At 68.8% G+C, this 219017-nt stretch carries 225 protein-coding genes, 1 tRNA gene, 1 pseudogene and 2 riboswitches (2 of these 229 only partly in view); of the genes and pseudogenes, 114 read left to right on the top strand and 113 right to left on the bottom strand.

From position 1 onward, the window contains the following. Both ASC79_RS13430 and ASC79_RS13425 read right to left on the bottom strand, forming a co-directional pair. Window positions 1-588 carry the 5' portion of a VOC family protein gene (locus ASC79_RS13430; RefSeq protein WP_056017141.1) on the bottom strand. It extends 51 nt beyond the left edge of the window, so only the first 588 of its 639 coding nucleotides appear in the window; it begins with the start codon at window positions 586-588; its stop codon lies beyond the left edge, outside the window. Beyond that, the gene (locus tag ASC79_RS13425; RefSeq protein WP_056017137.1) at window positions 588-1100 is read right to left on the bottom strand and encodes a hypothetical protein; all 513 of its coding nucleotides are present in this window, start codon (window positions 1098-1100) and stop codon (window positions 588-590) included. Before ASC79_RS13425 ends, ASC79_RS13430 begins: the two co-directional genes overlap by 1 nt. A gap of 154 nt (window positions 1101-1254) precedes the next feature. Between ASC79_RS13425 and ASC79_RS13420 the strand changes: the two genes are divergently transcribed. Further along, entirely contained in the window at window positions 1255-2190 is a 936-nt protein-coding gene (locus ASC79_RS13420; protein ID WP_056017134.1) for a nitronate monooxygenase family protein, read from the top strand. On the opposite strand, the gene ASC79_RS13415 is transcribed toward ASC79_RS13420, so the two are convergent. Further along, window positions 2187-2570 carry a hypothetical protein gene (locus tag ASC79_RS13415; protein ID WP_056017131.1) on the bottom strand — a complete coding sequence of 128 codons (384 nt, stop codon included), beginning with the start codon at window positions 2568-2570 and terminating at the stop codon, window positions 2187-2189. The genes ASC79_RS13420 and ASC79_RS13415 overlap by 4 nt on opposite strands. 85 nt (window positions 2571-2655) lie before the next feature. On the opposite strand from ASC79_RS13415, the gene ASC79_RS13410 reads away from it, so the two are divergent. The 3 genes from ASC79_RS13410 to ASC79_RS13400 are packed head-to-tail and all read left to right on the top strand — an operon-like array spanning window position 2656 to window position 5947. Then, window positions 2656-3645 (top strand): YafY family protein, encoded by a 990-nt coding sequence (locus tag ASC79_RS13410; RefSeq protein ID WP_056017128.1) that lies wholly within the window; start codon window positions 2656-2658, stop codon window positions 3643-3645. A 2-nt stretch (window positions 3646-3647) separates the two neighbouring features. Next, window positions 3648-4148 carry a lactoylglutathione lyase gene (gene gloA / locus ASC79_RS13405; protein ID WP_056017125.1) on the top strand — a complete coding sequence of 167 codons (501 nt, stop codon included), beginning with the start codon at window positions 3648-3650 and terminating at the stop codon, window positions 4146-4148. Window positions 4149-4207: 59 nt separating this feature from the next. After that, window positions 4208-5947, top strand: a complete 1740-nt coding sequence (locus tag ASC79_RS13400; protein ID WP_056017122.1) for an amylo-alpha-1,6-glucosidase — start codon at window positions 4208-4210, stop codon at window positions 5945-5947. Here ASC79_RS13400 and ASC79_RS13395 read toward each other — a convergent pair. The 5 genes from ASC79_RS13395 to ASC79_RS13375 all read right to left on the bottom strand — a co-directional run bounded on the left by ASC79_RS13395 (window position 5944) and on the right by ASC79_RS13375 (window position 13201). Then, window positions 5944-6768, bottom strand: a complete 825-nt coding sequence (locus ASC79_RS13395; protein ID WP_082532106.1) for a PIG-L deacetylase family protein — start codon at window positions 6766-6768, stop codon at window positions 5944-5946. The two genes, ASC79_RS13400 and ASC79_RS13395, sit on opposite strands and share 4 nt — an antisense overlap. Then, entirely contained in the window at window positions 6765-7781 is a 1017-nt protein-coding gene (locus ASC79_RS13390; RefSeq protein ID WP_156378264.1) for a serine hydrolase, read from the bottom strand. Before ASC79_RS13390 ends, ASC79_RS13395 begins: the two co-directional genes overlap by 4 nt. 89 nt (window positions 7782-7870) lie before the next feature. After that, a complete protein-coding gene (locus tag ASC79_RS13385) occupies window positions 7871-9037 on the bottom strand; it encodes an MFS transporter (RefSeq protein ID WP_056017117.1) in 1167 nt (388 codons plus the stop codon). Beyond that, window positions 9034-12126 (bottom strand): efflux RND transporter permease subunit, encoded by a 3093-nt coding sequence (locus tag ASC79_RS13380; protein WP_056017115.1) that lies wholly within the window; start codon window positions 12124-12126, stop codon window positions 9034-9036. The genes ASC79_RS13385 and ASC79_RS13380 overlap by 4 nt, the downstream gene beginning before the upstream one ends. A gap of 4 nt (window positions 12127-12130) precedes the next feature. Then, window positions 12131-13201, bottom strand: coding sequence for an efflux RND transporter periplasmic adaptor subunit (locus ASC79_RS13375; protein ID WP_056017971.1), 1071 nt, complete (start codon window positions 13199-13201; stop codon window positions 12131-12133). Between the two features lie 108 nt (window positions 13202-13309). Between ASC79_RS13375 and ASC79_RS13370 the strand changes: the two genes are divergently transcribed. Then, a complete protein-coding gene (locus tag ASC79_RS13370) occupies window positions 13310-13954 on the top strand; it encodes a TetR/AcrR family transcriptional regulator (RefSeq protein WP_056017112.1) in 645 nt (214 codons plus the stop codon). On the opposite strand, the gene ASC79_RS13365 is transcribed toward ASC79_RS13370, so the two are convergent. Together ASC79_RS13365 and ASC79_RS13360 are read right to left on the bottom strand one after the other, a co-directional pair. Further along, the gene (locus ASC79_RS13365; RefSeq protein ID WP_056017109.1) at window positions 13955-15286 is read right to left on the bottom strand and encodes a GAF domain-containing protein; all 1332 of its coding nucleotides are present in this window, start codon (window positions 15284-15286) and stop codon (window positions 13955-13957) included. Continuing rightward, entirely contained in the window at window positions 15283-15756 is a 474-nt protein-coding gene (locus ASC79_RS13360) for a hypothetical protein (RefSeq protein ID WP_056017107.1), read from the bottom strand. Before ASC79_RS13360 ends, ASC79_RS13365 begins: the two co-directional genes overlap by 4 nt. 159 nt (window positions 15757-15915) lie before the next feature. Here ASC79_RS13360 and ASC79_RS13355 point away from each other — a divergent pair, with 159 nt between their 5' ends. Both ASC79_RS13355 and ASC79_RS13350 read left to right on the top strand, forming a co-directional pair. Next, window positions 15916-16605: a hypothetical protein gene (locus ASC79_RS13355; RefSeq protein ID WP_056017104.1), complete on the top strand. Its 690-nt coding sequence runs from the start codon at window positions 15916-15918 to the stop codon at window positions 16603-16605. Between the two features lie 76 nt (window positions 16606-16681). Next, complete coding sequence (locus tag ASC79_RS13350; protein ID WP_056017101.1) at window positions 16682-17545, top strand: dienelactone hydrolase family protein; 864 nt, start codon at window positions 16682-16684, stop codon at window positions 17543-17545. Window positions 17546-17552: 7 nt separating this feature from the next. Here ASC79_RS13350 and ASC79_RS13345 read toward each other — a convergent pair whose 3' ends face one another. Next, a complete protein-coding gene (locus ASC79_RS13345; protein ID WP_056017099.1) occupies window positions 17553-18419 on the bottom strand; it encodes a sugar nucleotide-binding protein in 867 nt (288 codons plus the stop codon). A gap of 45 nt (window positions 18420-18464) precedes the next feature. Beyond that, on the bottom strand, window positions 18465-19298 hold the full coding sequence (gene fghA, locus ASC79_RS13340) for an S-formylglutathione hydrolase (RefSeq protein WP_056017096.1): 834 nt from the start codon (window positions 19296-19298) through the stop codon (window positions 18465-18467). Window positions 19299-19336: 38 nt separating this feature from the next. On the opposite strand from fghA, the gene ASC79_RS13335 reads away from it, so the two are divergent. Then, on the top strand, window positions 19337-19864 hold the full coding sequence (locus ASC79_RS13335; protein ID WP_082532103.1) for a GNAT family N-acetyltransferase: 528 nt from the start codon (window positions 19337-19339) through the stop codon (window positions 19862-19864). Window positions 19865-19967: 103 nt separating this feature from the next. Further along, window positions 19968-20546 (top strand): beta/gamma crystallin-related protein, encoded by a 579-nt coding sequence (locus tag ASC79_RS13330; RefSeq protein WP_056017086.1) that lies wholly within the window; start codon window positions 19968-19970, stop codon window positions 20544-20546. A gap of 119 nt (window positions 20547-20665) precedes the next feature. On the opposite strand, the gene ASC79_RS13325 is transcribed toward ASC79_RS13330, so the two are convergent. Next, a complete protein-coding gene (locus tag ASC79_RS13325) occupies window positions 20666-21049 on the bottom strand; it encodes a YidH family protein (RefSeq protein ID WP_056017083.1) in 384 nt (127 codons plus the stop codon). A gap of 104 nt (window positions 21050-21153) precedes the next feature. Then, window positions 21154-22014, bottom strand: a complete 861-nt coding sequence (locus ASC79_RS13320) for a LysR family transcriptional regulator (protein ID WP_162244293.1) — start codon at window positions 22012-22014, stop codon at window positions 21154-21156. Window positions 22015-22125: 111 nt separating this feature from the next. Between ASC79_RS13320 and ASC79_RS13315 the strand changes: the two genes are divergently transcribed. From ASC79_RS13315 to ASC79_RS13300, 4 genes are read left to right on the top strand one after another with little or no spacing between them, the layout of a single operon-like run. After that, window positions 22126-23283, top strand: a complete 1158-nt coding sequence (locus ASC79_RS13315) for an isovaleryl-CoA dehydrogenase (protein ID WP_056017080.1) — start codon at window positions 22126-22128, stop codon at window positions 23281-23283. Further along, a complete protein-coding gene (locus ASC79_RS13310) occupies window positions 23280-24872 on the top strand; it encodes a carboxyl transferase domain-containing protein (RefSeq protein ID WP_056017077.1) in 1593 nt (530 codons plus the stop codon). Before ASC79_RS13315 ends, ASC79_RS13310 begins: the two co-directional genes overlap by 4 nt. Before the next feature lie 2 nt (window positions 24873-24874). Continuing rightward, window positions 24875-26758, top strand: coding sequence for an acetyl/propionyl/methylcrotonyl-CoA carboxylase subunit alpha (locus tag ASC79_RS13305; protein WP_056017074.1), 1884 nt, complete (start codon window positions 24875-24877; stop codon window positions 26756-26758). A gap of 39 nt (window positions 26759-26797) precedes the next feature. After that, window positions 26798-27598, top strand: a complete 801-nt coding sequence (locus ASC79_RS13300) for an aminoglycoside 3'-phosphotransferase (protein ID WP_056826622.1) — start codon at window positions 26798-26800, stop codon at window positions 27596-27598. A 30-nt stretch (window positions 27599-27628) separates the two neighbouring features. On the opposite strand, the gene ASC79_RS13295 is transcribed toward ASC79_RS13300, so the two are convergent. The 6 genes from ASC79_RS13295 to ASC79_RS13270 form a co-directional block, all read right to left on the bottom strand. Further along, window positions 27629-28441: a phosphate/phosphite/phosphonate ABC transporter substrate-binding protein gene (locus ASC79_RS13295; RefSeq protein WP_056017067.1), complete on the bottom strand. Its 813-nt coding sequence runs from the start codon at window positions 28439-28441 to the stop codon at window positions 27629-27631. Window positions 28442-28459: 18 nt separating this feature from the next. Next, a complete protein-coding gene (locus tag ASC79_RS13290) occupies window positions 28460-29572 on the bottom strand; it encodes an S-(hydroxymethyl)glutathione dehydrogenase/class III alcohol dehydrogenase (protein WP_056017064.1) in 1113 nt (370 codons plus the stop codon). 229 nt (window positions 29573-29801) lie between these two features. Beyond that, a complete protein-coding gene (locus tag ASC79_RS13285) occupies window positions 29802-31001 on the bottom strand; it encodes an alanine racemase (RefSeq protein ID WP_082532102.1) in 1200 nt (399 codons plus the stop codon). Then, a complete protein-coding gene (locus tag ASC79_RS13280; RefSeq protein WP_056017061.1) occupies window positions 30998-31513 on the bottom strand; it encodes a Rid family hydrolase in 516 nt (171 codons plus the stop codon). The genes ASC79_RS13285 and ASC79_RS13280 overlap by 4 nt, the downstream gene beginning before the upstream one ends. A 100-nt stretch (window positions 31514-31613) precedes the next feature. Beyond that, the gene (locus ASC79_RS13275) at window positions 31614-32105 is read right to left on the bottom strand and encodes a RidA family protein (protein ID WP_056017058.1); all 492 of its coding nucleotides are present in this window, start codon (window positions 32103-32105) and stop codon (window positions 31614-31616) included. A gap of 55 nt (window positions 32106-32160) precedes the next feature. Beyond that, window positions 32161-33681: a flavin monoamine oxidase family protein gene (locus ASC79_RS13270; protein ID WP_235528658.1), complete on the bottom strand. Its 1521-nt coding sequence runs from the start codon at window positions 33679-33681 to the stop codon at window positions 32161-32163. A gap of 718 nt (window positions 33682-34399) precedes the next feature. On the opposite strand from ASC79_RS13270, the gene ASC79_RS13265 reads away from it, so the two are divergent. Further along, window positions 34400-36967 (top strand): TonB-dependent siderophore receptor, encoded by a 2568-nt coding sequence (locus ASC79_RS13265; protein WP_235528657.1) that lies wholly within the window; start codon window positions 34400-34402, stop codon window positions 36965-36967. 38 nt (window positions 36968-37005) lie between these two features. On the opposite strand, the gene ASC79_RS13260 is transcribed toward ASC79_RS13265, so the two are convergent. After that, window positions 37006-37542: a GNAT family N-acetyltransferase gene (locus tag ASC79_RS13260; protein ID WP_056017049.1), complete on the bottom strand. Its 537-nt coding sequence runs from the start codon at window positions 37540-37542 to the stop codon at window positions 37006-37008. A gap of 105 nt (window positions 37543-37647) precedes the next feature. Here ASC79_RS13260 and ASC79_RS13255 point away from each other — a divergent pair, with 105 nt between their 5' ends. Together ASC79_RS13255 and ASC79_RS13250 are read left to right on the top strand one after the other, a co-directional pair. Next, entirely contained in the window at window positions 37648-39021 is a 1374-nt protein-coding gene (locus ASC79_RS13255) for an L-serine ammonia-lyase (protein ID WP_056017046.1), read from the top strand. A gap of 94 nt (window positions 39022-39115) precedes the next feature. Beyond that, the gene (locus ASC79_RS13250) at window positions 39116-39502 is read left to right on the top strand and encodes a DUF6491 family protein (RefSeq protein WP_056017043.1); all 387 of its coding nucleotides are present in this window, start codon (window positions 39116-39118) and stop codon (window positions 39500-39502) included. An 88-nt stretch (window positions 39503-39590) separates the two neighbouring features. Here the strand turns inward: ASC79_RS13250 and ASC79_RS13245 are convergent, their stop codons facing one another. Both ASC79_RS13245 and ASC79_RS13240 read right to left on the bottom strand, forming a co-directional pair. Beyond that, complete coding sequence (locus tag ASC79_RS13245; protein ID WP_056106278.1) at window positions 39591-40088, bottom strand: hypothetical protein; 498 nt, start codon at window positions 40086-40088, stop codon at window positions 39591-39593. A 220-nt stretch (window positions 40089-40308) separates the two neighbouring features. Continuing rightward, a tRNA-Ser gene (locus ASC79_RS13240) sits at window positions 40309-40398 on the bottom strand. 390 nt (window positions 40399-40788) lie between these two features. On the opposite strand from ASC79_RS13240, the gene msrA reads away from it, so the two are divergent. Then, a complete protein-coding gene (gene msrA, locus ASC79_RS13235) occupies window positions 40789-41442 on the top strand; it encodes a peptide-methionine (S)-S-oxide reductase MsrA (protein ID WP_056017966.1) in 654 nt (217 codons plus the stop codon). A gap of 19 nt (window positions 41443-41461) precedes the next feature. Beyond that, entirely contained in the window at window positions 41462-41800 is a 339-nt protein-coding gene (locus ASC79_RS13230; RefSeq protein ID WP_056017037.1) for an MmcQ/YjbR family DNA-binding protein, read from the top strand. Here the strand turns inward: ASC79_RS13230 and ASC79_RS13225 are convergent. The 3 genes from ASC79_RS13225 to ASC79_RS13220 are packed head-to-tail and all read right to left on the bottom strand — an operon-like array spanning window position 41797 to window position 43139. Continuing rightward, entirely contained in the window at window positions 41797-42510 is a 714-nt protein-coding gene (locus tag ASC79_RS13225) for a DUF599 domain-containing protein (protein ID WP_235528656.1), read from the bottom strand. The two genes, ASC79_RS13230 and ASC79_RS13225, sit on opposite strands and share 4 nt — an antisense overlap. A 55-nt stretch (window positions 42511-42565) precedes the next feature. Continuing rightward, entirely contained in the window at window positions 42566-42724 is a 159-nt protein-coding gene (locus ASC79_RS20795; protein ID WP_082532099.1) for a DUF3309 family protein, read from the bottom strand. Window positions 42725-42758: 34 nt separating this feature from the next. Continuing rightward, complete coding sequence (locus tag ASC79_RS13220) at window positions 42759-43139, bottom strand: DUF983 domain-containing protein (protein ID WP_156378262.1); 381 nt, start codon at window positions 43137-43139, stop codon at window positions 42759-42761. A 163-nt stretch (window positions 43140-43302) separates the two neighbouring features. Between ASC79_RS13220 and ASC79_RS21105 the strand changes: the two genes are divergently transcribed. Continuing rightward, on the top strand, window positions 43303-43464 hold the full coding sequence (locus ASC79_RS21105; RefSeq protein WP_156378261.1) for a hypothetical protein: 162 nt from the start codon (window positions 43303-43305) through the stop codon (window positions 43462-43464). A 7-nt stretch (window positions 43465-43471) separates the two neighbouring features. Here the strand turns inward: ASC79_RS21105 and ASC79_RS13215 are convergent, their stop codons facing one another. Further along, window positions 43472-43609, bottom strand: coding sequence for a hypothetical protein (locus ASC79_RS13215; protein WP_056017034.1), 138 nt, complete (start codon window positions 43607-43609; stop codon window positions 43472-43474). A 107-nt stretch (window positions 43610-43716) separates the two neighbouring features. Between ASC79_RS13215 and ASC79_RS13210 the strand changes: the two genes are divergently transcribed. Then, window positions 43717-44085 carry a DUF2784 family protein gene (locus ASC79_RS13210; protein WP_056017031.1) on the top strand — a complete coding sequence of 123 codons (369 nt, stop codon included), beginning with the start codon at window positions 43717-43719 and terminating at the stop codon, window positions 44083-44085. On the opposite strand, the gene lepA is transcribed toward ASC79_RS13210, so the two are convergent. Then, the gene (gene lepA / locus ASC79_RS13205) at window positions 44082-45887 is read right to left on the bottom strand and encodes a translation elongation factor 4 (RefSeq protein WP_056017028.1); all 1806 of its coding nucleotides are present in this window, start codon (window positions 45885-45887) and stop codon (window positions 44082-44084) included. The genes ASC79_RS13210 and lepA overlap by 4 nt on opposite strands. A 144-nt stretch (window positions 45888-46031) precedes the next feature. Between lepA and ASC79_RS13200 the strand changes: the two genes are divergently transcribed. Then, window positions 46032-46658, top strand: a complete 627-nt coding sequence (locus ASC79_RS13200) for a DUF1134 domain-containing protein (protein WP_056017026.1) — start codon at window positions 46032-46034, stop codon at window positions 46656-46658. A 19-nt stretch (window positions 46659-46677) separates the two neighbouring features. After that, a complete protein-coding gene (locus ASC79_RS13195; RefSeq protein WP_056017023.1) occupies window positions 46678-47436 on the top strand; it encodes an alpha/beta fold hydrolase in 759 nt (252 codons plus the stop codon). 30 nt (window positions 47437-47466) lie between these two features. On the opposite strand, the gene pheT is transcribed toward ASC79_RS13195, so the two are convergent. The 5 genes from pheT to rpmI form a co-directional block, all read right to left on the bottom strand. Next, on the bottom strand, window positions 47467-49842 hold the full coding sequence (gene pheT, locus ASC79_RS13190) for a phenylalanine--tRNA ligase subunit beta (RefSeq protein WP_056017020.1): 2376 nt from the start codon (window positions 49840-49842) through the stop codon (window positions 47467-47469). Continuing rightward, a complete protein-coding gene (locus tag ASC79_RS13185; RefSeq protein ID WP_056017018.1) occupies window positions 49839-50240 on the bottom strand; it encodes an ASCH domain-containing protein in 402 nt (133 codons plus the stop codon). The genes pheT and ASC79_RS13185 overlap by 4 nt, the downstream gene beginning before the upstream one ends. After that, complete coding sequence (gene pheS, locus ASC79_RS13180) at window positions 50240-51343, bottom strand: phenylalanine--tRNA ligase subunit alpha (RefSeq protein ID WP_056017015.1); 1104 nt, start codon at window positions 51341-51343, stop codon at window positions 50240-50242. The genes ASC79_RS13185 and pheS overlap by 1 nt, the downstream gene beginning before the upstream one ends. Window positions 51344-51461: 118 nt before the next feature. Beyond that, a complete protein-coding gene (rplT, locus tag ASC79_RS13175; protein ID WP_056017012.1) occupies window positions 51462-51818 on the bottom strand; it encodes a 50S ribosomal protein L20 in 357 nt (118 codons plus the stop codon). Between the two features lie 13 nt (window positions 51819-51831). Further along, window positions 51832-52032 (bottom strand): 50S ribosomal protein L35, encoded by a 201-nt coding sequence (rpmI, locus tag ASC79_RS13170; protein WP_056017009.1) that lies wholly within the window; start codon window positions 52030-52032, stop codon window positions 51832-51834. A gap of 192 nt (window positions 52033-52224) precedes the next feature. Here rpmI and ASC79_RS13165 point away from each other — a divergent pair, with 192 nt between their 5' ends. After that, window positions 52225-52932 carry a DUF1345 domain-containing protein gene (locus tag ASC79_RS13165; RefSeq protein WP_082532098.1) on the top strand — a complete coding sequence of 236 codons (708 nt, stop codon included), beginning with the start codon at window positions 52225-52227 and terminating at the stop codon, window positions 52930-52932. Here the strand turns inward: ASC79_RS13165 and ASC79_RS13160 are convergent. From ASC79_RS13160 to ASC79_RS13145, 4 genes are all read right to left on the bottom strand, one after another. After that, window positions 52929-53837, bottom strand: coding sequence for a DMT family transporter (locus ASC79_RS13160; RefSeq protein ID WP_056017003.1), 909 nt, complete (start codon window positions 53835-53837; stop codon window positions 52929-52931). The two genes, ASC79_RS13165 and ASC79_RS13160, sit on opposite strands and share 4 nt — an antisense overlap. A 33-nt stretch (window positions 53838-53870) precedes the next feature. Next, window positions 53871-55076: an MFS transporter gene (locus tag ASC79_RS13155; RefSeq protein WP_056017000.1), complete on the bottom strand. Its 1206-nt coding sequence runs from the start codon at window positions 55074-55076 to the stop codon at window positions 53871-53873. Continuing rightward, entirely contained in the window at window positions 55073-56314 is a 1242-nt protein-coding gene (locus tag ASC79_RS13150) for an MFS transporter (protein WP_056016997.1), read from the bottom strand. Before ASC79_RS13150 ends, ASC79_RS13155 begins: the two co-directional genes overlap by 4 nt. Window positions 56315-56464: 150 nt before the next feature. Beyond that, window positions 56465-57673 carry a TetR family transcriptional regulator gene (locus tag ASC79_RS13145; protein ID WP_056016994.1) on the bottom strand — a complete coding sequence of 403 codons (1209 nt, stop codon included), beginning with the start codon at window positions 57671-57673 and terminating at the stop codon, window positions 56465-56467. A 214-nt stretch (window positions 57674-57887) separates the two neighbouring features. On the opposite strand from ASC79_RS13145, the gene ASC79_RS13140 reads away from it, so the two are divergent. From ASC79_RS13140 to metA, 3 genes are all read left to right on the top strand, one after another. Beyond that, a complete protein-coding gene (locus ASC79_RS13140; RefSeq protein WP_082532097.1) occupies window positions 57888-60494 on the top strand; it encodes a TonB-dependent receptor in 2607 nt (868 codons plus the stop codon). 14 nt (window positions 60495-60508) lie between these two features. Then, on the top strand, window positions 60509-61582 hold the full coding sequence (locus ASC79_RS13135) for a tyrosine-protein phosphatase (RefSeq protein WP_056016988.1): 1074 nt from the start codon (window positions 60509-60511) through the stop codon (window positions 61580-61582). 98 nt (window positions 61583-61680) lie between these two features. Continuing rightward, a riboswitch (SAM-I-IV-variant riboswitch) is annotated at window positions 61681-61785 on the top strand. 43 nt (window positions 61786-61828) lie between these two features. Then, the gene (gene metA, locus ASC79_RS13130; RefSeq protein WP_056016985.1) at window positions 61829-62755 is read left to right on the top strand and encodes a homoserine O-succinyltransferase; all 927 of its coding nucleotides are present in this window, start codon (window positions 61829-61831) and stop codon (window positions 62753-62755) included. Between the two features lie 76 nt (window positions 62756-62831). Here the strand turns inward: metA and infC are convergent, their stop codons facing one another. The 3 genes from infC to ASC79_RS13115 form a co-directional block, all read right to left on the bottom strand. Then, on the bottom strand, window positions 62832-63353 hold the full coding sequence (gene infC, locus ASC79_RS13125) for a translation initiation factor IF-3 (RefSeq protein ID WP_056016982.1): 522 nt from the start codon (window positions 63351-63353) through the stop codon (window positions 62832-62834). A 114-nt stretch (window positions 63354-63467) separates the two neighbouring features. Then, entirely contained in the window at window positions 63468-64442 is a 975-nt protein-coding gene (locus ASC79_RS13120; RefSeq protein WP_056016980.1) for a glycosyltransferase family 9 protein, read from the bottom strand. After that, entirely contained in the window at window positions 64442-65620 is a 1179-nt protein-coding gene (locus tag ASC79_RS13115) for a glycosyltransferase family 4 protein (RefSeq protein ID WP_235528654.1), read from the bottom strand. The genes ASC79_RS13120 and ASC79_RS13115 overlap by 1 nt, the downstream gene beginning before the upstream one ends. Before the next feature lie 84 nt (window positions 65621-65704). On the opposite strand from ASC79_RS13115, the gene ASC79_RS21100 reads away from it, so the two are divergent. Then, the gene (locus ASC79_RS21100; RefSeq protein ID WP_056016974.1) at window positions 65705-66451 is read left to right on the top strand and encodes an alpha/beta fold hydrolase; all 747 of its coding nucleotides are present in this window, start codon (window positions 65705-65707) and stop codon (window positions 66449-66451) included. Window positions 66452-66454: 3 nt separating this feature from the next. Further along, a complete protein-coding gene (gene chrA / locus ASC79_RS21095) occupies window positions 66455-67786 on the top strand; it encodes a chromate efflux transporter (protein WP_056016971.1) in 1332 nt (443 codons plus the stop codon). Here the strand turns inward: chrA and ASC79_RS13100 are convergent. Both ASC79_RS13100 and ASC79_RS13095 read right to left on the bottom strand, forming a co-directional pair. Further along, window positions 67783-68643 carry an SDR family oxidoreductase gene (locus tag ASC79_RS13100; protein ID WP_056016968.1) on the bottom strand — a complete coding sequence of 287 codons (861 nt, stop codon included), beginning with the start codon at window positions 68641-68643 and terminating at the stop codon, window positions 67783-67785. The genes chrA and ASC79_RS13100 overlap by 4 nt on opposite strands. A gap of 10 nt (window positions 68644-68653) precedes the next feature. After that, complete coding sequence (locus tag ASC79_RS13095; protein ID WP_056016964.1) at window positions 68654-69523, bottom strand: UTP--glucose-1-phosphate uridylyltransferase; 870 nt, start codon at window positions 69521-69523, stop codon at window positions 68654-68656. 300 nt (window positions 69524-69823) lie between these two features. Between ASC79_RS13095 and ASC79_RS13090 the strand changes: the two genes are divergently transcribed. Then, the gene (locus tag ASC79_RS13090) at window positions 69824-70123 is read left to right on the top strand and encodes a hypothetical protein (protein WP_056016961.1); all 300 of its coding nucleotides are present in this window, start codon (window positions 69824-69826) and stop codon (window positions 70121-70123) included. Window positions 70124-70127: 4 nt separating this feature from the next. Here ASC79_RS13090 and glmS read toward each other — a convergent pair whose 3' ends face one another. Beyond that, complete coding sequence (gene glmS / locus ASC79_RS13085; protein ID WP_056016958.1) at window positions 70128-71948, bottom strand: glutamine--fructose-6-phosphate transaminase (isomerizing); 1821 nt, start codon at window positions 71946-71948, stop codon at window positions 70128-70130. 110 nt (window positions 71949-72058) lie between these two features. On the opposite strand from glmS, the gene glmM reads away from it, so the two are divergent. Next, entirely contained in the window at window positions 72059-73411 is a 1353-nt protein-coding gene (gene glmM, locus ASC79_RS13080) for a phosphoglucosamine mutase (protein WP_056016955.1), read from the top strand. Continuing rightward, the gene (locus ASC79_RS13075; protein ID WP_056016952.1) at window positions 73411-74433 is read left to right on the top strand and encodes an adenosine deaminase; all 1023 of its coding nucleotides are present in this window, start codon (window positions 73411-73413) and stop codon (window positions 74431-74433) included. Before glmM ends, ASC79_RS13075 begins: the two co-directional genes overlap by 1 nt. Window positions 74434-74505: 72 nt before the next feature. On the opposite strand, the pseudogene ASC79_RS21780 reads toward ASC79_RS13075, so the two are convergent. From ASC79_RS21780 to ASC79_RS13060, 3 genes and pseudogenes are all read right to left on the bottom strand, one after another. Further along, window positions 74506-75518 (bottom strand): annotated as a pseudogene (locus ASC79_RS21780) (DUF2891 domain-containing protein). After that, window positions 75496-76446: a DUF979 domain-containing protein gene (locus tag ASC79_RS13065; RefSeq protein WP_056016949.1), complete on the bottom strand. Its 951-nt coding sequence runs from the start codon at window positions 76444-76446 to the stop codon at window positions 75496-75498. Before ASC79_RS13065 ends, ASC79_RS21780 begins: the two are co-directional and overlap by 23 nt. Then, window positions 76443-77120 carry a DUF969 domain-containing protein gene (locus ASC79_RS13060; protein ID WP_056016946.1) on the bottom strand — a complete coding sequence of 226 codons (678 nt, stop codon included), beginning with the start codon at window positions 77118-77120 and terminating at the stop codon, window positions 76443-76445. Before ASC79_RS13060 ends, ASC79_RS13065 begins: the two co-directional genes overlap by 4 nt. A gap of 258 nt (window positions 77121-77378) precedes the next feature. On the opposite strand from ASC79_RS13060, the gene ASC79_RS21090 reads away from it, so the two are divergent. Continuing rightward, window positions 77379-77534 (top strand): hypothetical protein, encoded by a 156-nt coding sequence (locus ASC79_RS21090; RefSeq protein ID WP_156378260.1) that lies wholly within the window; start codon window positions 77379-77381, stop codon window positions 77532-77534. Between the two features lie 60 nt (window positions 77535-77594). Here ASC79_RS21090 and ASC79_RS13055 read toward each other — a convergent pair whose 3' ends face one another. The 4 genes from ASC79_RS13055 to ASC79_RS13040 all read right to left on the bottom strand — a co-directional run bounded on the left by ASC79_RS13055 (window position 77595) and on the right by ASC79_RS13040 (window position 81838). Beyond that, complete coding sequence (locus ASC79_RS13055) at window positions 77595-78899, bottom strand: UDP-glucose/GDP-mannose dehydrogenase family protein (protein ID WP_056016943.1); 1305 nt, start codon at window positions 78897-78899, stop codon at window positions 77595-77597. A 123-nt stretch (window positions 78900-79022) separates the two neighbouring features. Further along, window positions 79023-80522: a phosphomannomutase/phosphoglucomutase gene (locus tag ASC79_RS13050; protein WP_056016940.1), complete on the bottom strand. Its 1500-nt coding sequence runs from the start codon at window positions 80520-80522 to the stop codon at window positions 79023-79025. Between the two features lie 93 nt (window positions 80523-80615). Beyond that, a complete protein-coding gene (locus ASC79_RS13045) occupies window positions 80616-81578 on the bottom strand; it encodes an SIS domain-containing protein (RefSeq protein WP_056017961.1) in 963 nt (320 codons plus the stop codon). A gap of 14 nt (window positions 81579-81592) precedes the next feature. Next, entirely contained in the window at window positions 81593-81838 is a 246-nt protein-coding gene (locus ASC79_RS13040) for a hypothetical protein (RefSeq protein ID WP_056016937.1), read from the bottom strand. Between the two features lie 102 nt (window positions 81839-81940). Here ASC79_RS13040 and gpmA point away from each other — a divergent pair, with 102 nt between their 5' ends. From gpmA to ASC79_RS13020, 4 genes are all read left to right on the top strand, one after another. Further along, on the top strand, window positions 81941-82654 hold the full coding sequence (gpmA, locus tag ASC79_RS13035; protein WP_056016934.1) for a 2,3-diphosphoglycerate-dependent phosphoglycerate mutase: 714 nt from the start codon (window positions 81941-81943) through the stop codon (window positions 82652-82654). Beyond that, complete coding sequence (locus ASC79_RS13030) at window positions 82651-83094, top strand: deaminase (protein WP_235528652.1); 444 nt, start codon at window positions 82651-82653, stop codon at window positions 83092-83094. The genes gpmA and ASC79_RS13030 overlap by 4 nt, the downstream gene beginning before the upstream one ends. Window positions 83095-83174: 80 nt before the next feature. After that, on the top strand, window positions 83175-84434 hold the full coding sequence (locus ASC79_RS13025) for a pentapeptide repeat-containing protein (protein ID WP_056016931.1): 1260 nt from the start codon (window positions 83175-83177) through the stop codon (window positions 84432-84434). A gap of 62 nt (window positions 84435-84496) precedes the next feature. Next, complete coding sequence (locus ASC79_RS13020) at window positions 84497-85264, top strand: crotonase/enoyl-CoA hydratase family protein (RefSeq protein ID WP_056016928.1); 768 nt, start codon at window positions 84497-84499, stop codon at window positions 85262-85264. A 118-nt stretch (window positions 85265-85382) separates the two neighbouring features. Here the strand turns inward: ASC79_RS13020 and ASC79_RS13015 are convergent, their stop codons facing one another. Continuing rightward, on the bottom strand, window positions 85383-85838 hold the full coding sequence (locus ASC79_RS13015) for an Hsp20 family protein (protein WP_056016925.1): 456 nt from the start codon (window positions 85836-85838) through the stop codon (window positions 85383-85385). A 255-nt stretch (window positions 85839-86093) separates the two neighbouring features. Between ASC79_RS13015 and ASC79_RS13010 the strand changes: the two genes are divergently transcribed. Together ASC79_RS13010 and ASC79_RS13005 are read left to right on the top strand one after the other, a co-directional pair. After that, entirely contained in the window at window positions 86094-86942 is an 849-nt protein-coding gene (locus ASC79_RS13010) for a class I SAM-dependent methyltransferase (RefSeq protein ID WP_369817259.1), read from the top strand. 67 nt (window positions 86943-87009) lie between these two features. Continuing rightward, on the top strand, window positions 87010-87903 hold the full coding sequence (locus ASC79_RS13005; protein WP_056016923.1) for a class I SAM-dependent methyltransferase: 894 nt from the start codon (window positions 87010-87012) through the stop codon (window positions 87901-87903). Here the strand turns inward: ASC79_RS13005 and ASC79_RS13000 are convergent. Further along, window positions 87900-88511, bottom strand: coding sequence for an MSMEG_1061 family FMN-dependent PPOX-type flavoprotein (locus ASC79_RS13000; RefSeq protein ID WP_056016920.1), 612 nt, complete (start codon window positions 88509-88511; stop codon window positions 87900-87902). The two genes, ASC79_RS13005 and ASC79_RS13000, sit on opposite strands and share 4 nt — an antisense overlap. 158 nt (window positions 88512-88669) lie before the next feature. Between ASC79_RS13000 and ASC79_RS12995 the strand changes: the two genes are divergently transcribed. The 3 genes from ASC79_RS12995 (at window position 88670) to ASC79_RS12985 (ending at window position 90987) form a co-directional block, all read left to right on the top strand. Further along, entirely contained in the window at window positions 88670-89116 is a 447-nt protein-coding gene (locus ASC79_RS12995) for a DUF3617 family protein (protein WP_056016917.1), read from the top strand. 99 nt (window positions 89117-89215) lie between these two features. Next, window positions 89216-89527, top strand: a complete 312-nt coding sequence (locus ASC79_RS12990) for an SCP2 sterol-binding domain-containing protein (protein WP_056016914.1) — start codon at window positions 89216-89218, stop codon at window positions 89525-89527. 2 nt (window positions 89528-89529) lie between these two features. Next, window positions 89530-90987 (top strand): alpha/beta fold hydrolase, encoded by a 1458-nt coding sequence (locus ASC79_RS12985; protein WP_200937185.1) that lies wholly within the window; start codon window positions 89530-89532, stop codon window positions 90985-90987. Here the strand turns inward: ASC79_RS12985 and hisN are convergent, their stop codons facing one another. Beyond that, the gene (gene hisN / locus ASC79_RS12975; protein WP_056016908.1) at window positions 90988-91803 is read right to left on the bottom strand and encodes a histidinol-phosphatase; all 816 of its coding nucleotides are present in this window, start codon (window positions 91801-91803) and stop codon (window positions 90988-90990) included. It lies immediately after the preceding gene. Window positions 91804-91878: 75 nt separating this feature from the next. Continuing rightward, entirely contained in the window at window positions 91879-92280 is a 402-nt protein-coding gene (locus ASC79_RS12970; RefSeq protein ID WP_056016904.1) for a helix-turn-helix domain-containing protein, read from the bottom strand. A 126-nt stretch (window positions 92281-92406) separates the two neighbouring features. On the opposite strand from ASC79_RS12970, the gene ASC79_RS12965 reads away from it, so the two are divergent. Then, on the top strand, window positions 92407-93321 hold the full coding sequence (locus tag ASC79_RS12965; protein ID WP_056016901.1) for a lysophospholipid acyltransferase family protein: 915 nt from the start codon (window positions 92407-92409) through the stop codon (window positions 93319-93321). Between the two features lie 9 nt (window positions 93322-93330). On the opposite strand, the gene ASC79_RS12960 is transcribed toward ASC79_RS12965, so the two are convergent. From ASC79_RS12960 to ASC79_RS12945, 4 genes are all read right to left on the bottom strand, one after another. Beyond that, the gene (locus ASC79_RS12960; protein WP_082532096.1) at window positions 93331-94071 is read right to left on the bottom strand and encodes a M23 family metallopeptidase; all 741 of its coding nucleotides are present in this window, start codon (window positions 94069-94071) and stop codon (window positions 93331-93333) included. 97 nt (window positions 94072-94168) lie between these two features. Further along, on the bottom strand, window positions 94169-94387 hold the full coding sequence (locus ASC79_RS12955; protein ID WP_056016895.1) for a DUF2093 domain-containing protein: 219 nt from the start codon (window positions 94385-94387) through the stop codon (window positions 94169-94171). Window positions 94388-94438: 51 nt separating this feature from the next. Next, window positions 94439-95893, bottom strand: coding sequence for an exodeoxyribonuclease VII large subunit (gene xseA / locus ASC79_RS12950; protein WP_056016892.1), 1455 nt, complete (start codon window positions 95891-95893; stop codon window positions 94439-94441). Between the two features lie 97 nt (window positions 95894-95990). Next, entirely contained in the window at window positions 95991-96503 is a 513-nt protein-coding gene (locus ASC79_RS12945; RefSeq protein WP_056016889.1) for a GcrA family cell cycle regulator, read from the bottom strand. Window positions 96504-96753: 250 nt separating this feature from the next. On the opposite strand from ASC79_RS12945, the gene ASC79_RS12940 reads away from it, so the two are divergent. The 3 genes from ASC79_RS12940 to ASC79_RS12930 all read left to right on the top strand — a co-directional run bounded on the left by ASC79_RS12940 (window position 96754) and on the right by ASC79_RS12930 (window position 98826). Next, entirely contained in the window at window positions 96754-97575 is an 822-nt protein-coding gene (locus tag ASC79_RS12940; protein ID WP_056016886.1) for an ABC transporter permease, read from the top strand. 94 nt (window positions 97576-97669) lie between these two features. Next, entirely contained in the window at window positions 97670-98314 is a 645-nt protein-coding gene (locus tag ASC79_RS12935; RefSeq protein ID WP_056016883.1) for a TetR/AcrR family transcriptional regulator, read from the top strand. Next, window positions 98311-98826: a hypothetical protein gene (locus tag ASC79_RS12930; RefSeq protein WP_056016878.1), complete on the top strand. Its 516-nt coding sequence runs from the start codon at window positions 98311-98313 to the stop codon at window positions 98824-98826. The genes ASC79_RS12935 and ASC79_RS12930 overlap by 4 nt, the downstream gene beginning before the upstream one ends. Window position 98827: 1 nt before the next feature. On the opposite strand, the gene ASC79_RS12925 is transcribed toward ASC79_RS12930, so the two are convergent. Continuing rightward, the gene (locus tag ASC79_RS12925) at window positions 98828-99238 is read right to left on the bottom strand and encodes a YbaY family lipoprotein (protein ID WP_056016871.1); all 411 of its coding nucleotides are present in this window, start codon (window positions 99236-99238) and stop codon (window positions 98828-98830) included. Between the two features lie 225 nt (window positions 99239-99463). Between ASC79_RS12925 and ASC79_RS12920 the strand changes: the two genes are divergently transcribed. From ASC79_RS12920 to ASC79_RS12905, 4 genes are all read left to right on the top strand, one after another. Then, window positions 99464-100642 (top strand): aspartate aminotransferase family protein, encoded by a 1179-nt coding sequence (locus tag ASC79_RS12920; RefSeq protein ID WP_056017952.1) that lies wholly within the window; start codon window positions 99464-99466, stop codon window positions 100640-100642. A gap of 121 nt (window positions 100643-100763) precedes the next feature. Further along, on the top strand, window positions 100764-101699 hold the full coding sequence (argF, locus tag ASC79_RS12915) for an ornithine carbamoyltransferase (RefSeq protein ID WP_056016868.1): 936 nt from the start codon (window positions 100764-100766) through the stop codon (window positions 101697-101699). Between the two features lie 68 nt (window positions 101700-101767). After that, window positions 101768-102673, top strand: a complete 906-nt coding sequence (locus tag ASC79_RS12910; RefSeq protein WP_056017950.1) for an Hsp33 family molecular chaperone — start codon at window positions 101768-101770, stop codon at window positions 102671-102673. Between the two features lie 87 nt (window positions 102674-102760). Beyond that, complete coding sequence (locus ASC79_RS12905) at window positions 102761-103849, top strand: phospholipase (RefSeq protein ID WP_056016865.1); 1089 nt, start codon at window positions 102761-102763, stop codon at window positions 103847-103849. Here the strand turns inward: ASC79_RS12905 and metZ are convergent. After that, window positions 103824-105008, bottom strand: coding sequence for an O-succinylhomoserine sulfhydrylase (metZ, locus tag ASC79_RS12900; RefSeq protein ID WP_056016862.1), 1185 nt, complete (start codon window positions 105006-105008; stop codon window positions 103824-103826). The two genes, ASC79_RS12905 and metZ, sit on opposite strands and share 26 nt — an antisense overlap. Window positions 105009-105146: 138 nt before the next feature. Between metZ and ASC79_RS12895 the strand changes: the two genes are divergently transcribed. The 5 genes from ASC79_RS12895 to ASC79_RS12875 all read left to right on the top strand — a co-directional run bounded on the left by ASC79_RS12895 (window position 105147) and on the right by ASC79_RS12875 (window position 111192). Next, a complete protein-coding gene (locus tag ASC79_RS12895) occupies window positions 105147-106160 on the top strand; it encodes a 2'-deoxycytidine 5'-triphosphate deaminase (RefSeq protein ID WP_056016859.1) in 1014 nt (337 codons plus the stop codon). Window positions 106161-106224: 64 nt separating this feature from the next. Next, window positions 106225-106689 (top strand): VOC family protein, encoded by a 465-nt coding sequence (locus ASC79_RS12890; protein ID WP_056016856.1) that lies wholly within the window; start codon window positions 106225-106227, stop codon window positions 106687-106689. Between the two features lie 33 nt (window positions 106690-106722). Beyond that, on the top strand, window positions 106723-107997 hold the full coding sequence (gene purD / locus ASC79_RS12885; RefSeq protein ID WP_056016854.1) for a phosphoribosylamine--glycine ligase: 1275 nt from the start codon (window positions 106723-106725) through the stop codon (window positions 107995-107997). A 114-nt stretch (window positions 107998-108111) separates the two neighbouring features. Next, entirely contained in the window at window positions 108112-109179 is a 1068-nt protein-coding gene (locus tag ASC79_RS12880; protein ID WP_056016851.1) for a phosphotransferase family protein, read from the top strand. Window positions 109180-109245: 66 nt separating this feature from the next. Next, window positions 109246-111192, top strand: coding sequence for a transglycosylase domain-containing protein (locus tag ASC79_RS12875; protein ID WP_056016848.1), 1947 nt, complete (start codon window positions 109246-109248; stop codon window positions 111190-111192). Here the strand turns inward: ASC79_RS12875 and lpxK are convergent, their stop codons facing one another. From lpxK to ASC79_RS12850, 5 genes are read right to left on the bottom strand one after another with little or no spacing between them, the layout of a single operon-like run. After that, the gene (lpxK, locus tag ASC79_RS12870) at window positions 111193-112185 is read right to left on the bottom strand and encodes a tetraacyldisaccharide 4'-kinase (RefSeq protein ID WP_056016845.1); all 993 of its coding nucleotides are present in this window, start codon (window positions 112183-112185) and stop codon (window positions 111193-111195) included. After that, entirely contained in the window at window positions 112182-113432 is a 1251-nt protein-coding gene (locus tag ASC79_RS12865) for a 3-deoxy-D-manno-octulosonic acid transferase (protein ID WP_056016842.1), read from the bottom strand. The genes lpxK and ASC79_RS12865 overlap by 4 nt, the downstream gene beginning before the upstream one ends. 11 nt (window positions 113433-113443) lie before the next feature. Continuing rightward, complete coding sequence (locus ASC79_RS12860; RefSeq protein WP_056016840.1) at window positions 113444-114442, bottom strand: cation diffusion facilitator family transporter; 999 nt, start codon at window positions 114440-114442, stop codon at window positions 113444-113446. Between the two features lie 30 nt (window positions 114443-114472). Beyond that, window positions 114473-115174 (bottom strand): lysophospholipid acyltransferase family protein, encoded by a 702-nt coding sequence (locus ASC79_RS12855; RefSeq protein WP_056016837.1) that lies wholly within the window; start codon window positions 115172-115174, stop codon window positions 114473-114475. Then, the gene (locus tag ASC79_RS12850) at window positions 115171-116943 is read right to left on the bottom strand and encodes an ABC transporter ATP-binding protein (protein WP_156378259.1); all 1773 of its coding nucleotides are present in this window, start codon (window positions 116941-116943) and stop codon (window positions 115171-115173) included. Before ASC79_RS12850 ends, ASC79_RS12855 begins: the two co-directional genes overlap by 4 nt. A 151-nt stretch (window positions 116944-117094) precedes the next feature. On the opposite strand from ASC79_RS12850, the gene ASC79_RS12845 reads away from it, so the two are divergent. After that, window positions 117095-117625: a hypothetical protein gene (locus ASC79_RS12845; protein WP_056016834.1), complete on the top strand. Its 531-nt coding sequence runs from the start codon at window positions 117095-117097 to the stop codon at window positions 117623-117625. Window positions 117626-117710: 85 nt separating this feature from the next. Beyond that, window positions 117711-118376 (top strand): beta-lactamase hydrolase domain-containing protein, encoded by a 666-nt coding sequence (locus ASC79_RS12840; RefSeq protein ID WP_056017946.1) that lies wholly within the window; start codon window positions 117711-117713, stop codon window positions 118374-118376. 34 nt (window positions 118377-118410) lie between these two features. Here the strand turns inward: ASC79_RS12840 and ASC79_RS12835 are convergent, their stop codons facing one another. The 5 genes from ASC79_RS12835 to ASC79_RS12815 form a co-directional block, all read right to left on the bottom strand. After that, complete coding sequence (locus tag ASC79_RS12835) at window positions 118411-118647, bottom strand: DUF4170 domain-containing protein (protein ID WP_056017944.1); 237 nt, start codon at window positions 118645-118647, stop codon at window positions 118411-118413. Between the two features lie 17 nt (window positions 118648-118664). Continuing rightward, complete coding sequence (locus ASC79_RS12830) at window positions 118665-119459, bottom strand: 3'(2'),5'-bisphosphate nucleotidase CysQ (protein ID WP_056016831.1); 795 nt, start codon at window positions 119457-119459, stop codon at window positions 118665-118667. Further along, window positions 119459-120790, bottom strand: coding sequence for a TldD/PmbA family protein (locus ASC79_RS12825; protein ID WP_056017941.1), 1332 nt, complete (start codon window positions 120788-120790; stop codon window positions 119459-119461). Before ASC79_RS12825 ends, ASC79_RS12830 begins: the two co-directional genes overlap by 1 nt. Before the next feature lie 43 nt (window positions 120791-120833). Further along, window positions 120834-121235 (bottom strand): MAPEG family protein, encoded by a 402-nt coding sequence (locus ASC79_RS12820; protein WP_056016828.1) that lies wholly within the window; start codon window positions 121233-121235, stop codon window positions 120834-120836. Window positions 121236-121325: 90 nt separating this feature from the next. After that, window positions 121326-122849, bottom strand: a complete 1524-nt coding sequence (locus ASC79_RS12815) for a UbiD family decarboxylase (protein ID WP_056016825.1) — start codon at window positions 122847-122849, stop codon at window positions 121326-121328. A gap of 82 nt (window positions 122850-122931) precedes the next feature. Between ASC79_RS12815 and ASC79_RS12810 the strand changes: the two genes are divergently transcribed. Beyond that, window positions 122932-123153 carry a type II toxin-antitoxin system prevent-host-death family antitoxin gene (locus ASC79_RS12810; RefSeq protein WP_056016822.1) on the top strand — a complete coding sequence of 74 codons (222 nt, stop codon included), beginning with the start codon at window positions 122932-122934 and terminating at the stop codon, window positions 123151-123153. A 115-nt stretch (window positions 123154-123268) separates the two neighbouring features. Further along, the gene (locus ASC79_RS12805; RefSeq protein WP_056016819.1) at window positions 123269-123559 is read left to right on the top strand and encodes a UrcA family protein; all 291 of its coding nucleotides are present in this window, start codon (window positions 123269-123271) and stop codon (window positions 123557-123559) included. 3 nt (window positions 123560-123562) lie between these two features. On the opposite strand, the gene ASC79_RS12800 is transcribed toward ASC79_RS12805, so the two are convergent. From ASC79_RS12800 to ggt, 3 genes are all read right to left on the bottom strand, one after another. Continuing rightward, the gene (locus tag ASC79_RS12800; protein WP_056017938.1) at window positions 123563-123748 is read right to left on the bottom strand and encodes a hypothetical protein; all 186 of its coding nucleotides are present in this window, start codon (window positions 123746-123748) and stop codon (window positions 123563-123565) included. Window positions 123749-123845: 97 nt separating this feature from the next. After that, window positions 123846-124187 (bottom strand): MmcQ/YjbR family DNA-binding protein, encoded by a 342-nt coding sequence (locus tag ASC79_RS12795; RefSeq protein WP_056016816.1) that lies wholly within the window; start codon window positions 124185-124187, stop codon window positions 123846-123848. A gap of 87 nt (window positions 124188-124274) precedes the next feature. Next, window positions 124275-126038 (bottom strand): gamma-glutamyltransferase, encoded by a 1764-nt coding sequence (gene ggt, locus ASC79_RS12790; protein WP_056016813.1) that lies wholly within the window; start codon window positions 126036-126038, stop codon window positions 124275-124277. A 162-nt stretch (window positions 126039-126200) separates the two neighbouring features. Here ggt and ASC79_RS12785 point away from each other — a divergent pair, with 162 nt between their 5' ends. Then, on the top strand, window positions 126201-126491 hold the full coding sequence (locus tag ASC79_RS12785) for a hypothetical protein (RefSeq protein WP_156378257.1): 291 nt from the start codon (window positions 126201-126203) through the stop codon (window positions 126489-126491). Here the strand turns inward: ASC79_RS12785 and ASC79_RS12780 are convergent. The 3 genes from ASC79_RS12780 to ASC79_RS12770 all read right to left on the bottom strand — a co-directional run bounded on the left by ASC79_RS12780 (window position 126488) and on the right by ASC79_RS12770 (window position 128110). Beyond that, complete coding sequence (locus ASC79_RS12780) at window positions 126488-126994, bottom strand: hypothetical protein (RefSeq protein ID WP_056016807.1); 507 nt, start codon at window positions 126992-126994, stop codon at window positions 126488-126490. The genes ASC79_RS12785 and ASC79_RS12780 overlap by 4 nt on opposite strands. A gap of 67 nt (window positions 126995-127061) precedes the next feature. Further along, window positions 127062-127403 carry a VOC family protein gene (locus tag ASC79_RS12775; protein ID WP_056016804.1) on the bottom strand — a complete coding sequence of 114 codons (342 nt, stop codon included), beginning with the start codon at window positions 127401-127403 and terminating at the stop codon, window positions 127062-127064. Window positions 127404-127447: 44 nt separating this feature from the next. Then, window positions 127448-128110 carry a methyltransferase gene (locus ASC79_RS12770; protein WP_056016800.1) on the bottom strand — a complete coding sequence of 221 codons (663 nt, stop codon included), beginning with the start codon at window positions 128108-128110 and terminating at the stop codon, window positions 127448-127450. A 97-nt stretch (window positions 128111-128207) separates the two neighbouring features. Here ASC79_RS12770 and ASC79_RS12765 point away from each other — a divergent pair, with 97 nt between their 5' ends. After that, the gene (locus ASC79_RS12765; RefSeq protein ID WP_082532094.1) at window positions 128208-128795 is read left to right on the top strand and encodes an HdeD family acid-resistance protein; all 588 of its coding nucleotides are present in this window, start codon (window positions 128208-128210) and stop codon (window positions 128793-128795) included. Here ASC79_RS12765 and ASC79_RS12760 read toward each other — a convergent pair. From ASC79_RS12760 to ASC79_RS12745, 4 genes are read right to left on the bottom strand one after another with little or no spacing between them, the layout of a single operon-like run. Next, window positions 128792-129724: a fatty acid desaturase family protein gene (locus ASC79_RS12760; protein ID WP_056016795.1), complete on the bottom strand. Its 933-nt coding sequence runs from the start codon at window positions 129722-129724 to the stop codon at window positions 128792-128794. The genes ASC79_RS12765 and ASC79_RS12760 overlap by 4 nt on opposite strands. After that, a complete protein-coding gene (locus ASC79_RS12755; RefSeq protein ID WP_200937183.1) occupies window positions 129724-130338 on the bottom strand; it encodes a TetR/AcrR family transcriptional regulator C-terminal domain-containing protein in 615 nt (204 codons plus the stop codon). The genes ASC79_RS12760 and ASC79_RS12755 overlap by 1 nt, the downstream gene beginning before the upstream one ends. Before the next feature lie 36 nt (window positions 130339-130374). Continuing rightward, entirely contained in the window at window positions 130375-131145 is a 771-nt protein-coding gene (locus ASC79_RS12750; protein ID WP_056016788.1) for an SDR family NAD(P)-dependent oxidoreductase, read from the bottom strand. Then, window positions 131142-131876 carry an SDR family NAD(P)-dependent oxidoreductase gene (locus tag ASC79_RS12745; RefSeq protein ID WP_056016785.1) on the bottom strand — a complete coding sequence of 245 codons (735 nt, stop codon included), beginning with the start codon at window positions 131874-131876 and terminating at the stop codon, window positions 131142-131144. The genes ASC79_RS12750 and ASC79_RS12745 overlap by 4 nt, the downstream gene beginning before the upstream one ends. Before the next feature lie 159 nt (window positions 131877-132035). Here ASC79_RS12745 and ASC79_RS12740 point away from each other — a divergent pair, with 159 nt between their 5' ends. Then, window positions 132036-132452 carry a MerR family DNA-binding transcriptional regulator gene (locus ASC79_RS12740; protein WP_056016775.1) on the top strand — a complete coding sequence of 139 codons (417 nt, stop codon included), beginning with the start codon at window positions 132036-132038 and terminating at the stop codon, window positions 132450-132452. A gap of 21 nt (window positions 132453-132473) precedes the next feature. Here ASC79_RS12740 and ASC79_RS12735 read toward each other — a convergent pair whose 3' ends face one another. Beyond that, a complete protein-coding gene (locus tag ASC79_RS12735; protein WP_056016772.1) occupies window positions 132474-133484 on the bottom strand; it encodes a UbiA family prenyltransferase in 1011 nt (336 codons plus the stop codon). Between the two features lie 385 nt (window positions 133485-133869). Here ASC79_RS12735 and ASC79_RS12730 point away from each other — a divergent pair, with 385 nt between their 5' ends. From ASC79_RS12730 to ASC79_RS12715, 4 genes are all read left to right on the top strand, one after another. Continuing rightward, entirely contained in the window at window positions 133870-134667 is a 798-nt protein-coding gene (locus tag ASC79_RS12730; RefSeq protein ID WP_056016769.1) for a class I SAM-dependent methyltransferase, read from the top strand. 109 nt (window positions 134668-134776) lie between these two features. Further along, window positions 134777-136567, top strand: a complete 1791-nt coding sequence (locus ASC79_RS12725; protein WP_056016766.1) for an ABC transporter ATP-binding protein — start codon at window positions 134777-134779, stop codon at window positions 136565-136567. Further along, window positions 136564-138351 carry an ABC transporter ATP-binding protein gene (locus tag ASC79_RS12720; RefSeq protein ID WP_056016763.1) on the top strand — a complete coding sequence of 596 codons (1788 nt, stop codon included), beginning with the start codon at window positions 136564-136566 and terminating at the stop codon, window positions 138349-138351. The genes ASC79_RS12725 and ASC79_RS12720 overlap by 4 nt, the downstream gene beginning before the upstream one ends. Before the next feature lie 68 nt (window positions 138352-138419). Next, on the top strand, window positions 138420-139220 hold the full coding sequence (locus ASC79_RS12715; protein WP_056016760.1) for a methyltransferase: 801 nt from the start codon (window positions 138420-138422) through the stop codon (window positions 139218-139220). Here the strand turns inward: ASC79_RS12715 and ASC79_RS12710 are convergent. Both ASC79_RS12710 and ppk2 read right to left on the bottom strand, forming a co-directional pair. Continuing rightward, on the bottom strand, window positions 139217-140410 hold the full coding sequence (locus ASC79_RS12710) for a winged helix-turn-helix domain-containing protein (protein ID WP_056016757.1): 1194 nt from the start codon (window positions 140408-140410) through the stop codon (window positions 139217-139219). The genes ASC79_RS12715 and ASC79_RS12710 overlap by 4 nt on opposite strands. Before the next feature lie 16 nt (window positions 140411-140426). After that, window positions 140427-141197 (bottom strand): polyphosphate kinase 2, encoded by a 771-nt coding sequence (ppk2, locus tag ASC79_RS12705; RefSeq protein WP_056016754.1) that lies wholly within the window; start codon window positions 141195-141197, stop codon window positions 140427-140429. Window positions 141198-141245: 48 nt separating this feature from the next. Here ppk2 and ASC79_RS12700 point away from each other — a divergent pair, with 48 nt between their 5' ends. The 3 genes from ASC79_RS12700 (at window position 141246) to ASC79_RS12690 (ending at window position 143801) form a co-directional block, all read left to right on the top strand. Next, window positions 141246-141980: a 16S rRNA (uracil(1498)-N(3))-methyltransferase gene (locus ASC79_RS12700; RefSeq protein WP_056016751.1), complete on the top strand. Its 735-nt coding sequence runs from the start codon at window positions 141246-141248 to the stop codon at window positions 141978-141980. Between the two features lie 70 nt (window positions 141981-142050). Then, window positions 142051-143409 (top strand): glutamate--cysteine ligase, encoded by a 1359-nt coding sequence (locus ASC79_RS12695; protein WP_056016748.1) that lies wholly within the window; start codon window positions 142051-142053, stop codon window positions 143407-143409. 2 nt (window positions 143410-143411) lie between these two features. Continuing rightward, window positions 143412-143801, top strand: coding sequence for a GFA family protein (locus tag ASC79_RS12690; protein WP_082532093.1), 390 nt, complete (start codon window positions 143412-143414; stop codon window positions 143799-143801). Between the two features lie 13 nt (window positions 143802-143814). Here ASC79_RS12690 and ASC79_RS12685 read toward each other — a convergent pair whose 3' ends face one another. Then, entirely contained in the window at window positions 143815-144303 is a 489-nt protein-coding gene (locus tag ASC79_RS12685) for a DUF427 domain-containing protein (protein ID WP_056016745.1), read from the bottom strand. Window positions 144304-144494: 191 nt separating this feature from the next. Here ASC79_RS12685 and ASC79_RS12680 point away from each other — a divergent pair, with 191 nt between their 5' ends. After that, the gene (locus ASC79_RS12680; protein ID WP_056016742.1) at window positions 144495-146336 is read left to right on the top strand and encodes a peptide MFS transporter; all 1842 of its coding nucleotides are present in this window, start codon (window positions 144495-144497) and stop codon (window positions 146334-146336) included. A gap of 72 nt (window positions 146337-146408) precedes the next feature. Here ASC79_RS12680 and ASC79_RS12675 read toward each other — a convergent pair whose 3' ends face one another. Both ASC79_RS12675 and tldD read right to left on the bottom strand, forming a co-directional pair. After that, entirely contained in the window at window positions 146409-148460 is a 2052-nt protein-coding gene (locus ASC79_RS12675; RefSeq protein WP_056016739.1) for a TonB-dependent siderophore receptor, read from the bottom strand. A 133-nt stretch (window positions 148461-148593) separates the two neighbouring features. Next, window positions 148594-150024: a metalloprotease TldD gene (gene tldD, locus ASC79_RS12670; protein WP_056016733.1), complete on the bottom strand. Its 1431-nt coding sequence runs from the start codon at window positions 150022-150024 to the stop codon at window positions 148594-148596. 357 nt (window positions 150025-150381) lie between these two features. Between tldD and coxB the strand changes: the two genes are divergently transcribed. The 12 genes from coxB (at window position 150382) to ASC79_RS12615 (ending at window position 161968) form a co-directional block, all read left to right on the top strand. Then, window positions 150382-151386, top strand: a complete 1005-nt coding sequence (coxB, locus tag ASC79_RS12665) for a cytochrome c oxidase subunit II (protein WP_056016730.1) — start codon at window positions 150382-150384, stop codon at window positions 151384-151386. Window positions 151387-151403: 17 nt separating this feature from the next. Continuing rightward, entirely contained in the window at window positions 151404-153059 is a 1656-nt protein-coding gene (gene ctaD, locus ASC79_RS12660) for a cytochrome c oxidase subunit I (protein ID WP_056016727.1), read from the top strand. 81 nt (window positions 153060-153140) lie between these two features. Next, window positions 153141-154112 carry a heme o synthase gene (gene cyoE / locus ASC79_RS12655; protein ID WP_056016724.1) on the top strand — a complete coding sequence of 324 codons (972 nt, stop codon included), beginning with the start codon at window positions 153141-153143 and terminating at the stop codon, window positions 154110-154112. Then, window positions 154109-154261, top strand: coding sequence for a hypothetical protein (locus ASC79_RS21285; protein WP_162244292.1), 153 nt, complete (start codon window positions 154109-154111; stop codon window positions 154259-154261). The genes cyoE and ASC79_RS21285 overlap by 4 nt, the downstream gene beginning before the upstream one ends. Before the next feature lie 70 nt (window positions 154262-154331). After that, window positions 154332-154880, top strand: coding sequence for a cytochrome c oxidase assembly protein (locus ASC79_RS12650; RefSeq protein WP_235528682.1), 549 nt, complete (start codon window positions 154332-154334; stop codon window positions 154878-154880). Between the two features lie 74 nt (window positions 154881-154954). After that, window positions 154955-155830 carry a cytochrome c oxidase subunit 3 gene (locus ASC79_RS12645; protein WP_056016718.1) on the top strand — a complete coding sequence of 292 codons (876 nt, stop codon included), beginning with the start codon at window positions 154955-154957 and terminating at the stop codon, window positions 155828-155830. Window positions 155831-155840: 10 nt separating this feature from the next. Further along, window positions 155841-156197 (top strand): DUF983 domain-containing protein, encoded by a 357-nt coding sequence (locus ASC79_RS12640; protein WP_056016715.1) that lies wholly within the window; start codon window positions 155841-155843, stop codon window positions 156195-156197. Continuing rightward, the gene (locus ASC79_RS12635; RefSeq protein WP_056016712.1) at window positions 156190-156915 is read left to right on the top strand and encodes an SURF1 family protein; all 726 of its coding nucleotides are present in this window, start codon (window positions 156190-156192) and stop codon (window positions 156913-156915) included. Before ASC79_RS12640 ends, ASC79_RS12635 begins: the two co-directional genes overlap by 8 nt. Then, the gene (gene thrC / locus ASC79_RS12630; protein WP_056016709.1) at window positions 156915-158309 is read left to right on the top strand and encodes a threonine synthase; all 1395 of its coding nucleotides are present in this window, start codon (window positions 156915-156917) and stop codon (window positions 158307-158309) included. The genes ASC79_RS12635 and thrC overlap by 1 nt, the downstream gene beginning before the upstream one ends. Beyond that, window positions 158296-159573, top strand: coding sequence for a pitrilysin family protein (locus tag ASC79_RS12625; protein WP_235528650.1), 1278 nt, complete (start codon window positions 158296-158298; stop codon window positions 159571-159573). Before thrC ends, ASC79_RS12625 begins: the two co-directional genes overlap by 14 nt. 64 nt (window positions 159574-159637) lie before the next feature. Then, on the top strand, window positions 159638-160249 hold the full coding sequence (locus ASC79_RS12620) for a GNAT family N-acetyltransferase (protein ID WP_056016703.1): 612 nt from the start codon (window positions 159638-159640) through the stop codon (window positions 160247-160249). 60 nt (window positions 160250-160309) lie between these two features. After that, entirely contained in the window at window positions 160310-161968 is a 1659-nt protein-coding gene (locus ASC79_RS12615; protein ID WP_056016700.1) for a bifunctional diguanylate cyclase/phosphodiesterase, read from the top strand. Here the strand turns inward: ASC79_RS12615 and ASC79_RS12610 are convergent. Beyond that, complete coding sequence (locus tag ASC79_RS12610; protein ID WP_056016697.1) at window positions 161965-162534, bottom strand: YqgE/AlgH family protein; 570 nt, start codon at window positions 162532-162534, stop codon at window positions 161965-161967. The two genes, ASC79_RS12615 and ASC79_RS12610, sit on opposite strands and share 4 nt — an antisense overlap. 114 nt (window positions 162535-162648) lie before the next feature. Between ASC79_RS12610 and ASC79_RS12605 the strand changes: the two genes are divergently transcribed. Further along, the gene (locus tag ASC79_RS12605) at window positions 162649-163131 is read left to right on the top strand and encodes a peroxiredoxin (protein WP_056016694.1); all 483 of its coding nucleotides are present in this window, start codon (window positions 162649-162651) and stop codon (window positions 163129-163131) included. A 3-nt stretch (window positions 163132-163134) separates the two neighbouring features. On the opposite strand, the gene ASC79_RS12600 is transcribed toward ASC79_RS12605, so the two are convergent. After that, window positions 163135-164877 (bottom strand): acyl-CoA dehydrogenase, encoded by a 1743-nt coding sequence (locus ASC79_RS12600; RefSeq protein ID WP_056016691.1) that lies wholly within the window; start codon window positions 164875-164877, stop codon window positions 163135-163137. Between the two features lie 343 nt (window positions 164878-165220). On the opposite strand from ASC79_RS12600, the gene ASC79_RS12595 reads away from it, so the two are divergent. The 7 genes from ASC79_RS12595 (at window position 165221) to ASC79_RS12570 (ending at window position 170883) form a co-directional block, all read left to right on the top strand. Beyond that, window positions 165221-166510 (top strand): YceI family protein, encoded by a 1290-nt coding sequence (locus ASC79_RS12595; protein WP_056016688.1) that lies wholly within the window; start codon window positions 165221-165223, stop codon window positions 166508-166510. Then, window positions 166441-167406, top strand: a complete 966-nt coding sequence (locus tag ASC79_RS12590) for an L-threonylcarbamoyladenylate synthase (protein WP_056016685.1) — start codon at window positions 166441-166443, stop codon at window positions 167404-167406. The genes ASC79_RS12595 and ASC79_RS12590 overlap by 70 nt, the downstream gene beginning before the upstream one ends. Before the next feature lie 4 nt (window positions 167407-167410). Further along, on the top strand, window positions 167411-167869 hold the full coding sequence (locus ASC79_RS12585) for a hypothetical protein (RefSeq protein WP_056016682.1): 459 nt from the start codon (window positions 167411-167413) through the stop codon (window positions 167867-167869). A 229-nt stretch (window positions 167870-168098) separates the two neighbouring features. Next, window positions 168099-168548, top strand: a complete 450-nt coding sequence (locus ASC79_RS12580) for a hypothetical protein (RefSeq protein ID WP_056016676.1) — start codon at window positions 168099-168101, stop codon at window positions 168546-168548. Window positions 168549-169095: 547 nt separating this feature from the next. Continuing rightward, a complete protein-coding gene (locus ASC79_RS20785) occupies window positions 169096-169374 on the top strand; it encodes a BrnT family toxin (RefSeq protein ID WP_082532092.1) in 279 nt (92 codons plus the stop codon). Further along, window positions 169328-169609, top strand: a complete 282-nt coding sequence (locus ASC79_RS12575) for a BrnA antitoxin family protein (protein ID WP_056016673.1) — start codon at window positions 169328-169330, stop codon at window positions 169607-169609. Before ASC79_RS20785 ends, ASC79_RS12575 begins: the two co-directional genes overlap by 47 nt. Before the next feature lie 377 nt (window positions 169610-169986). After that, window positions 169987-170883 carry a dienelactone hydrolase family protein gene (locus ASC79_RS12570; RefSeq protein WP_056016672.1) on the top strand — a complete coding sequence of 299 codons (897 nt, stop codon included), beginning with the start codon at window positions 169987-169989 and terminating at the stop codon, window positions 170881-170883. Here the strand turns inward: ASC79_RS12570 and ASC79_RS12565 are convergent. Next, on the bottom strand, window positions 170846-172030 hold the full coding sequence (locus ASC79_RS12565) for a serine hydrolase (RefSeq protein WP_056016669.1): 1185 nt from the start codon (window positions 172028-172030) through the stop codon (window positions 170846-170848). The two genes, ASC79_RS12570 and ASC79_RS12565, sit on opposite strands and share 38 nt — an antisense overlap. A gap of 114 nt (window positions 172031-172144) precedes the next feature. On the opposite strand from ASC79_RS12565, the gene ASC79_RS12560 reads away from it, so the two are divergent. From ASC79_RS12560 to ASC79_RS12550, 3 genes are read left to right on the top strand one after another with little or no spacing between them, the layout of a single operon-like run. Next, window positions 172145-173554, top strand: a complete 1410-nt coding sequence (locus ASC79_RS12560; RefSeq protein WP_056016666.1) for an FAD-binding oxidoreductase — start codon at window positions 172145-172147, stop codon at window positions 173552-173554. 6 nt (window positions 173555-173560) lie between these two features. Beyond that, window positions 173561-174361 carry a peroxide stress protein YaaA gene (yaaA, locus tag ASC79_RS12555; protein WP_056016663.1) on the top strand — a complete coding sequence of 267 codons (801 nt, stop codon included), beginning with the start codon at window positions 173561-173563 and terminating at the stop codon, window positions 174359-174361. A 4-nt stretch (window positions 174362-174365) separates the two neighbouring features. After that, window positions 174366-175163, top strand: coding sequence for a 3-hydroxybutyrate dehydrogenase (locus ASC79_RS12550; protein WP_056016660.1), 798 nt, complete (start codon window positions 174366-174368; stop codon window positions 175161-175163). 24 nt (window positions 175164-175187) lie between these two features. Here the strand turns inward: ASC79_RS12550 and ASC79_RS12545 are convergent, their stop codons facing one another. The 3 genes from ASC79_RS12545 to ASC79_RS12535 all read right to left on the bottom strand — a co-directional run bounded on the left by ASC79_RS12545 (window position 175188) and on the right by ASC79_RS12535 (window position 176923). Further along, window positions 175188-175628 carry a hypothetical protein gene (locus ASC79_RS12545; RefSeq protein ID WP_156378256.1) on the bottom strand — a complete coding sequence of 147 codons (441 nt, stop codon included), beginning with the start codon at window positions 175626-175628 and terminating at the stop codon, window positions 175188-175190. Between the two features lie 73 nt (window positions 175629-175701). After that, on the bottom strand, window positions 175702-176115 hold the full coding sequence (locus ASC79_RS12540) for an HXXEE domain-containing protein (RefSeq protein WP_056016654.1): 414 nt from the start codon (window positions 176113-176115) through the stop codon (window positions 175702-175704). A 1-nt stretch (window position 176116) separates the two neighbouring features. Continuing rightward, window positions 176117-176923, bottom strand: coding sequence for a glutathione S-transferase family protein (locus ASC79_RS12535; protein ID WP_056016650.1), 807 nt, complete (start codon window positions 176921-176923; stop codon window positions 176117-176119). A 131-nt stretch (window positions 176924-177054) separates the two neighbouring features. Here ASC79_RS12535 and ASC79_RS12530 point away from each other — a divergent pair, with 131 nt between their 5' ends. Both ASC79_RS12530 and ASC79_RS12525 read left to right on the top strand, forming a co-directional pair. Continuing rightward, a complete protein-coding gene (locus ASC79_RS12530; RefSeq protein ID WP_056016649.1) occupies window positions 177055-177837 on the top strand; it encodes an SDR family NAD(P)-dependent oxidoreductase in 783 nt (260 codons plus the stop codon). Window positions 177838-178045: 208 nt separating this feature from the next. After that, on the top strand, window positions 178046-179023 hold the full coding sequence (locus tag ASC79_RS12525; RefSeq protein ID WP_056016646.1) for a nitronate monooxygenase family protein: 978 nt from the start codon (window positions 178046-178048) through the stop codon (window positions 179021-179023). A gap of 88 nt (window positions 179024-179111) precedes the next feature. Here the strand turns inward: ASC79_RS12525 and wrbA are convergent, their stop codons facing one another. After that, window positions 179112-179711, bottom strand: a complete 600-nt coding sequence (gene wrbA / locus ASC79_RS12520) for an NAD(P)H:quinone oxidoreductase (protein WP_056016645.1) — start codon at window positions 179709-179711, stop codon at window positions 179112-179114. Between the two features lie 150 nt (window positions 179712-179861). Beyond that, window positions 179862-180560: a pirin family protein gene (locus tag ASC79_RS12515; RefSeq protein ID WP_056016642.1), complete on the bottom strand. Its 699-nt coding sequence runs from the start codon at window positions 180558-180560 to the stop codon at window positions 179862-179864. Between the two features lie 112 nt (window positions 180561-180672). On the opposite strand from ASC79_RS12515, the gene ASC79_RS12510 reads away from it, so the two are divergent. Further along, complete coding sequence (locus ASC79_RS12510) at window positions 180673-181590, top strand: LysR family transcriptional regulator (RefSeq protein ID WP_056016639.1); 918 nt, start codon at window positions 180673-180675, stop codon at window positions 181588-181590. Here ASC79_RS12510 and ASC79_RS21360 read toward each other — a convergent pair. Next, window positions 181587-182129, bottom strand: a complete 543-nt coding sequence (locus ASC79_RS21360) for a hypothetical protein (protein WP_056016636.1) — start codon at window positions 182127-182129, stop codon at window positions 181587-181589. The genes ASC79_RS12510 and ASC79_RS21360 overlap by 4 nt on opposite strands. An 87-nt stretch (window positions 182130-182216) precedes the next feature. Here ASC79_RS21360 and ASC79_RS12500 point away from each other — a divergent pair, with 87 nt between their 5' ends. The 3 genes from ASC79_RS12500 to ASC79_RS12490 are packed head-to-tail and all read left to right on the top strand — an operon-like array spanning window position 182217 to window position 184112. After that, a complete protein-coding gene (locus tag ASC79_RS12500) occupies window positions 182217-182648 on the top strand; it encodes a TIGR02301 family protein (RefSeq protein WP_082532091.1) in 432 nt (143 codons plus the stop codon). A 29-nt stretch (window positions 182649-182677) separates the two neighbouring features. After that, entirely contained in the window at window positions 182678-183649 is a 972-nt protein-coding gene (locus ASC79_RS12495; RefSeq protein WP_056016633.1) for an SPFH domain-containing protein, read from the top strand. A gap of 4 nt (window positions 183650-183653) precedes the next feature. Beyond that, window positions 183654-184112, top strand: a complete 459-nt coding sequence (locus tag ASC79_RS12490; protein WP_056016631.1) for an NfeD family protein — start codon at window positions 183654-183656, stop codon at window positions 184110-184112. On the opposite strand, the gene ASC79_RS12485 is transcribed toward ASC79_RS12490, so the two are convergent. The 4 genes from ASC79_RS12485 to ispH are packed head-to-tail and all read right to left on the bottom strand — an operon-like array spanning window position 184072 to window position 187013. After that, the gene (locus ASC79_RS12485) at window positions 184072-184551 is read right to left on the bottom strand and encodes a MarR family winged helix-turn-helix transcriptional regulator (protein WP_162244291.1); all 480 of its coding nucleotides are present in this window, start codon (window positions 184549-184551) and stop codon (window positions 184072-184074) included. The genes ASC79_RS12490 and ASC79_RS12485 overlap by 41 nt on opposite strands. Before the next feature lie 53 nt (window positions 184552-184604). Next, on the bottom strand, window positions 184605-185048 hold the full coding sequence (gene rnhA, locus ASC79_RS12480; RefSeq protein WP_056016625.1) for a ribonuclease HI: 444 nt from the start codon (window positions 185046-185048) through the stop codon (window positions 184605-184607). Continuing rightward, window positions 185045-186013, bottom strand: coding sequence for a homoserine kinase (gene thrB / locus ASC79_RS12475; RefSeq protein ID WP_056016623.1), 969 nt, complete (start codon window positions 186011-186013; stop codon window positions 185045-185047). The genes rnhA and thrB overlap by 4 nt, the downstream gene beginning before the upstream one ends. Window positions 186014-186047: 34 nt before the next feature. Then, entirely contained in the window at window positions 186048-187013 is a 966-nt protein-coding gene (ispH, locus tag ASC79_RS12470) for a 4-hydroxy-3-methylbut-2-enyl diphosphate reductase (RefSeq protein WP_056016620.1), read from the bottom strand. A 131-nt stretch (window positions 187014-187144) separates the two neighbouring features. Here ispH and ASC79_RS12465 point away from each other — a divergent pair, with 131 nt between their 5' ends. The 7 genes from ASC79_RS12465 to ASC79_RS12435 all read left to right on the top strand — a co-directional run bounded on the left by ASC79_RS12465 (window position 187145) and on the right by ASC79_RS12435 (window position 195028). Next, window positions 187145-187828, top strand: coding sequence for a hypothetical protein (locus tag ASC79_RS12465; protein WP_056016617.1), 684 nt, complete (start codon window positions 187145-187147; stop codon window positions 187826-187828). Next, on the top strand, window positions 187825-189660 hold the full coding sequence (argS, locus tag ASC79_RS12460) for an arginine--tRNA ligase (protein WP_056016614.1): 1836 nt from the start codon (window positions 187825-187827) through the stop codon (window positions 189658-189660). Before ASC79_RS12465 ends, argS begins: the two co-directional genes overlap by 4 nt. A gap of 76 nt (window positions 189661-189736) precedes the next feature. Continuing rightward, a riboswitch (glycine riboswitch) is annotated at window positions 189737-189830 on the top strand. 162 nt (window positions 189831-189992) lie between these two features. Next, entirely contained in the window at window positions 189993-191105 is a 1113-nt protein-coding gene (gene gcvT, locus ASC79_RS12455; RefSeq protein ID WP_056016612.1) for a glycine cleavage system aminomethyltransferase GcvT, read from the top strand. A 15-nt stretch (window positions 191106-191120) separates the two neighbouring features. Next, window positions 191121-191486: a glycine cleavage system protein GcvH gene (gene gcvH, locus ASC79_RS12450; protein WP_056016609.1), complete on the top strand. Its 366-nt coding sequence runs from the start codon at window positions 191121-191123 to the stop codon at window positions 191484-191486. A 91-nt stretch (window positions 191487-191577) separates the two neighbouring features. Continuing rightward, the gene (gene gcvPA, locus ASC79_RS12445; RefSeq protein ID WP_056016607.1) at window positions 191578-192921 is read left to right on the top strand and encodes an aminomethyl-transferring glycine dehydrogenase subunit GcvPA; all 1344 of its coding nucleotides are present in this window, start codon (window positions 191578-191580) and stop codon (window positions 192919-192921) included. Then, complete coding sequence (gcvPB, locus tag ASC79_RS12440) at window positions 192921-194504, top strand: aminomethyl-transferring glycine dehydrogenase subunit GcvPB (protein ID WP_056016603.1); 1584 nt, start codon at window positions 192921-192923, stop codon at window positions 194502-194504. The genes gcvPA and gcvPB overlap by 1 nt, the downstream gene beginning before the upstream one ends. A 125-nt stretch (window positions 194505-194629) precedes the next feature. Next, window positions 194630-195028, top strand: coding sequence for a PGPGW domain-containing protein (locus tag ASC79_RS12435; RefSeq protein ID WP_235528647.1), 399 nt, complete (start codon window positions 194630-194632; stop codon window positions 195026-195028). 8 nt (window positions 195029-195036) lie between these two features. On the opposite strand, the gene ASC79_RS12430 is transcribed toward ASC79_RS12435, so the two are convergent. From ASC79_RS12430 to ASC79_RS12390, 9 genes are all read right to left on the bottom strand, one after another. Next, the gene (locus ASC79_RS12430; RefSeq protein WP_056016597.1) at window positions 195037-195540 is read right to left on the bottom strand and encodes a F0F1 ATP synthase subunit B; all 504 of its coding nucleotides are present in this window, start codon (window positions 195538-195540) and stop codon (window positions 195037-195039) included. Then, window positions 195540-196142 (bottom strand): ATP synthase F0 subunit B', encoded by a 603-nt coding sequence (locus ASC79_RS12425; RefSeq protein WP_056016594.1) that lies wholly within the window; start codon window positions 196140-196142, stop codon window positions 195540-195542. The genes ASC79_RS12430 and ASC79_RS12425 overlap by 1 nt, the downstream gene beginning before the upstream one ends. A gap of 77 nt (window positions 196143-196219) precedes the next feature. Then, window positions 196220-196444, bottom strand: a complete 225-nt coding sequence (locus ASC79_RS12420; protein ID WP_056016592.1) for a F0F1 ATP synthase subunit C — start codon at window positions 196442-196444, stop codon at window positions 196220-196222. Between the two features lie 49 nt (window positions 196445-196493). Then, window positions 196494-197279, bottom strand: a complete 786-nt coding sequence (locus ASC79_RS12415) for a F0F1 ATP synthase subunit A (protein ID WP_056016589.1) — start codon at window positions 197277-197279, stop codon at window positions 196494-196496. A gap of 16 nt (window positions 197280-197295) precedes the next feature. Then, window positions 197296-197646: an AtpZ/AtpI family protein gene (locus ASC79_RS12410; protein ID WP_056016586.1), complete on the bottom strand. Its 351-nt coding sequence runs from the start codon at window positions 197644-197646 to the stop codon at window positions 197296-197298. 226 nt (window positions 197647-197872) lie between these two features. Next, on the bottom strand, window positions 197873-201316 hold the full coding sequence (locus ASC79_RS12405) for an AAA family ATPase (protein ID WP_056016583.1): 3444 nt from the start codon (window positions 201314-201316) through the stop codon (window positions 197873-197875). 16 nt (window positions 201317-201332) lie between these two features. Further along, on the bottom strand, window positions 201333-201950 hold the full coding sequence (locus ASC79_RS12400; protein ID WP_056016580.1) for a thioredoxin domain-containing protein: 618 nt from the start codon (window positions 201948-201950) through the stop codon (window positions 201333-201335). A 3-nt stretch (window positions 201951-201953) separates the two neighbouring features. After that, the gene (locus tag ASC79_RS12395; protein ID WP_056016577.1) at window positions 201954-202571 is read right to left on the bottom strand and encodes a DsbA family protein; all 618 of its coding nucleotides are present in this window, start codon (window positions 202569-202571) and stop codon (window positions 201954-201956) included. An 86-nt stretch (window positions 202572-202657) separates the two neighbouring features. Next, window positions 202658-203206: a DUF721 domain-containing protein gene (locus tag ASC79_RS12390; protein ID WP_056016574.1), complete on the bottom strand. Its 549-nt coding sequence runs from the start codon at window positions 203204-203206 to the stop codon at window positions 202658-202660. A gap of 57 nt (window positions 203207-203263) precedes the next feature. On the opposite strand from ASC79_RS12390, the gene mutY reads away from it, so the two are divergent. Then, a complete protein-coding gene (gene mutY / locus ASC79_RS12385; RefSeq protein WP_056016572.1) occupies window positions 203264-204304 on the top strand; it encodes an A/G-specific adenine glycosylase in 1041 nt (346 codons plus the stop codon). A gap of 157 nt (window positions 204305-204461) precedes the next feature. Here mutY and ASC79_RS12380 read toward each other — a convergent pair whose 3' ends face one another. From ASC79_RS12380 to ASC79_RS12365, 4 genes are all read right to left on the bottom strand, one after another. After that, window positions 204462-205544: a site-specific DNA-methyltransferase gene (locus tag ASC79_RS12380; protein WP_056016569.1), complete on the bottom strand. Its 1083-nt coding sequence runs from the start codon at window positions 205542-205544 to the stop codon at window positions 204462-204464. 88 nt (window positions 205545-205632) lie between these two features. Then, window positions 205633-206685, bottom strand: a complete 1053-nt coding sequence (locus tag ASC79_RS12375) for a DUF2332 domain-containing protein (protein ID WP_056016566.1) — start codon at window positions 206683-206685, stop codon at window positions 205633-205635. A gap of 49 nt (window positions 206686-206734) precedes the next feature. Next, entirely contained in the window at window positions 206735-207361 is a 627-nt protein-coding gene (locus tag ASC79_RS12370) for a ribonuclease HII (RefSeq protein WP_235528646.1), read from the bottom strand. Continuing rightward, a complete protein-coding gene (locus ASC79_RS12365; RefSeq protein WP_056016563.1) occupies window positions 207361-207951 on the bottom strand; it encodes a DNA-3-methyladenine glycosylase I in 591 nt (196 codons plus the stop codon). The genes ASC79_RS12370 and ASC79_RS12365 overlap by 1 nt, the downstream gene beginning before the upstream one ends. Before the next feature lie 333 nt (window positions 207952-208284). On the opposite strand from ASC79_RS12365, the gene ASC79_RS12360 reads away from it, so the two are divergent. The 3 genes from ASC79_RS12360 to ASC79_RS12350 all read left to right on the top strand — a co-directional run bounded on the left by ASC79_RS12360 (window position 208285) and on the right by ASC79_RS12350 (window position 212485). Beyond that, window positions 208285-210801: a hypothetical protein gene (locus ASC79_RS12360; protein WP_056106275.1), complete on the top strand. Its 2517-nt coding sequence runs from the start codon at window positions 208285-208287 to the stop codon at window positions 210799-210801. A 73-nt stretch (window positions 210802-210874) separates the two neighbouring features. After that, entirely contained in the window at window positions 210875-211405 is a 531-nt protein-coding gene (locus tag ASC79_RS12355; protein WP_056016558.1) for a dihydrofolate reductase family protein, read from the top strand. Between the two features lie 207 nt (window positions 211406-211612). Continuing rightward, window positions 211613-212485: an alpha/beta fold hydrolase gene (locus tag ASC79_RS12350; RefSeq protein ID WP_056016555.1), complete on the top strand. Its 873-nt coding sequence runs from the start codon at window positions 211613-211615 to the stop codon at window positions 212483-212485. A 150-nt stretch (window positions 212486-212635) separates the two neighbouring features. Here the strand turns inward: ASC79_RS12350 and ASC79_RS12345 are convergent, their stop codons facing one another. Next, window positions 212636-213436 carry a folate-binding protein YgfZ gene (locus ASC79_RS12345; protein WP_056016552.1) on the bottom strand — a complete coding sequence of 267 codons (801 nt, stop codon included), beginning with the start codon at window positions 213434-213436 and terminating at the stop codon, window positions 212636-212638. Window positions 213437-213497: 61 nt separating this feature from the next. On the opposite strand from ASC79_RS12345, the gene ASC79_RS12340 reads away from it, so the two are divergent. From ASC79_RS12340 to ASC79_RS12320, 5 genes are all read left to right on the top strand, one after another. Then, a complete protein-coding gene (locus ASC79_RS12340; protein ID WP_056016548.1) occupies window positions 213498-214472 on the top strand; it encodes a glycosyltransferase family 9 protein in 975 nt (324 codons plus the stop codon). A 15-nt stretch (window positions 214473-214487) separates the two neighbouring features. Next, window positions 214488-215822: a dihydroorotase gene (locus tag ASC79_RS12335; protein WP_056016546.1), complete on the top strand. Its 1335-nt coding sequence runs from the start codon at window positions 214488-214490 to the stop codon at window positions 215820-215822. A 120-nt stretch (window positions 215823-215942) separates the two neighbouring features. Beyond that, window positions 215943-217022, top strand: a complete 1080-nt coding sequence (locus ASC79_RS12330; protein WP_056016543.1) for a DUF898 family protein — start codon at window positions 215943-215945, stop codon at window positions 217020-217022. Window positions 217023-217072: 50 nt separating this feature from the next. Beyond that, on the top strand, window positions 217073-218842 hold the full coding sequence (locus ASC79_RS12325) for a feruloyl-CoA synthase (protein ID WP_056016540.1): 1770 nt from the start codon (window positions 217073-217075) through the stop codon (window positions 218840-218842). Beyond that, window positions 218842-219017: the 5' end (the start) of an acetolactate synthase large subunit gene (locus ASC79_RS12320; protein ID WP_056017928.1), read on the top strand. Its footprint extends 1366 nt past the window's final position; the window shows 176 of its 1542 coding nt (coding positions 1-176); the start codon lies at window positions 218842-218844; its stop codon lies off the right edge, out of view. Before ASC79_RS12325 ends, ASC79_RS12320 begins: the two co-directional genes overlap by 1 nt.

Raw genomic sequence — 219017 nt, 5'->3', positions numbered from 1 at the left:
GTCGAGCTCGGCGCTGATCTCCGCCGGCCCAGCCTTCACCTCCACCTCGACGCCCAGTCGCTCCAGCAGCGGGCCAAGGCTCCAGGCCTCCGGATGGCGCAGGGTCAGGCTCGTCAGGCGGCAATCCTGGTCCGCGTCCTCGGCCGGATGAGGACTGTCGCCCCAGTCGATGAAGAACGGCGCCAACGGGCCATAGGCGTGACCCGTGGGGATCAGCAGCCGCCAGCGGACAAGGCGGCCCGTCGGCAGGCGGCGCGACATCGGAATGACGCCGGCGTGCGGCAGGCCGGCCTTTTCAAGATTGGCGGCCACGCGGTCGAGACGGCTCGTGGCGACGGCGAAGGTGTGCAGGGTGGGGGCGGGCAGCGAGGCCAGGCTGGCCGACGCGCCGGGCTGCGTCGCCTGGGCCGGGTCGGGCGCGAGGATCTCGAGATAGCTGCGCGCGCCCAGGCCCAGTACGGCGTTGCGGGTGCCGCCGCCCGGATGCGCGCCGCCAGGCGTGGCCTTGGCGCCGGTGCGGGTCTCCAGGTCCTTGATCGCGCGGTCCAGGTCGGGTGCGGCCCAGACCAGATGATCGAGGCTGGTCATCAAGAGGCGCGCCGCCGGAAGGCCAGGACGTTCTGTTGCAGCGTTTCGTCGGCTTCGGGCGCGCGCGCGGCCTCCATGGTCGGCAGCCGCAGCACGTAGCCGTTCATCGACAGGGCCTGGGCGACCAGGCAGGCGGCGGCCGGGAACGGCGCGCGCGGCGCGTCGGCCAGCAGCCAGGCGAGGTGCGCGTCCAGCCGCGGATAGTCTTCGGCCTGGGCGGCGGCGAACAGGGCCAGGACGGACTGCTCGTCGCGGGTGAGGCGATACGAGCCGGGCGCGGCGAGGGTGATCTTGCGTCGGCCGGAGACGCCCAGCTCGCGGACGAAGACGGTCAGGGCGGTGAGGGCCTCGAGCCCCAGCGGGCCGCAGGTCTCCTCGAACTGGCGGCGCACCAGATGGCAGTCGCCCGCGCCGAACGCCGCGGCGCGGAACGCCCAGAGCAGCATGTGCTCGCCTTGGGACAGGTCGCAGAGGCGGGCGTGGTCGTCCGGCCGGTGAGCGTGCTGGGGCATGGGGTTGGCTCCTTGGACTTCCATGACCGTATTGCTAGTGAGAATGACTCGCAACATTCATTTTGCGGCCGTACGCATTTCCCTCTCTGGGTCGCTTGACGCCGCCGTCCCGCCGTCCCCCAATGGTTCAAACAAGCGTTTGGGAGGCGCTGCGATGATCAAGACCCGCATCACCGAGATGCTCGGGGTTCAGTACCCCATCGTCCAGGCGCCGATGGGCTGGATCGCCCGCTCGCAGCTCGCGTCGGCGGTGTCCAACGCCGGCGGTCTCGGGATCATCGAAACCTCGTCCGGCGAGCTCGACGCCGTGCGCGAGGAGATCAGGAAGATGCGCCAGCTCACCGACAAGCCGTTCGGGGTCAACATCGCCCAGGCTTTCGTCCGCGATCCGGACATCGTCTCCTTCGTGGTCGATCAGGGCGTGAAGTTCGTCACCACCTCCGCCGGCGACCCCAACAAGTACTGCTCGGCCCTGAAGGAGGCCGGCCTGACCGTCTTCCACGTGGTGCCGTCGCTGGGCGCGGCGCTCAAGGCGATCGAGGCGGGCGTCGACGGTCTGGTCGTCGAGGGCGGCGAGGGCGGCGGGTTCAAGAACGCGCGGGACGTCTCCACCATGGTCCTGCTGCCGCTGGTCTGCTCGAAGGTGAACGTGCCGGTGATCGCTGCGGGCGGGGTGACCGACGGCCGCTCGATGGCCGCGGCCTTCGCGCTCGGCGCGGAAGGCGTCCAGATGGGCACCCGCATGGTCTCGGCCGCCGAGAGCCCCGTGCACCAGAACTGGAAGGACGCCATCGTCGCGGCCAAGGAGACCGACACCGTCTTCCTCAACCGCTTCGGCCCGGGCCCGGCCCTGCGCGCCCTGCGCACCGAGAAGACCGGAACCTATGAGCGCGAGGGCGGCGAGGGCGTGATGAGCGAGTTCGCCCATGCCAAGGAGATGTACTTCGGCGGCGACCTCGAGAAGTCGATACCGCTGACCGGCCAGGTCGCCGGCCGCATCGACGCGGTCAAGCCGGTAGCCCAGGTCATCGCCGAGACCATCGCCGAGTTCGAGGCGACGGTGAAGACGATGGGCCAGCGCTGGGGCTAGGCCGCCGCGCTCACCGGGCGAAAGCTTTCCTCGTCGAACAGCGCGTCCCAGTCGGCCCAGCGGTCGGCGGCGTCGCGCAGGCGGGCGTCGTCGCGGACGGTGTGGACCTGGCCCTCGATCTCGTCCCAGATCACCGTCAGGTCGGCCAGGCGATGGGCGTCCTCGCCCAACTTGCCCTCATGCTGCAGCTGCTCGATCATGCCTGCCGTGAGGCGCAGCTTCAGGCGGCCGCCCGACTGGCGCACGGCCACGTCGGCGTGGGTGATCACCTGGTCGATCATGTCGGCGCTGGCCGGAACCAGCGGGCGGCGGGCCTCGAACAGGAACAGCGGGTCGGCGTAGGAACGGCGGAACGGGGTCACTCGGGCGGCGGCGGGCATCGGGAAGGTCCTTTCCTCTCGGCAGGTTCTTGTTAAAGTGCCGATGCGTCAGAATCGGACGTACATTTGTTCTGGAAAAGTTCTCATGCGCCATGAGAAGGCCGCGCGCCTGCTGGATCTGGCCCGGATGCTGGCCTCGTCCGCCGAGGGCCTGACCCTGGACGAAATGGCCGACCGCCTCGGCGTCGGCCGCCGCACGGCCGAGCGCATGCGCGACGCGGTGCGCGAGGCCTTCCCCCAGATGGAGGAGGTCGAGGATCCGCCGACCCGCCGCTTCCGGATACCGGCAGGTTTGGACGGCATCTTCCAGGCCCCCAGCGCCGACGAGTTCGCGGCCCTCCGCGCGGCGGCCGAGCAGTTCAAGGCGGCCGGCGCGCGCAACCGGGCCGGGGCGCTGCTGTCGCTGGAGCAGAAGGTGCTCTCGGCGATCCGCGCCGGCGCCCGCCGCAAGCTAGCGCCCGATCTCGAGGCCCTGCTGGAGGCCGAGACCATGGCCATCCACGCCGGCCCGCGCCCCTTCGAGGACGAGGAGGTGCTGGGCGCCGTGCGCGAGGCGATCAAGTCGCTGCGCCGTCTGCGGCTGCGCTACGAGGGCGGCTCCTCGCCCGGCCGGGTGCGCGAGATCACGCCCTTCGGCCTGCTGTTCGGCCGCTCCAACTACCTGGTCGGCGGCGAGGGAGATTCGCCCGAGCCGCGCACCTGGCGCCTGGACCGCATCCGCGACATCGAGGTGTCCGAGACCGCCGGCTCGCGCCCCGCCGGCTTCTCGCTGCAGGCGTTCATCAACCGCAGCTTCGGCATCTACCAGGACGAGGTCGAGGACGTGGTGCTGCGGATCCTGCCCCACGGCGCCGAGGAAGCGCTGGGCTGGCGCTTCCACCCGACCCAGTCGATCGAACCCCAGGACGGCGGCTCGGTGCTGGTGCGCTTCACCGCCGCCGGCATGCGCGAGCTGGCCTGGCACCTGTTCACCTGGGGCGACAAGGTGGAAATCATCGCTCCCCAGCGGCTAAGGAGCGTCATGCGTGAGGAACTGGCCATCGCGGCCAGGGCCCACGGGCTGAAGGACACCTGACGATGAGCGCCACCGACGGCTTCGTGCTGAACCAGACCATGCTGCGCATCAAGGACCCGGAGAAGACCGTGCCCTTCTACCGCGACGTCCTGGGGATGACGCTGCTCGACCGCTACGACTTCGAGGCCGGGAAGTTCTCGCTCTACTTCATGGGCTATCCCGGCGGCGAGATCCCGGCCGATCCGGCCGACCGCGTGAAGTGGGTGTTCGAGCAGCCGGCGCTGCTGGAGTTCACCCACAACTGGGGCACCGAGGACGACGCCGAGTTCGCCTATCACAACGGCAACAGCGAGCCGCGCGGCTTTGGCCATATCGGGGTGTCCGTGCCCGACGTGACCGCCGCCTGCGCACGGTTCGAGGAACTCGGCGCCGAGTTCGTCAAGCGCCCGAACGACGGCGCCATGAAGGGCATCGCCTTCATCAAGGATCCCGACGGCTACTGGATCGAGATCTTCTCCGGGGCGAACCTTCGCGGCCTGATCACCGCGGTGCGGGCGAGCTAACTGCGCCCTTCTGCGTTCTTCCCTAGGGCCTGCACAATGGCCAGCCGCGGGAGCCGCCGATGCCTGTCCTGACCCCTCGCGCCGACGGCATGGTCGAGAGCACGACGCCGGTTCTGCTGCCGATGATGGCGCCGCGTCTTCAGGGCGAGCTGTCGGCGGCGGGCTTCGGCGAGCTGGCGCTGTGGGGCGAGGGCGACCTGGGGCGTATCCGCTTCACCCCGCTGGCCGGCCCGTATGTCTACGGGCCCAACCTGCTGACGGCGCCCGGCGGCGGGATCTACGCCGCGCAGGAGGCGCCGGTCATGGTGATCTGCGGCGCGACCTACCGTGGGTTCACGCCGGCCCGGCGCTGCGCCTCCTGGGACCGCACCAAGCACCCCAAGACGCCGGTCCGCCGCGAGAAGACCCGCCGGCGCATCGTCCTGCCCTGGGCGAGCGTCCTGATCGAGCAGCGCGGCGAGGACCTGTTGATCGCCGCCGGCGCCGACATCGCCGAGGCCGAGCGCGCGCTGCGCTTCTCCGTCGACACGATCGTGGGCGAGGCGCGGGCCCACGCCGCCCACTGCGACCGGCTGCCGGAGGCCGACCCCATGCTGCGCAGCATGGTCATCCAGGGGACCCATGCCGCGCTCTCCAGCGTGCGGCGCGACGAGCGCGGCCGCTTCGACGGCCTGGCCGCCGGGCTGCACTACTCCGCGCCGGCGCGGACCTACTACCGCGACGGCTACTGGACGCTGCAGCTGCTGCTGGAAGCCGCGCCGGCCATGGTCCACGAAGAGATCGAGATGCTGGCCTCGGGCGTGCAGGCCGACGGCGAGGCGCCCAGCGGGGTCATCGTCTCCGGTCCCGAACAGGCCAAGGCCTGGGAGGAACTGCGCACCACGGTGTTCGGCCTCGACTGGATCCACACCCGCTCGAACGACTGGTGGAGCGACCACTTCGACTCGCCGCTGTTCTTCATCCTGGCCATCGCCGACTACGCTCGGGTCACCGGCGACATCGAACCGGCCGAGCGCCACTGGCCGCTGATCAAGGCGATCTTTGAACGCTACCGCGGCTTCAGCGAGCAGGGGTTGCCGGTGAAGCCGCGGCATGACCGCGACTGGGCCGACAACGTCTATCGCGGCGGCTTCGTCGCCTACGACCTTGGCCTCTGGGTCGGCGCGCTCGACGGCGTCGGCGCGCTGGGCGAACGCCTCGACGCGCCTCTGGCCGCGCAGGCGCGAGAGCTGGCCGCATCCACCCGAGTGGCCATCGAGGCGTCGCTGTGGGGGGAGCGCGGCTGGTACGCCGACTATCATGCGCCGCCGGGTCTGGAGGACGTCGAGCCGGTCCTCGAGGACCATCTCACGCTCGACAGCCTGACCCTGCTGCGCCACGACGCCGTATCCCCGCAGCGCGCCGAGCAGGTGCTGGAAGCCGTGCGCCAGAAGCTGGAAAGCCGGCACAACGACGTCCAGACCTTCGGCGACTGGGGCGTGATGTGCTGCTTCCCGCCCTACCGCCACAAGGGCGACACCCGCTCGAAATCGGCCTTCGCCTATCGCTATCACAACGGCTCGGACTGGCCGTGGCTGTCGGGCATGTACGCCGAGGAGCGCCTGCGCCGCGGCCTGCCGGGCTGGCGCTATCCGATGCTGCGCTGGTGGGAGACCTGCCTGGAGCAGGGCTGGATGGGCGCGGTCGAGTACTTCGCTCCGCCCTGGGGCCGCGGCTCGCTGCTGCAGGGCTGGTCGGCCATGCCCGCGGCCGCGGCGCTGAAATACAAGGACGTCGTGCTGAGGGGCGACCCCGACTAGCGATCGATCGCCAGCGTGAAGTACTCCCGGTCGAACAGCCGATAGTACAGCCAGTGCGGCACGCGGTCGGCATAGGGCTGCACGTCGGCGATGACCTTGGCCTGCGAGGCGTGGACGTCCAGCAGCCGCCGCTTGCGCCGCCCGTGCGCCACGATGTTCACCGCCACGCTCGGCGCCGGCAATCCATCCTCGGGCACCTGCGGATAGTTGTCGCGAAAGGCGCTCACCAGCTTCATCGCCAGGGCGATCATCGCCTTGGGCAGGGTCGCCTGGTACAGCCGCCGCACCGACGGCGCGCCTTGCTCGATCACCTCGCGCACCCAGCGTCCGGTCTGGATGTGGTCAGGATGGCCATAGAAGCCGACCTTCTCGTCGAAGCTGACCACCAGGCTGGGCTGGAAGCGTTCGATCAGGCCCGCGATCGCCGCCTTCGCCGCGCCGCCATCGCTGCGCGGCAGCCCGCCGTCCGGAAAAGCCAGCACCTCGACATGCGCCGCGCCCAGGTGCTCTCCCGCCGCCTGGGCTTCGGCCCGGCGTACGCGCGCCAGCTCATCGCGCGAATAACCGGTGTCCTTGGCCGCTTCTCCGGCGGTCAGGTAGACCAGGGTCAGCTCGGCGCCGCCGTGCGCCATGCCGGCCAGGGCGCCGGCGCAGGTGATCTCATCGTCGGGGTGGGCCCAGATCGCCATCGCCTTGCGCGGCGCACCGGCGGCAAACAGGTCGCGGGCCACCGGCACGTCGTCGTCATTCAGTTTCTTGCGGGCGAGCCAGAACGTGGCTCCGCCCTTCGCCGCCGCCAGGACCGGCAGCAGCCACATCATCGGAAGCAGTCCACCGTCTGGCCGACCCACGCCGCCAGCGCGTCCTTCTTGTCCAGCGGCGTCGCCCCGTGCCGCACCAGGATCAGGTCGAGCTCGGGGACCAGCACCGTGAACTGGCCGTCATAGCCGTTGGCCGAGAACGAGCCCTCGCCGGCGATGCCCAGCCACCAGTGGGCGCCATAGCCCAGCTCGCTCGCGCCTGGCTGCTGGAAGGTCGGCGTGCGGGCGTAGTCGACCCAGCCCTCGGGCAGCAGCCGCCGGTCTTCCCAGACGCCGTCGCGCAGATAGAGCAGGCCGAAGCGCGCAAAGTCGCGGGCGCTGGCGTAGCAGAACGACGAGCCGATGAAGGTGCCAGCGGCGTCGAACTTCGGGATTGGGGTCTTCATGCCGAGCGGCGCGAACAGTCGCTCCTGCATGAACGTCTTCAGGTCTCCGGACGCATCGCCCGCGGCGCGGGCCACGATGTTGCTGGTCCCGCTGGCATAGGACCAGAAGCTGCCCGGCGCATGTTCCAGCGGCAGACTGGCCGCATAGTGCGCGACGTCGCCCTTGCCGGACTGGAACAGCATCTCGATCACGTCCGAGACGCTGCCCGGCACATAGTCCTCGACGAACTTCAGACCGCTCGACATGCGCAGCAGCTGGTCCAGCGTGATGGCCGCGCGCGGGTCGCCCTCGGCGCTCCACTCCGGGACCTTTGCCGGGGCATGGATGTCCAGCTTGCCGTCCAGCACCAGCATCCCGACCAGCGCCTGGGTGATGCTCTTGGCCTTCGACCACGACGGATAGGTGGCGTCGGGGCCGTGCCCCTCGCCATAGCGCTCGAAGATCAGCTTGCCGCCCTGGACGATGGCCAGCGCATGGGTCTCGCCGACGCTGTCGCCTTCGAACGCTTCGCCCAGCAGCGCCTTGAATCGCTCGTCCTGCAGCGACGCAGGCAGGTCGCCGGTCGGCCAGGCCTGGGTCGGCCAGGGAACGGCGGCGGGCTGGGCGGGCAGGGGGGCAAGGGTCATGCGGCGGGGCTCGCTGGAGAACGGAACCCGCATTACCAACACCGTTCGCTGAACGGCCGCAACCGCCTAGAGCGTGGCGGCTTCCTCGTCTAGGCGACCGCCAGGCGCTTGGTCCTGCCGGCGGTCAGCGCCCAGAACGCCGCGCCGCCCACCGCCAGCGCAATCGACGCCGAGGTCAGGGCCGGACCGCCGAAGCTGGTCAGCATCGCGCCGCCCACCGCGCCGCCCAGGGCCTGGCCCATCGACGCGGCCGAGCCGTTCAACGCGAGGGCCATCGGGGCGGCGGTCGGCAACGCCTCCACCAGGCGGGTCTGCACGACCGGCATGATCGCGAACAGCGCCGTGGCGGCGATCAGGATGGCGCAGCAAACCACCGCATAGGTGGCCGGTCCGGCCGGCGCGCCGCCCAGCAGCTCCAGCTCGTGCAGGCCTGCGCCCAGCCCCAGGGCGAGAAAGGCCAGGCCCACCGCCAGGCCGCCCTTGCCGCGGTCGGCGCTGCGGCCGCCCAGCCACAGGCCGATGAAGCTGCCCAGGCCGATGACGATCTGGAACGCGCCGACGCCCGCGCCGGTGATCCCGGTCTGCAGTCGGATGATCGGGGCGATGTAGGTCGAGACGGTCATGTTGGCGCCAAAGGCCAGGAAGGTCGCCGCCCACAGCGGCAGCGCCGTGGGGATCGCCAGCTTGCCGCCCTTGATCGGTGCGGGGGCCTCCACCTTGGGGGTGGCCAGCGCCACGGCGACGAATGAGATCAGCGAGAGCAGCGCCGACAGCGCGAAGGTCGCGCGCCAGCCGAACGCCGCGCCCACTACGCTGCCCAGGGGAATGCCCAGCAGGAACGCGATGGTCATGCCTCCCATCACCGTCGCCATCGCCGATCCGCGTCGTTCCGGCGGAACCAGGCTGGCGGCCATGGTCGAGGCGGCCGGCCCAGCCAGGGCGGCGATCGCGCCCAGCGCCGCACGCAGGCCCAGCAGTTGGGTGAAGTTGGCGGCGACCATGCAGACCAGGCTCAGCGCCACGGCCAGGCCGAGCGCGGTCAGCAGCACCGCCTTGCGTTCCCTCCTGCCCAGCAGCATCGCCAGCGGCGGCCCGGCGAGAGCCGAGCTCAGCACATAGGCGGTCTGCAGTTGGCCCGCCGCCCCGGTCGAAACGCCCAGGTCGGCGGCCATGGTCTCCAGCAGGCCCGCGAAAATGAAGGCGCTGGATCCGAATGAGAACGTCGAAAGGGCCAGGACGAGGACACGTGGGTTCATGCCGCCTGAGCTTCAGCGCCAATCTCGCCCACGTCGACCAAGTTCTTCTCTTCGCTGCGTGAGAGAAGCAGATAGGTCACCGGCGTCGCCACCCGGCTCAGGAAGGTCGAGGTGATCAGCCCGCCGATGATGGCGATGGCCAGCGGCGAGTAGAGACCCGAGCCCTCCAGCGCCAGCGGCAGCAGGCCGCCGATGGCGGTGACCGAGGTCAGCAGCACCGGAAGGAAGCGCACCTCGCCGGCCTTCTCGATCGCCTCGCGCAGGCCCATCCCGCCCTTGCGCAGCTGCTCGGTGAAGTCGACCAGCAGGATCGAGTTCTTGATCTCGATGCCGATCAGGGCGATCAGCCCGATCGTCGCGGTGAACGATAGCGAATTGCCGGTCAGCCATAGCGCCGCGACCGCGCCGAACAGGCCGAGCGGGATGACGCCGGCCACCACCAGCGCCGTGCGGAACTTGCCGAATTCCAGCACCAGGATGGCGAGGATGCCGAACACCGCCACCAGGATCGCCGCGCCCAGACCCGCGAAACTCTCGGACTGCGCCTCGGCCTGGCCGCCCAACGAGAGCTCGTAACCGGCCGGGATCGGCAGTTCCTTGGCCAGGCGCGCCTGCACGTCGGCGGTGACCTTCGAGGTCAGGGCGCCGGTGCGGACCTGCGAGGTCACGGTCACCGTCCGTTCGCGGTCGTAGCGGGTGATGCGGGCCGGGCTGGACTTGAACTGCGGTTCGGCCACCGCCGACAGCGGCGCCGATTGGCCGCCGGCCGTCGGCACATGGATCTGCGAGAGCGCCGCCAGTTCGTTGCGCTCGCCCATCGGCAGGCGCACGCGCACCGGATAGTCGTCGCCGTCGGGATCGCGATAGCGGGCCGCGTCCTCGCCCGACAGCGCCAGGCGGGCCGTCCGCCGCGCGGCGCCGGCCGGCATGCCCAGGGCCGCGGCCTTGGCCTCGTCGAGGCCAAGGTCGATGTCCGTGCGGTCGAGCCGCAGCGGGTTTTCCACGTCGCGGGTCCCCGGCGTGGTCTTCATGATCTGCTCGGCGCGCGCGGCGAGGGCCTTCAGGACGTCCAGGTTCTCGCCGGTGATCCGCACGGCGACCGGCGCCTCGATCGGCGGGCCGTTTTCGAAGGTCACGATGCTGATCTTCGCACCCGGATAGCGGGCGAAGTCGGCGCGCAGGGCGTCCAGCACCTGTTCGCTCTTGCCGGGCTCCCAGGCCGTCAGGCTGGCGAACACCTCGCCATAGCTGGTCTGGGTCTCGCGCTGCTGCTGATTGTAGAAGATCTGGGGGTTTCCGCGGCCGAGGTTGGCGGCGGTCCACTTGACCTGCGGGGTCGCTTTCAGCCGGGTCTCAACATAGCGCAGCGCCTGGTCGGTCTTCGCCATGGCCGCGCCGTCGGCGGCCTCGACCCGCACCAGGAACTGCGGGGTCTCGGCGGGCGGGAACAGGCTCGAGCCGATCGCGCCCAGCATCGGCACGGTGGTGGCGCAGATGGCGCCGATGATCGCGATCGCCGCCCATGGACGCGCCAGCGCCCGTTGCAGCACCGGCGTGTAGAAGCGATGGATGGCGCCGTTGACGGCCCGAAGGATCGCATTGCCTTCCGGGTCCTCGTGCCGCGACAGCATGCGGCTGGCCAGGAACGGAATGATGGTCAGCGCCACCACCAGCGAGGCGCCCACCGTCGCCAGCACCGTCACCGGCAGCGAGCGGATATAGGCGCCTGAGCCGCCGGGCAGGGCCAGCAGCGGCAGGAAGGCGAACATCAGCGTCGCCGTGCAGCCGATCACCGCCAGGGTGATCTGCCGTGTGCCGTTGATCGCCGCGTTCAGCCTGCTCTCGCCCTCGCGCAGGTGGCGGGCGATGTTCTCGGTGACGACGATGCTGTCGTCGACCAGCAGCCCCAGCGACAGCACGAACCCGGCGATGGCCAGCTGGTTGACCGTGAACCCCAGCGCCTGCAGCACCGACAGGCCGATCAGCAGCGAGAGCGGGATCGACAGCATCACCACGCCGCCGGCCCGCAGGCCCAGCGGCAGCAGCGTCACCATCACCAGGGCGAGGGCCAGGCCGAAGTCGCGGAACAGCCGCGAGAGCCGGTGCTCGACGTTCTCGGCCTGCACGAAGCCGCGCTCCAGCTTCACGCCGGCGGGCAGGGTCTTCTGGAACTCGTCCAGGGTCTGGTCGACGCCCTTGGTCACCCGCGCCACGTCGGCGCCGTCCTTCTGGGCCACGGTCACGAACACGGCGCGCTGGCCGTTGAAGCGGGTCAGGTGGTCGGCTTCCTGCTGGGCCCAGGCGACCTGCGCCACGTCCTTGACGCGCACGACCTGTCCGTCCACCGAGCGGACGGGCGTGTTCGCCACGGTCTCCAGGTCGCGGAAGGCGCCCCCCGCCTTGACGTTGAACCGCCGGTCGCCCGCATGCGCCGCGCCGACCGGGGTCTCCGCGCCGGCCGCGCGCAGGGCGTCGGCCACCGCGGTCGGCGGCAACTGCATCGCCGCCAGTTTGGGCAGGTCGAGCGCCACGCGCACTTCCGATCCTGGGGCGCCCCAGTACCGCGCCTCGCGCACGCCCGGCGTGCGGTCGAGCCGTTCGCGCAGGTTGTCCGCCAGCTTTTCCAGGCGCCGCATCGGCAGGTGCTCGCTGACCAGCGCGACCTGGGCGATGGCGACTTCGGTGGTGCGCACGCGCCGCACCTCGAGGCGGACCAGGCCGGCGGGCAGGTTCGCGCGCAGGGCGTTCACCTCGCGCACGACCTCGTCGTACTTGCGCTCGGGGTTGACGCTCCAGTCGAACTCGACGCTGACCACGGCCGCGCCGTCCAGGCTGGTCGAGCTGATCTTGCTGACGTCGTCCAGCCCGTCCAGCACGTCCTCGATCGGGTCGGCGACCAGCTGCTCCATCTCGGCCGGCTCGGCCCCAGGCAGCACGGCGCGGACCACCACGACCGGGATCGGGAAGTGCGGGTCCTCCGATCTGGGCGTGGTCATCAGGGCGTTCAGCCCCAGCATGGCCAGCAGGGCGAAGGCGACCAGCGTGAACTGCCAGTTGCGGACGGCGAAGGCGGCGACGTCGAACCTCATCGCGTCACTTCCCCGCCGAGGCCAGGTTGAGCTGTTTGGGGTCGACGACCTGGACCTTCTCGCCCTCGCCGACGAAGCCGGCCCCGGCGGTGATCACCCGCGCGCCGGCGGGCAGTCCCGACACCAGCGCATCGTCGCCGTCGAAGCCGCCGAAGGCGACCGCGCGGCGCCGGGCGACGTCCTTCTCGACCACGAACACGAAGGCGCGCTTGCCGTCGGCCTCCAGGATCGCCTCGGCCGGGACGCGCGACATCGGGCTGGTCGGCGCGGCGCCGACGGCGATCTCCGCCGTCGCCATCTGGCCTGAGCGCAGGGGATGGGCGCCCAGCAGCTCGATCTCGACGTCCACGGCGCCGGTCTGTGGGCCGGCCCGCTCACCGACCCGGCTGACACGACCGGGCACGACGGTGGGGAGACCGTCGATCCGCACGCTGGCGCTCTGGCCGACGCGGACGCGGATCACGTCGCGGTCGGCCAGAGGCGCGCGCAGGGTGAGCGGGCTGGTTTCGTCGGCGATGCGCAGCACCGCCTGTCCGGGTTGCACGACCTCGCCCGACTGGGCCGTGCGTTGCAGCACCACGCCGCTGGCTGGCGACACCAGCCGCGCCCAGCGGCGGTCGAAGGCGGCCGAGCCTGCCCGCGCCTGCGCCGCGCGCAGGGCGCTCTTGCGGTCGTCGAGCCGTTGAACCGAGATGAAGCCCTTGTCGAACAGCGTCTGGTCGCGGGCCAGGTCGCGCTGCGCCCGCTCGACCTCGACGTCGGCCTGGGTCTGCGCCGCGGCGACCCCGGCGGGGTCGAGGCTGGCCAGCACCTGGCCGGCCCGCACCACGTCGCCGTCGTCGACATTGAGCGCCGTGATCACGCCGCCGATGCGGAACGACAGCGTCATCTCGCGTCGGCGCTCCAGCGGCCCGGTGGCGGCGAGGATCGCGCCGTCCGAGGGGCTGCGCACGGCCACCGCCTCGACCGGGGCCGGCGGCGGCGTCTGCGCCGTCTTCTCGGCCTGCGAACAAGCGGTGGCGGCGGCCAGGCTGGCGGCCGCCGCCACTCCGGCGCGAACGAGGCGTGGTCTCACAAAACGCCTGATGCGCACCGGAAACTCCATAATCAATCAGTGATAGGTGATCAGTGATCGATAATGTGGGATTGTCAAGCGACAGCGGCTTATGACAGGCATGCAGGAATGAATGCGCCGAGCTCACGCTCGCCCCGGAAGGCGAAGGGCCAGGGAGCCGAACGGCGCGAGGAGATCCTCGCGGCGGCGCTCAAGCTGTTCACCGAGTTCGGGATCTACGGCGTCTCGACCCGGCAGATCGCCCAGGCGGTCGGCATCTCGCAGCCCACCCTCTACGCTTACTTTCCGACCAAGGACGATATCGGTGGCGAGCTGCAGGACCGCGCCTTCGCCCTGCTGGCCCAGCGGCTGGCGGACAGCGACCGCGGACCGATCGAGACGCTCGACTGTCTGGTGGCGATGCTGCGGATCTATGTCGACTTCGGGCTCGACAATCCGGACATGTACCGCATCGCCTTCATGTCCGAGGGCCAGCAGGTGCGAAAGCTGCTGGCCGAGACCAAGGACCTCGCCATGGCCCCGGCGGTGCAGGCGACCTACGGCGTGCTGCGCGGCGAACTCGCCAAGCTGCAGGCGCTGGGCCTGACCCTCGACCTCGACCTCGAGACCCTGACCCAGTGCGCCTGGTCGGCGATGCACGGCCTGGTCTCGCTGCTGATCGCCAAGCCGAGCTTTCCTTGGGTCGAGCGCGAGCACCTGATCGTCAGCCAGCTGACCATCATCGCGCGCGGCGTCTGGCGCGGCGAGCGCTGATCAGCCCGGCTCGACGATCTCGAGCCTCGGCAAGCCGTCGACCTCGAGCCTGATCTGGCCGCGGCCCGGCCGCGCCAGGCGGATCGGAGCGCCCTTTTCGTCCAGTCGCCGCCGCAGCAGGATCAGCCGGGTTTCCAGGTTGTCCTTCAGCTCGGGCAATCTGAGCGCGGTCTCCAGCCGGATCTCGCGATTGGTGAAGTCGCGGCGGCCGGTCTCGGCGAACACCCGCAGGAAGTGGAACAGCAGCCGCCCGGGCACGCCCTTGATCAGATAGGCGTCGTCCAGGAACAGGCTGTCGTCGTGGACGAAGTACTTCACTCGCACGTCCGCGCCCAGCGGCGCCGGCTCGGCCTTGGCGGCGGCGACCCCGGCCTCGCGCGCCTCAAGCTCGGCCAGGCGCAGGCTGGCGGCGAGCTGGCCGCCGATCAGGACCAGGGCCTCCTCGTCCGCCGGCCCGAACCTGAAGCGCTCGGCCGACTCCGCGAACAGCACCCCCTGCACCTTTCCGCGGCTGACCATCGGCGCGGCCAGCTGGCTCTGCGGCGCGTCCAGGCCGGGCAGGGGGACGGAGCGTTCGGCGCCCGGCGCCGAGCCGGCCCTCACCGCCGCCGCCATGCGCCGGCCGCGGCTCAGGTCGCTCAGCCGCACCGCCTGCCCGCTGGCCGCCGCGATGCCGATGGCCCCCTCGCCGAGCGCCACCTCGGACCCCGCGCCGCCCTGGGCGTAGCCGCGGCTGGCGATCGTCGTCAGCCGCCCGCCGTCATCGTCGAGCGTCAGCAGCATGGCGTTGGCGAAGCCGAACGCGCCCTCCAGCCCGTCGATCGCGGCGTCGATCATCGCCTCGGCGTCCGATTGGGCGGCGATGGCCGCGGCGACCTTGGCGGCCAGGGCCAGGCGGTCCTGCGCGTCGGCCGTCGCGGGCGCTTGCGTCGAGGGCCCGGGGATCGCCCGGCAGTCTCGCACCCGGTAGAGCTCGGCGCTGCGCAGCACCATCGCCTCGCCGACGCCATGCTGCGAACTGATGGCGGTCAACTGCGCGGACATCTTGGCGAACACCGGCCCCTCGGTCAGCGAGGCCCGGTGCTCGACGTCGAGCGCGAACTGCTCGCCGGTCCGACCGCTGACCACCAGCACATGCGCCCGGCCGGTCGCCGCGACATTGGCCGCGGTCTTGGAGAAGAACTGGTTCGACAGCGCCACGTGCTCGTCGTCCACCAGGTAGACCTGCGACAGGTATGAGACGTTCGGCAGGCCGGCGGCGTCCAGGGTGGCGATGATCGACGGGATCACCCCCTCGAAGCAGTCGCGGATGCCGGCCAGGGCGACCTTCATGCGTCGCGGTCCGGCAGGCGCTCGCCGGCGTGCGGTCCCGGCGTCTGGCTGAAGGCCATGGTCGGCGCCAGGCGCAGGGTCATCAGGTCGCCTCGCCCCAGCCAGTGGGCCATCTGCTGCGGCTGGACGCCCAGCGCCGCGAGCGCCTGCGAGACCTGAGCCGCATAGCGGTCGGCGGCGGCGATGTCCTCGGGGCCTGCCGACGCGATCGAGACCAGCTCGCCCTTCAACTGGAACGTCCGATAGTCGGCCGGCTGGACGAAGGTGAAGGCCAGCGGCGCGCCGGGAACCAGCCCGCTCAGCGCCTCGCCCCACTGGGCCGCGGGGGTGAAGATGTCCAAGGTCTCGCCGCCCGGCGACGGGCGCGCGCCCAGCGCCCGCCCCAGCGCCGGCAGGCCCGCGGCGCTCCTGGCCGCGAACACCATCATCACCGGCTCCCGCAACAGGGCCGTCAGTTCCGCATCGATCACGCCAGGTTCCCCTGGCGGGAAAACTAGCTCGATAGCGATGTTTTAGGAACGGCGTTCGCCGCTTAGGAACCATTTAGGATGAGGCGCCCGCGAGCCGGGCCTAGGAGAGCGCCAACAGCCGTCGCGCCGCCTCCAGGCGGCCTAGCCACGAGGCGCTCCATGACCGACCTTCTCACCCTTTCCGCCGCGCGCCGTTGGGACATCTACGGCCCGGTCCACAAGGGGCTGCGCCGCGCGCACGGCGCCATGGCGACGCGCCTCGGCGCGGCCGACTACGGCGCCGACCTGCGCCCGCTGCTCGACGACCTGCGGGCGCATCTGGAGATGGCCGCCCAGCACCTGACGCACGAGGAGGACCATATCCATGCGGCCTTGACCGCCCGCGCGCCGGACGCCGTCGCGGAACTGGGCGAGCAGCACGAGCACCACCGCGCCCGCTTTGCGGCCCTGACCGCCGCCATCGCCCGCCTGGAGCATGGCGAACGCGCCGACCGTCCGGGGCTCGGCCGTCTCCTCTATCTGGAGTTCAGCGCCTACGTGGCCGAGGACTTCCTGCACATGCTGCACGAAGAGACGGTGACCTGGCCGCTGCTCTGCGCCCTGTTCAGCGACGATGAGCTCATGGCCATCGAACAGGCGATCATCGCCTCGCTGTCGCCCGAGGAGACCATCGCGACGATGCGCATGATGCTTCCCGCCATGAACCCGGCCGAGCGCACGGGCCTGCTGACCGGCATGAAGGCGGGAGCCCCGCCCCAGGCCTATGCGGCGGTCATCGAGCACGCCGCGCGGCCGACCCTGCCTCTGTCCGATTTCGCCGAACTGCAGCGGCTGGGCCTGGCCGCCTGAGGCGGCGCTTCCCTCTCCGACACATCCGCGCAACAAATGCTGCGCTCCATGGGCTGGAAAAAAGGGAGGTGACGCCATGTGCGACGACGATATCCACCAGGGCCTGATCGAAGACCCCACCGTTTCGCGCCGTACGTTCGGCCTGATGACAGTCGCTGCGGCCGGCCTGACGGCGGCCAGCGCGCACGCGGCGGTTCCGGTCGTCGAGAAGGACGTCGAGATCAAGACGCCGGACGGTGTCGCCGACGCAGCGCTCTACTATCCCGAGGGCAAGGGCTCCTGGCCCGCCGTGCTGCTCTGGCCTGACGTCGTCAGCCTGCGCCCGGTGTTCCGCGAGATGGGCAAGCGCCTGGCCGCGTCCGGCTACGTGGTGCTGGTTCCCAACCTCTACTATCGGGTCAAGAAGGCGCCAGTGGTCGATGGCGGGTTCAACTTCGCCAACGCCGACGACCGCGCCAAGCTGGCGCCGCTGCGCGCCAGCGTGACGCCGGAAGGGACCGACCGCGACGCCGTCGCCTATCTCGCCTACCTCGACGCCCAGCCGCAGACCGACAAGAACAAGAAGGTCGGGACCCAGGGCTACTGCATGGGCGGTCCGCTGGCCTTCCGCACGGCCGGCGCGGTTCCCGGCCGCGTGGGCGCGGTGGCCAGCTTCCACGGCGGCGGCCTCTTCACCGACGCTCCAACCAGCCCGCACCTGGTGCTGCCCAAGACCCAGGCCGAGTACATGGTCCTGGTCGCCGACAACGACGACAAGCAGGATCCCGCCGCCAAGGAGAAGGTCAAGGGCGCGCTCGACGCCGCCAAGCTGAAGAACCGTGTCGAGGTCTACGAAGGCGCCGCCCACGGTTGGACGGTCAAGGGCAGCCAGGTCTACAACGAGCCGGCGGCGGAGAAGGCCTGGGCCGAGTTGCTCGACCTCTACAAGCGGGCGCTCTAGCGCCGCTTCAGCCTGTCGCGCTCAAGGCGCGTGCGGACTGCCTCGCTGGCTCCCGGCCTGAGCGCAGCCGCACGTCGCCGGGTCGGCCCGCGGGCGACAGCGTCCGGCGCGAAATCGGTTCAAGCCCGGATGTCGCGACCCCGCGCGCCTTCGCGGTCTCGGCGATGAGCTCGAACGGCGTGGCGTCGCGCCCGCCGTCCAGGTGGACCAGCCCTGCGAAATCGGCGCCCGCCAGTGCGATCAGCGCCTGCGCCGCGGCGCTGGCGGTCAGGGTCGTGCGGCGCTCGTCGTCCACGGCGCGCACCCGCTCGCCGTTCGCCAGCCGCTCCAGGGCGATCTGCAGGAAGTCCGGGCGTCCGCCAGGCAGGTCGTTCAGCACCCAACCCAGCCGCGCCACGCCGCCGCCGGCGGCCAGCACCGCGGCCTCGGCCTGCAGCTTCATCGCACCATAGGCGGTGGTCGGTCGCGGCGTGTCGGTCTCCAGATAGGGCTGACCCTTCTCGCCGTCGAAGACCTGGTCGGTGGAGGTGAAGATCAGACTCTTGCCGCGCGTGCGGCACCACTCGGCGATCGCCGCGCTCGCCGCGACATTCAGCCGGCGCGCGTGCTCGGGTTCGCGCTCCACGCGGTCGGGCTTGGAGATCGCCGCCAGATGCATGACCCGCTGGGGTGAGATCGCGTCCAGCAGGGCGGGCAGGGCGGCCGCGTTTGTCAGGTCATGCGCAAGGCTTGCCTGTGCGCCGCTCAGGGACAGGCGCAGCGGCGCGGCGTCGACCAGGCCCGCGCAGACAGCGCCGCCGATCAGGCCCGTCGCCCCGGTGATCAGCCATCGTTCCGACGAAGCGGACTTTGGAATCATGGTGAACGACACCATGCGCCGCCGCCCGCCACAAGTGAGCCGGTGGTGTGATTGTCGGGCCTACAACCTTGCGGCGTGCCAGGCGACGTGATCGCCGACGAAGCTGGTGATGAAGAAGTAGGAGTGGTCGTAGCTCTCCTGCATCCGCAGGGTCAGGGCTGCGCCGCCCTCGGCGGCGGCCGCCTCCAGCAGCTCCGGCTTCAATTGCTCGACCAGGAAATTGTCGCCGCCGCCCTGATCGACCAGGATCTCCCGGCCGCGCGCCTTGCCGCTCGCGATCAGCAGCGTCGAGTCGTGCGCCGCCCAGGCCGCTTCGTCCTCGCCGAGATAGGCGCCCAGCGCCTTGCGCCCCCACGGGCAGCGGGTCGGGGAGGCGATGGGCGCGAAGGCGGAGACCGTCTTGAAAAGCTCCGGATGGCGCAGCGCCAGGGTCAGCGCGCCGTGCCCGCCCATCGAGTGTCCGAACACCCCGCGCCGGCCGCCGTCCAGCGGGAAGGCCGCCTCCGCCGCGGCGATGAGGTCGGCGGTGACATAGGTTTCCATGCGGAAGTGCGGCGCCCACGGCGCCTGGGTGGCGTCGACATAGAAGCCCGCGCCCTGGCCGAGGTCATAGGCCGGGTCGTCGGCCACGCCCTCGCCGCGCGGGCTGGTGTCGGGGGCGACGATCGCCACCCCGGCCTCGGCCGCATGGGCGTAGGCGCCGGCCTTGGTGGTGAAGTTGTCCTCGGTGCAGGTCAGGCCCGACAGCCAGATCAGGTAGGGGACCGGACCGGTCGCCTCGCCCGGAACGAAGACCGAGAACCGCATAGCCGTGCCGGTCGCCGCGCTCTGATGGCGGACATAGCTCAGCGTCCCGCCGTGCACCTTGTGCTGCTGAAGAATTTCGACCGGCATGGGGATCTCCTGACTGACCTGGGTCTATAAGCCCTGATATGACCAGTACGCGAGCCTCCCTGCGCCCACTGACCCCTGCCGACATGCCGAAAGTGGCGGCGTTGCAGACGGTCGCCTTCGCACCGCTGTTCCACGAACCGCAGGACATTCTGGCCAGCCGCCTGACCGTGGCGCCGGCGCTGTGCTGGGCCGCGTTCGAGGGCGAGGAGCTGCTCGCCTACATTCTCAGCCACCCCTGGCCCGCGGCCAGCCCGCCGCCGATCGGCACGACGCTGAGTGCGCCGCCGGCCACAGACAACTGGTTCATCCACGATCTCGCCATCGGTCCGGCCGCGCGTGGCCTGGGCCTCGGTCGTGCGCTGGTCGCCTCGGCCGCGGACGCCGCGCTCGGCGCCGGCCTGGTGCGTGGGGACCTGGTCGCGGTCCAGGGCGCGTGGCGCTTCTGGGAGAAGCTCGGCTACTCACCGGTCGACGATCTGGCCGAGCCTCTGCGCACCAAGGTCGCCGGCTACGGCGAGGACGCGCGCTACATGACCGCGAACATCGCAGAACTTAAGGTCCGCTAGATCGGCGGCGCCTGCCGAGCGGGATCGCACGGGCGTCGATGCCGTCGGGAACTACGGCTTCGCTTGACCATTATCTGCTTCGACGCGGTCTTGGGAGGACGTCATGCTGTCTCGGATCATCCTGGCTTCGGCCGCGCTGCTGGCCCTGTCGGCGCCGGCCCATGCGCAGGATCGCATGGCCCCCAACGCCCAGCTCTTCTCGGCGACGAATTTCCAGGGCCGCACGCTGACCGTGGTGCGCGACATGCCGGTGATCCCGGCCACCTGGTCGCCGCGCAGCATCCGGATGGGCGGCGGCAGTTCATGGGAGGTCTGCGAGCTGCCCAATTTCCGCGGGCGCTGCACGGTGCTCGCCGGTTCCAGCGCCAATCTCCAGACTCAGCTCGGCGTCAGCGGCGTGCGTTCGATCCGGTCCGCCTCGCATGGTGGCGGCGGCGGCGGATCAGGCGGCGGCGGTGGACAGTCGCTGAAGGGGATGGCGGCCGAATTCTTCCCGGCGCCTGAAGTCCGTGGCCGCCGCGTCAATGTCTGTGACCGCGAGGGCGGCAGCGCCGCCTGCATCACCCGCGAGTCCGAGAACTTCTGCAGGTCGATCGGCTACGCCAGCTCCAGGAACGGAGCGGCCCAGACGGTCGGCGGCAGGATCTATCTCGCCGACGTGCTCTGCTCGCGTTGGCAGTAACGCGATCCTGTGCGTCTCGAGTTTCGCAGGCGTAGTCATGTCCGCCTGCGCGACCGCGCCGCCGCCGCCTTCCTCCGGGGGCGGCGGCGCGCTGGTCGGTCCGGTCCCCGAGGGCTAGGTCACACCACTCGGGCGGCGATGCCCACGAACAGGGCCACGCCGGCCAGCATCATGACCCCCGAGATGACCAGCGTCGGTCGGCCCAGTCGGAACTCCTCCGCGCGCTGGAGGTCCTTCAGGGTCATCCAGTAGCTGACGACTCCCAGCACCATCGAGAACGTGCCCATGCCCGCCAGAAACAGTCCCACCTGCTGCGGGCTGTCCGAGCGGGCGACGATGTCCTGCTGCGCGGCGGTCTCCAGGAACTTGTAGATGGTGAAGCTGAAGCTCAGCATCGACAGCGACGTGCGCACCCAGGCCATCAGCGTTCGGTCGGCGGCCATGACGGTGCGCAGGGTGCCAAGGTCTTTCGGCAGTCTTGGGCGGGTGTGCGGCAAGGTCATGAATGCTCGTGGTCCGTAGGCCAGCCAAGCACTCCAACCCGCTCTCCCGACATCGGGTGTTTCCCTGATACGTCCCCAGTATGCACGGGGTCCGCCGGCCCTGGTCAGTTCGCTTCGCCGAACACCTCGCGCGTGGCTTGGGCGAAGCCGCTGGTCCGATGGCGGGCGACGTCGCCTGCATAACAGATGCCGAGCACTCGCCGGGGCGTGAAGCCCCTGAGCCCGACCCGGGCTACCCCAGGATCGCGATAGCTGTCGGGCATGACGGTGATCCCGAGCCCCGCGCGGACCAGGGCCAGCACTTTCTCGTCGCTCGCGCCGCGATAGCTGAAGAACGGCCGCACGCCGCGATCGGTGAAATAGCGGCTGGTCTGGGCCAGCACCTCGCAGTGCCGGCGGACCATCATCACCTCGTCGGCCAGGGCTTCGCCGTCCAGCATCTCGGCGCCGGCCAGGCGGTGGCCGGCGGGCAGGGCCAGGCCATAACCCTCCTCGTGCAGGCGCTCGGCGCCAAAACGATCCGTAGACGGATTGATCGTGGTGAGCGCCACCTCGACGCGGCCGCGATCGAGCAGGCTGATGACTTCGCGCTCCGACCCTTCCAGCAGTTCGAGGCGCTCGGCGCCGGTCGGACGCCGGGCCAGGATCTCCTCGATCAGGGCCGCGGGAATGGTCGACAGCACAGCGACCCGCACCAGTTCGGCGGTCGCCACGCCCGACACGGCCGCCTGGGCCAGATTGAACTCGTGCTCGATGCGCCGGGCATGCACCAGCAGCCGGCTGCCGGCCTCGGTTAAGTGAACTCTGCGGTTGGTGCGGTCGAACAGCCGCGCCTGCAGCTGGGCCTCCAGCTTGGCGATCCCGGCCGACAAGGTGGGCTGGGCGACGTTCTCCCGCGCCGCCGCGCGGCTGAAATTCCCTGTCTCTACAATGGCCAGGAAGTAGCGTAGCAGGTAGCGATCCATGATAGATGGCATCTATCATGTGCATCATGATCATTCAATTTTGTGGATTGTTCATCCGAGCCTAGGTTTGCGAACCTGCTCTTCCTCTCTTCCGTCCGCTAAATCGAGCTCATGACCGGTCCCAGCTTCCAGTTCGGTCTCGGAGAGACCGCCGACGCCATCCGCGAGACCACCGCGCGCTTCGCGGCCGACAAGATCGCGCCGATCGCCGCCCAGGTCGACGCCACCAACACCTTCCCCCGCGAGCTCTGGCCCCAGATGGGCGAGCTTGGCCTGCACGGGATCACGGTCGAGGAGGAGTTCGGCGGCCTCGGCCTCGGCTATCTCGAGCACGTGGTGGCGATGGAGGAGGTGAGCCGCGCCTCGGCCTCGGTCGGCCTATCCTACGGCGCCCACTCCAACCTCTGCGTCAACCAGATCCGCCGCTGGGGCAGCCCCGAGCAGAAGCGCCAGTACCTCCCCAAGCTGATCAGCGGCGAGCACGTCGGCTCGTTGGCCATGAGCGAGGTGGGCTCCGGCTCCGACGTGATCTCGATGCGGACCCACGCCGAGCATCGCGGCGACCGCTACGTCCTCAACGGCACGAAGTTCTGGATCACCAACGCCCCGCACGCCGACACCCTGGTGGTCTACGCCAAGACCTCGCCTGACGAGGGCAGCCGCGGCGTCACCGCCTTCCTGGTCGAGAAGGGCATGAAGGGCTTCAGCGTCTCGCCCAAGCTGGACAAGATGGGCATGCGCGGCTCCGACACCGCCGAACTGGTGTTCGAGGACTGCGAGATCCCGGAAGAGAACGTGCTCGGCCCGCTGAACGGCGGCGCGGGCGTGCTGATGAGCGGCCTCGACTACGAACGCGCCGTCCTCGCCGCCGGGCCGCTCGGCATCATGCAGGCCTGCCTCGACGTGGTCCTGCCCTATGTCCGCGAGCGCAAGCAGTTCGGCAAGCCGATCGGCTCGTTCCAGCTGATGCAGGGCAAGATCGCCGACATGTACGTCGCCCTGAACTCGGCCCGCACCTATGTCTACGCCGTGGCCAAGGCTTGCGACGCCGGGCTCACCACCCGCTTCGACGCCGCCGGCGCGATCCTGCTGGCCTCCGAGAACGCGGTGAAGGTCAGCCTGGAGGCTGTGCAGGCCCTCGGCGGCGCCGGCTACACCAAGGAGTTCCCGGTGGAACGCCTGGTCCGCGACGCCAAGCTCTACGACATCGGCGCCGGCACCAACGAGATCCGCCGCTTCCTCATCGGCCGGGAGCTGCTGGGCGCATGACCAAACTCGCCACCTCCGTCGATAAGGCCAGCGCGGCTTTCCAGGCCAACGACACCCACAACCGCGCCCTGGCCGCGGAACTGGCCGAGCGCACCGCCCACGCCGCGCTCGGCGGGCCCGAGCCGTCGCGTCAGCGTCACGCCTCGCGCGGCAAGCTGCTGCCGCGCCAGCGGGTCGAGCGGTTGCTCGATCCCGGCTCGCCGTTCCTGGAGGTCGGCGCGCTCGCCGCCCACGGCGTCTACAAGGACGAAGCCCCCGGCGCCGGCATCATCACCGGCATCGGCCGCGTCTGCGGCCGCGAGGTGATGATCGTCGCCAACGACGCGACGGTGAAGGGCGGGGCCTACTTCCCGACCACGGTGAAGAAGCATCTGCGGGCGCAGGAGATCGCCATGCAGAACCGCCTGCCGTGCGTCTACCTGGTCGATAGCGGCGGCGCGAACCTGCCCCACCAGGCCGAGGTCTTTCCCGACCGCGACCACTTCGGCCGCATCTTCTTCAATCAGGCGCGGATGAGCGGCGAGGGCATCCCGCAGATCGCCTGTGTCATGGGCTCGTGCACGGCCGGCGGCGCCTATGTCCCGGCCATGTCCGACGAGACGGTGATCGTCCGCGGCCAGGGCACCATCTTCCTCGGCGGCCCGCCGCTGGTGAAGGCCGCCACCGGCGAGGTGATCAGCGCCGAGGAGCTGGGCGGCGCCGACACCCACGGCCGCCGCTCGGGCGTCGTCGACTACGTGGCCGAGGACGACGAGCACGCCCTGACCATCGTCCGCTCCATCGTCGCCAACCTGAACACCAGCAAGCAGGTCGACCAGGACCTGCGCGACCCGCGCCCGCCGGCCTACGATCCGGCCGAGCTGTACGGCATCGTCCCCACCGACGTGCGCGCGCCCTACGACGTGCGCGAGGTCATCGCCCGCATCGTCGACGGCTCGGACTTCGACGAATTCAAGGCCCTCTACGGCACGACCTTGGTCTGCGGCTTCGCCCGCATCTGGGGCCAGCCAGTGGCGATCCTCGCCAACAACGGCGTGCTGTTCTCCGAAAGCGCGCTGAAGGGCGCGCACTTCATCGAGCTGGCCTGCAAGCGCAAGATCCCGCTGGTCTTCCTGCAGAACATCTCCGGCTTCATGGTCGGCGGAAAGTACGAGGCCGGCGGCATCGCCAAGGACGGCGCCAAGCTGGTCACCGCCGTCGCCAGCGCCGAGGTGCCCAAGTTCACCGTGCTGATCGGCGGCTCGTTCGGGGCCGGCAACTACGGCATGTGCGGCCGGGCCTATAGCCCACGCTTCCTATGGACCTGGCCCAACAGCCGCATCTCGGTGATGGGCGGCGAGCAGGCCGCCAGCGTGCTGGCCACCGTCCACCGCGACGCCGACAAGTGGACTCCGGCCGAGGAGGAAGCCTTCAAGGCCCCGATCCGCGCCCGCTACGAGGACGAGGGCTCGCCCTATTTCGCCACCGCCCGCCTCTGGGACGATGGCATCATCGATCCGGTCCAGACGCGCGACGTCCTGGGTCTCTCCATCTCCGCCGCCCTCAACGCGCCGATCCCGGAAACCCGGTTCGGCGTCTTCCGGATGTGACCATGATCACCAGCATTCTGGTCGCCAATCGCGGCGAGATCGCCTGCCGCGTCTTCCGCACCGCCCAGGCCATGGGCCTGGCCACCGTCGCCGTCTATTCCGAGGCCGACGCCGACGCTCCGCACGTGCGCATGGCCGATCAGGCCGTGCTGATCGGGCCCGCCGCAGCGCGCGAGAGCTACCTGGTCGGTGACAGGATCATCGACGCGGCGCTGGCGACCGGCGCCGACGCCATCCACCCCGGCTACGGCTTCCTCTCCGAGAACGCCGAGTTCGCCGAGGCGGTGGTCGCCGCCGGCCTGACCTGGATCGGCCCCCCGCCGGCCGCGATCCGCGCCATGGGCCTGAAGGACGCCGCCAAGTTGCTGATGGCCAATGCCGGCGTGCCGGTGACGCCCGGCTATCTCGGCGAAGACCAGACCCCCGCGCGGCTCCAGGCCGAGGCCGACAAGATCGGCTACCCCGTGCTGATCAAGGCCGTCGCCGGCGGCGGCGGCAAGGGCATGCGCAAGGTCGATCATGCCGAGGCGTTCGCCGCCGCCCTGACCTCCTGCCAGCGCGAGGCCGCCGCCTCGTTCGGCGACGACCGGGTGCTGCTGGAGACCTACGTCACCCGCCCGCGCCACATCGAGGTGCAGGTGTTCGGTGACAGCCAGGGCCAGGTCGTCCACCTCTATGAGCGCGACTGCTCGCTGCAGCGCCGCCACCAGAAGGTCATCGAGGAAGCCCCCGCGCCGGGCATGAGCGACGCCGCCCGCGCCGCTGTCACCAGCGCCGCCGTCAAGGCCGCCCAGGCCGTCGGCTATGTCGGCGCGGGCACCGTCGAGTTCATCGCCGACGCCAGCGACGGCCTCAAGCCCGACCGCATCTGGTTCATGGAGATGAACACCCGTCTGCAGGTCGAGCACCCCGTCACCGAGGCGGTCACCGGCGTCGACCTGGTCGAATGGCAGATCCGCGTCGCCGCCGGCGAGCCGCTGCCCCTCGCGCAGGAGGACATCGTCCTGACGGGCCACGCCATGGAAGCGCGCCTCTACGCCGAGAACCCGGCCGGCGGCTTCCTGCCCTCGATCGGCCTGCTGGAGCACTTCAAGCTCCCCGAGGATCTGGTCCGCGTGGACACCGGCGTGGAGGAGGGCGGCGAGGTCTCGCCCTTCTACGACCCGATGATCGCCAAGCTGATCGCCCACGCCCCGACCCGCGAGGGCGCCTCCGACCTGCTGGCCCAGGCCTGCAGCGAGGTCGAGGTCTGGCCGGTCAAGACCAACGCCGGCTTCCTGGCCCGCTGCCTCGACCATCCGGACTTCATCGAGGGCGACGTCGACACGGGCTTCATCGAGGCGCGGCTGGACGCCCTGGCCGCCCAGCCGGCGCCCTCAGACGTCGCGCTCGCCTCGGCGGCCATGGCCCTGACCGTGGACGAGGAAGGCGTGGCTCCGACCGACCCCTGGGCCGGCCTCACGGGCTTTCGGCTCAACGCCCCGCCGCTGGCCTCCATGCGGCTCTATCTGGGCGACCAGGGCTTCGATGCGCCGCTCTACTCGGACGACGTGCCAGGCGACGTGCTGTTGACCGAAGACGGCGAGGTCGTGGTCTTCGACGCCGGCGAGACCTTCACCCTGACCCCGCGCCCGCCGGTCAAGGACGCGGCCCACGGTGGCGGCGGCGACGGCGCCGTCCGCGCCCCTATGCCGGGCAAGGTCGTGGCGATCGCCGTGTCGGTCGGCGACACGGTCGTCCGCGGCCAGGCCCTGCTGACCCTCGAGGCCATGAAGATGGAGCACGCCCTCGGCGCGCCCTTCGACGGCGAGGTGGAATCGCTGTCGGTTTCCGTGGGCGACCAGGTCAGCGAGGGGGTGACATTGGCCAAGCTCGTCACCACCTAGGTCCATTGAACCTGGACTGTGTCGTACGAGGAGGCGGCCATGCACGAGGTGGCTTCCATCGACGACTATGTCCGGCTGATGCTGGAAGAGGCGCGGTTGCCGTTCGGCTGCGCCAGCGTCGACGTGATCGGCCACGGCCAGTCGGGCGACCTGATCGCCACGGTCGGCGCCTGCGTCGTCAAGTTCGCCCCCGGCGACCATCCGGGCAGCGCCGAGACCCTGGCCCGCGAGGGCGAGGTCGTGCGCTGGCTCGGCGGGCGCGTGCGCGTCGCCGCCACCCTGTGGAGCGGCGCCTTCGACGGCGGCTTCTGCCTGATCAGCGAGCGCCTGCACGGCCAGGCGGTCTCGCACGTGGCGCCGCACGACGCCGCCGACGCCCTGGCCGCCACGGTCGATCTGCTGGCCCGGCTGCACGCCCTCGACGCGGAGGGTTGTCCCTTCGACATGAGCCTTTCCGCCAAGTTCGCCCTGGCCGAGCGCCGCGTCGCCGACGGCCTCGTGGACGAGGAGGACTTCGACGCCGAGCGCCTCGGCTGGACCGCGCGCCAGGCCCTCGACCGCGCCATCGCCGCCCGCCCGGCGGCCGAGCGCCTGGTCCTGACCCACGGCGACGCCAGCCTGCCGAACTTCATCTGGAGCCCCGGCCGCCCGGTCGGCATGGTCGACCTTGGCCGCTTCGGCCTGGCCGACCGCTACCAGGACCTCGCCCTCTTCCTGCGTTCGGCGAAGTTCAACCACCCCCACCTCGACGCCGCCGCCATCCTGCGCGAGCGCTATCCGCTCAGCGCCGTCGACGAAGCCGCCTGCGCCTTCTACCGGCTGATGGACGAGTTCTTCTGAGGGGCGGAGTGTCGGTAGGCGTTGCTATTGTTAGTGGACCCCATCGTAGTGGCGGTCGTCGTGAGCTCTGAATCGCATAGCCCCCTCGGTCTCCGACCAGCCCTTGGCGAGATCGGCGGCCGCCTTGGCGCCATCGCGCAGCAGCAGACCCTCGATCTCGTCACACGGCGTCGTCGCGGCGCGGACGCAGACCACCGGGCCGGCGGGCAGCGGGTCTGAACGCCAGAGCTCGACGAGGCCGGCGGCGGCCTGGGGGTTGTCGGCTTTCAACTTGCGCCAGGGTTCCTCGGCGAAGGCGGCGAGGTCGGCGTCGCCGGCCTGCAGCGCGGCCAGCGCCGCCTCGTGGGTGCCGGCCTGATGGACCTCCTTGAAGCGATCCGGCGTGAGGCCAACCTCGCGCAGCGCGCCGGCCTGAACCAATGCCCCGGAGGTCGAGCCCGGCAGGACCTCGGCGTAGCGCAGGCCCGCCGCCTTGGCCGGCAGGTCGCGCATCGCGGCGACCCCGGCGTTACGCCGCGCGACCAGCACGCCGCGATAGCGCCCGGCGGTCGCGGGCGGCACGTCCAGCACCGCCACCGCCTGCACCTTCGGGTCGGATTGCACCGCCAGATAGGCGGCGAGATTGGTCATGGCGACGTCGACCTCGCCGGCCCGGATCGAGGCGGCCAGGGCGTCGGGAGTGGCTAAGAGGACAACTTGAGTCTCGCGCCCCAGCGCCTGCCCCAGCTGCTTGGCCATGGGCTCCAACGCCGCGGCGCGGTCGTATTTTGGATAGGCGTAGGTCGCCACCTTCAGCGGCGGCGCGCCGGTGGCCAGTTGCGCGGCGAGCAGGAGTGCGATCATGCGCGCCGCGCCCGCCCCCTAGAACACCACCACGCTTCTGATGCTCTCACCCGCGTGCATCAGGTCGAAGGCCTTGTTGATGTCTTCGAGCGGCATGACGTGGGTGATCATCGGGTCGATCTGGATCTTCCCTTCCATGTACCAGTCGACGATCTTCGGCACGTCGGTGCGGCCGCGGGCGCCGCCGAAGGCCGAGCCTTTCCAGACGCGGCCGGTGACCAGCTGGAACGGGCGGGTGGAGATCTCCTTGCCGGCCTCGGCCACGCCGATGATCACGCTCTCGCCCCAGCCGCGATGGCAGGCTTCCAGCGCCTGGCGCATGACGTTGGTGTTGCCGGTGCAGTCGAAGGTGTAGTCCGCGCCGCCGTCGGTCAGGGCGACCAGATGCTGCACGATGTCGGCGCCGCCGATGTCGGTGGGATTGACGAAGTGGGTCATGCCGAACTTGCGGCCCCACGCTTCGCGGTCGGGATTGATGTCGACGCCGATGATCATGTCGGCGCCCACCATCTTCAGGCCCTGGATCACGTTGAGGCCGATGCCGCCGAGGCCGAAGACGACGGCGTTGGAGCCCGGCTCGACGCCGGCGGTGTTGACCACCGCGCCGACCCCGGTGGTGACGCCGCAGCCGATGTAGCAGGCCTTGTCGAACGGCGCGTCGGGCCGGATCTTGGCCACCGCGATCTCGGGCAGCACGGTGAAGTTCGAGAAGGTCGAGCAGCCCATGTAGTGGGCGATCGCCTGGCCCTTGTAGGAGAAGCGGCTGGTGCCGTCCGGCATCTGGCCCTTGCCCTGCGTGCCGCGGATTGCGGTGCAGAGGTTGGTCTTGCGGCTCAGGCAGCTTTTGCACTGGCGGCATTCGGGCGTGTAGAGCGGGATCACGTGGTCGCCGGGCTTGACGCTGGTGACGCCGGGACCGACTTCGACCACCACGCCCGCGCCTTCGTGGCCCAGGATCGAGGGGAAGATGCCCTCAGAGTCCAGACCGTCCAGGGTGTAGGCGTCGGTGTGGCAGATGCCGGTGGCCTTGATCTCGACCAGCACCTCGAACGCCTTGGGACCTTCCAGGTCGACCTCGACGATTTCCAGCGGCTTCTTGGCTTCGAAGGCGACGGCGGCGCGGGTCTTCATGGCGTCCTCATGGGTTGGTTTCGATTCGGCGCACCAGACGGCAGAGGGCGCGTCAAAGCAAGATTCCACGGCCCACAAACTGTCATCCCGGTTTCGGCGCAGCCGAAGACCGGGACCCATTCGTTCCGTCATTGCGGAGGGCGCGCGCCCGGGCCGCATCCTGATCCACCTGGTGTTCATGGGTCCCGGTCTTGCTTCGCAAACCGGGATGACACCCTTTGAATTAAGCTCAGCGTGAACTGCGCCGGGCGTCCACCGGCCAGGTTTCCGACGACCCGTCCTCGTCCACCACGAGCAGCGCGTCATAGAGGTTGATGGTCGGGTCGATATGCCCCGGCTGCAGCCAGACGACGTCGCCGACCTTCGGCGCGTCGGCCGGCCAGGCGATGGCGGCGTCCTCGTCGGCGGCGCTGATCGCGCCGGCGAAGTCGGCGCCGGCCGCCTTGACCACGCCCATCATCGCCGGATGGAACAGGGCCGAATGCTCGTCGCCCATCGGCCGCCAGCGGGTTCCCTGCGGCGCCCCGGCCACCACGCGCGCGGGCGGGCCGTCGACCGAGTGCGCCTTGAGCCCAGAGTCGCAGACCACGTGGGTCTTGTGACGGGCCGAGACCACGCTGGTGGCGATGAACAGCGCCTGGCGGAAGGGCCAGGCCTGGCCGTCGATGGCGCCGCAGTCCTCGTACTCGACGTCCATGAACACGTAGGAGCCGGCCTGGATCTCGTTGAACACGCCGCTGGCCAGATCCTCGACATAGGTGCCGGTGCCGCCGCCGGTGACCAGCTCGGGCTTGAGGTCTGCCTCGGTCAGCTCGCCGACCAGGGCGCCCAGCCGTTGGCGGGTCACCTGGCAGGCGCCGCGCCGCGCCTCCAGGTCGGCCAGGTGCTGCAGGTGGCCGAGATAGGCCTGGATCCCGCGGTAGCGCAGGCCCGGCGTCTGGCTGGCCAGGCGGGCGAGGGCGGCGACCTGCTCGGGCGGAACGCCGGTGCGGTGGGTGCCCAGGTCGATGTCGACCACCAGGCCGACGGTGGTTCCGGCCGCCTGCGCCGCCGCGCCCAGCCGCGCGATCTGGTCCGCATCGTCGGCGACGACCGCGATGTTGACGCCCGACCTGGCGATGGCGGCGACCACATCCGCGCCCCAGGGCGCCGGCGGCGAAGTGACCAGCAGGTCGCTCACGCCCGCAGCTGCATAAGCCTGCGCCTCGCCCACCGTCTGGCAGCAGAGGCCGACCGCGCCCAGCTCGACCTGGCGGCGGCCCAGCGTCGTGCACTTGTGCATCTTGCCGTGGGCTCGCAGCGCGACCCCGGCGGCGGCGCATGCGCCCTGCATGGCCGCCAGGTTCGCCTCCAACGCCGATCGCCGCACGACCAGGGCCGGCGTCACGGGAGGTTGGAACGAGAGTAGGGGGCCCAAGGTGTCGGTCACGGTTTCCTCGCCGGCGAATGGACGATGAGCTGGACTTCTACGAGTCCGGTCTCACCCAGAAGCCCGGTCGTACCAACCGCGGTCCAGGCTGGATAGGGCGCCTTCAGGTATTCGCCGACCACCTCCTCGAAGGCCGCGAACTGCTGGTCCTTGGTCCCGGCGAAGTTGGGGCCGTCCCAGACGTGGAAGCTGTTGATCATCGCCACGTCGGCGAAGGTCGCGCCAGAAGCGGTCAGGGTGGCTTTAAGCTGCTCGAAACCGCGCCGGGCCTGGGCCTTGAAGGCGGCCGCGTCATTGCCCTCGCCTGGCGCGCGGAACACCACCACGCCGGAGACGTAGAGCGTGTCGCCGGCCCGGCGGGCGGCGGCGTACCGCCACTCGTCGTGGGCCTTCTTGGCGCCGGCGCTGGGCAGGATCACCTCCCCGCCGGGGGCGGGGAGGCGGAGTGGAAACTCCTGGGCCGAGGCCGGGCCGGCGGTCAGCAGGAGGAAGGCTAGGATCAGGGCGCGCATGGGGCTCTCGTCTGGATTCTGGAGCTTCCGACGAGCGCCCCGATCGCGCCAGGGGCAAAGCGTTGGTCGACCAGCGCCCTCCTGCGGCCGACCAACAGCGCTATTTCTTCGGCTTGGCGGCCTGGACCTCGATCTCGACCATCATGCCCGGCGCCACCAGGGCGGCGACCTGGCTGGTGATGCGCGCGGTCTTGTTGGGCTGGGTCTCGTTTGCGTAGAACTGCCGGTAGCCCTCCATCATGCCGGCGAAATCCATCGCCCCGCCCTTGGCTGGGTCGCCGACCAGCAGCACCCGCATCATGAACACGTCGCCGTGGGTCAGGCCCTCGGCCTTCAGAATGTCCTCGATGCGCTTCAGGACGCCGATGGTCTGGGTCTTGGTGTCGCCGAACTCCGGCGGCGTGCCGGCCGGGGCCCCGGCGTTCAGCGCCGGCGGCGTGATGCCGCTGACGTACATGATGTCGGTTCCGGCCGGCACCACGGCCGCCTGCAGGATCGGCGAGGTCGGGGCCCCGATCCGCTTGACCTGGGCGGCGGCGGGCGTGGCGGCGGCCAGCGCCAGCAGGGCCGCCGGCAGGATGAATTTTCGCATGAATGACAGTTCCTATGACTGAGCTTGGCTATTGGGCAGGCAATGACAGTGCGGATCAAGCCGCCGCGCGCGACTCCACCAGTGCCCGTTCTTTCACTTGTTCGTTGAGGGACGCGATCGTGCGTTGCGCCGAATAGACCGCGCCTTCCTGCCAACCGGGCGTCTGGCTGAGGTGGGCGCCTGAGAAATGCACACGCCCGTGCGGCTGGTTCAGCAGCCGGTACTCGGGCGAATCGAAGTGCCCCTCCTGCACGCCGCCGCGTTCGCCCCAGCGCGGCCAGGGTCCCATGTTGTAGGGGATCTTGCTCCAGTTCACGACGACCGGGTTGGTCAGCTCGCCCTCGTGGCCGGGGTGCAGCTTGCCGACCACGCTACGGGCCACCGCGATCTGCTCGGCCAGGGGGCGCTTGGCGAAGCCCTCCGCGCGGCCGCCCGAGCCATAGCAGGCGAGCAGCATGCCGCGTTCGGTGTGCAGGCCGTTGGACGGATACCAGATCAGGCTGGTCTCGCCGCCGACGAACGAGATGCCGCCGTAGATCTGCTCCTTCTCCCAGAAGCGCGGCGCGTCGAAGCCGATCTTGTTGGAGAAGTCGTTGGGCACCGAGGCGATGGCGCCTTTCACGTCCTTGGCGAAGTTGTTGTCGATCTTGGCCAGCAGGGCCAGCGGCAAGGTGATGATCGTATAGTCGCCCTCGACCGCCTGGCTCTTGCCGCTGATGCGGTCGCGATAGGTGATCTTCACGCCCTTGCCGTCGGCGCGGATCTGCGTGACCTCGGCGTTCCTGATCACCGGGCTGCGGATGGCCCGCTCGAAGCCGGCGATGATCTGGTCCATGCCGCCGACCGGCTGGAACATCGTCGCCTGCATGTTGATATTGTCCTCGAACAGGGTCGCCCCGATCTGAGGATGGTTGATCAGGTCGCGGAACGCCGCCGGATCGCGGGCTTTGGCGAACTGGTCGGCCGCGCCGGGGGCCTGCAGCAGGCCCGACCGCTCGGTGCCTTTGAACGCCATGTCCTCGCCCAGGTCGCCATAGGCCTTCAGGAACGGGAGCAGCTTCTCCTTGTCCTCAAGCGAGAGGTCCTGGTCGAGCGCGCCCTTGTTCACCGCCTTGGCCAGCAGCTCGGAGATGTAGCCGCGGGTGTCGTTGACCCCCTGCCGCATCTGCAGCTTCTTGCCGCCGTCGGCCCAGAGGTAGGCGCTGCGGCTGGAATTGATCTCCACCTCCAGCGGCACGCCCAGCTTGCTGCAGTAGGACAGCAGCCCCTGGTGATGGCTGGGGATCCGCGCGGGTCCCGCGTTCATGTAGAGGCCATCGGCGAAGCGCACGGTCTGCGTCTCCTCGCCGACCATCTCCACCTTGTCGCCGCCGCGCAGCGTCCAGTTGCGCCCGCCCAGCCGCTCGCGCGCCTCCAGCAGCGTCACCGTGTAGCCGGCCCGCTCCAGTTCGTAGGCCGCCACCAGGCCGGCGACGCCGCCGCCCAGGATGACCACCCGCTTGCCGCGCCCGGCGTCCGCGGCCATCGCCGGCGTCGCCGCCGACGCCACCGCGCCCATCAGGCCCAAGGTCCGCATCGCCGAATAGGTCGCGCCGTATCCCCCGGTCGCGCCCAAACGATGCAGAAATAAACGCCGACTGATCCCCATCTCTCGAATTCCCCGATCAACCACCAAGGCGTTCATGACCGGCCCGCTCGCGCGGCGGTTCAAGCTCGGGTGGGGGAGGGGCCCGCGTCCGTCGTTCGCCTGTTCAATCGGGCGGCGCCGCGGGCCTCAATATTCCGCATCCGGAACACTGTCCGAATTGGGCCGAAAACCTAGCGCCCAGGTGCTGATTAAAATGAAGCGGGGCGATGACTGATCGTCGTGCAGCGGTTCACGCATTCGCCACTTCGGTCATCGACCCTCATTGACAGTCTAAACCTGCCGCGTGGAGCCTTCGGGTGTCGCGACGGGAAAAACTCCTGGGCGACGCCAGTAACCGCAAGACAAGAAACAAAAGCGCGTTCGAGGAAACAAACAGGAACCGGGCATCTCACCTTCGTGGAGAGTGTCTGAGATGTGCCTGCGTACCTATTGCGTAAGTCGTGTCGACCCAGACGAGCCGCCGCCTCCGGCGTCGGCCTCCTCGACGCATTCTTCCGAAACTCAGGCGCCGCGCGGCCAATTCGCCGTCTGCGCGCGCCCGACCAATCCAAGTCCCTGAATTCCGAACCCGGCGACGGGGACTTGTGACAAACGGCGGCCGATGTCGGCCGCCGGTGCTGTGGGGGCAATAAGCATGAGAACTAAGATGCGTATCGGACTGCTCGCGGGCGTCTCTCTCGCGACTCTGTTTTCTACCGGGGTAGCGGCGGCGCAGACCATGGCCGCGGCCGCGACCATCGACGAGGTGGTGGTGACCGGCGCGCGGGCTCTGCCGCGCACGGTTCAGGACTCGCCCGTGCCGATCGACGTGCTGTCGTCGGACGACATCAAGGCGGTGTCGTACACCGACACCAACGACGTGCTGAAGACGCTTGTGCCGTCCTTCACCCTGGCGCGGCAGCCGATCTCGGACGGCGCCACCTTCATTCGTCCCGCCACCCTGCGCGGGCTGTCCAGCGACAAGACCCTGCTGCTGGTGAACTCCAAGCGTCGCCACCGGGCGGCGCTCGTCACCATCGGCGGCGACGGCAGCCAGCCGCCGGACGCCGCGACCGTTCCCGCCTCCGCCCTGAAGAGCGTCGAGGTCCTGCGTGACGGCGCCGGCGCCCAGTACGGCTCGGACGCCATCGCCGGGGTCATCAACTTCCTGCTGAAGGACAATTCCAGCGGCGGGGCGCTCAACGTCTCGGCCGGTCAGTACTACGAGGAGGACGGCGAGGAGGTCGTGGTCTCCGGCAATATCGGCCTGCCGCTGCTGGACTCCGGCTTCATCAGCATCTCTGGCGAGTACCTGACCGCCCAGCCGACCTCGCGCGGCAAGCAGTTCTGCAACGTCGGGATCCCGAACCTCGCGCCCGGCTTCTGCGTCGACACCTATGCGGCCTCGAATCCGGGCTTCGCCCAGGTGGTGAAACGGCCGGTGGTGCAGAAGTGGGGGCAGCCCGAGATCGAAGCCTTCCGCGGCTTCGTCAACTCCGGCTACGAGTTCGCCAACGGCTCCAAGCTGTACGCCTTCGCCAACTACTCGAACTCGGACTCCAAGCAGGACTTCAACTATCGCCCGCCGGTGGGCGTCGGCTCGACCGGCTCCATCGTCGATGACGTCGTGCGCCTGCAGAACGGTTCGACCTTCGCCTTCAACTCGCTCTGGCCCGGCGGCTTCACGCCTCAGTTCTTCGGCCAGGTCACCGACTACAGCCTGACGGGCGGCTACAAGGGCGACTTCACCGACAAGTTCTCCTACGACCTGTCGGCGCGCTACGGCCGCAACAAGATCTCGTACAACCTCACCGACACCTTCAACCCGTCGATGGGGCCAAGCTCGCCCAGCCACTTCTATGCGGGCGACCTGATCTCGTCGGAATACGCGTTCAACGCCGACTTCGCCTATGAGGTCGGCGGGCCGTTCGCGACGCCGGCGGTGGTCGCCTTCGGGGCCGAGTTCCGCAACGAGGGCTACGAGATCGTCCCCGGCGACGTGCCGTCCTACATCGCCGGACCGTTCGCCACCCCGGACCCGTTCGACTTCTGCACCAACGAGGCGACGGTGGCCCAGCGCACGCTGCGCCCGACCGCGCCCCAGAACGCCGGCATCAACTGCGCCAGCGCCTCGGACCCGGTCTATACGACCCTGCCGGTGGGCTCGAACGGCTTCCCAGGGAACACCCCGGCCTATTCGGGCGACCTCAGCCGCGAGAGCTATGCGGCCTATGTCGAAGCCTCGGCCGACATCACCGAGGCCCTGTTCGCCACCGTCGCGCTGCGGGCGGAGAACTTCTCCGACTTCGGCGACACCTTCGACTACAAGGTGGCGGCCCGTTACGAGCTGACCGAGGACCTTGGCGTCCGCGGTTCGTTCGGCACCGGCTTCCGTGCTCCGACGCCTGGCCAGCTGTTCACCACGAACGTCTCCACCCGGATCGAGAACGGGGCCACCGTCGCCTCGGGCCTGTTCCCGGCGACCAACGCGGTGTCGCAGTTCCTGGGCGCCGAGGAACTGGGACCGGAGAAGTCGTTCAACGTCTCGCTCGGCGTGACCGCGACGCTGTTCGACGGGCTGAACGTCACCGTCGACCTCTACCAGATCAAGCTTGAGGACCAGTTCTACGCCGTCACCCCGATCGTGGTGACGCCGGCGATCCGGGCTCAGCTGGTCTCGGCCGGGGTTCCCGGCGCCGACACCATCGGCCAGGTGCAGTTCTTCCAGAACGCCTTCGACTCCACGACCACCGGCCTCGATATCGTGGCCACCTACGCCATCGGCTGGGACAACGGTCAGACGACCCGGTTGATGGGCAGCTTCAACTACAACAAGTACAAGATCGACACGGTCCCGACGTTCTTCGACGGCGAGGCGGTGTTCGACTTCGAGAACACCAACCCGCAGTGGCGCAGCGTGCTGACCGCCAGCCACGATGTCGGCCCGTTCAGCTTCATGGGCCGCGCCAACGTCTGGGGACCTTACGAGAACCAGTACAGCGTCTCGATCCCGGTCCGTCAGAAGTGGGACCCCATCGTCCAGTTCGACATCGAGGCGAGCTGGCAGGTCACCGAGCAGCACAAACTGACGGTCGGCGCCCGCAACGTGTTCGACAAGTTCCCGGATCCTGACAAGACCGGCGAGTCGGGCACCAACGGGCGGATCTACCGCTCTGACAGCCTGCCGGACTGGCAGGGCGGCTACTACTTCGTCCGCGCTGCGGCGACGTTCTAGGAAGATGCGCGGGCGGTCCCTTGGGGCCGCCCGTCGTTTCAGATCGACTTGCCCATCCGCACCAGCGGCACCTTCACGCCGTTCGAGGTCTGCGCCTCGAACGGCTCGATGCGTTGGTAGCCGCAGGCGGCGTACAGCGGCTCGCCGGCCATGGTCGCGGCCATCTCGCAGCGGCTGAAGCCCTCGGCCCTGGCCTTCTCCTCGCAGGTCGCCAGGATCAGACGTCCCACCCCGCGCCGCACAAAGGCCGGATCGGTGTACATGGCCCGCACCCGCGCCGGATCCTTGGCCGGATCGACCAGCGCCGCATCGCGCCCGGCCGAGTGATCGCCGCCGAACAGGGTCGCGCGCCGGCTCCATCCGCCGCAGCCGGCGATGACGTCGCCCGCCTCGACCACATAGTAGGTGCCGTCCTCGATCAGCTGGGTGTCCAGGCCCATCACCTCCTGCGAGGCCAGCACCTCGTCCGGCGGCAGGAAGGCCGGCAACAGCTCGCGGATCGCCCGGTCCATGACAATCTTCAGGGACGGGATGTCCTCGCGGGCGGCGGGGCGGATGTGCAGGGTCTGGCTCATGCCCCATAGCTAATGAGGCGGCCGGGCGGCGTCACCTCACGGCTTGCGGCGCGAAACGCCTTGCCCCGCCTTGGCGCAAATCGCGCAATGACGTACCAACCTTCCATGGCCAGCGCGTTCGATTTGTTCAAGTTGGGTGTGGGTCCGTCCAGCTCCCACACCATGGGGCCGATGACCGCCGGCGCGCGCTTCCTGCAGCGGCTGGCGACGCAGGGCCTGCTCGCCCAGGTCACCCGCGTCGAGGTGGTCCTCTACGCCTCGCTGGCCCTGACCGGTCGCGGCCATGCCACCGACCGGGCGGTGATCCTCGGCCTGGCGGGTTTCACGCCGGCCAGCATCGACCCGGACGCCGCCGACGCCGCGCTCGAGGCGATCGCCGCCGCCGGCCGCCTGACGCTGGGCGCGGATGGACCCCAGATCGACTTCGATGCGAGCCGCGACATCCTCTGGGAAGGCCGCACCCGGCTGCCGCAACACCCGAACGCCCTGGCCTTCCGCGCCTATGACGCTGGCGCCCTGCTCGACGAGAAGCACTACTTCTCGGTCGGCGGCGGCTTCGTCGCCGACGAGGCCGAGATGAGCGCCAACGCCGCGCCGGTCCGCACCGTCCCAGAGCCCTATCCCTACGCCTCGGGCGCCGAATTGCTGGAGCAGGCGCAGAACGCCGGCCTCACCATCGCCGAGCTGATGTTCGCCAACGAGACCGCGGTGCGCAGCGCCGCCGAGGTCGACGCTGGCCTGGATGCGATCTTCGCGGCCATGGAGGCCTGCATCGAGCGCGGCCTGCGCCAGGACGGCTGCCTGCCCGGCGGCCTCAAGGTCCGCCGCCGCGCCCGCCAGATCCACACCGAGCTGGTGAGCAAGATCGAGCGCAACATCTCCGACCCGCTCGCCGCCCTCGACTGGGTCAATCTCTGGGCGCTGGCGGTGAACGAGGAGAACGCCGCCGGCGGCCGCGTCGTCACCGCCCCGACCAATGGCGCGGCCGGGCTGCTGCCGGCCGTGCTGCGCTACTACGACCGCTTCCATCGCGGCGGCGCCGAGGGGCGGCGGACCTTCCTGCTGACGGCCGCGGCGATTGGCTCGCTCTACAAGCGCAACGCCTCGATCTCGGGCGCCGAGGTCGGCTGCCAGGGCGAGGTCGGGGTCGCCTGCTCGATGGCCGCCGCCGGGCTCACCGCGGCGCTCGGCGGGACCAACGCCCAGATCGAGAACGCCGCCGAGATCGCCATGGAGCATAATCTCGGCCTCACCTGCGATCCCATCGGCGGCCTGGTCCAGATCCCCTGCATCGAGCGCAACGCCATGGGCGCGGTGAAGGCCATCGACGCCTCGCGGCTGGCCTTGCTGGGCGACGGCCAGCACACGGTGTCGCTCGACAAGGTGATCGCCACCATGAAGCGCACCGGCGAGGACATGAGCGAGATCTACAAGGAAACCTCGCTGGGCGGCCTGGCCGTCAACATCGTCGAATGCTGAGCCTCTGCCTGAACGCCAGATGAACGGCCCCCTCAAGGCCAGTTCAATGCCTGGGCCTCAAGATGCCGGGATCCCCTGTGGAAAGGTCACTGACATGAAGACGTTCCTCGCCGCGCTGACTGGCGGCGCGGTCCTGCTGGTCGGCGCCTCGGCATCGGCCAATCCGGCCCCCGCCGCGGCCGAGCGGCCGCTGGGCGTCGAGGCGAGCATCCCGTTCGCCAACACCACCGGCATCCGCAACTTCAAGGCCGATGGCGACAATGCGCTCTGGATCGAGGGCCGTCGCGGAGAGTGGTATCGCGCTGAACTCTTCGGCCCCTGCATCGGCCTCAATCACTCGATGAAGGTGGGCTTCGTCACCCGTGGGACCAACACCCTCGACCGCTTCGGTCAGGTGCTGGTCGACGGCTCGAAGTGCCAGATCTCCAGCCTCGTGACCTCGGCCGCACCGCCCGCCAAGACCAAGGCCAAAAAGTCCTGATCAACACGGCCGTCGGCCGACCGGCGGCCGTGAGGGTCGGAAGTCCGCCCGGGCTGACGAAGGGAGGGCGGTGGAGGCGGTCAGGCGCTCACAAGTCTCTGCTTTCGCCGTCCGGTGAAACCTCAGCCAAAGGGATCAATTCTCTTCGAATGAAGTCGATGCGGCTCAACAGCATCTCGGCATGCTCGCGAGTGGGTGCGACCTCGATGGGATAACACTCCGACAGATCTCGCCCCTCCAACACACTGTCGGCCCAATCTTGCGCGATTGCGCAATATAGCCGTAACGCGAGGGCTGGCGTCGGCGTATCGTCGGTCTCGAAATGCATTGGGGGCAGATCGCCAACGACCGCCCACCTCTCAGTGTCTTCAGGCTTTCGGGGGCGTTCGAAGCGCACCAGGAAAAGCGCGAGGAGGGGCGACACGCCGAACGCGAGCACAAGATTCAAGATTGGTGCATGGCTGTCTCTGTCGACGAAGGCCCTAGCCTCGACTTGCAGCGCCCGGAGAGCCTCGACTTCCTCACGGCTGTCGTAGTCGATGTCCAAACCTACGGGGAAGCGGGATGTGTCAACAAGCATGGCCATGCTGATAGCCGAAGCTTGACACAAAGAGAAGAACAAAAGGCCAACTCTTCCGAGCCGGGGAGTTATGCGACGAGGTCTCCGGGCTTTTAATTGGGAAAGTAGCGCTGCCGGATTTCCTCGGCGGCTGCGCCGGATCGGCTGGACAGGAATTGGGAAAGACGCCGGGTTATCCGCGGCTTGGGCGCCTAGCGCCGGAAGAGAGACGAATTCCAGACTGGGTTGGCGGTGAGAGAGGGATTCGAACCCTCGATAGGCTTTCACCTATACACGCTTTCCAAGCGTGCGCGATCGACCACTCCGCCACCTCACCACAGGCCCTGAGGGGCGCTGGGCCCCTCGCGGAAGGCGCGCAATATACTCATGACGACCCTGCGAGCAAGCGGACTTCACGTCCGCGTGCAGGGATTTCGCGGCGGGTGTCGCCATCTGCCGACAGGATCGCAGGAGGGGGCTGTGACAGAGGGCCGGTCGCCGCCCCCTCCAGCGCCTCCGGCGGCCAGGAATACCCGGCGCACGTGAAGCTCGTCACGATCCTGGCGTCGGGCCTGGCGAGCCGGCCCGGCAGCGCCTCTTGCGAGGCTCCCGGCCAATATCCCACGAAATGGAGGGCGTGTCAGTGGCGGCCCTGACGCGCGCGGGCGTGCAAACAGGCGCGAGCGCTCCTATGTTCTGGGCCAAGTTCTCATTGATCGGGCGCGCCATGATCTTCGCCAAGAAAACTCTCGAGCTTCCCACCATCGACACGGCACTGCCGGGCCGCGCGGCTCCGCTGCCGACGGCGGAGAGCCACTTCATCAACGGACGGCCGCTGAAGGGGCCCTATCCGGACGGGCTGGAGATCGCCGACTTCGCGATGGGCTGCTTCTGGGGCGTGGAGCGCAAGTTCTGGCCGGTCCCCGGCGTCTGGGTGACCGCCGTCGGCTACGTCAACGGGATCACCCCGAACCCGACCTACGAGGAAGTCTGCAGCGGCCGCACCGGCCATACCGAGGCCGTCCGCGTGGTCTACGATCCCCGCGTCGTCACCTATGAGGACCTGCTGAAGGTGTTCTGGGAGAACCACGACCCCACCCAGGGCATGCGCCAGGGCAACGACATCGGCACCCAGTACCGCTCGGGGATCTATGTCCACAACGACGCCCAGGCCTCGGCCGCCGCGGCCTCGCTGCAGACCTACCAGCAGGCGCTGTCCGACCAGGGCTATGGCGCGGTCACCACCGAGATCGCCGAGGCCCCGGAGTTCTACTTCGCCGAGGACTACCATCAGCAATACCTGGCCAAGAACCCGGCCGGCTACTGCGGCATTGGCGGCACTGGCGTCACCTGCCCGATCGGCGTCGGCGTCAGCGCGTGACGCGCGAGACCAGCCTGGCATGACCCGCGAGGAGGTCGAGGCCGCGGCGATGGCTCTGCCCGCGGCGACCAAGGTCGTCCAGTGGGGCGGGGCCGACGTCTACAAGGTCGGCGGCAAGGTGTTCGCGATCTGCGGCCTGGCCGGCGGGCTGTCGTTCAAAGTCACCGAGATCGGCTTCATGGTGCTTACCGACGAGGGCGCGCCCGGCCGCCAGGCGTCCTATCTCGCCAAGGGCCAATGGGTGAGCGTCGACCTCGACGAGGTCGACGCGCAGGACGTCATCGGCTGGATCACCACCTCGCACGAGCTCATCGCCGCCAAGTTGACGCGCAAGGCGCGGGCCGAACTCGGCCTCTAGTCGCCGCGCTTCTCCAGCACCCCGCGTAGCTCGCGGATCGCCCGTGCGGTCGGCGAGTGCCGCTGGCGGCTGAACAGCAGCGCCACCGCCGCCAGCGTCGCGGTCAGGAACGCGGCCGGACCGAACAGCCAGGCCGCGGCCGCCAGGGCGAAGTAGTATCCGCGCACGCCGCGATTGAACGACGACAGCGCCGGGTTCAGCACCTGCGCGGCCAGCGACCCGTACTGGCGCTGGAAATCCTTGTCGTCGGTGGTGGGCGTCGCGCCGATCACCGCCAGGCAATAGTTCATCTGCCGGATCGCCCAGATGAAATCGAGCAGTCCGCGGGCCAGGGCCAGCACCATCAGCGCGATCTGGGCCTCGAACAGCAGCCGCGACGAGGTCTTCAGGACCATCAGGCTGGAGGCGCTGCGGAACGCGCCTTCGCCGCCGAACAGCACCCCGGCGGCGCCGGCGATCAGGATCAGGTTCGACGAGGCGAAGAACGACGCCGAGTTCAAGGTGTGACCCAGCAGCTGGCCGTCCATGAACTTGTTCTCGCGGCCCGCCATGGTCCGCATCCAGGCGCCGCGCACGACGGTCATGTCGGTGTTGATCATGCCGTTATCGCGCGCCAGCACCCTCAGCAGCGGCTCATAGGCGAGCCAGATGATCGCGAAGATGACGAAGGCGACCACGTCGGCGGTCGACAGGGCGCTCAGGAAGTTCAAGGTCTGGTTCCTCGGCTGGGGCGCCCGCAGGGTCGCCGGATTCGTCGCCCGCCCGCTAGATGCGGCCCAGCATCGCCAGGACGCCGACGATGACCAGCACCAGGGCCAGTCCGCCGACGGGGAAATAACCCCAGGTCCGCGAATGTCTCCAGATGGGCAAGGCGACGACCAGCAGCGCGCCCAGCACGACGGGCAGGATGAGACCCAGGTTCACGACATCTCCCCGGCGACGCCTCGTTCAGGAGCCGCTAGCGATCGGCCACGTCTGCGGTGTGGATCGCCGAGTCGCCCTGCTTGACGCCCAGAGCGTAGAGGAGACCGATGAACCAACCCTTGGTGATCGGCAGCACGATCATCGTCACGACAGCCAGCGGGATCAGCGTCGCCGGCAGCACGATCATGGTCGGCGCTTCCCAGATGATCGGGAACAGCAGCAGCGGCGCGACGATCAGGTGGCCGACGATCAGGATCGTGAAATAGGCCGGGCCGTCGTCGGCCGGGTACTTGGCCAGGTCGTGGTCGCAGGTGGGGCAGCGCGGCTGCACCTTCAGATAGCGCCGGAACAGCTTGCCTTCACCGCAGGCAGGACAACGGCCCTTGAGCCCGCGGAGCATCGATTGCACGAACATGAACGCGATACCTGGGTGACTTCGCGCCTCGATATGCGCCCTGACGGCCCGCAAGAAAAGGGGCGCCGCCGCCGCAGGCCCGGAACGTCCGCCTCCCGCGGGCTTTTCGTCTGCAGGGCCTTGGAGCAGACTTGGACTTCATGCCCCGCGGAAGGGACGACCGATGAGCGACCAGCCCCACACGCCAGCCGAGAAGCCGCCGCACGGCCATGTCGGCCCGGCGACCCCGGCGGAAGACGTCTCGCGCACCGCCGATCCGGCGGTGGTGCCGCCCCGCGACAAGGCCAAGATCGCCGAGGAGGCGTCCCGCGAGGAGGACGCCTGAGCGCGGCCTAGCGCTTCATGTCGTTGGCGGCGCCGGTGACGGCCGCGCCGGCGGCCTGGGCGTCGCGGCCGATGCCGGCCACGGTGTTGCAGGCCGAGGTCATGAGCGCCGCGGCGACGGCGGCGAGGACGATGATCTTGCGCATGGGTGGTCCCCCGAACGGTTTGGCCGCCTGATGGCCAAGCTTCCTGGCGTTTTTTAGGCCTGCCATGCGCCTCTGATCAACCGGGCGATGACGCGCTAGGGTGCGGCATGGGTTACCTCGGCGCGCTGGTGCTGGCCGTCCACCTGGCGGTCATCGCCTTCAACCTGTTCGGGCTGGTCGCCATCCCGCTCGGCGCGTGGCGCGGCTGGGCCTTCGTGCGCGTGCGCTGGTGGCGGCTGCTGCACGTCGTCTCGCTGGCGGTGGTGGCCGCGCAGGCCTTGGCGGGCCGCGCCTGCTTCCTGACCCTGTGGCAGGGCGAGCTCAGCGGCACGGGCGAAGAGCCGCTGATCATGCGGTTCGTCAACGGCGTCATCTATTGGCCGCTGCCAATGTGGGCGTTCACCGCGGCCTATGCCGCGGTGTTCGTTTACGCGCTGGCGCTGTGGAAGCTGGTTCCGCCGGCCGTGAAGACCTAGTCGGCGTCCATCTTCAGGGCGGCGATGAAGGCTTCCTGCGGGATCTCGACCTTGCCGAACTGGCGCATGCGCTTCTTGCCGGCCTTCTGCTTGTCTAGCAGCTTGCGCTTGCGGCTCATGTCGCCGCCATAGCACTTGGCCGTCACGTCCTTGCGCAGGGCGCGGATGGTCTCGCGGGCCACGATCCGGCCGCCGATCGCCGCCTGCAGCGGGATCTGGAACTGGTGCGGGCTGATCAGGTCCTTCATCTTCTCGACCATGCCGCGGCCGCGGGTCTCGGCCCGGTCGCGGTGGACCAGCATCGACAGCGCGTCCACCGGCTCGGAGTTGACCAGGATCGACATCTTCACCAGGTCGCCGACGCGGTAGCCTTCGATGACGTAGTCGAAGGACGCATAGCCCTTCGAGACGCTCTTCAGCCGGTCGTAGAAGTCGAACACAACCTCATTCAGCGGCAGGTCGTAGACCACCAGGGCGCGCGAGCCGACGTAGCTCAGTTCGCGCTGCTCGCCGCGGCGGTCCTGGCAGAGCTTGATGACCGAGCCGAGGTACTCGTCCGGGGTCAGGATCGTCGCCTTGATCCACGGCTCGCTGATCGAATCGATCTTCACCGGGTCGGGCATGTCGGCCGGGTTGTGCAGCTCGATCTCGCTGCCGTCGTTCATGTGGATCTTGTAGACGACGCTCGGCGCGGTCGCGATCAGGTCGAGGTCGAACTCGCGGCTCAGGCGCTCCTGGATGATCTCCAGGTGCAGCAGCCCCAGGAACCCGCAGCGGAAGCCAAAGCCGAGCGCGGCGCTGGTTTCCATCTCGTATGTGAAGCTGGCGTCGTTCAGGCGCAGGCGGCCGATGGCGGCGCGCAGGTCCTCGAAGTCGGCCGCGTCCACCGGGAACAGGCCGCAGAACACCACCGACTGGGCGACGCGGAAGCCCGCGAGCGCGCTCGCCGTCTGGCGCTTTTCCTCGGTGATGGTGTCGCCGACGGCGGCGTCGGCGACCTGCTTGATCTGGGCGGTGATGTAGCCGATCTCGCCGGGGCCGAGCTCGGCGACCTCGGTCTGCTTGGGCCGGAACACGCCGATCTTGTCCACCTGGTGGGTGGCGCCGGCGTTCATCATCCGGACCTTCATGCCGGCCTTCAGCACGCCGTCCAGAACCCGGACCAGGACCACGACGCCCAGGTAGGGATCGTACCAGGCGTCGACCAGCAGCGCCTTCAGCGGCGCGTCGCGGTCGCCCTTGGGCGCAGGCAGCTTGGCGACGACGGCTTCCAGCACCTCGGCGATGCCTTCGCCGGTCTTGGCCGAGCACAGCACCGCCTCGGAGGCGTCGATGCCGATCACGTCCTCGATCTGCTGGCGCACCCGATCAGGTTCGGCCGCCGGCAGGTCGATCTTGTTCAGGACCGGCACGATCTCGTGGTTGTTGTCGATGGCCTGATAGACGTTGGCCAGGGTCTGGGCCTCGACGCCCTGCGAGGCGTCGACCACCAGGATCGAACCTTCGCACGCGGCCAGCGAACGGCTGACCTCGTAGGCGAAGTCGACGTGGCCGGGGGTGTCCATCAGGTTCAGGACATAGGTCTCCCCATCCTTGGCCTTGTATTCCAGGCGCACGGTCTGGGCCTTGATGGTGATCCCGCGCTCGCGCTCGATCTCCATGTTGTCGAGGACCTGCTCGGTCATCTCGCGCTTGGTCAGCGCGCCGGTCTCCTGGATGAGCCGGTCGGACAGGGTCGACTTCCCGTGGTCGATGTGGGCCACGATCGAGAAGTTGCGGATATGGGAGAGGGGCGTCGTCATTGCGCCCCGCCTCTAGCACATTCGGAGCCGTTCGCGAGTATTGCGTCTCTCGCGCAGCTTCATGGTTAATCGCCCGTTAAGCCTGACCGCCGCATTCATGCCCCCTGGGGATGTGAGGCTCGTTCAAAGCTTCAAGGGAATTTCATGGACCGCCGCACGCTGATCGTTTCGGGACTCGCCACTATTGGGACCGCGGGCTGCGCGACGGCCCAGCCCGGAGGCCCCGGCTCGCCGCCGCCGCCGAGTCCGAGCGCGACCGCCAATCCGAGCTACCCGACCGGCCAGGCCGAGACCTATAGCCGCGAGGAACTGGTCAACAACGTCTCCGACTTCCTGGGCGTCACCGCCGAGGCCGCCGGCGGCGTCATCGAGCGCGCCTTCCAGGACAACGGCCGTCCGACCGCCTACATCGCCGGCGAGGAAGCCTCCGGCGCCTTCGTGGGCGGGGCCCGCTACGGCCGTGGCCTGCTCTACATGAAGAACCGCCAGCCGATGGAAGTGTTCTGGCAAGGCCCGTCGGTGGGCTGGGACTTCGGCGGCAACGCCAGCCGCGTCTTCACCCTCTGCTACAATCTCCAGTACCCCGAAGTGATCTTCCAGCGCTTCCCGGGCGTCGAGGGCACGGCCTATCTGGTCGCTGGCCTGGGCGTGAACTACCTGCGCTCGGACGACATCATCCTGGCCCCGATCCGCACCGGCGTCGGCGTCCGCCTCGGCGCCAATGTCGGCTATCTGGGATTCAGCCGGACTCGGCGCACCCTGCCGTTCTGAGGCCTTAGGGGACGGCGCGATGCGGCCGGTCAGCGAGACCAAGTGGGTTCAATGCAAGACGCCTGGCGGCGACCTCCTGGTCTTCGCCGCGCGGCCTGAACTTCGCGACCGTCACAAGTCGGTGGTGGTGCTGATCCACGACGTGCTCAGCACCCCCGGCTCCATGGCGCCCTGGTTCGCCCGCCTGGAGCCCGAGGCCGAGGTCATGCTGGCCTCGCTGCCAGGCCACGGCACTGCCCCGCCGCTGTCGGCCCACGGTTGGGACGATCTCGTCAACGGCGTCCACCAAAGCCTGCGCACCGTCCTGCCCGGCCGCCGGGTGCTGGTGGCCGGCCTCGGCCTGGGCGGCCTGCTGGCCCTGGCGCTCAACGCCCGCGGCTATGCCGCCATCGCCTTCGATCCGTTCTTCACCACCGCCGGGCGCTGGCCGCTCGAGATCGTGCTGGAGCGCCGCGCCGCGCAAGGCGACCTTCCGGTCCCGGAGTTCCTGTTCGAGGCGCTCGGCTGGCGCGACGGGGCGATCGAGCAGAACCGCAGCTATGGCGGCCTGCTGGACCGCCTGAAGGCCCCGGCCATGGTGGTCTGCGGCGACGTGCCCCTGGCGCCGCCCCGCGACCTCGCCACCGCCCCCTCGCTGACGGACGAGGCCGACCACGCCCTGATGGCCGCCTATCCCAACCTCAAGCTTCAGATCGCCATCGGTTGCGGCCACGACGTGCTCGGCCAGGCTCCGGATCTCTGCCGCGACATCATCCTCGACGAGCTGGCCCGCGCCTGAGGACGCGGGGGCTCGCCGGGTACGGTCAGGTCAGGCGCGGAGCTTGGCGCTCACGGCCTTTTCAGCGGCGGCGACGACCTTGGCCGACAGGGCCTCGATCTCGGCGTCGGTCAGGGTCTTCTCGCGCGGCTGCAGCAGGATCTCCACCGCCACCGACTTCGAACCCTCGGCCACGCCCTGGCCGCGATAGACGTCGAACACCCGCGCCTGGGTGATCAGCGCCTTGTCGGCCCCAGCCACGGCCTTGATCAGGTCGCCGGCGGCCACCGCTTCGTCGACCACGAAGGCGAAGTCGCGCGAGAGCGGCATTAGGCTGGAGAGCTCCAGCGCCGGCTTGGTCTTGGTCGACTTCTTCTTCGGCTCGGGAATGTTGTCGACGATCAGCTCGAAGCCCAGCACCGGCCCCTCGACGTCCAGCGCCTTTAGGATCCGCGGGTGGATCTCGCCGAACTCGACCAGGGTGTTCTTGCCCAGGCGCAGCGCGGCCGAGCGGCCCGGATGCCACCAGTCGGCCAGTCCGCCCTGCGTCGCCTGCAACGAGCCTGTCGGCGCGCCCAGGTCCTCCAGCAGCGACATGAGGTCGGCCTTCAGCTCGAACAGGGCGTCGGCCGCCGCGCCGTCCCAGCGCCGGGGCGCATGCGGGGCGACGATCGCGCTGATCGCGGTGATCTGGTCCGCCGGCTGGTCGCCGCGATAGAGCGGGCCGATCTCGAACAGCGCCACGTCGGGGAAGCCGCGCCGCGCATTGCGGCCCGCCGCCTCGATCAGGTTCGGCAGGATCGACGGACGCATGCAGTCGAGGTCCGAGGCGATCGGGTTGGTGATCACCAGCTCGGGCTGGCCGCCGCCGAACAGGGCCGCGGTCTCGCGCTTGGTGAAGCTCCAGGTGATGGTCTCGGCATAGCCCTTGGCGGCCATCGCCCGGCGAGCGACCCGCACGCGCGTCTGGCGCGCGGTCAGCACGCCGCCGGCCGGCCGCGCCATCTCGGGCAGGGCGGTGGCGGGCAGGGCGTCATAGCCCTCGATCCGCGCCACTTCCTCGACCAGGTCGGCCTTGCCTTCCACGTCGCGCCGCCAGCTCGGCGGCTGCACCTTGTCGCCGTCCAGGGTGAAGCCCAGGTCGGTCAGGATCTGGTCGATCCGGGCGACCGGCAGGTCCAGCCCCGACAGCTGCTTCACATAGGATCGGTCGAAGACGACGGCGTCCGGCGCGGCCGGGGCCTCGCCGACCACGGTGACTTCCGACGGCTCGCCGCCGCAGAGCTCCAGGATCAGCTTGGTGGCCAGCTCCAGGCCGGGGACCTGGCTGGCCGGGTCCACCGTCCGCGCGAAGCGGTACTGGGCGTCCGAGGTGATGCCCGTCGTGCGGCCGGTCTGGGCGATGCGGATCGGGTCGAACCAGGCGCTTTCCACGAAGACGTCGGTGGTCTCGTCCGAGCAGCCAGTCGACAGGCCGCCCATCACGCCGCCCAGGCCGATCGCGCCCGAGCCGTCGGCGATGACCGTGATCTCGGGCGTGACCGCATAGGTCTTGCCGTCCAGGGCCTCGACGCTCTCGCCGTCCTTGCCGGCGCGGGCCTCGATGAAGCCGCCGGCCAGCTTGCTGACGTCATAGACGTGCAGCGGCCGGGCGCGGTCGTAGGAGATCAGGTTGGTGACGTCGACCAGGGCGTTGATGGGGCGCAGGCCGATAGAGGTCAGCTTCTGCTGCAGCCAGGCCGGCGAAGGGCCGTTCTTGACGCCGCGGATCAGCCGGCCGGTGAACTGGCGGCAGCCGTCGGAGCCGTCCAGGCGGATCTCGATGGGGTTGGCGAACTTGCCCGCCACCGGCGTGACGCTGACGTCCTTGAGCTTGCCCAGGCCCGCGGCGGCCAGGTCGCGCGCAATGCCGACCACGCCCAGCCAGTCGGGGCGGTTGGGGGTCACTTCGAAGTCGATCACCGCTTCCAGGCCGAGCGCCTGCGCGACCGGCGTGCCGACCTCCAGCGTGTCGGGCAGTTCCATGATGCCGTCGGACTCGGCGGCGGTCTCAAGCTCGGAGGCCGAGCAGAGCATGCCGTTCGACACCACGCCGCGCACGGGCTTCTCGACCAGGGTCACGCCCAGGCCGGGCACATAGGCGCCGATCGGGGCGTAGACCACGGTGATCCCGGCCCGCGCGTTGGGCGCGCCGCAGACGATTTCCTTGCGGCCGTCGCGGGTGTCCACCTGGCACACGCGCAGGCGGTCGGCGTTCGGGTGCTGGACGGCCTCGACGATCTTGGCGACCGAGAACGCGGCCAGCTTGGCGGCGGGATCGTCGACGTGCTCGACCTCCAGCCCGGCCATGGTCATCGCATCGACCACCTGTGCGGTCGTGGCGTCGGTTTCGAGGTGGTCTTTCAACCAGGAGAGCGTGAACTTCATTGATCGGCTCCTTCGCCGATGATCTCGACCAGGCGGAAGCGTTCGCACCAGAGCGCCATGTCGGGCGCGAATGTGCCTTCGCGGGTGAAACAGTCTTCGTGGACGGCGGCCCAATGGGCGCGGCTGAGATCGCCTTCGCCTTCTTCGGCGGCGAAATCGGCCGGCACCTCATCGAAGCGCCGCTGGACCAGTTCGGTGGACTCGATGACCGCGCGGGGCGCGCCGGCGCCATCGAGCACCACGTAGCGCGCGTTCGGAGCGCTGCCCTTCAGCCCCTGCGAGGCGGCCCAGCAGGTCGCCGTCTTCTTGCCCTGGAGGACCAGGGCGAGAAGCGCGTCGGCCGTCGCCGGACTGTCGCCGAAGGCGAAGTGCTCCAATGCGTCGCGCGGCGCGGGCATCAGCTCAGGCCCGAAGCCTGGTTGGGCGCCGCGTAGGGACTAAAGCCGTAGTGCTCCAGCCACCGCACATCGCTGGCGAACATGTCGCGCAGGTCGGGCATGCCGTACTTCAGCACGCCCAGTCGGTCGACGCCGCAGCCGAAGGCGAAGCCCTGCCACACGTCCGGGTCCAGGCCGCAGTTGCGCAGCACGTTCGGGTGCACCATCCCGCAGCCGAGGATCTCCAGCCAGTCGGCGCCCTGGCCGATCTTCACCTCGCCGCCCGAACGGTCGCACTGCACGTCCATCTCGGCGCTCGGCTCGGTGAACGGGAAGTGGTGCGGGCGGAAGCGGGTGACCACTTCCGGGGTCTCGAAGTAGCGCGCCAGGAAGGTCTCCAGCGTCCACTTCAGGTGGCCCATGTGGATGGCCTTGTCGATCACCAGGCCTTCGATCTGGTGGAACATCGGCGTGTGGGTCTGGTCGCTGTCCTTGCGGAACGTGCGGCCGGGCACGATCACCCGGATCGGCGGCTCCTGGCCGTTGGCGATCCAGCTCGGCAGCTTCTCGTTGACCGCATGCATCACCCGCACCTGCACCGGGCTGGTGTGGGTGCGCAGCACCTTGCGCTCGCCGCGTTCGTCCTCGGGCAGGAAGAAGGTGTCGTGCATCTCCCGCGCCGGGTGCTTGGGCGGGAAGTTCAGCGCCGTGAAGTTGTTGAAGTCGGTCTCGATATCCGGGCCCTCGGCGACCGAGAAGCCCATCTCGGCGAAGACGGCGATCATCTCGTCCATGACCTGCATGGTCGGATGGACGCTGCCCCTGCGGCGCGGCGGCGCGGGCAGGGTCAGGTCGACCCGCTCGGCGGCCAGCTTGGCGTCGAGCTCGGCGGCCTCCAGCACCTGCTTGCGCGCGGCGATGGCGGTCTGGACCCGGTCGCGCAGGCCGTTGATCTGCGGGCCGCGCTCGCGACGCTCGTCGGGGCTCATGCCCCCCAGCGACTTGAGCAGTTCGGAAATGGAGCCGGATTTGCCGAGGGCGGAGACGCGCACGGCCTCAAGGGCGGCGGCGTCGCCCGCGCCGTCGACGGCGGCGAGGATGTCAGCTTCGAGTTGGGCGGTCATGACGGGCTCGTCTAAGGGATCGGGGTAGGCGCGGGAAGCGGAGACAGCAAAAAGCCCTCCGGCGGTTCACGCCGAAGGGCTTCTCGAATGCTCAGTGAGTCTGTCGACTCAAACGGCCTCAAGCCAGCGCGGCGCGAACCTTGTCGGCGATGGCCTTGAACCCGGTGGGATCGTTACCCGCGATGTCCGAGAGGACCTTGCGGTCGATTTCGATCCCGGCCTTGTCCAGGCCGAAGATAAACTGCGAGTAGGTGAAGCCTTCCAGGCGAGCCGCAGCGTTGATCCGTTGGATCCACAGCGAGCGGAAGTTGCGCTTGCGGACCTTGCGGTCGCGATACGCGTACTGGCCGGCCCGATCCACGGCCGCCTTGGCGGCGCGGATGGTGTTCTTGCGGCGCCCGTAGAAGCCCTTGGCTTGCTCGAGAACCTTCTTGTGCTTGGCGTGGGCGACAACGCCCCGTTTCACGCGAGCCATCTGTCAGTTCTCCTTAAAGGCCGTAGGGGAGCCAAAGCTTGACGATCTTCGTGTCAGCTTCGCTCATCACCTTGGTGCCACGGTTCTGACGGATGTACTTGGCGCTGTGGCTGATCAAGCGGTGACGCTTGCCGGCCACGCCGGCCTTCAGCTTGCCGTTCGCGGTCAGCTTGAAGCGCTTTTTCACGCCCGATTTGGTCTTCAGTTTGGGCATTTCTCTGCGGAGCCTCGCGACCCCGTCCTCTGGCGTATTGATGAGCCGCCCTGGCATGCCTGTGGCCAGACGACTCCGAAGAGCGGGGCGTTTACGCGAAAGGGTGAGCGAAGGCAAGGCTTTGAGTCCGCCTGCGGCGACTCGCGCGAGGCTGCGGTATAGACTTCGGCGGCGGTCAGCAACGAGGCTCTCATGGCGTCCACTCCCGCTCCGCAAGCCGCCGCGCCGCGCCGTCGGCGCATGCTCGGGACCTTCGTCGCCCGGCCGCGGTTGCTGGGCGCGGTGGGTGCGGGGGGGCTGGTCTGGGCCGGTTGCCTGCTGATTCCCAACAGCTTCAGCCTCGTCACCGCCGCGATCCTGGCCTGGGACGCCACCTGCCTGACCTTCATCGGCCTGGCCATCGCGATGATGTGGGGCGCCGACCCGGCCCGCATGCGCGCGGTCGCCGCCACCCAGGATCAGGGCCAGGGGGTGATTCTCGCCCTGGTCATCGCCGCCGCCGCCGCCAGCATCTGGGTGATCGCCAAGGAACTGTCGGCCGCCAAGGACGACGTCGGCCTCATCAAGGGCCTGCGCGTCGCCCTGGTGTTCGCCACCGTCGCCGCGTCCTGGTTCATGGTGCAGCTGATCTTCGCTCTGCATTACGCGCACGAGTACTACGCCCCCGACGACGACACGCCGCGCGACGCCGGCGGTCTGCTGTTTCCGGGCGGAGAGCTGCCGGACTACTGGGACTTCCTGCACTTCTCGGTGGTCATCGGCGTGGCCTGCCAGACGGCGGACGTCTCCTTCACCTCCAAGGCGCTGCGCCGTATCGGCACGCTCCACGGCGTCGTCGCCTTCACCTTCAACACCGTGGTGCTGGCCCTGACGATCAACCTGCTGGCCGGCCTGTTCTAGGGCGCGGGGACCGGGCCGTCCTCGGTCATCGGCGCCGCGGCCGCCGGATCGGTCAGGATCACGCCGACCGACGCGGCGATGATCAGGCCGATCGCCAGCCACTGCGATAGCGCCAGGTGCTCGCCCAGGATCGCCAGGCCGGCCAGGGCGCCGGCCGCGGGCTCCAGGCTCAGCATCACCCCGAAGCTGCGCTTGGGGATGCCGCGCAGGGCGATCATCTCCAGCGAGTAGGGGATGGCGCTGGAGACGATGGCCACCACCAGCCCCAGCCCCAGCAGCGCCGGGTTGAACAGCGTCGCTCCCGCCTCGACCAGGCCGAACGGCACGACGACCAGCGCCGCCGTGCTCATGCCCAACGCCACCGATTGCCCGGCGGGGAGGTGCCCGGTCCGCTTGCCCAGGATGATGTACAGCGCCCAGAACACCGCCGCCGCGCCCGCAAAGGCGACGCCGACCGGATCGAGGGCATGGCTCGCATCGCGCAGCGGCAGGAGCAGCAGCAGTCCCAGTCCGGCCAGCCCGATCCACAGGAAGTGGATCAACCGGCGCGAATGGATCAGCGCCAGGCTCAGCGGTCCGATGAATTCGATGGCGATGGCCAGGCCCAGCGGAATGGTGCGGATCGCCATGTAGAAGCTGAGGTTCATCAGCCCCAGCACCGCGCCGTACAGGGCCAGTCGCATCAGGTCGTCGCGCGAGAGCTTCGTCCGCCAGGGCCGCCAGATCAGGCACAGCAGCAGCGCCGAGAACCCCACCCGATACGCGGTCGCGCCCTGCGCCCCGACCAGCGGGAACAGTTGCTTGGCGAAGGACGTGCCGACGCACAGAGAGACGATCGCCCCGATCAGCGCCGCATAGGGCGTCAGGGCGCGCAGCATCGGCGCGGTCGGGAAAGCCTGGGACATGGCGCGGAACCTAGCGGAACCACCCCCTGCGCGTCACGCGGGCCGCGGCATCCGCTTGAGGATCTGCAGCGCCATCACCACCGCCGGGATGATCAGGATCGCCGTCACCACGAACGCCGCGCCCGGATCGACCAGCGAGAACAGCTGGCCGGCGAAGATCGGGCCGCCGATCCGCGCCAGGGCCATGTTCGACATGTTGAGTCCCATGGTCTCGCCCTGTCGCTCCGGCGGCGCGGCCTGCGAGATCAGCGCCGTCAGGCAGGGGAAGCAGATCGACTGTCCGAAGCAGACGAACGCGAACCCGACCATGGCCACCGGCCAGTTGGGCGAGAGGAACTGGAAGATCATGCCGATCCACATGGCCGCCAGCCCGGCGGTGAGGACCAGCGCCTCGCCGTGGCGGCGCACCAGCGCGCCGGTCACCACCGCCTGGCAGAACGCGCCCAGGACGCCGATGCCCATGAAGGCGAAGCCGATCTCGCGCGGGCCCCAGTTGAAGCGGTGCTCGGTCCACAGGCCGTAGGTCGCCTCGATCCCGGCGAAGCCTGAGATCACCACGAAGCTGATCAGCATCACCCGCAGGATGATCGGGTGCGCCAGCGAGACACGCAGCACCTCCATGCGGTTGGGCTGCGGACCCTTGTGCCGCTCGGGCCGGCTCTCGCGGACGAAGGCGAACACCGCCAGCGCCGACAGCAGGCCAAAGCCCGCCGCCGCGAACAGCGGGATCTGGAAGCCGAAAGTCCCCAGCTCGGGATGGGCCAGCAGGCCGCCGATCGCCGGGCCGACCATGAAGCCGAGCGAGAAGGCTGAGCCCATCAGCCCCATCTTGGCCGCGCGCTCCTCGGGCCGGGTGATGTCGGCCAGCGATCCCTGCAGCGTCGAGATGTTGCCCGACAGGAAGCCGCCGACGAACCGGGCCAGGAAGGCCAGCCAGATGGTCGGGGCGAAGGCCAGCGCCACATAGGCCAGCGCGCCGCCGGCGATGGTCACCATCAGCACCGGCCGCCGGCCGATGCGGTCGGACATCCGGCCCCAGAACGGCTCGCCCAGGAACTGGCCGAACGAGAAGGCCGAGAACAGGATGGCGATCTGCCAGGCGGGCGCGTTCAGCGCCTTGCCGAAGAACGGCAGCAGCGGGATCACCAGGCCAAAGCCGGCGATGTTCAGGAAGATCACCGACAGCAGGACGATCAGGGCCCGCCGATCGCCCGCGGGCGGTGGCGGGGCCTGGCTCATGGCTGTTCCGCCGACTGGGCCTGCTGCGCCGCCAGGTGGGCCTTGGCGCGCCTCCCGGCCGATAGGGCCAGGAAGATCGCCGGCGCCACCACCATGGCGGCGATAATGAATGGCCCGTTCAAATAGGACTCGAACACGAAGCCGGCCGTGATCGGCCCGACCACGCGGGCGGCCGCGCCGCAGGCGTTGTTCAACCCCAGGATCTGGCCCTGCTTATGTGGATCGGCGGTGCGCGAGATCAGCGCCCCGACGTTGGGATACGCCACCGATTGGCCGACGGCGGTGAAGCACATCAGGGCGATGGTCATCGGTCCGCCTGTCGAGACGGTCTGCAGCAACGCGCCGATGACGGTCATGCTCATGCCGACGGCCAGCATCGGGCCCTCGCCGAACCGTTCGGACATCTGGCCGGTGACCAGCGTCTGGGTCAGGAACGCGGCCATGCCGACGAAGGCGAAGCAGACGCCGATGTCCCGCGGCTCCCATCCGAAGCGCGCGTTGGACCACGGCCCGAACATCGATTCGATCCCGGTGAAGGCGAAGCCGACCAGGAAGGTCAGCAGCATCAGCCGGCCGATCACCGGATGGCTGACGGCCTCGCCGATCGCCGACCAGCGGCTGGGGCGATCGGTGATGCTGGTGTCGCGGATGCGGCTCTCGCGGATGAAGAGCATGATCGCGATCACGCAGAGCAGGGCCAGGCCCGAGGCGATGAACAGCGGGATGCGGAAGCCGGTCGGGCCGGCCCCCGTATGGACGAACAGCCCGCCGACGGACGGGCCGACGATCAGGCCGACGTTCCAGGCCGCGCTCTGGTACGACATCTGCCGGGCCCGCTTCTCGGGCGGCGTCACGTCGGCCAGGTAGCCCTGCACCACCGCGCCGTTGCCGGCAGCCAGCCCGCCGACCAGCCGGATCGCGAACGCGACCCAGATGTTCGGGGCGAAGGCCAGGGCCAGGTAGCAGAGGCAGTTGCCGGTGATCGTCGAGATCAGCAGCGGCTTGCGGCCGTACTTGTCGGACAGTCGGCCCCAGAAGGGCTCGCCGAAGAATGCGCCCACCGAATAGGCCGCGAAGATCAGCCCGATCTGCCAGCCAGGCGCATTGAACGACTTGGCGTAGAAGGGCAGCAACGGGACGATGATCCCGAAGCCGAGCATATTGATGAAAATAACGGCGATCAGGGAGGGCGCCGCCCAGCGGGACGGAGCCTTCCCCCGCGGCGCGGTGTCGGTCATGTGAGCGCTGTTAAGCGGACACGCGGTACGCCGCAAGTCCGAGTTGGGCGCTTGGTTGTTGTCGCGCGCAGATGCGGCTCCTAGGCCGCAGTATGCTCCTCAACCGTGACGCTTCATGGAGACTTGAGGGGAGGCGAATGGCGCCGCTGATCAGGCCTGCCGGCCGAACAGCGTGCTCAGCAATCGCGTCTGGCTCTCGGCGATCTCCATGCGGCGCCGGCCCGGCGGTGCGAAGCGGGTGCGCTGGATCGCGCCGGACATGGCCGTCGAGAAGACGAAGGCGTCCAGCCGGTCGACCTGCAGTCCCTGGGCCCGCAGCCAGACGATCGAGGTGGCGCCCCGGGTCGCCCGCAGTTCGCGCGCGATCGGAGACAGCGAGGGTTCGCGCGCCGAGGACAGCTGCAGCGCTTCCATCGCCCGCACCCGCCAGGCCGCCCGCTCGCCGTCGTCCTCCAGCGTCCCGCCCAGAAGGGTCTGGTCCGCGCCGCTCGCCGCCAGCGCCTGTGCGCTGACCTGCCGGTGCAGCTCGTGAAAGGCGGCTGAGACCAGGTCGGCCTTGGTGCGGAAGAAGTAGGTCGTGGCCGCCAGCGACAGGCCGGCGCCCGCCGCCACGTCGCGCTGGGTCAGCCGATCGGCGCCCTTCTCGGCGATGATCCGCAGCGCCGCATCGAGCAACTTGCGCGCGCTGTCGCCCACCGGCGCCTCGCCGCTCAGTCGCTCGGCTGCGCCCAGCGGCCGCTCGGGCAGCGGCCCCGGAACCTGCCCCAGCATCCGCGCATGCGCGCGGTTCGCGGAATCGACGATCCACGGCGCCTTCACAGCCACCGGCTCGTCGCTGAGCAGCAGCTGCGTCAGCCCGATCGCCAGGTCCGACCAGATGGCCGCACGATCGGCGTTCTCGCCCAGGGCCAGGGCCACATCGCGCCAGAAGCGATCGGTTGCGGCGTTCTGTCGTCCCAGCCGCGCCGACAGCGCCGCGCTGTCTCCCGCCTCGGCCTGGATCTCGAACTCGGCCAGCAACAGCGTCCAGGTGCGGAACGCAGTGACCCGGTCGCCGATGATCGCCGCCATCGCTCCGGCCGGTGAGAGCCAGGCCGGCGCCCCGGCCTCGTCGCTCACATCGGCCAGCCGCTGCGCGCACCAGTCACGGGCCGCCTGCGCGGCATGATCCAGCACATGCTCCAGCAGCCGCTCGCGTCCGCCGAGGTGATAGTTGAGCGCCGACGGACTGGCGCCGGCGCGTTCGGCCAGGGCGCGCGCGCTGAGCGCCGGCAGGCCTTCCTCTCGCGCGAGATCGACGCCCGCGGCGATCAGGCGTTCGGCCGTGCCCCCCATCAACTCCCGCATCGGCTCGGTCATGTCCGCACCTTGGCCAGCCTGCAACCCCGATGCGGTGTACAATCGTTCAATTCCGGTCTGCCTTGCTTACGTGCCTGGCCCCTGAATATCGAGAATAAGTCCTTGATCGCCAGTGGTTTGCGAAACTGTCGCGAAAACTTGCGCGAAGCTTCACCCTGTACAACTGTTCGAATTGCTATCGGCGGCCTCCGTAAGGGACACCCAGGGGGACGCCATGTTCAGACCTTCCGCCCGGCTCATGCGAGCCGCGCTGCTTGCCACTACGGCGCTCGCGGCGGCGCCGGCCGTTGCTTGGGCCGACGATGACGTGGCCGCCGTCGAGGAGGTCGTGGTCGTCGCCAGGCCGATCCTCGACGCCCAGGCCGCCGCCATCGCCCAACAGCGCGAAGCCGACAACATCGTCAGCATCGTCGCCGCCGACGCCGTCGGCCGCTTCCCCGACCAGTCGGCCGCCGCCGCGCTCTCGCGCGTTCCCGGCGTCGCCATCGAGCGCGACCAGGGCCAGGAGCGCTACGTCCAGCTGCGCGGCGCGCCCGAGCGGTGGACCGTCGTGGCCGTCGACGGGATGAACATCCTCGGCGCCGAGGAGCGGCTGTTCCGCTTCGACTCGGTGCCGGCGGTCGTGATCTCCAGTCTGGAGATCAACAAGACCCTGACCCCCGACCAGCCGGCCGAAGCGCTGGCCGGCCGCATCAACATCGTCACCGCCTCGCCCTTCGACCAGCGAGGCCTGAGCGTCTCGGGCGACGTGGGCTGGGGCCAGATGGAGCTCGGCGAAGGGCCGCAGCGGCAGGGCTCGGTGCGCCTGTCCTGGTCCAACGACAAGTTCGGCGTCACCGCGGCGCTGGCCCACTACCGCCGCAACCAGACGACCGACAACCGCGAGATCACCTGGAGCCGCGACGGCAACCTCGACACCCCGGACGACTTCTCGTTCCGCTCATATCAGCTGGAGCGCGAGAACAACGCCGGGCAGCTGGGGCTCGAATATCGCTTCGATAACGGCGACCGCATCTTCGCCAGCAGCCTGTACTCCGAGTTCATCGACCGCGAGCAGCGCAACCAGTACGACTTCCAGCTCTCGCGCGCCCTGACCCAGAGCCCCGCCAACCGCGGCGCCGACGCCGGCTTCGTCGATGGCGCGGGTTACACGTCCAGCTTCCAGTACGGCCGCTACTACGACGACACCTTCACCAACACGCTCGGCGGCGACCATACGTTTGGCGACCTCGGGGTCGAGTGGCGACTCAACTACACCCACACCGACGCCGGGATGAACCTGCCGCTCATCCAGCAGAACTTCGTGCTGCCCGCCAGCCGCCTGTCGCTGGTCTATGACGGCGCGACCAGCGGCATTCCGAACATGTCGCTCTATCGATCGGTTCCCGGGGCGGCGTTCACCCGCGGCGCGGCGCTGAGCGACCTGCCCCAGACCGGCTCGGCCGCCGACGTCCTGATCCCGATCAAGACCGAGACCAACACCGACGCCTGGACCGGCCAACTCGACGTCACCCGCGACTGGACCTCGTTCGGCGCCGAGGCGACCTTCTCGGCGGGCCTGAAGTACGACACCCGCAAGGCCCAGGGGAACACGTTCTCCGGCGTCCCCGGCGCGACGCCGGTGCTGCAGAGCTTTGGCGCCCAGACCGGTCTTGGCTGGAGCGCCGATCCGCACCTCGAGGCGGCGCAGTGGGACTCGGACTTCCAGCGCGGCTGGGGCGTGCGCCAGATGGAGAACATCGGGCTGCGCGCCAAGCTCGACGCGCTGCTCGCCGCCGCTCAGGCCCAGGGGCTGTACGACCCCGCCAAGGTCGTCCAGCCGCAAGACCGCTTCGACGTCTCGGAGGACATCCTCGCCGGCTACGTCCAGAACAAGTGGCGCACCGGCCCGTGGGAGATCCTCGCCGGCCTGCGCGTCGAGCATGTCGAACTGGAAAGCTCCGGGGCTGCGGCGGCCGGCGGCGCGCTCACCCCGTTGACGGTCGGCCAGGAGTACACCGACGTCTTCCCCAGCCTGCATATCAACTACGAGATCAACGAGGACCTGCAGGCGCGCTTCGCCGTGATCACCGGCATCGCTCGGCCCTCGTTCGGTGAGCTGCGCACCAGCGTCTCCATCAACGACGTCTCCGAGGTCGTCTCGGGCGGCAATCCGGACCTGAAGCCCGAGCGGGCCTGGGGGATCGATGCGGCCCTGGAGTGGTATCTGCCGGGCGCCGGCCTGGCCTCGGTCTCGGCCTTCATGCGCAAGGTCGACGACGTCCTCTTCGACGCGACCGCCACCATCCAGGACGACCGCTTCGACGCGCCCGGCTTCGACCGGACCGGCTACGACTACACCACGACGCTCAACGGTTCGGACGGCACGCTCAGCGGCGTCGAGTTCGCCTACCTGCAGCAGTGGCAGTTCCTGCCCGCGCCGTTCGACGGCTTCGGCTTCCAGGGCAACCTCACCCTGCTGGACGGCGACTTCAAGACGCCGGACGGCAAGACCTCGCGGTTCCCGGGCATGTCGGACGCCATCGCCAACGCCTCGATCTTCTATGAGAACTACGGCCTCTCCGCCCGCCTCAGCTACCAGTGGCGCGACGACTGGCTGGACGAGCCCAGCCCTGACGCCTCCAGCGACACCTACTGGTCGGCGACCGAGCAGCTCGACTTCTCGATCCGCTACCAGGTGCGCGACGGCCTGACCGTCTACTTCGACGCCAACAACCTCACGGACGAGATCGGTCAGCGCTACCAGGGCAACCCCTCGCGCCCGATCGAGACCGAAGGCGTCGGCCGCCGCTACATGGCCGGCCTGCGCTTCAACTTCTGATCCCGGAGACTCCCATGAAGCGCATCCTGCTGCCCCTGCTCGCCCTGCCGTTGCTGACCGCCGCCGCTCCGCCGCCGGCGGTCACCGCGGCCGACGTCCGCTGGAACGCCGGCGTCTACGAGGTCACCTGGGCTACGGCCAAGCCAGGCGCCCCGGTCGACGTCTATGTCTCGGCCGATCCGCTCGCCGCGCCCAAGGCGATGAAGAAGCTGGCCGACAACGACACCGACGGCGCCGAGGCCTTCCGCGATCCGCTGGGGGCGGGCGTGCGGCCTTACTTCTACGTCCGCGCCGACGCTGCGCCGACAGGCGTCCGCATCGGCACGCGGGTGATTCCGCTGAGCGGCGCCAGCAACTTCCGCGACGTCGGCGGCTATCCGACCAAGGACGGCCACCGCGTGAAGTGGGGCCAGGTGTTCCGCTCCAACGCGCTCTCGGAGCTGACTCCGGCGGACTACAAGACCGTCGATGGTCTGGGCGTCCGGTTGATCTGCGACCTGCGCACCGATCAGGAACGGCTCGCCCAACCGACCAAGTGGCAGGGGCGGCCGCCGGCCTTCCTCAACTCGCCGAAGGCCAACCTAGACTTCGACGCCAAGTCGTTGATGGGCGAGGGGACGCCGACCGCGGCCAAGGTCCGTGAGAACTTCATCGCCTTCTACCGCCAGACCCCAAAGGTCTACGCACCTGAGTACAAGGCCATGTTCGCGCGGATGAAGGCGGGCGACACGCCGATGCTCGTGCACTGCACGGCGGGCAAGGATCGCACCGGCGTCGGCTCGGCCCTCATCCTCACCGCGCTCGGCGTGCCGCGCAGCATCGTCGTCTCGGACTATGCGCTCAGCGAGAAGTATCAGCAGTCGACCATGCGCCAGCAGGCGGCCCGCGCCGACGATCCGGCCACCGCCGCCCTGGCCAAGCTGCCGCCAGAGGTCCTGACCGTGCTGATGCGCACCGAACCGGCCTACATCGAGGCGACCCTCGACGCGCTCGTCGCCGAGTACGGCTCGGTCGAGGGCTATCTCGACAAGGAGCTGGGTGTCAGCGCCGCCGACATCGCCGCCTTGCGCAAGCGCTACACCGAGTAGCGCCTGCCGCGACGCGCGCGCTGGCCCCGCAGCGCGCGCGTCGCTTCTTTCAGCCGTTCATGGCGCCTTGTGAGAGGCGCCGACATTTTCTATTGCTGGTCTCGCATCAAGAGTTGGGCGTCGCCCAACGCCAACCTGCTTCCCGAGCAAGGTGGCGCTCCCATTGGGGGGATGTGGCCGAGGCGGCAACGAACCGGGTGATCCGAACTCCGTCCCGCGCCGACTTCAAGTGCTGAGGACCGAGCATTGCCGATCAAGATTCCTGACGCCCTGCCTGCGCGCGCCACCCTCGAGGAGGAAGGCGTCATCGTCATGGCCGAGACCCAGGCGGCGCGCCAGGACATCCGGCCGCTGCGCATCGCGCTGCTCAACCTGATGCCGGACAAGCCCAAGACCGAGATCCAGTTCGCCCGCCTGCTGGGGGCCACCCCGCTTCAGGTCGAGCTCTCGCTGGTCCAACTGGCCAGCTACACGCCGCGCAATACGCCGCCCGAGCACCTGGCCGCCTTCTACCGGACCTGGGACCAGGTCAGGCACGAGCGTTTCGATGGCTTCATCGTCACAGGCGCGGCGGTCGAGACGCTGCCGTTCGAGCGGGTCGACTACTGGGACGAGCTGCGCAGGATCTTCGACTGGACGCAGGACCATGTGCACAGCGGCCTGAACATCTGCTGGGCCGCCCAGGCCGCGCTGCAGCACTTCCACGGGGTCGGCAAGCATGTGCTGGCGAACAAGCGCTCGGGCGTCTTCACCCATCGCCTCGTCGCGCCGGCCTCGCCGTACTTGCGCGGCCTTTCCGAGGAGGTCGATGTCCCGGTCTCGCGCTGGACCGAGGTGCGGCGCGATGAGTTGCCCAGCGGCGCAGGGCTCCAGGTGCTGCTGGAATCCGACGAGGCCGGCCTCTGCCTGGTCGAGGACCCGGCGCGGCGCGGACTGCACATGTTCAATCACCTGGAATACGACGCCACGACGCTCGCCGACGAGTTCGTGCGCGACCGCGCCAAGGATCCCGCCACCCCGCAGCCGCAGCACTACTTCCCGGGCGGCGACCCCGACCGCGCGCCGAAGAACCGCTGGCGCAGCCACGCCCACCTGCTGTTCGCCAACTGGATCAACGAGATCTATCGCACGACGCCCTACGACCCGCGCGACATCGGCGCCAAGGTCGGCTGACGGCGGAGGTCAGGCCCAAACGAAAACGGCCGCCCCGAAGGGCGGCCGTCTTGTCGTTCGCTCGATGTCGTCGAGCCTAGCGCGGGGCCAGGATCATGATCATCTGACGGCCTTCCATGCGCGGCTCGTACTCGACCTTGGCGACTTCGTCGAAGTCGGCCTTGACCTTCTGGAGCAGCTTCATCCCGAGTTCCGGGTGAGCCAGTTCGCGACCGCGGAAGCGCAGGGTGACTTTCACCTTGTCGCCTTCGTCGAAGAACCGGTGCATTGCCTTGGTCTTCACTTCGTAGTCGTGAATGTCGATGTTCGGACGGAGTTTGATCTCCTTGATCTCGACGACCTTCTGGCGCTTGCGGGCCTCGTTCTTCTTTTTCTGTTCCTGGAACTTGAACTTGCCGTAGTCCAGGATCTTGCAGACTGGCGGATCCGCATTGGGCACGATCTCGACCAGGTCGAGGCCAGCTTCCTCAGCGGCCTCCATGGCGCTCGACGTCGGCATCACGCCCTGCTTCTCGCCGTGCTGGTCGATAAGCAGAACCTTGGGGACGCGGATCTCATCATTGATGCGCGGTCCGTCTTTGACGGGCGGCGCCTGCATGGGGCGGCGAATAGGCTTTCGCTCCTAGAGCTGTTGAAACAGGTGTGGCCGGCAGCACGGGGCTCCGGTCAGGACGCCATATATGACGAAGGGGATGGTCCCAATCAAGCGGTGCTAGGGCTGAGGCAGCAAAGCATTCGCCGCCTGTAGGACCTCGGCCACAGACAGGTCGCTCAGCGCGCCCGACCGCAGGACGGTCACATGGCCGCGCGGAGCGGCCAGTTCCGGGTCTGAAGCGCTCGAAAACAGCACCACGGTCGGCGCGCCGGTGGCGGCGGCCAGATGCAGCGGGCCGGTGTCGTTGCCGACCACCAGCGCCGCCTTGGCGCCCAGCATGGCGACCTTGGCGAAATCGGTGCGGCCGGTCAGGTCGCGGACCTGGCCGACCTCGCGCTGGATCTGGCGGGCCAGGGCGCTTTCCTGCGGGCCGCCGATGATGACGATGTCGTAGCCGCGCTCGACCAGGATCTTGCCCAGCTGCCCGTAGCGCTCGGCCGGCCAGCGCTTGTCCAGCCGGTGGGCCGAACCGCCGGGCACGAACAGCGCATAGGGCTTTGGCCGCACGCCGCCCGGCACCGGGCGGGTCTGGCTGGGCTTGGGCAGCACCCACGACAGGTCGGGACCTGGCGCCGTGCCCGGTTCGGTCGGCGCGTCGGGCCAGATGCCGGCGTACTTCAGCTGGTCGGCATGGCGCTCCAGCGTGTGCATGCGGTTGCGGGCGGGATTCTTGTGCGGCAGCGAGCAGCCCGCCGCGATCCCCGACCATTCCGGCGGGAACGGCGAGAGCATGTGGAAGATCCGAGCCGACTGGGCCGAGGTCTGCAGGTCGTAGACCCGGTCGTACTTGGCCGCCTTGATCCGCTTGCGCAGCGCCAGCCACTCGCCCAGGCCCTCCGGCCGGCCGTCGGTCTCGACGGCGTTGAAATAGGGGCAGGCCTTGGCCAGGCTCTCGAACGGCGGCGTGGTCAGCAGCGTGATGTGCGCGCGCTTGTGCGCCTGGCGGATCTTCTTCATCGCCGCCAGCGCCAGCACGAAGTCGCCCAGGGCAGAGAGCTTGATGACCAGGATCTTCTTGATCTCGCGCGCCATCAGCCGCTGAACCCCGAATTGCGCGCGGCCAGCACCTGGGCGTAGGCGTCCAGGGTCGCATCGCACATGGCGTCGACCGAGTAGAGCCGGCGCGCGCGGTTCGCCGCCGCCTGGCCCATGGCCGCCAGCCGCGGCGCGCCCATTTCGATCGCCTTGTTCATCGCCACGGCCCAGGCGTCGGGGTCGTCGACCTTGACCAGCCAGCCGGTCTCGCCGTTCAGCACGGTCTCGGTGGTGCCGCCGTGGTCGGAGGCCAGCACCGGCTTGCCCATCACCTGCGGCTCGACGGCCGTGCGCCCGAAGGATTCCGGCTTGGTGGTCGGCAGCATGGCGATGTCGCAGATCTGGTAGGCGGCCGGCATGTCGTCGCAATGTCCGACCAGCCGCACGTATTCAGACAGCTCCGCCGCGACGATCGCCGCCTCGACTTCCTCGCGGTAGCCGGTGCGGCCCTGGTCGTCTCCTGCGAAGAGGATCAGGAAATTCTCGGTCCCCTGCGCGCGCATGCGCCTGGCGGCCTCGATGATCAGCAGGTGACCCTTGATCCGCGTCAGCCGGCCGGCCAGCAGCAGCTTGACGCGGCGGTCGCGGCTGTCGACGCTCCAGGCCTCGCGCAGCGCCTGCACGCGCTCGGGCGTCACCCAGCTCGGGTTGAAGCGCTCGAGGTCGATGCCGCGCGGGATCGACACGATCCTGGTCGGGTCGATCTGGTGCTCGGCCAGCACGTGGTCACGGGTGTAGTCGGAATTGGCGATCACCAGGTCGCCGCGCGTCATCACCGCGTTGTACCAGCGCTTGACGCTGTTCTTGGCGCCGTAGACGCCGTGATAGGTGGCCACGAACGGGGTCTTGGTCGCCTGCGCGGCCCACAGCGCCGAGAACGCCGGGGCCCGGCTGCGGGCGTGCACGATCGAGACCTTCTCCTTGCGGATCAGATCGACCAGCCGCGCGGCGTTGCCCAGCATCACCAGCGGGTTCTTGGTCTGCACGGGCATCTGGGCCAACCGCCCGCCATCGGCTTCCAGCCGTGCGGCCATGCGTCCGCCACGGGTCGCGACCAGGGCCTTGCCCCCTGCGCGCACGACCGCATTGGCCACGTCGATGGTGGTCTGTTCGGCCCCGCCGGTTTCGAGTTCCGGCACGACCTGCAGGAGAGTGAAGTCTGGGGGAAGCGTCACGGGGTTCTGCATAGCGCAAGCCTCGGTTTGGTAAACCCTCTGCGCGCGCTTAACGATGTCACATCCGCGCGTTATGACCTACCCATGGGTGAAACGAGCGGAATTCTGGAGCGCCCCGACGGCGCCAAGCTGGCCTGGCGGCGTGTGGCGGGCGCGGGCCCGACGGTGGTCTGGCTGGGCGGTTTCCGCTCCGACATGGCCGGAACCAAGGCCCAGGTGCTGGCCGACTGGGCGCTTGCCCGCGGCCGCGCCTATGTCCGCTTCGACTATTTCGGCCACGGCGAGTCGGACGGCGACTTCGCGGAAGGAACCATCACCCGCTGGCGCGAGGACGCCCTGGCGGTGCTGGAGGCGCTGGTCGAGGGGCCGGCCGTGCTGGTCGGATCGTCCATGGGCGGCTGGATCTCGTGCCTGGTCGCCGGCGCGGTCCCCGAGCGGATCAAGGCGCTGGTGCTGATCGCGCCCGCGCCTGACTTCACCGAGAAGCTGATGGCGCCGGAGATGACCGCCGCCGACCGCGCCCAGATGGAGGCGACCGGCGTCTGGCTGCGTCCGTCCGACTACGGAGAGCCCTATCCCATCGCCCGCCAGCTGCTGGAGGACGGCGCCCGCTGGTCGATCCTGCCCGGCCCGGTGAACATCGACGTCCCCGTGCGCATCCTGCAGGGCGGGGCCGACCCCGATGTCCCCTGGCGCCATGCCCTGGAGCTGGCCCAGGCGATTCGCGGCGAGGACGTGGTCTTCACCCTGGTCCGCGACGGCGATCATCGGCTGTCGCGGCCCCAGGACCTGGCGCGCCTCACCGCCGCCCTCGACGAGCTGCTCGCCTAGCCCATGGCGCAGATCCCCAGCTTCTGGGAGGCGGCCAGGGTCTGGGCCCGTATCGGCCTCCTCAGCTTCGGCGGACCGGCCGGCCAGATCGCCTTGATGCACAAGGTGCTGGTCGAGGAGCGCGGCTGGATCGGCGAGCGGCGTTTCCTGCACGCGCTCAACTACTGCATGCTGCTGCCCGGGCCCGAGGCCCAGCAGCTCGCCACCTATGTCGGATGGCTGATGCACCGCACCGCCGGGGGCCTGCTGGCCGGGCTGCTGTTCATCGTCCCCGGCGCCCTGGTGATGCTGGGGCTCAGCATCGCCTACGTCCTGCTGGGCGCCACGCCGTTGGCCGCGGCGCTGTTCCTGGGCGTGAAGTCGGCGGTGCTGGCCATCGTGGTCGAGGCGGTGCTGCGCGTCGGCCGCCGGGCGCTGAAGACCCGCGCCGCCGTGCTCATCGCGCTGGCCGCCTTCCTGGCGCTCTACGTCCTGCGCATTCCGTTCCCGGTGGTGATCCTCGCCGCCGGGCTGTTCGGCTGGTTCGCGCCGGCGCTGATGTCGCCCCCGGTCCAGGCCGACGCGGCGCCGGACGCTCCCGATCTCGTCGACGCGGTGGTCGCCGCGGGCCAGGGCGGGCATCTGGCGCCTTCGCGCGGCCGCGCCCTGCGGGTGCTGGCGGTCTGGCTGCCGGTCTGGCTGGCGCCCGTCGCGGTGCTGTTCCTGGTGTTCGGCGAGGCCAGCGTCTGGACGCGGCTGGCCGGCTTCTTCTCGACCATGGGGGTCGTCACCTTCGGCGGCGCCTACGCCGTGCTCTCCTACGTCGCCCAGGCCGCCGTCGACGGCTTCGGCTGGCTGCAGCCCGGCGAGATGGCCGACGGCCTGGGCCTGGCCGAGACCACGCCCGGCCCGTTGATCCTGGTGCTGCAGTTCGTCGGCTTTCTGGCCGCCTACCGCCAGGCCGGCGATCTCGACCCGCTGCTGGCCGGAACCCTCGGCGCCCTGCTGACCACCTGGGTCACCTTCGCGCCCTGCTTCCTGTGGATCTTCCTCGGCGCGCCCTATGTCGAGGCCCTGCGCGGCCATCGCGCCGCCGCCGCCGCGCTCAGCGCCATCACCGCGGCGGTGGTCGGCGTCATCGCCAACCTCGCCCTCTGGTTCGGGCTGCACCTGCTGTTCGCCCAGGTCGTCCAGTTCGGCGGCTGGGGACCCGACGTCCCGGTGCTGGCCAGCTTCGACTGGCGTCCGGCCCTGCTGGCCGCCGCCGCCGGCGTCGCCATGCTGCGGTTCAAGGTCGGCCTGACCCCGACCCTGATCGCCTGCGCGCTGGGCGGGCTTGTACTGGGGTCGCTCTAGCCTTCGGCGGCCAGGATCGCCGCCAGCCCCTCGCGATAGGTCGGATAGGCCAGCCGCCAGCCCAGCTCGGCCTTGGCCCGCGCGTTCGAGACGCGCCGGTTCTCGCGATAGAACCGCTGCGCCTTCACGGGCAGGGCGTCGATGTCCAGCGGCGTCAGCGGCGGGGCGGGCAGGCCCAGCAGCGCCGCCGCATGGGCGATCACCTCGCTGTTCGCCGCGGGCGCATCGTCGACCAGGTTGTAGATCCCGCCGGCCCGCGGCCGCGCGATCGAGGCTTCCAGGCCCGCGGCCAGGTCGTCCACATGCACGCGCCCGACCACATGCCCCGGCGCGTCGTAGCGCTTGGCCCGGCCTTCGCGCAGCCGGTCGAACGCCGAGCGGCCCGGCCCATAGATCCCCGGCAGCCGGTGCACGGTCAGCGTCAGCCCCATCCCGCGCGCGACCTCCAGCCAGTCGCGCTCGGCCGCCACGCGGCGTGCGCCTTCGAGCGACTGCGCCGCCAGCCGGCTGTCCTCGAACGCCCAGCCGCCGCGCCGGTCGCCATAGACGCCGGTGGTCGAGAGGTAGCCGATCCAGTCGGGGAAGGCGCCCGCCTTGGCCAGGGCCGGAACCAGCACCTGCAGCGCCGGGCAGCCTTCCGGGCCCGGCGGCGGGGTCACCAGCACCGCCTGCGCGTCGCTCAGCCGCGCGGCGATGGCGTCCTTGTCCTCGGCGGCCACCGCATCGACGCCCTCGGCGCGCATCGCCTCGCCGTCGGCGGGGTTGCGATAGGTGGCGCTGACATCCCAGCCCTTGGCCCGCATCCGCCGCGCCAGCGTACGGCCCACGAACCCGTAGCCATAGATGAACAGGCGCACCCGGAACCGCCTACAGCAGCTCGGCGATCGCCTTGCGGGCGGCGTCGGCGAAGTCCGGGCGTTGCAGGGCGAAGGCGACGTTGGCCTTCAGGAGGCCGATCTTGTCGCCGCAGTCATAGGTGGTCCCGTCGTATTCCAGCGCGTGGAAGTCCTGGACCTTCATCAGCTCGGCCATGGAGTCGGTCAGTTGAATCTCGCCGCCCGAGCCTTTTCCCTGCCGCTCCAGCAGCGGGAAGATGTCCGGCTGCAGGATGTAGCGGCCCGAGATGATCAGGTTCGACGGCGCCGTGCCCGGCTTGGGCTTCTCGACCATGGCGGTCATGCGGTTCAGCCGGCCCTCACGCCCGTCCAGGGCGACGATGCCGTACTTGTGGGTCTCGCTCTCGGGCACGGGCTCGACGACCACGATGTTGCCGCCGACCTGGTCATAGGCGGCGACCGCCTGGGCCAGGGCCGGGGTCTGCGCGGCCATCAGCATGTCGGGCAGGATCACCGCGAACGGCTCGTCGCCGATGACGTCGCGTGCGCACCAGACCGCGTGGCCAAGGCCCAGCGGCGCCATCTGGCGGATGAAGCTCATCGAGCCGGGCGGCAGGATGTCTCGCCGCACCTCGGCCAGGACGTCGCTCTTGCCCTTGGCCTCCAGCGCGCCCTCGATCTCGGGATTGCCGTCGAAATAGTCCTCGATCGGACCCTGGCCGCGGCTGGTGATGAACACGAAGTGCTCGATGCCGGCGGCGCGCGCTTCCTCGACCACATAGGACAGGATCGGACGGTCGAAGACGTTCAGCAGGTTCTTCGGCGTCGCCCGCGCCACGGGCAGAACCCGCGTCCCCAGCCCGGCCACCGGCAACACCGCCTTGCGCACACGTTTGGTCATCCAAGCCCTCCCGCAATCCCCCGACCCATGACGGGACGCTCGATATTCAACGCCCAGTGTGACAGTCGAAGATGGACGCCAGGTTTCGGCGCCGGATTTCGACCAAGGTCACGCTCGCACGGTGGAAGAGCTTTTCAACCGATAGAGTTGCCTGAAAGCTAAAGTTTGTATGTGGACCATTCTGCTCAAGCTGGGCTTGGCGCGCTACTGTACAGGTGTTTCGTGATCGGCCGGCCGGAACTCACGAGGCCGTGAACGGTTCATCGCACGCCACCAGCACTTCGAACAAAGGGCTCTCCAATGAAACTTCGCACCTTTTCCGCGCTCGCCGCCGCCTCGGCGCTCGCCCTGACTCTGGCCGCCTGTGGCCAGAAGGCCGAGGAAGCGACCCCGGTTCAGGACACCGCGGTGACCCCGCCGGTCGACAGCATGGCCGCCACGCCGCCGGCTGACACCATGACCGCGACCCCGCCCGCCGGTTCGATGGCGACCACCCCTCCGGCCGACGCGATGACGGCGACCCCGCCGGCCACGGGCAGCATGGCGACCACGCCGCCGGCCGGGTCGGAAGTCGCGCCGGCCACCCCGCCGGCCAAGTAGGCCGCTACTCGACGGTCACCGACTTGGCCAGGTTGCGCGGCTGGTCGACATCCGCGCCCTTCTGGACGGCCACGTGATAGGCCAGCAGCTGGATGGGCGCGGAGAAGACCAGCGGCGCGATCAGCGGGTCGCACTTGGGCGCGGTCACCACCACGCGGGCGCCCGCCGGGGCGCTTCGCTCGCCTTCCGGGTCGGTGATGAAGACGACCTGTCCGCCGCGGGCCATGACCTCGCTCATGTTCGAGGCTGACTTCTCGAAGTAGCTGTCGAAGGGGGCCAGGATCACGATCGGCGTGGCCTCGTCGACCAGTGCGATGGGACCGTGCTTCAGTTCGCCGGCGGCATAGCCCTCGGCGTGGATATAGCTGATTTCCTTGAGCTTCAGCGCGCCTTCCAGCGCCAGCGGGTACATCGGTCCGCGGCCCAGATAGAGCACGTCGCGGGCCTTCGACACCTCGACCGCAATGGCCCTGACGGCGTCTTCGAGGTTGATGGATTCGGCGATCAGGCGCGGCGCTTCCAGCAGCACGCGGACCAGACGGTTCTCTTCGGCCTCGTCGATCTTGCCGCGCGCCCGGGCGGCGGCGACGGCCAGCGCGGTCAGCATGCTGACCTGGGCGGTGAAGGCCTTGGTGGAGGCGACCCCGATCTCAGGGCCGCAATGGATCGGCCAGATTACGTCGGCCTCGCGGGCGATGGTGGACTCCACCGTGTTGACCAGCGCTGCGCTCTGCATGCCTGCGGCCTGGCAGTAGCGGAAGGCGGCCAGGGTGTCGGCGGTCTCGCCCGACTGCGAGATGGCGATGGCCAGCGAACCCGGACGCAGGGCAGGCTCGCGATAGCGGAATTCCGAGGCGACCTCGACGTCGACCGGCAGGTCGGCCATCCGCTCGATCAGGTACTTGCCCAGCATGCCGGCGATGTAGGCCGTGCCGCAGGCGACGATCTGGATGCGCTCCAGCTTGGAAAAGTCGATGTCCCCTGGGATCGTGGTGCGGTCGGTCAGGGTGTCCACATAGGCCGCGATGGTGCGTTGCACGCCCTCCGGCTGGTCGTGGATCTCCTTTTCCATGAAGTGGCGGTAGTTGCCCTTCTCCATGACCGCGGCCGAGGCCGCCAGGATCTTGATCGGCCGGTCGGCAGGCGCGCCGCTGGCGTCGAAGACCTTCGCGCCGTCGTGGTCGATCATCACGTAGTCGCCGTCGTCCAGATAGGCGACGCGGTTGGTGAACGGGCCCAGCGCCATGCCGTCGGAGCCGACGAACATCTCGCCGTCGCCATAGCCGACCGCCAGCGGCGGGCCGTTGCGCGCGCCCAGGATCACGTCGGTGTCGCCGCCGACCAGCACCGCCAGCGCATAGGCGCCGCTCAGCCGGTCCAGCGTCGCCTTGAAGGCGGCCAGCGGGTCCAGGCCGCTCTTCAGGTTCTCGTCGACCAGATGGGCGACCACCTCGCTGTCGGTGTCGCTGGAGAACACGCGGCCCTTGGCCTGCAGTTCGGCCTTCAACTCGGCGAAGTTCTCGATGATGCCGTTGTGCACCACCGCCACTCGGCCAGCGATGTGCGGGTGGGCGTTGCGCTCGGTCGGCGCGCCGTGGGTGGCCCAGCGGGTGTGGCCGATGCCGGTCGCCGCGACCATCGGGTCGCGCTCCAGCACCGCCTCCAACTCGCGCAGCTTGCCGGGCGCGCGGCGGCGCTCCAGCACGCCGTTCACCTGCGCGGCGACGCCGGCGCTGTCATAGCCCCGGTATTCCAGGCGCTTCAGGCTCTCGACCAGGCGCCCGGCCACGGGGGACTTGCCGACGATTCCGATGATGCCGCACATGCCGCGCAGTTCCTTTTGCCGCCTGAAGGCGTGATAATCCTGTGTCGCCTTTAGCATTCGCAAACGCGGCGTCGACTAAATCTGGGTTTCGCATCGTTTCGGGAACACGAATGTCCAAACGCGCCTATTTCGGCACCGACGGTATCCGCGGTCAGGCCAACAGCCATCCGATGACCGCCGAAGTCGCCCTGCGCGTCGGCTTGGCCGCCGCCAAGCTGTTCAAGTCCCAGGACGAGCGCCGGCACCTGGTGGTGATCGGCAAGGACACCCGGCTGTCCGGCTATATGGTCGAACCTGCCCTGGTCGCCGGCTTCGCCAGCGTCGGGATGGACGTGCGCCTGCTCGGCCCGATGCCGACGCCCGGCGTCGCGATGATGACCCGCAGCCTGCGCGCCGACCTCGGGGTGATGATCTCGGCCTCGCACAACCCCTACACTGACAACGGCATCAAGCTGTTCGGCCCCGACGGCTACAAGCTCTCCGACGATCGCGAGCTCGAGATTGAGGCGCTGATGGGCCAGAGCCTGCATGAGGGGCTGGCCCCGCCGACCGAGCTCGGCCGTGTCTCGCGCGTCGACGACAGCCAGGCCCGCTACGTTGAGATCGCCAAGGCGACCTTCCCGCGCCGCCTCTCGCTCGCCGGCCTGCGCATCGTCATCGATTGCGCCAACGGCGCCGCCTACAAGGTCGCCCCGGTGGTGCTCTACGAACTGGGCGCCGAGGTCATCAAGATCGGGGTCAGCCCCGACGGCACCAACATCAACGAAGACTGCGGTTCGACCCATCCCGAGGCGATCGCTCGCGCGGTGAAGGAATTCCGCGCCGACATCGGGATCGCCCTCGACGGCGACGCCGACCGGCTGATCATCTGCGACGAGAAGGGCCACGTGGTCGACGGCGACCAGATCATGGCCCTGATCGCCGACTATTGGGCGGGGCGCGATCGCCTCAACGGCGGCGGCGTGGTCGCGACGGTGATGTCGAACCTTGGCCTCGAACGCTTCCTGGCCGCCCGCAACCTCAAGCTCGAACGCACCAAGGTCGGCGACCGCTATGTCATGGCCCGCATGCGCGAGGGCGGCTTCAACCTCGGCGGCGAGCAGTCCGGGCACATGATCATGTCCGACTTCTCGACCACGGGCGACGGCCTGCTGGCCGCGCTGCAGGTGCTGGCGGTGCTGAAGGATTCCGACAAGCCGATGAGCGAGCTGGCTCGCCAATTCGATCCGGTGCCGCAGATCCTGGAGAACGTCCGGTTCGCCGGCGGCAAGCCGTTGGAGACCGAACACGTGAAGGGCGTCATCGCCGACGCCGAGCAGCGCCTGAACGGCAGCGGCCGCATCGTGGTCCGCGCCTCGGGCACCGAGCCGCTGATCCGGGTGATGGCCGAGGGGGACGACGAGAAGCTCGTCGTTCAGGTGGTCAAGGACATCGTTGGCGCGGTCAAGAAGGCGGCCGCCTGATGGGCGACCTGGCCGCCTTCATCCGCGGCCTGCCCAAGGCCGAGCTCCACCTCCACATCGAGGGCAGCCTCGAGCCGGAGCAGATGTTCGAGTTCGCCCGGCGCAACGGCGTCAGCCTGCCCTTCGCCAACGTCGAGGAGGTGCGCGCCGCCTATGCCTTCTCGAACCTCCAGGACTTCCTCGACATCTACTACCAGGGCGCCCAGGTCCTGCTGACAAAGGTCGACTTCCACGACCTGGCCATGGCCTATTTCCGCCGCATCGCCGACGACGGCGCGCGCCACGCCGAGATCTTCTTCGATCCGCAGACCCACACCGACCGCGGCGTGCCGTTCTCGGTGGTGATCGAGGGGCTGTTGTCGGGGATGGACGAGGCCGAGCAGACGCTGGGCGTCACCTCCAAGCTGATCCTCTGCTTCTTGCGCCACCTCTCCGAAGAGGCGGCCTTCGAGACCCTCGAGCAGGCGCGGCCCTATCTGGACCGCATCGCCGGCGTCGGGCTCGATTCCTCCGAGGTCGGCCACCCGCCGTCCAAGTTCGCGCGCGTCTTCGCCGCCTCTCGCAAACTCGGCCTCAAGGTCGTCGCCCATGCCGGCGAGGAGGGGCCGCCCGATTATGTCTACGAGGCGCTCGACCTACTGGAGGTCGACCGCATCGACCACGGCAACCGCGCCCTGGAGGACGACGCCCTCACCGAGCGGCTGGTCCGCGAGGGCATGACGCTCACCGTCTGTCCGCTCTCCAACCTCAAGCTCTGTGTGGTCGGCGACCTGACCGTCCATCCGCTCAAGCGCATGCTCGACCTGGGCCTGCGCGCCACGATCAACTCCGACGACCCCGCCTATTTCGGCGGCTATCTCGGCCAGAACTGGACCCAGACCGCCCAGGCCCTCAGCCTGACCCGCGAGGAACTGGTCGTCCTCGCCCGCAACAGCTTCACCGGCTCGTTCCTGGCCCCCGACGAAATCGCCCGCCACCTCGCCGAAATCGACGCCTACGTGGCCCGCTCGGATCAAAACTAGATGTCATCCCGGTTTCGGCGCAGCCGAAGACCGGGACCCATCAACAACAGATCGTCCCAGATGTGGTTTGGCCTAAGCTTCCAGCGCCAGCAGCGCGAAGGTCGCCAGCCAGTGCTCGCCCATGTAGTCGCCGGCCACGTGCTCCAGCCCCGTCGCCAGGTGTTCGTCGGCCGCCGCCAGAGCCGCGCGGCGCGCCGGGTCGGTCAGGGCCAGCGACTTGGCGATCGAGCGCCAGCACCAGGCGCGGCTGAGGTTCAGACCATCCAGGTGGGCGATCTTGCCGTCGCTGCGGTCGCTGACGCTGGCCGGGGTGAACAGGCTCGCCGGCAGGCGCTCGGCGGCGTTCGGCAGGAACCTGGAGAACCAGACCCGAAAATCTGCCGATGGCAGCACCCGGCGCAGGCATTCGGCCTCGATCAGGGTCGGCGACAGGAAGTCGTCGCCGCTGGGCTCCCAGGCGTTGGCGCCGGCGTCGGCGAGGTACCAGCCGCGGGCCGTGGTTTCGATCAGCGAGACCAGTTCGCGGTCGCCGACTTGCTCCGCGTATTCATGGGCCAGGGTGAGCGCAAACGCTGTGCTGTAATGGGTCCCGTGCGGACCGGGTAGGTCGCCTTGGGCAGGAAGGCCTTGAACCGGTCGGCGAACGCGTGCGCCAGCGGCCGTAGGTTTGCGGCCCACGGCTGGCCCTCAATGCGCTCCAGTTCGGCGCTCAGCATCAGCAGCCAGGCCCATCCGTAGGGCCGCTCGAACCCGGCGCTGGTCGGCCGCTGCAGGTAGGCCAGCTCCCCGGCGACCTTGTCAGGGGTCAGCATCTCGTTGAACAGGCTGGCGATTTCGTCAGCGGCAGGTTCCATCGGCAGGCGCCGGTAGAGCCTCGCCAGCAGCCAGTAGCCGTGCACGCAGGAGTGCCAGTCGAAGCTGCCGTGAAAGATCGGGTGCAGCACGCGCGGAGGCAGGACGTCCTCGTCGCCGGTCAGCACCTGGTCCAGCTTGAACGGGTAGGGACGGCGCACGTGACCTAGGGCCAGGCGCGCGAACTTGGCGCCAAGCTCTTGATTCAGCTCAGAAACGGAAGACGAGGGCATACATCAGCGCCGTGTTGGCCAGGAGGAGGATGAGCGCGGTGGGGACCTGGGCCCGGATCACGCCGTTGCGGTCCTTCAGTTCCAGCAGCGCCGCCGGGACGATGTTGAAGTTGGCCGCCATCGGCGTCATCAGCGTCCCGCAGAACCCGGAGAGCATTCCGATCGCGCCCATGATCGCCGGGTCTCCGCCAAACCTTTGAACGATAAGCGGAAGTCCGATCCCCGCGGTCATCACGGGGAACGCCGCGAAGGCGTTGCCCATGATCATCGTGAAGATCGCCATCCCGAAAGTATAGGCCGCCACCGCCGCCAACTGGCTTCCGTCCGGCAGCCACTGGCTGGCGATCTGGCCGATCGCGGCGCCCACTCCGGCGGCGGCGAACACCGCCCCCAGCGCCGCCAGCATCTGCGGCAGCACCGCCGCCCAACCGACCGTGTCGAGCAGCCGGCGGCCTTCCTGCAAAGGCGTTGCGGGCTTGGCGCGCAGCATCGGCATGGCGATGGCCAGGGCGACGAACACGCCGAGGATCAGCGAGACCAAGGTCGCCTGCTTGGGATCGACGAGCCCCGCCAGCTCCGGCCGCTTGAACAGGAAGGTCCCCGCCAGGGCCGTCGCCGGGATCGCCAGGGCGGGCAGGAACAAGCGATTTCCCAGCCGCGCGGCGCTTTCGGTCCGCTCGGCCTGGCCCGTGGTCTGGGGTTCTCCGCGGCCAAGGCCGCCGAAGCCGGCCACCGCGACCATGGCGATGACGATCAGGCCATTGGCGAAGTCGGGCAGGTGCGACCCGAACAGAAAGCTCGCGGCGAACAGGCCCCAGAAGGCGGTGTTCTTCCAGCGCTTGGGATTGCTGGCGTCGCGGGCGCTCATCACTGCGACGGCCGCGAAGAAGGCGCCGCCGATGACGTAGAGGGCCTCCAGGCCGATCATGGCCGCGCCTCCGCCAGGGTGCGCGCCAGCCGGCGGTCCAGCAGCATTAGCCGCGCGCCGTGGACCAGCAGGGCCACGATCGCGGTGGGAATCGCCCAGACCGAAAGCTGCAAGGGCTCGACGATGATTCCGTTCTGCTCGAGGAATCCCTTGATCAGCAGGATGGACGCGATGGCGATGAAGATGTCCTCGCCGAAGAACAGCGCGATGTTGTCGGCCGCCGCGGTGTGGGCGCGGATCGTCTGTCGCACTTCGTCGGGCAGCGGGCCGTGGTGGGTCTCGGCGGCGGCCTCGGCCATTGGTGCGACCAGCGGCCGAACCATCTGCGCATGGCCGCCCAACGAGGTCAGGCCGAGCGCGGCCGTGGCTTGGCGCAGGATGAAGTAGAGCAGCAGCAGGCGGCCTGTCGTGGCCGCCTTGACCTGGCCGATCAGCGTCTTGGCGCGCTCCTGCAGGCCAGCGCGCTCCAGCAGGCCGATGACCGGCAGCACCACCCAGACCACTGAGACGTAACGGTTTTCCTTGAACGCCTTGCCGAAGGTCTCGACGACTTCGACGGGGCCCATGCCGCCGGCGACGCCGGTGACCAGCGCCGCGACGGTCACCACCAGCAGCGGATTGAGCCGGGCCATGAACCCGACCACGACGACGAGAATGCCGACTAGCGGAAGCAAAGCTTGCAGGCCCCCTGGATCCAGCGCGTTGCGCGGAGAGCGTGAACTCTAGCCGGCTCTGGGCGTTCGGTAATCGGAGGAAGAGGTAAGTTTGGCCGAATTATCCACAGTGAAGATCGGCGCGCCCCCAAGCACTGTTCTTGCGCCTATTTGTCGCGCATCCGCGCGGGACTTTGCAGATCGGCTAATTCGTGTCAGCCTCTTCCGGTCCACGCCGCTCGACCGGTGAGGACCTAAAGAAAAGTCTGGGAGCGAAACATGCCACGACCAGTCGCCTTCGGTGGCGCATCGCGGGGAGCCGCGCGGGGTCTGACCTCGATCGCCTGCCTCGCCTTTGTCGCCGCACTCGCCATCGCCTTCTGGGCCGGCGCTCTTTGGATCGGGAACACGCTCATCCACCTGCTGGCGGGATGACGAAAAAAGGCGGCGCTGGATAAGCGCCGCCTTTTCTCAATCAAATCATAGGCTGCGCGATCAGGCGCGGCCGATCGAGGCGTATTTGATGCCTCGCCCGCGCACGTCGTCGGCGCGATAGATGTTGCGCAGGTCGATCAGGACCGGCGTCTTCATGACGTCCTTCACGCGGTCCAGGTCCAGCGCGCGGAACTGGTCCCATTCGGTGATGATGACCAGGGCGTCGGCGTCCGCCGCGGCCCCATAGGAGTCAGCCTTGAACTCGACGCCCGGCAGCATGTGCTGGGCCTCATGCGCGCCTTCCGGATCGAAGGCCTGAACCTTGGCGCCCATGGCCTGCAGCGCCGGAATGATGTCCAGGCTGGGCGCATCGCGCATGTCGTCGGTGTTGGGCTTGAAGGTCAGGCCAAGCACGCCGACGGTCTTGCCAGCCAGGTCGCCGGCCATGGTGTCGGCGACCTTCGTCGCCATCGCCTTCTTGCGCGCGTCGTTCACCGCGACCGTGGCCTCGATCAGCCGCGTCGGCGCGCCGGCGTCGCTCGCGGTGCGCACCAGGGCCAGGGTGTCCTTCGGGAAGCAGGAGCCGCCATAGCCCGGGCCCGCATGCAGGAACTTGCCGCCGATCCGCTTGTCGAGGCCGATGCCGCGCGCGACATGCTGGACGTCGGCGCCCACCGCTTCGCAGAGATCGGCCATCTCGTTGATGAAGGTGATCTTCATGGCCAGGAACGCGTTGGCCGCATACTTGATCAGCTCGCTGGTGCGGCGGCCGGTGAACAGGATCGGCGTCTCGTTGAGGAACAGCGGCCGATAGAGCTCGGTCATCACCGGACGGGCGCGTTCGTCCTCCATGCCGACGACGACGCGGTCGGGACGTTTGAAGTCCTCGATCGCCGCGCCTTCGCGCAGGAATTCAGGGTTAGAGACCACCGCGAACTGCGCGTCGGGCCGCTTGGCCTTCACGATGCGCTCGATCTCGTCGCCGGTGCCGACCGGCACGGTCGACTTGGTGACGATGACGGTGAAGCCGTCCAGCAGGCCGGCGATCTCTTCGGCGGCGGCGTAGACGTAGGAAAGGTCGGCGTGGCCGTCGCCTCGACGCGAGGGGGTGCCGACGGCGATGAACACCGCGTCGGCCTTCTTCACGGCCTCGGCCGCTTCGGTGTCGAAGAACAGGCGGCCGGCCTTGACGTTCTGGGCGACCAGCACGTCCAGGCCGGGCTCATAGATGGGGATGCCGCCGGCGCGCAGGCGCTCGATCTTGCCAGCGTCCTTGTCGACGCAGGTCACGGTGTGACCGAAATCGGCGAAACAGGCCCCGCTCACCAGGCCCACATAGCCGGTGCCGATCATCGTGACGTGCATGGGTTATCCCTAAGATCCGTTCCCTTTCCGCCTTTCACCACGCCGAGAGCGCACTCGCAATCGTACGTCGATCCAGAACGGAACACTGCTATTCCGAGCAAGCAAGCTGCGCGCCAGACGCGGCTAGACTTCCTGATTGTAGGCGCCGATTTGCGGACGCTTGGCCAGGCGAGGCTTCACCTCCTGCCGGAAGAGGGCGCGCATGTCGTCCTCCGACTGGGTGCTCTCCACCACGACCACGATCTCCGGCTTGTTCGACGAAGCCCGGACCAGAACCCAGGATCCGTCTTCGAGTGCGACGCGCACGCCGTTGACGGTGATCACCTCGACGATCTTGCGGCCAAGGATCGTGCCGCCGGATGCGGCCAGCGCTTCGTATTCGGCCACCACGTCATCGACGACGCCGTATTTTTCCTCGTCGGCGCAATGCGGCGACATGGTCAGCGAGGTCCAGGCGACGGGCAGGGCGGCCTTCAGCTCCGAGAGCTTCTTGCCGGGATTCCGATCCAGCATGGCGAGGATCGCGGCGGCGGCGGTCAGGCCGCAGTCGTAGCCGTTGCCCAGCGGGGCGTTGAAGAAGAAGTGGCCGCTCTTCTCGAAGCCGGCCAGGGCGCCGAGCTCAGCGGTCTTGCGCTTGATGTAGCTGTGCCCGGTCTTCCAGTAGACCGTCTTGGCGCCGTTGGCCGCCAGCACAGGGTCGGTGGCGAAGAGGCCGGTCGACTTCACATCGACCACGAAGGTCGCGTTCTTGTGCAAAGCCGAGAGGTCGCGGGCCAGCATCAGACCGATCTTGTCGGCGAAGATCTCCTCGCCGGTGTCGTCCACCACCCCGCAGCGGTCGCCGTCGCCGTCGAAGCCGAGCGCCAGATCCGCGCCGTGCTCGCGGACGGCCTTGGCCATCTCCATGAGCATCTCGTGGTCTTCGGGATTGGGATTGTAGCGCGGGAAGTTCCAGTCGAGGTCGCAGTCCATCTCGACCACCTCGACGCCCATGCGGCGCAAGGCCTCGGGGGCGAAGGCGCCGGCCGTGCCGTTGCCGCAGGCGCAGACCACTTTCAGCGGGCGCTTGATCGCCGCGCGGCTGGAGACGTCGGCGATGTAGGTCTCGGCGAAGCCCTGGACGTGGGTCAGCGATCCGCCGGCCTTCGTCTTGCTCTCGCCGCCCAGCACGATTTCCTTCAGCCGGCCCATCTCGACCGGACCGAAGGTCAGCGGCCGCTGGGCGCCCATCTTCACGCCCGTCCAGCCGTTCTCGTTGTGGCTGGCGGTGACCATGGCGACGCACGGCGCGTCGAGGGCGAACTGCGCGTAGTAGGCGACCGGCGACAGGGCCAGGCCGATGTCGACCACTTCGCAGCCCGCCGCGACGAGGCCGACGGTCAGGGCCTGTTTGATCGACAGCGAGTAGGATCGATAGTCGTGGCCGACGACGATCTTCGTCTGACCCAGTTCCTGGATGTAGGTCCCGAGACCGAGACCCAGCGCCTCGATGCCCAGCAGGTTGATATCCGGCCCGAACAGCCAGCGCGCGTCGTATTCGCGGAAGCCCGTCGCCTTGACCAGCGGCGTGACTTCGTACTCGAAGGTATTGGGGATGAGATCGGCGCGCGGGACGGGCAGCATCGTAACTCCGTTATCTCTGTCGTGGCTCTTTAAGGCCCGTAGACCTTAAGACCATGCGAACGCGAACCTTGGCCGTCCGTTTCGTGACGATCGTCAGACCCCGGCGCGAACCAGGTCGTGAACGCGCAGAATGCCCACCGGACGGCCGTTCTCGACCACGAACAGCACCGTGACCATCGGCAGCGGGTCGCTCATCAGGGCCAGGGCCTCGGCGGCCAGCATCTGCGGCGGCGCGGTCTTCTTGGGTCCGGCGGTCATGACGTCGCCCGCGGTGTGGGTCAGCAGGCCGTCGAGATGGCGACGCAGGTCGCCGTCGGTGATGACGCCCTTCAGCGCGCCGCCAGCGTCGGTCACCCCGACGATGCCGAAGGCCTTCTCCGTCATCACCAGCAGCGCTTCGGACATCGGCGTGTCCTCGCGGACCAGCGGCAGTTCGGCCTTGCCGTGCATCAGGTCGCCGACCGTCCGCAGCATGGCGCCCAGCTTGCCGCCCGGGTGGAAGATCTTGAAGTCCTTGGCGCTGAAGCCGCGCCGCTCCAGCAGCGACACCGCCAGGGCGTCGCCCAGGGCGATCTGCAGGGTGGTCGAGGTGGTCGGCGCCTTGACCTCGGAGGTGACCTCGGTGGTGTCGGCCAGCAGCAACGCCACGTCGGCGGCCTGGCCCAGGGGGCTGTCGGCGAAGGCGGTGAGCGCGATCAGCGGAATGTGGAAGCGCCGCGAATAGGCGATGACGTCGGCCAGTTCCTGGTTCTGGCCGGACTTGGACAGCGCCAGGATGACGTCGCCCTCGGCGATCATGCCCAGGTCGCCGTGGCTGGCCTCGTTGGCGTGGACGAAGAAGGCCGGCGCGCCGGTGGAGGCGAAGGTGGCGGCGATCTTCTTGGCCACGTGGCCCGACTTGCCGATGCCGGTGCAGATCACCCGGCCCTTGGCGGCGTGGAGCAGGTCCACCGCCTTCTCGAAGGCTTCGCCCAGGGTGTCGGCCTGCAGTCGCAGGGCGTCGGCTTCGGCGGTCAGCACCCGGCGGCCCACGGCGACGGCGTCGAACTTGGTCATCTGGGCGGGGTCCGTCATTGGGTTGGGCTGAGCTTCTGGGCCTGGATGTCGGCGACGGCCTCGCGCGCGGCCTTCAGCCGTTGCTCGGAGGCTTCGGTCTCGCGCTTCATGGCGGCCTTGGCTTCGGCGGTCTGCTGGACCGGCGTGTGGCCGAACGGCCCCGGCGAACGGGCGCCCAGGCCCTGAGGCCAGACAGCGGCCAGCGCCACCATGGCCAGCGCCAGGATCGCGGCGAGGGGGAAGAACAGGCGATCGGACATGCACGCTCATATAGCCAGCGCCGCCCTCAGGGGCCAGCGGACCTTGACGCTTGGCGCCCCGGGCCTTAGCCCGCAAGCATCCAGCAGACGGAGCATAGCCCCTTGCCCACCTTGATCCTTCTTCGCCACGGCCAGAGCCAATGGAACCTCGAGGACCGATTCACCGGCTGGGTGGACGTCGACCTGACCGCCGAGGGCGAGGCCCAGGCCAAAAAGGGCGGTGAGCTGATCAAGGCCGCCGGCCTGCAGATCGACCGCGCCTACACCTCCGTCCTGACCCGCGCCATCCGCACCCTCTGGCTGGCGCTGACCGCCGCCGGCCAGGTGTTCGTGCCGGAGACCAAGGACTGGCGGCTGAACGAGCGCCATTACGGCGGCCTCACCGGCCTCAACAAGACTGAGACCGCCGCCAAGCACGGTGACGACCAGGTCAAGGTGTGGCGCCGCTCCTATGATGTGCCGCCGCCGCCGCTGGCCCCCGGCGGCGAGTTCGATTTCGCCAAGGATCGCCGCTACGCCGGCGCCGTCCTGCCCGACACCGAGAGCCTGAAGACCACCCTCGACCGCGTGCAGCCCTATTGGGACGCTGAGATCGCGCCGCACCTGAAGGCCGGGGAGACCCTGCTGGTTGCGGCGCACGGCAACTCTCTACGCGCGATTGTGAAGCTGCTGTTCGGCCTGTCCGACGAGGGCGTCATCGGCGTTGAAATTCCCACTGGAAATCCTCTGCTGATCGAGCTCGACGCTAACCTTAAGCCGGTCTCCGCGCGCTATCTCGACGAAGCCCGCGCGACGGCCCTGCCGCCGACGGCATGACCACCGACGCCGACCTCCAGCACATGCGCCGCGCCATCGTCCTGGCGCGGACCCATGTCGGGCTGACGGGGGAAAACCCCAGCGTCGGCTGCGTGCTGGTCAAGGACGGCGTGGTTGTCGGCGAGGGCGTGACCGGCAAGGGCGGGCGCCCGCATGCCGAAGAGCAGGCTATTGAAATTGCTGGCGAACGTGCGCGCGGCGCGATCGCCTATGTGACGCTCGAGCCGTGCGGCGCCCGCTCCTCCGGCGCCGCATCCTGCTCCCAGCGGCTGGCGAGCGCCGGCGTCTCCGAAGTGGTCGTCGCCTGCGAGGACGCCTCGCCCTACGCGTCCGGCCAGGGCGCCGAGCGGCTGGCCGCGGCCGGCGTGCCAGTACGCCTTGGCGTGCTCGCCGACGAGGCCGCCGGCCTCTACGAAACCTACGTTCCCCCCGCAAATTAACCACGGTCAAGCTAAGCTGCGGAAAGAGCGTGTTAATTACGCGCGCCTAGTATCGTGGCTGAAAGTCAGTGGGGTTTCCGATGTCCGCCCAGAGCGCTCCCGCCCAGGAGTTGCGCAGGCTCGATCAGCATGAGCTCGACGCCGTCTGCGCCAAACATGACCGTCTCTGGACCTCGAAGCCGGGCGGCGCGCGAGCTGTGTTCGCCTGGAAGGATCTCTCGGGCCTCGATCTGCGCGGCAAGAACCTCTGCGACGCCGACCTGACCGGCGCGGTGCTCTCCGATTGCCAGATGCAGGGCGTTCGTCTCGACCACGCCAACCTGTTCGGCGCCGACCTCCAGAACGCCAACATGACCGACGCCTCGCTGCGCCGGGCCGACCTGCGCGGCGCGTGCCTGCGCGGCGCCAACCTGACCGGCGCCGACATGTTCGAGGCCGACCTGCGCGAGGGCTCGATCGCGGTCGGCGACCGCGACAAGGGCCTGCGCGTGCTGGAGCACATCAACCGCGTGGGCGAGGCGTCCGGGGCGATCCTGGCCGGCGCCAACCTCGAGCGCTCGCGCCTGTCGGGCGTCATGGCGATCAAGGCCGATTTCAGCGACGCGATCCTCAAGGACGCCAAGCTGGTGCGCGCCAACCTCAAGCAAGCCAACATGTCGGGCGCCAACATGGCGGGCTGCGACCTTTCGGGCGCGGACCTGGCTGGCGCGGACATGCGCGACGTCATTCTGGTCGGCGCGAAGACCTTCGCCTGGAACGTCTCCCAGGCCGACATGCGCGGCGTGCTGACCGACGACCCAGTCGGCAAGTCGGTGCAGGACCTGCCCTACAAGACCATGATCCGCGATCACGCCAAGTGGTGCGAGACCGGCGGCGCCGAGGGGACACCCAGCGTCTTTGACAACGCCGACCTGCGAGCGCTGGAGACGATCCGCGGCTTCAACCTGACCGCGCTGTCGGCCAAGGGCGCGGTGTTCTACGGCCTCGACATGGAGGGCGTGCAGCTTCAGGGCGCCCAGCTCGACGGCGCCGACCTGCGCAACTGCAACCTCCGCCGCGCCGACCTCCGCGGCGCCCGCCTGATCGGGGCCAAGCTCTCCGGCGCGGACCTGCGCGACGCCCAGATGGGGCCGTTGCTGCTGGGCGCGGACCGCACCTTGCCGTGCAACCTGACCGGGGCGACGTTGAAGAACGCCGACCTGGCGCGGGCCGACTGCCGGCATGCGATCTTTGTCGACGCCGACCTCAGCCGCGCCAACTTCACGAGCGCGATGGTCCGGACCGCCAATCTCACCAACGCCCAAAGGTGGGGCGCGCGCGGCCTCGAAGACGTGATCTGAGGCCCTTGGGCTGACGCTCGGGCAACGCGCTATCGTCGCCTCCAGGCAAGGAGGCGGCGATCATGCAAACCGTCAGCGTCGAGGTCCGCGAGCGGACCGCCATCATCACCATTGAGCGGCCCGAGCGCCGCAACGCCGTCGACGGGGCCACGGCCCAGGCGCTCTATGACGCGTTCAAGGCTTTCGACGCCGACGCCAGCCTGGACGTCGCCGTGCTGCAAGGCAGGGGCGGGGCCTTCTGTGCGGGCGCCGATCTGAAGGGCGTCAGCGAGGGGCGTGGAAACCCGGTTCATGTCGGCGGCGATCTTGGCCCAATGGGCTGCACTCGCCTGGCGCTCTCCAAGCCGGTCATCGCGGCGGTCGAGGGTCACGCCGTCGCGGGCGGTCTCGAAGTCGCCGCCTGGTGCGATCTGCGGGTCGCGGCGCAGGACGCCGTGTTCGGGGTGTTCTGCCGCCGGTTTGGCGTGCCGTTGATCGATCTTGGCACCGTGCGCCTGCCCAGGCTGATCGGCCATTCGCGGGCGATGGACCTGATCCTGACCGGACGGCCGGTCAGCGCGCAGGAGGCTTTTGAGATCGGCCTAGCCAACCGGCTGGCGCCCAATGGCGAGGCCCTGGCGGTCGCCCTGGATCTGGCCGCCCAGATCAGCGCCTTTCCTCAAGCCTGCCTGCGCAACGACCGCGCCTCGGCGATCGCGCAGTGGTCGATGGACTGGGAGAGCGCGACCCGCTTCGAAGTCGAGTTGGGACGGGCGACGCTCGCCAGCGGCGAAGCGCGGGAGGGTGCGGGGCGCTTCGCTTCGGGCGAGGGGCGTCACGGGGCGTTCTAAGCGGCCAAGAAGAAGGGCGGCGCCTTTCGGAGCCGCCCTGCGAAGTCTGGGAGGGGAAGTGGGGCGGCGCAGGTCGCTGCGCCGCCCCGGAGGGCTAGATGCCGCCTCAGGGGGGAGGTTAGGCGGCTTTCTCGCCTTCGATCAGGTTGGCCGGCGTCGAGGTGGAGATCTCGATCGTGCGGGGCTTCAGAGCCTCGGGCAGCTCACGCTTCAGCGAGATGGAGAGCAGGCCGTCGGCGAGTTTGGCCTCGGTCACCACCACATAGTCGGCAAGCTGGAACCGGCGCTCGAAATTGCGCTCGGCCAGGCCGCGGTGGAGGAACTGGCGCTGGTCGTCGTTGGCGGCCTTGCGGCCCTGGACGGTCAGGAGGTTTTCCTTGACCTCGATGTTGAGTTCTTCCGGACGAAAGCCGGCGACCGCGATCTCGACGCGGTAGGCGTTCTCGTCGGTGCGCTCGATGTTGTAGGGCGGATAGCCGGCCGCGGCGTCGACGCTGGCGGTTTCCAGCAGCGAGGCCAGGCGGTCAAACCCGACGACAGAGCGATAGAGGGGGGAGAAGTCGATCGTACGCATGTGAAAGTACCTTCTTGGCTTAAGCAAGGTTGCGTGGGTCGGACCGCGTGCGAGCCAAGATCGGCCTCGCCTTGTGTCCGGAAGGCCCGGATGCCCAGCGCCTTCGATTGTCTAGGTGGGAGGCGATTTCCCCCGTTCAAGACCTGCCCGGAGCAACAATTTTGCGAAGGTTCGCCAGGTAGTGCTGAAGTCGGCTTGCCAGCGCTGCGCGCGTCTCTAGGCTCCGCCGCGTCCAGGAAACAACCAGAAGGCTCGATGCAGATGTCCCCCCGAATGTTCGCGCTCGCCACCGCCGCGGCGGTCGCCGTTCTCGCCCAGCCCGCTATCGCCTCGGCCGAGGATGCAGCTTTGAAGGCCGCCATCGCCGGGCCGCAGCGCAGCGCCGCCCACGTCGCCCGCGATCCCGCGCGCCATCCCTATGAGAGCCTCGAATTCTGGGGCGTGAAGCCGAAGGCGACGGTCATCGAGATCTCGCCCGGCTCCGGCTATTGGACCGAGATCCTCGCGCCCTACGCCAAGGCCACCGGCGGGACCTATGTCGCCGGCGTCGCCGACCTGGCGAACCCCAAGCTGTCGGACGGCGCCCGCAAGGGCCGCGCCGACTTCGAGGCCAAGTACGCCGACCAGGCCAAGTTCGGCCCCATCACCTATGTCGGCTTTGGTCCTGCGTCGGGCCCGCTCGGCGCGGCCGGCTCGGCCGACGTCGTCATCACCGCTCGCAACGTCCACAACTGGATGGGCCAGCCGGGCATGCTCGACAAGGTGTTCAAGGACTTCCACGACGTGCTGAAGCCCGGCGGCGTGCTTGCGGTCGAGGAGCACCGCTCCGACCCCACCCGCGCCCAGGTTCCTGGCGCGTCCGATGGCTATGTCGCGACCGACTTCGTGATCGCCGCGGCCGAGAAGGCCGGCTTCAAGCTGGCCGCCAAGTCCGAGATCAACGCCAACGCCAAGGACACCAAGGACCATCCGTTCGGCGTCTGGACCCTGCCACCGGTTCGCCGCTCGCCGGCCGCCGACAAGCCTGATCCGAGCTTCGATCGCGCCAAGTACGACGCCATCGGCGAGAGCGACCGAATGACCCTGCGGTTCGTGAAACAGTAGGGCCACGCTTTGACCATCGTCCCGGGTCAGGTAAGCCGCTCGGGACGGTGGTGACTTCGAGATTTTCATGCGGCGTGTTCTTCCGACTTCGGCGGCTTCCTTCTCGCGTCGCGGCGCCTTGATCGGCGCTCTGGCGCTGGCGGCCTGTGGCAGGAAGGGCGAGGCGGAGCCGAAGCCGCCAGCGGCCAAGGCCGCACGGAACATGACGCTGCAGGACGCCGTCGCCGGTGAGTGGCGGCCCGCCGCCGACAAGGCGCGCGATCCCTGGCGCCATCCGGTCGAGACACTTGAATTCTGGGGCCTCAAGCCCGGTCAGACCGTGGTCGAATTCTGGCCCGGCGCCGGCTGGTACACCGACATCCTGGCGCCCTATCTGGCCGCCAACAAAGGCAAGCTGATCGCGGCGAACCTGGAGCCGGCCGACCCGGCGTCGACCGAGATCGTCGAGGCCTACCGCGCTCGCTTGAAGGCCAAGCCGAAGATCTACGGCGACGTCGAGATCACCGCCTTCGGGCCGACCAGCGGACCCGTGGCGCCGGCCGGCGGCGCCGACCTGGTGCTGTTCCTCCGCAACCTGCACAACTGGATGGCCGCCGGCATCGCCGAAAAGGCGTTCCGGGACGCGTTCGCGGCCCTAAAGCCCGGCGGCGTGCTGGGGATCGAGGAGCACCGCGCCGCGCCCGGCGGAGTGCAGGACGTACTGGCCGCCGACGGCTACGTGCAGGAAGCCTATGTCGTCCGTTTGGCGCAGGAAGCCGGCTTCGTCCTCGACAAGACCAGCGAGATCAACGCCAACGCATCCGACACGCGCGACCACCCCTTCGGGGTCTGGACCCTGCCGCCTGTACGGCTGACCGCGCCGCGCGGCGAGCCGGCTGATCCGAATTTCGACCGCGCGCCCTACGACGCCATCGGCGAGAGCGACCGGATGACCCTGCGGCTGGTCAAGCCCGCCAGCTAGAGCTGCTCCTTGTAGCTGGCGATGATCTGCTCGTCCGGCACGGGCACCTTTCCCATGTCGAGCTGGTCGAAGATCATCTCCGCGCCGGAGGGCAGGGCGGTGCGCTCGACCTGCGCCTCGGCTTCCCATAGCCGCGCCCGCATGATCGCCTTGGGGCAATGCAGGAAGGCCTCTTCCACGGCGACCATCACGACCAGCCGCGGCGTCTTGCCGAACTCGACGAATTTGGCGAGCAACTCCGGGTCGGCGGAGGCCGTTGCGCTGCCGTTGACCCGCAGGACGTCGTCGAAGCCGGGGATCATGAACATCAGCCCGATGCGGCCGGGGCCAGACAGCAGGTTGCGGATGGTGTCGAGCCGGTTGTTCCCTGGCCGGTCGGGCAGGTAGAGCGTCTTGCCGTCCTCGCTGACGTGCACGAAGCCTGGTTCGCCGCCGCGGGGCGAGACGTCGATCGCGCCGTCAGAGCCGGCCGAGCTGACGACGCAGAACGGCGAGAGGCCGATGAAGGCGCGGCCGTGCTTCTCGACATGATCCAGCACCTTGTCGAGCACCAGCTTGCCGGGCGGACGATACAGCTCGTCGATGCCCGCGAGATCGAGAGTCTTCATGCCTCTGCTCCCCGTTCTTGTTGAGAGTTGTTCGCAAACATGCGCTTGAACCGGCGCGCTGTCATCCCAAGATGAACGATGTCGCGCCCGGTCCTGTCAGCATGCAGTCACCTGCATGCGGCTAGCTTGCCGCGAACCTGATGCGCTAAAGGCAAGATATGCTCCGTAAAGCCCTGCTCGCCCTGATCCCTGCCGGCCTGCTGCTGGCCGCTCCCGCCGCTGCGCAGGAGCAAACCATCTTGCCTGGATACTGGGACGTGACGAACAAGGTCTCCGCGATCGTCAGCCAGACCAAGACCGAGCGGCGCTGCATCACCCCGTCCGAGGTGTCGAAGTTCGTGATGGGGCCGTCCAATCGCCACTACAAGTGCGACTATCCCACCCGCGTGTTCAAGGACGGCAAGATCCGGCTGAAGGGCGCCTGCGCCACCAAGAACGGCAGCAAGGCGGCCATCGAGGCGACGGGGACCTACTCGCCCACGACCTTCATGATGAACGCCAAGATCAGCACCACCTATGCCGGTGTGCCGCTGAGCGCCAACGCCATCACGACGGCCAAGCGCATCAGCGAGACCTGTCCGGCGGCGGCGCCTGCCGAGGGATAAGGCGCTTAACCACGCCTGCGACGAAATCCCTAGCTGAACCGTTTACTTGGCTCGCGCTTGAGGCGAAGCTGCCCCTCACGACGATGTGAGACGGCGCCCATGACGACGACCCTGGAAGAACTGACCGAGCGCGTGGCTGCAGCTGTGGGCGAGGATTCCGGCCTCGGCAAGACGTTCAAGGTCGATCTGCGGGGCGAGGGCTTCATCCACATCGACGGGGCGGCGGTGACCAACGACGACAAGCCCGCCGACCTGACCATCTCCATCAGCCGCAAGGACCTGAAGGCGCTGGGGGCGGGTGAACTCAACCCCATGACTGCCGTGATCACCGGCCGCCTGAAGGTCTCCGACATGGGCATGGCCATGTCGTTGCAGCCGCAGATGCAGGCCCTGTTCTCCAAGCTGGGATGAGCATGTCGGCCGCGCCCCTGATCTCCACGCCCAGCGCGCCGGTTCCCGCCGGAGGCGAGGCGGCGTGGTTCGAGGGCGCGGGAAAGGCCAAGCTGCGCGCCGCGCTGTTTCCAGCCCGCGGCCAGGTGCGCGGCTCCATCGTGCTCAGCGGCGGCCGCACCGAGCCGATCGAGAAGTATTTCGAGGTCATCGAGGACCTGACCGCGCGCGGCTACGTCGTCCTGGCGCACGACTGGCGCGGGCAGGGCCTGTCGCATCGCGAGCTCGCCGACCGGCTTGCCGGCCACGCGCGCGGCTACGACGCCTTTCTGACCGACTATCGCGCCCTGCTGAGCGCCTACGAGGCGCGGCTGCCCAAGCCCTGGTTCGCGATCGGCCACTCCATGGGCGGCTGCCTGACGCTGCTGGCGCTGGCCCGCGGCGAAGCGGCCCGCTTCCAGGGGGCGGCCCTCTGCGCACCGATGCTCGGCCTGCAGCTTGGCAAGACGTCGCCGACGGCTGCGCGGGTCATGGCGGGCCTCAACGTCCTGCTGGGCCGCGGCGGCGCCATGGCGCGGCCCAGCGGCCCGGCCGAAACCTTCGAGACCAACGTCCTTACGCACGACCGCGCGCGCTACGAGCGCGCCAGGGCCCAGGTCCTGGCCGAGCCGAAGCTGGATCTCGGCGGTCCGACCTGGGGCTGGATCGACTTCGCGCTGAAGGCCACGGGCTACCTGTCCCGCCCCGAGAACTTGAAAAGCGTCACGATTCCAGTCGTCATCGTGTCGGCTGAACAGGATCGGCTCGTCGACAACAATGCGCAGCGTGCGGCCGCCAGAAACCTGCCCCAGGGCGAGTTCATCAGCGTGGCCGGCGCCTACCACGAAATCCTGATGGAGACGGACACAATGCGGAACATCTTCCTGCGTGCGTTGGACGCCTTGCTGGGCAAGTCGGCGCCTGCGCCGGCCGCTCCTGCGGCCAAGCCTGCGGAACCGGCTCCCCAGCCGGTGGTCGCCGCCGCTCCTGCTCCCGCGCCCGCGCCCGCCGTAGAACCCAAGCCGGCGCCCGAACCGGTCGTGGCCGAGGTGAAGCCCCCCGCGCCGAAGCCGGCCGCCAAGCCCAAGGCTGCGCCCAAGCCGAAGGCCGAAGCCAAGCCCGCCGCCAAGCCGAAGGCTCCAGCCGCCAAGGCTGCGCCGAAGGCCGCGCCCGCCGCCAAGGCGGCCAAGCCTGCCGCCGCCAAGCCCGCTGCTGCGAAGCCGCCGGCGAAGGCCGCCGCTCCCAAGGCCGCCGCGGCCCCGAAGGCCTCGCCCAAGCCTGCCGCCGCCAAGAAGCCCGCCGCGCCGAAGGCGGCTGCCGCCAAGGCTACACCGGCGAAGGCTACACCGGCGAAGGCTACACCGGCGAAGGCGGCTCCCGCCAAGGCCGCCGCGAAACCGGCTGCGAAACCGGCCGCCAAGAAGGCGCCGGCGAAGAAGTAGCTATTTCGCCGATCGCTTCAGCGCGACCAGGGCCTCTTCCAGGCAGGCCCGGTCGCCGGCGATGGCGATCTGGCCGCCGTTCTGGCCCACCGGCTGGCCGCGCCAGTTGGTGACCAGACCGCCTGCGCCCTCAATGAGGGGGATGGCGGACTCGATGTCCCAGGACTTCAGTCCCGCCTCGATGACCATGTCCATCTTGCCCATCGCCACCATGGCGTAGGCGTAGGCGTCGCAGCCCAGCCGCGCCAGGCGGGCGGCCGCGCGCACCTGGGTCCAGGCGCCCAGTTCGGCGCCGTCGAAACAGGCCTCAGGGTCGGTGGTGGCGATGACCGCGTCGGTCAGCTTGGGACAGGGGCGGACCTTCAGCGGCGTGGCCTGGCCACGGGCGACCAGTCGCGAGCCGCCGGCATGACCGATGTAGACCTCGTCCAGATAGGGTTGTCCAATGGAGCCCAGGACCGGCCGCCCCTGGTGGCGCAGGCCGATCAGCGTGGTCCACAGCGGCAATCCGGCGATGAAGGCGCGGGTGCCGTCGACGGGATCCAGCACCCAGACGAACTCGGCGTCGGGGCGATCCTCGCCATATTCCTCGCCGATCACGCCATGCTCGGGATAGCGCGCGGCGATCAGCTCGCGGAGGGCCGCCTCCGCGCCTTTGTCGGCGGCGGTGACGGGATCGAAGCCGCGGACTCCGCCCTTGTCCTCCAGGCCGTGGTCGGCGCGGAACAGCGGCAGGATCACCTGCGCCGAGGCGGCGTTGAGTTCGATCAGGAAGGCGTCGAGTTCGGCCAGACGGCCGGCGGGGAGGGCGGGCATGGATCCCGCTTTACCTCGCCGCCGGCGTCCGCGAAATCCCCCTGAGGAAAGCGCGGGGTCGGGCGCAAGCAGACGTCAGGCAGCCTCGTGTTCGCCGTTCAGCGACTTGGCGAGGTCAAGCAGGCGGCGGCGCGGACGCTCGCCGAGCTGATAATAGGCGCGGATCAGGTCCAGGGTTTCCTTGCTGCCCAGGACTTCGCCGCCGGCTTCGCCAGGCCCCTCGCCCAGCGCCTGTTCACGCTGCGCCGCGTCGGCCAGGCCGTCGTAGAAGTAGCCGACCGGCACCTCCAGGGCTTCGGACAGCTGCCACAGGCGCGCCGCCGAAATGCGGTTGGCGCCGCACTCGTACTTCTGGATCTGCTGGAACCGCACGCCGCAGGCGCCGGCCAGTTGCTGTTGGGTCAGGCCCAGCAGCCGGCGCCGACGGCGCAGCCGCTTGCCCAGGTGAACGTCGATATTGCTGCCCATAGGCTCCATCGCCCCCGGTCCCTCTGCTTGACGCCCGTCCCAAAGCGAGACGGCTTGGGCTGAATTTCGCAAGTCGCGCGCCAAGCGAGCGCTGTTCGCGTTGCGCGACAGGGAACGACGCGACTAGTAGAGGGCATGACGCAGGCTAAGGCCCCGGTGGCGCAGGATCTTTTGTGGCGGTTGGAGGCGCTGGCCTTCGACGTGGTGATCGCGTTCGCGCGTATACTGCCGGTCGACTTCGTGTCTGATTTCGGCGCCTGGTTCTTCAAGACGGTCGGGCCTCTGACAAGCGCGCAGAAGGTGGCCGAGACCAACCTGCGCATCGCTTTCCCGCAGGCCTCGGACCGCGAGATCGCCGATCTGCTGCAGGCGCAGTGGGACAACACCGGGCGCACCTTCCTCGAACTGCTGATCATGGACCGCATCATCGGCGCGCCGGGCCGGGTGGAGATCGTCAACGCCCAGCGTTTCGACGAGATCGCCGCGAACCAGGAGCCGGTGGTCTTCGTCTCCGGTCACTTCGCGAACTTCGAGGTGATGCCGGCCGCCATCGTCAATTCGCCGGTGAACTGCCAGATCACCTATCGGGCGATGAACAATCCGCACGTCGAGAAGCGGGTCCGCGACTATCGCTTCCGCTATGGGGTCCGCTACTTCGCGCCCAAGGGCGGGGATGGCGCACGCGAACTGCTGGCGGCGCTCGGTCGGGGCGACTCGGTCGCGCTGATGAACGACCAGAAGTTCAATGGCGGCGTCGCCGCGCCGTTCTTCGGCGTCACCTGCCACACTGCGCCGGGACCTTCGCGGCTGGCGTTGCGGTTCAACACCGTGCTCCAGCCGATGTCGGTGCAGCGGGGACACAAGGCCCGCTTCCGTGTCGTGGTGCACGATCCGATCCATCTTGAGCACACCGGCAATACCGCGTCCGACATCGAGGCGGGGGTCCGCAAGATCAACGCCATGATCGAGACCTGGGTGCGCGAGCGCCCGGCCGAGTGGTTCTGGACCCACAAGCGCTGGCCGAACGAGACCTATCGGCGCGCCCGCTAGGCCCTTGTGCTAGGCGGGCCCAGGCAAGCCGACCATCAGCAGCGGGTTCATGTTCCGCCCGCGCCACTTCAGCCGCCAGCAGAGATGCGGCCCGGTGGCCCGGCCGGTGGCGCCGACGGCGCCGATGCGCTGGCCACGGGCGAGCGACTGGCCGGCCGAGACGTCCACGCTGCTGAGATGCAGGTAGGCCGAGACCAGGCCCTGGCCATGATCGACCATGACCAGCCCGCCCTCGAACAGCATCCCAGGATCGGCCAGCACCACCAGTCCGCCGGCCGGCGCGTTGACGGGCGTGCCGCGCGGCGCCGCCAGATCGATTCCGTAGTGGGGCGGTCGCGGCCGCCCGTCGATGATCCGCTGGCCGCCGAACCGCGCGGTGACGCGAAAGTCCCGCAATGGGGCCGAGAAGCCGCCCCTGAAGTCGTCGCGTTCGGCCACGCTGGCGAACGCCGCGGCCTTGCGGCGGCTCTCATCGGCGATGCGGGCCTCGAGTTCGGGGCTGGCTTGGCCCTGATAGACACGGCGCAGGCCCTTGATGCGCTGGACGTCGTATTCGGCGGGGTCGATTTGCAGCGTACGCGAGACGTCGGGGCCGCGGCCATCGATGCGCACCAGGGCGCGAGGCCCGGCGTCCCGGTCGAAGCCGAGATAGAAGAACCCGTCGTCCGAGGCGCGGGTGACCATCTGCTGGTCGAGATAGACCTTGGCGCGCGGCGCCGTGCGTCCGATCGCGAACCCGCTTTGCTGCATGCGGCCGGTCAGCGCCAGGTCCGCGGCCCGGGCGGGCGCGGCGGCGAGTGCGGCGGAGGCCAGCCCGAGAACCGCCCTCCGGCGGTTCAGCGCATCGTCAGGGATGCATTTCCTTCCACCGCGCCAGCGCTTCGACCGGTGTGGCGTAGGCTTCCTGGAGGGCTGGGTTCCAGTAGCGCAGGGCCTCCACCGGGATCTTCACCTTGGAAACGGCGCAGATCACGTAGCGTCCCGGCTTGAGCACGACGAATTCCCCGTCGCCATAGTGCAGCGAGGCGAGGTCGGAGCCGGTGAGGTCGCGGTCGTAGGCGTTCATGGATTTCTATCTAGCGCGCCGGAAGCGGCGAGAACAGGGCGCCCTGCCAGTTCAGAACAGGTCGCCCTGGTTGGACGGCGGGGCCGGCTTCGGCGCCTTGGCCGGTTTCGGCGCGGCCGCCGGCGTGGGCGTGGGCGCCGCGCTGGGCGCGCCGTCGATCGTCGCCTCGCGGCTCTGATCGGCGAACACCAGGCGTACGCCTTCGCCGCTGGCCAGCGATGCGCCTTCGCGCACCAGCGAGCCGTCGGTCCTGTGAACGCGCGCGAAGCCGCGCTTCAGCGGGGCGCTGGGATCGACGGACGCGTAGAGCTTGGAGAGGCTGCCCAGCCGCTCGGCGGTGCGGTCCAGGCCCCGATCCATCGCCGGCTTCAGGCGCAGCACGAGCCGCGACAGCCTGTCGGCGTGAACCTGCTGCGGGCGCAGCAACAGGCTCGGCGACAGGCGCGACGAGACCCGGACCAGGTCGGTGTGGTGCGCCGCGACGTTGCGCGACAGTCCCGCGCCCAGCCGGCTGGAGGCCAGGTTGAAGCGCTGGGCGGCCATCTCGACCAGGTCGGGAACGCGCGCCAGCGCTCTGCCGGCGTGCTCGACCCGGCCGCGACGGTCCTCCACCGTGCGGCCGCCGCAGCGATGCAGCCGGGCCGACAGATCGCCGATATAGGCCTTCAATTCGGCCAGCACGGGGGTCGCCATTTCCGCCGCAGCGGTCGGGGTCGGCGCACGGCGGTCGGAAACGAAGTCGATCAGGGTGGTGTCGGTCTCGTGCCCGACGGCGGAGATCAGCGGGATGGTCCCGGCCGCGACTGTCCGGGCCAGGTTCTCGTCGTTGAAGGCCCAGAGGTCTTCCACCGAGCCGCCGCCCCGCGCGACGATCAGGATGTCCGGGCGCGGCACGGGACCGTCGGCCGGCATGGCGTTGAAGCGGGCGATGGCGTTGGCGACCTGCCCGGCTGCGGCGTCTCCCTGGACGACCACGGGCCAGACGATCACGCGACAGGGCCAGCGGTCGCGGATGCGGTGCAGGATGTCGCGGATCACCGCGCCGGTCGGGCTGGTGATCACCCCGACCACGGCGGGCATGGTCGGCAGGGGCTGCTTGCGGGCCTGATCGAACAGGCCCTCGCCATGCAGCTTGGCCTTCAGGCGTTCCAGCTGGGCCAGCAGCGCGCCGACTCCCGCCGCCTCCATGGTCTCGATGACCATCTGGTAGCGCGAGCCCGCCGGGTAGGTGGTGATCTTGCCGGTCACCACGACCTCCATCCCCTGCTGGGGACGGATCGACAGGTTCTTGACCGAACCTTTCCAGACCACGCCGTCGATGGCGGCGCGCTCGTCCTTGATGGTCAGGTAGACGTGGCCGTTGGAGTGGTGGGTGACCTTCGACAACTCGCCGCGCAGGCGGACGAAGCCGTAAGCGTCCTCGAGCGTGCGCTTCAGCGCGAAAGCCAGTTCCGAGACCGAATAGGCCTTGGCGTTGCTGTCGGTGTCGGGCGCGACGTCGGTCATGGGGCAGACATAGCGGCGAGCGTCGCCAAAAAGAAGTTCGGGCGCGCCCGACGGCGGCTAGCCATCATCGGACGCGTCCCGAACCCATCCCCCCGGATTAGATGTACCGGCGCAGCGAGCGGGCCAGTTCGTTGGCGCCGCCGCGCTTCTTGGTCTGCACCGGCTGGTAGGCCACGCGAGCGTGCTCCATGCAGTACGGACCATCGTCCTGGCGGCGGCCGCAGAAGGTGAAGCTGTCGCTCGACGGATCGCCGATCGGCCACTTGCACATGTGCGCGCCCAGGGTCAGCACGGTGGCCGTGCCCGGCGCTTCGTCGATGTAGCGCACCGGCGACGGGGCCGGGGTCGGCGCCGCAGCGACGGCGGTCGGTTCGGCGATCCGGCGCGGCGCGGCCGGAGCCGCCGCGGCCGGACGGGCCGGACGCGGCGGCTTGAAGGCCGGGCGCGCCGGCTTCGACGGAGCCGCGCGTCCCGACAGGCCCAGGCGATGGACCTTGCCGATAACGGCGTTGCGGGTCACCCCGCCCAATTGTTTTGCGATCTGGCTGGCCGAGAGGCCGTCTTGCCAGAGCTTCTTCAGGCTCTCGACGCGTTCGTCAGTCCAACCCATGTCTGGCTCCACCCGCTTGCACGCCCCCAGCGCCGCCCCCGCGGGTGGCTGGGATCTACATCTTGTGGCAGTCCGAGATCTGACCGCCATCAACTACTAGATATCGTAACCGATCCATTAATGGCCACAATAGGCGCCCTTCGCTTCGTCCACAGAAACTAGATGTTGATTCTGTCCACAGGGTTCGCCTCTCAGGCGGCGCTGTGACGCGCGCTTGCGATCTGGGAAAAGCGGGCGCACATCCTGGGCCATGAAGGACATGCCAGCCGCCGACACCGTCATTCCCCCGCAGCCCCGGAACTATCACGGGTTCAACTGGGCGGGGTTCGGAACCCTCTATACCCGCGAGGTCCGACGCTTCTGGAAGGTCGGGATGCAGACCCTGGCCGCTCCGGTGGTCACGGCGCTGCTCTACATGATGGTCTTTGTCGTGGCCGTGCAGGGCGCGGCCCCGCCGATCCACGGCACGCCCTTCGCGGTGTTCGTGGCGCCGGGCCTGATCATGATGCAGATCCTCAACAACGCCTTCGCCAACTCGTCCTCGTCGTTGCTGCAGGCCAAGTTCAACGGCCTGGTCGGCGACTTCATGACCCCGCCGCTGACCCCGGTCGAGCAGGTGCTGGCCTTCGCGCTGGGCGCGGCGACGCGCGGCGTGGTGGTTGGCGCGGTCACGTATGCGGCGATCCTGCCCTTCGCCGCATTGCCGATCACCCACCTCTGGGCCGTGCTCTACTTCGGGATCAGCGCGGCGTTGATCCTCGGCATGCTGGGCATCATGGCTGGGCTTTGGGCCGAGAAATTCGACCACATGGCCGTGGTGACCAACTTCATCATCATGCCCCTGACCTTCCTATCGGGGACCTTCTACCTGGTCGACCGACTGCCCGAGCCGTTCCGCACCGCCAGCCACTACAACCCGTTCTTCTATCTGATCGACGGCTTCCGCTATGGCTTCATCGGCCACGCGGAGGGGTCGCTGCTGGCGGGCATGGGCATGACGGCTGGCCTGGTCGCAGCCTTCGCGTTCATGTGCCTCTGGATGTTCGAGACCGGCTACAAGCTGAAGACCTGAGCCGCCGGCCAGCGCCGCGCTCCAAAAGCCCTCCCCGCCCGGGAGGGCTTTTTCGTGTTGCACCATCTATATTGATGTAATACGAACTATCATCATGTTAGAGGTGAGAACATATAATTCACGGCTGCGTCAGGAGCAGGCCGAGGCCACGCGGGAGCGGATCTTGGCGGCCATGGCCGACCTGTTGCAGACCGAGGGGCGGGTGGAATTGGTGACCAACCGCGCCGTCGCCGCTGCGGCCGGCGTGACCGAGGTGACCGTCTATCGCCACTTCCCCAGCCGCGATCTGCTGATGCGCGGGCTTTGGGAGTGGCTGAACCGGCGCAACGGCGTGACGGTGGGCATGCCCGAGAGCGCCGACGACATCTCTGCCAAGCTTCCGGCCCTATATGCGACCTTCGACGCCGCGCCGGCGCACATCGTTGCTGCGGTCACCAGCCAGCAGGGCCGGGAGATGCGCGAGAGCCTGAATGAACCGCGCCGCGCGGCGTTCCTGGCGGCCGTGGCCGAAGCCGCGCCCGACCTGCCTGCCGATGAGCAGGAGAAGGCGGCCGGCATGCTGCAACTGATTTACTCGGCCTATGGCTGGATTTCGCTGCGCGAGCAGTGGGACGTCACCGGCGAGCGCGCCGCCGACGCGGGCGCCTGGGCGGTCGAGACCCTGCTCGCCGATCTTCGCCGCCGTGGCGCGGCGCCTCTCAAGCCCGCCAAAGGCGGGACAACCCGGAGCAAGCCATGATCGCTCATTTCTCCATTCCGGCCCGCGACACCCGAGCCACGGCCGAACTGTTCGGCAAGATCATCGACGGCGAGGTGATGCCCTTTCCCGTCGTGCCGGGCGCCTGGGTCGCCATCGCCCGCGACGGGTCCGGCGTCGGTGTCGAGGTCGTACCTGCGGCCACCGCCCATCATCTGGGCAGCGGCGATCGCGACCCGGCCCGCTCGGCCCAGGGGCCGGAAACGATGCCCTGGGAAACCCAGATCCGTCAGGATGGCGACGATCGCTCCGCCAGCGGCCTGCACGTGGCGGTGACGACGGCGCTGAGCGCGGCTGAGATCATCGAACTGGGCCGCGCCGCAGGCTGGCGCGCCGTCCACTGCGATCGGGGCGGGGTGTTCGACCTGGTCGAGCTGTGGGTCGACAACCGCGTCCTGGTCGAGGTGCTGCCGCCCGAGGGCACGGCGCGTTACCTCGCCTTCTACAATCCCCAGGTCGCGGGCCAGATGTTCGCCGGCCCGCCGCCCGTCTGAGCTAGTTCTGCGGAACGGCTACGGCGATCATCTCGACGTGGGTCGGAGCGCCGCGGGTGATCACCGGCGTGTGGGTGTCGGTGATGAAACGCAGCTTGCCGTCGACCTCGATCCGCGCCGAGACCGTGTAGGTGTGGTTCTCGACGATCTTCGCCGGATCGAAGTTCAGCGTGAATTTGTAGGGCGGCGATCCGCCGGTCAGCACCTGGGTGTCGATCACCTTGGCCGGGGCATCCATCAGCGAGGTGTCGGCCAGGGTCACCGTCACGGTCGCGGTCGGCGGCAGCATGATCCGCTCGCGATAGATCACCGACCCTGTGATCTGGGCCTTTGCGGCGGTCGGCGGTTCCATCGAGGCGCATCCGGCGAGGGTCAGGGCGACGAGCGGGGCGAGGGCGTAAATCGGCTTCATCTGGTGCTCCTCGGGGACAAACGTGGCCAAACATGGACCCGCGTAGACGTGCGGTCCACGAAGCTTCACAGAACCGGTCATTGACAGACCGCCGTTCCCAGCGGAAAACGCCAAGCCTTCCAGTCCCCGCCGCCGTGGCCGCGGGGACGCTTATGTTTTCGGAGGGCAATCCCCGTGACTGAAAAGACCGCGCAGCAAGCCGCGACCGTTCCCAGCGACCACATCATGGGCGTCTACAACCGCGCTCCGCTGGCGTTCGAACGAGGCGAGGGCGCGCGCCTGTTCACCACGGACGGTGACGCCTATCTCGACTGCATGGCCGGCATCGCGGTGAACGCGCTGGGCCACGCGAACCCGAAACTGGTTCAGGCGGTCAAGGACCAGGCCGAGAAGCTCTGGCACGTCTCGAACGTCTTCCAGATCCCGGGCCAGGAAAAGCTGGCCAAGATGCTGACCGACCTCACCGGCCTGGACGAGGTGTTCTTCACCAACTCCGGCGCCGAGGCGATCGAGTGCGCGATCAAGACCGCGCGCAAGTATCACTGGGCCAAGGGCGCGCCTGAGCGCATCGACATCATCGGCTTCGACGGCTCGTTCCACGGCCGTACGCTGGCGGCCGTCAACGCCTCGGGCAACGCCGCCTACCTCGAGGGCTTCGGCCCGCGCATGCCCGGCTTCGTGCAGCTGCCGTTCGGCGACATGGAGGCCCTGAAGGCCGCCGTCGGCCCGACCACCGCGGCGATCATCGTCGAGCCGGTGCAGGGCGAGGGCGGGGCGCGCGCCCTGACCGAGCAGCAGCTCCAGCAGATGCGCCAGCTCTGCGACGAGACCGGCACGCTGCTGATCCTCGACGAGATCCAGTGCGGCCTGGGCCGCACCGGCAAGCTGTTCGCCTGGGAATGGGCGCAGGACGTGAAGCCGGACATCGTGGCCCTGGCCAAGGCCCTGGGCGGCGGCTTCCCGATCGGCGCCTGCGTGACCTCGGCCGCGGCCGGCGCCGGCATGACCGTCGGTTCGCACGGCTCGACCTACGGCGGCAACCCGCTGGCCATGGCCGTCGGCCTGGCCTCGATGGAGGAGCTGTCCAAGCCCGAGCTGATGGACCATGTCCGCGAGCTGGCCGGCTATTTCACCCAGCAGTTCAACGGCCTCAAGGACCGCTATCCGGACGTCGTGCTCGACATCCGCGGCAAGGGCCTGCTGATCGGCCTGAAGCTCGCCACCAACAACCGCGAGTTCATGCAGCATGCCCGCGACCAGCATCTGCTGGTGGCCGGCGGCGGCGACAACTGCGTGCGTCTGCTTCCGCCGCTGAACCTGACCATCGAGGAAGCTCGCGAGGCCGTCGAAAAGCTCGAACGCGCCTGCGAAGTCGCCCGCGCCAAGGCCAAGTCCGCCGCCTGACCCCCATTCCACCGCTCATTCCCGCGAAGGCGGGAACCCAAGCCGACTCCCAAGCCCATCGCCTCGGCGTTGCAGCTTGGGTCCCCGCCTTCGCGGGGATGAGCGGGTTTAGGATCGCAACATGACCCAACCTGTCAGACACTTTGTCGACCTCTGGAAGATCGAAGCTTCCGACCTGCGCGCCATTCTTGACGACGCCAAGGCCCGCAAGGCCGCGCGCCGCGGCTGGACCCAGGGCCGTCTCGACGCCGACGCCCCCGCCCGCGAGCGGACCCTGGCGATGATCTTTCAGAAGAACTCGACCCGCACCCGCTTCTCGTTCGACGCCGCGATGCGCCAGCTGGGCGGCGACGTGATCATCTCCACGGCCAACGACATGCAGCTTGGCCGCGGGGAGACGATCGAGGACACCGCCAAGGTGCTCTCGCGCATGGTCGATGCGATCATGCTGCGCGCCAACAGCCACGATGACGTCGAGCGGCTGGCCTACGCCTCCACCGTGCCGGTCATCAACGGCCTGTCGGACAAGGGCCACCCCTGCCAGATCATCGCCGACCTGATGACCTTCGAGGAACATCGCGGCCCGCTGGCCGGTCGGACGATCGCCTGGGTCGGCGACGGCAACAACGTCTGCTCCAGCTTCATCCACGCCGCGCCCAAGCTCGGCTTCAAGCTGAACATCGCCAGCCCGGCGCTCTATCACCCTGACCTGATGGATCTGGCTCGCGCCGCCGATCTGCAGGGCCAGGTGTTCACCACCGATGATCCGCGCGAGGCGGTGCGCGGCGCCGACTGCGTGATCACCGACACCTGGGTGTCGATGGGCGACACCGACCACGACGAGCGCATGGAGGCCCTGGAGCCCTATCAGGTCGACGGCGACCTGATGTCTCTGGCCGCCAAGGACGGCGTCTTCCTGCACTGCCTGCCGGCTCACCGTGGCGAGGAAGTCACCGACGATGTCATCGACGGCCCGCAATCGCTGATCTGGGACGAGGCGGAGAACCGCATCCATGCTCAGAAGTCGATCCTCGCCTGGTGCTTCGGCGCGATCTGAAGCCGCGTCATCGGGAGGCGGGCGCTGAAGCTCGCAACTTCGGTTTCGCCTCCCTATATGCCGCCACCATGTCCGACACCGTCATGAACGCCATCCCCGACAACATCGTCGCCCCGTTCCAGATCGAGGGCGAAGCCGTGCGCGGCCGCCTTGTCCGCCTCGGCGACGCCGTCGATCAGATCCTCACCGGCCACGCCTATCCCGAGCCGGTCGCGAACCTGCTCGGTGAGGCCTGCGCGCTGGCCGCCCTGGTGGGGTCCAGCCTGAAGTTCGACGGCCGGCTCATCGTCCAGGCCCAGGGCGACGGCCCGGTGCGCTATGTGGTCGTCGACTACGACACCTCGGGCGCTTTGCGCGGCTATTGCCGGTTCGACGAGGAAGAGGTCGCCAAGCTGACCACCGGCTTTGCACGCCCCGGCGCCAAGAGCCTGCTGGGCGGCGGCGTGTTCATCATGACCGTCGACCAGGGTCCTGACATGGATCGCTATCAGGGCGTGACCGCCATCGAGGGCGAGACGCTGGCCCTGTGCGCTGAACAGTATTTCGCCCAGTCCGAACAGACCCCGACCCGCGTCCGGCTGGCGGTCGGCCAGGCCGATGTCGGTCAGGGGCCGCACTGGCGCGCCGGCGGCATGCTGATCCAGAACATCGCCGAGGATGACGCCCGCGGCTCGACCGCCGAACCGTGGGTGCGCAGCCAGGCCTTCTTCGAGACCATCGGCGAGGACGAACTGCTCGATCCGACGATCTCGGCCGAGACGCTGCTGTTCCGCCTGTTCCACGAGGACGGCGTGCGGGTCTTCGAGCCGAAGGTGTTGCAGGCCTTCTGCCGTTGCTCGCAGGAGCGGATTGAGACGGTCCTGAAGTCGTTCGGCGGGGAAGAGCGCGCCGACATGGTCGAGGATGACGGCCAGATCCGCGTCACCTGCGAGTACTGCTCGACGACCTACGCCATCGACCCGGGCACGCTCTAGCTCTCCGCCGTCGTTCATAGCTGTCCCGGTCTTCGGCTGCGCCGAAACCGGGATGACGCCTTCGCCTTCTGACGCGACTATGGCGACATGCAAGACGCTGACACCGAGTTTGAGGAACTGGCCGAGCTCACCGGCGCGCTGCTGGGGGCGCTGGAGGCGCTCGCCTTCATCGCTCGGCGACTGAACCCGCCCGACCTGCCCGGACTGCTGGCCGCAGTCGGCGCGCCGGAGGAGGCGCTGCGCGGTCCGCTGCAGCGGATGGGCCATTGGCGGGGGCAGATCCTCGCCCTGCGTGAGCCGCTGGAGGAAGCCGGACTCGCCGTCCTCTCCGGGTTTGAGGAGCTGCGCGCCGGCGTGGCGGCGGGCGATGTGATCCAGGCCTTCCGGGGACTGCGCCACGGGCCGCGGGCGCAAGAGGCGCTCTATCCTCTCGCGGGTCTCCTGCCGCCGGTGAACCGCTACTTCCTCGAACCTGCGATGCGCGGCGACGCGGCGTTGCAGGCGCGCTTCCATACGCCCGCGCCGCATACCGGGGTCATGCACGCCGGCGGCGAGCCCGGCGCGCGGGGCGCCTTCTCCCTCTATGTGCCCGAGTACTACTCCGCGGACCGCGCCTGGCCCCTGGTGGTGGCGCTGCACGGCGGCTCGGGCAACGGCCGCGCCTTCCTTTGGAGCTGGCTGCGGGCCGCCCGCAGCCGCGGCGCGATCGTGGTCGCGCCCACCGCCGCCGGCGAGACCTGGGCGCTCTCGGGGCCGGATTTCGACACCCCCAACCTGGCGCACATCGTCTCCGAGATCGGGGCGCGGTGGAATTTGGACCGTGGCCGCCTGCTGCTCACCGGCATGAGCGACGGTGGCACCTTCAGCTATGTCAGCGGGCTAGAGCCGCGCTCGCCGTTCACGCATCTGGCGCCCGTGGCCGCGGCTTTCCACCCGATGCTGGCCCAGGCGGCCTACGGCGACCGCCTGCATGGACTGCCGATCCAGGTCGTGCATGGCGCGCTCGACTGGATGTTCCCGGTCGATATGGCGCGCGACGCCGTCCAGGCGTTGCAAGACGCCGGCGCCGAGGTCGCCTACCGGGAGATCAAGGACCTCGCCCACACATATCCGGTGGAAATGAGCGGCGAGATCCTCGACTGGCTTGAGCTTAGGCCGCGTCCAGCGCGCGGTTGACGTCGCGGGTCAGGTCGCCGGGGCCTTCGAGGCCGACGCTCATCCGCACCCAGCCCTCAGTCAGGCCGATTTCCAGCCGCTCGGCTTCCGGCATCGAGCGATGGGTGGTGGTGCAGGGGTGCGTGGCCATCGACTTGGCGTCGCCCAGGTTATTGGAGATGTCGACGATCTCCAGCGTGTCCAGGAATCGCCAGGCCGCCTCGCGGCTGCCCAGGTCGAAGGCCACGACATTTCCGCCGCCGGTCATCTGGTTGGCGATGATCGCCGCCTGCGGGTGATCTGGGCGGGTCGGATAGAGCACCTTCTTGGCCTTCGAGTGCGCGGCGATCACGTCGGCGATCTTGGCGGCGTTCTGGGCCTGCCGGGTGACGCGCAGCTCCAGCGTCTCCAGGCCCTTCAGCAGCACCCAGGCGTTGAACGGCGACAGCGCCGGGCCGGTGTGGCGCAGGATGTCCTTGTAGGACTCGGTCATCAGCTGCTCGGCGCCCAGGATCGCGCCGCCCAGCACCCGGCCTTGGCCGTCGATGTGCTTGGTCGCCGAATAGACGACGATGTCGGCGCCCAGGGCCAGCGGCTTCTGGAAGACCGGCGTGGCGAACACGTTGTCGACCACCAGCTTGGCGCCGGCCGCATGCGCGATCTCGGCCACGGCGCCGATGGCGGTCACTTCCAGCAGCGGGTTGGCAGGGCTCTCGACCAGGAAGGCCTTGGTGTTGGGGCGTACCGCGTTTTTCCAGGCGTCCAGGTCGGTGGCGTCCACATAGGTCACCTCGACCCCGAAACGCGGCATCCACTCCGACAGGATCCAGCGGCACGATCCGAACAGCGCGCGGCCCGCGACGATGTGGTCGCCGGCCCGCACCAGGCCCTGCAGCGCCACATGCACCGCGGCCATGCCCGAGGCGGTGGCGCGGCAGACCTCGGCGCCTTCCAGCAGCGCCAGGCGGTCCTCGAACATCTGCGTCGTCGGGTTGCCGAAGCGCTGGTAGATGAAGCCCGGCTCCTCGCCGGAGAAGCGCTTGTCGGCCGCGCCGGCGCTCTCGTAGGAAAAGCTCTGGGTCAGGAACAGGGCCTCGGAGATCTCTCCGTAGGGCGTACGCGCCAGGCCGCCGCGCACCAGCTTGGTCTCGAGCTCCCAGTCGCGCGTGTCTTCGGCCATGGTGGTTCCTTTCAGCTTGGGCAGGGCGTTCTAAACCCCGGCCCCGGCCTCCGCCACCAGTGAAAATCTGCCGCAGCTTGCAGCGGAAGCGGGCGTCGAGCCTTGCCAGACTCGGGGCGGACGGCGAGTGTCGCGGCGATGAACGACGCCCCCGGCATCTTGCCCTCCCAATCCATCGAAGACCTGATCGCCGCGGGCGCCATCACGTCCTCCCGCGCTTTCGACAAGGACCAGGTCCAGCCGGCCAGCCTCGACCTGCGGCTTGGCGCGCGCGCCTGGCGGGTGCGGGCCTCGTTCCTGCCCGGGCTTGGCCGCACCGTGCCTCAGCGCATCGAGGACGTGGCCATGCACGAGCTCGACCTGACCAAGGGCGCCGTGCTGGAGCGGGGCTGCGTCTACATCGCCGAGCTGCAGGAAGCGCTGGCCCTGCCCAAGGGCATCTCGGCCCGCGCCAACCCGAAGAGCTCGACGGGCCGCGTCGACGTGTTCGTGCGGCTGCTGACCAACAATTCCGTCGCCTTTGACGATGTGTCCGAGGGCTACACCGGCCCGACCTACATCGAGATCGCGCCGCAGACCTTCTCGATTCTGGTGCGCACCTCCACGCGCCTGAACCAGCTGCGCCTCAAGCGCGGCGAGCCGCCGAAGCTCTCGATCCGCAGCGTCGGCGTCGATCTCACCGACGGCATCGCCGGGTTCCGCGCTCGCCGCCATGCCGGCGTCGTCGATATGGATCATGTGGACGGCCACGATCCCAAGGACTTCTGGGAGCCGCTGATCCCGCGTCGCGGAGAGCTCCTGCTTGATCCGGGCGAGTTCTACATCCTGGCCTCGAAGGAAGCCGTGGAGATCCCGGTCATGCAAGCGGCCGAGATGACCCCGATCGATCCGTCTGTCGGCGAGTTCCGCGTCCACTACGCCGGCTTTTTCGACCCCGGCTTCGGCACGGAGGAGGCCGGCGGCGTAGGCTCGCGCGGCGTGCTCGAGGTCCGCAGTCACGAGACCCCCTTCCTGCTCGAGGACGGCCAGACCGTCGCTCGGCTGGTTTATGAGCCGCTGACCGCTAAACCTGCCCGTCTCTACGGCGACAATGGCTCACACTATCAACGTCAGGGCCTCAAGCTCTCGAAGCATTTCCGGGTCTGGAGCTAAGGCCAGGAGCGCTCGCCCCAGGGACATGTGCTATGGTCGGCGCGCCTTCTGAAGGAGGGCGCGCATGCTCAGACTGGACCATGTGGTCTTTCCGATCCGCGACGCCGCACGAAGTCTCGCCTTCTACCGCGATGTCCTCGGCCTCTCGCTTGCCGAGGCGCACGACGGCGACGACTGGGACTCCTTTCCCTGGCTGATGATGATCTTCCCGCTGCCCGGCGGCGGCGAGATCGTGCTGGTCGAGCTCAGGGACGCCCAACTCCCCGACTACGGAGCTCTGCCGCGGGACGCCCGGCACTACGCCATGGCGATCGACGCCGTCTCGGACCTTGCCGCCTGGCGAAGCCGGCTCCGCACGGCCGAAGTCAGGTTCTGGGAAGAGGATCATGGCGCCCAGCAGTCGATCTACTTCGAGGACCCTGACGGCGTCGTGCTGGAGATCACCGCGCCCCCCAGCCAGCTGCCAGCGACGCCCGGCGAGCGGGCGCAGCAGGTCGTTCGCCGGTGGCTGGGCGCGGCGCATCCTTGACCGCCGCGCCTGGGCGCGCCAAACGCTCCGCGCATGAACATCCTCCTCGTCGGCTCGGGCGGGCGCGAACATGCGCTCGCCTGGAAGATCGCGGCCTCGCCGCTGGTGAAGCGCCTGGTGATGGCGCCGGGCAATCCGGGCATGGCCTCGCTGGGTGAACTTCGAGCGCTCAAGGCCACCGACGTGCCGGCCCTGGTTGCGCTGGCCAGGGAAATCGCCGCCGACCTCGTGGTGATCGGCCCCGAGGTCTCGGTCGAGGCGGGGCTGGCCGACGCGCTGAACGCGGCCCAGATCCCCTGTTTCGGACCGGTGGCCGCCGCTGGCCGACTGGAGTCCTCCAAGGCCTTCACCAAGGCCTTCACCGACCGCCACGGCCTGCCGACCGCCGGCTACAAGGTCTGCGACACGGCGCAGGCCGGCAAGGCGGCGCTGGACGGCTTCCAGCCGCCCTATGTGATCAAGGCCGACGGCCTGGCGGCCGGGAAGGGCGTCGTCATCGCCCAGGACCGGGCCGAGGCCGAGGCGGCCATCGACGACGCGCTGGGCGGCCGCTTCGGCACGGCCGGCGCGCGGGTCGTGATCGAGGAGTTCCTCGAAGGCGAGATCGGCTCGCTGTTCGCGCTCTGCGACGGCAAGGACTCCATCGTCTTCGGCGCCGCCCAGGATCACAAGCGCGCCTATGACGGCGAAGTCGGCCCCAACACCGGCGGCATGGGCACCTATTCGCCGGCGCCGGTCTTCACGCCGGAACTGATCGAGCAGACGCGCCTGCGGCTGGCAGAACCCGCCTTCGCCGGCATCGCTTCGGAAGGCGCGCCCTACAAGGGCGTGCTGTTCGTGGAACTGATGGCCACCAGGGACGGCCCCAAGCTGGTTGAGTTCAATGTCCGCTTCGGCGATCCGGAGTGTCAGGTGCTGATGCTGCGCCTGGAGAGCGACCTGGTTCCCTACCTGCTGGCCTGCGCGAACGGTACGCTGGCCCAGATGCCGGCCCCGGTCTGGCGCGACGAGGCGGCGATCTGCGTCGTCCTGGCGGCCGATGGGTATCCGGAAAGCCCGGTGACCGGCTCTATCATTCGCGGCGCCGAGCAGGATTTCGGTCCCGATGTGGTGGTCTTCCACGCCGGCACCTCGCGCGATGCGGACGGGACCCTGCGCGCTTCGGGCGGTCGGGTGCTGAACGTCTGCGCCCGCGGCGCCACCCTCCAGGAGGCTCGCGACAAGGCCTATGCGGCGGTGGCCCGCATCGACTGGCCGGGCGGTTTCCACCGCACGGACATCGGCTGGAGAGCCCTTTCGGCTCGCTGACACCGGCGTCATTTTTTAGAATATTCGGTATGGATCCCGCCTGGGTGCTTGCTCGGCGGCCACGCCCCTCGGTATGGTGGTTCAAACAACTGTACGAACGTCGAGGGAAACGCCATGGCCGACGCCGCCGAGCAGCAGCGCGAACAGCTCAACAGCGGGACCAAGGAGGTCGCGGAGTCCCATCGTTTTGACGAGAGCGCGCTGGCCGCATGGATGCAGGCCAACGTCGAGGGCTATGCCGGACCGCTTGAGGTCCGCCAGTTCAAGGGCGGCCAGTCCAACCCGACCTACCAGCTGATCACGCCGGGCAAGAAGTACGTCCTGCGCCGCAAGCCGCCGGGCAAGCTGCTGCCTTCGGCGCACGCTGTCGACCGCGAGTACAAGGTGATCACCGCGCTCTACCCGACCGGCTTCCCGGTCGCGCGCTCGTACGGCCTTTGCACCGACGACAGCGTCATCGGCACGATGTTCTACGTCATGGACATGGTCGAGGGCCGGATCCTCTGGGATCAGCAGCTCCCGGCCTATGAGCCGGCCGAGCGCCACGCGATCTTCATGGCCAAGATCAAGACCCTGGCCGACCTGCACAACACCGACTACCAGGCCATCGGCCTGGGCGACTACGGCAAGCCCGGCAACTATATGGGCCGGCAAGTCGATCGCTGGACGAAGCAGTACAAGGCCTCGGAGACGGCGCACATCGAAGAGATGGAGCGGCTGATCGACTGGCTGCCCAAGACCTTGCCCGAGCAGGAGCGCACCTCGATCGTCCACGGCGACTACCGCCTGGACAACATGGTCATCCATCCGACCGAGGCGCGCGTCATCGCCGTCCTCGACTGGGAGCTGGGCACGCTCGGCGAGCCGCTCGCCGACTTCACCTATCTCCTGATGAACTGGGTGAACGGCACGATCTCGCAGCTGCCCGACCTCAAGGCGCACGGCATCCCGACGATCGAGGAGGCGGTCGAGGCCTATTGCGAGCGGACCGGCCGCTCGGGCCTGCACGACCTCGACTGGTTCCTCTCGTACAACATGTTCCGCCTGGCCGGGATCTGTCAGGGCATCGTCGGACGGGTCCGCGACGGCACCGCGAACAGCCCTCAGGCAGCGGCCATGGCCGAACGGGTGCCGTTGCTGGCCAAGTCGGCATGGACCTACGCCCAGCGGGCCGGGGCCTAGCAACCGTCCACGCGGCGTGCGAAGAGGGCGATCGGCCGATCGCCCAACGTCCGAGTACGGAGCCCCATGACCGAGCTTACCGGCGCACCCGACGTCGTGCGCGAACGGCCCCCGATCTGGCGCCGCCGCCCCTGGCAGATCGCTGGCGGGGCGGTGCTGGCGTTGGTCGCCGTGATCGTCTTCATGGTCTGGTCTCTCCCGCTCGGTCGAGCGCTTGAGCCGCTGCCGGATCCGACCCTGGTGCTGGTCACCGCCGACGGCAAACCGTTTGCCCGCCGCGGCTCCTACAAGGAGCAGCCGGTCGACGTGGCCAAGCTGCCCAAGCACGTTCCCGGGGCGTTCATCGCCATCGAGGATCGCCGCTTCTACAGTCATTTCGGTATAGATTTGAAGGCCTTGACCCGCGCCCTGCAGCGCAACGTCTCGGCCGGCGAGGTCCAGCAGGGTGGTTCCACCATCACCCAGCAGCTCGCCAAGAACGCCTTCCTCAGCAACAAGCGCAGCCTGCGCCGCAAGGCCCAGGAAGCCCTGATCGCCCTCTACCTCGAAGCCCGCCTCTCGAAGGACGAGATTCTCTCCAGATACTTGTCGACCGTCTATTTCGGCGACGGGGTATTCGGCCTGCGCGCCGCCGCCCGCCACTACTTCGACAGGACGCCCGAGACGCTGTCGATCAGCGAGGCGGCGATGCTGGCCGGCATGGTCAAGGCGCCCTCGCGCCTGGCCCCAACCGAGGACCTCGAAGCGGCCCGCGCCCGGGCCCGGATCGTCATGGCGGCCATGGCCGATCAGGGTGTCATAACGCCGCAGCAGGCCCGCGCTGCGCGGCCCGCCAGTGTCCGGTCCGGCCGCGAGAAGCTGCCTGTCGGATCGTACTTCGCGGACTGGGTCTCGTCCCAGGCGCGTGAGGCGTTCGAGGCGGCCTACGGCGAGGTCATGGTCCCGACCACGCTCGACTCCATCCTGCAGGACCGCGCCGAGGAGATCGTGCGCACGGCGCTGAAGCGCCACGGCGGCTACCTGCACGCCAGCCAGGCCGCTGTCGTCGCGATGCGCCCGGACGGCCGGGTGATCGTGATGGTCGGCGGCGACGACTACAAGGCCAGCCAGTTCAACCGCGTCACCGACGCCCAGCGCCAGCCGGGGTCGGCGTTCAAGCTGTTCGTCTACCAGGCCGCCCTGCGCCAGGGCATGACGCCTGACAGTCTGATCCTCGATGCGCCGGTGACGATCGCCGACTGGTCGCCCAAGAACCACGAGGGCCACTACGCCAACCGCGAGATCCACCTGCGCAACGCCTTCGCCGGTTCGTCCAACGTCGCCGCCGCGCGCCTGGCGCAGCAGGTCGGCCGTGGCGCGATCATCAAGGCGGCCGAGGACATGGGGCTGCGCTCGCAGTTCCCGCCCGACCTGACCCTCTCGCTGGGCACCGCGCCGACGACGCTGCTGGATCTGACGGCGGCCTATGCCGGCGTGGCCTCTGGGCGCTATCCGGTCACCCCCTACGGCGTGATCCAGGCCCGCAAGCCGGCGACGAAGGAATTGCCGGCCACCGAGCGTGACGGGCTTCGCGACATGCTGCGCGCCGCGGTTACCTTCGGCACCGCCAACGGCGGCAACGTCTCGCAGTACGCCTACGGCAAGACCGGCACGACCCAGGACTATAGGGACGCGCTCTATCTCGGCTATGTCGGCGACCTGGTGATCGGCGTCTGGGTCGGCAATGACGACAACAGCCCGATGAACGGCGTGGCCGGCGCCGGCCTGCCGGCCGAGATCTGGCGGGACTTCGCGCGCTTTGCGATGAGCAAGGGCGTGGTCCGCGCCAATGGCCGCCAGATCGGTTTGGCGCCGGTCGCCCCGCCGCCGACCGTCGAGCCTGAGGTTCTGGACATCCCGCCCATCGATGGCGAAGCGCCCCTCGAAGCGGCCGAGCCGGCTACGCCGGAGGCCACGCCCGCACAGCCGACCGCTCCAGCCGCCGCGGACCAGGCGTCGCAGCCGATCTTCTAGTCAGCGGAACGGCGCCAGCAGCCGTTCGAGCACATCGTCATCTTCGAACGCCGCGCGCACGGGCCAGGCCGTGACGCGCTTGCGCCAGGCCGGCGGCAACCTGACCCAGTCCTTTTCGGTGGTGACCAGCTCGGCGCCGAACAGTTCGGCGCGGCTCTCGATCAGCTTCAGGGCGCCGGCGTCATAGGCGAAGTGGTCGGGGAACGGGATGAAGTCGGCCAGTTCGCACCCGGCGGCCTTCAGCGCGCGCTCGACCTTCCAGGGCATGCCGATGCCGGCGAACCCGACCTGCGGCCCTGGCGGCGGCGGCGCGGCCGGGTCGAGCCGGGCGATCAGGATCGGCTTGTCGATCAGCGCCCTGACGAGCGCCGGATCCGGCTCGGCCAGATCCGCCGGCAGCATCAGCACCACCGCGTCGGCACGCGCCAGGCCGACAGCCAGCGGCTCGCGCAGCGGGCCGGCCGGGAACACTGAGCCATCGCCCAGGGGCCAGACGCCGTCACGGGTTTCGCCGTCGACAACGACCAGCGACAGGGTCTTCTTCAGGTCAGGGTTCTGGTGTCCGTCATCCATCACCACCGCCGTGGCTCCGGCCTTTGCAGCGGCGATGGCGCCGGCGGCGCGATCGCGGGCGACCCAGATCGGCGCGTCCTTGGCCAGCATCAGCGGCTCGTCGCCCACTTCGGCGGCGGTGTGCCTGGCGGGGTCCACCTGCAATGGGCCACGTTCGGAGCCGCCGTAGCCGCGTGAGAGCCCGTGCGCGCCGGGCAGTCGGCGCAAGATCTCGCGTACAACTGGGGTCTTGCCCGACCCGCCTACGGTGAGGTTGCCGACGCAGATCACCGGGACGCCCGGATCGATCGGTTCGGCCCGCGCGATGCGCCGGGCGGTCACGGCCGCCCAGATCCAGGAGATCGGCTTGAGCAGGGTGCGTGTCACCGGCGCGGGACCGCCCTCGCGCACGTACCACCAGCGCGGCGTGGAGAGCTTCATGCCGGCAACAGGGGCTTGAGGAGGGCCAATGCTTCACCCAGGGCGGCGCCCTGTCGCTCGGCGTAGGCGAGCGCTGCGCGGCCGATACGCGGGGCGATCAGCGGTTCTGTCAGCAGGCCCCGCAGGTCGCGGGCCAAGTCGGCCTCGCTCGCGCAACGGATCGCGGCCACCCGATCGAACATTTCGTCATAGGTCGCCGCCGCGTTGAACACGTCGGGGCCGGTGAGGATCGGCACCCCCAGGCGCGCAGGCTCCAGCGGATTGTGCCCGCCGATGCCGGGCACGAAGCTGCCGCCCATCACCGCGACGTCGCAGGCCCGGAAGAACAGTCCCATCTCGCCGAGCGTGTCGGCGACATAGGCCGTGGTCTTGGCGGTCGGCGCCTCGCCAGCGGCGCGGCGGGCGACGGTGAAGCCCATCTGCGCCAGCAGGGCCGCGACGGCATCGCCGCGATCGGGGTGGCGCGGAGCGACAATCAGCAGCGCGCCTGTCGCCGCGACGGCCCGCGCGATGATCTCCTCCTCGCCCGCATGAGTGCTCGCCGCGAGAACCACCTGACGATCGCCGATCGCGGCCTGGAGGCGGGCGAACTCGGCCGGTTCGGCCGGGAGCGGCGAGCCGAGGTTCTTGAGGTTCAGGTGCGGGCCGGTCGATGCGCCGAGCGCCCGCAGACGTGCATCGGTCTCGGCGTCTTGGGGGAGCACCAGATCGAAGGCGCCCAGCAGTTTGCGGGCCGCGCCAGGCGCGCGAGCCCAGCCGTCGGCGCTCGCCTGGGTCATGCGGGCCGAGACGAGTGCGAGTTTCGCGCCCCGCGCCTTCGCGCTCAGGATCAGGTTGGGCCAGAGTTCGCTCTCGACCTGGATGCCGGCATCCGGCCGCCAGTGGTCCAGGAACCGGCGCACGGCGCCGGGGCCATCCACGGGCGCGTACTGGTGGATCGCGCCAGCGGGAAGGCGCTTGGCGAGCAGGTCGGCCGAGGTTCGGGTGCCAGACGTCACCAACAGGGTGAGACCGGGGCGGGCGAGGGCCTCGGCCAAGGGCAGCAGGGACAAGCTCTCGCCGACGCTGACGCCGTGCAGCCAGACCAGCGGACCGGGCGGACGGGCGACGCTTGCCTTGCCCAGGCGCTCGCCGATGCGGGCGGGGTCTTCCTTACCTCGCTGGGCGCGGCGGCGCAGGATCACGGGTGCGAGCGGCTCGGCGAGCCCCGTCGCTGCGGCGTAGAGCGCAAGGGAGAGCGGGCGCAAAGGGCTCGGCCTCAGATCGCGTGGACGCTGGCGAGCCGGCAGGACGCCGAATGACCCGTCTCGACCTGCAGCGTGGCGTGCCCGATGCGGAACTTGCTGGCCAGGCCCTCGCACGCGGCGTGCAGGAATGCGTCGCCGTCGGCGTTGTCGGGGCGCGTGACGTGCGCGGTCATGGCGGTCTCGGTCGTGCTCATGGCCCAGACGTGCAGGTCGTGAACCTCGGTCACACCCGGCTGCGCCAGCAGCCAGGCGCGCACGGCCTGGACGTCCAGGCCGCGTGGCGCGGCGTCCAGCGCCAGGTCGACCGACTCGCGCAGGAGCGCCCAGGTGCCGATGACGATGACCACGGCGATCAGCACGCTCAGCGCCGGGTCGATCCAAAGCATGCCGGTCAGGGCGATGAGGCCTGCGCCGACGACGACCGCAAGCGACACCCCGGCGTCCGCCGCCATGTGCAGGAAGGCGCCGCGGATATTGAGGTCGTCGTGGCCCTTCATGAACATCAGCGCGGTGGCGGTGTTGATGACCACACCGATGGCGGCGACGATCATCACCGGCCAGGTGGCGATGGGAGCCGGCTCGGAGAAGCGGTGGATGGCCTCGGAGATGATGACGCCGACCGCGACCAGCAGCAGCACGGCGTTGGCCAGGGACGCCAGAATGGTGGCCTTGCGCAGACCGTAGGTGCGGCGCGACGTCGGCGCCGACTTGGCGAGAATCGTCGCGCCCCAGGCCAGCAGCAGGCTCAGCACGTCCGAGAGATTGTGTCCGGCGTCGGCCAGCAGCGCCAGCGAGCCCGACCATAGGCCGACGGCGGCCTCGGCCAGGACAAAGGCGAAGTTCAGCCCGACGCCGATCGCGAAGGCGCGTCCGAAGTCTTTCGGCGCGTGGCTGTGTCCGCCTGGCCCGTGGGCGTGCGCATGTGAGTGTCCGTGCGCGCCATGATCGTGGTCATGGTCGTGCGCGTGATCATGGTCATGATCGTCGTGACGATGGTGGTCTTGCGCCATGACCCTATGTGTCACCGCGGCTCGAAAGGATCAACGTCGGCCGACGAGGGCCTCGGCTCGCTTGGTCGTCGCGGTCAGTCTGGCCGACAGGTCTTCGATCAGGGCGGAGATCTCCGCCTCGCCTGCGTCGGCGGGCACGTAGAAGGGACCGTCCCAGGCAGTCGCGCCGCGGCCGAACGGCCAGGCGAAGGTCACCTTGTCCCAGGTGTCGAGCACGATGGCCGGGGAAACCGCCAATCCCATCAGGTAGATCGGCGCGCCGGTCTTCTTGGCGATCTGCAGCGAGCCCTGGGCGATGACCTCGGCGGGACCGCGTGGGCCGTCGGGGGTGACGATCAGCACGCCGCCGTCATTGACCCAGTTGATGGCCTCGCGGATGGCGGCGACGGCCTGCCGCGCCTTGGCGGTGTCGCCCTTCTTGGCCGAGGAGGTGCGGATGGCGGGAAAGCCGGCGCGCGACAGCGCCTGGGCGATGAACTCGCCATCGGCCGAGGGCGAGACCATGCAGCGGACCTTGTCGCGCCGCCACCAGACGGGGGCCAGGCCAAGGCACAGAGGGATGCTCCCGTGCCAGAACAGGCCCACGGCCGGCTTGCCGTCGGTCAGAACCGGCTCGACGCAGGCGAGATTGTCGTGGACCCAGCGGCGGCTCTTCAGGGTGATGATCAGGTGGAGCCAGAGCAGCCAGCTCAGGAAGGTCTGGACGCCGGGGTTACGCAGCAGGTTCTTCAAATCGCGGGTTCCATGTCCAGGTCCTGGCTCTTGGCGAGCCGGGCGTAGAGGCCGCGTTTCTTGATCAGGCTCGCATGGTCGCCGGTCTCGACCACCTTGCCCTTCTCGATCACATAGATGCGGTCCGCGCCGCGTACGGTCGACAGCCGATGGGCGATCAGGATCGTCGCGCGCCCGGTCATCAATCGTGACAGGGCGACCTGGACCTGAGCCTCGCTCTCGGTGTCGAGGGCGCTGGTCGCCTCGTCGAGCAGCAGGATCGGGGCGTCCTTCAGGAAGGCGCGGGCGATGGCGATGCGCTGGCGCTGGCCGCCGGACAACCGCGCGCCGGCCTCGCCGACCAGGGTCGAATAGCCGTCAGGCAGCGCGCCGATGAACTCGTGAGCGGCGGCGGCCTTGGCCGCCTCGATGATCTGGGCGTCGGTGGCGCCGGGCCGGCCATAGGCGATGTTGGCGTGGATGGTGTCGTCGAACAGGAACGGCTCCTGCGTCACCAGCGCCACGTGGTCGCGCAGTGAGGCCAGCGTCACGTCGCGTACGTCGACCCCGTCGATGGTCACCTTGCCGCTGCTGGCGTCGTAGAACCGGGGGATCAGGTTCAGGATCGTGGTCTTGCCGCCGCCGGAGGGGCCGACCAGGGCGACGGTCTCGCCGCGCCGCACCTCGAAGCTGACGCCTTGCAGGGCTGGGCGGTCCTCGGCGCCATAGGCGAAGCCGACGTTGTCGAAGGCGACCGTGCCGTCGGTGATGACCAGCGGCTTGGCGCCAGGGCGCTCGCGCACCTCCGGTTCGACATCGAGCGCGGCGAACAGGCGGCGGGCGGCTGACAGGCCCTCAGCCATCACCGTCTGCAGGTTCGCCAGTTGGCGCAGCGATTGCGAGGCGAGGCCGAGCGCGCCGATGAAGGCGACGAACGCCCCGACGTTCATGCCGCCCGATTGCGAGCGCCACCCAGCGTAGGCGATGACGCCGGCGGTAATCAGGGTCATCAGCGTCTCGGTCGCCGGCGCAGCGCGCGCGCGCGCGTTGGCTCCCTTGACCAGGAACTTTTGCCGCCGCTTCACCACCTCGGCGACGCGGTTCTCTTCATAGGCTTCACGGTTCTCGATCTTGACGACACGGACGCCATCCAGGCTCTCCATGATCGCGGTCGAAAGCGCCGAGGTTTCGGCCATCGCGCCCTTGGTGGCCTTCACGGTGCGCTTGGAGAACCGGCGCATGACCCAGGTCGACAGCGGCGCGGCGACGACCAGCGTCAGCGACAGCATCGGGTCGTTGCTGACCATCACCACGATCGCCCCAATCACGGTCAGCAGGTGCTGGGTGTAGTTGATGATCCCGGCGGTCGCGGCCTCGCGGATCAGGCCCGCGTCATAGAGCACCGAGGACACGAATGAGCCGGTATGCCCGGCGCGCAGGCGGGCCAGGTCGGCGCGGACCAGCTTGCCGAACAACTGCACCTGCACCTGGCCGACAACCTCGTTGCCGATGCGGTTGACCTGGGTGGCCTGGATTACCTGCGACAGCCCGCGGGCGATGGCCAGGCCGGCGATGGTCAGCGGCACGGCCAGCAGCGTGCCGGGCTTGTGGTTCACCAGCAGGTCATTGATCGCCGGCTCCAGGATCTGGATCAGGCTGGCGCTCAGATAGGCCACGGCGATCGCCGCGACCATCGCCACTGTCCAGCCCTTCCAGCGCGGCGCCATATAGACGCGCGCGATCCGGGCGACGACGGCGCGGGTGGAAAGTTCGTCGGCGGGCTCGCTCATCAGTCCTGGGGTCGGCTCTCGGCGCGGCGAAGTCAAGAAGGCGTCTTGGCCCAGCGCAAAGGCGGCATATGGTGTCGATCGGGGTGAAACAGAGGGCGCGATGCGATTTTCGAGGGCGCCTCGGGCAAACATTACCCCTAAGGAGACTGTCATGCGCATCGTCGCATTCGCCGTGGGACTGATCCTCGCGCCGGCCGTCGCCGTCGCGCAGCCACCGCCTGCGACGCCTGCCCTCAAGCCAGCGATCGCGCCCGCCGTAAAGCCTGTGGCGTCCTCGCCCGCTACGGTTCCCCTGCCGCCCGCCGCGCCGCCGCCGGTGCTGTCCGGCGAGCCCGCCCTGTCGCGCGCCCAGAACGCCGAGATCGCCAAGTCCATCGCTGCGCTCAGGACGCCCGAGGAGCGCAATCTCGCTTCGAATTGGAACAACGCCAAGAAGGTCGCCGAAGCGATCTGCCGGCCGGCCGCGCTGCCGGCGCTGAAGAAGCAGGTTCCGGGCGCCGATCGGGTGTTCCTGGGAACGGACGACCCCAAGACGCTGACCCTGGTTAGTACGCGAAGCCTGACCGGCGTCGGTCAGGTCCGCTCCGGTTCGACCTGGCGCGACTTCACCTTCACCTGCGCCCTGATGCCCAGCAGCGGCAAGGTCGCGGGCTTCACGGCCGTCCTGAAGCCGGCCACCTGACGCGGCGCCGGGGCGAGACGTCGCGTCCGGCTTCCGCTGCGCAGCCGAAGCGCCTATCTAGGCCCCCGCAATGCAGGAAGCCCCCTTGGCCGATTTTGACCTCTCCACGCCCAAGGGGCGCGTCGCGACCTATCTGGACTATCTCTGGAAGGACCACGCCTACCTGCGCCTGGGCTTCTCCAACGCGCACTGGATCAGCGACGAGCTGGTGCGCACCAATCAGCCCTGGCCCCACCAGCTGGCGGAGTGGAAGCGGCGCGGCATCAAGACCGTTATCAATCTGCGCGGTGGGTTCGACGCCAGCTTCCATGCGCTTGAGAAGGACGCCTGCGCGCGCCTTGGTCTGAAGATGGTCGACTTCACCATCACATCCCGCGAGGTGCCCAGCCGAGCGCGGGTGCACGGCGCCAAGGAACTGTTCGAGACGATCGAGTATCCGGCCTTGATGCACTGCAAGTCCGGCGCGGACCGGGCGGGCATCATGAGTGTATTCTACATGCACTTCCGCAAGGGCCTGCCGATCCGCGAGGCGCTGGACCAGCTGCACATCCGCTACCTGCATGTGAAGCAGGGCAAGACCGGGGTCCTCGACTACACCTTCGAGCGCTATCTGGCCGAAGGCGAGCCCAAGGGTCAGAGCTTCCTGGAATGGGTCGACAGCGACGCCTATGACGAGGCCGCGATCAAGGCCGACTTCCGCGCCAACATGTGGGGCCGTCTGCTGACGGAAGGTGTTCTGAAGCGGGAGTAGGCCTCCCTCGTTAGGGAGGCCCGTCGCCGGAGCTTCAGTCCTCCTGCGGATCCTTGTCGGGATCCAGCAGCTTGTGAGCGTGAATCACGAAGTAGCGCATGTGCGCGTTGTCGACGGTCTCCTGCGCCTTGCGGCGCCAGGCGGCCACTGCTTCCCCATGGCTGGCGAAGGCGCCGACGAGGTCGATCTTCGTCAGATCTCGGAACGTGTTGTGCTCCAGATCCTCAAGTTCGCCGCCGATGACGAGGTGCAGAAGCTGCTTCTCGGGCATGATGTTCCCCAAATTGGTCAGTTGGGTAGGTCGATATGCCGTACGCGCTCCAGGATCAATGGGGCCAATCGCGGAGCGGCGCAAACCAGGCTCGGTTGCGCAGGTTTTACGCCATTGTACGCGAACGGCCGTCCCTGGTGGTCGCCGACGAAGGCGCCCGCCTCCCGGGCGATGAGGTCGGCGGCCGCCAGATCCCAATCGAACTTCGCAACCAGGGCCATGGTTGCATCGAAGGTCCCCGCCGCGATGGCGCAAAGTCGATACGCCGTCGAGTTGCGCGCCTCGATCCGCATTTCCGGCCAGGGCGTGGGCCAGGCCGGGTGGGCGAACATGCGTGCGTCGCCGACCATCCCGCAGCCTTCCACGACATTGCGGTCCGAGGCGTGGATAGTCTGGCCGTTGAGAGTGGCGCCGGCGCCTGCGATCGCCTGGTAGGTCTCGTCCACGTCGGGTGCGAACACCACGCCGGCGATCGGCTTGTCGTCCTCCACGACGGCGACGGAGACCGCCCACCAGGGCCGGTTCTTGATGAACGCGCGGGTGCCGTCGATCGGGTCGACGACGAACAACCGCTTGCACGAACGCCGGGCCGGGTCGTCAGCCGTTTCTTCCGAGAGCCAGCCGTAGTCGGGGCGGGCGCTGGTCAGCAGCTGCTTGATGAGGGCGTCAGTGGCCAGGTCGGCGTTGGTGACCGGCGAGTCGCCTTCCTTGTAGGCGGTCTCCAGTCCTTCGCTGCGCAGCTTCAGGGCCAGCGCCCCGGCCTCGAACGCGGCCTGCGTGATCAGTTCGAGGTCCTGGGCGGGATCCGTCATCAGCGCCCGGCGATCGCCAGGCCGTCGACCAGCAGGGACGGCGAGTTGGCCGAGCCACGGATCTCCAGGTCGGAGCCTGGGACCAGGCGGCCGTAGATGTCGATCAGGTTGCCGGCCACGGTGATCTCGGCGACCGGATAGGCGAGTTCGCCGCCTTCGAACCAGAAACCCGAGCACCCCACCGACCAGTCGCCGGTGTTGCCGTTGAGCGAGGGGCCGAACATCGAGGTGATCAGCAGGCCCTTGCCGGCCTGGGCGATCAGGTCGGTCTGGCTGGAGGTCCCCGGCTCGAGGGTCAGGTTGGTGGTCGAGACGCCGGGCGCGCCTGCGAGCCCGCGAGAGGCGTGGCCGGTGGTCTCAAGGCCGAGCTGGCGAGCCGACGATGCGTTCATGAGCCAGGTCGTCAGGACGCCGTCTTCGATCAGCGCCCAACGACGATTGGCGACGCCTTCGTCGTCGAACGGCGAAGAGCCAAGGCCGCGGACCTTGTGCGGATCGTCGACGATGTTCACGCCCTTGGCGAAGAGCTGGGCGTTGAGTTTGTCCTTCAGGAACGAGGTGCCGCGCGCGATGGACGGGCCGGCGATGCCTCCGATCAGCGGGCTGATCAGCGACATGGCGACCCGATTTTCGAAGATCACCGGGGCCGTGGTCGAGTCGATCTTGCGCGCGCCCAGGCGCTGGGCGGCGCGGCGGCCGGCCTCTTCGCCGATCGACTGGGCGCTGGGCAGATCCCCGCGCCAGCGCGCCGATCGTCCGTCATAGCCGCTTTCCATCGTCTCGCCGTCACCAGCCACGACCGAGGCGGTCAGCGAGAACGCAGAGGCCTTGTAGACTCCGGAGAACCCAGTGGAGGTCACCAGCCGCCAATGCGACGACGAGGCTGAGGCTGAACCGCCGTCGGAATTCGTGATCTTGGGATTGGCGCGGGCGGCCTCTTCAGCGGCGCGGGCTACTTCCTCGAGCGACTCAGGCGAGGGTTCCTGCGGATCGTAGAGGTCGAGGTCCGGGAACGGGCCCTTGGCCAGCCGCTCCTCGGGAGCGAGCCCGCCGTACGGGTCTTCGGGCGCCAGCTTGGCCATCGCCACCGCCCGCTCGATCAGCTTGGCGCGGCCTACGGCCGAGATGTCCGATCCGGAGACCGTGGCCTGCCGCTGGCCGACGAACACGCGAAGGCCGAGATCGCGGCTTTCCTCGCGCTCGACCTCTTCAAGTTCGCCCATCCGGACATTGATGCCGAGCGCGGCGCGTTGCGCCCCGACGGCTTCGGCGGAGTCCGCTCCGGCTTTCAGCGCGGCGGCGACGACATCGGCTAGGAGGCTTTCATCCATCCAGGCCATATGGCGGGATGCGCGGCCCGCGGCAAGCCGCGCCTCACGCGATGGCGTAGAACAACAGGGCGACACTGGCGAACACGTAGGCCAGCCAGGTCAGGGTGACGCCGATGGAGCGGGCGAACGAAGAGCCTCCGCTGCGCGACAGGCCGAACGCGTGCAGGCCGCGGCCGACGAACAGCATGAAGCCGGTCAGGTGCACGGCCAGCGGCGGCGCATCGACCATGGCCAGCACCGCAATCCCCGCCAGCGCCGCGGGCACGTACTCGGTGGCGTTTCCGAAGGCGCGGATCGCCTGCGCCAGTTCCGGCACGCCGCCGTCTCCCAGCGCCACCTTGTGACGGCGCCGCTGGCGGACGACCAGCAGAGACAGCACGAGCAGCAGGATCAGGTGCAGCCCGACCCATAGGGCCGCAGCGTGGCCGGATGTCACGGCGTCCATACTAGATTGTCCCTCTCCCGCCCCCGCGAAGTGGCGCAGTTGGAACTTGGATTCACTTAAAGGGCAAGGCTTGGCTTGGTCACGACCTAGTCAGACCGGCTCGCCGCCGCCGGGCAGGCCTAGTCGGGCCCACTTCTCGCTGACCGCCTTTACCGTCGCCTCGTCCATGCCAAGCTTCTCGCCCCATTCGCGATGGGTCTCGGGCGGCCATTTGTTGGTCGCGTCGAGGCCGATCTTCGAGCCCAGCCCGCTCTCGGGCGAGGCGAAGTCGAGGTAGTCGATCGGGGTGCCTTCCACGAGGGTGATGTCGCGGGCTGGGTCCATGCGGGTCGACAGCGCCCACATGACGTCCTTCCAGTCGCGGGCGTTGATGTCGTCGTCCACGACGATCACCCATTTGGTGTACATGAACTGACGCAGGAAGCTCCAGACGCCCATCATCACGCGCTTGGCGTGACCGGGGTAGGCCTTCTTCATCGAGACGACGGCGATGCGGTAGGAGCAGCCCTCCGGCGGCAGCCAGAAGTCGATGATCTCCGGGAACTGCTGGCGCAGCAGAGGGATGAAGACCTCGTTCAGAGCCTCGCCCAGCACGCTCGGCTCATCCGGCGGCCGGCCGGTGAAGGTGGTCAGGTAGATCGGGTCCTTGCGCATCGTAATGGCGCTGACCTTGAACACTGGAAACTGCTCGACCGAGTTGTAGTAGCCGGTGTGATCGCCGTAGGGGCCTTCGTCGGCGTACTCGTCCAGCATGACGTGGCCTTCGATGACGATCTCCGCCTGGGCCGGCACCAGCAGCGGTACGGTCTTGGCCTGGACCAGATCGACCTTGGCGCCGCGCATCAGGCCGGCGAACTGGTATTCGGAAAGGGTCTCCGGCACCGGCGTGACGGCCGCCAGGATGGTGCCCGGATCTGCGCCGATCACCACGGCGGCGGGCAGCGCATCGGGCTTGCCGGCCGCCTTCCAGCGGCGGTGGTGCTGGGCGCCGCCGCGGTGCGCCAGCCAGCGCATGATCGTCTTGTCCTTGCCCAGCACCTGCATGCGATAGATGCCGAGGTTGTAGTCGTCCTCGCGCTCGTCGGACGGCCCCTTGGTCACCACCAGCGGCCAGGTGATCAGCGGCGCGGGCTCGCCCGGCCAGCAGGTCTGGATCGGCAGCTTGGTCAGGTCGATCTGATCGCCCGTCCAGACCACCTCCTGCACCGGCGCCTTCTTCACGGTGGCCGGGCGCATCGACATGACCGTCTTGGCCAGCGGCAGCATCTCGAAGGCGTCCTTCAGGCCGCGCGGAGGCTCGGGGCTGCGCAGGAACGCCAGCAGTTCCCCGACCTCGCGCAGTTCGCCCGCGGTGGTGCGCTCCTGGCCCTCGAGGGTCACGCCCATGGCCACGCGCTTCACCGTGCCGAACAGATTGACCAGGCAGGGCATGGTCGAGCGCTCGCCGTCGGCGCGGATGACGTTCTCGAACAGCACGGCCGGACCGCCGGTCGCCAGGAGTCGGCGCTGAATCTCGGTCATTTCCAGCACGCTGGACACCGGCTCGCTAACCCGCACCAACTCGCCCGCCGCTTCCAGCTTGGCGATGAAATCCCTCAGGGACCGATAGGCCATGCGCCCTCCATTCGTGCTGGGGCTTGGTCTAGGGCGGGGCGGCCCTGGTGTCACCTGCGCGACGCCGGTAAAATCCTCGCCCATGAAGCGCATCGACCTCGACGACCTGCCGCCCAAACTCGCGCAACTGCTCGCCGCCGTGGAGGAGGGGGAAGAATTGCTGCTCGTCCAGAACGGCGCGGTGGCTGGCCGGCTGATCGGCGTGGCGTCTCCCGTTCCAGAGGCCGAACCTGAGCAGCCCAGCAACGAACGCGCCGCCGAGATTTTCGAGCAGTTCCGATCGGCCATGGAAGACGAGTTCTAGATCACGTCTTTTCGGGTGGCGCGGCGGGCGCAAACCCCATATCTGTCAAGCGTTGTGGCGTAACGAGGCCGCAGAGCCTCTCGGCTGCGACATCTTTTGGCAGTAGGGAAACGCCATGCTCAAAATCTTCGCAATTTCGGCTGCGCTCGCGATGGTCGCTGGCTCCGCCGTCGCCGCTCCGGCCGGTTTCGGTTCGTCGGTCATCCGCGTCGCCGACCTCAATGCCGGCCGCCCGGCGGATGTCGAGCGTCTTCAGAAGCGTCTCGAGACCGCCTCGCTCGCCGCCTGCGGCGCGCAGGAAGCCAGCGCCCGAATGGTCAAGCAGGCCATCGCGCGTTCGGATTGCTACAAGGAAACCTTGGCCCAGGCGTCGGCTCAGGTTCGGACCGGCCTGGCGATCCGCTAGGGCTCAGTCTTCGTCTTCGAAGTCGTCATCGCCGCCTAGAACCTCGTTCAGGGCGTCGATGATGGCGTCCATCTGGTCGGGCGTGACTTCCAGCGCGACAGGCTCGCCACCGGCGCCGGCCACGGTCAGCAGGTAGCCCTCGTCGGTTTCTTCGAACTCGAAGCGCTCGAGCGGTTTCGGCTGGGCCATAATCATCTCCTGTCCGCGGGCGTCGCGGCGTACGCCCACCATCGCCTTGGGAGCGAACGGAAGCCATCTCCGTTCCAAGAAATTTGTCGCTGAGCGTTCAGGCGCCGGCGTCGCGGGCCTTTACCAGCTTCCTTGGCGCAATCTTGCGCCAGCGGCGATCGAGGAAGTTCCGCAACGATCCCGGATGCAGGGTTCCGATCCTGGCCAGCACGCTGGGATAGTCCTTGTAGTGCGGCGTGATGTGGAATGTGGCCGGCTCGGCTTCCATCAGCATCTCACGCTCGTCATGGCTGACGTCCAGCAGCACCACGCTTTGATCTTCACGTCGCAGCCGGGTGAAAAACTTGCCGTTCACCTTGAACGACGGCTGGCCATAGGACACGCCTTCCTCGGCGCCTGGAAAGGCCAGCACGATCTCGCGCAACTCATCAGGGGTCATGATGCGTCCCTCTTGGTGGCCGAGGCCAGCTTCACCCCATCTGCGCAGGCGTCAATCAGGATCGCTTGGCGCGGGTTGTCGGCTCCATCAGTAGGCCAGAGCCACGCCGTCCTTGCGCATCTCGGTCGCCGCGGCGTAGCGGCCCGGCCAGCGCTCGATGGCCTGATAGCCGCCATAGCCGCCTGGGTCGGGCGCGAGCTTCCAGCCGATCGCGGCCAGCGCAGCGCGGGTCGCTTCGGGCACGCCGGTTTCCAGGTTGAGGACGCCGATCCCCTTCTGGGCCTCGCCGGTCGGCTCGGACGACCCCCCGTGATGCCAGCGCGGGCTGTCGCCAGCCTCCTGAACGCCCAGGCCGAAATCGACCATGTTCGAGATGATCTGCGCCTGGCCCTGCGGCTGCATGTCTCCGCCCATGACCCCGAACGACAGCCACGGGTCGCCGCCCTTGGTCGCAAAGCCGGGGATGATGGTCTGGAAGGGGCGCTTGCCCGGCGCGTAGATGTTGGCGTGGCCGTCCTCCAGAGCGAACAGTTCGCCGCGGTTCTGGAACATGAAGCCCAGACCGTCCGGCGACAGGCCCGAGCCCATGCCGCGGTAGTTCGACTGGATGATCGACACCATCATCCCGTTGGCGTCGGCGGTGGTGAAATAGGTAGTGTCGCCCCGGCTCGGCGCCTGGCCGGGGAACACCGGCGTCAGGATCTTGCCGGGCGAGATCAGCTTGGCCCGCTCGCGCGCATACTCCTTCGACAGCAGCCACTCGGTCGGGACCTTGAAGAAGTCGGGGTCGGCGTAGAACTTGGCGCGGTCCTCGAAGGCTAGGCGCTTGGCCTCGACGGCATGGTGGATCGCCGCTGCCGACTGGAAGCCCATGGCCTTGAAGTCGAAGGTCTCCATGATGTTCAGCATCTGCAGGGTCGCTAGGCCCTGGCTGTTGGGCGACAGGCCCCAGACGTCGACTCCGCGGTAGTTGACCTTGTGCGGCGGATCCCAGCGCGCATGGTGCGCCGCCAGGTCGGCCTTGGTCATCCAGCCCCCGATACGCTTGAAGTAGGCCTCGATCGTCTGTGCGACTTCGCCGCCATAGAAGCCGTCGCGGCCGTTTGCGGCGATCTGGCGATAGGTGCGGCCCAGCGCCGGGTTCTTGAAGACCTCGCCTTCCTTCGGCGTACGGCCGTCCGGCGCCCAGATCGTCTTGAAGTTTTCGACCTCTTCGATGCCTGAGGTGGGCCGGGTGAAGTTCTTCAGGGAGCGGTCGAGGTAGTAGGCGACGTTCTGGGACACGGCGTGCCCCTCTTCAGCATAGATGATCGCCGGCGCGAACAGGTCCTTCCACGGCAGCTTCCCGTAGCGCAGATGCAGGGTCCACCAGGCGTCCACGGCGCCGGGGACGCTGACCGAGACCGCGCCATAGGATGGGATCAGTCCATTCTTGGCCCGGCCGCGCACCGTCTCCAGCGACAGGCCCTTGGGGCTGCGGCCAGAACCGTTCAGGCCCTCCACGCGCCGGGTCTTCGGGGCCCAGACCATGACGAAGCAGTCGCCGCCGATGCCGCAGGCGATCGGCTCCACGAGGCCGAGCACAGCATTGGCCGCGATCGCTGCATCGACCGCCGACCCGCCCAGCCGCAGGACGTCGAGGGCCGCCAGGCTCGCCAGCGGATGGGCGGTGGCCGCGGCGCCGTGCGCGCCCCAGGCGGCGCTGCGCGAGGCGAAGGTCGCCCCGTCGATCCGGTCCCCGCCATGGACGTCGGGGCGATCGCGGTTGGGGTTGTCGGCGCGGCTCTGGGCCATGGCGCCGCCAGCCAGGGCGGTGGCGGGCAGGGCGGCGAGGAAGGTGCGGCGGCGCATGGGAACTCCGGAAATCGAATGCTCGGCGACGACCCACTATAGGGTGAAGTTTGCCCCGCGCGCGTCCGTTCGGAGGGGAGCATGCAGCGTTTCGCCGTGCAGACCGCATCGTTAGATTGCCCCGGCGGACCAGCCTCGGCTATATGGCGCCAGGGGATAGACATGCGAACAATCGACGCCTTGGCGGCGTCGGCGGCGTTGCTTGCCGCCCTGGCTTTCAGCCAGATGGCGGGCCAGCAGGCGTCGCCCGACGAGATCGCCGCGGATACTTGGATCTTGGAGCAGGACATGGTCCGGCTGCTGGGCGCTATGAGCAGCTCGGCCGAGGCCTGCTATGCGATGACCCTGCCGTCGACCCAGGCGGACGAGGGACTGCTGCCGCTCGCCAGGGACCGCGCCGGCGTGGCGCTGGCCACCAGCTGCGACCCGACGATGATCTCTCAGCTGACCTAGCTGGCTTCGACGTCGCTCAGGATCATCGCGTAGGGGATCATCGCCCCGTCGCGCTCGGCATAGCCGCTGACGAGCTTGTGCTCGGGATTGACCAGGCCCAGGTCCACATCCTCGTGCGGGAAGACGACAATGCGGCGGTCGCCGATGCAGACCACCAGTTCGCGGCCGTCCAGCGCCAATTCCGACATCGCCTTGATGCGGCGGTAGTAGGGCTCCCGCTTCCAGGCTCCCGGCTGATTGGGATCGACGATGACGTTGAGCCGCTGGCCGCCCTTTTCGGTGTACATCAGGAACTTGGCGCGATCCGGCCGCCAGGCGTCGTCCAATTTTTCGGAATCCAGCCATAGGCAAATGAAGCCGCGGCAGGCGGGCGGTCTGTCATCGTAGACGCCGCAGCCTGCGCCGCGCTTGAAGTGTCCGCACCAGGCGCCGGCCGGCTTGTCGAGGGCCTGGATGGCGAGCAGCTTGCAGCACATGCCGCACTCGCCGCAGCTCTTGCTCATCGCCCCTGTCCCTCAGCATCGTCCGATGCCGGACGATAGCGACGGTGCGTGACGGTTCGACGACGCCCTAGGTCTCCGACCAGACCGCCAGTTCGTTTCCGGACGGGTCGCGGAAGTGGAACCGGCGTCCGCCTGGAAAACTGAAGATCGGTTTGATGATCGCGCCGCCTGCCGCCTGCACCTTGGCGGCCATGGCCTCCAGGTCGTGCGCGTAGAGGATGACCAGGGGCTTGTCCGTCTGGGCCGCAGCGTCGGCGTCGAAGCCGCCGTCGAGGCCCGCCTCGAACGCGGTGTAGCTGGGACCATAGTCCGTGAACGCCCACCCGAAGGCGGATTCATAGAAGCGCTTGGTCGCGATCAGGTCGCCGCCCGGCAGCTCAACATAGTCGATCTTGCCATCTTCCCGCATCGGCGGTCCTCACGAATGTTCTTAATACGTTCCAGAATGTGCGATCACGCTGGCAGAGTCCAGACGGCGGTCTTCTTGACCTCTCGGTCCTCAAGCTCGCGCGTGGTCTGAACTTCGTACTCGGCCAACTTCTCAAGCCCGACCCGCGGAAAATAGCTGCGGCCAGGGTCGCCGATCAGGATGCGTGCGCCGCGAACGTGCGCCGCGGCCAGCCAGTTCATGACCTGATCGGCCAGAGGCTTCTCGTAGCAGATGTCCCCGGCCAGAATGACGTCGACGTCGGGGGGCGGGGCGTCCAGCAGGTTCTGGTCGGTGTAGTCGAGCCGAACGCCGTTGAGCTCGGAATTGACCGCCAGTGCGGCGCCGCAGAAGGGGTCGATGTCGGCGGCGAGCACATGGCCGGCCCTGGCCTTCATCGCCGCGATTCCGACGATCCCCGAGCCGCTGGCGAAGTCGATCACCCGTTTGCCGGCCACTTCTTCGGGGTGGTCCAGCACATAGCGGGCGAGCGCTTGGCCGCCCGCCCACGCGAAGGCCCAGAACGGCGGCGGAAGTCCGATCTCGGCGAGCGCCTCCTCGGTCAGGCGCCAGATCGGCGTGACTTCGTCGGCCAGATGCAATGTCAGCTCCGGCGTGTGCGGCGGCGGCTGGATGCGGGTATTTTCGAGGATGAAGGCGCGACGGCCTTCCAGGGTCTGGATGATCACGCGCGCCCACTAGCACGACCTAATCTGCCGCGCCGCCGAATTGGTTCGGAACCGAACGCCTAGGTTTCGCCTTTTTCCCCTCAAGCGGGAGAAGCACATGGCTACTGACCAAGGATTGCGTTCGCCCAACCCGGTCCTGACGTCCATGTTCGATGGCGTCTCCTGGCCGGCGATCGCCCTGCGCGGGGTGGCCGGCGTGCTGTTCGGCCTTCTGGCGGTGTTCGCGCCTGTGACCACGGCGCTGTCGCTGGTGCTGGTCTTTTCGATCTACCTGATGGCCGACGGCTTCCTGGCCATCTTCAGCGCGTTCCGGGCGATGCGCGAGCGGCACTCCTGGGGCCTGCTGGCGGTCGAGGGGGTGGCGAACATCATCGCCAGCCTGGTCCTCTTTTTCATGCCCAAGCTCGGCATTGTGACCTTTGTGGTGATCGTCGCCGTCTGGTCGCTGTTCGCTGGCGGCGTAAAGCTCGTGACGTCGATGCGGCGCGGCCCGGTTCCGGCGCGAGGGTGGCTGGCCTTTTCCGCGGTGGTGTCGCTCTTGTTCGGCCTGGTGCTGCTCGTCTCACCGGTGATCGGCGCGGTGGTGTTGACCTGGTGGCTTGGGATCTACGGGCTGGTGTTAGGCGTCGTGCTGCTGTTCCTCGCCTTCCAGCTGCGCTCGGCCAGAAAGAAGGCTGGGCTCTAGCGTTCCTTCGACGAAGCGAGTTTCAGCACGCTCAGGTAGCCGCCGGGTTCGATCAGCATCCGCTCGCCGACGCCCTTGGTCCGCAACGCGCGATGCACGCGGGGCAGATTGTAGCAGGGCACATGCATGAACATGTGATGTTCGCAGTGGTAGTTCACATAGTAGGGCGCGATCAGTAGCCGCTCGAGGAAGCCGGCCTTGGTCGTCCGCGCCTGGCGCATCGGATCGGGCTCGCCCACGTCGATGCAGGCGTGTTCGGCGATGTTGCGGAGGCGGGTGACCAGCGGCAGCCAGGTCGCCTGCGGCAGAACCCACAGCACCGGCCAGGCCCACCAAAGTCCGAATGGCGTCCCCACGGCGGTGACGAGCAGGCCGAATCCCAGCCAGCGACGCTTGTGCTTGATCTCCTGCGCGATGATCGGGAGCAGCGGCTCTCCGGCCTTGCGCGCCTTCAGCTTGGCGACGAATGCGCCGAACCGCTGCTTGAAGAAGGTCTGGCCAGTCAGGTCGCGGATGATCTTGCGCTTCAGCGAGAGCGGCGTGATCGGGAACGGCGCCGACAGCACCAGGTCCGGATCCTCGCCCTGCTGAGCGAAGCGGTGATGGGTCAGGTGATAGGGGCGGTAGCGGTGAAGGCCGCCGGGGGTCAGCCACTCGCCGATGAAGTCGTTGACCTTCAGGTTCTTATGCAGCGCGCCGTGGGCGGCGTCGTGCATCAGGATCGCCAGGCCCAGTTGGCGCGTCCCAATGACCATCACCGCGAGCGGCAGCGTCAGCGGCCAGATCACGACCATCGCGCCGGCTGCGACGATCAGGGCCCAGGCGTGAGCGATCATGGCCGGCCCGCGCCAGTAGGACCGTGCGGATATTGGCGCCCATTCCTGGTCGGTGAAGAAGTCCTTGGGCGAAAGGCGAGCGGCCGCGGCCATCAGTCCTGTCCTCCGCTTGAGCTGTGCCGCAAGAGGGCCAGCATCTCGTCGACGGCTTCCTGGGTCGTTGCGCCCGTGGCCCCGTCGCGCAGGGTGACGCCCAGCGCCAGCGTCCAGAACCGGCGTGCGGTCGTGGCCGGATCGTCGCCGCCGGACCAGCCGCGTTTGACCTTGGTCTCGGCATAGGCGCGGTCGCCCTGGGCGTGGAGCCGATCAAAGGTCCGTTCGACCAGCGGCACCAGATCCTGGCGTCGGCGGGTGAGCGACAGCGCCTCGACGAACAGCGCCAGGCCCGGCGATCCGACCACCGTCTCGACCAGCACGCGGTTGTAGTTCGTCCCCGTCGGGGCGCGGGCCGCGGCCTCCTCGGCCTTGCGGGCGACATAGAGCACCTCGCGGCAGGCGGCCTCGACGAACAGCGCCTCCTTGGTGCGGAAGTAATAGGTGATCTGGCTGGGATAGGCGCCGGCGGCCGCGGCGATGTCCGCCACCGCCACGCCCGCAAGCCCTTGCGCCTTGAACAGGTCCACCGCCGCGTCGAGCAGGCGCGAGCGCATGCGCTTGCCGGGCTCTCGCACCCCGCGGACATCGGCCAAGGATCGCACGTTCGGCATGGCTTATTTGTACGTCATACAAACAAGCGCGTCAATTCAGGCGTTGCGCGCCATCAGGCCTCCGTCGACCGGGATTGAGACACCGGTGATGTAGGACGATGCCGGCAGGCAAAGACTGACCGTCACGTGCGCCACCTCTTCCGGCAGGCCATAGCGGCCAAGCGCGGTGCGGCGCTTGGCGAACACCGCCTTCTGGTCGTCGGGAATGGCGGCGGTCATGCCGGTGGCGATCGGGCCGGGGCAGATGCAGTTGACGGTGATCCCCTCGCGGCCCAGCTCGACGGCGAGGGCGCGCGTCAGGCCGGTGACCCCGGCCTTGGCCGCGGCGTAGGGGCTGTCCATCGCCGTCGCGCCCAGCGCCTCGGTGGAGGCGATGTTGACGATGCGCGGCGCCGACGATGCGCGCAGGTAGGGCAGGGCGGCGCGGATCACCCGCTGGTGCGCGCTGAGCAGGATGGCCAACGACCGATCCCAGACCGCCTCATAACTGTCGCTGTCGATGGGCGAGAACGCCGAGACGCCGGCGTTGTTGATCACCACGTCCAGGCCGCCCAGCTGCTCGGCGATCTGCGGCACGACGGCGGCGATCTCGCCGGCGCTCGACACGTCCAGCTTCCACGCCTGGGCGGCCAGGCCGTCAGCGGCGATGGCGTCGGCGACGGCTTGGGCCGGCGCCAACGCATGGTCGGTCACCGCCACCAGCGCGCCCTCTCGAGCGAAGACTTCCGCGGTGGCTCGGCCCATGCCCGAGCCCGCGCCGGTGACCAGCACCCGTGATCCTTTGAGCGAACGGCTGAGCGGGCTCACAGGCTCAGCCCTCCGTCCACGACCAGGGTCTGGCCGACGACATAGGACGCCAGCGGCGAGGCCAGGAACAGCGCGGCGCCGGCCATGTCCGAGGGCTCGCCTATCCGGCCGGCGGGTATGCGGTTCAGCGCTCCGCGCAGGCGATCGGGATGTTCCGTGGTGACCTTGGTCAGCTTGGTGTCGACGAGACCGGGCGCCAGGCCGTTCACGCGGATGCCGTCGCCCGCCCACGCCTGGCCCAGGGTCTTGGTCAGGCTGACCGCGCCGGCTTTCGAGGCGGCGTAGGCCGGGTTGCCGCGGTTGGCCTGGAAGCCGGACACTGAGCTGACGATGATGATCGAACCTTTCGCCGACGCCAGCATGTCGTGGAACTTCGCAGCGCAGGCCATCAGGCTGTCGAGGTTCACCGCCATGACCCGATCCCAGCCCTCGCGCTCGAACTCGCCCCGTCTGTAGACGACCGTGCCTTGGCAGAGCACCAGCACATCCAGCCGATCGAACGCGGGACGATGGGCGGCGATGGCGTCGCGGTCGGCCACATCCACCTGGGCGTAGGTCAGGCCCTCAAGGTCGGAGCCGTCATCTGGAGAATAGTCGGCGGCCGCTTGGCGCGTGCCCCAAATGTGGACCGCCGCGCCATGCGTACGGAAGCCATGCGCGATCCCGTTGCCGATGCCGCTCGACCCGCCCACGACCAGCACGTTGCGGCCGGTGAAGTCCAGCTCTCCCATCGTGTCGTCCTCCCTGTTTTCGGCATCCTCACGCCGGAAGCCGGGGTGCGGCAATGCTCACCCAACGTGAGGATTGACGTGAACGTAAGGTCGGGGAACTCTCCAGGGTGACGGGCGCGGAACAAGCCCCGCGCATTAGAGACAAAACGGGAGGTTTAGATGCTCCAGAGGCTTCGCCGTCCAGCGACCACGTTCACGATCACCCAGCTATGCCGCGAGTTCGGGACCACCCCGCGCGCGCTTCGCTACTACGAAGAGCAGGGCCTGCTCTCGCCGAGCCGCGATGGCCAGGCGCGCATTTACACCTATCGGGATCGCGCCCGGCTCACCCTGATCCTTCGCGGCAAGACAGTCGGCCTGTCGCTGGCCGAGATCCGCGACATCCTCGATCTTTACGAACGCGATGACGACCTGATCGCCCAGAACACCCAGGCCCTGGGCAAGTTCAAGGAACGCATCCAGGCCTTCGAGGCCCAGCGGCGCGAGATCGACATGGCCATCGACGTGCTGCACGACGCCAGCGCCCGCCTCGAGGCCGCCTTGGCCGAGCGTGCGGGACGCGCCGCCTTCGGCTGACGATCCAGCTCCCGTGGCGGTCTAGAACCCCGCCACGGGGCCTTTCCAGGTTCCGGCCGCCAGGGCCAGGAACAGCAGCAGCCCGGCCAGGTTGTTGGACTTGAACAGCGCCAGGGCCAGCGGCCCGTCGTTGATGTCGATCCTCGCGGCCTGCCGCGACAGATGCATGCCGAACAGCGCCGCCAGCGGCAGGAACAGCGGACCAAGCCCGCCCGCCCAGGCTGCGGCCAGCGCCAGGGCGAAGCTCAGCACGTAGAAGACCAGCACGCCCTTCTGCACGCCCGCGCCCAGACGGCGGGTGGACGACTTGATCCCCGCCAAGGCGTCGTCCTCGAGGTCCTGGATCGCGTAGATGGTGTCGTAGCCGAGGGTCCAGAATATCCCCGAGGCGTAGAGCAGACCGGCCGCCAGGGTCAGTCGCCCCAGGTCCAGCTGATCGGCCGGCACGAGGTCTGCGCCGCCGACCAGGCCGCCCAGCCAGCTATAGGCCGAGACCGACCCCGTGGCCGCCGCGAAGCCGAGCAGCGCGCCCCAGTTGAAGGTCAGGCCCAGCCAAGCTTGCGGCCACCAGGTGATCCGCTTCATGAACGGGTAGCCGGCCACCAGGCCGAGCGAGGCGACGCCGAGACCGACGGCTAGCGGCGACATGCTGAGCAGCAGGGCCAGCGACACCAGGCTGCACAGCACGACGAAGGCCCAGGCCTGCTTGACGCTGATCTGTCCCGAGGCCACAGGGCGCATCGCCGTGCGCGCGACCTTGGCGTCGAAGTCGCGGTCGACGATGTCGTTGAACGCGCAGCCCGCCGCACGCATCAGCGCCGCGCCGATGAAGATCTTCACCAGCAGCAGAAGGTCGGGAAGTTTGCCATCCATGGCGGCCGCCAGGGCGGCGCCCTGCCAACCCGGCAGCATGAGCAGCCAGATGCCGGCCGGCCGGTCGAAACGCCCGAGCTTCAGCCACGGCTGGAGGGCGGCGGGCGCATGGCGGTCGACCCAGTTGCTGGGTGCGGCGTCGGGGAGCTGGGCGGTCATGTGCTGGCTTTACTCCGCCTGTGGCGTTGCGGCCACTCCTCGACTGCAACTAGGCGGTGTGGGTGAAATAACGCCGGTCATTGCGATTGACAGGGCAAATCCATGCGCGCAGGTTGCGTCTCGTCGTCGTCCGGCCCGCAACCATCTGACAGGGAGGTGATCATCGTGGCAGCACTAAATCATCGTCCGCAGATGCCGCTTGTCGCCGTGATCGCCTACGCAGGACGGTTCCGCGACTAAGTCGCGCCCGGCCCCGCCAGCGGGCTGATCTGCACCTCCATCGTCAGCATGCCCGCGCGATCCTTCGCGCTGCCCTGGCGTTCCCCGATTCCACGGATTCCCCGTTCGCAACGCGCGGAATCCGTCCGTCTCGAAAGACGACGACATGCCTATCGCCGAACCCATTTCGGTCCCGACGAACGCCCCGCATCCCAATCGCTATGGGGCGATGTGCACCGAGGTCTACGATCTCGACAAGCCGCCCGGCTCACTGCCCGACGTTCCGTTCTACCTGCAGCGTCTGGCGGGAACCGACGGCCTGATCCTGGAGGCCGGCGTAGGGACCGGGCGGCTGCTCATCCCGCTGCTGGAAGCCGGGCTGGAGGTGGAGGGCTTCGACCGCTCCGCCGACATGCTGACCTCCTGCGCTCGCCACTGCGCCGCGCGCGGCCTTTCGCCCGCGCTCCGCCAGGCCAGGTTCCAGGACTTCGGCTACGACCACGACTTCGCGGCGATCCTCGTACCCGCAGGGACCTTCACCCTGCTGGACGACGTCGCAGAGGCGCTGGCGGTGCTGAAGCGGTTCTTCGATCACCTGCGTCCCGGTGGGCGCCTGCTGATCGACCTGATGCCGCTCGGCTACCTGACCAACGAGCGGCCGGACATCCGGACCTGGACGACGCTCACCGGCGATGTCCTCCGGATCGAGGGCCGCGCCGTGGAGATCGATCTCGTCGGCCAGCGCCGGGTCACGCACGACCGCTATGAGCGCTGGCGCGATGGCCGGCTGGTCGAGAGCGAACTGGAGGTCATGGCCTTCCGGCTCTGGGGCCTGAAGGAGTTCGAGCTGGCGCTGGCTGCGGCGGGCTTCGACGAGATCTCCGTATGCGCCGACCACCAGTCCGGACGGCCGCCCGGCCGGTCGAGCCGAATACTCAATTTCGAGGCCCGGCGACCCGTCTAGGGGCGCGGCAGCGGCGCCGGGGTCCGTGCTCCCCCACGGGCTCCGGCGCCCACCCTCGATGTCTCAATTTACCCCCGGCGCCTTGCCGGGCCGATTTGCGAAACGCGTTATGACCGACACTCTCGACGACGACGATTTCAACCGTCCCCGGACCCTCACCAACAGGCAGGTGCTCGGCTTCATGGCCGGGCACTGGATGCGCGAACCGAAGAAGTTCGCGGTGATCATCGCCTTTGGCCTGGTGGCGACGATCTGCGACCTCTCGATCCCATGGGCCACCCGAGGCCTGATCAACGCGGTCTCGAGCCCTGAGAAGGTGACCGAGGCGGCATGGATCGCCTGGGCGTCGCTGTCTGGCCTCTACCTGGTCTTCTACATGTCCAGGACCAGCATGTTCCGGGTCATGAACGGCTTCTACGCCCGGATCATGTCGCGGATGGTCAAGGAAGGCTTCGCCCGCGTGCAGGCCTTCTCGTCCGACTGGCACGCCTCGAACTTCGCGGGCGCCACGGTGCGGCGGGTCAGCCGCGCCATGTGGGGCTACGACAGCGCCGCCGACGCGCTGATCGCCATGCTGCTGCCAACCGTCCTGGTGCTGAGCGGTCTGGCGATTTCGCTCGGCCTGCGCTGGCCGGTCGCCGGCCTGTTCGTGGCCGTCGTGATCGCGGTGTTCGCCGCCTACAACATCCTGATGTCGGTGCACTTCGTGCGGCCGGCCAATCTCCGCTCGACCGCGCTCGACTCCGAGATCGGCGCGGCGCTGGCGGACGCCATCGGCGCCAATCCGACCGTGAAGAGCTTCGGGGCCGAGGATCGGGAAGCCGCCCGCTTCGCCCAGACCGCCGACGCCTGGCGTTGGGCGGTCAATAAGACCTGGGACCGCTTCAACGTCGTCGGGCTTGGCCAGAACCTGCTGCTCATTGTGCTTCAGGCGGGCCTGACCGGCTTCCTGGTGCACGCCTGGTCCAAGGGCCAGGCGACGCCTGGCGACGTGGCCTTCGCGATCACCTCGTTCATCGTCATGGCCGGCTACATGCGGAACTTCAGCGAGATCACCCAGATGCTCCAGAAGGGCCTGGACGACATGCTGGACGTGGCGACCTACATGCGCACCGAGCCGCAGTTGAACGACCACAGCGAGGCGCGGCCGTTCCGCGGCGACCTGGGCGAGGTCATCTTCGACCGCGTCACCTTCGGCTACGCCAACCAGCCGCGGCCGCTCTATGAGGGCTTCACCCTCATCGTGGCGCCGGGCGAGCGTATCGCCCTGGTCGGGCCGACCGGTTCGGGCAAGTCCACCTTCGTGAAGCTGATTCAGCGCCTGTACGACGTGCAGGGCGGCCGCATTCTGATCGATGGCCAGGACATCTCCAGGGTTGGCCAGACCAGCTTGCGCCGCGCCATCGCGGTGGTGCCGCAGGACCCGGCGCTGTTCCACCGGAGCATCGCCGAGAACATCGCCTACGCCCGGCCGGACGCGACGCCGGACGAGGTGATGCTGGCGGCCAAGCGCGCCCGCGCCCACGACTTCATCGCCCGCCTGCCGAATGGCTATGACACTCCGGTGGGCGAGCGCGGCGTGAAGCTGTCCGGCGGCGAGCGCCAGCGGGTGGCGATCGCCCGCGCCTTCCTGGTCGATGCGCCGATCCTGGTGCTGGACGAGGCGACCTCGTCGCTAGACGTGGAGACCGAGCGGCAGGTCCAGGCGGCCATGGAAGAACTGATGGTGGGGCGCACCACGATCGTCATCGCCCACCGGCTGTCGACCATCCGCGGCGCCGACCGGATCCTGGTGTTCGACCAGGGCCGGATCGTCGAGGAGGGCCGCCACGCCGAACTGATCGACAAGGGCGGCGCCTATGCGCGGCTGCACGCCGTGACCGAAGGAACTGACCTGTGACCGACCATTACGAGGACGCCGAGGACCAGAAGCAGCGGACCCTGCCCAACAGCAGGGTCATTGGCTTCGTGATGCGCTACTGGCTGCGCCGGCCCGGCCTGCTGAGCGGCATGACCGTCTTCACCCTGCTCGCCATCGCCGCCGACATGGCGATTCCGCTGGCCGCCGGCCGGCTGGTCGACGCCGTGGCCGAAGGGCCGCAGGCCGCCGACATCGCCTGGGGCGCCTGGGCGCTGTTCGTCGGTCTCTACCTGGTGCTGTCGGTGGTCCGGAACATCGCCAACAAGTTCTGGAATCCGCTGGCGGCGTTGAACATGCGCGACCTGACCGACGAGGGCTTCGCGCGCATTCAGTCCTTTTCGGCCGACTGGCACGCCGACGCCTTCGCCGGCGCCACGGTGCGCCGGCTGTCGCGGGCGATGTGGGGCTACGACATGGTCTCCGACGCCATCGTCATGTGGATCGGCCCGGCCCTGCTGGTGCTCATCGGCCTGTCGACCATGATGATCTTCCGTTGGCCGATGGTGGGGTTGTTCTCGCTCGCCATCGTCGCGCTCTACATCGCGTCCAACGTGATCCTCACCGCCAAGTACGCCCGGCCCCTGAACCAGCGGTCGGTAGCGCTCGACTCGCGGATCGGCGGGGCTCTGGCGGATTCCGTCACCGGCAACCCCACGGTCCGCAGCTTTGGCGCCGAGGCCCGCGAGAGCGCCCGCATCGGCGAGATCACCGAGACCTGGCGCGGCGCCGTGGTTCGCACCTGGAACCGCTTCACCGACCTGTGGCTGATCCAGAACATCCTGCTGGCTGTGCTGCAGGGCGGTCTGACCGGCCTGCTGCTCATGCTCTGGACGCAGGGCAAGGCCACGCCCGGTGACGTGGCCTTCGGCATCACCGCCTTCCTGGTGATGAGCGGCTATCTGCGCAACATCGGTGAGAACGTCCGCATGCTGCAGAAGGGCCTGGACGACGTCGAGGACGTGGCCCGGTTCGCGCAGATCGAGCCCCAGGTGGCCGACCATCCCGGCGCGAAGCCGTTTGTCGGCGAACTTGGCGAGGTGGTCTTCGAGAACGCCACCTTCCGCTACAAGTCGGTCGCTGAGCCCCTGTTCCGGAATTTCTCCCTGACGGTCCGTCCAGGCGAGCGCATCGCCCTGGTCGGGGCGACAGGGTCGGGCAAGTCCACCTTCGTCAAGCTGGTCCAGCGCCTCTACGACCTGGACGGCGGCCGCGTGTTGATCGACGGCCAGGACATCGCCCGCGTGCAGCAGGGTTCGCTCCGCCGCGCCATCGCGGTGGTGCCGCAGGACCCAGCGCTGTTTCACCGGACGATCGCCGAGAACATCGCCTACGCCCGCCCGGACGCGACAGCCGAGGAGGTCGCGCTCGCCGCCCGCCGCGCCCGTGCGCACGAGTTCATCATGAAGCTGCCCCTGGGCTACCAGACCCTGGTGGGCGAGCGCGGGGTGAAGCTTTCGGGCGGCGAACGCCAGCGGGTGGCGATCGCCCGGGCCTTCCTGGTTGATGCGCCGATCCTGGTCTTCGACGAAGCCACCTCGTCGCTGGACGTGGAGACCGAGCGCGACGTCCAGGCGGCGATGGAGGAACTGATGGCGGGCCGCACCACCATCGTCATCGCCCACCGCCTCTCCACCGTGCGCAACGCCGACCGCATCCTGGTCTTTGAGCAGGGCCGCATCATCGAGGAGGGCCGCCACGCCGAACTCGTGCGCCAGGGCGGCGCCTATGCCCGCCTGCACGCGGTGACGGAAGGAACGGCCTGAGGCTGACATGGGCATGGCCGCCCGTGTTAGATGGCCCCCAGGACCTCGCCGGTCCTGGGGGAGTTCCTATGACCTATGTCGAACAGGTGGTTCAGTGGCTGCGTGACCGCCTGGCTCGGGAGCCGTCGCTGGCCGATCCGCGCGAACTGAACGTCGCGCTGCGGGTCCTGGCGGTGTGGCGTTCGCGCGCCATCGCCAACGGCTATATCCGCCAGTACGGCGCGAAGATCATGCAGGGTCCGTTCGCCGGCATGGACTACGTGACCTCGGCCACGGAGGGGGCGCTGACTCCGCGACTGATCGGCACCTACGAATCCGAGCTTCACCCCTATCTGCGCGACTTCGCGGCCAAGGACCTGGACTGCGTCATCGATGTCGGCTGCGCGGAAGGCTACTACGCCGTCGGCCTGGCCCGGATGATGCCGGCCGTCACGGTCCACGCCTTCGACATTCAGGCGCATGCGCGATCGGCATGCGCCGAGCTTGCGGCCAAGAACCACGTCACCGACCGGGTGATCATCGGCGAGCGGTTCGAGCCCGACGGCTTCGAGGCCTTCAAGGACCGCCGTTGCCTGGTGCTGGTCGACATTGAAGGCGCCGAGGACGACCTGTTGCGGCCTGACCTGTCGCCCGCCCTGGCCGGCATGGACCTGATCGTCGAGACGCACGACGTCTATCGTCCGGGGGTGCTTGAGCGCCTGGTGGAGCGTTTTGCCCCGACCCACGACATCGTCCGTCTCGATCCCCAGCCCAAGACCCTGCCGCTGCCGGACTTCCTGAAGAGCGCGAGCCACCTCGATCAGTTGCTGGCGGTCTGGGAATTCCGCCTGCAGGCGACGCCCTGGCTGGTGATGACACCGAAAGCCTAGGCGAGCGCGGCGGCGAGCATTTCGGCCAGGTCGCCCTTCGGCGCGACCTCGACCCGGTCCAGTCCCAGCCAGCCGGCCATCAGCCTCAGCTCGGCGGCCAGCAATGCGGGCGTTGCGGCGTTCGCGTCCGGCTCGGCGTGGGCGGCCTGGACCATCAGCGCTCCCCTCTTGCGTTCGGCCTTCAGGTCGACGCGGGCGGTGATCGCCTCGCCCTGCAGGAACGGCAGCACGTAGTAGCCGTGCACGCGCTTGTGGGCCGGGGTGTAGATCTCCAGCCGCACCCTTGTCCCGAACAGCCGCTCGGTGCGATCGCGGAACCAGATCAGGTTGTCGAATGGCGACAGCAGGGCGTTGGCGGTGATCCTGCGGGGACGCCGCGCCTCGCGGCGCAGATAGGCGCCGTTCTCCCAGCCCTTGACCTTGACCGGCGTCAGGTCGCCGGCCTCGACGAGTTCGGCGATCCGGGCCTTGGTCTCAGCCACACCCATGCGGAAGTAGTCGCGTAGATCCCGCTCGGTGGCGACGCCCTGGGCGCGGGCGGCGATCCTCAGCAGCTCGCGCTGCGCCTCCTCGCGCGGCGGCGGCTCGGCCAGGGCGGCCTGCGGCAGCACCCGTTCCGGCAGGCCGTAGACCCGCTCGAAGGTTCCGCGCCGCGTCGCGGCGGTCAGGTCGCCGACCCAGAACAGGCACTCCAGCGCCCGCTTGCCCTCGCTCCATCCCCACCAGCCGCCTGCGCCCTTGGCGCCGAGACTGAGCTCGGAAGCCGGCATCGGCCCGCGGGTCTCGATCTCGGCCAGACACTTGTCGATGAAGTCGCCGTGGCTGCGCAGAAACCGCGCGACGCCTTTCCAGACGCCGACACCGGCGCGGGCGTCGTCCATCCGCCACTTGAACAGGGGATGCATGGCGGCGGGCATCAGCGAGGCCTCGTGCGCCCAGTATTCGACCAGCGCCGGCCGCTTGCCCCAGGCGATCTCCTCCAGCAGCGGCCGCGGATAGGCGCCCAGGCGCGAGAACATCGGCAGATAGTGGGTGCGCGAGACCACGTTGACCGAGTCGATCTGGACGACCCCCAGCCGCTCGATGGTCTTCAGCAGATGCCGCTTTCCGGCCGTCGTCGGCCGGCGCTCAGCGAACCCTTGCGCGGCCAGCGCGATGCGCCGGGCCTCGCGGGCCGAGATCTCCTCCACCCCCACGCGCCGGCCGCTACTTGTTCAGGCGGCCTTCGGCGATGGCGCCGATCTCGAACGGGAACAGCACCTTGTCGTCCGGCGCGTCGACGGCGTCGGCGACTTCCTTGGGCGCGATGGTCTTGATCAGGTGCCGCATGACGTTGATCCGCGCGACCTTCTTCTTGTCGGTGACGACGCAGGTCCAGGGCGAGACCGTCTGGTGGGTGCGGGTCAGCATCGTGTCCCGCGCAGCGCTGTAGTCGGCCCACTTTTCCTGGGCGACATCGTCCAGCGGGCTGGTCTTCAACGCCTTCAGTGGATCCTCGCGGCGCGCTTTCAGCCGCTCGGCCTGCTCCTCCTGGCTGATGTCGAGCCAGATCTTCACCAGCTTGAGCCCGCTCTCGACCAGCATCTCCTCGAAGTGCGGCACGTCGCGCAGGAAGATCTCCTGGTCCTTCTGGCTGGAGAACCCCATCACCCGTTCGACCCCGGCGCGGTTGTACCAGGAGCGGTTGAAGATCACGACCTGGCCGGCCGACGGCAGAAACGGCACATATCGCTGGAAGTACCACTGGCTGGATTCCAGCTCGGTCGGCTTGGGCAGCGCGACCACGCGGGTGGCGCGGATCGACATATGCTCGGTGATCCGGCTGATCGCGCCGTCCTTGCCCGCCGCATCGCGGCCTTCGAAGATGACCAGCACCTTGTCGCCCGCCTTCATCGCGTGCTGCTGGTAGCGCACCAGGGCCAGCTGCAGCTCCGCGAGCTCGGCCTCGTATGCATCGTCAGTGTCTGACTTCGCCATGGATCGAAGCCTAGTCCTGAACCCATGCCCAGGGCTAGAACCTCGTTCATGATCCGTCTCTACGTCGCCGCCGATCTCGCCCAGGATGTCGCCTTCGGGCTCGACCATGGCCAGAGCCACTATCTCACCTCGGTGATGCGCCGGGGCGTGGGCGACGAGGTGCTGGCCTTCAACGGCCGGCACGGAGAGTGGCGCGCGGTGATCGAGGTCGCCGGCAAGCGCGGGATGATTCTTCGGCCCACGGCGCTGGAGCGGGCCCAGGCGCTGGGGCCGGATCTCGATCTCGTGATCGCCCTCGTCAAACGCAGCCGGGTCGAGACGATCGTCGAGAAGGCCGCCGAGCTGGGCGCGCGCCGTGTGCGTCTGGTGATCACGGAGCGCACCAACGCCGAACGCACTCGCGTCGATCGCCTGGCCGCCATCGCGGCCGAAGCCGCCGAGCAGACCGGCCGACTCGATGTCCCGGAAATCTTCGAGCCTGTGAAGCTCGGAAAGCTGATCGAGGGCTGGGACGCCTCGCGCCGCCTGCTGTTCTGCGACGAGGCTGGCGACGCCAAACCGGTCCTCCAGGCCTTGGAGGGCGCGCCGCCGGCGCCCTGGGCGATCCTTGTCGGGCCGGAGGGCGGCTTCTCGCCGAGCGAACGCGAAGCCCTGCGGAACCTTCAGTTCGCTACGCCCGCTTCCCTGGGGCCACGGATCCTTCGGGCTGACACCGCCGCCATCAGCGCGCTCACACTTTGGCAAGCTGCTCAGGGCGATTGGCGTGGTCTTGAGGTTTCCTGAATTGCGCCCACCTGTCTGAGCGGCGTAAAGATCGCGCCGCTTTTGGCTGGATTGGGCTGGGGAGAACGAGATGGCCGACGTCGTGACCGACGAGCGACCCCTCACGCTGGAGGACCTGGTCCGCTGGTTTGAGGCGGGCGAAAAGCCTGCCAGCGCTTGGCGCGTGGGCGCCGAGCACGAGAAATTTGTGTTTCGCCTGGGGACCGGCGAGCCGATTCCCTATGACGGCCCGGCCGGGATTCAGGCGCTGTTGAACGGCCTGACTCGTTTCGGCTGGAAGGGCGTCTACGAGGGCGAGAACATCATCGCGCTCGAGCGCGGCATGGCCAATGTCAGCCTCGAGCCGGGCGGACAGTTCGAACTGTCCGGCGCCCCGCTCGAGACCATGCACGAGATCTGCGAGGAAACCGGCCAGCACCTCACCGAGGTGAAGACCGTCGCCGACGAGCTCGGTCTAGGTTTCCTTGGTCTCGGCTTCACGCCGCTCTGGCGGCGCGACGAGATCCCGGTGATGCCCAAGGGCCGCTACAAGATCATGCGCGAGTACATGCCCAAGGTCGGCAAACTTGGCCTCGACATGATGTTCCGCACCTGCACCGTCCAGGCCAACCTCGACTTCGGGTCCGAGGCCGACATGGTGGCCAAGTTCCGCACCAGCCTGGCGCTGCAGCCGATCGCCACCGCCCTGTTCGCCAACTCGCCCTTCATCGAGGGCAAGCCGTCCGGCTTCCTGTCGGCGCGGGCCAACGTCTGGACCGACACCGATCCCGACCGCACCGGCATGCTGGACTTCGTCTTCGCCGACGGCTTCGGCTACGAGACCTACGCCAACTACGCCCTCGACGTGCCGATGTACTTTGCCAAGCGTGACGGCAAGTACGTCGATCTCGCCGGCCGCTCGTTCCGCAAGTTCATGGCCGGCGAACTGGCCGAACTGCCTGGCGACCGTCCCAGCCTCAAGGATTGGGCCGACCACACCACGACCGCCTTCCCGGAAGTGCGCCTCAAGCAATACCTGGAAATGCGCGGCGCCGATTCGGGTCCGTGGAGCCGCCTCTGCGCGCTGCCGGCGCTCTGGGCTGGCATCTTCTACGACCAGGCCGCGCTCGCCGCCGCCTGGGACCTCTGCAAGGACTGGCAAGTCGAGGATCACGAGCGCCTGCGCGCCGACGTGGCCCGCCTGGGCCTCAAGGCCCAGGTCGGCGGCCGCACCGTGCAGGACGTGGCCAAGGACATGGTCGCCATCGCCAAGCAGGGCCTGAAGAATCGCAACCGGCTCAGCGCCGGCATGGTCGATGAGAGCGGCTACCTGGCCGAGCTCGAAGAGATCGCCGATAGCGGGATCACCCCCGCCGAGCGGCTGCTGGACCTCTACAACGGCCCGTGGAAGGGCGACGTGCGCCGGGTGTTCGAGGACTTCGCCTACTGATCATGCACGTCGGCTCGTGCCATTGCGGGGCCGTCCGCTTCCAGGTCGAGGCCCAGGTCACCGAGCTCACCACGTGCGACTGCTCGCTGTGCGTGAAGAAGAATGCCGTCATGGCCAAGGTGCACGAGAGCGCCCTGACCATCACGGCGGGCGAGGAGCTGCTCTCGCTCTATCGCTGGAACACCGGCCGGGCGCGGCACTATTTCTGCAGTCGCTGCGGCGTCTACACCTTCCACCGCAAGCGGGCGGCGCCCGATCACTTCGGGATCAACGTCTTCTGCCTCGACGGCTTCGATCCGGGCGCGATTCCGGTTCGGGCCGCCGAGGGGGCCGGCATGACGCTGGAGGACCAAGACGCGCGACCGGAATGGTCGGGACCGCGGACGCCCTGATCCATTACGGCGGCTAGCCCTCGGGCGAAGGCGAAGTGACGTTCGGCGGCCAATGGTCGCGCTGGCTGGCGCCGGAACCGCTGTCGGTGTGCTGCACGATCTCGTTCACCGCGGCGTGCGGGTGCTTTGGATCGACCAGCATGTCCTCGACCGCATAGACCTCGACCTTGTCCGGGTAGAAGGCCAGGCGGCCACGGATGGCCTCCATCGCCGGATAGGGTTCCTCGTAGGTCCAGACCGCGTTCTCGGCGAAATGGCCGTCCATCAGGATCGTGTAGTACGCGGCGTCGCCCTTGTACGGGCAATGGGTTTTGCGGTCCGAGCGGGAGAAGTACTCCATCGAGACGTCCGCGCGCGGGAAGTAGACGACCGGCGCGTACTGGGCCTCGGTCAGCACAAGCACATCGCCGCTGTCGGCGATGACGTGCTCGCCGTACATGGCGCGCCAGCGGGTCTTGCCGGGGGTGATCTCGATCGGATGGTCGGGGCCGGGGGTCAGCATGGGGGACGCTCCTCCTTGGTCCTGGTGCAACGCTCAAGGTGGGGTCTAGGCTCCCACATCGCCAAGCTTCAGGCGCCCGATTGCTTGTGCTCCGCCCGGCCGCGTGATCTTCTCCCGCCAAATTAGCCGGCGGGGGCGAAAACGACCCTCCTCAAGGAGCCGGCAGTCCAAGGAATCGGAACACCGCCCTCATGAACATCGTAGTCCTTTTGGGGATCGTCATTACCCTGGCGACCGGGATCCCCGTTCTCATGCAGTTGCTCAAACAGCATCCGCGGGGACTGATCATCCTGTTCTTCGCCGAGATGTGGGAGCGGTTCTCCTACTACGGGATGCGGGGCATCCTGATTTTCTATCTGACGCAGCACCTGCTGTTCGACGACGCCACCGCCGGGGCGCAATACGGCTCCTACACCAGCCTGGTCTACCTGCTGCCGCTCATCGGCGGCCTGCTCGCCGACCGTTACCTGGGCACCCGCAAGGCCGTCGCGTTCGGCGCCCTGCTGCTCGTCGCCGGTCACCTGACCATGGCGGTCGAAGGCACGCCCGCGACCCAGCAACTCGTCTACGGCGGTCAGAAGTACGAAGTCGTCGCCGAGGGCCGGATGGAATCCCGCTCCGTGAAGCTGATGGTTGGCGACAAGGCCTATGACTTCGGTCCCGCCGAGGGCGGCGGCCTGGAGATCAAGGGACTGCAGGCCGGCGGTCCGCTGCCGACTGTCCTGCCCAAGGACAGCTACACGATGGAGAAGCAGATCGACCCGGTCGGCAAGAACGCCTTCTACCTCGCCATCTCGCTGATCATCATGGGCGTCGGCTTCCTGAAGCCGAACATCTCGACCATCGTCGGACAGCTGTATCCGCAGGGCGATCCGCGCCGCGATTCAGGCTTCACCCTCTACTATTACGGGATCAACCTCGGCGCCTTCTGGGCCTCGGTTCTCTGCGGCCTGCTGGGCCAGACAGTCGGCTGGTGGGCGGGCTTTGGCCTCGCCGGCGTCGGCATGGCGCTGGGCTGGGTGGTCTTCGTGCTCGGCAAGCCGCTGCTCCAGGGCAAGGGCGAGCCGCCGAACCTCGAACTGCTGAAGGCTCCGATCGCGGGCCCGATCAACCGCGAATGGTTGATCTACATCCTCGCCATCCTCGGCGTCGCGCCGATCTGGCTGCTGGTCCAAAGCAATCAGATGGTTGGCTGGGCGCTGGGGATCTCCACCGTTCTGGCGCTGGCGTTCATCGGCTACTTCCTGATCGTGAAGTGCAGCAAGATCGAGCGCGAGCGCATGCTGCTGGCGCTGGTGCTGATCTTCGGCTCGGTCGTGTTCTTCACCCTGTTCGAGCAGGCGGGCACGTCACTGAACCTCTTCGCTGCGCGCAACGTCGACCTGATGGGCATTTCCGCGGCCCAGACTCAGTCGTTCAACGCCGGCTTCATCCTGATCTTCGCGCCGATCTTCGCGGCGATGTGGGCCTGGCTCGGGGCGCGGGGACGTGACCCGAACCCGGTGATGAAGTTCGGCTTCGGCCTGCTGCAGGTCGGCCTCGGCTTCCTGGTCGTGGTCTGGGCGCAAGGCTTCGCAGACGACAGCTACCGTCTGCCGCTGATCATGCTGGCGCTGCTCTACATGCTGCACACCACGGGCGAGCTCTTCCTCTCGCCGGTCGGGCTCTCGCAGATCACCAAGCTCTCCGTGGCCTCGGTGGTGTCGTTCATGATGGCGGTGTGGTTCCTCGCCTCGTCCATCGCCCAGTTCGTCGGCGGGGCCATCGCCGGCGCGATGGGGACGGAGACCGTCGGCGGCCAGGTGCTGGACCCGGCTGCGGCGCTGGCCACCTCGATGGATGGCTTCAACAAGCTCGGCTGGGCCGGCGTCGGCGTCGGCGTGGTCTTCGTGCTGCTGAGCTTCTTCATCAAGCATTGGGCCCACGGCGTGAACGACACTGGTCCGGCTCAGCCCGAGCCGATTGCGCCCGTGCTGGACGGCGAACGTCAGGCGGTCAGCCCGGCGGCGATCCGCGCCGACCGCGAGAGCTGATCTCTCCGGTCGCCGGACCATGAAAAAGGGGCCGGACGCAGCGATGCGTCCGGCCCTTCTTCATTTCGGCGCTCAGGCTCCGAAGGTCTTGCGCACGCGGACGAAGTACATGCGGCCGAAGTCCAGCTCGCGGTCGTCGGTGAACAGCACCGCGCTGGAACCGCGCGGCCCATCATAGACGGTTCGCGTGCGGCGCAGGCCGCGCTCGGTGATGTTCGGCAGCTCGAAGCGCACGATGATGTCCTGCCGCGCGCGCCACTCGACGAACGGCCGCACGAAGGTCCTCAGCTTGAAGGTCGACACCTCGTTGAACCGGTAGCTGGTCTCGCGCCAGCCGCCGTAGACGTCCACGCCCCAGGTCAGCCGCCATTGCGGTACGTCCTGCGACAGCGTCGCCTCCCACTCCAGCGGCCGCAGCTTGGAGATTTCCCGGCTCTCGCCGGTGGTCGGGTCGGTCACCTCTGAACGCCGCCAGGTGGCCTCGCCCTTCAGCTGGGCCCCCGTCAGGCCGAAGCGCCCCAGCGGCGCCGTCAGGTTCAGCACCAGCTCGTCCTTCTCGCCATCGCCGATATTGGCGGGCGAATCGAAGACCGCGACGTCCGTGAAGATCGGCGCGCGATCGATGACGTCGGTCAGCATCGAGCGTCGCAGCGTCACCCCGACCACGCCGTCCTTCCAGAACCGCTGTTCGATGGCCACTTCGCTGACCCAGGCCTGCTCGGGGTTCAGGTCTGGATTGCCGGCGGTGACGACGCCGGTGTTGAGCGAGGAGTCGGCGACGAAGTCGTCGAAGGAGAGCTGTCCCACGACGCGCTCGAAGCGCAGCCGCACCTGGGTCGTCTCGGTCGGCGCCCAGGCCAGGGCCAGCCGCGGCTTGAGGAAGCGCAGGCTCTTTTCCAGCGCCACATCGCCGGACGACGAGATCGACGAGGCCTCGTAGCGAAGGCCGCTCTCGATCGTCCATTCGCCGGTCGGCCGCCAGACGCCTTTGGCGAACACCTCGCCGCGGTTCTCCTCGACGACGACGTTTGCGGCCGGCAACGCCACGGGCACGCCGTCGGACATCAGCCGCGTCTGGCTGTCGAGCTTGTTGAACGCGCCCTCCGCGCCGGCCTCGAGCGAGAGCTTCTCGCTGGCGCGGTAGGAGAGCACGCCCCGGCCGATGGTCTCGCTGCTGTCGCGTTGGAGGTTGAACCGCCCGTCTTCATCGGGAGAGGCGAACACCGACGAGATCTCCCGGTCCCTGGTCTGTCGCAGGCCGAGCAGATCCAGCGTTGCGCGCGAGCCGAGGTCGCGGGTGAAGCGGCCTCCCAGTTCAGTTTCGTAGGTGTGGTTGACGTCGTCGGTGGTCGCCAGGCTCGGGGACGGGAAGACGAAGACGTTGTCTTCCTTGTACTTGAACTTCTCCCAGAACAGACGGCCGTTGACGCGCAGCTTGCCGCCGAGGATCGGCTGCTCGTAGGCGCCGGTCAGGGTCTGGTTGCCGACGCCGCCGCTCGAATCGATCTGGCTGACCCTGATCGGTGCGCCGTCGGGCCCCACGGTCACGCCAGGCCCGAAGTCGCCGCCGTCGTCGGCGCCGAAGCCGTAGCGGGCCGAGCCTTCCCAGTTGCGGCCGTCCTTGCCGCCCGAGAGCTCAAGGCGGAAGCCATGCAGATTGCGGCCGTCGTAGATGTGGTTGTTGGCTACCGCGACCAGGCCCTGCAGGCCGCCGCCCGGCTTGCGGATCACGTTGGCGATCACCGTGCGGCCCTGCATGTCGATTCCCGGCGCGCCGCCGCGGATCAGGTCGATGCGCTCGATCTGCGCCACCGGGATGCGGCGCAGCAGTTCGTCCAGGGGATCGGTCTTGCTGGTCGGGCGCTGACCGTCGACCAGGGCGTTGCCGCCGCCGCCCTCGAACCCGCGGATCTTGTCGCCGGTGTCGAGCGCGAAGCCGGGCAGGCGCAGCAGCATCTCCCAGGCGTTGGCCGCCTGGCTGTCGGCGAAGAACGCGGTGGGGTAGCTGATGACGCCTTCGGTTGGGGCGGCGCTGCTGGCGGCGGGCGCGGGTTGGGCCTGGACGCTGCCTGCCGGCTCGGGCGCGGCAAGGGCGAGTGCGGCGGCCAAGGCCGATACGGTCATGTAACATTGCTCCCCAAAGACGCAGGCAAGTGACCTGCGCCCGGGGTGTCGCGCCAATTAAATCCAGGAAAGGTGGATTAAATTCCTGAAAGAAATCCGATGATTACCTATCGGTAACCATCGGCGGGCCGCGTCAGATGCTGGTGCCGCCGACCGTCAGCCCGGTGAGCTTCAGCGACGGCTGGCCGACGCCGACCGGAACGCTCTGGCCAGACTTCCCACAGACGCCGACGCCGGAGTCGAAATCGAAGTCGTCGCCGATCATCGTCACCCGCGTCAGGGCCGAGGGACCGTCGCCGATCAGGGTCGCGCCCTTCACCGGGGTGGTGATCTTGCCGTTCTCGATCAGGTAGGCCTCGGTGCATTGGAAGACGAACTTGCCGTTGGTGATGTCCACCTGGCCGCCGCCGAAGTTGGCGCAATAGAGCCCGCGCTTGGTCGAGGCGATCATCTCCTCGCGCTTGTGATGGCCGCCCATCATGGCGGTGTTGGTCATGCGCGGCATCGGCATGTGAGCGTAGGACTGGCGCCGCCCGTTGCCGGTGGCGGTCAGGCCCATCAGCCGCGCGCTCATCCGGTCATGCATGTACCCGACCAGGATGCCGTCCTCGATCAGGATGGTCCGCTCGGTCGGCGTGCCTTCGTCGTCGACGGTCAGCGAGCCGCGGCGGCCGGGCAGGGTGCCGTCGTCGAACACGGTGACGCCCGGCGCGGCCACGCGCTGGCCGATCTTGCCGGAAAACGCCGAGGTGCCCTTGCGGTTGAAGTCGCCCTCCAGGCCGTGGCCGACCGCTTCATGCAGCAGCACGCCGTTCCAGCCTGGGCCGAGCACCACGTCCATCTCACCCGCGGGGCAGGGAACGGCGTCCAGGTTGACCAGGGCCTGGCGAATGGCCTCGTCGGCCTGCGACTGCCACTTGTCGGGAGCGATCCAGGCCTCGAAGCCGGCGCGGCCGCCGGCGCCCGAATAGCCGCTCTCGCGCTTGCCGTCTTTTTCCATGGTGACTTGGACGTTCACCCGGCACAGCGGCCGCACGTCCCGGATCAGCCGGCCGTCGGCGCGCAGAATCTCCACGATCCGGCGCTCGCCGGCGATGCTGGCCATCACCTGCACCACGCGCGGATCGCGGGCCCGCACCCAGGCGTCGATTTCCTGCAGCAGGGCGACCTTGTCGGAGAAGGCGGGCGAGGCGGTGGGGTCGTCTTCGCCATAGAGCTTGGTGTTGGTCGCGCGCGGGCCTTCCGCCGACACGCCGGAATATCCGCGCTTGGCCAGGGCCGACGATTGCGCCGCGCGCTTCATCGCCGCCTCGGAAACTTCGCTCGAGTGCGAGTAGCCCGCGGTCTCGCCAGCGACGACGCGCAGGCCGAAGCCTTCCGACGAATCATAGGAGGCCGACTTCAACCGTCCGTCGTCGAACAGGAAGGCCTCGCTCTCGGAACGCTCGACAAACAGCTCGCCGTCGTCGGCGCCCACGAGCGCCTCTCCGAGGATTTCCCGGGCTCGTTCAGGCGAGACGCCGACGGAGTCGAGGATCGAAGCGGAGGGGGCGAGGGCGTTCATCGGCGGTCTGCTTTCGAGAGGCGAGCGCCCAGAAATAGGTGTTCGTGGACCGAACGTCACCCCAAACCGCCCGATGCCCGGCGGTTTGCCGGCAGGTTCTTGGAAGCTGACCGGCTTAACCTTCCGAAGTTACGCCAAATCACCGCTTTTTCGGCGTGTCCGGACAGTCCGAAGCCGCTCCATTGCGAGACATTGCGCCATAGGGGGTCTTAGCGCCTTGGCAAGCTAGGGGAGAGCGCGTATGCACCCCGGCTTAAGGGCGGGGCCTCGCGGTTTGCGGGGCGCTTCGTCTTGATTTCAGTCGGCGGGGGCGATCGTCTTTCGCGAGGCGCGGCCGGCCAAGCAGACCGAGGGGACATGAAGTCTAGGGTTCAGGGCATGCGGACGTGGGCGGCAGCCGCCGCGGCGGGCGCAACGTCGGCGTTCTGGGGCGTCCAGGCGTTCGCAGAGGAATTGATGGGTCAACCGACGCCGAAGGGCATCGGGCTCCAGCCGGCCGCTGCGCCGCTGAAGCATGCGGCGCACGATTTCCACAATCTCATTCTGCTGCCGATCATCACGCTGATCTGCGTGTTCGTGCTGGCCCTGCTGATCTGGGTTGTCGTGCGCTACAACAAGCGCGCCAACCCGGTTCCGGCGAAGTGGAGCCACAACACCGTGATCGAGGTGATCTGGACGGTCGTTCCGGTCCTGATCCTGATGGGTATCTCCATCGTCTCGTTCAAGCTGCTGTTCGCCTATCACGACATGCCCAAGCCGGATTACACGGTGAAGGCCACCGGTTATCAGTGGTACTGGGGCTACGAGCTCCCGGACCAGAAGGTCGGCGAGTTCGTCTCGAACATGCTGCCCGAGGACGAAGCCGAGAAGCGCAAGGTTCCGTTCCGCCTGGCCGCCACCGAGCCGCTCGTCGTCCCGGTCAACAAGACCGTCCGCGTGCTGGTCACCGGCGCCGACGTGATCCACGCCTTCGCTCTGCCGGCCTTCGGCCTGAAGATCGATGCGATCCCCGGCCGGATCAACGAAACCTGGTTCAAGGCCGAGCGCACTGGCACCTTCTATGGTCAGTGCTCGGAACTGTGCGGCGTCGACCACGCGTTCATGCCGATCGAAATCAAGGTCGTGACCCAGCCCGAGTTCGAAGCCTGGGTGGCTTCGAAGGGCGGTTCGATGGTTCCCGACGCGCCGGCCGCTCCGGCTGCCGCGGCTCCGGCGGCTCCCGCCGCCGAGGCTGCGCCGGCCGCTGACGGCGCTGCGACCCCGGCTGCTGCGACGGCGCCCGCCGCCGCGGCTCCGGCCGCCGCCGCTCCGGCCCCGACCTCCACGCCCGCCGCGCCCGCCGCGGCGCCGGCCGCGAAATGAGCTTAGGACATAGTAAGATGGCACAAGCCGCAGCTCACGATCATCACGACGAAGCCGAACACAAGCCAGGCTTCATCGCTCGCTGGTTCTTCTCCACGAACCACAAGGACATCGGCACCCTCTACCTGCTGTTCGCCATCATGGCGGGCTTGGTCGGCGGCGCGCTTTCCGGCCTGATCCGCTGGGAACTGGCCGAGCCGGGCATCCAGATCTTCAAGGAAGGCTCGTCGATCCAACTGTTCGGGCTCGTTGAGCAGTCGAAGCATGGCTACAACGCCGTGGTGACTGCGCACGCCCTGATCATGATCTTCTTCATGGTCATGCCGGCCATGATCGGCGGCTTCGGCAACTGGTTCGTGCCGCTGATGATCGGCGCGCCGGATATGGCCTTCCCGCGGATGAACAACATTTCGTTCTGGCTGCTGGTGGCCGCCTGGATCCTGCTGCTGGTCTCGATGTTCGTCGACGGCGGCCCGGGTAAGGGCTTCGGCGGCGGCTGGACGGCGTATCCGCCGCTCTCGACCAGCGGTCACGCAGGTCCGTCGATGGACGCCGCCATCCTGGCGCTCCACCTCGCCGGCGCCTCCTCGATCCTCGGCGCCATCAACTTCATCACCACGATCTTCAACATGCGCGCGCCGGGCATGACCCTGCACCGTATGCCGCTGTTCGTGTGGTCGGTTCTGGTCACCGTCTTCCTGCTGCTGCTCTCGCTGCCCGTCCTGGCCGGCGCGATCACCATGCTGCTGACCGACCGTAACTTTAACACCCACTTCTTCGATGCGGCCGGCGGCGGCGACCCCGTCATGTACCAGCACCTGTTCTGGTTCTTCGGTCACCCGGAAGTGTACATCCTGATCCTGCCGGGCTTCGGCATCATCAGCCACATCGTCTCGACCTTCTCGCGCAAGCCGGTCTTCGGTTACCTGGCCATGGCCTACGCCATGGTGGCCATCGGGTTCATCGGCTTCGTCGTGTGGGCCCACCACATGTACACCGTGGGTATGAGCATCAATCTGCGCGCCTACTTCGTGGCGGCCACGATGGTCATCGCGGTGCCGACCGGCGTGAAGATCTTCTCCTGGATCGCCACGATGTGGGGCGGCTCCATCGACTTCAAGACGCCGATGCTCTGGGCGATGGGCTTCATCTTCCTGTTCACCGTGGGCGGCGTCACCGGCGTGGTCCTGGCGAACGCCGGCATCGACTACACCCTGCACGACACCTATTACGTCGTGGCGCACTTCCACTACGTGCTGTCGCTGGGCGCCGTCTTCGCGATCTTTGCGGGCTTCTACTACTGGTTCGAGAAGATCTTCGGCGTGAAGTACCGCGAGTGGCTGGGTCAGGTGCACTTCTGGGTCATGTTCATCGGCGTGAACCTGATCTTCTTCCCGCAGCACTTCCTCGGCCTGCAAGGCATGCCGCGCCGCTACGTCGACTATCCGGAAGCCTTCACCTACTGGAACCAGGTCTCGTCGGTCGGTTACCTCGTGACCCTGGTCGCCGTGGGCATCTTCATGGTGGTTCTGATCGACGCGATGATCTTCCGCCGCAAGGCCGAAGCCAATCCGTGGGGCGAAGGCGCCACGACGCTGGAGTGGACCCTGTCCTCGCCGCCGCCGTTCCACCAGTTCAACGAACTGCCGGTGGTCAAGCCGGACCTCCACTAGGTCCGGCTCCCCAAAGACCTCTGCGGGGCGCGGGCTGGGACATTCCAGCGCGCGCCCTTCGGTCGTTTTGAGAGTATTGTGATGGCCATGTCGCCAGCCCTTTCACGCTCCAGCGCGCCCCCCCGGTGGCAGGACTACGTCCAGCTGCTCAAGCCGCGCGTCATGTCGCTGGTGATCTTCACCGCGATCACCGGCCTGGTGTGCGCCAACGCGCCCATCAACCCGGTGCTCGGAGCCATCGCGATCTTCTGCATCGCTGTCGGGGCCGGCGCGTCGGCCGCCTTCAACATGTGGTACGACGCCGACATCGACGCCAAGATGCGCCGCACGCGCGGCCGCCCGGTGCCGGCGGGCAAGGTCCAGGGCGCCGACGCCCTCGCCATGGGCGTGGTGTTGTCGCTGTTTTCGGTGATGCTGCTGGGCATGACCACGAACTGGCTGGCCGCCGGTCTGCTGGCCTTCACCATCTTCTTCTATGCCGTCGTCTATACGATGTGGCTGAAGCGCTCGACGCCCCAGAACATCGTCATCGGCGGCCTCGCAGGCGCGCTGCCGCCGGTCATCGGCTGGGCCGCGGCGACGGGAACGGCGCCGCTGAACGCCTGGCTGCTCTGCGCGATCATCTTCATGTGGACCCCGCCGCACTTCTGGGCGCTGTCGCTGTACACCAGCGAGGACTATCAGAAGGCCGGCGTGCCGATGATGCCGGTCACCGCGGGCGCAGCCTCGACCCGCAAGCAGATCCTCATCTACAGCCTGCTCTTCGTGCCGCTGTGCATTGTGCCGGCGCTTACCGGACTGGGCGGCCTGACCTATCTGGTCGTCGCCGCGCTGGGCGGGCTGATGTTCCTGTTCCTGGCCTGGCGGGTCTTCAAGAGCCGCGCCGGCGAGACCGGCGGCCAGCGCAATGACGACGGCCTCTATGACGTGAAGGCGAGTTCCAAGGACGCGCGCAATCTCTTCGCGTTCTCGATCCTCTACCTGACCCTTCTGTTCGCCACCCTGCTGGCCGAGCACCTGCTCGACCTGCCTGCCGTCGGAGTATTCTCGTGAGCGAGCCCACCCCCGATCCGACCGTCGAAGCCCGCGCCCGCCGCGGCCGCAACATCGCGTTGGCGCTGGGCCTAGTGCTGTTCGTCGTCCTGGTCTTTGTCGTGACCGTCGTGCGTCTGGGAGGCAGTGTTGGCCAGCGGCCCTTCTAAGCCAGAGCAGTCACCGCTCCAGAAGCGCAACCGCAAGGTCGCGCTGATCGCCGCCACGGGCTTTGTGTTCATGGTCGGGGCGGCCTTCGCCTCGGTGCCGCTCTACAAGGCCTTCTGCCAGGTGACCGGCTTCGACGGCACCGTCCGCAAGGCCGAGGCGGCGCCAGACACGGTTCTCGACCGCAAGCTGACCATCCGGTTCGACGCCAACATTCGTGAACTGCCCTGGACCTTCACCGCCGAGCAGGTGACCCAGGAAGTGAAGATCGGCCAGACCGGCCTCGCGTTCTTCAAGGTCACGAACAACAGCGACAAGCCGCAGACCGGCCGGGCGATCTACAACGTCGTGCCCGAATCGGCTGGGGCGTATTTCCAGAAGCTCGAGTGCTTCTGCTTCTCGGATCAGACGATTCCGCCGAACACGACCATCGAATTCCCGGTCGTCTACTTCGTCGATCCGAAGTTCGCGAAGGACTTCGAGACCCAGGGCAAGGGCGAGGTGACCTTGTCCTACACCTTCTTCCCGTCGGTTGAGGCGCAGCGCGGCGAAAAGCGCGCGGACGCCACGCCGTCAAAGCACTCTTCCGCCCTTGGCGTTCCGGCCAAGGCGGGGCTATAGCACACGCGAATTGTCATTCGCCGGCCCGAGAGAGGGGTTGGCGTCTGTGAGATCTGAGAGGGGTTAGGACCGAAATGGCCCACGGCGAAGTTAAGCACGACTACCACCTGCTGCCGCCCAGCCCGTGGCCGCTCGTGGGCTCCCTGTCCGCGACGATCATGGCGATCGGCGGGGTCATCTGGATGAAGGGCATGTTCGGCCTTCCGGAGGGCTTCCCCTGGGTGTTCTTCATCGGCCTCGGTGGCGTGCTCTACACCATGTGGGGCTGGTGGTCGGACGTGATCAAGGAATCGAAGGCGGGCGACCATACCCCCGTCGTCTCGATCGGCCTGCGCTACGGCATGATCATGTTCATCGCGTCCGAAGTGATGTTCTTCGTGGCGTGGTTCTGGATCTTCTTCGAAATGGCCCTCTTCCATGAGGCCCGGACGCTGTCGTCGATCGAGGAAGTCCGCGCGGCCTGGGCCACTTGGCCTCCTGCCGGTATCGAGACGGTTCCGGCCTGGAACCTGCCTCTGCTGAACACCCTGATCCTGCTGCTGTCGGGCACCACCGTCACCTGGGCGCACCACGCGATCCAGCAAGGCGACCGCAAGGGCACCAAGATCGGCCTGGCCCTGACCATCGCCCTCGGCGCCGTCTTCACCCTGGTGCAGGTGTACGAGTACATCCACATCCTGGATCACAAGTACTTCTTCGGCGGCGAAGGCGCGGAGAACTCGGGCCTCTACGGTTCGTCCTTCTTCATGGCCACGGGCTTCCACGGCTTCCACGTGCTGATCGGGACGATCTTCCTGGCCATCTGCCTGATCCGTCTGCTGCGTGGCGGCATGTCCCCGCAGAAGCACTTCGGCTTCGAAGCCGCCGCCTGGTACTGGCACTTCGTCGACGTCGTCTGGCTCTTCCTGTTCGCCTTCATCTACGTGGTGTTCGGCGGGGCGGGCCACTAGGCCCGCCGATATGGACAGCCCCAATCCGCTGCTGGCGGGCCTTCGCGGCCGCTGCCCGAACTGTGGAGAGGGGCGTCTGTTCCAAGGCTTCCTGAACGTAGCCCCCGCCTGCGAGCGGTGCGGCTACGATCTGGCCAAGGCCGACTCTGGCGATGGTCCCGCGGTCTTCGTGATCCTGATCGCGGGCTTCGTCTGCGCCTTCGCCATGCTCTTCACCGAGCTGACCTTCGCGCCCCCGGTGTGGGTGCACATCCTGATCTTCCTCCCCATGACGCTGGCTGTGTGCATCGGCCTGCTGCGGCCGTTGAAAGGCCTGATGCTGGCGGCGCAGTTCGCCAACAAGGCGTCGGAAGCCCGCCATGACTGACGTCGCCCGTCGTTTTCCCATCGGGCTGACGATCGCGGTCGGCGTCTCCCTGATCATTCTCCTCGGGCTTGGCGGCTGGCAGCTCCAACGCCTCAGCTGGAAGGAGGCGCTGCTGGCGCGGGTCTCGGCCCTGCAGGCGGCCCCGGCCACCTCGGGCGAAGCGGCGCTGGAGCGGATGGCCGCCGGCGCCGATCTCGACTTCACCCGTGTCCGGCTGACCTGCCCCGGTCTCGCCAGCGCGCCGTTCCTGGAGCTATTCTCGGTCCGCGAGGGCAAGGCCGGATCGCGCCTGATCTCGGCCTGCCGGGTCGCCGGCGGCGGCTACCAGAGCATCCTGGTCGACCGCGGGTTCGTTCGCGACGACGTCTCGGCCCGACCGCGGGTGAACGTCTCAGACCTGGCCCCGGTGGAAATCGTCGGCGTGCTGCGCGCGCCGGAGCCGGGCAATCGGTTCAGCCCGCCCAACGACGTCGCCGGCAACCGCTGGTACGTCCGCGACACCGCGGCCATGGCCCTGGCGCTGAAGGCCGACGCCCCGGCTCCGCTGTTCCTGATGGCGGAGGTCTCGTCCAATCCCGACTGGCAGGCGCTGGATCCAGCGCCCCTGCCGGCTGAAATCTCCAACCGTCACCTCGAGTACGCCCTGACCTGGTTCGGCCTTGCCGCCGCCCTGGTCGGCGTCTATGCCGCCATGCTCTGGCGGAAACGGAAGTCTTGATGCGGTACGTCTCTACGCGGGGGCAGTCGCCCTCGGTCGGCTTTGTCGATGCGGTGCTCGCCGGCCTGGCGCCGGACGGCGGCCTCTATGTGCCGCAGGAGTGGCCTGAGTTCACCCGCGACGAGATCGCCGCCTTCGCCGGCCGGCCCTATGCCGAGGTCGCGACCGCGGTGCTGGCCAAGTTCGTGGGCGACGAGATCGATCGCGAGACGCTCGGCGAGATGTGCGTCGAGGCCTATTCCAGCTTCGCCCACGCCGCTGTCGTTCCGGTTCGCCAGATCGCTCCGGGCGGCTTCATCGCCGAGCTGTTCCATGGGCCGAGCCTGGCCTTCAAGGACGTGGCGATGCAGCTGCTGGCGCGGCTGTCGGATCACGTGCTGGGCAAGCAGCAGCGGACCCAGACCATCCTCTGCGCGACCTCCGGCGACACCGGCGGCGCGGCCGTCGAGGCCTTCCGCGGGCGCAGCAACACCAAGATTGTCGTCATGTTCCCCGACGGCCGGATCTCAGAGGTCCAGCGCCGCTTCATGACCACGGCCGAGGAGGACAACGTCCGCTGCGTGGCGGTGGACGGTGACTTCGACGATTGCCAGGCGATCCTGAAGACCTCGCTCTCCGACGCCTCGCTGAAGCAGTCGGTCGGCCTCTCGGCCGTGAACTCGATCAACTTCGCGCGCATCGTCGCCCAGAGCGTCTATTACTTCACCGCCGCGGTGGCCCTGGGCGCCCCGCATCGGCCGGTCTCGTTCGCCGTGCCGTCGGGCAACTTCGGCGACGGCTTCGCGGGCTTCGTGGCCAAGCGCATGGGCCTGCCGATCGACCGGATCATCGTCGCGACCAATTCCAACGACATCCTGGCCCGCGCCTTCGAGGACGGCCGCTACGTGCGCGGCGTCACCGCCCCGACCCAGTCGCCGGCCATGGACATCCAGTCCGCTTCGAACTTCGAGCGCCTCTATTTCGAGTGCGTGCGGCGGGACGGCCTGGAGACCGCGCGCGCGTTCTCCGCCTTCGCCGAGACCGGCGGCGTCGACATTCCCCCGCAGGCCCTGGCCACGATGCGCGAGACCTTCACCGGCATCGCCATCGGCGAGGGCGACACCACGCGGACCATCGTCGCCACCCTGCGCGAGACGGGCGAGCTCATCGATCCGCATACTGCAGTCGGCGTCTGCGGCATGCAGCGCGGACGCGGCGCCACTGCGGCGCCGATCGTCGTGCTGTCGACCGCCCACCCGGCCAAGTTCCCCGAGACGGTCGCGGCCGCCACGGGCGAGACGCCCGTGATGCCGCGGACCGCCGCGCACCTGGCCGGCAAGAGCGAGCGCTTCGACCGACTTCCGGCCGACGCGGACACCATCAAGGCCTATGTGCGGGCCTTTGCGGAAGGCTGAGGCTCTGCCCAACATCCACACGCTGAAGAACGGGGTCCGGGTCGTCTGCGACCCCATTGATGGGCTCGAAACCCTGGCGCTGTCGGTCGTCGCCGGTCGCGGCGCGCGATCGGAGGACGAGGCCCGTTCCGGCTGGTCGCACCTGCTCGAGCACATGGTGTTCAAGGGCGCGGGCGACCGTTCGGCTCGCGACATCGTCGAGGTGATCGAGGCCGAGGGCGGCCAGATCAACGCGGCCACCGGCTATGAACGGACCAGCTTCCAGATCCGGGCGTTGAAGGGCGGCCTCGACCTCGGCAGCGCGGTGCTGGCCGACCTGTTGCAGCGGCCGACCATGGACGCCGGCGACCTCGCCCGTGAGATCCAGGTCGTGGGGCAGGAGATCGCCGAGGCCGCGGACACGCCTGACGACCACGTCTTCGAGATGGCCCAACAGGCCGCCTTCGAAGGGCAGCCGCTGGGCCGTCCGATCCTGGGCACCGACGAATCGATCGCACGCGCCACGCCGGCCACGCTGGCCGACTGGCGGGCCGCGCTCTACGCCCCTGACAGCCTGGTGGTGGCCGCCTCCGGCGCGGTCGACGAGGACGAACTGCTGGCGCTTGCCGAGCGCGACTTCGGCCAGGCGGCCGGGGAGGGCGCGAGCGTCCCATCGCCCGCGAGCTTCGTCGGCGGCGCGCGGACCACCTCGAAGTCGCTTGAGCAGGCGAATCTGGTCTTCCTGTTGCCGGCCGTGGGCGTGCGCGACGAGGCCTACTTCGCCCTGCGCCTCTATGCCGAGATCCTGGGCGGGGGCATGGCCTCGCGACTGTTCCAGGAGGCGCGCGAGAAGCGTGGCCTGGCCTATGCCGTCGACGCCTATTCCGAGACCTATGCCGACACCGGGGTGCTGGGCGTGTTCGCCGGCTGCGCCGCCAAGGACGCCGCCGAACTGGCCAAGGTCGCGGCCGAGGAGATCAAGGGCATGGCGGCCGGCGTGGAGGCCGCCGAGCTCTCGCGCGCCAAGGCGCAGTTGAAGGCCTCGATGTTCATGGCCCGGGAGCAGCCGCTGTCGCGCGCCGAGCAGGCGGCGGCTCAGGTGCTGCTGTTCGGACGCACCCTGCCGCCGGCCGACCTGGCCGCCCAGATCGACGCGGTAAGCGCCGACGACATCGCGCGGCTGGGCGCCCAGATCCTGGCTCCGGGCACGGCCGCGACCAGCGTGCTGGGGCCCAAGGGCGCGATGAAGGCCAAGGGCGCCTTCCAGCGGGCGCTGTTCGGCTAGTTCGACGACGGTCGGACGAAGGCTGGCCTTGACGGATTCCGCGCATCCCGCGACGTTCCCGCCCATGGCCCTATTGGACTGGATCGCGCCGGAAAGCGGCCTTCGCATCGAGGGCGACGGCGTGCGTCTGCGTCCGCCGCGCGCCGCCGACTTCGCCGAGTGGCGTGAACTGAGGACCCAGTCGCGCGAGTTCCTCCAGCCCTGGGAACCGACCTGGCCGGCCGACGATCTGACCCGTGCGGCCTTCCGCCGCAGGCTCACGGCCTATGCCCGCGACCGTGAGGCCGGCACAGCCTATCCGTTCTTTGTCTTCCGCACGCGCGACGATGCGCTGACCGGCGGCATCACGCTTTCCAACATCCGGCGTGGCGTCGCGCAGATGGGTTCTGTGGGCTACTGGTGCGGCCAACCCTTTGCGCGGCAAGGGCAAACGCTCGGCGCGGTGCGGGCCCTGACGGTGTTCGCCTTCCGCACCCTGGCGCTGCATCGGCTGGAAGCGGCCTGCCTGCCCAGCAACGAGCCGTCGCGCAAACTCCTCAACCGTGCCGGGTTTCAGGAGGAAGGTCTCGCCCAGGCTTATCTGAAAATTAACGGCGTCTGGCGAGATCATGTGCTGTTCGGTCTTGTGTCACCACTCAGGGGACACGAGGGGCCGGACGAAGGAGTGTCTGTTTAGCGCTCGGCTGTCGTGGGCCGAACCGCTCTGCGGCGCGTTGGCCTGAAATGTCTTGAGACAATGCCGAACGATCGTTGGAGCTGGGACGCAACCGCGACCTTGGAGGCGCTAGGCGCCGCCGATGTGGCCCTGTGGCTCTGGGAGCCTGAAAAGGATCGCCTGCACCTGACCGGGGCCTCGCGCGCGCTGGGCCTGGGCCCGCTGGCGCCTGAGTGCTCGTCGGCGGCGATGCGGGCCCTGGCCCTGCCGCCTGACCGGGCGCTGGCCGAAGACGTCCTGCGGGTTCAGGAACCGGGCACCGAAATTTCCGTCCGCCTGCGCATGCGCGGCGGCGGCGTCTGCATCTGGCGCGGCGTCTGGCTCGAGGAAGGCCTGCGCGCGGCCGGCGTTGTAGCGCCGGAAGCCAAGTTCGCCGCCTCTGACCAGGACGGGCTGACCGGCCTGCTCGATCGCAAGAGCTTCGTGGCGCGGGCCCGTGAACGCCTGGCCCATCCCGGACAATATGAACTGGTGGTCGCCGACCTCGACCGCCTGCGCCGCCTGAACGAGGCGCTGGGGCATGAGCGCGCCGACCTGGTCCTGGCCGCCCTCGGGTCGCGCCTGGCCGCCGCCTTCCCGCCGCACGCCCTGCTGGCCCGGGTCGGCGAGGACGAGTTCGCCGTGCTGACCACCGTCAGCCAGATGTCCGCGGCCGAGACCCTGCGTCAGGCGCTGGAGCAGCCGCTGCGCGTCGCCGGCTTCGACATCCATCCCACCCTCTCCATCGGCGCCGTCGAGGCGCCGGGCGGCGAGGACGCGCCTGAGGCCGCCGAACTGCTGCGCCGCGCCGAACTGGCCGTGGAAGCGGCCAAGAGCGGCGGACGCGGCGGCGCGGCCGCTTATGGCCGCAGCCTGGAAAGCGACGGCCTCTCGCGCCTGGCGCTGGAGAGCGACCTGCGCGGCGCCTTCGGCCGCAATGAGATCGTGCCGTTCTACCAGCCGATCGTACGGCTCTCCACCGGAGCGCTGTCGGGCTTCGAGGCGCTGGTGCGCTGGCGCCATCCGCGTCGCGGCCTGCTGACACCTGACCAGTTCCTGCCGCTCTGCGAGGAGATGGGCCTGATGAGCGAGCTAGGCGCGATGATGATGCGCCGGGCCGCCGACCAACTGGCCCGCTGGCGCCGCGATCACCGCGCCGCCGGCGAACTGACCGTCGCCGTGAACCTCTCGACCGGCGAGATCGACCGGCCCGACCTGATTTCCGACGTCGCCGAGATCCGGCGCGAGACCGGCCTGCCGCCGGGCGCGCTGAAGCTGGAAGTCACCGAAGGCGACGTCATGCGCGACCCCGACCGCGCCGCCATTGTGCTGCGCAACCTGCGTGAAGCCGGCGCCGCCTTGGCCCTCGACGACTTCGGCACCGGGTTCTCGTCGCTGAGCTACCTGACCCGCCTGCCGTTCGACACCCTGAAGATCGACCGCTACTTCGTGCGCACCATGGCCACCAACGAGGGCTCTGCAAAGATCGTCTCGTCCGTGGTGAAGCTGGGCCAGGACCTCTCGCTGGAGGTCGTGGCCGAGGGCGTCGAGAACGCCCAGATGGCCCGCCAGCTGCTCTCGCTCGGCTGCGACTACGGACAGGGCTTCGGCTACGCGCCGGCGCTCTCGCCGCAGGAGGCCGAGGTCTATCTCAACGAAAGCTATGTGGACGGCGCCGCGCCGGTGAAGGCGCGCGGCTAGGCCCGGCCGGCGGTCGAGCTCAGCAGGCTGGCGTCGACGCCGATCTTGGCCAGGGCGTTCGACCACTTGTGCGCGTGGTCGTCGCCGAAGATCAGGGTCTCGTCAGGCTCGCAGGTGAGCCAGACGTTCTCGCGCAGCTCGCGTTCCAACTGCCCCGGACCCCATCCGGCATAGCCGAGCGCCAGCAGCGCGCGGCGCGGCGGATGGCCATGGCCGCCCATGGCTTCCAGCACCTCGCGGGTGGCGGTCAGGGCCACGCCGTCGCCGACCTCCATGCTGTGCTCGCCGGCCATGTAGTCGTCGGTGTGAAGGACGAAGCCGCGTTCACGATCGACCGGCCCGCCCAGCAGGACCAGGTCAGGCGGCACATCGATCGAGAGCTTCACGTCGAGCCGCCCCAGCAGGTCCGGGAGGGTCAGCCCCTCGACCGGCCGATTGACCGCGATTCCCATGGCGTGACTCTCGTCATGGGCGCAGATGAGCACCAGGGCGCGCTCGAAGCGCGGGTCGCCGATGCCGGGCATGGCGATCAGCATCTGGCCGGAAAGAAACGCGCCGTCTCCCATTCCACGAAATTTGACGCGGATCGCGGCGCTTTCAAGTCTTAGCGTTACACAAGGCCGTTGATGCAGCCGCATAGGTGGTTATCTGGTGGCCTGAGCTGATCAGGGAGACAGATCATGACCATCAAAGTCGGCGACAAGCTGCCCGCCGCCACCTTTTCCGCCGGGACCGCCGAAGGTCCCAAGCCGATGACGACGGACGAAGTCTTCGCCGGCAAGAAGGTCGCGCTGTTCGCGGTGCCCGGCGCCTTCACCCCGACCTGCTCGGCCCGCCACCTGCCGGGCTTCAAGGATCACGTGGCCGACTTCAAGGCCAAGGGCGTGGACGCCATCGCCTGCGTGTCGGTCAACGACGCCTTCGTCATGAAGGCCTGGGGCGAGAGCCAGTCGGTGCTGGGCGACATCCTGATGCTGGGCGACGGCAACGGCGACTTCACCAAGGCCATCGGCCTGGAGATGGACGGCTCGAAGTTCGGCATGGGCGTCCGCTCGCAGCGCTACTCGATGATCGTCGAGGACGGCGTCGTGAAGGAGCTCAATGTCGAGGCGCCCGGCGAGTTCAAGGTCTCGGCCGCCGACTACATGCTGGCCCAGCTCTAGAGGCTAGACGCCCAGAGCCTGCGCGCCGACGGCCTCGAGGTCGTCGGCGCTTTCCATCAGGCCCTCGGCCAGGCCCGGAGCCTGGGCCAGGACCTGGCTGGCGAAGACGCGCGCCAGGGCGGCCTTGCTGCGAGACCAGTCGTCGGCGCCGTCGGCCACGGCCTGCGCCTGCTTGGCCAGCATCCAGCCGCCGATGACGTCGCCGGCCAGCTTCAGATAGGGCGTCGCGGCCGCCAGGGCGTTGGGGCCCTTGTTCTGCAACACCCAGTCGGTGGCCCGTTCGAGGGCCGCGACGCCGGCCTCTAGGCGCGATCCCACCGGGGCGAGCTCGCCGCCCAGCGTTTCGGCCGTGGCGTGCATCTCGGCGCAGAGCGCGTCCATCACCGCGCCGTCCTGCATCGACACCTTGCGGCCGACCAGGTCGATGGCCTGGATGCCGTTGGTGCCTTCGTAGATCGGGGCGATGCGGGCGTCGCGATAGTGCTGGGCTGCGCCGGTCTCCTCGATGAAGCCCATGCCCCCGTGGATCTGCACGCCCATCGAGGCGACCTCGACGCCGATGTCGGTGGACCAGGCCTTGGCGATCGGGGTCAGCAGCTCCTGGCGGGCCTTGGCGGTGGCGCGTTCGGCTTCGTTCTGGGCCAGGCGGGCCTGGTCGGCCAGCACGCCGGTGGTCAGGCAGATGCCGCGGGCGGCCTCGATCTTGGCCTTCATCAGCAGCAGCGAGCGGCGCACGTCGGGGTGGCCATAGAGCGGGGCGGGGTTTTCGGCCGACCATACGGCGCGGCCCTGCTTGCGCTCCTGGGCGAAGGCCAGGGCCTGCTGGAAGGCGCGCTCGGCGATGCCGACGCCCTGAACGCCGACCTGCAGGCGGGCGGCGTTCATCATCACGAACATATGGGCGATGCCGTTGTTGATCTCGCCGACCAGCTCGGCCTTGGCGCCCTCGAACAGCATGACGCAGGTGGGCGAGCCGTGGATGCCCAGCTTGTGCTCGATCGAGCCGGCGCGCAGGTCGTTGGCGACGCCCAGCGAGCCGTCGTCGAGGACCTCGCGCTTGGTGGCCAGGAACAGCGAGATGCCCTTAACCCCGGGCGGGGAGTCGGGCAGTCGGGCCAGCACCAGATGGCAGATGTTGTCGGCGGCGTCGTGGTCGCCCCAGGTGATGAAGATCTTCTGGCCGTACAGGCGATAGCCGCCGTTCCCGTCCGGTTCGGCGCGGGTGGTGACGGCGGCGAGATCCGAGCCGGCCTGCGGCTCTGTCAGGTTCATGGTGCCGGTCCATTCGCCTGAGACCAGCTTGGGCAGGACCAGGCGTTTCTGGCGCTCGGAGCCGTGCAGGTCGAGCGCCTCGATCGCGCCCTGGGTCAGCATCGGGCAGAGGCCGAAGGCCATGTTCGCGGCCTGGACCATCTCGAACACCGCCAGCTCCATGGCCTTGGTCAGGCCCTGGCCGCCGTGCTCGGGATCGGCCGACAGCGAGTTCCAGCCGCCGGCGACAAAGGCCTGGTAGGCGTCGGCGAAGCCTGGGGCCGAAATCACCGCGCCGTTCTCATAGCGGGCGCCGACCTGGTCGCCCTTGCGGTTCAGGGGCGCGAGCTGCTCCTCGGCGAAGGCGCCAGCCGCCTCCAGCACCGCGCTGACCGTATCGTCATCCAGATCGGCGAAGGCGCCGGATACGAGCGCCGGGTGGCCGGCGATCCGCAGCGAGAGGGCGAGGTCACGGATGGGCGCGCGGTAGGACATGCTGAACTCCGATATGTCAGGCGTTCTTTAGGGGAGGCGCGGCGGCGCTCCAAGCGCCAACGAGTTGCAAAATGCAAGCTTCAGGCTGATCAAGGGGTTGGATGACCGAATTCGGCCGCCAGAAGGATCGGCGCTCCCGTCGAAGCGCTGCCGTTGCAGCGGGCGAAACGGTGCGTTGCAGACGCCGCGGCAGCGAGGCCTAGCCAGATCGGCCGACCGACGCCCATATGTGAACCTGGAACGCAACTGAGCCCTATCGGCAGGTTTTCCCGGACGTCGTCCACGAACCTGCCGGATCGGCGCAGGGCGTCCGCAGTCGTGTCGAGTTCAGAGTAGATCGTCCATGCCCGAGGCCCCCCAGGCGCGCAGTCGTTACAGCGCTGTCGCCATCGTCCTGCACTGGCTGATCGCCGCGGCGATCGTGTTCCAGGTGATCATCGCCTGGCGGATGGGCGGGGGGCGCACGCCCGAGGGCTTCGCGCTCGTCCAGCTGCACAAGTCGATCGGGATCACGGTCCTGCTGCTCAGCCTGGTCCGGCTGGGCTGGCGGCTGACGCATCGGCCGCCGCCGCTGCCCGCCGGCATGGCGACCTGGGAGAAGGCGCTGGCCAAGGTCGCGCATGTCGGCCTCTACGCGATCATGATCGGCCTGCCGATCACCGGTTGGATCATGGTCTCGGCGAGCCGCATCCAGGTGCCGACCCTGCTCTTTGGCGTCATCCCCTGGCCGCACGTGCCGGGACTGGCGCACCTGGCCGAGCCGGCCAAGAGCGCCTGGCACGCCTTCGGCGAGACCGGGCACGAGGTCCTGGCCTGGGGCGCCTATGTCCTGGTGGCGCTGCACGTGGCCGGGGCGCTCAAGCACCAGCTGTTCAGCAAGGACGAGCCGGTGCTGGCGCACATGGCGCCTGGGGCCAAGCCGGGCGCCTGGTTCGACCCGCGGCTGGTCGCCATCGTCGTCGCCGCCCTGGCGGTGATCGGCGCCGGATACGCCGCGGCGCCCGCGCCGCCGGCCTCCAAGCCGCTGCCCGCGCCCCCGCCCGCCGCCCCGGAGGTTCCGGTCGAGACCCCGCAGGCCGCCGCGCCGGCGGTGGTCGAAACTGCGCCCGCCGCGGAGACCCCGGCCGAAGCCGCCGGCCCGTCGGCCTGGAAGGTCAACGCCGGTTCGACCCTGGGCTTCGCCACCTCGTGGGGCGGCTCGGCGATCGAAGGCCGCTTCGACCGGTGGACCGCCGACATCCTGTTCAGTCCGCAGGCGCTCGACACATCCAAGGTCAGCGTCAGTATCGACCTGGCCTCGGCGGTCAGCGGCGACGCCCAGCGCGACGAGTCCATGCAGGGCGCCGACTGGTTCGACGCCGCCAGCCACGCCAAGGCGACCTTCACCGCCACGCGCTTCGAGAAGACCGGCGAGAACCGCTATGTCGCCATCGGGACGCTGACCCTGCGTGGGGTCTCCAAGCCGCTGCGGCTGCCGTTCACGCTCAAGATCGAGGGCGACAAGGCGCGCGTCAGCGGTGTAACCACCCTGGACCGCACGGCCTTTGGCGTCGGACAGGGCGAGTGGAAGAGCACCGATCAAATTCCGGCCGAGGTGAAGGTCAGCGTCAACCTGACGGCGACGCGGCGCTAGAGGCCGCCGCCCAGGCGCTGCGCGCGGGCAAGCTGGTCATCCTGCCGACCGAGACGGTCTACGGGCTGGCGGGCGACGCCGGCGACCCGCAGGCCGTCGCCGCGATCTTCGAGGCCAAGGGCCGGCCGAGCTTCAACCCGCTGATCTCGCATGTCGCCGACCTGGCGGGCGCGGAGAAGATCGCCGTGTTCGACGAGCGCGCCCGCGCCCTGGCCAAGGCGTTCTGGCCCGGCCCCCTGACCCTGGTGCTGCCGGTCGCCGACACCCAAGCGGTGAGCGACCTGGCCCGCGCCGGGCTCGACACCGTGGCGGTGCGCGCGCCGGCCCATCCGCTGGCCCGCGCGCTGCTGGCGCGGTTCGGCGGGCCGGTGGTGGCGCCCTCGGCCAACCGCTCGGGGCGGCCCAGCCCGACCAACTATGCCGACGCCATGGAGGAGACGGGGGACAAGGTCGCCGCCGCCCTCGACGGCGGCCCCTGCGAGGTCGGCCTGGAGTCGACGGTGGTCTCGCTGCTCGACCAGCCGCGGCTGCTGCGGCCCGGCTCGGTGACCCGCGAAGAGATCGAGGCGGTGATCGGCCCGCTGGCCGAGGCGCAGGCCGACGCCAAGCGCTCGCCCGGCCGGCTGGCCCGTCACTATTCGCCCAAGGCGCCGGTGCGCCTGAACGTCGCCGCCCCGCAGCCGGGGGAGGCGTACCTCGCCTTCGGGCCCGGCGAGCACCGCTGGAACCTCAGCCCGACCGGCGACCTGCGCGAGGCCGCCGCCCGCCTCTTCGCCTATCTGCGCGACGCCGACCGCACCGCGCCCGCCGCCATCGCCGTCGCCCCGATCCCGCACGAGGGCCTGGGCGAAGCGATCAACGACCGCCTGAAGCGCGCGGCGGGGTTTGTCGGGTAGGGGCATGCTGGACTTCGACGCCGACAAGGAGATTTCCTTTGCCTCGGACCTCTTCGTTCGCTTTTCGCATGACGACAGGGGCGTCGCGTCCGGCCTCATTGATGAGGCGAGGAGCATCTCATTCAACGCCTGCTGTTGCGTGCTCAACGAGATTTGCAGGCCAGCGATCCCCGGCAAGGTCGCCCCGGGTCGACAACTCGAACTCCTCGACGAATGGGCGAAGGGTATTGAGCATCCCTTGAAGGAGGCGGTGCTGCGGTGTGCGGTGGCGCTCATCAATGCCGAGCCGTTGTCTTACGAGGCTTGCAGGCGCCTCATGGATGACATCGCGCGATACGACGGCCAGCGAGCGGCGCTTGGCCTCGCCTACTTCGCCGGCGATCCGGATGACCAAGAAGGTGATGTGCGGCTGCAATCGCATTTGGAAGCCGTCACGAAGCAATGGGCTGATCGGGGCGTCTGACTGTGGCTCGTGGGCTACCGGGCTGTGGCACGGGGGAGAACTGATCCCAATCGAGTACCGCCGGGAGCTTTGCGACACCTGCGGCGCGCATCGCCTCATTGCTGTGATCACGGCGGCCAGAGCCCCTTCGTGGGGCGAGCACCGTAACGTTGGGCTATGTTCGATTTTTCTGATTGTTTTTCAAAGCCGGGCCCGCAGTTATGCGGGCCACAATTAGCGGGGGGACCCCATGGCACTATCAATTGCTGCCGCGATCGCCAGCCTCAAGACCGCAGGCGAAATCGCGAATGGGTTTCTGACGCTACGCGATCAGGCCGTCATTCAGAGCAAGGTGATCGAACTCCAGTCGATCATTCTCGCGGCTCAACAGGGCGCAATCACCGCCCAGAGCGAACAGATGGAGCTTGTCGATGAAATCCGTGCACTTCGCGCGGAACTGGACAGACTGGCGGCATGGTCTGCGACGGCAGACCGCTACCAGCTTACCGACCTCGGAAAGGGCGTCTTCGCCTATAAGCCCCAGGCTGAGACGTTGGGGTCCGATCCGGACCATTTCGCTTGCGTTCAGTGCTTTGAGACGGGCAGGCGATCGGTGCTTCAGAACCTCGGCCGCTTCAACAGCCGTGAGCGGCTCGAATGTCAAGCGTGCAAGTCAGCGATTAACGTTCCGGTCGCCTGATCCAAAGCAAGACCCCGCCGGGTTAGGGCGGTGTCTTGTTCTTGGGCAGCCACTTCCGCCAAGCACGGTGGAATAGAAGCAACCCCAGGACGGTCAGCGCGCCCGCAACCAGCGACTCATACTCGTTGAGGAAGAAGCTCCAAAGCATCGAGGCGGCGACGGCCGCGATCAAAAGCCTGAAGTAACTCCCAATGCGCTTTCGCCTACGTGGCGTTTGTCGCGCATCTGCTTCGCTCACTCGCTCTCCGCCTCGACAGCAAAAGCCCCGACCAAAAACCAGGGCTTTGCCAGGCGCGCGAGGCGACCTTGACCACATGTAAGGGTGATTTGCGCGGAGACCTCAAGGGGTTGTGTCCGCTCCAATTGGCGCACCATTCTCAGGCCCCTATTCCTGTAGTTACAAAAACCCTTGCGCCCAAATCATTTTTGTAGTTACATCAATTCGCGGAGCAAACCGCAATAGGGGGACGAACGTGGCCATCCCGGCCGCGCTTCTCAAACAGGAGATCGCCATGGCTTACAAAATTCATTTCAAGGGGAAGAGAAAATGGAGACAAGTTATGACGAGAAGAAGAGGAAGCTAACTCTAGAGAACCGTGGGCTAGACTTTGCTGACGCGGGCAAGATATTCGCTGGTCTAACTCTAACTGTCGAGGACGACAGAACGGATTATGGCGAGGTGAGATATCAGACCATAGGTCGGCTCGTTCGCTCGACCCTCATGGTTGTGTGGACCCCGCGCGGTAAAGCACGCCACATCATCTCGATGAGGAAGTGCAATGATAGAGAAAAAGAGCGTTATAGAGCGAGCTTGGGTGGACTCTGACGACGCGCCCGAATGGGCGGACGATGTCTTCGAGCGTGCTGAGGTACGTGAAGATGACCGCATCATCCGCCCCGCTTCGGGTACGTTGACAAAGAGGGGGCGCCCCAAGCTCGAGAACCCCAAGCAGCAGGTCACGATCCGCCTCGACAGTGACCTAGTCGAACTGCTTCGAGCAACCGGGCCAGGCTGGCAGAGCCGAATAAACGAACTACTTCGGAAGGCGGTCAAGGTTTAGCTTTGACCGCCTCTTCGTTAGAGTGGGTCTATGTCCACGCAGGTTCGAAAGTAGTCGGCGGCTCATTCTTCGCTTCGCATGAAGAATCAACTCTGGCATCATGTTTGCGGCGTCGCAAACCCTCGTCCTAGCAGTAACGAGAGCCTCTGTTCACACGCTCCAAATACGCAAAGACGCTGCGGGCCGCCACAGCGGCGCGACGCCAACCTACACCCTTACCGCCCCAAGGTAGACGCCGGCCAGATCCAGCGCAAAGCCAGGCTCGGTGACCACTACCTCAGCCTCCGCGCCCCGTTCCCCCACCTCAGGTGTTTCCCCGCCGGACGTGAGGGCGCGTCGGGATTGCCTCGCGGCGGCGGCGGTCGAAGCTGGCGGCGATGTCGGACAAGTCCAAACGCCGCTTTCGCCTGGGCAGCCTCTTCAAGCTGTTGTTGCTGGCGGCTGGGGTGGTCGTGCTGCTGGTCGCGGCGGCGGTCGCCGCCTATGTCTGGAAGGGCTCGCACCCCTCGTTCCTGGCGCAGCAGCCGCGCGCGGCGCATGCTGCGTTCATGGCCTCGGGCCTGACGCTGCACACTCCGCCCGGCCCCGGCCCGTTCCCGACCGTGCTGCTCATCCCCGGCTGCGGCGGCATCCGTCGCGGCGAGGGCCCCAACCCGATCATGGACGAGTATGCGCAGTCGGCGCTGCAGGCCGGATGGGCGGCGGCGATCCTCGACAGCTATGGCCCGCGCGGCTGGGATCCGGACTGGGCGCGCAGGCGCGTCTGCGCCGGGGCGCGGCTGCAGGGGCTGTTCCGGACCGCCGACATCCTGGCCGGGCTGGACCTGCTGGCCCAGGACCCGCGCGTCGACCACAGACACGTGCGCGTCGCCGGCTGGAGCCATGGCGGCTGGGCGCTCGGCGACCTGGTCACCCTGCATGGCGATGCGGACTTCCAGCAGACCATGGCCGGGGTCGAGGCGATCCGCCTGACCTATCCGTTCTGCGCGCCGCCGGCCCGCGGCGGCCGCCGCGACTGGACCTGGAGCGGCGGCGTCGACCTGGTGATGGCCGAGCGCGACGTCATTCAGCCCCCGGCCGGCTGCACGCCGCTGGTCGAGCGTGCGAAGGCGGCCGGGGCCACGGTAGAGGTCACCGTGGTTCCCGGCGTCACCCACGCCTTCGACGAGCGGGTTCAGACCCCGGAATCGGCCTTCCGCTTCGACCCCGCCGCCACCGCCAGGATCCACCGGCAGTTCATCGGCTGGCTGCAGACCCCGGCGCCGCCGCGGTAGGGAGGCGCAGCGCCAATTGCGCGTAGACCGCCCGCTCGAAGGCCTCGAAGGTCGCCAGCATGCCGGGGTCGGCGAAGGGCAGGAACTGGCCGCAGAGCATGCCGGCCACGCCGCTGGCCGGGTCAGCCCAGTAGTAGCAGTTGGCCAGGCCGCCCCAGGCGAGGCTGCCGGCGCGGCGCATGCCGGGGACGTCGGCCTCGTTGCGCAGGAAGCCCAGCGTCCAGGTCTTGGGCGTGCCGGGCATGGGGCGGAAGTCGTGGCTGATCGGCGGCATGGCGGTGGAAAGGTCGCCGGCGTGGATGGCGCTGTCAGCCTCTCGCAGCCAGGCGAGCGTTTTGGGTCCCAGCACGCCGCCGCCGTCTTCGGCGAGAACGGCGCGGAGGAACTTCAGGTAGTCGGGCGCCGTGGAGCGCAGGCCGCCGCCGCCGTAGTAGGCGGGCGAGGAGGGCAGGGGCGGCACGGGGATGAAGGCGCCGTCCGGCGCATGGTGGTGCATGCAGGCGGCGCGGGCGTCCAGTTCGGGCGTGGACACGAAGGCGGTGTCGGTCATGCCGAGCGGGCCGGTGACGTGCTCGGCGACATAGGCGTCGAGGCCCTGGCCCGTCGCCTGCTCGACCAGCCAGCCCACCGCGTCGATCCCGATGCCGTATTGCCAGCCCTCGCCCGGATCGAAGGCCAGCACCGGCGCGCCGGGCGCACTCTCCATCAGGCTGCCGCCGACCTGGGCGTAGTAGCGGGCGAGGTCGGCGTGGAAGAAGTCGTAGGCTAGGCCCGAGGTGTGGGTCAGCAGGCGGCGAAGCGTCAGCGGTTTGGCGGCCGGGCGCAGGCGCGGCGCGCCGTCGGGCCCGAAGCCGTCCAGCACCTGCGGCGCGGCGAGGTTGGGCAGCCGCTCGCCGACCGGCGCGTCGAGATCGAGCACCCCGCGCTCGACCAGCTGCAGCGCCGCCGCCGAGGTGATCGCCTTTGTGCAGGAGGCGATCCAGAAGGTGTCGTCCGGCGCCATCGGCGTCGGGTCCGAGGCGCCGCGGACGCCGGCGGCGTAGAAGCTGTCGGTCCCGTCGGCGAAGGCGACGGCGGCGGTGAGGCCCGGCGCCGCGCCCCTGGCCACGGCCGCGTCGAGCAGCGCCTGTATCGTCTGCGAACCCATGCTTCCTCCCCCGGCCTCTGATGAGGCTCTCGTCGCCCGCCAGCGGGGATGATCAGCGGGGGGCTGTCAACGGGCGATGTTGGCTGCGCGTCTCGTCGGGCCTAGGGTCGCGCCATGACCGTTTCCGTTCCCGCCGACGTCATTTCCCGTCTCAAGGCCGTGCTCGGCGAGGGTGGCTGGAGCCAGGATCCTGAGCGGCTGGCGCCCAAGCTGGTGGAGTGGCGCGACCGCTGGCAGGGGAACACGCCGTTCCTGGCGCTGCCGAAGACGACCTCCGAGGTGGCCGCGGTGATCGGCGTCTGCGCGGAGTCGGGGACGCCGGTGGTGCCGCAGGGGGGCAACACCGGCCTGGTCGGCGGGCAGATCCCGCTGGGCGAGATCCTGCTGTCGACCGAGCGGATGCGGGCGATCCGCGACGTCGACGCCTTCGACGACGTGCTGGTGGCCGAGGCCGGGGTGACGCTGCAGGCCGCGCACGAGGCGGCGTTGGAGAAGCGGCGGCGCTTCCCGCTGGACATCGCCTCGCAGGGCACGGCGACCATCGGCGGGATCATCTCGACCAACGCCGGGGGCACGGCGGTGCTGCGCTATGGGAACACCCGCGACCTGGTGCTGGGGCTGGAGGCGGTGCTGCCCAATGGCGAGATCTGGAGCGGGCTCAAGCGCCTGCGCAAGGACAATACCGGCTATGACCTCAAGCAGCTGCTGATCGGGGCGGAGGGCACGCTGGGCGTCGTCACCGCCGCCAGCCTGAAGCTGTTCCCGGTGCTGGTCTCGCGGGCCACCGCCATCGCCGCGGTCGAAAATCCGGAGGCGGCGATCCGGCTGCTGGCCCGGGCCAAGGACGAGGCGGGCGGCGCGGTCGAGGCCTTCGAGCTGATGGGCCGGCGGGGCGTCGACTTCGTGCTGAAGAACATTCCCAACCAGCGCGACCCGTTAGCTGAAATCCATCCCTGGTACGTGCTGATCGAGATCGCCTCGGGCGAGCCGGGCGCGGCCGAAAGCGCGATGGAGCGGCTGCTGGGCGCGGCGCTGGAGGACGGGCTGGTGCGTGACGCGGCAGTCGCCCAGAGCCAGGCGCAGGCGCAGGCGTTCTGGTCGGTGCGCGAGAACCAGTCGCCGGGCCAGAAGCCGGAAGGCGCGACCTGGAAGCACGACGTCTCGGTGCCGGTCAGCCGGGTGGCGGCGTTCCTGAACGAGGCGACGGCGCGGATGGAGGCGCTGGTTCCCGGCGCGCGCGTCACCGCCTTTGGCCATGTCGGCGACGGCAACATCCACTACGACGTCATCCGCCCGGACGGCGGCGACGACGCGGCGCATTCGGCGCTGCGGAGCGAGGGCTCGCGCATCGTGCACGACATCGTCGCCTCGATGGGCGGCTCGATCTCGGCCGAGCATGGGCTGGGATCGATGAAGACCGAGGAGGCGAGGCGCTACAAGTCGCCGGTCGAGGTTGCGGCGCTCTCGGCGATCCGGCTAAGCCTGGACCCGAAGCGGATCATGAATCCGCGAGTCCATTTCTGAGTCCCCATGCTGATCGTCATCTCTCCCGCCAAGGCGCTCGACTTCACGCGGCCGGACGGCGCCGCCCCGATGACGACGCCGCAGATGGCCGAGGACATCGCCGAGCTGAGCGTCACGGCCAAGAAGCTGAAGGTCTCGGACCTGAAGAAGATGATGGACCTGTCGGACAATCTGGCGACGCTGAACCGCGAGCGCTTCCAGGCCTTCGACCCGGCGATGGAGGACGGCCTGCAGGCGGCGTTCGCGTTCAACGGCGACGTCTATTCTGGGCTGAAGGCGCGGGAGCTGAACAAGAAGGGCCTGAACTACGCCCAGAAGCACTTGCGGATCCTGTCGGGCCTGTACGGCGTGCTGCGGCCGCTCGACGCGATCCAGCCCTACCGCCTGGAGATGGGCGTGCGCATCAAGACCAAGCGCGGCGCCAGCCTCTACGACTTCTGGGGCGACAAGATCTCGGCCGCGTTGAACGAGGCTGGGAGCGGGCACAAGGACCCGACGCTGGTGAACTGCGCCAGCCAGGAATACTTCGGCGCGGTCGACCGGGACGCGATCAAGCTGCCGGTGGTGACGGCCAAGTTCTTCGAAGAGAAGGACGGCGCCTCGAAGATCATCTCGTTCTACGCCAAGAAGGCGCGCGGGCTGATGGCGCGATACGCCATCGACCACGGCGTCGAGAAGGCCGAGGATCTCAAGGCCTTCGACAGCGAAGGCTATCGTTTCCAGAAGAGCGCCTCGAGCGACACCGAGTGGGTGTTCTCGCGGCCCCAGCCTCCGCCGCCGTCAGCGGCTAAAAAGCAGAAGGACTGATCGGATGGCCGTGGACTATGGGCTGCAGGGCCATGTGGCCGTCATCACCGGCTCCACCAGCGGCATCGGCCAGGCGCTCGCCGCCGCGCTGGCCGAGCAGGGCGTCAACGTCATCCTCAACGGCTTTGGCGATCCGGCCAAGATCGAGGCCGACCGCGCTGCGCTGCAGGCGCGGACCAACGCGGCGATCCGCTACCACGGCGCGGACATGACCAAGCCGGACGAGATCACCGACCTGATCGAATACGCGGTGCGCGAGTTCGGCCGGCTGGACATCCTGGTCAACAACGCCGGCATCCAGCATGTCGCCCCGGTCGATGAGTTCCCGCCCGAGAAGTGGGATGCGCTGATCGCGATCATCCTGTCCTCGACCTTCCACGCCAGCCGCGCGGCGATCCCGATCATGAAGGCGCAAGGGCGCGGGCGGATCGTCAACATCGCCTCGGCGCACGGCCTGGTCGCCTCGCCGTTCAAGGCGCCCTATGTGGCGGCCAAGCATGGGGTGGTCGGCTTCACCAAGGGCCTCGGCGTCGAGCTGGCGCGGACGGGCATCACCGCGAACGCCATCTGCCCCGGCTATGTGAAGACGCCGCTGATCGAGGCGCAGATCGTCGATCAGGCCAAGACCCGCGGCATCCCCGAGGACCGGGTGATGGAAGAGGTCATCCTGGCCGCCCAGCCGAACAAGAAGTTCGTCGAGTACGAACACCTTGCGGGCATGCTGCTGTATCTGGTGTCGGACATGGGCGCCTCGGCGACCGGCGCGGCGATGGTGGTGGACGGCGGCTGGACGGCGACCTAGAGCGGCCGCCGTCCCCGAGGGCGGCTACTTCTTGAAGGTCAGTTCGCGGGCGGTGAGGCCGCCGCGCAGGACGCGGACGGACTCGCGCGAGACCGCGGCCTGGTTGCTCTTCGGGACGCTGCCGAAGGCCTTGGCCATGACGGCTTCGCCCTCTTCTAGGCTGCGGTCGAACACGGCCATGTTCTTGTACTGGACCATCAGGACGACGTCGGCCTCGCCGTCGCGGGGGGAGTCGATCGCCAGCACACGGTAGTCGAGGACGTCGCCCCGGGCTTTCTCGGCTTCCTGGATGCTGCGCCAGGTCGAGTTCAGATAGGCCAGGTAGTCATCGAACATGCCGGCCTTGGTCTCGATGTAGGAGATCTGCCAGACAGGACCCAGGTCGTAGGTCCTGGGCGCGTTCTGGGCCATGGCGGCGCTGCTGAGTCCCAGGGCCAGAGCGGCGGCTGCAAGAATAGTTCTCACGCAAACTCTCCTGTCGTCTATCGCGCGGGTCTGCGCAGCGGGAGCTTGCTCTGCTGTAGTTCAAAGAACAACGTTATCCAGGTTGTGCGGGCTGTCGCAGCCGCAGCAGCACCCAGATCGAGACCGGCAGGTTGACCAGCACGGCGGTCACCACGCCGGGCGCATAGCCGCCGAACGCCCAGGCGGCCGGGAGGTGGGGCGCCAGCACATTGACCAGCAGCAGGACGGCCACCGCCCGCAGCGCGAGGATCTTGGCGGCCGTCGAGACGCCGGTGGCCGCCCACGCGGCCAGGGCGCCGATGGCGAGCGTCAGGAAGGTCAGGGCTAGGGCGAAGACCGCCGGCTCCGGGCGCCACCCGACCAGGCCGTAGGCGTCCAGCATCGCCTCGACCTGGCCCCTAAGCAGCGCGTAGGCGAGGCCCTCCTCGAGGTTGTGCAAGGCGAGCGCCGCGATCAGCGCCAGACCCGCGCCGCGACGCCGGCCCATCTCAGTCGGCCGGCCGGGGACCGAAGTCCGGGCTGAAGCGGATGTTGTCCCTGGCCAGGCCGTCGATCACCACCTGGGCCCCGCCGCTCTTGATCATCCACTCCAGCCGGTGGTCGCGGTACTCGCGCTTGAACAGGCCCTGACGGACCAGTTCGGCGACATTGGGCATGGCCGCGGCTCGGGATGAGGCGGCCGCCTCCTCGGCGGTGCGGGCGACCGAGCTGCGGGCGTTGGCGCGCTCCAGCCAGGCGGCGAGGCGCGTACCCTTGTCGGGCGGCAGGCCGTGGCCGACCGAGCCGTTCAGATAGGGCGCGACGGCCAGGTCGCCCCAGCCGAAGGTCTCGCCGTTGAACCAGGTGCGATCGGCCAGCTCGTCTTCGAGCCAGGCGTACCAGCGGCGTGTCTGGCTGGCGGCTCTGGCCAGCAGGGTGCGTTCCAGCTCGCCCTCGGCGCGGCGGAACCAGCGGATCTCCGACAGGCCCCAGTTGATCGCCTCGAAGTGGGTGTCCATCGCCTCCTCCAGCATCCGAACGCGGGCGCGTTCGGCAGGGCCGGAGGGCAGCAGCGGCGGGTCGGGCCAGCGGTCCTCGATGTATTCCAGGATGATGGTCGAGTCGAAGACGCGGACCTCGCCGTCGACCAGGGCCGGGACTTCGGCGCGGGGATTGGCCTGCAGGAATTCGCCGGCCGCGCCGCCGGCGCCGAGGCCGCCGGGGGTCAGGGTCTCGAACGGCTGGCCCTTCTCGCGCAGGGCGATCTTGACCTTCTGGGCGTAGGGCGAAAGCGGGTGGTCGTAGAGCTTCAGCATGGCGCGGCTACCTCCAGCGTCATGATCGAGCCGTCCTTGCGCCGCGGAAGTCAACAGGGGCGCCTTGACGGCCCCCGCGGAAGGCCGCTCCTTGTGGCCCAACAAACGTTTGAAAAACGAGGGAGGCGCTCGTGGCCTACAAACCATTCGACCTGACCGGCAAGGTGGCGCTGGTCACCGGCGGCAACGGCGGCATCGGCTTCGGCATGGTCGAGGCCATGGCCCAGGCCGGGGCCGACATCGTCATCTGGGGCTCGAACGCCCAGAAGAACGTCGATGCGGCCGAGAAGCTGAAGGCCACCGGCGTGCGCGTGCTGACCCAGGTGGTCAATGTCGCCGACGAGGAAGCCGTGCGCGCGGGCATGGTCGAGGCGGTCAGCAAGATGGGCCGGGTCGACACTGTGGTCGCCAACGCCGGCATCGGCGGCGGCGCCAAGTCGTTCGCCGAGTTCGACACCGCCACCTATCGCAAGGTGCTGTCGGTCAATCTGGACGGCGTGTTCTTCACCTTCCGCGAGGCCTGCAAGCACATGGTCGAGCGCTCGGGGCAGGGCGACCATGGCGGCTCGCTGGTGGCGATCTCCTCGCTCTCGGCCCTGGACGGGGCGGCGCGCAACGAGGCGTATGCGGCCACCAAGGGCGCGCTGATCCCGATGATCCGGGCGATCGCGGTGGAGCACGCGCGCTATGGCGTGCGGGCCAACTGCATCCTGCCCGGCTGGATCGCCACCGACATGACCGCCGGCGCACAGGACAACGACAAGTTCAACGACAGCGTCATCAAGCGCGTGCCGATGCGGCGCTGGGGCAAGCCGGCCGATTTCGGCGGCATGGCGGTCTACTTCGCTTCCGACGCCTCGGCCTTCCACACCGGGGACTCGGTGCTGATCGACGGCGGCTACGCGATCTTCTGATCTACAATGGCTGTCATCCCGGTTTCGCCGTGAGGCGAAGACCGGGACCCATTGCCGCCCGATCACGATGGAAGGGCGCGGCCGAGCCGCATCCTGACGCGCAAACCGGGATGACACCTCGGCGGCGACGATGAATGACGTCGGGTCATAGTTTCCTTGGCGCCCGCCTGGCGCCATCCTCCCGACCATAAAATTCGGGAGGATTTCGATGAGCCTGCATACTCCGCTGTGCGATCTGCTGGGTGTGAAGCACCCGATCATGCTGGCCGGGATGGGCGGCGTCTCCTACGCCGAACTGGTGGCCGCGGTGTCCAACGCCGGCGGCTATGGCGTGCTGGGCATGGCCGGCCGCACGCCCGACTTCATCCGCGACGAGATGCGCAAGGTCAAAAGCCTGACCGACAAGCCGTTCGGCGTCGACCTGCTGGCCGCCAGCCCGGAGAGCCTGACCGCCTCTGTGGAGATCATCATCGAGGAGGGCGCCTCGTCCTTCGTCGCCGGTCTCGGCGTGCCGATGCCGATCATGGAGAAGCTCAAGAAGGCCGGCCTCAAGGTCATGGTCGTCTGCGGGGCGGTGAAGCACGCGGTGAAGGCCGAGCAGGCCGGCTGCGACGCTGTGATCTGCCAGGGCGGCGAGGGCGGCGGGCACACGGGCCTGGTCGGCACCATGCCGCTGGTGGCCCAGGCGGTCGAGGCGGTGAAGATCCCGGTGGTGGCGGCCGGCGGCCTCTATGACGGCCGGGGCCTGGCCGCGTCCCTGACCCTGGGTGCGACCGGCGTCTGGATGGGTACGCGGTTCATCGCCTCGCAGGAGGCGCATGCCGGCGAGCTCTATCGCCAGGCGATCCTTGAGGCGGCCGACGAGGACACGGTGCGCACGCGCTCCTACTCCGGCAAGCCGATGCGCGTGAAGAAGAACCCCTATGTCGAGGAGTGGGAGACCCGCCCGCAGGACATCCAACCCTTCCCGATGCAGGCGATGCTGTCGACCCGCGAGGGCGTGATGGGCGGCATCGGCGGCCAGATCGAGGGCCTGGACCCCGACCGCTCGTGCTTCGCCATGGGCCAGTCGGCGGGCGGCGTGCACGAGGTGCTGCCGGCGGCCACGATCGTCGCCAACCTGATCAAGGAAGCCGAGGCGGCGATCGACCGCACGGCCAAGCTGCGCGCCGGCGTGCCGGCCTAGACAGCAAAGAGCCCGCCCCCGGGGCTGGCGGGGACGGGCTCGGCGTTGCGGCGGAAGGGGTGTGCGCCTTCCGCCTGCGTACTGGACCTTACGCTGCGACCTTGGCCGCAATCTGGGCCAGGTGGCGGCCTTGGAAGCGCGCGCCGTCCAGTTCGTTGGCGCTGGGCTGGCGCGAGCCGTCCCCAGCCGTGATGGTCGAGGCGCCGTAGGGGCTGCCGCCGGTGATCTCGTCCAGCTTCATCTGCCCGGCCCAGGCGTAGGGCAGGCCGACGATGACCATGCCGTGGTGCAGCAGCTGGGTGATGGTTGAGATGATCGTCGTCTCCTGGCCGCCGTGCTGGGTGGCGGTGGAGGTGAAGACGCCGCCGACCTTGCCGACCAGGGCGCCCTTGGCCCACAGCCCGCCGGTCTGATCCCAGAACGCCGCCATCTGCGAGGCCATGCGGCCGTAGCGGGTGCCGACCCCGACGATGATGGCGTCGTAGTTCGCCAGGTCATCGACCGTGGCGACCGGCGCCTCCTGGTCGAGCTTGTAGCCCGAAGCCTTGGCGAGCTCGTCGGAAACGGTTTCCGGGACGCGCTTGATGTCGACGGTCGCGCCGGCCTCGCGGGCGCCTTCGGCGACCGCCTTGGCCATGGTTTCGATGTGGCCGTAGGTCGAGTGGTAGAGCACGAGGACTTTGGTCATCGGGGTTCCTGGCATTCGGTGTGAGAAAAAGGGGCGGCCCGGACGCGGGGGGCGGCGTCCGGGCCGCTAGAGGCTTCCGCGCCGTTCCGGCGAGGAAAGCCTCTAGTTTTCGTAGGGTTGAGCGAAGTCCAATCGGACTTCGCTCGGGGGTCAGGCGGCGTCGACGAGGACGAGTTCGGCGTCCTCCAGGGCCGTGACGCGGATCGTCGCTTCGTCGCGGATGGCCAGGCCATCGCGGGCGTTGGCCTTCACGCCGTTGACCTCGATCGCGCCGGTGGCGGGCACGAGGTAGGCGTAGCGGCCTTCGCCAAGCTGGTACTCGGTGGTTTCACCAGCCTTCAGCGTGGCGCCGGACACCCGGCCGTCGGCGCGGATCGGCAAGGCGCCTTCATCGCCGTCGATGCCGCTGGCCAAGGTCACGAACTTCCCGGAGCGGTCGCCCTTGGGGAAGGGCTTGGCGCCCCAGGAGGGCTCGCCGCCGGCCTTGGTCGGCAGGATCCAGATCTGGAACAGCGTCGTGTCTTCGTTCTCGACGTTGTACTCGGCGTGACGGATGCCCGAGCCGGCGCTCATCACCTGCACGTCGCCCGCCTCGGTCCGGCCCTGGTTGCCCAGGCTGTCCTGGTGGGTGATCGCCCCGGTGCGAACGTAGGTGATGATCTCCATGTTCGCGTGCGGGTGCGGCGGGAAGCCGGAGTTCGGAGCGATCTTGTCGTCGTTCCAGACGCGCAGGGCGCCCCAGCTCATCCGCTTCGGATCGTGGTACTCGGCGAACGAAAAGTGATGCTTGGCGTCGAGCCAGCCGTGGTTGGCGCCGCCGAGGGTGTTGAAGGGTCGGATGTCGATCATCTTCGTAGCTCCGGGGGACGGGTCTGCTTGGGCCGTCCGTTCGAGAAAAAGGTAGCGATCTCCCCGGAATTAGAAATAGAAACGATGGAAACAGATTGTTTCCAAAAACGTCATGGCAAAACTCCCTGATTTTGAAGCCTGGGCGATCTTCGCCCGGGTCGCCGAGACCGGTTCGTTCGCCCGCGCGGCCGACGAGCTGGAACTGTCCAAGGCCACCGTCTCCAAGGCGGTCAGCCGATTGGAAGCGCGCCTGGGCTCCAGCCTGTTCCACCGGACATCGCGGCGGCTGTCGCTGACCGAGAGCGGGCGCAACGCACTGGAGCGCGCAAACCGCATCCTCTCGGAGGGCGAGGCGGTGGAGGCCGAGACCGCGGCGCAGTCGGCGATCCCGCGCGGCGTCGTGCGGCTGGCCGCGCCGGTGTCGTTCGGCCTGCTGCACATGGCCGACATCCTGCCCGACTTCCTGGCGCGCTATCCGGAGGTGACGCTTGACGTGAACCTCGCCGACCACAAGGTCGACCTGGTGGCCGAGGGCTACGACCTAGCGGTGCGGATCGCCCAACTGCAGGACTCCTCGCTGCTGGCGCGCAAGCTCTGCGACATGCGGGTCATGCTGGTCGGCTCGCCCCGCTATTTCGAGGCCTTCGGCAAGCCCGAGCACCCGCGCGACCTGATGCAGCATCGCTGCCTGACCTACACCAATGTCGAGAACCCCGACCTGTGGCGGTTCACCAATGCGGCGGGCGACGAGCAGAGCGTGACGGTGGCCGGCCCGATGCGGGTCAACAGCTCCGAGAGCCTGAGCCCTTCGCTGCGCGCCGGCCTCGGCGTGGCGCTGCAGCCCGAGTTCATTTGCTGGCGCGACCTGAAGGACGGGGCTCTGGAGACGGCGATGTGCGACTGGCGCCCGCCCAACCCGGCCTTGCACATCGTCAGCCCGCCGGGCCGGCTGCGGCCGGTGCGGGTCAAGGTGCTGATGGACTTCCTGGCCGAACGGCTGGCGGCCGCGCCGTGGGAGACGGGCCTCTAGGCGCCGGGGGCGTAGGCCTGCGGCTCTCGGTTGAAGCGGCCGAAGGTCGAGAGGCAGCCCTGCCAGACGCCCAGGTGCTGCTTCATCTCGGCCGACGACATCCGGGCCGTGAGCAAGGCGCCGTACATCACGTTCGAGCGGCCGTCGTCGGTCAGGTAGCCGCGGCAGGCGACCTGGGTGCGGTTGAAGACGTTGATCTGCTGAAGGTTCGGCCCGCGCCGATCGAAGGCGGTGGAGAAGGCGACCATCCCGCAGGCCTTGCCCTTGGCGTCGCAGTCCACGAACTGGGCGCCGAACTTGCCGCCCGGCGTGGCGATGTCCAGCACCACGACGCCATTGCCCGAACCGGCGATCGTCGCCTTGGCGTCCATCGAGGCCAGCAGGGCGACCAAGGCGGCGGGATCGCGCGCATCGAAGGCGCCGCCGGACGCCGGTTTCGGAGCCGGCTTGGCGGCCGGCTTGGGCGCAGGCTTGGCCGGTTCGGCGGCGAGCGCGGGCGACGCCGTGGCGAGGGCGAGGATGACGGCGATGGCGCGCATGGGGTCTTGGCTCCGGCGTGGAGGGCGAGGGCTATCGTCTCAGGCCCGCTGGTGACAAGCCGGTGCGAGCGGATTTAAGTGCGGCCCATGCGCCGTGTCCTTCTGTTCGCATCCCTCCTGCTGGTCCCCGCCGTGGCGGCGTCGGCCCAGGAACGCCCCGTCGAGATGCGCCAGACCCTGGTCGACCTGACCCGCGTGCTGGGCGAGAGCCATGCCCTTCGCCAGGCCTGCGAAGGCGCGGACGACCAGTACTGGCGCTCGCGCATGTCGCGGCTGGTGGAGGCCGAGCAGGCCGAGCCGGAGCTGGAGACCAAGATGCGCGACAGCTTCAACGCCGGGTTCGCCGAGGCCAGGCGGCTTTATCAGGGCTGCGACGACGGCGTGCGCCGGGCCCAGGGCCTGATGGCCGCCCGCGGGCGCGAGCTTTCGACGACGCTGGCCCACGCCAAGTACCGCAGCGGGGTCATGCAGCCGACGCCCGAAGAGGAGGGCGTGACGGCGGAGCCTCCTCCGCGTTAGGGTGGCGGCCTGTTCTCGGGGAGGTTGTCATGGAATTGACCGCGGTCGTCGTCCTGCTGGTGCTGGCGCTGGTGATCCTGTTCGGGGCCATCAAGATCGTCCCGCAGGGCCGTGAGTTCACGGTGGAGCGTTTCGGCCGCTACACCCGCACCCTGCCGCCGGGGATCAGCTTCCTGACGCCGTTCGTCGAGGGCATCGGCCGCAAGGTGAACATGATGGAGCAGGTCCTGGACGTGCCCCAGCAGGAGGTGATCACCAAGGACAATGCGGTGGTGAAGGTGGACGGCATCGTCTTCATCCAGGTGATGGACGCCGCGGCCGCGGCCTACCGCGTCGACAACCTCAACTACGCCATCGCCCAGCTGGCGATGACCAACCTGCGCACGGTGGTCGGCTCCATGGAGCTGGACGAGGTGCTGTCGCAGCGCGACCAGATCAACACCCGCCTGCTGCACGTGATCGACGCGGCCACCGGCCCCTGGGGGGTCAAGGTGGCGCGGATCGAGATCAAGGACCTGATGCCCGGTCCGGACATCACCAACGCCATGGCCCGCCAGATGAAGGCCGAGCGCGAGCGCCGCGCGGTCATCACCGAGGCTGACGGCGAGAAGTCGGCCGCCATCGCGCGGGCCGAAGGGGCCAAGCAGGCCGCCATCCTGGAGGCCGAAGGCCGCCGGGAAGCGGCCTATCGCGACGCCGAGGCGCGCGAACGCGAGGCCGAGGCGGAAGCCAAGGCGACGGCCATGGTGTCGGAAGCGATCGCCCGCGGCGACGTCAACGCCATCAACTACTTCGTCGCCCAGAAGTACGTCGAGGCCTTCGCCAAGCTGGCGGACAGCCCGCAGCAGAAGACGGTCATCGTGCCGGCCGAGATGTCGGCCCTGGTCGGCTCGCTGGCCGGCGTCGGCGAGCTGGTGAAGACCATCCGAAACGACGACCCGCCGCCGCGTCCGGCCCCGCCGCGCGCGCCGCGCAGCGCCGTCCCGCCCACCGGAGCCTGATCCGATGGCCCCGTTGGTCGAGTTCTACAGCGCCCACGGCTTCTGGGTCTGGGCGGCCATCGGCGCGGCGGTGCTGGCGGTTGAGATCGCCTTCGGCTCCGGCTGGCTGCTGTGGCCGGCCGCCTGCGCGGCTGTGGTGGCGGTGATCAGCCTGTTCACCCGCAATGCTGTCCTGGAGATCGGCCTGTTCGCGGGGCTGACGATCGTGACCACCCTGGTCGCCCGGCGCTTCTGGCCGCGCGAGCGGCATCCGGCGGCGGACATCAACGACAACATCGCGCGGCTGGTCGGGCACGAGGGGCGTGTCTCGGCCGCCTTTGTCCACGGCGCGGGCCGAGTGCTGATCGACGGCAAGGAATGGGCGGCGGAGTCGGACGACGGCGCGCCGCTGGAGCTGGAAGCGATTGTCGAGGTGGTCGGGCTTACGGGCGGATCGAGGCTTCGGGTGCGGGCCCGGCGCTGACCTCTTCCAGGAAGACCCGGAGGTTGCGCAGGAACGGCAGCGCCTGGCGAAACTCGGCGTCGGTGAAGCCCTCGCGCAGCAGGTCCATCTTCCACTTCATGGCCTTGAGCACCTCGGCGTGGCGCTCCAGGCCGGTCCGGCTCAGCCGCACGCGCTTCTTGCGGCCGTCGGCGACGTCGGCCAGCACGACCACGAGGCCAAGCTCGCTCATCTTCTGAAGGATATTGGTGAGCGCGGCCTTGGACAGCATCATCTCACGCGCCAGTTCGGCGGGGGTCTGGCCGTCGCCGTTGCGCACGAAGTGCTGCAGCAGTTCGAAATGCGCGAAGGTCATGCCGGACGGCAGGTGGCGAACCACCGACTGGCGGATCAGGTGCTCGATGACGCCGATCTCGCTGAACACCGCGACGTCGGGCCGGTCTTGCAGGGTAGGGGCCATGGCGGCCTCCCGTTCTTCAGGCTCGAACATGGTTGTCGTTCGAACTTGAACGGTCAAGCCTTGCGGGCTTGCTCCAGCCCCTTGCGCGCCAGCGCGTCGGCCCGCTCGTTGAGCTCGTGGCCGGCATGGCCCTTGACCCACTTCCAGGTGACGTCGTGGCGGCCGCGGGCGGTGTCCAGCCGCCGCCAGAGGTCGTCATTCTTGACGGGCTTGTTGTCGGCCGTCTTCCAGCCGCGCTTCTTCCAGCCGTGGATCCACTCCGAGATGCCCTTCATCACGTAGGTGCTGTCGGTGTGGAGCTCGACCTTGCAGGGCTTCTTGAGGGCTTCCAAGGCCTGGATGGCGGCCATCAGCTCCATGCGGTTGTTGGTGCTGTCGGGCTCGCCGCCGCAGATCTCCTTGACGTGTTCGCCGGAGTTCATCACCGCGCCCCAGCCGCCGGGGCCGGGATTTCCCGAGCAGGCGCCGTCCGTGTAGATCACGACCTGAGGCGTCACGAGGCCTCGCCCAGCAGGACGAGGTCCGGGGCCGAGCGGTGCACGGCCAGCTTGCGCTCGTACTCCAGCGGGTCCTTGGGACGGACCAGCGCGCCGGCCGGGGTCGCGCCCCAATCGTGCAGCCGCGTCAGGAAGAACCGGATGGCCGCGCCGTGGGCCAGGGCCGGCAGGGCCGCGCGCTCGGCCGGGCTCAGCGGACGATGGGCCTCGTAGCCGGCCAGCATCGCGCGGGCGCTGGTGATGTTGAAGCTGCCGTCGGCCTCGAAGCACCAGGCGTTCAGGGCCACGGCGATGTCGTAGGCCAGGAAGTCGTTGCAGGCGAAGTAGAAGTCGATCGCCCCGGCGAACTTGCCGCCCTGGTGGAAGAAGACGTTGTCCGGGAAATAGTCGGCGTGGATCACGCCGCGGGGCAGGTCCGTGGGCCAGGCGGCGGCGATGCGCGCCAGGTCGCCGTCGATGACCGCGGCGAGGCCGGGCTTGAGGGCCTCGGCGTCAGCCCTCAGGCCCGCGAACATCGGCGCCCAGGCGTCCTGGCCCAGATCGTTGGGCCGGGTCATCGCAAATCCGTCGGCGGCCAGGTGCAGACGGGCCAGGCCTTCGCCGGCCTCGCGGCAGTGGGCGGCGCTCGGGCGGCGCACCGACAGGCCGGGCAGGAAGGAGAAGATCGCGCAGGGCTTGCCGCGCACGCGCTTCAGCGCCTCGCCGGCCTTGTCGATCATGGGCGTGGCTGAAGGATAGCCGTGCTGGGCGAGCCAGCGAGTGAGGCCCAGGAAGTAGGGCAGTTCATCCTCGCGCACCCGCTTCTCGTAGACGGTCAGGATGAACTGGCCCGCCTCCGTCTCCAGCAGGAAATTCGAGTTCTCGACGCCTTCTGCGATGCCCTTGAACGCCAGGGGCGCTCCGAGGTCGAAGTCGGAGAGGAGGGCGTTCAGCTCCTCGTCGGAGATATCGGTGTAGACGGCCATGCTGGCGCGGGGATGCGGGAGCGCGGGCTCCCCGTCAAGCGTCCGCTGTCAGCTTTCGCGGCAGCTTGAAGCTCACCGTCTCGCGAACGGTGTCCACTTCCTCGACCGTGACGTCGAAGGCCTCGCCCAGGCGGTCGATCAGGCCCTGGACCAGGACCTCGGGCGCCGAGGCTCCGGCGGTGACCCCGACGGTCGACACGCCGTCGAGCCAGGCGAGATCAAGGCCGCGGGCGTCGTCGATCAGGTAGGCGCCCTTGGCGCCCGAGCGCTTGCCGACCTCGACCAGGCGCACGGAATTCGAGGAGTTGGCCGAGCCCAGCACCAGCAGCACCTCGGCGCGGGACGAGATCGCCTTGACCGCGTCCTGGCGGTTGGTGGTCGCGTAGCAGATGTCTTCCTTGTGCGGGGCGGAGATGTCGGGGAACCGCTCGCGCAGCGCGGCCACGATCTCGGCGGTGTCGTCCACCGACAGCGTGGTCTGGGTGGCGAAGGCCACGTTGGCTGAATTCTTGGGCGTGAAGGCGCGGGCGTCCTCGACCGTCTCGATCAGCTGGACGACGCCGTCGGGCAGCTGGCCCATGGTGCCGACGACCTCAGGGTGGCCGGCATGGCCGATCAGCACGATCTCCTTGCCAGCGTCATAGTGGCGCTGGGCCTCGACATGGACCTTGGAGACCAAAGGGCAGGTGGCGTCGAGATAGAGCATCTGGCGGCCCTTGGCCTCGGCCGGGACCGACTTGGGCACGCCGTGGGCCGAGAACACCACGGGCCGATCGGTCGGGCACTCCGAGAGCTCCTCGACGAACACGGCGCCCAGGCTCTTCAGGCGGTCGACCACGTGGCGGTTATGGACGATCTCGTGCCGCACATAGACCGGAGCGCCGTACTTCTCGATGGCGCGCTCGACGATCTGGATGGCGCGGTCGACGCCGGCGCAAAAGCCGCGCGGGGTGGCCAGCAGGACCGTCAGCGGGGGGCGAGGGCGGGGCTCTTGCAACATGCCGCGCAAGTTAAGCGTTCGAGGCCGTATCCGCCAGCCGCGTTGCGGCCTCAATCGATAGCCATTACTAGGGGTGACGCACGCGCAACGCCCGAACGGGCGCGCGCCCCTCTGGCTTTTGGACGACCTTGATGCGCCGCTCCCTGATGCTGCTTGCCGCCGGCCTGATCCTGGCCGGGTCCACGGTCCCCGAGCTGGCGCTCGCCCAACGTCGTGGGAATGACGAACAGCGCCAACAGGAAGAGGCGGCCAAGAAGCGCAAGCGCGATTCGGAATGGAGCGACGTCCAGGCTCCGCTGCCGCAGCTGCGCAACGCCGGCCCGTGCCCGTACGTGAAGGTTCTCTACGACGCCGCCCGTTACGTCGAGTTCAAGGACAACCGCGAGGCCTCCTCGGCCGTCGGCTTCTCGGGCGAGATCCAGGGCATCTCGGCCGGCTGTCAGTACAAGGACGACGAGCCGATCAAGGTCACGATGGAAATCCTCTTCGAGCTGGGCAAGGGCCCGCAGGCCGAGGGTTCCTCGAAGAACTATCGCTACTGGGTGGCGGTGACCCAGCGCGGCGAGTCGGTGCTGGCCAAGGAATACTTCGACCTGCCGGTGAACTTCGCGGCGGGCCAGGACCGGATCTACGCCACCGAGCAGATCGCGCAGATCACCATTCCGCGCGCCACCATGACCACCAGCGGCGCCAATTTCGAAGTGCTGGTCGGTTTCGACGTCACGCCGCAGATGGCGGCCTTCAACCGCGAGGGTAAGCGTTTCCGGCTGAACGCCGGCGCCGCCGTCGCCGGGAACACCAACGAAAACAAATGAGCGACCTGAAAAGGGGCCTGAGCGAAGCGGTCGCCGCCGCCTTCGCCGCGGCGGGACTGCCGGCCGAACTCGGCCGGGTGACGCCGTCTGACCGGCCCGACCTGGCTGACTTCCAATGCAACGGGGCGCTGCCCGCGGCCAAGGTGGCCAAGCGCGACCCGCGCGAGATCGCCGCCGAGGTGGTGGCGAATCTGTCCGGCGATCCGCGTCTGGCGTCGGTCGAGGCCGCAGGCCTCGGCTTCATCAACATGCGCGTCAGCGACCAGGCCCTGTCGGCCCGCGCCGATGAGATCGCCGCCGACCCCCGCCTGGGCGCGCTGAGCGTCGAGACCGCCCGCAAGGTGATGATCGACTACGGCGGCCCGAACGTGGCCAAGCCGATGCATGTGGGCCACTTGCGCTCGTCGATCATCGGGGAATCGCTGAAGCGCATCTACCGGTTCCGCGGCGACACCGTGGTGGGGGACGCCCACTTCGGCGACTGGGGTTACCAGATGGGCCTGCTCATCGGGGCGGTGACCGACGAGGACGCGGCGATCGCCGCGCTCGTCGAGGAACTGAACGCCAAGTCCGAGGTGAGCGCGCAGGACGAAGCGGCCGCCGCCGCCCTGTTCGACGAGAAGGTCAGCCTGGCCGATCTCGACCGGCTTTATCCGATGGCCGCGGCCCGCGGGAAGACCGAGCCCGACTACCGCGATCGCGCCCGCAAGCTGACCGCCGAACTGCAGGCTCGCGGAAGCGGCTACTTCCTGCTGTGGCGGCACTTCGCCAAGGTGACAAAGGTCGCCCTGGAACGCGACTTCCACGCCCTGGGCGTCGATTTCGACCTCTGGAAGGGCGAGAGCGACGTCGACGAGCTGATCAAGCCGATGGTCGCGGACCTGGAGGCCAAGGGCCTGCTGGTCGAGGATCAGGGTGCGCGCATCGTGCATGTCGCCGGCCCGAACGAGACCAAGAAAAAGAAGCTGCCCGACGGGTCGGTGATCGTGGTCCCGAGCCCCGATCCGCTGCTCGTGGTCTCGTCGGAGGGCTCGGCCATGTACGGCACGACCGACCTGGCGACGATTCTCGACCGCAAGCAGACCTTCGGCCCCGACCACGTGCTCTACGCCGTGGACCAGCGTCAGGCCGATCACTTCGAGATCGTGTTCCGCGCCGCCTACCTGGCCGGCTACGCCGAAAAGGGCAGCCTGGAGCATGTCGGCTTCGGCACCATGAACGGGACCGACGGCAAGCCGTTCAAGACCCGCGAAGGCGGCGTCCTGAAGCTGAACGACATGATCGTCATGACCCGCGACAAGGCGCGCGAGCGTCTGCACGAAGCGGGTCTGGGCGCCGAGCTGGACCCCGACACCTTCGAGGACACCGCCCACAAGGTCGCCGTCGCGGCGCTGAAGTTCGCCGACCTGCAGAACTTCCGCGGCACGTCCTATGTCTTCGACCTCGACCGCTTCTCGAGCTTCGAGGGCAAGACCGGCCCCTATCTGCTCTATCAGGCGGTGCGGGTGAAATCGGTGCTGCGGAAGGCCGAGGCCGAGGGCGCCAAGGCCGGGCCGATCGTGGTGAGCGAACCGGCCGAGCGTGACCTGGTGCTGCTGCTTGACGCCTTCGACCAGGCGCTGGTCGACGCCTACGACAAGAAGGCCCCGAACTTCGTGGCCGAGCATGCCTACAAGCTGGCCCAGGCGTTCTCGAAGTTCTACGCCGCCTGCCCGATCCTGTCGGCTCCGGCCGAGGTGAAGGCTTCGCGCCTGGCCCTGGCCCAGACGACGCTGCGCCAGCTTGAGCAGGCGCTTGAGCTGCTGGGCGTCGAGGCGCCCGAGCGCATGTGACGCCAAGCTCTCGCGCCGTCGGCGGCGCGAGACGCTTTGCGCGTTGACTCCCATTCGGCGATCGAAGAGTTATGCGCCGACTCTCGCGGGAGAGATCGGGCCTTTCGGGGTCCGGAGCCGAAGGCGCAACCGCCCCGGAAACGCTCAGGCAAAAGGACCGCGCGAGCTGATGCACGCTGGAAAGTAGCGCTGGGAAACCTGCGCTCGCCGAAGGAGCAAGGGATCGCCAGGCGCGGCCCCGAAATCTCTCAGGCTCAGGGACAGCGGGGGCGCGAACGTGGCGAGGGCTGAGCCCTCGCACACGCTCGCGAGGTCATCAGCTGGAGTCCGCCGTGTCCGACGAGAACTTGAAGACCACGCCCCTCAACGCCGCGCACATCGCCGCGGGCGCCCGCATGGTGCCGTTCGCCGGCTATTCCATGCCGGTGCAGTACAAGGACGGCGTGCTGAAGGAGCACCTCTGGACCCGCGAGAACGCCGGACTGTTCGACGTCTCGCACATGGGCCAGGCGCGCCTGCGCGGCGTCTCGCCGCTGTCGGCCTTCGAGGAGGTCACCCCCGGCGACTTCATCGGCCTGAAGCCGGGCAAGCAGCGCTACTCGGTGCTGCTGAACAAGAAGGGCGGCATCATCGACGACCTGATGGCCGCGCGTCCAGATGACGACGGCCTGTTCGTGGTGGTCAACGGCGCCTGCAAGGACGACGACTTCAAGGTCATCGACAACGAGCTGGCCGGTCAGGTGCGCATCGAGCGCCTGGAGGACCGCGCGCTGCTGGCGCTGCAAGGTCCCAAGGCCGCCGAGGTCCTGGTCCAGCACGCCCCCGAAGCGGCGAGCATGGTGTTCATGGACGCCCGGACGATGAGCGCCTTCGGGACCGAGGCGATCGTCTCGCGCTCGGGATACACCGGCGAGGACGGCTATGAGATCTCCGTCCCGGCGTCGGAAGCCGAGCGGATCTGGAACACCCTGCTGGCCGACGAGCGCGTGAAGCCGATCGGCCTGGGCGCGCGCGACAGCCTGCGCCTGGAAGCGGGCCTGCCGCTCTATGGTCACGACGTCGACGAGAGCGTCAGCCCGGTCGAGGCGGACCTGGCGTTCTCGGTCTCCAAGAAGCGCCGCGACGCCCGCGACTTCCCGGGCGCGTCGCGCATCGCCAAGGAACTGGCCGAGGGCGTCAGCCGCAAGCGTGTCGGCTTCGTCGTGCTGGAAGGCGCGCCGGCCCGAGAAGGCGCGGAGATCGCCGACGAAGAAGGCAATGTGATCGGCGTGGTCACGTCGGGGGGCTTTTCGCCTAGCCTCGGCAAGCCGATCGCCATGGGCTTCGTTCCGCCCGCCTACGCCGGGCCCGGTTCGAAGTTGAAAGTCATTGTGCGGGGCAAGGCCCAGACCGCCGAGGTCACGGCCATGCCCTTCGTTCCCCATCGTTACGTCCGCAAGCTCTGAGAGAGGACACCCCAGATGCGTTTCACCAAGGATCACGAGTGGGTCGTCGTCGAGGGCGACGTGGCCACCATCGGCATCACCGCCTACGCCGCCGAGCAACTGGGCGACGTCGTGTTCGTCGAAGTTCCGGAAGCGGGCAAGTCGGTCAAGGCCGGCGACAACCTGGCCGTGGTCGAGAGCGTGAAGGCGGCTTCGGACGTCTACGCCCCGATTTCGGGCGAGGTCGTCGAGGGCAACGCCGCGCTGGGCGATGCGCCCGAGACGGTCAACGACCAGCCGGAGGGCCTGGGCTGGTTCGCGAAGATCAAGCTCGCCAACCCGGCTGAGGTCGAGGCGTTGATGGATCGCGACGCCTACGAAGAATTCCTGGGCACCCTGTAACCACACCGCTCATTCCCGCGCAGGCGGGAACCTAAGCCGCAGTCCGAATGGGCCCCCGATTTCGCGGGGATGAGCGGGAAAGAAGAAGCTGATGAGATACCTGCCCCTTACGCCCGCCGACCGCGCCGAAATGCTGGCGACCATCGGCGCCGGCTCGATCGACGACCTGTTCGCCGACGTGCCGCAGGCGGCCCGCAAGGCCGACCTGTTCGACCTGCCGCTGCATGCGGGCGAGATGGAGGTCGAGCGTGAGCTCGCCAGCCTGGCGGCGATGAACCGCCCGGCGGGCGCGGGTCCGTTCTTCTGCGGGGCAGGGGCCTACAAGCACCACGTTCCGGCGACGGTGGACCACATCATCCAGCGTTCGGAATTCCTGACCAGCTACACGCCCTACCAGCCGGAAATCGCGCAGGGCACGCTGCAGGTGCTGTTCGAGTTCCAGACCCAGGTCGCGGCCCTGACCGGGCTCGATGTGGCCAACGCCTCGATGTACGACGGCTCCACGGCGTGCGCCGAGGCGGTGATGATGGCCCAGCGCGTCACCCGCCGTAAGAAGGCGGTGCTGTCGGGCGGCCTGCACCCGCACTATGCGGCCACCACCCAGACCATCGCCCATGCCGAGGGCATGGACATCGTGCGCCAGGCCGCGGCGATCGACGCCGAGGCCGCGGTTCTGGACGCCATCGATTCGGACACTGCGGCCGTGGTGGTGCAGACCCCCAACGTCTTCGGCGTGGTCACCGACGTGACCAAGATCGCCGAGGCGGCGCACGCCGCCGGGGCGCTGCTGATCGTGGTGACGACCGAGGCGGTGTCCTACGGCCTGCTGAAGTCCCCGGGCGAGATGGGCGCGGACATCGCAGTCGCCGAGGGCCAGTCAATCGGCAACGGCCTGAACTTCGGCGGTCCCTATGTCGGCCTCTTCGCCTGCCGCGAAAAGCTGGTTCGCCAGATGCCCGGTCGCCTTTGCGGCGAGACGCTGGACGCCGAGGGCCGTCGCGGCTTCGTGTTGACCCTGTCGACCCGCGAGCAGCACATCCGCCGCGAGAAGGCGACGTCGAACATCTGCACCAATTCGGGCCTCTGCGCCCTGGCCTTCACCATCCACCTGTCGCTGCTGGGCGAGCGCGGCCTGCGCGAGCTGGCGGCGCTGAACCACTCGCGGGCTCGCGAGCTGCGTGACGCCCTGGCCGCCGTGCCGGGCGTCGAGGTGCTGACCCCGCGCTTCTTCAACGAGTTCGCCATCCGCCTGAAGGGCGACGCGGCCAAGACGGTCGAGGCCCTCCTGGCCGACGGCGTCGTCGCCGGCGTGCCGTTCTCGCGGCTCGATCCCGCCGCCGGCATGGAAGACGTCCTGCTGGTCGCCGCGACCGAGACCACCACCACCCAGGACATCCAGACCTTCGCCCAGGCGCTCGCCGGGAGGACCGCGTAATGACCATGCAGAACGTTGGACGTCCGACCCGTCCCGAAGGCGCCGTCGAGGCGACGGGACACACCTCGCTGAACGGCGGCCGCGGCCTGCTGCAGGACGAGGCGCTGATCTTCGAACTGGGCGGCTGGGACAAGACCGGCGTCGACCTGGCGCCGGCGGCGCAGGACGCCTCGGACCTGGGCGACCTGGTCCGGGCCGCGCCGATCGGCCTGCCGGGCCTGTCCGAGCCCGAGGCGATGCGCCACTACGTGCGCCTGAGCCAGAAGAACCACGCCATCGACCTGGCGCTCTATCCGCTGGGCTCGTGCACGATGAAGCACAACCCGCGCCTGAACGAGAAGATGGCCCGGCTGGCCGGCTTCTCCGACCTGCACCCGCTGGCGCCGCAGGCGACCGTGCAGGGCGCGCTGGCGCTGATGGACCGCCTGGCCCACTGGCTGAAGACCCTGACCGGCATGCCCGCCGTCGCCCTGTCGCCGAAGGCCGGCGCCCATGGCGAGCTCTGCGGCCTGCTGGCCATCAAGGCGGCCCATGAGGCCAAGGGGCAGGGGCATCGCCGCACGGTGCTGGTCCCGACCTCGGCCCACGGCACCAACCCGGCCACCGCCGCCTTCGTCGGCTACTCGGTGGTCGAGATCGCCCAGACCGAAGACGGCCGCGTCGACACTGCCGACCTCGCCGCCAAGCTGTCGCCCGACGTGGCGGCGATCATGGTCACCAACCCCAACACCTGCGGCCTGTTCGAGCGCGACATCCTCGAGATCTCGCGCCTGACCCACGAGGCCGGGGCCTACTTCTACTGCGACGGCGCCAACTTCAACGCCATCGTCGGCCGGGTGCGTCCGGGCGACCTGGGCGTCGACGCCATGCACATCAACCTGCACAAGACCTTCTCGACGCCGCACGGCGGCGGCGGGCCGGGCGCGGGTCCCGTGGTGCTGTCGGAGGCCCTTGCGGCCTTTGCCCCGGCCCCCTGGGTGGTGTCGGGCGAGGACGGGTTCAAGCTGGTCGAGGAGACGGTCGGGGAGGCCGCCCAGGGCTTTGGCCGCATGAGCGCCTTCCACGGCCAGATGGGCATGTTCGTCCGCGCCTACGCCTACATGGTCAGCCACGGGACCGACGGCCTGCGTCAGGTCGCCGAGGACGCGGTGCTGAACGCCAACTACATCAAGGCGCGGCTGTCGCCGGTGATGAGCCCGGCCTTCCCGGACGGCCCCTGCATGCACGAGGCGCTGTTCGACGACGCCTGGCTGGAAGGGACGGGGGTGACCACGCTCGACTTCGCCAAGGCGATGATCGACGAGGGGTTCCACCCGATGACCATGTACTTCCCGCTGGTCGTCCATGGCGCGATGCTGATCGAGCCGACCGAGACCGAGCCCAAGCACGAGCTGGACCGGTTCTGCGAGGCGCTGATCGCCCTGGCTCACGCGGCCAAGGCGGGCGACGCCGAACGCTTCAAGGGGGCCCCCTACCTCGCGCCGCTGCGCCGGCTGGACGAGACGCTGGCGGCGCGCAAACCGCGTCTGACGTGGCGTCCTGAGGCCAAAGGTGTGTCCCCGGCGCCGCTGGCCGCCGAATAGCCACAGGTGGACGAAATTTAACCGCTGGGTCGCCTTTACGAGTCCTAGATACGTTCTCATATCGCAGAACACCCGACCGCTGGTCCTCCCCAGTTCCGCGCGCGGGCTCATTCCAGGTATTGAACGTGTCACTCGCCATGCCCAGCGTGCGCGGCAATCGCGCCACCGACGACGTCACCCGCGATCTCGCGGGTCGGCTCGTGCGCTTTGGGCTGGTCGTCGTCGGCAGCCTGATCGTCCTGGCGGGGATTCTGATCGCGCCTCTGCCGGGTCCTGGCGGGATCCCGGTGATCGTCGTCGGCCTGATGGTGATCCTGCGCAACTCGTTCAAGGCGCGGCGGCAGTTCGTCCGCCTGCACCAGGCGCACCCGCGGGTGATCTCACCGATCCGGCGGCTGCTGCGGCGTGACCCGCAAATCCTGAAGATGTCTTGGCATCAGGCTTTGAAGATCGAGCGTCTTCTGGCGCCTAAGGGCCTTCGCTTCATGGTTCGCAGCCGACGCCTTTTCAGGCGTCGGCGCTAGAACCCAATCTACTGGAGCTTGGAGCTCAGCTGGCTGATCGCACGATCCACCAGCGGGTCGGTCTTCGTGCCGGCGAGGCGCTTGGTCAGCACCACTTCGGCGGCCTGGGCCGCCAGATCGGCGGCGGCGGCCTTCACCTCGGCCGCGGCTTGCGCCTCGGCGTTGGCGATCTTGCGCTCGGCGAGCTGCTGACGGCGAGCCAGGCTCTCCTCCAGCTTCGCCTTGGCTTCGGCCTCGTAGCGACGAGCCTCGTCCTGGGCGGCGGCCAGCATTTCCTTGGCTTGCACCTCGGCTTCGGCGCGCTCGGCCTTCAGTTGGGCCAGCAGGCGCTGGGCTTCCTCGCGGATGCGGGCCGCTTCGTCCAGGTCAGCCTGGATCTTGGCGGTCGTAGCGTCCAAGGCGGCGTTGATGGTCTTCGGAGCCTTGGCCACGAAGATCACAATGCCGAGGAAGATCAGCAGACCCGCGCCGACCCAGAACTCCGGATTGCTCGGAATGAGGAAGGCGGGCATCAGGCGGCTCCTTGAGCGCGGGCGGTGAGCGCCGCGTCGATCTCGGCCGCAGTGACCTTCTGACCGGTCAGCTTTTCGACCATGGCCTGAGCCGTCTCGCCCGCGATGCCGCGGACGTTGGACATGGCCTGGTCGCGCAGACCGCGGATGCGGGCTTCCGCCTCATCCATCTGGGCTTGCAGACGTTCGTCCTCGGCCTTCTGGCTGGTGGCCAGTTGGGCCGCGGCCTTGGCCTTGGCTTCGACGGCGAGGCCGCGAGCGCGGCTGCGGGCTTCGTCGATCTCGGCCTGAGCGGCCTTGGCTTGCGCCTCGGCTTCGGCCTGGACGCTGCGCGCCTGGTTCACGGCGTCGGCGATGGTCGCCGCGCGGTTGTCCTTGATCTTGCGGAGCCGCGGCACGAAGACCTTGGCGAGCAGGATGTAGAGGACGGCGAAGATGAGGAAGAGCCAGACGATCTGACCGCCCCAGTATTCCATGCGGAACTGGGGCAGACCGCCGCTCTCGCCGCCGCCATGAGCGGCGACTTCCGTCGTGCCGGTCGAAGCGTGGGCTCCGTGGTCGGCGCCGGCGGTCTCGGCGTGGTTTGGGGTCTCGGCGGCCATAAGGCTTAGGCGTCCTTACAAACGCAGGTCAGGGCGCGACGGTGACGGCGCGCCCCTCGGGACCTGCGAGACTGGCTTTAGGAGAAGAGGATGAGCAGGCCGAGCACGAAGGCCAGAATGCCCAGAGCTTCGGTCAGAGCCGCGCCGAGGATCAGGTTGGTGAACTGGCCGCCGGCGGCCGACGGGTTGCGCGTGGCGCCCGCCAGGAAGTGGCCGAAGATGGTGCCGACGCCAACGCCGGCGCCGATCATGCCGAGGGTCGCCAGGCCAGCGCCGATGTACTTAGCAGCTTCCGCGTCCATAGTTTTCAGTCCCGTTTGAAAGTTGAAGAGTTGAGTTGTGAACGGCCGATCAGTGGTGATGGCCGAGGTTGACCACGTCGTTGAGATAGACGCAGGCCAGAACCGCGAAGACGAAGGCCTGCAGGAAGGCCACCAGGAACTCCAGCGCCGTCAGGGCGACGACGCCGCCCAGCGACAGGGCCGCGGCGAGGTAGCCGAGGCTGGCCACGCCGCCGGTCGCCGCAAGAGCGCCCAGCGAGACCACGAAGCCGGCGAACACCTTGAGAGCCACGTGACCGCCCAGCATGTTGCCGAACAGACGCAGGGCCAGGGTGACCGGACGCAGGAGGAAGGAAAGGATTTCGATCGGGGTGACCAGGATCAGCATGTACCAGGGCACGCCCGCCGGGACGAACAGCTTGTACATGTTCGCGCCGTTGCGCATCAGGCCGTAGATGATGACGATCAGGATGGTCATGACCGCGAGTGAGGCGGTGACCGCCAGCTGCGAAGTCGCGGTGAAGACCAGGAACAGGCCCAGCACGTTCATCGCCAGGATGAACACGAACAGGGTGAAGATGTAGGGGAAGAACTTGCGGCCTTCATGGCCGATGATGCCGACGACCAAGTCGTCGATATAACTGAAGATCCCCTCGCCGATGACCTGAAGGCGGCCCGGTACGACGGCGGCCTTGGCGGTGGTCACCGCAAAGAACAGGACAACCAGAGCCGCTGCCAGAAGCATGGCGACAGTGGAGTTGGTGATCGACATGTCGATCGCGCCGATGCCCGGAAGGGTGATGGCGGGCAGATCCAGCACCTTCTGGATCTCAAACTGATGCATCGGGTCGGCCATGCCGCCTCGAACTCCTTCAATCGTCCTCGTCGTCGGGGGGGAGATCCTGAGGCGGACCCCACTCCCTCGCCGCTTCGGCGGACATGCGCTGGGCCGAGCGAACGGCCATCCAAATAGAAACGCCGAAGCCCACGAGGACTCCGATGATCATCCCCCAAGGCGCCGTTTTCAGAACAACGTCCGCCCCAGCTCCAAAGCCCAGCCCCACAAAGACGCCGCCTATCAGCACGCCCATGAGGCGATAGCCGTAGCCGGCGGCCTTGGAACCGTAATCACGCGGCGTCTGGGTTGTGCGCTCTTCAAGCGCCGCAGCCCTTTCGTCGAGGCGTCTGATGGCCTCGTCGCGCGAATTGTCCGGATGCGGCATGCGTCGGCGGCCTTATGGAACCACGACGTCGCCCGCCGCGGCCGGGGCTTCAAGTCGCGCGGAACCTATAGACGCGGGTGCAGTGCGTCAAGGCTGGGGTTGTGTGATTTAGCGCTTTGTATTTATTGGAAAAATCGGCGTCGCGACAACTCGTCCACCGGCTATGGGGCCGGCCCGCCCGAAGGCGGCCTCGGCTAGGACGCAGATTCCCTTGCGGAACCTCGCCTTATTGCGCCGCCATGGCCTCCGCCTGGCGCAGATCGACGGAGACCAGTTGCGAGACGCCGCGCTCGGCCATGGTCACCCCGAACAGGCGGTCCATGCGGGCCATGGTCACCGGATTGTGGGTGATGGTGATGAACCGGGTCTCGGTCCGGCGGCGCATTTCGTCGAGCAGGTTGCAGTAGCGATCGACATTGGCGTCGTCGAGCGGGGCGTCGACCTCGTCCAGCACGCAGATCGGCGCCGGCTGGGCCAGGAACACCCCGAAGATCAGTGCGCAGGCGGTCAGGGCCTGCTCGCCGCCGCTCATCAGGCTCATGGTCGAGAGCCGCTTGCCGGGCGGGCACGCGTAGATTTCGAGGCCGGCTTCCAGCGGGTCGTCGGACTCGACCAGCCGCAGCTCGGCCTGGCCGCCCTGGAACAGCGCCTGGAAGAGCGTCTTGAAGTGCTCGTTGATCACCTCGAAGGCGGCCAGCAGGCGTTCGCGGCCCTCGCCGTTGAGCTCGTCGATCCCCTGGCGCAGGCGGGCGATGGCGCCGGTCAGGTCGGCGCGCTCGCTCATCATGGTCTCGAGCCGGGCGGCGTGTTCGCCGGCCTCTTCCTCGGCCCGCAGGTTGACCGCGCCGATCGAGTCGCGCTGGCGTTCCAGATTGTAGAGGTGGGCCTCCATGCCGCCGGCGTCGGTCGGGATCGCCACGGCCTCGTCGGCCAGCTTGCGGCCCAGCTGCTCGGGCTCGATGCGGGCGGTCTCGCGGATCTGGCCGGTCATCTCGGTCAGGCGCTCGACGGCGGCTTCCAGCTTTGCGGCCAGGGAGGCGCGCAGTTCGCGGGCCTCGCCGGCGGCGCTCTCGGCCGCGCGCAGGGCGCGGTCGGCCTCGGTGCGGGCGGCCTCGGCCTGGGCCAGGGCGTCGGCGGATTGCGCGCGCCGCGCCTCGGCGGCAGACAGCTCGTCGAGCAGCTTGCCGAGCCGTTCCTGGTGCGACGCCGGGGCCTCCAGCGCCTTGTCGAGATTGGCCTGCACCTTGGCGCGGCCCTCGGCCAGGTCGTCCAGCCGGCGCGCGGCGGTCTTGCCGCGCCGCGTCCAATCGTCGGCGTCGCGCTTCAGGTTCTCGAGCCGCCGGGCGCGGCCGTCGCGTTCGCGCACTTCCATTTCCAGCGCCGAGCGGGCGGCCGCGGCGCCCTCGCGCGCCGGACCGGCGGCGGCGCGCGCCTGGGCGAGGCGTTCGGCAAGGTCGCCGGCGTCGCTGGTGCTGGAGGTCTCGGCGATCGCCACCGCTAGGATCTGCTCGGCGTCGGCGAGTTCGGCCTCGAAGCGGCCGATCATGTCGTCGAGCGACTGGGCCTGGGCCTCGCGGCGCGTCGCCTCGCGGTCGAGCTTCTCCAGTACGCCGCGGGCGAGGGTCACCTTCTGCTCGGCGGCGGGCGGTTCGCGACGGGTGTTGCGGACCGCGTCCTCGGCCGCACGCACGCGGCCGGACGCCGATTGCAGGGCCTCCTTGGCGCTGGCGGCCTTGGGGGCGACGACTTCGATCTCGCTCTCGACCTCGGCCAGCCGTGTCTTCTGCTCCATGCGGATGGCGGCCGGCTTGGGCGCGTCGGCGCGGGCGACGAAGCCGTCCCAGCGCCAGAGGTCGCCTTCCTTGGAGACCAGGCGGGCGCCGAGCGGCAGAGCCTTCTGCAGGCGCTCGCCGTCCTCGCGGGAGACGACGGCGATGTGCGCCAGCCGCGCGGCCAGCGCTTCGGGCGCCTTCACCTTTGGAGCGAGCGGTTCGGCGCCGGCCGGCCAGGCGGCGGGCGCGGCCTCGCCGCCGCCCCAGAAGGCCGGGGCCTTCGGGTCCAGCGCCGCGTCCAGGTCATCGCCGAGCGCGGCGGCGACGGCGCGCTCGTAGCCGCGCGAGGGTACGACCGAATCCAGGGCCGGGGCGAAGCCGGCGCGGCGCTGCTGGGCGACGATCTGCGCCAGGGCCCGGGCCTCGGCGGTCAGCCGGCCCAGATGTTCGTCCTGCTTGCGCGATGTTTCGCGGACCTCGGTCTCGGCGGCGGCGGCCTTGCCGCGCTCTTCCTCGGCGGCTTCGAGCGCGGCGCGGACCGTGGCGAGCACGCCCTGCGCGCGTTCGAGCTCGGCGCGGGCTTCCTCGATCTGCGGCGTGACGGCGGGGCCGAGTTGGGCGCGTTCGCTCTTGGCCTGGTCGAGGGCGCGGCGGGTGCGCGACACGCGGTTCTGGGCCTCGTCGACGCGGGCCGCGCCGGCGCGGCGGCGGGCCTCGTCGGCGGCGGCGAGGGCGGCGAGTTCCTCCACCGCCTTGTCGGCGGCGATCCGGGCTTCTTCCGCGGCGCGGGCGGCGGCTTCCAGTTCCGGCACGCGCTCGGGCGCCGCGGCGATGGCCGCTTCCAGCGCCGTGAGGTCCTCGGCCATGCGCTGCAGCGCGGCGTCGGCGTCGTGGGCGATCTGGGTTTCACGGGCGCGGTCGGCGTCGATGCGGGTCAGGTCGCTGGTCAGGCGCTCGACCTCGGCGGCCAGGGCCTCGCCCTCGCGCTCCAGCCGGTCCTTGTCGATGGCCAGGCGGTTGAGGATCGCCGCGGCGATGGTCTCGGCCTCGCGCAGCGGCTTGATCGCCTCCTCGGCCTGGGCGGCGCGGGTGGTCGCGCCCGCGGCCTCGCGGGTGTTGGCTTCCACCGTCGCGGCGGCGGCGGACGCCTCCTCGCGCAGGCGGGCGGCGGTGTCACGGGCTTCGGACCAGCGCGCGAAGAGCACGGCGCCCTGCAGGGCGCGGATCTCGGCGGAGAGCTTCTTGTAGCGCTCGGCCTGGCGCGCTTCGCGCTTGAGACGGTTCAGCGCGGTTTCGAGCTCGCCGGAGACGTCGTCCAGCCGGGCGAGGTTGGCCTCGGCGGCGCGCAGGCGCAGCTCGGCCTCGTGACGGCGCGAGTGCAGGCCCGAGACGCCGGCCGCCTCTTCCAGGATCAGGCGGCGGTTCTGCGGCTTGGCGGCGATCAGCTCGGAGATCTGACCTTGACGGACCAGGGCCGGGGAGTTCGAGCCGGTCGAGGCGTCCGCGAACAGCAGCTGCACGTCGCGGGCGCGGACCTCGCGGCCATTGATCTTGTAGGTCGAGCCCGCGCCCTTATCGATCCGCCGGACGACCTCAAGCACGGGCGTGTCGTTGAAGGCGGGCGGAGCGCGCCGGTCGCTGTTGTCGATGGTCAGGGTGACTTCGGCGTGGTTGCGCGAAGCGCGATTGCCAGACCCGGCGAAGATCACGTCGTCCATGCCGCCGGCGCGCATCGCCTTGGCGGAATTGGCGCCCATCACCCAACGCAGAGCTTCCAGCAGGTTCGACTTGCCGCAGCCGTTCGGTCCCACAATGCCCGTGACTCCGGGCTCGATCCGAAACTCGGTCGAATCGACGAAGGACTTGAAACCGGTGAGTCGGAGCCTTTGGAAATGCACGGGCCGGGGGCGCCTCCTACCGCTTGGAGGCCGCGGCCACGGCCGCGTCGAGTTCGGCGGCGGTGATCTCGCCTTCCTTCACCTTCTTGCCGTTGAAGACGAAGGTGGGGGTGCCGGTGATGGCGCCATCCTTGGCGTTCTTGGCCACGCGGGCGTTGAGCGCTTCGAGGTTGGCCGTATCGGCGAGGCAGGCCTCGAACTGGGCTTCGGTCAGGCCGCCGGCCTTGGCGGCGGCGACCAGCACCGAGCGCGCGTCGCCGGTCTTCACCATCTCGTCATGGCCGCGGAACACGGCGTCGACGACGGTGAAGTAGTTGTCCTTGCCGGCGCAGCGGGCCGTGATGTAGCCGGCCGCGGCGACCTGGGCCGGCGGGGTCAGGATCTCGCGCAGGGTGTAGTGGACCTTGCCGGTGTCGATGTACTTCCTCTTGAAGGCTGGGAAGACCTCATTGTTGAAGACCGCGCAGTGGCTGCAGCTGAGGGAGGCGTACTCCACCAGCTTCACCTTGGCCTTCGGATCGCCCAGCGACATGTCGCCCGTCGCGGGCGCAGGTGGGGCGGCCATGGCCGAACCGGCGCATAGCGCAAGCGCCCCGAAGGCGGCGGCGACGATGCGGCGGCTCGGCTGGCGCATGGCTTACTTCGAGGCCTCGGCGACGGCCGCGTCGAGCTCGGCCAGGCTCATTTCGCCTTCCTTGACCTTCTTGCCGTTGACGATGAACGACGGGGTCGAGGTGATCTTGTCGACCTTGATGGCCTTTTCGACGCGTTCGTTCAGGGCCTTCAGCGCCGCTTCATCGGTGATGCAGGCGTTGAACTTCTCTTCGGTCATGCCCGCCGACTGGGCGGTGCGCAGCAGGATGCCGCGCATGTCGCCGGTGGTGAACATTTCCTGCTGAGCGTGGAAGATCGCGTCGGTGACCTGGAAGTACTTGTCCTTGCCGGCGCAGCGCGCGGTCAGGAAGCCGGCGGCGGCCACCTCGTTCGGCGGGGTCAGGAATTCCTTGAAGGTGTAATGCACCTTGCCGGTGTCGATGTACTTCTTCTTGAACTCGGGGAAGACCTCGTTGTTGAACGTGCCGCAGTGGCTGCAGGTCAGCGAGGCGTACTCGACCAGTTTCACCTTGGCGTTCGGATCGCCCAGGGTCATGTCGGCGGTGTCGACGGACCCGACGCCGCCGCTCTTGGAGCAGCCGGCCAGCGCGAGCGCACCCAGGGCCGCGACGACGAGAAGGCGACGGTTGAAGTTCGGCATATGCACCTCTGCGGAAGTCCGAATGAAAGATTAAAGCGCGATTCCCGGCCGGAGGAACGTGGGGGCCGGAGCAAAGTCAACCGGCCTCAGCCGGCGTTCCGCCGCATAACGCCGCGACCCAACCTCAGCAATGCGGCTTTCAGTGGGCCGTCGGGAGCATTCTCCAGCGCCTTGGCGAGCTCGGCCTCCCGCGCGGCGTCGAGGGGCGCGGCCCTTTTGCGGGCGGTCTTGGGCTCGGTTGCGGCGCTGGTGCGCAGGGGCCCCTGGACGATGCGCAGCTTGTTCACCGCGCCCTCGCCGAGGAACAGGTTCACCCGCGAGACGATCTCGTGCGCCTGATGCTGGATGAGGGCGGCCGAGGCGCCGGCGACGCGGATCTCCAGCGCGCCCGGCCCGCCGCCGCGCGGCTTGGTCAGTTTCACCGGCTCGGTGCGCTTGGCCAGTTCGACGCCGACGATCTCGCGCCAGCGGGCCTGCAGGGCGCCCGGACCCTGGCCGTACTTGGCGTCGAGTTCCTTCAGCAGCTTGAACAGGCCTCGTCCCGCCACCGGCGGGGCGCGGTGCTGCGGCCGCGTGCGTTTGCGCGCCAGGATCTCGGCGGCTTCGGCGGCGGTGGGCAGGGGGCGGGGCGGCATCGGCTTACCTTACAACAAGGCTCCCGTCCGAGGCGAGGATCGGGTAGCTGAGACCATGTGACGCCCGAGACGCTCCGCGACCGCCTGCTCGCCTGGTACGACGCCAACGCCCGCGACCTGCCCTGGCGGGTCGGGCCGGCGGACCGCGGCGTGCGCGCCGATCCTTACCGGGTCTGGCTGTCCGAGGTCATGCTGCAGCAGACCACGGTGCCGCACGCCACACCGTACTTCATGAAGTTCACCCATCGCTGGCCGACCGTTTCGGACCTGGCGGGCGAGGAGGACGGCGAGGTGATGGCCGCCTGGGCGGGGCTTGGCTACTACGCTCGCGCCCGCAATCTGCTGGCCTGCGCGCGCGCGGTGGCGGGCGATCACGGCGGGGTATTTCCCGACACCGAGGAGGGGCTGCGCTCGCTGCCGGGCCTTGGCCCCTATACCGCCGCGGCGGTCGGGGCGATCGCCTTCGACCTGCCGACCAACGTCGTCGACGGCAATGTCGAGCGGGTGATGTCGCGGCTGTTCGCGGTGGAGACGCCGCTGCCCGACGGCAAGGTCGAACTAAAGGCGCTGGCCGGCTCGCTGGTCCGCAACCATCGGCCGGGCGACTGGGCCCAGGCGCTGATGGACCTGGGCGCGACGGTCTGCCGGCCCAAGGCGCCGTTGTGCGACCGCTGCCCGCTGACCGAGTTTTGCGCCGGTCTGGCCGGCGGCGAGCCGGAGACCTATCCGCGCAAGCTGCCCAAGGCCGCGCGGCCGCATCGCAACGGGGTCGCCTACATTCTCACGCGCGGCGGCGAGGTGGCGCTGGTGCGCCGGCCGCCCAAGGGCCTGCTGGGCGGCATGCTGGCCCTGCCGACCAGCGACTGGCGCGCCACGGGCTGGAGCGACGCGGAGGCCGCGGCGGCCGCGCCGGTGGGCGCCGACTGGCGCGCCGTGGGCGAGGTCGAGCACGTCTTCACGCATTTCAGCCTGACCCTGCGGCTGCTGCGCGCCGAGGGCGACGCCGACGGAGTGATCTGGACGCCGCGGGCCGGGCTCGACGCCTTGCCGAGCGTGTTCCTCAAGGCCGCGCGGGCGGGGCTGAGCAACCTGCTCTAAATTCAAGTGTCATCCCGGTTTGCGTAGCAAGACCGGGACCTATGAACACCTGATGGCTCAAGGCATCGCGGAGGCCGGGCCGCATCCTGCCGACGCGGCGCGAATGGGTCCCGGTCTTCAGCCTGCGGCCGAAACCGGGATGACACCCTGAGTTGGTTCAGGCCTGCGGCATCGCCGAGCGGATCTTGGCGCGCAGGACGTCGATCGGGGCCAGGCCCTTGTCGGACTTGAAGTGCCAGTAGGTCCAGCCGTTGCAGGCCGGGGCCGACTGGACCATGGCGCCGACCTTGTGGATCGAGCCGGAGAGGTCGCCGACCACCAGGCTGCCGTCGGCGCGGACGCGGGCCATGCGTTCGCCCTTGGGGCAGTAGAGCGCGTCGCCCGGGCTGAGCAGGCCAGCTTCCAGCACCTGGCCGAAGGGTACGCGCGGCTCGGACTTCTTGGAGCCGGTGACCTCCAGGTCGCCCGGCGCGATCGGGATGATCTTCGAGATCCGGTCCTTGGCCAGGGCGACGTACTTCTCGTCCTGCTCCAGGCCGATGTAGCGGCGGCCCAGGCGCTTGGCGGCCGCGCCGGTGGTGCCGGTGCCGAAGAACGGATCGAGGATGATGTCGCCCGGCTTGGTCGACGCCAGGATCACCCGGTGCAGCAGGGCTTCGGGCTTCTGGGTCGGGTGGGCCTTGGCGCCGTTCTCGTCCTTCAGACGCTCCTCGCCGGTGCACAACGGGAAGGTCCAGTCCGAACGCATCTGCACGTCGTCGTTGGCCATCTTCATGGCGTCGTAGTTGAAGGTGTAGCGGCGCGCGCCACGGCCCTTGGCGGCCCAGATCAGCGTCTCGTGGGCGTTGGTGAACCGGGTGCCCTTGAAGTTCGGCATCGGGTTCGACTTGCGCCAGACGATGTCGTTCAGCAGCCAGAACCCCAGGTCCTGCAAGGTCGCGCCGACGCGGAAGATGTTGTGGTAGCTGCCGATCACCCACAGGGCGCCGTCGTCCTTCAGCACCCGGCGGCACTCGGTCAGCCACTCGCGGGTGAACTTGTCGTAGGCGGCGAAGCTCTCGAACTGGTCCCAATGGTCGTCGACGGCGTCGACCTTGGAGTTGTCGGGACGCAGCAGGTCGCCCCCGAGCTGGAGGTTGTAGGGCGGGTCGGCGAAGACCAGATCGACCGACTTCTCGGGCAGCTTCTTCAGCTCCTCGATGCAGTCGCCTTGAATGATCGTGTCGGCCAGTACGCCCATAAGGTCACCTCGATGTCCGGAGTCAGAATCCTGAGTCATCGTGGTGAAGGGGGTGTTGAAGAACGTGGTTAACGGCTGTTGATCTTGGTTAACCGGTCCAACTCACCGAGGCGCCGTGGGGGTGAACGGTCCCCAAGAGCCGCTCCGCTCCACCGGGCCACATCGTAAGCCGGATCTCCATGAGCGCCATGTTCTCTGGCGGCGGCTCCATGCGCAGCCAGGCCAAGGGCGCCTCGTTGGTTGCAGATAGTCCAATATTCTCAATGGTCTGTCGCAAAGCGGCCTGGTTCTCCCGGGGCATGTATTGCCAGAACACCGAGTGATAGATGACCGTGGCCGCGCCGGGCGAGGGGGCGGCCAACCGGGCGGTCCATTCCACGGCGTCGGCCGCCTCGACGCGCACGCCCTGAGCCAAGGTCACCTCGATCGCGGCGCGAATACGGGTCAGGCGGTCGAACTGATCGGGCCATACATAGGCCAGCAGCCGCCTGCGCAGAGCAGGATCGTTAAGGTCCACGGGGCGGCGGTCGCAGGCGGCGCGGTGGCTCACCACGACCGGCGCGTCGAGCGGCGGCGACGGACCGGTCCACTCGGTGGGCAGCAGCACCGGGCTCTCAGGGCCCCAGGCCGCGCCGGATAGATCGTAGCGGTAGCGGTCCCAGGACGTGTTCAGGCCGGCGCTGGCGGCGATCTCGAAGCAGCGCAGCGGCAGGCCGGTCTCCTGGGCCACGGTGAGGAAGCCGCCCAGCAGGCAGACCGAGCGGCGGACCTCGTTGGTCTGCGGCTCGTGATCCATGAAGGCGGCGAGGCGGGCGGCGTGCTGCGTCATCGCGAGGCGGGCCTGGGGCCAGGCGCTCGCTGCGTCGAATTCCTTGCCAGGCTTGGGGTAGACGTCGGCCAGGGGCGGGGCGTCGCCGCTGAGCACGAGGTCGTGCAGGCCGCCCAGCAGGCGCAGAGGCACGGCCGCGGCCATGAGGCCGCGGAGGTCTTCGCCCGCCCAGGGGGCGAGCAGGGCGGCGGTGGGGCCGCCAGCCTCGCAATCCTCGGCGGCGAGGTCCAGCAGCCCGGCATGGAAGGGCGAGCCGAGGGCGAGGCAGGCCTTGGCCTGAAGGCGGAGCGAAGAGGAGAGAGCGCTGTCCATGCCCCGCGATCGGTCCGCGGGGCCGGGGCGTCAATCTTGATTCAATTGATCAATCGACGACTTCGACGATCTCGCCGCGCTCGATCAGGGCCAGGCGGATCGGCTCCCAGCCGCGCCGGTGGATCGGGCAGGGGCCGAGCGTGCGCAGCGCCTCGACATGGACCTGGGCGTGGTAGCCCTTGTGGCCGGCGAAGCCGTAGCCGGGATAGAGGCCGTCCATCTCGACCATCAGCCGGTCGCGGGCGACCTTGGCGAGGATCGAGGCTGCGGCGATCGAGGCGCTGATCGAGTCGCCCTTGACCACGGTCTTGATTTCGCAGGGCAATTTGAACTTGTAGTTGCCATCGACGAGGGCGAAGGCTGGGGTGATCGCCAGCGCCTCGACCGCCCGGCACATAGCCAGCCCCGTGGCGTGCAGGATGTTCAGTTCGTCGATCTCGTCCACCGAGGCGAAGCCGACGCCCCAGGCCAGCGCGCTCTGTTTGATCTCCAGCTCCAGGGCGTTGCGGGCCTTGGCGCTGAGCTTCTTTGAATCGTTGAGGCCTTCGGGCACGCGGTTCGGGTCGAGGATCACGGCTCCGGCGCTGACCGGTCCGGCCCAGGGGCCGCGGCCGGCCTCGTCCACCCCGCAGACGGGGCCGTTCGGACAGGCTAGTTCGAGCATCATGTCCGGCATTAACGCACCAGCCGTTTGACTTGTTCGTGGCGGTGGCAGCAGGTCAGGTGATCGTTGACGACGCCGACAGCCTGCATGAAGGCGTAGACGATCACGGGGCCGACGAACTTGAAACCCTTGGCTTTCAAGGCCTTGGCCATCTCCTCGGCGACGCGGGTCTGTGCCGGCACCTGGCCGATCTCGGTCCACTGGTTCTGGACCACGCGGCCGTTGGTGAAGCTCCAGATGAACTGGCTGAAGTCCTCGCCCTTCTCGCGCATGTCGAGATAGATCCGCGCGCCCTGAATGGCGGCGTCGATCTTGGCGTTCGAGCGGACGATGCCGGCATTGGCCATCAGGGCGGCGCGCTCTGCCTCGCCGAAGCGGGCGACGACGTCGGGATCGAAGCCGGCGAAGGCCTCGCGGAAGGCGTCGCGCTTTCGCAGGATCGTGATCCAGGCGAGCCCGGCCTGGAAGCCGTCGAGGACGAGCTTTTCCCACAGGGCGCGGGCGTCGTACTCGGGCACGCCCCACTCGGTGTCGTGGTAGGCCTCGTAGAGCGGATCGCCGGCCATGCCGCGCCAGCCGCATCGAATCAGGTCGCCGGTCATGAGGCGCAGTCTTGGCTTTCGGCAGGGAGGGCTTCAAGCGCTGCCGATAGACCATCCATCGGCAGGTTTCCGCCCGCGACCTTGCAGCAACTTGCCGCTGGAGCCGCCAGAGCGCGCGTTGTCGCGGGGCGGAGCGGCGAGCGCCGGTCGCACGACGCCCGGCCCGCAAGGCCATTTGCGCTCTATCGGCGTTTCGGCAGGTTTTTTGTCGGCCCTGACGAATGAGCGCAACAAGAGCGACGGAAAACGCCTCATCTCCCGTTCAGGAGAGTGGGGGCAGTTAGCCGCAGAGCTATCGCCCAATCCTCCTTCCCAATGACTGGATCGTACCTCGTGAGTTCATCGTCTCCTGCCCGCCGGATCGCCGCTCGCCTGCTCTGCGGCGTCGCGGCCGCCACTCTTTCGGCCGGAGCGGCGTTCGCCCAGACCGACGGGTACGATGTCGACACCGAGGTCGAGGAACTGGTGGTGGTCGCCGGCGTGCGCACCCTGCCGGGCGCGGTCGCGGGCGACATCACGCCGGAGCTGTCGATCTCGCCGCGCGAGATCCGGGCCTACGGGGCGGCCAACGTTTCCGAGCTGCTCGAGGCCCTGGCGCCGCAGACGGCCAGCGGCCAGGGCAGCGGCGGACGCCCGGTGACGCTGATCAACGGCGGCCGGACCTCCGGCTGGGCGGAAATCCGCGACCTGCCGACCGAGGCGATCCTGCGCGTCGATATCCTGCCGGAAGAGGTGTCGCTGAAGTACGGCTACCCGGCCGACCAGAAGGTCGTGAACATCGTCCTGCGCAACCGCTTCCGGGCCTGGCTGGCCGAGGGCGCGGCTTCGACGCCGACCCAGGACGGCGGCGGGCAGAGCGTGATGGGCCACGGCTCGCTGCTGCGCATCCTGCAGGGCCAGCGGCTGATGCTGGACGCCAAGGTCACGGGGACCGAACCGATCTATGAAGGCGACCGGGACATCGAGGGCGGGGAAGGCGACTTCCGGACCCTGCAGGGCAAGTCGACCGACGTCGCGCTGAACGCGATCCTTTCGCGGCCGCTGGGCCAGGGCGTCTCGGGCACCATCAACGGCACCTTCGAGTCCGGCGAGAACGAGTCGCGCCTGGGCCTGTCGCCGCTGTCGAACGAGGCGCTGACCCGGCGCTCGGAGACGCAGAGCGGCCGGCTGGCCGCCGCCGCGAGCGGGGCCTATGCCGGCTGGCAGTGGTCCTATACCGGCGAGCTCAACCGCGAGCAGACCAAGACCAACACCGACCGCACGCTCGAGACCCTGGCCTATACCGACCGGACCAAGAGCACGACCACCTCGGCGCAGTCCGACATCGTGCTCAACAAGGCGCTGTGGGAACTGCCGGCCGGCCAGGTCAGCTCGACCCTGACGGCGCGCGCCTCGACCACCCGGCTGGAGAGCGAGGCCGAGCGGACGCTGATCAGCCAGTCGACCGACCTCGACCGCAGCATCGGCCAACTGCAGGCCAGCTTCGACGTGCCGCTGACGCGGGACGGCGAGGGCCTGGGCGAGCACATCGGCAAGCTGTCGGCGAACGTGAACCTCGGCTACCAGCACCTGTCGGACTTCGGCGACCTGGAGACGCTGGGCGCGGGCCTGAACTGGACCCCGGCCAAGCCGGTCCGGGTGCTGGCCTCGTTCACCCGCACCGACCAGGCGCCGACCATGAACCAGTTGGGCGATCCGCTGACGACGACGCCCGGCGTGCGGGTGTTCGACTTCCAGAGCGGCGAGACCGTGGAGGTGACGCGGATCACCGGCGGCATCCAGGATCTGGACGCCAGCCAGCGCGACGTCTTCAAGCTGGGCTTCACCTACAAGCCCTTCGACCAGACCAACCTAACCTTCCAGGCCAACTACGTCTCGACCCGGACCAACGACGCCATCGCCGCCTTCCCGTCGGCCTCGACCCAGGTGGAGGACGCCTTCCCCGAGCGGTTCGTGCGCAACGCCGAGGGCGAGCTGACGATCATCGACGCGCGGCCGGTGAACTTCGCCAAGCAATCGCGCGACGAGTTGCGCTGGGGCTTCACCTATTCGCGGCCGGTCGGCCCGCAGCCGAACCCGGATGAGTTCCGCCGGCGCATGCAGGCGGCGCGGACCGGCCAAGGGGCGCAGGGCGGCCAGGCGACGCAGGGCCAGGCGGCTCAGGGCGGCGCCAGCCAGCCGGCGCAAGGCCAGCAGGCTCAGCAAGGCCAGCAGGCTCAGCAGGGTGGGCGTCCGCCGGAAGGCCCGCCGCCCGGCGGCGGCGATGGTCCGCGCGCGCCTGGCATGGGCGGCCCCGGCATGGGCGGTCCGGGCATGGGGCCAGGCGGCCCTGGCGGCGGCCGCGGCGGCTTCGGCGGCGGCGGTCCGCGCGGCGGCGTGTTCCAGGTCGGCGTCTATCACACGGTGGCGTTCCGCGACGACGTGCTGATCCGCGACGGTATCCCGGAGCTGGATCTGCTGGACGGCGGGGCGCTGGGCTCGGGCGGCGGTTCGCCGCGCAACCAGATCGACGTGCAGGCCAACTACGCCCGCAATGGCCTGGGGGCGGCGGTGAACGCCAAGTGGCAGAGCGCCACGCGCGTGGCCGGCGACACCGCGGCCGAGGACCTGGAGTTCTCGGACATGACCACGGTGAACCTGCGGCTGTTCGCCGACCTCGGCATGCAGCCGATCGCCCGCGAGCAGCGCTGGCTGCGCGGCATGCGCGCCACCCTGTCGATCGACAACCTGTTCGACGAGCGCCAGGAGGTGAAGACCCCGCAGGGGATCACGCCGATCAGCTATCAGTCGGACCTGATGGACCCGGTCGGCCGCTCGGTGCGGTTCACGGTGCGCAAGCTGTTCTTCTGATCGGGAGGAAAAGCCGAGGCCTCGATAATCCTATCGAAGTCGCGCTATCGTCGGCCCAGCAAGGGAGGCCGCCATGGCGACGCTCGTCTTTGGAATGAACCAGTCGCTGGACGGCTATGTCGACTACGACAAATTCGCGCCGGATCCCGAGCTGTTCCAGCACTTCGTCGAGCAGGCGCGCGAGCAGACCGGGGCGATCTATGGCCGTGGGCTCTACGAGATCATGCGCTACTGGGACGAGGACGACGCGGGCTGGAGCGCGGCCGAGCGCGAGTTCGCGCAGGCCTGGCGGAACCAGCACAAGTGGGTGGTGTCGCGCTCGCTGACCGAAGTCGGGCCGAACGCCACGCTGGTCGGCGAGGACTTCGAGGCTGTGCTCCGCAAGGTGAAGGCCGAGCATCCGGGCGAGATCGAGGTCGGCGGGCCGGTGCTGGCCCGGAGCCTGGGCGAACTGGGGCTGATCGACGCCTATCGGATCTATCTCCACCCGGTCGTGCTGGGCGGCGGCAGTCCGTACTTCGTCGGCCCGCGGCCGCGGCTGCGGCTGGTCGCGCACGAGCCGATCGGCGGGGACGCGATCCGTCTGACCTATGTGCCGGCGTGAACGTCCAAAGGTGTCATCCCGGTTTCGGCGCAGCCGAAGACCGGGACCCATTCGCGCCGCATAGGCGAGTGGGCGAGGCCGTGCCGACATCTTAGAGTTCGGTGTTCATGGGTCCCGGTCTTTGGCCTGCGGCCAAAACCGGGATGACAGTTTAGGGCTTGGCGGAGGTCGTGCTTTCGTAGCGCTCCGCCATTCACGGAGCGCGCGATGTCCTTCGAAGACTTCAAGCTGGAGCGCATGAGCACCGGCGAGGCGGTGTTGCGCTATCGGATCGGCGGCTCGGGGCCGCCGCTGCTGTTGCTGCACGGCTATCCGCAGACCCACATGATGTGGGGCCAGATCGCCGGCGAGCTGGCCAAGGACTTCACGGTGGTGGCGCCGGACCTGCGCGGCTATGGCGGCTCGTCGAAGCCGCCGACGACGCCGGACCACGAGCCCTATTCGAAGCGGGCGATGGCGCGGGACATGGTGGCGCTGATGGCGGCGCTGGGGTTTGACCGGTTCGACGTCGCCGGCCACGACCGTGGCGGGCGCACCGCCTATCGGCTGGCGCTGGATACGCCGCAGGCGGTCGGCAAGCTGAGCATCCTCGACATCATCCCGACCGCCGACGTCTGGCGGCTGGCCGACAAGCGGTTCGCGCTGGCGTACTGGCACTGGAGCTTCCTGGCCCAGGCCCATCCGTTCCCAGAGCACTTCATCGCCGCCGACCCGGTGCATTTCGCGTTCCGCATCGCCCAGGGCGCGACCTATTTCGAGCCGGCCGCCTATGCCGACTATGTGCAGGCGCTGGCGGATCCGGCGGTGATCCACGCCATGTGCGAGGACTACCGTGCCGGGGCGACCTACGACGTCGCCGCCGACGAGGCCGACCGGGGCGTGAAGCAGATCGCCGCCCCGACCCAGGTGCTGTGGGGGGCCAAGGGGGCGGTCGGCCACTGGTACGACGTGCTTGAGGTCTGGCGACCCTGGTGCGCGGACCTGCGCGGTCAGGCGATCGAGGGGGCGGGGCATTTTCTCGCCGAGGAAAAGCCGGCCGAGACGCTGGCGGCGTTGCGCGGGTTTTTGCTGGGCGGGTGAGGCTTAGGTGTCATCCCGGTTTCGGCGCAGCCGAAGACCGGGACCCATTCGCGCCGAGGCGGCAGGATGGGGCGCGGGTGATGGTTTGCCTGCACCATCAGGTGTTCATGGGTCCCGGTCTTTGGCCTGCGGCCAAAACCGGGATGACGCTTAGGGGTGGGCTTCCAGCCACTCCGGCGTTTCGGCGCGGACGGCTTTGCCGTCGGCGGTGAGGGGGCCGTCGAGGCGGTCGAGGCGGACGAGGGCGATGGCGCGGCCGTTGGCGCCGGAGAGCACTTCGCCGGCGCGGCGTTCGCCGTTCAGCAGTTCGGCGCCGGCGGCGGGCGGGGGGCCGTCGAAGGCGAGGGGGAGCATGCGGTTCTTGATCTGGCCGCGGCGCTTCATGCGCGAGGTCGTCTCCTGGCCGATGAAGCAGCCCTTGTGGAAGTCGATGCCGTGCAGCAGGTCGAAGTTGGCCTCGATCGGATAGGTCTGCTCGACGCCCCAGTCGGCCGGGCCGGGCACGCCGAGGGCCAGGCGGTGGGCGTCGTAGGCGGCTTCGTCCGCAGTCGGCGCAGCGTCGAGGCCGTAGCCGCGCCACCCTAGGGCGGGCAGGCGCGGGTCGGCGAGCCAGCCCGGGCCAGGATCGGCGCCCCAGGCGGCGAGCACCGGGGTCTCGTCGGCGGCGATCGTGACCTTGGCCCGCAGGCGATACATGGTCAGCCGCAGGATCAGGGCGTCGCGGTTGGCCCGCTCGACGTCGATCCAGGCGCCGCCAGGCCGTCCGACCACGAACAGATCGAACAAAAGCCGGCCCTGGGGGTTCAGAAGAGCGCCGAAGCGAACCTCGCCGTCCACGAGGGTTTCGACGTCCTGGGTGATGAGGCCGTGCAGGAAACCGCGCCAGTCCTCGCCGGAGACGGCGATCAGGGCTCGGCTGGAGAGGGATGCGATCGGGGGCTGCGTCGACATGGTGGAGGAGTTAAGGCCTGCGCGGGTGGAGCGCCAGCGTCAGGAGCCCTATAGATGGACGATGGCGCACGGGTCCTTCCCGATTCTGTTCATCACCGCGACCCGTATCGGCGATGCGGTGCTGTCGTCCGGCCTGATCAAACGTCTGCTGGACGAGGTCCCGAACGCGCGCTTCACGGTCGTCGCGGGGAAGGCGGCTGCGCCGCTGTTCGCCGAGGTCCCGAACCTCGACCGGCTCATCGTGCTGGAGAAGGCCAAGAACGGCGGCCACTGGTTCAAGCTGTGGCGCGAGGTGCGCCATCGCAAGTGGGGCCTGATCGTCGACCTGCGCGGCTCGGCCATCTCGCAGTTCCTGCGCCGGGACCGGCGCGCGGTGTTCAAGCGCGGCTCGGGCGGCGGGGTCCACAAGGTCATTGAGGCCGCGCGGCTGCTGAAGATCGAGGACGAGCCGCCGGCGCCGTACCTGTTCACGTCGGCCGCGACCGAGGCCTATGCCGACCAGCTGACCATCGGCAAGGGACCGATCCTGGCCCTGGCCCCGGCGGCCAACTGGGTCGGAAAGACCTGGCCGGCCGAGCGGTTCGCGCAGGTGGCGATCCAATTGCTGGGTGGGCCGATGGCCGGCGGACGGCTGATGCTGCTGGGCGGTCCCGAGGACAGCCAGGCGATCAGCGCGCTGCGCAACGTCGTCCCGCGGGACCGGACCATCGACCTGGCCGGCAAGGTCGAGCTGCTGGCCAGCTATGCGTGCCTGAAGCGCGCGCAGCTGTTCATCGGCAACGACAGCGGCCTGATGCACATGGCCGCCGCGGCCGGGACCCCGACCATCGGCCTGTTCGGACCCTCGGACGACAAGCTCTACGGACCCTGGGGCGAGAACACGCGCATCGTGCGAGGGATTCGCAGCCTCGAACAGATCCGCGAGGTTGACCCAGGCCTTTCGCAGGCGCTCTGTCACATGATGGACCTGCCGGTGGATTGGGTGACCAACGCCGCCAAGGACCTGCTCGCCCAAACCAGTTCCAAAGCCAGTTAAGCCCAGAGACGACACATGCCCGAGACCTTCGACCTCATCGTGAGGGGCGGCGAGGTGGTGAACCATGCCGGCCGCGGCCATGCCGACGTCGGCGTTCGCGCCGGCAAGATCGTCGAGATCGGCGACCTTTCCCAAGCCAGCGCCGGCGAGGTGTTCGACGCCAAGGGCCTGACCGTGCTGCCGGGCGTGATCGACACTCAGGTGCACTTCCGCGAACCTGGCCTGGAGTGGAAGGAAGACCTGGAGACCGGCTCGCGCGCCGCGGCCATGGGCGGGGTCGTCGCCGTGTTCGAGATGCCGAACACCGAGCCGACCACCACCGATCCCGACGCCCTGGCCGACAAGCTGGCGCGGGCCAACGGCCGGATGCACACAGACCACGCCTTCTATGTCGGCGGCACCCACGAGAACGCCAAGTTCCTGGGCGAGCTGGAGCGGCTGCCGGGCTGCTGCGGGATCAAGGTGTTCATGGGCGCCTCGACCGGCAGCCTGCTGGTGCAGGACGACGAGGGCATCGAGCAGGTGCTGCGCCACGTGAACCGCCGCGCGGCGTTCCACTCCGAAGACGAATACCGGCTGGCCGAGCGCCGGCCGCTGGCGCGCACCGGCGACTGGACCAGCCACGAGGAAGTGCGCGACGCCGCCTCGGCGCTGGAATCCACCCACCGGCTGGTGCGGATCGCCAAGGCGCTGGGCAAGCGCATCCACGTGCTGCACGTGACCACCCGCGAGGAGATCGAGTTCCTGGCGCTGCACAAGGACGTGGCCAGCGTCGAGGTCACCCCGCAGCACCTGACCCTGACCGCGCCGGAGGCCTATGAGCGGCTGAAGGGCTACGCTCAGATGAATCCGCCGATCCGCAACGCCTATCACCAGGCCGGCCTGTGGCACGGCATCGCCGCCGGCATCGCCGACGTGCTGGGCTCGGACCACGCGCCGCACACCAAGGATGAGAAGGCCCGGCCCTATCCGGCATCGCCGTCGGGCATGCCCGGCGTGCAGACCCTGGTGCCGGTGATGCTGACCCACGTGAACGAGGGCCGGCTGAGCCTGGAGCGGTTCGTCGACCTGACCAGCCACGGGGCCAACCGGGTGTTCGGCATGGCCGACAAGGGCCGCCTCGCGGTCGGCTACGACGCCGACATCACCGTGGTCGACATGAAGGCCCGCCGCACGATCAAGCACGAGGACATGTCGACCCGCGTCGGCTGGACCCCGTTCGACGGCTTCGAGGCCAAGGGCTGGCCGACGGCGACGATCATCCGCGGCACGGTGGTGATGCGCGACGACGAACTGGTCGCGCCTAGCATCGGTCAGCCGGTGCGGTTCGCCGAAACCCTGGGCGGCTGATCACCGCCTTCTGAAGCCCTGGGGCCGAGTTCGGGTCTCAGCAACACTTCGCGACTACACTACCTTCGGTGGGAAGTGACCGGCGTGTTCGCGCCGCGGGCCTCAGTCGCGGGGGAGTAGATGTCGCGATCGAACGCCGCCGAGTCGGGCGGCCAGAGTTTGACGCTCAAGCAGAGCATCGACGCGCGCGCCCTGCTGCCGTCGAGCCTGCGCCACGGGGCGTTGAACCTGGCGACGCTCGGACTCTACGGCTTCTGGGCGCGAAGCGAGACCCGGCGCGTGCTGTGGGCCGAAACCCACCTCAATGGCGAGCCGCTGCACTATGGCGGTTCAGGCGCCGAGCTGCTGATCGGCTGCATATTCAAGGTTTTGCTGGTCGGCGGGGCGTTGGCGGCGGCCGCCGCGGCGCTGTGGAGCCTGGGCGCCTGGGGCGCGCCGGTCGCCCTGGCCGCGGTGGCGTGCGCAGCGCTGATCGTCGGCTTCTCGCGCTTCGCCGGCTTCATCTATCTGGCGACCCGCACGGAGTGGCGCGGGCTGGTGTTCGAGGTCGACGGTTCGTCCGGGGCCGCGGCGCTGAGCGAGCTGCGCGATTGGGCCATGAACGTGCTCACCCTGGGGTGGTGGCTGCCGCATGCCGACCGGCTGCGGGCGCAGACGCTGTGGGGCGGGCTTCGCCATCTGGACCGTCCCGCCGCCTATGACGCCGCTGCGGCCGCGCGCCGTCCGCTCTACAGCGCCTTTGCGATCGGCTGGTTCGGCACGGCGATGATCGGGCTGTTTGCGGCGGGCATGCTGCTGGGCCTGGCGCCGCTGCCGACCCCGAAGCTGGGCGCAGCGCCGAGCCAGCTGGCGGCGCTGGGCGCCCTGGCTCTGTCGATCTGGCTGGGGCTGGCGAGCGTCTGGGCGCCCTATCAGGCCGCGCGGCGCACGGCGGTGGCGGCGGGGCTGGGCCTCTGGCTGCCGCTCGACTGGCGGGCCTGTTCGCGGCTGCAGCTGTCCAACGTCGCGCTGCGCATCGTCTCGCTGGGCCTGCTGGCGCCCTATGCGGCCGCGCGCGAGAGCGTCTTCGTGTTCTCGCGCCTGGAGGCGGCGCGGCGGCTGTCGAAGCGGGCGCGGGCGGCGCGGCTGTCGCCCGGGGTGACGCTGGCTTCGATCCAGACGCGCGACGAGGTCCCGGCGATGCGCGCCGCCGACCTGTGAGGAAACCGGGATGACACCGATAGGCGCCTGCCGCTAAGGCTAGGGGCATCATGGACGCCAGAATCCGCCCCACAGACGCCCCGTTCCGCGACGCGCGCTATGCGCCGACGCAGCTGGACATCGAGGAGAGGGGCGGCGGCGAGCTGATCCTCACCAATCCGACGCCGTTCTCCGGCGACTTCACCACCATGACCCAGGCGCTGGACCGCTGGGCCGCCGAGGCGCCGGCGCGGACCTGGCTGGCCGAGCGTTCGGGCGAGGGCTGGCGGCGGGTGAGTTTCGGCGAGGCGCGCGAGCAGGTGCGCGCGATCGCCGGGGGCCTGCGCGAGCTGGGCGTGGTCGGGACGGCGCCGCTGCTGATCCTGGCGCGCAACGGGATCGACCACGGGCTGGTCGGCTACGGCGCGATGAGCCAGGGCATGCCGATCGCGCCGGTCTCGCCGCAGTACGGCCTGCCGGGCGCGAACCTGACGCGGCTGGCCCATGCGGTCGAGGTGCTGAAGCCCGCGGCGGTCTACACCGAGGACGCCAGCCTGTTCTCGGAGGCGCTGGAGGCGCCGTTCCTGGCCGGACTGCCGGTGATCGCGGGCAAGAACGCGCGGCCGGGCGACGTGCCGCTGGAGCGGTTGCTGGGCGCGGGCGGCGTCGATGCGACCGCCAAGCCCGACGACCACGCCAAGTACCTGCTGACCTCGGGATCCACGGGCCTGCCGAAGGCGGTGATCTGCCTGCACCGCGGGATCGCGCTGAACTCGGCCCAGATCGCGGCCTGCTTCGCCGACGACGAGCCGCCGGTGATGGTCAATTCCGCGCCCTGGAGCCACAGCCTGGGGGCCAACTCGATCCTGCACATGGCGCTGCACCGCGGCGGGACCTTGCACATCGACGCCGGCCAGCCGGTGGCCGGACGGTTCGGCGAGACGCTGCGCAACCTGACCGAGGTGGCGACGACCTATCACAACATGGTCCCGGCCGGCTGGATGCTGCTGGCCGGCGAACTGGAGCGCGACGAGGCGCTGGCCAGGACCTTCTTCGAGCAGGTGCGGGTGCTGCAGTACGGCGGCGCGGCCCTGGGCCAGGACACCTGCGACCGTATCCAGGCCGTCGCCGTGGCGACCGTTGGCGAGAAGATCAGCTTCGCGTCCGGCTATGGCGCGACCGAGACCGGGCCGACCGCCTGCAACGTCCATTGGCGCAACGACCGCATGGGGCTGATCGGCCTGCCGGTGCCGGGCACGGCGGTCAAGCTGACCCCGGCGGCGGGCAAGCTGGAGTTCCGGGTGAAGGGGCCGCAGGTCTCGCCCGGCTATCTGGGCCGGCCCGAGCTGTCGGCCCAGAGCTACGACGCCGACGGCTTCTACCTGCTGGGCGACGCGGCGCGGTTCGTGGACGAGGCCAGTCCGCAGGCGGGACTGGCGTTCGACGGCCGCATTTCCGAGAACTTCAAGCTGGCCAGCGGCACCTTCGTCACGGTCGGCGACTTGCGCGTGAAGGCGGTCTCGGCGGTGGGCGACGCGGTCACCGATGCGGTGGTCTGCGGCGAGGGCAAGGAGGCCGTCGGCCTGCTGTTCTATCCGAACCCGAACATGGACCGTGCGGCGATCGCCGCGGCGGTGCGCGACGGGATCGAGCGCTTCAACGCCGGGGCCAAGGGGTCGGGCGGCAAGGTGGCCCGCGCCCTGGTGCTGGACACGCCCCCCGACGCCAACGCCGGCGAGATCACCGACAAGGGCTATATCGCCCAGCCCGTCGCGCGCGCGCTGCGCGCCGGCGAGGCCGAACGTCTCTTTTCCGATGCTGCTGATGTGATGGTGTTTTGATGAACGGCGCCGACGCCCTGATTACCACCCTCGTCGAGAACGAGGTCACCGCCTGCTTCGCCAATCCCGGCACCAGCGAGATGCAGTTCGTCGCGGCGCTGGACCGGGAGCCGAGGATGCGGCCGGTGCTGTGCCTGTTCGAGGGCGTGGCGACCGGCGCGGCCGACGGCTATGG

The sequence above is a fragment of the Phenylobacterium sp. Root1290 genome (assembly GCF_001425305.1).
GTDB lineage: Bacteria > Pseudomonadota > Alphaproteobacteria > Caulobacterales > Caulobacteraceae > Phenylobacterium.
This window is presented reverse-complemented; position numbering and strand designations above follow the sequence as displayed.

Bases quoted from the DNA above. Each gene is read 5' to 3' on its own strand.
- ASC79_RS13320 (WP_162244293.1), bottom strand. From the start codon at position 22,014: ATGGATCGCTACCTGCTACGCTACTTCCTGGCCATTGTAGAGACAGGG.
- ASC79_RS12490 (WP_056016631.1), top strand. From the start codon at position 183,654: ATGGCCCCGTTGGTCGAGTTCTACAGCGCCCACGGCTTCTGGGTCTGG.
- ASC79_RS12515 (WP_056016642.1), bottom strand. From the start codon at position 180,560: ATGATCGACATCCGACCCTTCAACACCCTCGGCGGCGCCAACCACGGC.
- ASC79_RS13390 (WP_156378264.1), bottom strand. From the start codon at position 7,781: ATGACCCTTGCCCCCCTGCCCGCCCAGCCCGCCGCCGTTCCCTGGCCG.
- ASC79_RS12675 (WP_056016739.1), bottom strand. From the start codon at position 148,460: ATGACCGTATCGGCCTTGGCCGCCGCACTCGCCCTTGCCGCGCCCGAG.
- ASC79_RS13420 (WP_056017134.1), top strand. From the start codon at position 1,255: ATGATCAAGACCCGCATCACCGAGATGCTCGGGGTTCAGTACCCCATC.
- thrC (WP_056016709.1), top strand. From the start codon at position 156,915: ATGCGGTACGTCTCTACGCGGGGGCAGTCGCCCTCGGTCGGCTTTGTC.
- ASC79_RS12390 (WP_056016574.1), bottom strand. From the start codon at position 203,206: ATGCCGCCCCGCCCCCTGCCCACCGCCGCCGAAGCCGCCGAGATCCTG.
- ASC79_RS12945 (WP_056016889.1), bottom strand. From the start codon at position 96,503: ATGGGTTGGACTGACGAACGCGTCGAGAGCCTGAAGAAGCTCTGGCAA.
- ASC79_RS12955 (WP_056016895.1), bottom strand. From the start codon at position 94,387: ATGAACGCCTACGACCGCGACCTCACCGGCTCCGACCTCGCCTCGCTG.
- ASC79_RS12345 (WP_056016552.1), bottom strand. From the start codon at position 213,436: ATGTCGACGCAGCCCCCGATCGCATCCCTCTCCAGCCGAGCCCTGATC.
- ASC79_RS12615 (WP_056016700.1), top strand. From the start codon at position 160,310: ATGCCGAACGATCGTTGGAGCTGGGACGCAACCGCGACCTTGGAGGCG.
- thrB (WP_056016623.1), bottom strand. From the start codon at position 186,013: ATGGCCGTCTACACCGATATCTCCGACGAGGAGCTGAACGCCCTCCTC.
- pheS (WP_056017015.1), bottom strand. From the start codon at position 51,343: ATGACCGCCCAACTCGAAGCTGACATCCTCGCCGCCGTCGACGGCGCG.
- ispH (WP_056016620.1), bottom strand. From the start codon at position 187,013: ATGTTGCAAGAGCCCCGCCCTCGCCCCCCGCTGACGGTCCTGCTGGCC.
- lpxK (WP_056016845.1), bottom strand. From the start codon at position 112,185: ATGAAGCTCTCCACGCCGCGCTGGTGGTACGTGCGCGAGGGCGGTCCC.
- ASC79_RS13350 (WP_056017101.1), top strand. From the start codon at position 16,682: ATGTGCGACGACGATATCCACCAGGGCCTGATCGAAGACCCCACCGTT.
- ASC79_RS13325 (WP_056017083.1), bottom strand. From the start codon at position 21,049: ATGACCTTGCCGCACACCCGCCCAAGACTGCCGAAAGACCTTGGCACC.
- ASC79_RS13000 (WP_056016920.1), bottom strand. From the start codon at position 88,511: ATGAAGACTCTCGATCTCGCGGGCATCGACGAGCTGTATCGTCCGCCC.
- ASC79_RS12330 (WP_056016543.1), top strand. From the start codon at position 215,943: ATGTCGCGATCGAACGCCGCCGAGTCGGGCGGCCAGAGTTTGACGCTC.
- ASC79_RS12415 (WP_056016589.1), bottom strand. From the start codon at position 197,279: ATGGCCGACCCGATGCATCAGTTTGAGATCCAGAAGGTGCTGGATCTG.
- ASC79_RS13310 (WP_056017077.1), top strand. From the start codon at position 23,280: ATGACCAAACTCGCCACCTCCGTCGATAAGGCCAGCGCGGCTTTCCAG.
- gcvH (WP_056016609.1), top strand. From the start codon at position 191,121: ATGCGTTTCACCAAGGATCACGAGTGGGTCGTCGTCGAGGGCGACGTG.
- ASC79_RS12340 (WP_056016548.1), top strand. From the start codon at position 213,498: ATGGCGCACGGGTCCTTCCCGATTCTGTTCATCACCGCGACCCGTATC.
- ASC79_RS13185 (WP_056017018.1), bottom strand. From the start codon at position 50,240: ATGCCCGCGCCGCGCGACGCATTGGAGCACTTCGCCTTCGGCGACAGT.
- gloA (WP_056017125.1), top strand. From the start codon at position 3,648: ATGAGCGCCACCGACGGCTTCGTGCTGAACCAGACCATGCTGCGCATC.
- cyoE (WP_056016724.1), top strand. From the start codon at position 153,141: ATGGCCATGTCGCCAGCCCTTTCACGCTCCAGCGCGCCCCCCCGGTGG.
- ASC79_RS12715 (WP_056016760.1), top strand. From the start codon at position 138,420: ATGACCTATGTCGAACAGGTGGTTCAGTGGCTGCGTGACCGCCTGGCT.
- ASC79_RS13355 (WP_056017104.1), top strand. From the start codon at position 15,916: ATGACCGACCTTCTCACCCTTTCCGCCGCGCGCCGTTGGGACATCTAC.
- ASC79_RS13380 (WP_056017115.1), bottom strand. From the start codon at position 12,126: ATGAGGTTCGACGTCGCCGCCTTCGCCGTCCGCAACTGGCAGTTCACG.
- ASC79_RS13370 (WP_056017112.1), top strand. From the start codon at position 13,310: ATGAATGCGCCGAGCTCACGCTCGCCCCGGAAGGCGAAGGGCCAGGGA.
- ASC79_RS12815 (WP_056016825.1), bottom strand. From the start codon at position 122,849: ATGGCCTATCGGTCCCTGAGGGATTTCATCGCCAAGCTGGAAGCGGCG.
- ASC79_RS12335 (WP_056016546.1), top strand. From the start codon at position 214,488: ATGCCCGAGACCTTCGACCTCATCGTGAGGGGCGGCGAGGTGGTGAAC.
- ASC79_RS12610 (WP_056016697.1), bottom strand. From the start codon at position 162,534: ATGGGAGACGGCGCGTTTCTTTCCGGCCAGATGCTGATCGCCATGCCC.
- ASC79_RS21360 (WP_056016636.1), bottom strand. From the start codon at position 182,129: ATGCGCGCCATCGCCGTCATCCTCGCCCTCGCCACGGCGTCGCCCGCG.
- ASC79_RS13220 (WP_156378262.1), bottom strand. From the start codon at position 43,139: ATGTTCGTGCAATCGATGCTCCGCGGGCTCAAGGGCCGTTGTCCTGCC.
- ASC79_RS13160 (WP_056017003.1), bottom strand. From the start codon at position 53,837: ATGTCCCAGGCTTTCCCGACCGCGCCGATGCTGCGCGCCCTGACGCCC.
- coxB (WP_056016730.1), top strand. From the start codon at position 150,382: ATGAAGTCTAGGGTTCAGGGCATGCGGACGTGGGCGGCAGCCGCCGCG.
- ASC79_RS12510 (WP_056016639.1), top strand. From the start codon at position 180,673: ATGGCAAAACTCCCTGATTTTGAAGCCTGGGCGATCTTCGCCCGGGTC.
- yaaA (WP_056016663.1), top strand. From the start codon at position 173,561: ATGCTGATCGTCATCTCTCCCGCCAAGGCGCTCGACTTCACGCGGCCG.
- ASC79_RS12810 (WP_056016822.1), top strand. From the start codon at position 122,932: ATGAAGCGCATCGACCTCGACGACCTGCCGCCCAAACTCGCGCAACTG.
- ASC79_RS13425 (WP_056017137.1), bottom strand. From the start codon at position 1,100: ATGCCCCAGCACGCTCACCGGCCGGACGACCACGCCCGCCTCTGCGAC.
- ASC79_RS12605 (WP_056016694.1), top strand. From the start codon at position 162,649: ATGACCATCAAAGTCGGCGACAAGCTGCCCGCCGCCACCTTTTCCGCC.
- ASC79_RS12745 (WP_056016785.1), bottom strand. From the start codon at position 131,876: ATGGGAGAGCTGGACTTCACCGGCCGCAACGTGCTGGTCGTGGGCGGG.
- ASC79_RS12995 (WP_056016917.1), top strand. From the start codon at position 88,670: ATGCTCCGTAAAGCCCTGCTCGCCCTGATCCCTGCCGGCCTGCTGCTG.
- argS (WP_056016614.1), top strand. From the start codon at position 187,825: ATGAGCGACCTGAAAAGGGGCCTGAGCGAAGCGGTCGCCGCCGCCTTC.
- gcvPB (WP_056016603.1), top strand. From the start codon at position 192,921: ATGACCATGCAGAACGTTGGACGTCCGACCCGTCCCGAAGGCGCCGTC.
- ASC79_RS12550 (WP_056016660.1), top strand. From the start codon at position 174,366: ATGGCCGTGGACTATGGGCTGCAGGGCCATGTGGCCGTCATCACCGGC.
- ASC79_RS13315 (WP_056017080.1), top strand. From the start codon at position 22,126: ATGACCGGTCCCAGCTTCCAGTTCGGTCTCGGAGAGACCGCCGACGCC.
- ASC79_RS13230 (WP_056017037.1), top strand. From the start codon at position 41,462: ATGACCCGCGAGGAGGTCGAGGCCGCGGCGATGGCTCTGCCCGCGGCG.
- ASC79_RS13295 (WP_056017067.1), bottom strand. From the start codon at position 28,441: ATGATCGCACTCCTGCTCGCCGCGCAACTGGCCACCGGCGCGCCGCCG.
- infC (WP_056016982.1), bottom strand. From the start codon at position 63,353: ATGCAGGCGCCGCCCGTCAAAGACGGACCGCGCATCAATGATGAGATC.
- ASC79_RS12570 (WP_056016672.1), top strand. From the start codon at position 169,987: ATGTCGGACAAGTCCAAACGCCGCTTTCGCCTGGGCAGCCTCTTCAAG.
- ASC79_RS12400 (WP_056016580.1), bottom strand. From the start codon at position 201,950: ATGCGCCAGCCGAGCCGCCGCATCGTCGCCGCCGCCTTCGGGGCGCTT.
- ASC79_RS12465 (WP_056016617.1), top strand. From the start codon at position 187,145: ATGCGCCGCTCCCTGATGCTGCTTGCCGCCGGCCTGATCCTGGCCGGG.
- ASC79_RS12425 (WP_056016594.1), bottom strand. From the start codon at position 196,142: ATGGCCGCCGAGACCCCAAACCACGCCGAGACCGCCGGCGCCGACCAC.
- ASC79_RS12695 (WP_056016748.1), top strand. From the start codon at position 142,051: ATGGCCGACGTCGTGACCGACGAGCGACCCCTCACGCTGGAGGACCTG.
- ASC79_RS12635 (WP_056016712.1), top strand. From the start codon at position 156,190: ATGACTGACGTCGCCCGTCGTTTTCCCATCGGGCTGACGATCGCGGTC.
- ASC79_RS12650 (WP_235528682.1), top strand. From the start codon at position 154,332: ATGGTCGGGGCGGCCTTCGCCTCGGTGCCGCTCTACAAGGCCTTCTGC.
- wrbA (WP_056016645.1), bottom strand. From the start codon at position 179,711: ATGACCAAAGTCCTCGTGCTCTACCACTCGACCTACGGCCACATCGAA.
- ASC79_RS12395 (WP_056016577.1), bottom strand. From the start codon at position 202,571: ATGCCGAACTTCAACCGTCGCCTTCTCGTCGTCGCGGCCCTGGGTGCG.
- ASC79_RS13030 (WP_235528652.1), top strand. From the start codon at position 82,651: ATGACCACCGACGCCGACCTCCAGCACATGCGCCGCGCCATCGTCCTG.
- metZ (WP_056016862.1), bottom strand. From the start codon at position 105,008: ATGGCCGAAGACACGCGCGACTGGGAGCTCGAGACCAAGCTGGTGCGC.
- ASC79_RS13265 (WP_235528657.1), top strand. From the start codon at position 34,400: ATGCGTATCGGACTGCTCGCGGGCGTCTCTCTCGCGACTCTGTTTTCT.
- ASC79_RS20785 (WP_082532092.1), top strand. From the start codon at position 169,096: ATGGAGACAAGTTATGACGAGAAGAAGAGGAAGCTAACTCTAGAGAAC.
- ASC79_RS13345 (WP_056017099.1), bottom strand. From the start codon at position 18,419: ATGGTGTCGTTCACCATGATTCCAAAGTCCGCTTCGTCGGAACGATGG.
- ASC79_RS13050 (WP_056016940.1), bottom strand. From the start codon at position 80,522: ATGCTGCCCGTCCCGCGCGCCGATCTCATCCCCAATACCTTCGAGTAC.
- ASC79_RS12880 (WP_056016851.1), top strand. From the start codon at position 108,112: ATGGCCGACGCCGCCGAGCAGCAGCGCGAACAGCTCAACAGCGGGACC.
- lepA (WP_056017028.1), bottom strand. From the start codon at position 45,887: ATGACGACGCCCCTCTCCCATATCCGCAACTTCTCGATCGTGGCCCAC.
- ASC79_RS13135 (WP_056016988.1), top strand. From the start codon at position 60,509: ATGAAGCGCATCCTGCTGCCCCTGCTCGCCCTGCCGTTGCTGACCGCC.
- ASC79_RS13200 (WP_056017026.1), top strand. From the start codon at position 46,032: ATGGACCGCCGCACGCTGATCGTTTCGGGACTCGCCACTATTGGGACC.
- ASC79_RS12350 (WP_056016555.1), top strand. From the start codon at position 211,613: ATGTCCTTCGAAGACTTCAAGCTGGAGCGCATGAGCACCGGCGAGGCG.
- ASC79_RS12735 (WP_056016772.1), bottom strand. From the start codon at position 133,484: ATGACCGCCCAGCTCCCCGACGCCGCACCCAGCAACTGGGTCGACCGC.
- ASC79_RS13305 (WP_056017074.1), top strand. From the start codon at position 24,875: ATGATCACCAGCATTCTGGTCGCCAATCGCGGCGAGATCGCCTGCCGC.
- glmM (WP_056016955.1), top strand. From the start codon at position 72,059: ATGTCCAAACGCGCCTATTTCGGCACCGACGGTATCCGCGGTCAGGCC.
- ASC79_RS12685 (WP_056016745.1), bottom strand. From the start codon at position 144,303: ATGCTGACCCCCGGCCCCGACCATCCGATCGAGATCACCCCCGGCAAG.
- ASC79_RS13145 (WP_056016994.1), bottom strand. From the start codon at position 57,673: ATGACCGAGCCGATGCGGGAGTTGATGGGGGGCACGGCCGAACGCCTG.
- ASC79_RS12785 (WP_156378257.1), top strand. From the start codon at position 126,201: ATGCGAACAATCGACGCCTTGGCGGCGTCGGCGGCGTTGCTTGCCGCC.
- ASC79_RS12375 (WP_056016566.1), bottom strand. From the start codon at position 206,685: ATGGACAGCGCTCTCTCCTCTTCGCTCCGCCTTCAGGCCAAGGCCTGC.
- ASC79_RS12325 (WP_056016540.1), top strand. From the start codon at position 217,073: ATGGACGCCAGAATCCGCCCCACAGACGCCCCGTTCCGCGACGCGCGC.
- ASC79_RS12560 (WP_056016666.1), top strand. From the start codon at position 172,145: ATGACCGTTTCCGTTCCCGCCGACGTCATTTCCCGTCTCAAGGCCGTG.
- rplT (WP_056017012.1), bottom strand. From the start codon at position 51,818: ATGGCTCGCGTGAAACGGGGCGTTGTCGCCCACGCCAAGCACAAGAAG.
- ASC79_RS13210 (WP_056017031.1), top strand. From the start codon at position 43,717: ATGGGTTACCTCGGCGCGCTGGTGCTGGCCGTCCACCTGGCGGTCATC.
- ASC79_RS13025 (WP_056016931.1), top strand. From the start codon at position 83,175: ATGTCCGCCCAGAGCGCTCCCGCCCAGGAGTTGCGCAGGCTCGATCAG.
- pheT (WP_056017020.1), bottom strand. From the start codon at position 49,842: ATGAAGTTCACGCTCTCCTGGTTGAAAGACCACCTCGAAACCGACGCC.
- ASC79_RS13020 (WP_056016928.1), top strand. From the start codon at position 84,497: ATGCAAACCGTCAGCGTCGAGGTCCGCGAGCGGACCGCCATCATCACC.
- xseA (WP_056016892.1), bottom strand. From the start codon at position 95,893: ATGACCGACGTCGCGCCCGACACCGACAGCAACGCCAAGGCCTATTCG.
- ppk2 (WP_056016754.1), bottom strand. From the start codon at position 141,197: ATGGCGAAGTCAGACACTGACGATGCATACGAGGCCGAGCTCGCGGAG.
- ASC79_RS12960 (WP_082532096.1), bottom strand. From the start codon at position 94,071: ATGCAGCAAAGCGGGTTCGCGATCGGACGCACGGCGCCGCGCGCCAAG.
- ASC79_RS13335 (WP_082532103.1), top strand. From the start codon at position 19,337: ATGACCAGTACGCGAGCCTCCCTGCGCCCACTGACCCCTGCCGACATG.
- ASC79_RS13155 (WP_056017000.1), bottom strand. From the start codon at position 55,076: ATGAGCCAGGCCCCGCCACCGCCCGCGGGCGATCGGCGGGCCCTGATC.
- ASC79_RS12970 (WP_056016904.1), bottom strand. From the start codon at position 92,280: ATGGAGCCTATGGGCAGCAATATCGACGTTCACCTGGGCAAGCGGCTG.
- ASC79_RS12640 (WP_056016715.1), top strand. From the start codon at position 155,841: ATGGACAGCCCCAATCCGCTGCTGGCGGGCCTTCGCGGCCGCTGCCCG.
- ASC79_RS12835 (WP_056017944.1), bottom strand. From the start codon at position 118,647: ATGCCCGAGAAGCAGCTTCTGCACCTCGTCATCGGCGGCGAACTTGAG.
- ASC79_RS12760 (WP_056016795.1), bottom strand. From the start codon at position 129,724: ATGGCCGCGGCCGCTCGCCTTTCGCCCAAGGACTTCTTCACCGACCAG.
- ASC79_RS12875 (WP_056016848.1), top strand. From the start codon at position 109,246: ATGACCGAGCTTACCGGCGCACCCGACGTCGTGCGCGAACGGCCCCCG.
- ASC79_RS13385 (WP_056017117.1), bottom strand. From the start codon at position 9,037: ATGAACCCACGTGTCCTCGTCCTGGCCCTTTCGACGTTCTCATTCGGA.
- ASC79_RS13140 (WP_082532097.1), top strand. From the start codon at position 57,888: ATGTTCAGACCTTCCGCCCGGCTCATGCGAGCCGCGCTGCTTGCCACT.
- glmS (WP_056016958.1), bottom strand. From the start codon at position 71,948: ATGTGCGGCATCATCGGAATCGTCGGCAAGTCCCCCGTGGCCGGGCGC.
- ASC79_RS12535 (WP_056016650.1), bottom strand. From the start codon at position 176,923: ATGCTGAAGCTCTACGACCACCCGCTTTCGCCCTACGCCCAGAAGGTC.
- ASC79_RS12740 (WP_056016775.1), top strand. From the start codon at position 132,036: ATGCTCCAGAGGCTTCGCCGTCCAGCGACCACGTTCACGATCACCCAG.
- ASC79_RS13120 (WP_056016980.1), bottom strand. From the start codon at position 64,442: ATGGCGCGCGAGATCAAGAAGATCCTGGTCATCAAGCTCTCTGCCCTG.
- ASC79_RS13395 (WP_082532106.1), bottom strand. From the start codon at position 6,768: ATGATGTGGCTGCTGCCGGTCCTGGCGGCGGCGAAGGGCGGAGCCACG.
- ASC79_RS13415 (WP_056017131.1), bottom strand. From the start codon at position 2,570: ATGCCCGCCGCCGCCCGAGTGACCCCGTTCCGCCGTTCCTACGCCGAC.
- ASC79_RS12830 (WP_056016831.1), bottom strand. From the start codon at position 119,459: ATGACGGATCCCGCCCAGGACCTCGAACTGATCACGCAGGCCGCGTTC.
- ASC79_RS21105 (WP_156378261.1), top strand. From the start codon at position 43,303: ATGAGCGACCAGCCCCACACGCCAGCCGAGAAGCCGCCGCACGGCCAT.
- ASC79_RS13410 (WP_056017128.1), top strand. From the start codon at position 2,656: ATGCGCCATGAGAAGGCCGCGCGCCTGCTGGATCTGGCCCGGATGCTG.
- ASC79_RS13365 (WP_056017109.1), bottom strand. From the start codon at position 15,286: ATGAAGGTCGCCCTGGCCGGCATCCGCGACTGCTTCGAGGGGGTGATC.
- ASC79_RS12370 (WP_235528646.1), bottom strand. From the start codon at position 207,361: ATGCCGGACATGATGCTCGAACTAGCCTGTCCGAACGGCCCCGTCTGC.
- ASC79_RS13290 (WP_056017064.1), bottom strand. From the start codon at position 29,572: ATGAAGACCCGCGCCGCCGTCGCCTTCGAAGCCAAGAAGCCGCTGGAA.
- ASC79_RS13065 (WP_056016949.1), bottom strand. From the start codon at position 76,446: ATGATCGGCCTGGAGGCCCTCTACGTCATCGGCGGCGCCTTCTTCGCG.
- ASC79_RS12580 (WP_056016676.1), top strand. From the start codon at position 168,099: ATGGCACTATCAATTGCTGCCGCGATCGCCAGCCTCAAGACCGCAGGC.
- ASC79_RS12775 (WP_056016804.1), bottom strand. From the start codon at position 127,403: ATGCGGGAAGATGGCAAGATCGACTATGTTGAGCTGCCGGGCGGCGAC.
- ASC79_RS12985 (WP_200937185.1), top strand. From the start codon at position 89,530: ATGTCGGCCGCGCCCCTGATCTCCACGCCCAGCGCGCCGGTTCCCGCC.
- ASC79_RS12965 (WP_056016901.1), top strand. From the start codon at position 92,407: ATGACGCAGGCTAAGGCCCCGGTGGCGCAGGATCTTTTGTGGCGGTTG.
- ASC79_RS12645 (WP_056016718.1), top strand. From the start codon at position 154,955: ATGGCCCACGGCGAAGTTAAGCACGACTACCACCTGCTGCCGCCCAGC.
- ASC79_RS13270 (WP_235528658.1), bottom strand. From the start codon at position 33,681: ATGCGGACCTTGGGCCTGATGGGCGCGGTGGCGTCGGCGGCGACGCCG.
- ASC79_RS13260 (WP_056017049.1), bottom strand. From the start codon at position 37,542: ATGAGCCAGACCCTGCACATCCGCCCCGCCGCCCGCGAGGACATCCCG.
- fghA (WP_056017096.1), bottom strand. From the start codon at position 19,298: ATGCCGGTCGAAATTCTTCAGCAGCACAAGGTGCACGGCGGGACGCTG.
- ASC79_RS13055 (WP_056016943.1), bottom strand. From the start codon at position 78,899: ATGCACGTCACGATGATCGGCACCGGCTATGTGGGCCTGGTGAGCGGG.
- ASC79_RS13400 (WP_056017122.1), top strand. From the start codon at position 4,208: ATGCCTGTCCTGACCCCTCGCGCCGACGGCATGGTCGAGAGCACGACG.
- ASC79_RS21090 (WP_156378260.1), top strand. From the start codon at position 77,379: ATGCCACGACCAGTCGCCTTCGGTGGCGCATCGCGGGGAGCCGCGCGG.
- ASC79_RS12725 (WP_056016766.1), top strand. From the start codon at position 134,777: ATGACCGACACTCTCGACGACGACGATTTCAACCGTCCCCGGACCCTC.
- ASC79_RS12600 (WP_056016691.1), bottom strand. From the start codon at position 164,877: ATGTCCTACCGCGCGCCCATCCGTGACCTCGCCCTCTCGCTGCGGATC.
- ASC79_RS12700 (WP_056016751.1), top strand. From the start codon at position 141,246: ATGATCCGTCTCTACGTCGCCGCCGATCTCGCCCAGGATGTCGCCTTC.
- ASC79_RS13165 (WP_082532098.1), top strand. From the start codon at position 52,225: ATGGCGTCCACTCCCGCTCCGCAAGCCGCCGCGCCGCGCCGTCGGCGC.
- ASC79_RS12595 (WP_056016688.1), top strand. From the start codon at position 165,221: ATGCCCGAGGCCCCCCAGGCGCGCAGTCGTTACAGCGCTGTCGCCATC.
- hisN (WP_056016908.1), bottom strand. From the start codon at position 91,803: ATGCCCGCCCTCCCCGCCGGCCGTCTGGCCGAACTCGACGCCTTCCTG.
- ASC79_RS12935 (WP_056016883.1), top strand. From the start codon at position 97,670: ATGTTAGAGGTGAGAACATATAATTCACGGCTGCGTCAGGAGCAGGCC.
- ASC79_RS13195 (WP_056017023.1), top strand. From the start codon at position 46,678: ATGCGGCCGGTCAGCGAGACCAAGTGGGTTCAATGCAAGACGCCTGGC.
- ASC79_RS12690 (WP_082532093.1), top strand. From the start codon at position 143,412: ATGCACGTCGGCTCGTGCCATTGCGGGGCCGTCCGCTTCCAGGTCGAG.
- ASC79_RS12495 (WP_056016633.1), top strand. From the start codon at position 182,678: ATGGAATTGACCGCGGTCGTCGTCCTGCTGGTGCTGGCGCTGGTGATC.
- purD (WP_056016854.1), top strand. From the start codon at position 106,723: ATGAACATCCTCCTCGTCGGCTCGGGCGGGCGCGAACATGCGCTCGCC.
- ASC79_RS12845 (WP_056016834.1), top strand. From the start codon at position 117,095: ATGCGCATCGTCGCATTCGCCGTGGGACTGATCCTCGCGCCGGCCGTC.
- ASC79_RS12820 (WP_056016828.1), bottom strand. From the start codon at position 121,235: ATGGACGCCGTGACATCCGGCCACGCTGCGGCCCTATGGGTCGGGCTG.
- ASC79_RS13040 (WP_056016937.1), bottom strand. From the start codon at position 81,838: ATGTCCGATCGCCTGTTCTTCCCCCTCGCCGCGATCCTGGCGCTGGCC.
- ASC79_RS13150 (WP_056016997.1), bottom strand. From the start codon at position 56,314: ATGACCGACACCGCGCCGCGGGGGAAGGCTCCGTCCCGCTGGGCGGCG.
- ASC79_RS12940 (WP_056016886.1), top strand. From the start codon at position 96,754: ATGAAGGACATGCCAGCCGCCGACACCGTCATTCCCCCGCAGCCCCGG.
- ASC79_RS13330 (WP_056017086.1), top strand. From the start codon at position 19,968: ATGCTGTCTCGGATCATCCTGGCTTCGGCCGCGCTGCTGGCCCTGTCG.
- ASC79_RS12485 (WP_162244291.1), bottom strand. From the start codon at position 184,551: ATGGCCCCTACCCTGCAAGACCGGCCCGACGTCGCGGTGTTCAGCGAG.
- ASC79_RS12420 (WP_056016592.1), bottom strand. From the start codon at position 196,444: ATGGACGCGGAAGCTGCTAAGTACATCGGCGCTGGCCTGGCGACCCTC.
- ASC79_RS12895 (WP_056016859.1), top strand. From the start codon at position 105,147: ATGAACGACGCCCCCGGCATCTTGCCCTCCCAATCCATCGAAGACCTG.
- ggt (WP_056016813.1), bottom strand. From the start codon at position 126,038: ATGCGCCGCCGCACCTTCCTCGCCGCCCTGCCCGCCACCGCCCTGGCT.
- argF (WP_056016868.1), top strand. From the start codon at position 100,764: ATGACCCAACCTGTCAGACACTTTGTCGACCTCTGGAAGATCGAAGCT.
- ASC79_RS12755 (WP_200937183.1), bottom strand. From the start codon at position 130,338: ATGCCGAACGTGCGATCCTTGGCCGATGTCCGCGGGGTGCGAGAGCCC.
- ASC79_RS12795 (WP_056016816.1), bottom strand. From the start codon at position 124,187: ATGACCCCTGATGAGTTGCGCGAGATCGTGCTGGCCTTTCCAGGCGCC.
- ASC79_RS13010 (WP_369817259.1), top strand. From the start codon at position 86,094: ATGCAGATGTCCCCCCGAATGTTCGCGCTCGCCACCGCCGCGGCGGTC.
- ASC79_RS13250 (WP_056017043.1), top strand. From the start codon at position 39,116: ATGAAGACGTTCCTCGCCGCGCTGACTGGCGGCGCGGTCCTGCTGGTC.
- ASC79_RS12410 (WP_056016586.1), bottom strand. From the start codon at position 197,646: ATGCCGCATCCGGACAATTCGCGCGACGAGGCCATCAGACGCCTCGAC.
- ASC79_RS12800 (WP_056017938.1), bottom strand. From the start codon at position 123,748: ATGGCCCAGCCGAAACCGCTCGAGCGCTTCGAGTTCGAAGAAACCGAC.
- ASC79_RS12365 (WP_056016563.1), bottom strand. From the start codon at position 207,951: ATGACCGGCGACCTGATTCGATGCGGCTGGCGCGGCATGGCCGGCGAT.
- ASC79_RS12620 (WP_056016703.1), top strand. From the start codon at position 159,638: ATGGCCCTATTGGACTGGATCGCGCCGGAAAGCGGCCTTCGCATCGAG.
- ASC79_RS12780 (WP_056016807.1), bottom strand. From the start codon at position 126,994: ATGAGCAAGAGCTGCGGCGAGTGCGGCATGTGCTGCAAGCTGCTCGCC.
- ASC79_RS12500 (WP_082532091.1), top strand. From the start codon at position 182,217: ATGCGCCGTGTCCTTCTGTTCGCATCCCTCCTGCTGGTCCCCGCCGTG.
- tldD (WP_056016733.1), bottom strand. From the start codon at position 150,024: ATGAACGCCCTCGCCCCCTCCGCTTCGATCCTCGACTCCGTCGGCGTC.
- ASC79_RS12540 (WP_056016654.1), bottom strand. From the start codon at position 176,115: ATGGGCCGGCGTCGCGGCGCGGGTCTGGCGCTGATCGCGGCGCTCGCC.
- ASC79_RS12575 (WP_056016673.1), top strand. From the start codon at position 169,328: ATGATAGAGAAAAAGAGCGTTATAGAGCGAGCTTGGGTGGACTCTGAC.
- ASC79_RS21100 (WP_056016974.1), top strand. From the start codon at position 65,705: ATGGGTGAAACGAGCGGAATTCTGGAGCGCCCCGACGGCGCCAAGCTG.
- ASC79_RS12680 (WP_056016742.1), top strand. From the start codon at position 144,495: ATGAACATCGTAGTCCTTTTGGGGATCGTCATTACCCTGGCGACCGGG.
- ASC79_RS12930 (WP_056016878.1), top strand. From the start codon at position 98,311: ATGATCGCTCATTTCTCCATTCCGGCCCGCGACACCCGAGCCACGGCC.
- ASC79_RS12910 (WP_056017950.1), top strand. From the start codon at position 101,768: ATGTCCGACACCGTCATGAACGCCATCCCCGACAACATCGTCGCCCCG.
- ASC79_RS12825 (WP_056017941.1), bottom strand. From the start codon at position 120,790: ATGGATGAAAGCCTCCTAGCCGATGTCGTCGCCGCCGCGCTGAAAGCC.
- ASC79_RS12765 (WP_082532094.1), top strand. From the start codon at position 128,208: ATGGCTACTGACCAAGGATTGCGTTCGCCCAACCCGGTCCTGACGTCC.
- ASC79_RS13005 (WP_056016923.1), top strand. From the start codon at position 87,010: ATGCGGCGTGTTCTTCCGACTTCGGCGGCTTCCTTCTCGCGTCGCGGC.
- ASC79_RS12380 (WP_056016569.1), bottom strand. From the start codon at position 205,544: ATGGGCGTACTGGCCGACACGATCATTCAAGGCGACTGCATCGAGGAG.
- ASC79_RS13015 (WP_056016925.1), bottom strand. From the start codon at position 85,838: ATGCGTACGATCGACTTCTCCCCCCTCTATCGCTCTGTCGTCGGGTTT.
- ASC79_RS12430 (WP_056016597.1), bottom strand. From the start codon at position 195,540: ATGCCCGCCTTCCTCATTCCGAGCAATCCGGAGTTCTGGGTCGGCGCG.
- ASC79_RS12860 (WP_056016840.1), bottom strand. From the start codon at position 114,442: ATGGCGCAAGACCACCATCGTCACGACGATCATGACCATGATCACGCG.
- ctaD (WP_056016727.1), top strand. From the start codon at position 151,404: ATGGCACAAGCCGCAGCTCACGATCATCACGACGAAGCCGAACACAAG.
- ASC79_RS12925 (WP_056016871.1), bottom strand. From the start codon at position 99,238: ATGAAGCCGATTTACGCCCTCGCCCCGCTCGTCGCCCTGACCCTCGCC.
- msrA (WP_056017966.1), top strand. From the start codon at position 40,789: ATGATCTTCGCCAAGAAAACTCTCGAGCTTCCCACCATCGACACGGCA.
- ASC79_RS12585 (WP_056016682.1), top strand. From the start codon at position 167,411: ATGCTGGACTTCGACGCCGACAAGGAGATTTCCTTTGCCTCGGACCTC.
- ASC79_RS13215 (WP_056017034.1), bottom strand. From the start codon at position 43,609: ATGCGCAAGATCATCGTCCTCGCCGCCGTCGCCGCGGCGCTCATGACC.
- ASC79_RS13280 (WP_056017061.1), bottom strand. From the start codon at position 31,513: ATGCGCGCCCTGATCCTAGCCTTCCTCCTGCTGACCGCCGGCCCGGCC.
- rpmI (WP_056017009.1), bottom strand. From the start codon at position 52,032: ATGCCCAAACTGAAGACCAAATCGGGCGTGAAAAAGCGCTTCAAGCTG.
- ASC79_RS13095 (WP_056016964.1), bottom strand. From the start codon at position 69,523: ATGACCAAACGTGTGCGCAAGGCGGTGTTGCCGGTGGCCGGGCTGGGG.
- ASC79_RS12565 (WP_056016669.1), bottom strand. From the start codon at position 172,030: ATGGGTTCGCAGACGATACAGGCGCTGCTCGACGCGGCCGTGGCCAGG.
- ASC79_RS13245 (WP_056106278.1), bottom strand. From the start codon at position 40,088: ATGGCCATGCTTGTTGACACATCCCGCTTCCCCGTAGGTTTGGACATC.
- gcvPA (WP_056016607.1), top strand. From the start codon at position 191,578: ATGAGATACCTGCCCCTTACGCCCGCCGACCGCGCCGAAATGCTGGCG.
- ASC79_RS13090 (WP_056016961.1), top strand. From the start codon at position 69,824: ATGAAACTTCGCACCTTTTCCGCGCTCGCCGCCGCCTCGGCGCTCGCC.
- ASC79_RS12905 (WP_056016865.1), top strand. From the start codon at position 102,761: ATGCAAGACGCTGACACCGAGTTTGAGGAACTGGCCGAGCTCACCGGC.
- ASC79_RS12730 (WP_056016769.1), top strand. From the start codon at position 133,870: ATGCCTATCGCCGAACCCATTTCGGTCCCGACGAACGCCCCGCATCCC.
- ASC79_RS12850 (WP_156378259.1), bottom strand. From the start codon at position 116,943: ATGAGCGAGCCCGCCGACGAACTTTCCACCCGCGCCGTCGTCGCCCGG.
- ASC79_RS12805 (WP_056016819.1), top strand. From the start codon at position 123,269: ATGCTCAAAATCTTCGCAATTTCGGCTGCGCTCGCGATGGTCGCTGGC.
- ASC79_RS13275 (WP_056017058.1), bottom strand. From the start codon at position 32,105: ATGCGAAAATTCATCCTGCCGGCGGCCCTGCTGGCGCTGGCCGCCGCC.
- ASC79_RS13045 (WP_056017961.1), bottom strand. From the start codon at position 81,578: ATGACCAAGTTCGACGCCGTCGCCGTGGGCCGCCGGGTGCTGACCGCC.
- ASC79_RS12990 (WP_056016914.1), top strand. From the start codon at position 89,216: ATGACGACGACCCTGGAAGAACTGACCGAGCGCGTGGCTGCAGCTGTG.
- chrA (WP_056016971.1), top strand. From the start codon at position 66,455: ATGGCGCAGATCCCCAGCTTCTGGGAGGCGGCCAGGGTCTGGGCCCGT.
- ASC79_RS12920 (WP_056017952.1), top strand. From the start codon at position 99,464: ATGGGCGTCTACAACCGCGCTCCGCTGGCGTTCGAACGAGGCGAGGGC.
- ASC79_RS13300 (WP_056826622.1), top strand. From the start codon at position 26,798: ATGCACGAGGTGGCTTCCATCGACGACTATGTCCGGCTGATGCTGGAA.
- ASC79_RS13075 (WP_056016952.1), top strand. From the start codon at position 73,411: ATGGGCGACCTGGCCGCCTTCATCCGCGGCCTGCCCAAGGCCGAGCTC.
- ASC79_RS12355 (WP_056016558.1), top strand. From the start codon at position 210,875: ATGGCGACGCTCGTCTTTGGAATGAACCAGTCGCTGGACGGCTATGTC.
- ASC79_RS12525 (WP_056016646.1), top strand. From the start codon at position 178,046: ATGAGCCTGCATACTCCGCTGTGCGATCTGCTGGGTGTGAAGCACCCG.
- ASC79_RS13255 (WP_056017046.1), top strand. From the start codon at position 37,648: ATGGCCAGCGCGTTCGATTTGTTCAAGTTGGGTGTGGGTCCGTCCAGC.
- ASC79_RS12890 (WP_056016856.1), top strand. From the start codon at position 106,225: ATGCTCAGACTGGACCATGTGGTCTTTCCGATCCGCGACGCCGCACGA.